Here is a 230,686-nt window from a genome sequence, read left to right on the forward strand (position 1 = left end):
TGTCCCCCGATGCGGGCACGCTGTACTGGACGGTGACCACAGGAACCAAGGCATACGCCATCTCTACCGCTGTCCTGCGCCAACGCAACGCCAGCCAAGCCGAGGTGGCGGCGGCAGTACGGGAACTGGGCGAAGTAGGCGGCAACACCGACGGCATCGCCACCGATCGCAACGGCATGCTGTACATCACCGATGTCACCCACAACGGCATCGCGGCCTACGATCCCAAGCGCCGCACCATGCGGCTGCTCGCCAGCGATGAACGGGTGTACTGGCCGGATACGCCGACCATGGCGAACAATGGCGACCTGATCTTTACCGCCAGCAACCTGAACCGGCACTTCGCCGGCGCAGTCAAGCCGGGGGAAGAACGCTACACGCTCTGGCGCTTGCCGCTGGCCGGCCCAGCAAAGGCGCGCGACTGATGGACTGATGGACTGATGCCCCGATGCCGGCAGCCGGCGGCGGCAACGAGCTCATCTTCATCGCCGCTGGCATGACTGACAGCCGCTTCGGGCGTCGCCTCAAGCCATCCTCCGATATCGGAGCCGTGCGGGCCTCCCTAAGATGACAGGCGTGGGGCGGAGATGCGCGCCGTAACGCATGCCCTGCGATATTTCCGATCAACGCCAACGAAAGGAGAAACACCATGGCAAATCAGCAAAACCAGCAAGGCTCTACCAGCAACCGCGGTTTCGCTTCGATGGATGAAGACAAGCAGCGCGAGATCGCCAGCCAAGGCGGCAAGGCTTCCCACGAAAAGGGAACCGCGCACGAATTCACTTCGGAGGAAGCGCGCGAAGCCGGCCGTAAGGGCGGCCAGCACAGCCACGGCGGCAAGGGCAGCAACAACGGCTGACCCGACGCTCGGCAAGGGGCCCTGCGGGGCCCTTTTTCATCTGTGCTTGCCGCTTGGGGCAAGCAATCATCCTGCCGGCCTTTTCTCCACGGGAACGACGGCTAGCGCGGCCCGGCACCTATCCGGCCGCAGCCTGCCGCGCCAAAATAAAGCTGGAAGAAAAGGCCGATCATGTGTATAGTGGCGCAACTCCTCACCAAGTGACGTAAAAGTCTGGCCTCTCACCTGTCTTGCCTCCCTGGCAAGTCCTGTCTGATCCCTCGTTTCTATTTCTTCTTGTTTGGCGTGCTTCCGGAGCCGATGCTCTTTTGATCACGCAGCCGAGGATATGACATTGCCTGAAAGGCGACGAAGCCGTCTGGCTTCGCCTGTACGAGGAATACCGGCAACTTCTTGCGCAACCGGCGCGAAGAAGTTCTCACCTGGGAAATACCCTTTAACGAGTTGCGTGCAACGGTTTGCCGGCCTGCACCAGGCTCACCTGTTTCGGAGACTGAATGGCGAAGGAAGAGTTGATCGAAATGCAGGGCCAGGTAACTGAAGTGTTGCCTGACTCGCGGTTCCGTGTTGATCTGGAAAATGGACATTCCCTGATCGCCTATAGCGCGGGACGCATGAAGAAGAATTTCATCAAGATCCTGGCGGGCGACAAAGTGACGCTTGAATTGTCGCCTTACGACTTGAGCAAGGGAAGAATCATCTTCCGTCATATCGAGAACCGCACATCCAGCGGACCGAGGCCTCCCCGCCGCCGTTAAGGCGCCCGGGGCCGGGCGGGCATCACTGTCCGGAAGGACCGGATGCCGCGACGGTCTGTTCAAGTCGGGTATCGATAGAAAACCGCATGCAAGAAAACGCAGGCGAAAAGCCCTGATCCGACGGATCGGGGCTTTTTCCTTTTCAGGGGCATGCCGGACCGGCTGGACGCCGGCGCATCGGCAAAGACTTCAGAGTTTTCCCGCGGCGATATCGGCATCCATCGCCTGCTGCGCCATCCCGATCGCGTACTCTTCGGCCTCCACCGGGGAATTGCCGCGAAAGCCGTCGCAGCTGACGCGGCGAAACGGCACCGGGTTGTCGTTGCGGTGGAATTGGTAGCTGCCGACCCAACTGCCGTCGCGCTGTTCAATGCTGCTGACGCGGATGAAGTAGCCGCGATGCTCTACCGCGTCGCCGTCGAGCTCGGCGTCGATCACGGCGCGTGCGAACGCGGCGCCGGTCGCCTGCGCCGCAGCGGCCGAGCGGAAAGGATTGCCGCGGATATTCGGGTAGGCCACATCGCCGACCTTGACCACGCAGCGCACATCGCCGCTGCGCGCGTCTTCCTGGTAGTCGACCGTGATGTGCCTGCCGCGATAAGCTGCGCCGTATTGCGCCATGTGCGTTGCCATTCAAATGATTGTTCGGGGCATCGTAGCATAGCGTGCCGGCGGCCGTGGCGGCCTTCATTGCAACGCCATGCGCATGTGCGCTGCCTGCATTGCTGCCAGCATCCCCGCCGCCATTCCATTATCATGGCGGGCCTTTTCAACCTCTTTCCTTTCCCGCATGTCCGACTTCGACGCCACCGCCTCCGCCGACGATTCCGCCCCCGACCTGGACGTCATCAATGAAGCGCGCCTGTGGCGTGAAGACGGCTGGACCGCCCGCATCATCAAGAATGACGATGACGACGGCTGGGCCGTCGAGATGACGCGCGACGGGGAACGCGAACCGACGCTGATCGGCCCCTGGACCATGGGCCGCGACAAGAAGAATCCCAAGCCGCTGGACAAGTCCGCGTTCAATACGCTGGTGAAAACCGCATCGGAATTCCGCCGCCGCAGCGAGCAGCAATTGCATGCGCAATTGCACAAGCACGTCACCGTCGATGGCGATGACGGCGCTTCGGTCAAGGTGACCCTGGATATCGTGCCCGACGACGACTTTCCCTACGCCGACCTGACGGCCTGGGATGAGATGGGCGAAATGCTGGCCAGGGTGCAGGTCGCCCCCAACTACAAACTGAACGCAGACAGCGCCGGACGCTGGGTGGCCAGCCACTATCGCAAACCCGGCTAGCCCGGCGCCGGCATTGTCATGGCGCGGTGCGCCGCCGCGGCAGCAATGGCCTCAGGCGCCGAAATGTTCGTACAGGATCGCCGCGCCCACGCCGATCAGCACCACGCCGCCGACGATCTCGGCGCGCTTGCCGACCACGCTGCCCAGCAGGCGCCCCAGCATCACGCCGATGGTCACCATGATGGTGGTGGCCAATCCGATCAGCAACGCGGCTTCGACGATACTGACGTCGACGAAAGCCAGGCCCACGCCCACCGCCATCGCATCAATGCTGGTCGCCACGGCGGTCAGCGCCACCATCGGCACCGACTGGTTCCTCGGTTCGGGCCGGGCCGCTTCATCGCCGCCGCTGCGGCCTTCGCGGATCATGCTCGCGCCCAGCACCAGCAGCAGGACGAAGGCGATCCAGTGATCCCATTGCGCCACCCATTGGGTGGCGACCGAACCGGCGAGCCAGCCGATCAGCGGGGTGATGGCTTCGATGACGCCAAACAGCAAGCCGATGCGCAGGGCCTGCAGGAATTTCGGCTGGCGCATGGCTGCGCCCTTGCCGATGGCCGCGGCAAAGGCATCGGTCGACATGGCGAATGCGAGAAGGACAAGAGCGGGGAAGTTCACGATGCGGCCCGCGCCGGATGCGCCTCAACCACCACCGGGTCGACGTGGGTCATCACGTCCAGAACATGGTGCGCATCCAGCACGCGCTGGCGCGCCAGCGCGGCGATGGCGTGGCCTTGCGCCACGGTCAGCGCGCCATCGATTTCCAGGTGGACGTCAACCAGGGTCAGGTCGCCCATCTTGCGTGTGCGCAGGTCGTGCAAACCCTGCACGCCTGGCGTTCCTTCCAGGGTGCGGCGGATGGCCTGCGATTGTTCCTCGGAGACGGCGCGATCCATCAGGTCGTTCAACGCCGCCCAGAAAAAACGCCAGCCCATGCGCACCACCAGCAAGCCGACCACCGCGGCCGCCACCGGATCGAGCAAGGTGAAGCCGAGCAGGCTGCCGCCGATGCCGAGCGCCACCACCAGCGAAGAAGCGGCGTCCGAGCGCGCATGCCAGGCATTGGCCACCAGCATGCCCGAGCGTACCCGCTCGGCCACCCGGAGCATGTAGCGAAACAGCAATTCCTTGGCCAGCAGCGCCGCCAACGCCACCCACAACGCGGCGCTGTGCACCGGCGGCGTATGGCCGTAATCCTGGATCTTGTGCGCGGCCGATACCAGCATGCCGGTGCCCACCGCCAGCAGCAAGCTGCCCAGCGCCAGCGAAGCGGCATTCTCGTAACGCTGGTGGCCGTACTGGTGGTCGGCGTCGGCCTCCTTGCGGCTGTGGTGCGCGGCGAACAGCACCACGAAATCGGAGACCAGGTCCGACAGCGAATGCACGCCGTCGGCGACCAGGGCTTGCGAACCGGACAGGATCCCCGCGGCGATCTGCAGCGCGGTCAGGCCGACGTTGACTACGATGCTGACCATCGTGCTGACCCTGCCGGCGCGGTAGCGGGCCTCGGCGTCGGGCGCGTTTTCTTTTTCGGCGCTTAACATATCGTCAACTATATACCCTGGGACGAGCTTTAAATATCCGCAAATACCGGCAAAACTTGTGCTATCGATCAAATTGCAGGATCATCTTGCCACAATACAATGTCAGCCGCCGGGCAAGGGAATGCCCGTGGCCGATTGCTCCGCCAAACGCGCGATCTTGCATGTACAAGATCAATTTCAGCAAGGTTCGTCCCGGATGGGCAGTCTCCTGCCGCATCGAAGGAGAACGGTTGCGAGTCATCGCGCCGCGGCCACGGCAACCGACGAAAACGCTCCGGCAGACCAAGAGCAGCAACTCATCCGAGGAACAGCATGGCACAAGCAACTCCGCAACCGCTGTCGTTCGCATTCGACAGGGACAGCGGCGAACTGAGCGCAACCTTCACCCCGATGGCGGGCTTCCCGCCGCTGACCCTGGCCTTCCTGAAGCAGGCCATGGCGGACAATGGGCTGACCAAGCTGTTCTTCCAGGATTCTGTCCTCAACGGTTTCGTGCGCCAAGCCGAAGGCGCCACGGAAGCGGTAAGCCAGGTCATCGCGCAGCGCCGCGACGGCGAATTCGCACTTGAGGTGGCCGACGACCTGATGAGCGCCTCGCTCACGCTGGTGGCTCCGTTCGGGGGCCGCGCCAAGAGCGTGGAGGTGGTCAATGCGATCCGCGCCGCCGGCATCACCTACGGCATCCTGCACGAACAATTGCGCGGCGCCCTCGCCGCCGGCCACTGCAACAAGCTGGTCATCGCGCAAGGCCTGATGCCCACGCCGGCCGAACCGGCGCGCTTCGAAAGCCTGCTGGAAGAAAAACAGGAAGAGCTGGCCGAAATCGAGGAAGACGCCGTCATCTCCTATGCCGACATGGGTTACCTGCTGCTGGTGTCCGCCGGCGACCCGCTGATGCGCCGCATCCCGCCGGTTCCCGGCCAGGACGGCATCGACATCCGCGGCGGCAAGGTGCCGGCGCGTCCGGTCGCCGATGTCCCGTTCGCCAAGGAATCGGTCGGCGCCGAACCGAGCGCGGACGATCCCAACCTGCTGGTGGCGATCGTGCCGGGCCAGCCCACGGTGATCAAGAACGGCGTGAAGGTCAATCCGGTGATCGACATCGAGAACGTCGACCTGTCCACCGGCAACCTGACATTCGAAGGCACGGTGCGCGTCTCCGGCGACGTCATGACCGGCATGAAGCTGCATGTGGGCGGCGATGTGGTGGTGAACGGGACCGTGGAAGCGGCCGAGATCGTGGCCGGCGGCAACGTCACCGTCAAGGGCGGCGTGATCGGCCACAGCGAAGGCGTGGCCGCCTCGGCCGGCACCACGTCCATCGCCTCGCGCATCAGCGCCAAGGGCTCGGTGCAGGTGATGTTCGCCGAAAGCGCCCACATCGAAGCCGGCGAAAACATCCTGGTGCTGGGCAACGCGCGCCAGTGCGAACTGCTGGCCGGCGACCAGATCACGGTGGGCAAGGGCAACCCGCGCACCGGCCAGATCATCGGCGGCCGCGTCGAGGCCACCAACATGATCCGCGCCAACGTCATCGGCGCCCCCACCGGCAACCTGACCCGCGTGCAGGTGGGCCTGGATCCCTATCTCGAAGAAAAGATCGCCATCAAGGGACAGGAATACGCGCGCAAGGTGGCCGAACTGGACCGTACCATCAAGCAGCAGGGCTACTACAAGCTCAACCCCGAGAAGGCCACGCCGGAAATCCTGTTCGAGACCAGCGAGAAGCGCAAGACGCTGGCTTACGAAGTCAAGACGCTGCTGGAAGACGTGGCGCAGATGAAGGAAGGCATGGTCTCCGCCGAAGATGCCCGGATTGTCGTCGCCAAGGCGGTCTATGAAGGCACGGAACTGCGCATCGGGCACCAGGTATGGCCGGTGCAGTCCGACCTCGGCGGCGGCACCGCGCAGCTGTTCGAGGGCGATATCCGCTACAACCCGAAAAAGTAAGATCCTTTTACCTATGGCAGACCTCTCCAGGCTCGGCGCGGCCGAGCTGCGCACATTGGCGCAGATCTCCGCCGCCGTGACCCAGGCATGCAATTGCCGCGGCGTCGACGCCGCCGGCTGGATCAGCCTGCCGCTGGCGCTGCCGGAACAGCAACTGGCCGACATCGGCACGCTGGTCGCCGATCCCTACGACGAACCCACCTTCGCCGAATACCACCCCGACGGCACACGCTACGACTGGCCGCAAGCGCCGGTGGCGCCGCGCTACTTTCCCTATAACCGCTGCAACGTGGCGCGCTGTACGCTGTGCGGCCGCCATTACCTGCGCTATACCGAAGCCGGCGGCTACTTCGTCGACCGCCGCATCCGCGCACTGGACCGGCCCGCGCTGGTGGTCGACGCCGACTAAGCGCCACGACCAAGCGCCCCAACTAAGCGCCGATCAACGCCGCCAGGCGCAACCTCAGGCCATTCAGCCCCGGCTCAGGCGGCTGGACATCAGGATCTGGTACAGCGTATCCGCCGGCCGCGACAAGCGGCGCGCCGTCAGCGCCACATATTCCACATCGGGCAGCAGCGGCAGGCTGGCATTGTTGAGCGGTACCGTGAGGTCGCGCGAGGCCAGATGCTGCGGCAAGGCCGACAGCCCCAGGCCGCCGCGCGCTGCCGCCATGCAACCGGCATGGCTGCCGCTGGTGCAGACGATGCGCCAATGGTGGCCCGACTTGCCCAGCGCCTGCAGCGTGGCGGCACGGGTGATGCTGGGCTCGGGCAACAGGATCAGCGGCAACGGCTGCGACAGGTCGACCTGCGTCTCCGGACGGGTGAGCCACTGCATCGGCGTGGAAAACATGCTGTGCCCGCGCGACTCGCCGCTGCGCCGCTTGCCCACCAGCAAATCCAGCTTGCCCTGGTCGAGCAAGGCATACAGCTCGCTGGTCAGGCCAATGGTGATCTCCAGCTCGACTTCCGGATGCTGGCTGCGAAAAGCCGCCAGCATGTCCGGCAGCGGCCCCATGGCAAGGTCGTCGGAAGTGCCGAAGCGCACCCGGCCGCGCAAGCGCTCGCCGCTGAACTGGGCCTCGGCCCGGGCATGCGCTTGCAGGATCAGGCGCGCATGCACCAGCAGGCTCTCGCCATCGGCGGTCAGGGCCAGGGAATGGGTGTCGCGCACGAACAGGCGCCGCCCCACGCTTTCTTCCAGCCGCCGGATATGGTCGCTCACGCTCGATTGCGTCAGCCCGAGCTGGCGCCCGGCCTCGGTGAAGCTGCGGGAAGCGGCGGAGGTGGTAAAGGTCTGCAGCCAGACGGGATTGAGCATGATGGGGCGCCATCGGCAACGTTGGAAGAGATGCCATTGTCATCGAATTTTCCGATCACAGTCAACGCGATCAAAGGGGTTCCCGATAGCCATACGATTTCCTATCATGGCGGAAAACCGCCGAACCCCGTCCATTGCCATGAAACGCTTCCTCCCCGACCGCTTCACCCAACTGCTCATCGGCACCGTGCTGCTGGCCACGCTGTTGCCGGCCACCGGCCGTTTCGAGGGCTTCATGCATGTGGCCAGCAACGTGGCGATCTCGCTGCTGTTCTTCCTGCACGGCGCCAAGCTGTCGCGCGAGGCGGCGATCTCCGGCCTCAAGCAACCCAGGCTGCACCTGCTGACGCTGGCCTCGACCTTCATCCTGTTTCCATTGCTGGGGCTGGCGCTGAAAGCCGCGGCGCCGGACCTGCTGACGCCGCAATTGTGGATGGGGGTGCTGTTCGTCTGCACCCTGTCGTCCACGGTCCAATCGTCGATCGGCTTCACCTCGATCGCGCGCGGCAACGTGCCGGCGGCGATCTGCGGCGCCACCGCGTCCAACCTGCTGGGCATCGTGGTCACGCCGCTGCTGGTGACCCTGCTGCTGCATCGCCACCATGAAGGCAGCGGCTTGTCGCAGGTGCTCAGCATCCTGCTGCAATTGCTGCTGCCGTTCGTGCTGGGCAACCTGCTGCGTCCGTGGATCGGCGCCTGGATCAACCGCCACAAGGTGATTGTCAACGTGGTCGACCGCGGCGGCATCCTGCTGTCGGTTTACGCCGCCTTCAGCGCCGCCGTGGCGCAAGGCATCTGGCACCTGTTTCCGCCCGGCCAGCTGGCGCTGCTGCTGCTGGTCAACGCGGTGCTGCTGGGCGCGGTGCTGCTGATCACCACCTATGGCGCGCGGGCCCTGAAGATGCCGCGCGGCGATGAGATCGTGCTGGTGTTCTGCGGCTCCAAGAAGTCGCTGGCCTCGGGCATTCCGATCGCCTCGGTGCTGTTTGCCGGCAGCGGCGCGGCCATCGTGCTCTTGCCCATCATGCTGTTCCACCAGATGCAGCTGATGCTGTGCGCCGTGCTGGCGCGCCGCTATGCCGAACAGTACGAGCGCCAGGAACAGGATCGGCCCGACTGCGCCCCGGCCGTGGCCGGCGCCGGCCGCTGAATTTCATCTCCGGCTTTTCCTTTCTTCGACAAACAGGTTCTCAGGCTCCTGACACCACGCTGTCAGGAGCCTGCCTGCATGATGCGTCGCATGCCGCCCGCCATCGGCGGCATCCTCAACCACATGCACAACGAAAGGAAGACACCATGCAAACCAACGTCAACTGGTTCGAAATCGCCACCAAGGACCTGACCCGCGCCGCCCGTTTCTACGAAACCGTGTTCGCCACCAAGCTGCGCCTGGAAAGCCTGGAGGAAGAATCGCCCATGGCGATCTTCATCCGCGATGACGGCCAGTCCATCGGCTGCCTGACCGGCGGCGACTGGATCGAGCCTTCGTCCCAGGGCACGCTGGTGTATCTGGATGCCGGCCCGTCGATCCAGGCCGTGATCGACCGCATCGAAGCCGCCGGCGGCAAGATCGCCATGGAGAAAACCCAACTGCCCAAGGAGCTGGGATATATCTGCCAGTTCATCGACACCGAAGGCAACCGGGTCGCACTGCACGCGATGAACTGAGCATCGCCGGCGCAAGCGGACGACAACGATATGCGCGCCCCATCGCGGCCGCATTGCACAGCAACATCGAAGCTGGTGGCGAAGCTGGCCGGTGCGTGCCAGAATGGCGCGCACCGCATTTTCCCTGCCTCCCATGCGCCGAGCCGACCGACTGTTCCAGATCACCCAATACCTGCGCGGGCGCAGGCTCACCACCGCGCGCCAGCTGGCCGAATGGTTGTCGGTTTCGGAACGCACGGTCTACCGCGACATTCGCGATCTCTCGCTGTCGGGCGTGCCGGTGGATGGCGAGGCCGGCGTCGGCTATCGCATCAAACCCGGTTACGACTTGCCGCCGCTGATGTTCAATGCCGATGAAATCGATGCGCTGGTGATCGGCATGCGCATGGTGCAAGCCTGGGGCGGCCCGCAATTGTCGGCCTCGGCCGCCTCCGCGCTGGCCAAGGTGGTGCTGGCGCTGCCGCGCGACAAGCGCGACTTCGTCGAGGCCACGCCGCTGTTCGCGCCCGACACGCAAATGGATCCGCAGCAAGGCGAATGCCTGGAACGGATACGCCAGGCCATCAGCAGCCGCCACAAGCTGCTCCTGGATTATTCGGACGCCCAGCAACGCGCCAGCCAGCGGGTGGTCTGGCCGCTGGCGCTGGCTTTCTTCGGCGGCAGCTGGCTGCTGGCCGCATGGTGCGAAGCGCGCAACGACTTCCGCTCGTTCCGCCTGGACCGTGTGCAGCAGCTCAACGAACAAGGCCACTATCCCGACCGCGACGGCCGCCGCCTGGCCGACTTCGTGCGCGCCATGCGGCGCGACCGCAAGGAACAGGGCTCGACGCTGCAATAACGCAGCGCGCGGCGCATGGCGTATGGCACATGGGCGCATGGCGGCGCAAACCGCATATGCAGATGCAAATTCATTCGTTCGTCCGGGGTAGCCGCAGGGTTAGGCTTGAGCCGTTATCGTTTCCGGGCCACCCCATGCGAAAAGAGAACCGCCGCACCAAGGCAGGCCATGCGCCTGCGCCATCCGCCCTCGCTCCCCAGCCTGCCGTGCGCATTTCACTGGACGACCGCTGTGTGCTGTGCGTGGGCGGCTTGACCGGCGCGCGCAACCACTACCGCGCCGAGATCGAAACGCGCGACGGGCGCTTCATCCACCACGACGGCGGCCGCGAAGACAACCTGCACCGCCTGGCGCCGATGCTGGCCGCGGCCGACATCGTGATCTGCGCCTCCGGCAACATCAGCCACAACGCCTATCACCTGGTCAAAAGCACCTGCAAGAAGCTGGGCAAGCCTTGCGTGCTGGTCAAGGGAACCGGCATCGCCTCCTTCCTCGACGGCCTGGGCAGCCTGGCGCAGCGACACCCTACGGCGACCGGCCCCTCGGCGCGCGGCGAACGCATGCTCAGAAGCGCACGCTGAGGCGCCAAGAACCTGTTGCCGATCATGCCGATTGGAAAAAATCGGCAAAGCCACCTACAATCGACTCCCACGACCATACACGATGGTCAGGAACCTGTTCGCGCGCCCTGCCGGGAGCGGAAACAGGTTCCAAAGTGACAACCAGCCGATCCGGCATCATCCTCGGGAGCTTGTTTGAAAATCGTACGTCGCCTGGCCGCAAGCCTGCCGGCGCTGGCGCTGGCCTGTTCGGCCGGCGTGGGCCCGGTTGCGCAAGCCGCGCCGCAACCCAGCTTCGGCATCGAAGTCGGCAATGCCCTGCTGTGCCTGAACCAGCTCAACAGCAAATATTTCTACGACTACCTCTACGAAGCCTTCGGCCCGCCGTACAAGACCGAAGGCGGCGCCTACTGGTTCAAGGCCACCAATGTCAACCTGTGGGGGGTGCAGGTCACCGACCTGCTGGTCAACGACAGCAACAGCCAGGCCGACTTCATCGGCGCCTTCTTCAACGCCACCCCAGTCAGGCTGACCGACGCCATCAGTTCGACCGTGGGCATACGCTTCACGCCGGAAGACAATTCCGCCTATCCGGTACGCCATTCGCAGGCGGGCAGCAAGATCGTCTACAACGACACCAACGCCAAGATGTATTGCGCCAAGTCCAAGTACCTGGTGCCGGCGCCGCAACAGCCCTGAGCCTGAACAGGTTCTGAGCCTGCCGACAAAAAAAGCCGCGCATCATGCGATGCGCGGCTTTTTCAACATTCAGGCTTCAGGCAGATGGCTGGCCTGCATAACCCCCTGTCGGCCGGTGTAACGCTTTATCCACGCCGCTCACGCGCCGGTCACACGACCTGCAGCGCGCGCAACAGCGGCAGGCGGGTACGCGCGAACAGCTGCGCCTGGGTCGCCAGCTCGCCCAGGTTTTCCTGCTCGCCTTCAAGCCGTACTCCTTCTCGCACCAGCTTCTTGCCTTGCGCACTGATGTGCTTCCATGCCAGCGCCGGCCATGCATCCACCTGCTCGCCATGCTCCAGATAGGCCAGCAGGAACAGCTGGCCGATGCGGTCGACCGCCACCCCGCCGCCGGTCACCGGGCTGCACAGGTGGCCGACGCCGCCTTCGATGGCCGACGGCGCGGACTGGGCCGCCTTGTTCAGCAAATGCACATTGAGCGCGCGGGTACGGCGCGCGATCTCCGCGCGCGCATCGTCAGCCAGCTCGACCGGTTCGGCCGGCAGCGGCGCGGCATGGCCGGTGCCGATCAGCATCAACGCCGAGTCGAGCACTTGCGACAAATTCAGGTTGCGATGCGCCAGCGACGCCGCCAGGTCGACCAGCGTATGCGGCTGGTAGTCGCTCAGTGCCTGCAGGATGGGTTCGTAGATCAGCCGGTTCAGGGTGATCTCGGAGGCCACGTTCTGGATGGTCAGCGGCACCTTGTCCGGCTCGGTCAGCAAGACGATGCTTTGCAGCGCCAGCGCCTGCACCCGCTGGCGCTCGTCCAGCACCTGCCCGCTGCGCACCCAGTAGTCGCGCCGGAATTGCTGGTTGACCATGAAGTCGCGCACGCTCTGCTGCATCACCGCGTCATCCACGCCCTGCATGAACTGCCGCTGCGCCGGCGTCAGGTTGGCCATGTCGAGATGGTCGGCGTAGTGGGCCGGGCAGGCGAACTGCAGGCCGGCCTGCGACAGACGCTGGTGCATCCGGGCGAAGGATTCGGCGTGCCAGTCGCGGTTGAAGTACTCGTGCGCCAGGTAATCGCGGCCTTGCTGCTGCAGGATCTTCAGGCGGTCGCGCATGAACGGGTTGGCCTGGGCGTACACCGGGTCGGCATCGAACATGCGGGCGGCGAAATCCAGCGCGGCATCGATGCGCGCTTCGGTCGGCAGCGCCTGTTCGTCGTTGCCGGCTTGCTGCGTATGCTGCACCATCAGGTCGCGCAACGGCATGAAGGCGGACCAGCCGGGCTGGGTGTTGTAGCTGATGTAAAGCACGCCGCCGGGCTTGAGCTTGCGGTCGATGAAATCGAAGATGATGGCGCGGTTTTCTTCCGAGACCCAGCTCCAGATGCCGTGCAGCGCGATGAAATCGAAATCCGGCAGGTCCTCGCGGCGGCAGAAGTGCGAAAAGCTCGAGTCTTCCAGCTGCGCGCCGCTGCCGCTGGCCGCGGCCAGCTCTTGGGCGAAAGCGGCTTGCATTGGATTGAAATCGTTGCCCCACCAGCGCGTACCCGATGCCGCGGCATGGAAATTGGTCGACACCCCCTGGCCAAACCCCAGTTCGCAAGCCGTCTGCACGACGGGCGCCCGCAGGCCGTGGAAGGCGAACGCCAGCGGCAGGCGCGCCGGGTTCATGCCGGGGTAGTAACCGTAGGTGTAGGCGATGTCGAAGACGTATCCGTCGTTCCAATTATTCAAGGGGGACTCCCTGCGGGGATGGCATTGGCGTTATCAGACGGCAGCGGTAACGATGGCGGCATCAGCCGCCGCTGCCGCCGCCATTGTTATTAGTCGTGTCGTCCTTGCCGCTGTCGGCACTGTAGGCCGTATATTTCCGTGAACTGCCGCGCGCCAGCTCGACCGGATACTTGCGGCGGTTCAGCTCAATCTTCTCCAGCACCGCGCTGCGCAGGTCAACGCCTGTGTGGTCGGCCAACTGGATCAGGTAGACCAGCACATCGGCCATCTCGTGCCGTATGCCTTCGCGGCCGGCGGCGTCGAGCTCATGGTCGGCACCAGTGGGCAGCCACTGGAAATGCTCCATCAGCTCCGCCGCCTCCACCGACAACGCCATGGCAAGGTTCTTCGGGGTATGGAAACGCAGCCAGTCGCGTTCGCCGGAAAACTGGCGGATGATGTCGCGCAGTTCGATAAGGTCGGAGATGGGTTCCTGTCGGGTGCTCATGGGATGCTAATGCGCAAGGCTATGGGAAAAGCGCTCACTTTATCACCATCGCCAATGTAGCGACCCTCTTCACGCCCTCTCCTGCCGCGCCCTCAGCCATCCCGGCAACGCATGACGAAAGTGGCCGCCAACCAACTGCCGCTGGTGGAAGCAGCGCCGCCAGGCTTGGTGTTCCAGCTACTGCCAACACCTTAAGGCGCCTGGCGGCGCGGCATATTTCCCACGTGGCGATACGTAACCATTAATCACTTATATTTTTACAACACATTGCATTGCAGTTTGATCAACTTTCAGGCCAATACGCCGCGCCGGCGGCCGGTACCGCTTGAAAAACCGAAGAAAATCTGCCAACAATGACGACTCGCGCCAAATCAAAAAAAGGCCTTCTGGCCCAACTCGGCAAGCGACCTCGCGTTGCTTGCCGGCGTGATCCATTCCAAGCCTTACCAACGTATCCAGTTCCGCACGCAGTAGCGATAGTTTGAGTTTGCCAGGCAGCGGCATTAGGGGATAGTGCCGCCGTATCCATAACTATATGCATCGGCCCAGCCAACGGCGCGGGCCCGGCGCACTAACGCAAGGGGAAAATCGCATGCGCAAGAACCTGCCGGTCACCACGGTCGAACGTCTGCTGGAAGACAGCAAATCCATCGTCTCCAAGACCGATCTCCAGGGCAACATCACCTACGTCAATCCTTACTTCATTGAAATCAGCGGCTTCACCGAAGAGGAGCTGATCGGCGCGCCGCAAAATATCGTGCGCCATCCCGACATGCCGCGCGAGGCCTTCGCCGACTTGTGGGCCACGATCAAAGCGGGGCTGCCGTGGAATGGTTTGGTCAAGAACCGCTGCAAGAACGGCGACTTCTACTGGGTCCAGGCCAACGTCACGCCGGTGCGCGAAAACGGCCAGACGGTCGGTTACATGTCGGTGCGCACACGCCCTTCGCGCGAACAGGTGCAGGCGACCGACGCCGTCTACCGCCGTTTCAGCGCCGGCCAGGCAGGCGGCCTGCGGATCCGGCGCGGCGCCGCCGTGCGCGGCGGTTTCGCCGGCTGGCTGCTGAACCTGCGCAACATCTCCATCGCACGCAGGTTGGGCCTGGTCATGGCCGTGCTCGCGCTGATGTTTGGCGCCGGCGGCCTCATCGCCGGCCATGCCGTGCAAACGGCCGGCGCCAACCCTTATCCGGTATGGGCCGGCACCATCGCCGGCATCGCGCTGCTGCTGGGCTCCTGGGCCATGCTGCACGCCGCCATCGTGGCGCCGCTGAAACAAGCCATCAGCACCGTGCACGGCCTGGCCGGCGGCGACCTCAACCTGCAGGTCGACACCAGCCGGCGCGGCGACATGGGGCTGCTGCTGCAAGCGCTGCAACAACTCAACGTCAACCTGCGCTCCATCATTGGCGACGTGCGGCGCAATGTGGAATCGATCGCGGTCTCGACGCAGGAAATCGCCAGCGGCAACCTCGACCTCTCCGGCCGTACCGAATCCCAGGCATCCAGCCTGGAAGAAACCGCCTCCAGCGTCGAACAGTTCGCCGCCACGGTACGCCAGAACGCCGACTCGGCAGCCAATGCCGACCGCCAGGCGCAATCGGCTTCGGACATCGCCAACCGCGGCAGCGAATCGGTACGGCGCATGGGCATGACGATGGAAGAGATCAGCACCGCCTCCAACAAGATCGTCGACATCATCGGCCTGATCGACGGCATCTCGTTCCAGACCAATATCCTGGCGCTCAATGCGGCGGTGGAAGCTGCCCGCGCCGGCGAGCAGGGACGCGGCTTCGCGGTGGTGGCGGCAGAAGTGCGCACGCTGGCGCAGCGTTCGGCGGCGGCCGCCAAGGACATCAAGACCCTGATCGACGACTCCGGCAGCAAAGTGGAAAGCGGCAACCTGCTGGTGCGCGAAACGGCGCATGCGATGGATGAAATACGCAGCGCGGTGCAGGGCATGGCGGTCACCATGAACGAGATCACCATGGCCAGCCGCGAACAGAGCGGCGGCATCGAACAGCTCAACCAGTCGATCAACTCCATCGATGAAACCACGCAGCAAAACGCCGCGCTGGTGGAGCAAGCCGCCGCCGCTGCCGAGAACCTGCGCGACCAGGCGTACCGCTTGAGCCAGGCGGTTTCCGTGTTCAAGATCGGCGACGGCGCGCCGCCGCAACGCCAGATCGCGACGACCTCCGTACCGGCGCTGCCGATGGCCGTACCGCGGCTGGCGCGGCCGTAGCGCGCACAAGGACGGCGGCCCGGCTGCCGCCGGTCTTTACATTGACTTGCACATCTTTACCCGAAAGGCGGGCGTGGCGGCATTCACGCTGACACCTTGCATGGCTATGATGCAGCCATGCCCTGCCGCGGCCATGGCGGCCGCGGCGGCAGGCATCATCCATACGACAAGGAGTCCATCATGAGCGTGTCATCCGTTTCTTCCGGCAACAGCAGCTTCTACAACACCGTCGTCCAACCGATCAAGAACGTGATCAAGGAAGTCGGCGACGACATCGGCGATGCCTACGACACCACGGTGGATACCGTGAAGTCCGCCGCCAACACTGTCGGCGACGACATCTCCGCAGGCTTCAAGAAGATCGGCAATATCATCGATACCAGCGCCTGAACAAACAGGGAGCGGGCAATGCCGCCGCTCCCTGCTTGATACGCCATATCGCTATGCAAGGGAGGCCAATGGCCTCCCTTTTTCATTGAGTCGCCATGTCCCCACATGCGCAGCCTCTGCATTCGTTTTCTGTGCGCATGCCCCCTCCTGACTTCCGGCGCAAACGCCGCCATCTCTTCGCCCGCATGCGCGACTTCAATACCAGGTTGAAGCACCGATAAACACCGCGGTCGACGCCCTCCCTCGCAGAAAAATTTCAGGCGCATCCGATGCGCCATGTCGAAATGCACTCAACAAAAAGACGAACAACGTTCACGTGTTGAGCGAATAAATTTCGGTTCCGACGAACCTTTTTCTTGTTGCCGTTTTTTTCATATTCCGTTCATAAGCCGTCCGCATTCTTCACGCCTCAAGCCCCGGGATGTCCTCCTGTTCGCATCGCATTCGCGTGCACATCGATAGAAGGACAGGCCGGTCTTTCTACAAATCCGTGAAGCCTTCCGTCAATGAAACCGAAACCAAAACTGAAAGCGACATATTCCCTTGTCATGTTCGGGCTGCTTGCTGCCCATTCCGCCTGGGCCGAAACATCCACCGCTTCTGGCCAGTCGTCAGTCATCTCCGATAGCCTGCGCCAGGGCTGGTTCGAACATTTGCGTGACAATCTGCTGACGCATTTTCCTCAGCCCGGTTCAGACATTGAAACGATGGATAGGCTGATCACGCATCAAATCAGATCAACCCCAGCAGGGCCGCGCCGCGACTTAGCGACACAAGATGCCAAACAAAGAGAGGGCAATATTAACCATCAGTACGAGACTTTTCTGGAAAATGCTCTTGGCAAAGGGATGGCAAGTACAGGCCCGGGTTCGCTTCTGAAGGACAATAGTGACTTCAAGTCCTTAGCGAAAATACTGGACGATGGGACCCGCGCCAAGAATGCGAGAAACAGGGTCCGCTCCATGGATTTTATTCTTAAGGATCTTCGAAAACGCTCACGTCCCAGATATGCGTTGGATGCAGATGGCAACTTCGTCCCCGGTTACACTGATCTGAATATAGAAGAGGATAAAAAAAATTCTTTCCCCAGCGGCCACACATGGAACGGCTACAAAAATGCCTTTCTAATGGCGATGATATTTCCGGAAAGAGGCGAAGAAAGTTATGCCCGAGCGCTACAATATGGCGAAAGCCGCGTCGTGCTGGGCGCGCATTTCGCCACCGACACCATTGCCTCGCGCATCGGTGTGTATTACCTCACGGCACAGATGCTGGCCGACGATGAGATCGCAACAAACATCGCTCTCACAGCAAAAGCGGCTCGCCAGAGCATGGCCACCGCCTGTGGCGGCATACCCTTGCGCCATTGCCTGGAAGCTCTGCCTACATCAGTGGCCGACGAACATCGGGCACAACAGGATCGCATCGGTTATTACGGGGTTCGAAGCGACACGTCCAACACGCCACTTGCGCCCTCAGCACTTCCTGCACAAGCGCCCTACCTGCTGCGACTACGCTTCCCCTACCTGAATCAGGAAGACTGGCGCGACATTCTCGCCGGCAGCGCCTATCCGCAAGATTCGATAGCCGGCATGCTTACACCCGGCTCGACCTGGGGCCTGCTCAACATGCCGGGAGCCTATCGCGGCCCTGCCCATTTCTACCGTGACATGGATGTCAATCAGCAAGCGGGCAACCCATACGACATCGCCGGATTCGGCGAATGGGATATTTGGAAGAACGACATCGCCGGCCCCGGCGGCCTGATCAAGCGCGGCGACGGCACGCTGGTACTGACCGGCAACAACACCTATGCAGGCGCCACCACGGTCAATGGCGGCGCCCTGATCGTCAACGGCTCGCTCTCCTCCAACGTCACGGTCAATAACACGGGCACACTGGGCGGCAACGGCACACTCAAGAATCTGCGCATCGGCAACGGCGGCACGCTGTCGCCCGGCAATTCGATCGGGCGGTTGACGGTGACCGACAACCTCGTTCTGGATCCCGGCGCGCGCTTTCGCGTAGAAGCCAATGCTTCAGGCCAGATGGATCAGGTCAAGGCCGGCAACGCCGCCATCAACGGCGGGACGGTACAAGTCCTGGCCGATCGCGGCCGCTATAACCGCTATACAAATTACGCGATCATTCAGGCAGATACACGCAACGGCGCTTTCGCTGATGTCACCTCGAACCTGGCCTTTCTCACGCCGACGCTCAGCTACACCGACAAGCAAGTCGTGCTGACGCTCACGCGCAATCACGTCAAATACACCGATCTTGCCGCCACGCGCAACCAGATGGCGGTAGGCAGGGCCCTGGACAGGATGTCGCATTCCACATCGCAGGACAGCCACGATGCGATCAATACCATCGACAGCCTGTCCGCTCCACAAGCACGCGCCGCATTGGCCGTTGTTCACGGCGCCGGCCTGGTATCGGCGCAACAGGCGGGTGCGGCGTTTTCCAATAGTTTCGGCAACCAGTTGCGGGGCCGCCTGAGCATCGTGTCCAATCCCTGGAGCAATCGCACCGCTGCACAGGATGCCCCCATCATGCTAGCCGCCAACGATAACGTCGATGACCTGATGCAGTCCTTGCAGAAACAGTCGAAATTCTCGCTGAACGGCGGCGTTCCCGACGGGCAAGGCAATCAGGCCGGCCTCTGGCTGCGCCGCTATGGCAGCCAGCAAAATACCGGCGGCGATGCCGAGAATGCGGCCTCGCGCCTGCGCGATGGCGGCACCAGCATCGGCTTCGATGCGCAGGTCGCCACGGATCTGGTGGTTGGCATCGCCTTCAATCACGGCAACAGCGACCTCAGCACGGACGATGCCGTGACCGGACGCTCGCGCGGCAATGCCGCGGCGCTCTATGCGGGATACGCCACCGGCAACTGGAACCTCAGCGGCTCGTTCAACATCGCCCGTAACAGCAACCATACCGAACGCCGCATGGCCTTCGGCAGCCTGCAGCAGACCGCGATTGCCGACTTCCATAGCCGCAGCCTGTCGCTGTATGGCGAAACCACTTACGACATTCCCATGTCGAACTGGATACTGCGCCCCCTCGCCGGCCTTTCCTGGACGCATGGCAAGACCGACGGCTTCACCGAAAGCGGCGCGCCGGGGCTGAACCTGCAAGTCAATCCACGCAGCGAGCATTCCGTCAAAACCCTGCTGGGCACGAAAGCGGTATTGGCCGTCGGCGATAACATCCTGCTGCAGCCGCGCCTGATCTGGTCGCACGATTTCGGCAATGCCAACGCGCCGATGACCAGCCAGTTCCAGGACAGCGGCATCACGTTCTCCACCTATGGCGCAGAAATACCGCGCGACGCCCTCATTGGCGGATTGACGCTGTCGGGCCAGGCCAACAGCCATCTGTCGCTCTTCGCGGATGCGCAGGTGCAATACAATTCGCGGCAGAGCAATCTCGGCTTCCTGGTGGGCATCAGGAGCAGCTGGTAAGCATAGGCATCAGCGCCAGGCGCCTGCTCCCAATGCGACGGGAACAGGCGCATCACCCTCGCCGGCCCTATAATTCGGCACCGGCCCGCGGCCAGATGCATGCCCGGCCACAGAATGAGGGAAGCCTTTTATGCTGCTGCACTACATCTACCTGCTCGCCATCTGCGCCGAAGCCGCCTCCGGCGCATTGATGGGCATCCGCAAGGACATGGACATCTTCGGCATCTGCCTGATCGGCACGGTGGCGGCGCTGGGTGGCGGAACGGTGCGCGATGTCCTGATCGGGCACTATCCGCTGGGCTGGGTGGCGCATCCGGAATACCTGGCCTTCACCATCTGCGCGGCTGTCGTGGCGGCCGTCGCCGCGCGTGCCCTGCATCATTTCAAGTCGGCCTTCCTGGTGGTCGATGCGCTGGGGCTGGTCGCCTTCACTATCATCGGCTGCGATATCGCGCGCGGCTTTTCCAGTTTCCACCCGGCCATCGTGGTGCTCCTGGGCATGGTCACCGGCGTCTTCGGCGGCCTGTTGCGCGATGTGCTGTGCAACGAGATCCCGCTGGTCCTGCGCCGTGAAATCTATGCCAGCGTCTCACTGCTGACCGGCGCCATGTACGTCGGCATCCTGCACCTCGGCATCGCCCCGCACATCGCCACCCTGAGCTCGTTGCTGCTGGGCTGCGCGGTACGGCTGCTGGCGATCCGCTTCCATTGGGAATTGCCGCGGCTGAACAAGGATCGCATCCGCGGCTTCGATTGAAGCGCTGCGTCCCCGAAACCATTTGTTGCAAATGCCTGACCGCGCTTAGCAAGCCCGCAGTGTCCAATGCAGCCTTACCGGAATGATTCAAGGAGGCTTCATGAAGAAACTTGCGACGGCGGTCGCAGCGACGCTGCTGCTGGCAACCCTGGGCGGCTGCGTATGTGCGCCGTGGTTCTGCGGACCGGGAGGCGGCGGCCCCGATGGCGGGCGCGGCGGCTGGAACGACGGCGGCGGGTGCGGCGGCCCGCACTGAACGTGAACATGGGCGGCCAGGCGGATCTCTTGGTATGATTTTCCCATGGCATCTCGCGCATTCAATTCGCTGCTGGCAGACATAAGGCAATGCACTACCTGTGCGGCGTTCCTTCCGCTCGGCCCGCGCCCCGTGATACAGGCGCATCCGCAGGCGCGCGTGCTGATCGCCGGGCAAGCGCCGGGCAAAAAGGTGCACATGTCCGGCGTTCCTTTCGATGACGCTAGCGGCGACAGGCTGCGCCTCTGGCTGGGCATCGACCGCGCGACTTTCTACGATCCGCATGCGGTCGCCATCTTGCCGATGGGTTTCTGTTATCCGGGTACAGGAAAATCCGGGGACTTGCCTCCCCGCCCCGAGTGCGCGCCGAAATGGCGCGCCGCCCTCCTGGCGCAATTGCCCAACATCGCGCTGACCTTGGTGATCGGCCAATATGCGCTAGCCTACCATTACCCTTCGGTCTACCCCTCCCTCACCGAGGCGGTCCTGGACTGGCGCAATCGTTCGCCCGATGTCATCGTGCTGCCGCATCCGAGCCCGCGCAACCAGCTATGGGTACGCCGCAATCCGTGGTTTGAAACGGAGCTGCTGCCGGACTTGCGAAGCAGGATCGCCCTGCTGCTCGGCGGCGCCGGTAATGCCTGAAGCCACCGTCATCGGGACAATACTGACCGCCCCCGGCCGGCAGCGGCGCCCTCGGTGCCCGTAAACGCAAAAAGCCCACCAAAAAGTGGGCCGTTCATCGATTAATTCTGGATTTTCCGCAGCCCATGCCATCTGCATGGTGCCGCCTGATCAAACAGCCCGATCCATCCGATCGGTGCCATTTCAAATACAGCCGGTCGTTGATTCCGTGCGCCCGCTCTTGGCTGAGCGCCTGGCAACGACCTTTAATAAACTATTTGCTTGGCCGGCTTTCGCATCCTGCATGCCCGTGCTATCTGCACGCTGGCATGCGGCCGCGAAGGCCGGCCGGGTCCTGGGCAAATCCAGGCTGATGCCGGACTTGCCCAGGCGCTTGCGTCGCCACATCACCGGTTCAATCTACCGACCCATGCTATCTGCAAGGTGCCGGTCTGCGGATATCCGTCAACCGGGGGAAGTAAAGACGCTTGGCTGCTACCCTGCCTGGCTATCTGTTGCGTATGGACATCCGATAGCGTTCAGGCTTGAGCGCAATAAAATTCAGGCGATAACCTTGATGTTGCTGGCCTTCTCGCCCTTGGCGCCAACGCTGCGTTCAAACGACACGCGCTGGTTCTCGGACAAGCTCTTGAAGCCGGTGGACTGGATGTCCTGGAAGTGGGCGAACAAGTCCGCGCCGCCTGCATCGGGAGTAATGAAGCCGAAGCCCTTGGCATCGTTGAACCATTTAACTACGCCTGTTTGTGTGCTCATGATATTTCCTTTGGTTGAATAGGGCTAACATGCCCGAAAGGCACTTGAGACCAAGAAATGAAACCGAAGGAAAGAAAACAGAACGACCGGAGGGGAAACAACAGTCAGGCGGAATTTGAACCAACAAGGAATACGACTTGATGCAAGTACAGGACGCATTGTACACGGTTTTGGCCCGCCGCACAAAAAGCCTGCCTTTTGTGCGATTAGCTCAACAATAAACACATCCTCAAGGCAAGCGCCGGCATTGGCGAACAGGCCTTGCCGCGACGGGAATTGCACTACGTTGCGCCATCGCCACACCGCCATCGTAAAACCGGCGGCATGTCTTGCCGCACCTTACAATCAGCGCGAGAGCCAGCCGTTTTCATGCCTCATGTCTTTGTTTCCGGCCAACTGGCTTGTCATGCCTTCGCTTCACCCCGCCTGTGATGTCTCATCACTATCAACCCGCTCGCAACGGCTCCCGTTGCGACGCATCCGAAGGAGAAAATAATGGGCTTACTCGATCAACTCGCAGGGCAGGTGCTGGGCAATCTCGGCACCCAATCCCAGGATCAGACGCAATCTTCGGCGCTGTTGTCCGGCCTGATGTCGCTGGTCAACCAGGCCGGCGGCGTACAAGGATTGCTGGCCCAGTTGCAGCAAGGCGGCCTCGGCGAGCAGGTGGCATCCTGGCTGAGCGCAGGCCAGAACCAGCCGGTTTCCGGCGACCAGATCGCCAGCGCACTCGGCGACGATTCGCTGGCGCAAGTCGCGCAACAAGCCGGCGTGGCGCCGGAGCATGCCGCGGCCGGGCTGGCGCAACTGCTGCCGCAAGTCATCGACCACCTCAGCCCGAACGGCCAGGTCACCGACAACAATGCACTGCTGGAACAAGGCCTCGCTTTGCTCAAGGGCAAGCTGTTCGGATAATCTCCGCGCCATGCCGCTGGCCTCCCGCGCCGGCGGCATGGCGGTTTCGCAAGCGCCAGGCAAGGCTGACTTGCGATGGAATCTTTTGCGCCCTCAGGTCAACGTGCGCTCCCGCAGCCGCTAGAATGATGCTTTGCCATCGTAGGCCGCCATCATTTCCCCCTCTTTCATTCCCGACGAAGAAATCGAACTGACCGCCATTCGCGCACAAGGCGCAGGCGGGCAGAACGTCAACAAGGTATCGAGCGCCATCCACCTGCGTTTCGATATCCGGGCATCGTCCTTGCCGGACGAGGTAAAGCAACGCCTGCTGGCATTGCGGGACCATCGCATCAGCAAGGAAGGGGTGGTCATCATCAAGGCCCAGGCGCACCGCAGCCAGGAAAAGAACAAGGCGGACGCCATGCAGCGCTTGCAGGAAATGGTGGCGCTCGTGACCCAGGTATCGATCATGCGCAGACCGACCCGACCGACCCGTGGTTCACAGCGCAGACGCCTGCAAACAAAGAAACAGCACGGTGAAATCAAGTCGATGCGGGGCAAGGTTCGTGATTGATGCCGAACCTAATGATTAGAAAAAGATAAGTTTCGGGATTTCTGTGGCTGGTTTTTTTATTAGTATTTCCAGCGGAGGGAGTGTCAGAAACGCCTGTCTACCAATCTCATTTTCTTTTGTGGGTGCAGTGATAAAAACCCTCGTCTTAAGCTTGGGAAGCTTCTGCTCTACCATTGAGCTACACCCGCGTTGGGTACGGATTATACCGGGTTACGGGTGGTTATTTCCGACGTTGGAAATTGCTGGGGGCGTTACTGGTGCAACTGAGATGTTTGGATTTATGCTCTTTAACTTTTATTGTCACGTAGATTATTTCAAATAAAGTCATTTTCAAATTAACCGGTGGCAATTTGAGTTATATTCTGAGCAAACCACTCGATAGGGAAAATTGAAGTGAATCAAAAGGAATTCAGTAAAAAAGACAGCCGTGGAAAAGATCTTTTCGTCCTTGTTCTTTCCATTGAGCTTCAAAACCCCGACGAACTTGTGCAGGAAATGCGCGTATTCAAAGAAATTGTTATTGGCTGGCATCGCGCAAGACAAAAGGAAGCCGCAGAAGTAAGGTTTATAGCAGTATCCGATCCGAAATATCATCAAGCGATTGAGGAATTCTCTGAAGTATGTCACTCAAACGATATCGATTTGAAAGTTATATTCGAGTCCACAGAATTGAATCTTGATTTACATGACAAGACGGGGAAACTTGTGCGCGAACGAATATTTGAGAAAAATAAAGACGCGTCGGGCATTCTCAATCGATGGTTCAAGAGAGGTAAATAGACGTGGCATTAAGTAGAAGAGATGCAGAAAACTGATCCCACGGTAAAAAATTCATATGAATTATCTGATGCAGTGTCAGAGTAATTTTCGATAAAAAATTGGAAGCGTTAAATGCAGTTATTTTAAAGATAGCCCAAACATCTCAGTTGCACCAGTAACGCCCCCAGCAATTTCCAACGTTGGAAAAGACCCTCCGTAACCCGGTATAATCCCCACCCAACGCGGGTGTAGCTCAATGGTAGAGCAGGAGCTTCCCAAGCTTAAGACGAGGGTTCGATCCCCTTCACCCGCTCCAATTCCATGCGGCTCGTGCCGGAATCTTCCGAACAGGATATCCGGGCCGCGCCTCACCGATTCACGAGTATTCCATGTCTGAGAACAAATCCGGCAAGCCGCTTTTCTATGATCCCAGCGAGCGCCGCATCCGCAGCTTCGTTACCCGCACCGGGCGCGTTTCCAATGCGCAAGGGCGTGCGCTGGAGGAGCTGGGGCCGAAATTCCTGCTGCCTTATGCCAAGGAAACGCTGGATCTGGATGCCGCGTTCGGCCGCAGTGCGCCGACGGTGCTTGAGATCGGTTTCGGCATGGGCGAGACCAGCGCCAAGATCGCCGCTCTGATGCCGGAAAAGAATTTCATCGGCGTGGAAGTGCATACGCCGGGCGTGGGCAGTTATCTGAAACTGGTGGACGAAGGCAAACTGGCCAACGTGCGCATCATGCAGCACGATGCGGTAGAGGTGCTGAACCATATGATCGCACCAGGTTCGCTGGCCGGGGTGCATGTGTTCTTTCCCGATCCGTGGCACAAGGCGCGCCACAACAAGCGCCGCCTGATCCAGGGGCCGCTGGTGCAGCTCCTGAGCTCGCGGCTGGCGATTGGCGGTTATCTCCACTGCGCTACCGACTGGGAAGAGTATGCGATCCAGATGCTGGAAGTGCTGGGCGCCGAACCGACGCTGAAGAATACTTCTACCGATCCGTCCGGCTATGCGCCGCGCCCCGATTATCGTCCTACCACCAAGTTCGAGAACCGTGGCTTGCGGCTGGGGCATGGGGTGTGGGATCTGGTATTCGAGAAGAAAGCCTGAGGCTTCCTGGCGCCTCGGCGCTGCCATGAAAAACGGCATGCTGTTTGCAGCATGCCGTTTTTTTTGCGCGTTAATTTTACGTGTTAAACCAGACTGGGCGACAAGAGCAAGTTCAGCGCAAGCTTCGCTCCGTCGTGAGGCCAGGCATCAGCCTGCCTCTTCCTCCACGCCGGCGATCAGCGAGATGATTTGCGCGCCGTAGGTTTCCAGTTTCTTTTCGCCAACGCCGTTGACGTGGCGCAGGTCGTCCAGCGATTGCGGGCGCGCCTTGGCGATTTCGCGCATGGTGGCGTCGTGGAAGATGACGTAGGCCGGCACGTTGTGTTCGCGCGCGGTTTCCACGCGCCACCAGCGCAGCTTCTCGAACAGCGCCTGTTCCTCGCTCGACAGGTCGGTCTCGACGAAGCTGGAACGCTGCGAACCGCGTTTGGGCTTGACGGGTTTCTGGTACTGGCGCAGCTGTATCTTCTGCTCGCCGCGCAGCACCGGGCGGGCGGCGTCGGTGAGCTTGAGCGCGCTGTAGTTCTCATGGTCGACGGTCAGCAGCCCCAGCGCGATCACCTGGCGCAGGATGGCGCGCCATTCGGCCTCGCCGCGGTCGCTGCCGATGCCGAATACCGAAAGCTGGTCATGGCGCCACTGCTTGACGCGCTCGCCGTCGATGCCGCGCAATACCTCGATCACGTGGCCGGGCGCGAAGCGCTGTTCGACGCGGTAGACGGTGGAGAGCAGCTTCTGCACTTCGACCGTGGCGTCGAAGGATACCGGCGGCGTCATGCAGATGTCGCAGTTGTTGCAGGGACTGGCTTCCTGGCCGAAGTAATTGAGCAGGCGCACGCGCCGGCAGTTCAGGGTTTCGCACAGGCCGAGCATGGCGTCGAGCTTGGCGCCCTGCACCCGCTTGAAGCTTTCGTCGGCTTCCGATTCGCCGATCATGCGGCGCTGCTGCACCACGTCTTGCAGGCCGTAGGCCATCCAGGCGTCGGCCGGCAAACCGTCGCGGCCGGCGCGGCCGGTTTCCTGGTAATAGCCTTCGACGCTCTTGGGCAGGTCGAGGTGGCAGACGAAACGCACGTCCGGTTTATCGATGCCCATGCCGAAGGCGATGGTGGCGACCATCACGATCTTGTCCTCGCGCAGGAAGCGCGCCTGGTTGGCGGTGCGCTGCGCATAGTCCATGCCGGCGTGGTAGGCCAGCGCATTCAGGCCTTCGCTACGCAGGAATTCGGCGGTTTCTTCCACCTTCTTGCGCGACAGGCAATAGACGATCCCGGCGTCCTCAGGATGCTCGCTCTTGATGAAGTCCAGCAACTGCTTGCGGCCGTTGGCCTTTTCCACGATCTGGTAGCGGATGTTGGGACGGTCGAAGGAGGAGACGAACTGGCGCGCCTGTTCCAGCTGCAGGCGGCGGATGATCTCTTCACGGGTCTGGGCGTCCGCGGTGGCGGTCAGCGCAATGCGCGGCACCTGCGGAAAGCGCTCATGCAGCACCGAAAGCTTGATGTATTCGGGGCGGAAATCATGTCCCCATTGCGAGACGCAATGCGCCTCGTCGATGGCGAACAGCGAGATATTGGCCGATTGCAGCAGTTCCAGGCAGCGCGGCGTCATCAGCCGTTCCGGCGCGACGTAGAGCAGGTCGAGGTCGCCGGTGCGCAGGCGGCGTTCGATCTGCAACGCCTCGTCGAAGCTCTGGGTGGAGTTGAGGAAGGCGGCGCGCACGCCGACTTCGTCCAGCGCATCGACCTGGTCCTGCATCAGCGCGATCAGCGGCGACACCACCACCCCCACGCCGTCGCGCAGCAAGGCCGGCACCTGGTAGCACAGCGACTTGCCGCCGCCGGTCGGCATCAGGACCAGCGCATCGCCGCCGCCGGCGACGTGCTGGACGATCTCGCCCTGGTGCCCGCGGAAGGACGAATAGCCGAACACGGTCTCCAGCACGTGCAGGGCACGTTGCGGCAAAGGGGTGTCGGCAGGCAGGGTATCGAAATCGACCATGGATCTTTATGCGGGTGTGGCGGAACTGGCGGAAACGGAAGCCGCTGGAAAGACGCTATTCTATTGCAGCCAGCCCTGGCCGACCGCCAACAGCAGGAATATCCCCAGCGCGGCGCGATAAACGATGAAGGGCCAGGTGGAGAATTTCTCCAGGAACTTCATCAGGCCCCAGATCGCGGCAAAGGCCGAAACACTCGCCACCACCAGGCCGAACAGCAGCACGCCCCAGGCTTGCAGTGGAATATGCGCGTGCAGCAGCACGGCCAGCTCCTTCAAGCCGGCCAGGGCGATGGCCGGCAACCCCAGCAGGAAAGAAAAGCGCGCCGCCTCTTCACGGCGGAAATTCAGGAGCAAGGCAGCGGTGAGCGTGGAGCCGGAGCGCGATACGCCCGGAATCAGCGCGCCGACCTGGGCGATGCCGACGATGAGCGCATCGCGCAGGCGCATCTGGCTGACGCTGCGGCGATGGCGGCACGCCAGTTCGGCCATCGCCAGCAGGATCGCCATCGCGATGCAGGAATAGCCGATCACGCTCAGGCTGCGCAGCGGCGAGCCGCAGGCATTGAGCACATGCGACAGCGCCAACCCGGCGATGCCGATGGGAATGGTGGCCAGGATGATGGCCACCGCCAGCTTGAACATGGGGTCATTGAAATCGCGGCGGCGCCAGGCGGCCACGCTGCCGCCGGTCACTGCCGCCACGTCGCGGCGGAAATAGCTGACCACCGCGGCCAGCGCCGCCAGCTGCATCGCCGCGGAAAACGCCGAACCGGGGTCATGCCAGCCGAGGAAGGCCGGCACGACGCGCATATGGGCGGTGGAAGAAATCGGCAACAATTCGGTGATGCCCTGGACGACGCCGAGCAAACCGATCTGCAGATAACTAAGCGAGGCGAAACCGATATCGAGGCCGGCGCTGCAAACATTGGCCATAAGGTTCTCTTTGGAGTGAGGTTGGCGAAAGGTAATTGTGAGGCCGGACGCATCGAGGCGTCCGGTCCGGTACGGCGATACTGCACTGCATTAGTCAAACCTGCGGGAGGCGCGTGGAATCATTCCACCCAGACCACCACGCCGCTATACGCCGTGGCCAGCACGATGATGCCGAACACGATCCGATACCAGGCGAAGATGGTGAAGTCGTGCGAGCTGATATAGCGCAACAGCCAGCGCACGCACAGGAAAGCCGAGACGAAGGCGGCCACGGTGCCCACGGTAAACAGCGGCACGTCCGCCGCGGAGAGCAGCGCGCGGTCCTTGTACAGCGAGTAGATGGTGGCGGCGAACAGCGTCGGAATGGCCAGGAAGAACGAGAACTCGGTGGCCGCCTTGCGCGACAGGCCGAACAGCATGCCGCCGATGATGGTGGCGCCGGAGCGGCTGGTGCCGGGGATCAGTGCGAAGGCCTGGGCGATGCCGACCTTGAGGGCGTCGATCGGGGTCATGTCGTCCACCGTTTCGATACGCGCCGACGCCATGCTCATGCGGTCCTTGTTGCGGCGTTCCACCCACAGGATGACCAGGCCGCCGACGATGAAGGCGATCGCCACCGACAGCGGGTTGAACAACACTTCCTTGATCTTCTTGCTGAACAGGAAACCGAGGACGGCTGCCGGCAGGAAGGCGACGATCAGGTTGATCACCAGCCGCTGCGCCTTGCGGTCGGTAAACAGGCCGGTCAGCACCGAGGCGATGCGGGCCCGGTATTCCCAGCACACGGCGAGGATGGCGCCGGCCTGGATGACGATTTCAAAGACATCGACTTTTTCCTTGGGGAAGGCCGGGCTGCTGAACTGCAGCAGGCTGCCAGCCAGGATCAGGTGTCCGGTGGAAGAAATGGGCAGGAATTCGGTCAGGCCTTCTACGATGCCCATGATGAGCGCCTTGAGCGCGAGGATGGTGTCCATACGTGGCTAGGGTGGCTTCTTTCGGTGGGGTTGACAGGAAAAGCGGCGGGTGGATCGGGCAAAACGGCTTTTTGACTACGCTTGCGCATAAAGGTGCGCCGCAACAAACCGAAATTCTACAGTACGGCACTTGGCGCTCTATGCGTGCCGCAGCGGAAAGCCTCGCCCAACCATGCCGGCCGGAAACGTTACCATGTCGGTTTTTGCCACCGACAGCCGTGGCACGCGCGCCCGAAAGGATCACCATGAGCGACATCACCATTTATCACAACCCCAAATGCGGCACCTCCCGCAACGTGCTGCAGGCGCTGCGCGACGGCGGCGCCGAACCGGCCGTGATCGAATACCTGAAGACCCCGCCCGACCGCGCCACGCTGAAGAAATTGGTCGCCGCCATGGGAGTGCCGGTGCGCGACATCATCCGCAGCAAGGAAGCGATCTACACCGAGCTGGGCCTGGACGACCCGGCGCTGACCGATACCCAACTGATCGATGCGATGGCCCAACACCCGATCCTGATCAACCGCCCGATCGTCGTCACGCCCAAGGGAGCGTTGCTGGTGCGCCCCAAGGAGCGGCTGGAAGAAATCTTCCCTGGATAAAGGGATCAGCGGATCAACCAGCCGGCGCGGTCACGGCTTCCAACGCCCCCAGCCAGAACATGGCCGCGGCACGGCTGTCGCCGCACATCTCGGCCGACGGCTGCAGGCCGCCACAGAAAGCCGGACGCTCGGGCCGGCCGAAGACTTTGCAGCGCATCGCCTCATCCAATTGCACGCACGGCACGCCAGCCGGTTTGCCATTGGGCATGCCGGGCAAGGGGCTGGTGATGGAAGGCGCCGTACAGCAGGCGCCGCATTGGGGACGACAGTTCATGGATGGCAAATCATCGGAAGCAGGACGCGCACTGCCGGCCGGCAATGCGCAGGCGCTATTGTAAAGCCCTTAACGTAAATCCCTTTAACGCCCTGCGCCGGCCAGGACTGCCGCTTCATTCTTCCTTCATCCGGCCTTGGGTATGCTGCACGCCGTTGCGACAGCGATTCGCCTCGCCTTTGCCGCATTTCACGGCACAGACGCCGCCTCCGGTCGCATGACGCTGGCCTCCTGGCCTGCGCGCCCGTAGTCTGGCCATCCGCTTCCACCTTGATCCTTGACGCCATGCCGTTTGCCACTTACATTGCTGACTCTCCGGTAATTTACTGGCGCACTCGTATTCCCGCCCGACGGCAACCCCATTTTCACGCAGGATATTGCCGGCCGCCGATGCGGTGCGCCTTGTCTTGCTCGTTTATGTCAGAAGCCGCCAAAGAACCTCGCTGGGAACGCCGCAAACAAGACCGCCCGCAGGAACTGCTGACGGCGGCGATGCAATTATTCGTGGAACGCGGCTTCGCCGCCACCCGACTGGAAGACGTGGCCGCGCGCGCCGGCGTCTCCAAGGGCACGCTGTATCTCTATTACGAAAACAAGGAAAGCCTGTTCAAGTCGGTGGTGCGCACCCACATGCTGCCGCTGCTGGATGAAGCCGAAACGATGGTGGACAACTACCCCGGCAGCAGCGCCGAACTGTTGCGCGAACTGATCCTGGGATGGTGGGAGACGGCCGCGCGTTCCGGCCTGAACGGCATCACCAAGCTGATGATGGCGGAGTCGGGCAACTTCCCCGAGCTGGCGCGTTTCTACCATGAAGAAATCATCGTGCGCAGCGACGCCATGGTCGTGCGCATGCTGGAACGCGGCATGGCGCGCGGCGAGTTCCGCCAGATCGACGCCGAATCGATGAAGAAGGTGATCGTCGCGCCGGTGGTGATGCTGATGCTGTGGCACCAGTCCTTCGGCCTGTGCGCGATCGCGCCGATCGATCCGCACGCTTACCTGGCCAGCCTGATCGACCTGTGCATCAACGGCCTGAAGGCTTGACGCCGCAATAGCCGACAATAAATCGCGGGCGCAAACGTCTGCATGCCCAAACAGAGACATATCGATGAAGCTTCCATTGCCCAAACGCCGCTGGCTGCGCTGGACCCTGCTGATCCTGGTACTGCTGGGAGCCGCCGGCCTGCTGCTGAAGAAACGCGCGCCCGCCTCGGTTCCGCCTGCCGCGCAGGCGGCGCCCCCCAGCGCGATGGAGTTCCTCCCGGGCGACCTGGTCACCGTGCAGGCCGGCGAGCTGCGCCGCGTGCTGCCGTTGTCGGGCGCGTTGCGCGCGCTGAACCAGGCGTCGGTGAAGGCGCGCGTGGCCGGCGAGGTACAGCAGGTGCTGGTGCGCGAAGGCGAAGCGGTCAAGGAAGGCCAGGTGCTGGCCCGCATCGATACCGCCGATTACCAGGCCAAGGTCGAGCAGGCGCGCGGTTCGCTGCTGGCGGCCCAGGGCCAGTTGGAGATCGCCACCCAGACCCGCAACAACAACCTGGTGCTGCTGGACAAGGGCTTCATCTCGCGCAACGCCTTCGATACCGCATCCAGCCAGTTCGACATCGCCCGCGCCAATGTCGACACTGCGCGTGGCGCGCTGGACGTGGCCAGGAAGGCGCTGGCCGATACCGTGGTGCGCTCGCCGATTACCGGCATGATCAGCGCCCGCAATGTGCAGCCCGGTGAGAAGGTAGCGGTCGACGGCAAGCTGCTGGACGTGGTCGACCTGTCGCAGATGGAACTGGAAGCGCCGGTGCCGACCAACGATATCCTGAAAGTGCAGATCGGCCAGGAAGTGCAGGTCGCGGTGGAGGGCCTGCCGCAGAAGGTGGTCGGCCGCGTGGTGCGCATCAATCCGGCCACGCAGTCGGGTTCGCGCTCGATCATGGTCTACGTGCGCGTGGACAATCCCGCGGGCCTGTTGCGCGCAGGCATGTTCGCCGATGCCGGCCTGACGCTGGAGAAGAAGGAGCGCGTGCTGGCCGTGCCGGGCACCGCGATCCAGGTCGAGGATGGCAATGCCTACGTGTACGCCATCGAAAACAACGTGCTGGCGCGGCGCCCGGTGGTGACCGGCCTGCAAGGCCGCAATGCCGATGGCGGCGCGGTGGAAATCGCCAGCGGCCTGGCCGAGGGCGCGCTGGTGGTCAAGGCCAACCTGGGCATCCTGCGCGCCGGCACGCCGGTACGCATCCTGCAGCGCGGCGCCGGCGCGCAATCGGCGCAGGCCGGCAGTTCTCCCGCCTACCGGCCGCAGGAGCGCTGAACGATGTGGTTCACGCGCATCTCGATCGGCAACCCGGTCCTGGCCACCATGATGATGATGGCCTTCGTGGTGCTGGGCCTGTTCTCCTACCAGCGCATGCGGGTCGACCAGTTCCCCGACATCACCTTTCCGGTGGTGGTGGTGCAGACCACCTATCCCGGCGCTTCGCCGGAGAACGTCGAATCCGACGTCACGCGCAAGATCGAAGAGTCGGTCAACACCATCAACGGCATCGATTCGCTGGTGTCGCACTCGTATGAAGGCCTGTCGGTAGTGATCGTGCAGTTCGACCTCACCGTCGATCCGGCCCAGGGTGCGCAGGACGTGCGCGAAAAGGTGGCGCTGGTGAAGTCGGCCTTCCGCAAGGAAGTGGACGAGCCGCGCATCACCCGCTTCGATCCGGCCGACCAGCCGATCTTCTCGATCTCGGTCACCAATGCGCCCGATGCCAAGCCGCGCACGCTGCGCGAACTGACCACCATCGCCGACCAGGTGATCAAGAAGCGGCTGGAGAATGTGCGCGGCGTGGGTTCGGTGACGCTGGTGGGCGGCGTCAAGCGCCAGGTCAACATCTACGTCAAGCCGGCCGAGATGGAGGCGCTGGGCATCGGCGTGAATCAGGTGATCGACGCGGTCAGGAATGAAAACCAGGAATTGCCGACCGGCGCCATCCGCATGCTGGACGCGGAAAAGACCGTGCAGGTGCAGGGCCGCGTGAAAAATCCGGAAGACTTCAAGCGCATCATCGTGGCGCGCCGCGGCGGCCAGCCGGTGACGCTGGCGCAGGTCGCCAACGTGGTCGACGGCCAGGAAGAGCAAGAGACGCTGGCCCTGTACAACGGCCAGCGCACGCTGGCGCTGGACATCCTGAAAGCCCAGGGCCAGAACACCGTCGACGTGGCCGACGGCCTCAAGCGCAGCATCAAGGAAATGGAACCCAGCCTGCAGCAGTTGTATCCGGGCGTGACGCTGCAGGTGGTCAAGGACGGCTCGCGCCAGATCCGCACCGGGGTGGAGAACGTGCGCCGCACGTTGATCGAGGGCGCGGTGCTGACCATCGTGATCGTGTTCCTGTTCCTGAACTCCTGGCGCTCCACCGTGATCACCGGGCTGACATTGCCGGTGGCGCTGATCGGCACCTTCCTGTTCATGTACATGTTCGGCTTCACCATCAACATGATCACGCTCATGGCGCTGTCGCTGTGCGTGGGCCTCCTGATCGACGACGCCATCGTGGTGCGGGAAAACATCGTGCGCCATGCCGGCATGAAGGTGCACGGCAAGTTCAAGTCGCACCGCATGGCGGCGCTGGAAGGCACGCAGGAAATCGGCCTGGCGGTGCTGGCCACCACCTTCTCCATCGTCGCGGTGTTCCTGCCGGTGGGCTTCATGGGCGGCATCATCGGGCGCTTCTTCCACCAGTTCGGCGTGACCGTGGCCGCCGCCGTGCTGATCTCGATGTTCGTCTCTTTCACGCTGGATCCGATGCTGTCTTCCATCTGGCCCGATCCGGATGCGCATGGAGAACATGGCAAGAAAGCCGGCTGGTATGACAAGACCATCGGCCGCGTGCTGCAGGCCTTCGACCGGCTGGTGCAATGGCTGTCGGCGCGCTACCAGGAAATGCTGCGCTGGTCGTTGAAGCACCGCGTGGCTACGCTGGTCATTGCCTTGGCAACCTTTTTCGGCGGCCTCGCGCTGCCGGCCGCGGGCCTGATCGGCTCCGAATTCGTGCCGCAGGCGGACTATTCCGAAACCGGCGTCACCTTCTTTACGCCGGTGGGTTCCTCGCTGGAACTGACCGAAAGCAAGGTGCATCAGGTTGAGGCGATATTGCGGCAGTTCCCCGAGATCACCGACATCTACAGCACCGTCAACACCGGCAATTCGCAGGGCAAGAACTACGCGGCCGTGTTCGTGCGCCTCAAGCCGCGCACCGAACGCACGCTCACTACTGGCCAGATGGCGCCGCTGCTGCGCCAGAAACTGTCACAGGTGGCCGGCATCACGGTCACCCACGTGGGCACGCTGGACGGCGTGGGCGGCGACAGCAAGCAGATCCGCTTCAGCCTGCTGGGGCCGGATTTGCAGCAACTGGCGCGGCTGTCGGACCAGGTGCAGCAAAAGCTCAGCCAGATTCCCGGCGTGGTCGACCTCGACTCCAGCCTGAAGGCGCAAAAGCCGACCATCTCGGTCGAACCGCGGCGCGATATCGGTTCGGATCTTGGCATCGGCGTGGCCGGGCTGGGCAATGCGCTGTCGCCGCTGCTGGCGGGCGAAGCCGCCAGCAGCTGGCGCGCGCCGGACGACGAGAACTACGACGTCAACGTGCGCCTGGCGCCGAGCGACCGCAGCACCGTGGACGACCTCTCGCGCCTGATGCTGGCCAGCACGCTGACCAATGCGGACGGCTCGCCGCGCATGGTGCCGCTGCGCCAGGTGGCCGAGATCAAGAACACGCTGGGCGCCAACCAGATCAACCGGCGCGACCTGAACCGCGAGGTGGAGCTGTCGGCCAATGCCCAGGGCCGCTCGGCCGGGCAGATCAACGCCCAGATCAAGACCATGCTGGACGACATGCACTGGCCGCCGGGCTACCGCTACCAGATCGGCGGCTCGACCAAGAGCATGAACGAGTCCTTCGGCTACGCCGTGGGCGCGCTGGCGCTGGCGATCGTGTTCATCTACATGATCCTGGCCTCGCAGTTCGCCAGCTTCCTGCAGCCGGTGGCCATCATGTCGTCGCTGCCGCTCACGCTCATCGGCGTGTTCCTGGCGCTGATGATGTTCCGCTCCACGCTCAACATGTTCTCCATCATCGGCTTCATCATGTTGATGGGCCTGGTGACCAAGAACGCCATCCTGCTGGTGGACTTCGCCAACCAGGCGCGCCGCGAAGGCATGGAGCGCGGCGCGGCGCTGCTGGAAGCGGCGCATGTGCGCCTGCGCCCGATCCTGATGACCACGCTGGCGATGGTGTTCGGCATGGTGCCGCTGGCCTTCGGCGTGGCCGAGGGTTCCGAGCAGCGCGCGCCGATGGGGCAGGCGGTGATCGGCGGCATCATCACCTCGTCGCTGCTGACGCTGGTGGTGGTGCCGGTAGCCTATACCTACCTGGACGACCTGGGCGCCTGGGTCAAGCGCAAGTGGTTCGGGCCGGCACAGGAACAAGCCGGCGCGGGAGAACGCCATGACGATTGAGCGCATGCCCGCCGCCGAGACGGATTGCACTGAGGAAATCCTGCAACAGGCGGGATTCTGCGGGGATTTTCCGGGCATACATGAGCTGTTGAGCTGGGCGGTGTTTGATAAAATGGCGGCTTTCCGTCGCTATTGAGCCTACTGCCATGAATATCGAACAAGCCCGCTTCAACATGATCGAACAGCAAATCCGCCCCTGGAACGTGCTGGCGCAGGATGTTTTGGACCTGCTGACGGTCGTCAAGCGCGAAGACTTCGTCCCGGCCGCGCATCGCAGCCTGGCGTTTTTCGACACCGAAATCCCGCTGCCGGGCGGCGAGAACATGCTGGCGCCCAAGATCGAAGCGCGCATCCTGCAGGAAGCCAACGTCAAGAAACACGAATACGTCCTGGAAATCGGCGCCGGTTCGGGCTACATGGCGGCGTTGCTGGCGCATAAGGCGCGCCATGTGACCACCGTCGAGATCTCGCCGGAACTGAAATCGCTGGCCGAACAGAACCTGTCCGACTATGGCGTGGCCAATGTCGACGTCCAGCTGGGCAACGGCGCGCAAGGCTGGACCGGCGCCGATGGCCGCGCAGGCGAATACGATGTGATCGTCATCTCCGGCTCGCTGCCGTTCCTGCCGGAAGGCTTCGGCAAGCAACTCAAGGTCGGCGGCCGCCTGCTGGCCATCGTCGGCGCCGAACCGGTGATGGTGTTGAAACTCATCACCCGCACCTCCGAACACACTTTCGATACCGTCAACGTGGTGGAAACGCTGGCCAAACCCTTGCACGCGGCCGCCACGCCCTCACCCTTCACTTTCTAGGATTTCTTATGGAGCACATCACCGCCCCGGACCTGGCCGCCTGGATCGCCGATCCCGACCGCCCTACCCCTCTGCTGCTGGATGTGCGCGAACCCTGGGAACACCAAACCTGCAACATCGCCGGCTCGCAGCTGGTGCCGATGAACACCGTTCCCGGGCGCTTTTCCGAGCTGGATGAGGAACAGCCCGTGGTATGCATCTGCCACCATGGCGGGCGCAGCATGCAAGTCGCGGCCTTCCTCGAACGCCAGGGTTTCACCAAGGTCATCAACCTGACCGGCGGCGTCCACGCCTGGGCCAACCAGGTCGACCCGTCCATGCCGACCTACTGAGCCTGATGCGCCTGCCGCCCTCACCGGAGGCGGGCGCAACAAGCCGCAGACAGCTTCCGGCGGATTTCCCCATTTCCTGTTACCTGTGCCCCGCGCAAGCGCGGCAGGCACGCCTTCCGCCCGATACCGTCCCGGCCGCGCCGATGCACTTGCATTCCTATCGTTTGTCCAGCCTTGTTCCGCCCGGAGAATCCGTCCATGCGCCGTACCCTGCTCGCTTCCCTGATGGCCGCCGGCCTTTCCTTGCACGCCGCCGCCGGCGCGGCCGACCTGCTGCAGGTCTACCAGCTCGCGCTGGCCAATGACCCGGTCTACACCAGCGCGCGCTATGCGCTGACGGCGGGCCGCGAGAAGGAAACCCAGGGGCGCGCCGGCCTGTTGCCGAGCGCCGGCGTGGGCGGCAGCTATACGCGCTCGGACGAGAATTTCGACAGTTCGTCCAATACCTATGCGCTGCAGCTGACTCAGCCGCTGTTTCGCCTGGCCAACTGGGAGAACTACAAACAGGGCAAGCTCTCGGTCGCCGCCAGCGAGGCGCAGTTCGCCCAGGTGCAGCAGGACCTGATCCTGCGCGTGGGCCAGGCCTACTTCGACGTGCTGTCGGCGCAGGATGCGCTGTCCTTCCTGGGCGCGCAAAAGATCGCGATCTCGGAACAACTGGCCTCGGCCAGGCGCAATTTCGAGATCGGCACCGCCACCATCACCGACACCAACGAGGCCCAGGCCCGCTACGACCTGGCCAGCGCGCAGGAGATCGCCGCCCAAAACGACCTGGAGGTGGCGCTGGCCAGGCTGCAGCAGATCATCGGCCAGCCGCCGACGCCGCTGGCGGTCTTGCGCAGCGACGTCAAGCTCGCGCCGCCGCAGCCGGCGCAGATCGATACCTGGGTCGCCAGCGCGCAATCGGACAACTACGGCGTGGTGGCGCAGCAGGTGGCGCTGGAGATCGCGCAAAGCGAAATCAAGCGCAACCGCGCCGACCACGCGCCGACGGTGGATCTGGTGGCGGCGCGCAACTTCAGCGACCAGAAGAGCGTGCGCACGCCCTACCTGAACGGACGCGGCTACAGCAATTCGATCGGGGTGCAGTGGAATATTCCGCTGTTCTCGGGCTTTGCCACCAGCAGCAAGGTAGACGAGGCGGTGGCGCTGGCCGACAAGGCGCGTTCCGACCTGGACAATGCGCGCCGCACGGCCGTGCTCAATGCGCGCCAGGCCTACCTGGGCGTGGCCAACGGTTTGTCGCAGGTGAAAGCGTATGAGGCGGCGCAAGTGTCGAGCCAGTCATCGCTGGACTCCAACAAGCTGGGCTACCAGGTCGGCGTGCGCATCAACATCGACGTGCTCAACGCGCAGCAGCAGCTGTATTCGACCCGGCGCGACCTGTCCAAGGCGCGCTACGATACATTAATGAACGGCTTGAAATTGAAGGCCGCGGCCGGCGCGTTGCGCGAGCAAGACCTGGCGCTGATCAACGCGCTGCTGACGGCGCCGCCGCAGTAAGGGTGGGCCGCCTCAGGCGGCGTCGTTCTGCAGCGAGGGCGCGGTCTTCAAGGCGTGCAGCGAGGCTGCCAGCATCTTTTCGCCATCCTTGACCAGGTCGAAGCTGTCCGGCGCGAAGAACCAGTCGGTCAGCAGGCCGCTGAACGTGGCGTGCGCCGTCAGGCAAGCCAGCCGCACGTTCAGCGTGCCGGGCAACTGCCCGCGGGCAATGGCGTTGGTGAGGATCTGCTCCAGGCGCAGCATGCCATCGACATGGCACTCGCGCTGGCGCACCAGGATAGGATCGTCGTGGTCGGCAAATTCGCACTTGTTGAAGATGATATCGAACACCCTGCGGCATCGCTCATCGGTGGCGGCCATGGTCAGCACGTACACGCCGCTGCGCAGGAACTGCCCGAGCGGGTCGGCCAGTTGCGGACTGGCGCTTTCTTCCAGCACCGCTTCCATGGGCAGGCGCACCCGCTCGCACATGGCGTCGAACAGGTCGCTCTTGTTCTTGAAATGCCAGTAGATGGCGCCGCGCGTGACGTCGGCCGCCTTGGCCACGTCGGCCAGCGAGGTGTGCGAAACGCCTCGCTCGTGGAATACATGCTCGGCGGCATCGAGGATGCGCGCGCGCGTTTCGAGCGCCTCTTCCTTGGTCGAGCGGGCCATATCAGCGCCTCCCGGCCGCAGCCGGAACACGAGTGGAAACCGGGGTTGGAGTCTGGATCATGGCAAGACCTGCATGCTGGATGGGAATGAAGAAAAAAACCATGCCGGAGACCGCAAGCGCATGGCGCCGCCGTTCCCGGCAAGCGCCCGCGAACGGGGGCTCATGCTGCATTTGCACAACGGTTCCCGGCAAGCCGCGATGCAACGCGGCGTGGGCCGAAACACGGCAGTCATGTTTTCGTAAGACAATGTCCGCCACAATGGCATGGCATGAGACCGCCCGGACTGGCCGCGGCAAATTGCCGCGGCCATGAGGATTCCGGCTCGGTTTTTGACTGGCAGAAATGGCGCGGGAGCAGCATTATTCACAAAATGCAAGGAATCGCTCATATTTCTCTACGCCTATTTCAACAAGTTTGATAAATTAATATGGAGTATGATGCAAATACATACATACACGAATGTATGTATAATAGCACCCGTTCCAGGTTCCTGCTGTAAATCAACCGCAAAAAAGTAACCGCTTCCCCCGGGAAGTCGGCAGCTTCTTTTTTTGCTCCGCAACAATCGTGTCTTAGCCTATATCTCGCAGTCAGGCGAGATCGCAATATCTGCTTTACCGAATTCGTTTCATTGCCGCCACGGCGGCCCCACTTTACTTTCGTGCGAGATATCTATGAGCTCAGTCAGTCGTTTCACGCGCCTCACCATGACCGTCGCAATCGCTGCCGCCCTGGCCGCTTGCGGACAAAAACCAGCCGCTCAAGGCGGCGCCATGCCACCGGCGGAAGTATCGGTGGTCACCGTGGCCCCGCAACGCATCGCCATCACCAATGAACTGCCGGGCCGCCTGGAGGCCTACCGCGTCGCCCAGGTCCGCGCCCGCGTGGCCGGCATCGTCCAGAAGCGCGTCTTCAAGGAGGGCAGCGACGTCAAGGAAGGCCAACTGCTGTTCCAGATCGATCCGGCCCAGTACCAGGCCAGCTATGACAATGCCCAGGCCAATCTGACCCAGACCACCCTCAAGGCGCAGCGCTACAAGCCGCTGGTGGAAGTCAACGCCGTCTCCAAGCAGGAATACGACGATGCCGTCTCGGCCCAGAAGCAAGCCGAAGCCGCAGTCCGGATCGCCAAGCTGAACCTGGGCTACGCCTCGGTGACCTCGCCCATCTCCGGCCGCATCGGCCGCGCGCTGGTGACCGAGGGCGCCCTGGTCGGCCAAGGCGGCGACGCCACCCAGATGGCGCTGGTGCAACAGCTCGACCCGATCTACGTCAACGTGACCCAGTCCAGCGCCGACCTGTTGAAGCTGCAGCAGGCCATGGCCAGCGGCCAGTTGAAGAGCGTGGGCGACGGCAAGGCCAGCGTGACGCTGCTCCTGGAAAACGGCCAGCCCTATCCGCTGCCGGGCAAGCTGCTGTTCTCCGACATCACGGTCGACGAAGCGACCGGCTCGATCTCGCTGCGCGCCGAATTCCCCAATCCCAAGCGCGTGCTGCTGCCGGGCACCTACGTGCGCGCCAAGATTGAACAGGCGATCGACGAGCAGGCGCTGATGGTGCCGCAACAGGCCGTCATGCGCGACCTCAACGGCTCGTCCGTGTTCGTGGTGGATGCCGACAACAAGGTGGCGCCGCGCGTGGTCAAGACCGGCTCGGCCCAGGGCAACAACTGGCAGGTCATCGATGGCCTCAAGGAAGGCGACCGCGTGATCGTGGAAGGCCTGCAAAAGGTCAGGCCGGGTGCGGCCGTCAAACCGGTGCAATGGAATCCCGCGGGCGCCGCTCCCAACCAGTCGGGCCAAGCGGCCCAACAAGGTGCAGCGGGCGCCCAACAGAAAGCTAACTAAGAGGCTGCCAGATGGGAAAGTTCTTTATCGATCGCCCCGTTTTTGCGTGGGTGTTGGCCATCTTCATCATGTTGGCCGGGGCATTGGCGATCACCGGCTTGCCGGTGTCCCAGTACCCCAACATCGCGCCGCCCACCATCGTGGTGACGGCGACTTATCCGGGCGCGACGGCCCAGACCCTGGACGATTCGGTGACCAGCCTGATCGAACAGGAAATGAACGGCGCCGATGGCCTGCAGTACATGGAGTCGCAAAGCCAGGCCAACGGCCAGGTGCAGATCACCGTCACCTTCTCGCCGGAAACCAACCCCGACCTGGCGGCGGTGGACGTGCAAAACCGCTTGAAGCGCGTGGAAGCGCGCCTGCCGGCGGCCGTCACCCAACAGGGTGTGCAGGTGACCAAGTCGCGCAGCAACTTCCTGCTGTTCATCGCGCTGTCGTCGAGCGATGGCAAGCTGGATCCGGTGGCGCTGGGCGACTACCTGTCGCGTAACGTCCTCAACGAAGTCAAGCGCGTACCGGGCGTGGGCCAGGCACAGCTGTTCGGCACCGAACGCGCCATGCGCATCTGGATCGATCCGAACAAGCTGATCGGCCTGAACCTGACGCCAGCCGACGTGACGGCCGCCATCACCGCGCAAAACGCGCTGGTGGCCGGCGGCACGCTGGGCGCGCTGCCCAGCCCCGGCACGCAGCAGATCGCCGCGACCGTGGTGGTCAACGGCCAGCTGACCACGCCTGAACAGTTCGGCGACATCGTCCTGCGCGCCAACGCCAACGGCTCGTCAGTGCGCATGCGCGACGTGGCCCGCATCGAAGTCGGCGGCCAGACCTACGACACCTCGGGCCGCCTGGACGGCAAGCCCAGTTCGTTCATCGGCGTGCAGCTCTCGCCCACCGCCAATGCGCTGGGCACCGCCACCGCCGTGCACAAGAAGATGGAAGAGCTGTCCAAGTACTTCCCGGCCGGCGTGAAATACACCATCCCTTACGACACCTCCAAGTTCGTCAAGATCTCGATCGAGGAAGTGGTCAAGACCCTGATCGAAGCGATCGTGCTGGTGTTCCTGGTGATGTTCCTGTTCCTGCAGAACATCCGCTACACCATCATCCCGACGGTGGTGGTGCCGGTGGCGCTGCTGGGCACCTTCGCGACACTGCTGCTGTTCGGCTTCTCGATCAACGTGCTGACCATGTTCGGCATGGTGCTGGCCATCGGCATCCTGGTCGACGATGCGATCGTGGTGGTGGAAAACGTCGAGCGCATCATGAGCGAGGAAGGCTTGTCGCCGCCTGAAGCCACGCGCAAGGCGATGGGCCAGATCAGCGGCGCGCTGATCGGCATCACGCTGGTGCTGATCGCGGTGTTCATCCCGATGGCCTTCTTCGGCGGCGCGGTGGGCGCGATCTATCGCCAGTTCTCGCTGTCGATGGTGGCCTCGATGGTGTTCTCGGTGCTGATGGCATTCACGCTGACGCCGGCGCTGTGCGCGACCATCCTCAAGCCTGTGGAGAAGGGCCATCATCACGAGAAGAAGGGCTTCTTCGGCTGGTTCAACCGCCGCTTCAACGCAACTGCCTCCGGCTACCAGGGCATCATCGGCAAGATGCTGACCAAGACCGGCCGCTACATGATCCTGTACGTGCTGATCGTGGCCTGCGTGGGGCTGCTGTATGTGCGCCTGCCGGCCTCCTTCCTGCCCAACGAAGACCAGGGCTACATCATCACCAACATCCAGCTGCCGCCGGGCGCCAGCACGGGGCGCACGACCGAGGTGGTGAAGAAGGTGGAAGAGTATTACCTGAAGGATCCGGCGGTCGAGCACGCCATCGCGGTGCTGGGCTTCTCGTTCTCGGGTAATGGCCAGAACGCCGCGCTGGTGTTCACGCCGCTCAAGGACTGGAGCGAACGCACCAAGGCGCAGTCGGCCGACGCCATCGCCGGCAAGGCCTTCGGCGCCTTCTCGCAGATCAAGGATGCGATCGTGTTCCCGCTGAACCCGCCGCCGATTCCCGAACTGGGCAACGCGACCGGCTTCACCTTCCGCCTGCAGGATCGCGCCGGCCTGGGCCACGCGGCGCTGGTACAGGCCCGCAACCAGATCCTGGGCATGGCGTCGCAAAGCAAGGTGCTGGCCGGCGTGCGTCCGGAAGGCCTGGAAGATGCGCCGCAGCTGCAACTGGACATCGACCGCGACAAGGCCAATGCGCTGGGCGTGCCGTTCTCCACGATCAACAGCGTGCTGTCGACCGCATTGGGTTCGTCGTATGTGAACGACTTCCCCAACCAGGGCCGCCAGCAGCGCGTGATCGTGCAGGCCGACGCCAACCGCCGCCTGCAACCGGAAGACCTGGTCAACCTGTATGCCAAGAACTCTTCCGGCACCATGGTCCCGTTCTCGTCCTTCGTGACGGCGAAGTGGATCAATGGCCCGGTGCAGCTGATCCGCTACAACGGCTATCCGGCCATGAAGATCGCCGGCGGCGCAGCACCGGGCCGCAGCACCGGCGAAGCCATGGCCGAGATGGAATCGTTCGTGGCCAAGCTGCCGGAAGGTTTCGGCTTCGAGTGGACCGGCCAGTCGCTGGAAGAAAAGACTTCCGGCAACCAGGCGCCGGCGCTGTATGCGCTGTCGCTGATCGCCGTGTTCCTGGTGCTGGCAGCCTTGTATGAAAGCACCTCGATCCCGCTGGCGGTGATGCTGGTGGTGCCGCTGGGTATCCTCGGCGCACTCTTGGGCGTGACGCTGCGCGCCATGCCCAACGACGTGTACTTCAAGGTGGGCATGATCGCGGTGGTGGGCTTGTCAGCCAAGAACGCGATCCTGATCATCGAGTTCGCCAAGGACCTGCAGGCACAAGGCATGGGCCTGATCGAAGCGACGCTGGAAGCGGTACACCTGCGCTTCCGCCCGATCATCATGACCTCGCTGGCGTTCATCCTGGGCGTGCTGCCCCTGGCGATCGCCTCCGGCGCCGGTTCGGCCAGCCAGCGCGCCATCGGTACCGGCGTGATGGGCGGCATGATCACCGCCACCGTGCTGGCCGTGTTCCTGGTGCCGATCTTCTTCGTGGTCGTGCGCAAACTGTTCAAGGGTAGCGAGCGTCAACACAAGTTCGACGCCGAACATTCCCCCAAGATTAATGTGGAGAATCACAATGGCTAATCTGTCGATGCCGCGCGCGCCTCGCTTGCTGCAACTCTGCGCAGTGCTGGCGTTCGCCGGTGTACTGGGGGGCTGCTCGCTGGCCCCCACCTACGAGCGTCCAGCCGCGCCGGTCGAGACGGCCTACCCGGCCGACACCGCCGGCAACAAGGAATTGGACGCAGTCAACCTGGGCTGGCGCCAGTTCTTCCCGGACCAGCGCCTGCAATCGCTGATCGTGGCCGCGCTGGAGAACAACCGCGACCTGCGCACTGCGGTACTCAATATCGAAGAAGCGCGCGCGCAATACCAGATCGCCCGCGCCGACCTGCTGCCCAACCTGAACGTATCGGGCTCGGCCGCGCGCACCCGCACCGCGGCCAGCCAGTCGCTGACCGGCCAGCCTTTCATCAGCAACAGCTACCAGGTCGGCCTGGCGGTGCCGGCGTACGAGCTGGACTTCTTCGGCCGCGTGCGCAACCTGAAGGACGCCGCGCTGGCGACTTACCTCTCCACCGAAGAAGCCAAGAAGTCGGCCCAGATCAGCCTGGTCGCCCAGGTGGCGCAGACCTACCTCTCCGAGCGTTCCTACGCCGAGCAACTGCTGCTGGCCGAACAGACGCTGAAGTCGCGCGAGGACGATATCCAGCTGGCGCAAAAGCGCTTCGACGTGGGCGCGTCCTCGGCACTGGACTTCCGCCTGACGCAAACGCTGGTGGAATCGGCGCGGATCGCCAAGGCCCAACTGGAACGCCAGCGCGCCCAGGCCGAGAACGCGTTGACGCTGCTGGTCGGCAAGAAGGTCTCCGACCTGCCGCCGGCGCAATTGCTGTCGGATGAAAAGATCGTCACCGACATCCCGGCCGGCCTGCCCTCGGACCTGCTGACCAATCGCCCCGACATCCGCTCGGCCGAGCAAAGCCTGTTGGCCGCCAACGCCAACATCGGCGCCGCGCGCGCAGCCTTCTTCCCGAGCATCAGTCTGACCGGCAACTTCGGCACCGCCAGCAGCACGCTGGGTGGCCTGTTCGAATCCGGCTCCGGCGCCTGGAGTTTCGGCCCGTCGCTGTCGCTGCCGATCTTCGACTTCGGCCGCAACAGCGCCAACCTGGACCTGGCCGAAGTGCGCAAGAACAAGGCGGTGGTGACCTACGAAAAGACCATCCAGACCGCCTTCCGCGAAGTGGCCGACGCCCTGGTCGCCCGCGGCAGCCTGGACGACCAGGTCAAGGCCCAGGAAGCCTTCCTGAACGCCCAGCAGGAACGCCTGAAGCTGACCGACCTGCGTTTCAAGAACGGCATCGCCTCCTCGCTCGACCAGCTCGATGCGCAGCGCGATTTGTTCTCGGCGCAGCAGGCGTTGATTCAGGCGCGGCAGTTGCGGTTGAACAATGCCATTGATTTGTACAAGGCGTTGGGGGGTGGGCTTAATGAGAATTCGGTGAGTTTGGCGGCCAAGCAGTAATATGCTTTGCATAACAAAAGCCAAACGGTCGCCGGAAGGTGGCCGTTTGGCTTTTGGGGCTCATCACCAACACAACGGCCTGAAAACCCTCCTCCATCCCCCCCCATAATCAATCCCTTATCTTCCCGACAAATCCTAAGACCGCGCGAATTATCAAACCATCACATCAACGCGCGCAGAGGTTTGATCGCCCAAATCTGATAAGATGCACGCTTGATCTTTTTCCGCCAAATCCCTGCAGCCCCTGCTTTGATCCCGCAACCACACAATGCGAGTTTCCGGTAGCAAAGACCGGCCTTGGATTTCAAAAAACTTGATCTGGCCATCAAATATTCCTGTCTTTATTACATTTCGCACCTTCAGGAACCACGAACTATGACTCAAAAGGTCGCATTAATCACGGGCGTAACAGGGCAGGACGGTTCTTATCTTGCAGAATTTCTGTTAGAAAAAGGTTATCTGGTGCACGGCATCAAACGGCGAGCATCTTCGTTTAACACGCAACGTATTGATCACATCTACGAGGATCCGCATGCTGACGGCACACATTTCAAAATGCACTATGGTGATCTGTCCGACACCAGCAACCTGATTCGGATCATTCAGGAAACCCAGCCCGACGAAATTTACAACCTAGGGGCGCAAAGTCACGTTGCTGTCAGCTTCGAAAGCCCGGAATACACGGCCGACGTCGATGCTATTGGCTCGCTGCGCCTTCTCGAAGCCATCCGCATCCTTGGATTCGAGAAAAAAACCCGCTTCTATCAAGCCTCGACATCGGAGCTGTATGGCTTGGTTCAAGAAATCCCTCAGAAGGAAACCACTCCCTTCTATCCGCGCAGCCCTTATGCAGTAGCAAAACTCTATGCTTACTGGATCACGGTCAACTACCGCGAAGCCTATGGCATGTATGCCTGCAATGGCATCCTTTTCAACCACGAAAGTCCCCGCCGCGGCGAGACCTTTGTCACACGCAAGATCACGCGCGGCTTGGCCAACATCGCACAGGGCCTAGAAGAATGTCTGTATATGGGCAATATTGACGCCTTACGCGACTGGGGTCATGCCAAGGACTACGTGCGCATGCAGTGGCTGATGCTGCAACAAGATCTTCCCGAAGACTTTGTCATTGCCACAGGCAAACAATACAGCGTGCGCGAATTCATTGCGATTTGCGCCGCAAAACTGGGACTGAGCTTACGCTGGGAAGGCAAGGGAGTGGACGAAATCGCCTTCGTCGATTCGGTCGCAGAGCCAGAAAAACATCCGGGCCTGGTCATCGGCCGCCCGATCGTTCGCATCGATCCGCGCTATTTCCGGCCGACTGAGGTGGAAACCCTGCTCGGCGACGCTACCAAGGCCAAAGAAAAGCTTGGCTGGGAAACCGAAATCACAGTGGAAGAAATGGCAGAAGAAATGCTGGAAGCCGACCTGCTTACTGCACGCAAAACCGTTCTCGTACAGCAAGCACGGTGGGAGATCTAGTCATTATGACAATATTTCCCATTCTGAGCGAAACCACACAATCAAGAAGTGACAATCGGGGTTCTCTTGACGTCCTCTACGAAAATCAAGATCTTATTTTGAAAAGGTCGTTTTCGAAAAAAGGGGTTTTCCGTGGTATGCACCTGCAACGCGCGCCCTACGAGCAGACCAAACTGATCCGTATCATTAATGGACGTATCATCGATTTCATCGTCAAGCCAGATGGCAATAACATTATTCACTGGCGCGAGATCGATGCCTCGACCGACTGGGTCAAAATTGGCCCGGAATTCGCACACGGATTTTATGCGCTGGAAGACACTATCTTCGAATACATTTGCCACGGCGCCTACAATGAGCAGGCCGAGCAAGCATTTTCCATCTTAGACTTTCTCACCAATCACCTGGGAATTCACGCCCCATTACTCTCGGAAAAAGACCACGCTGCTACACCGCTGGCCGTCACGCCTTCTGTCGAGAAGTCATGATGTGTAAATCATCCTATATGCAGAAAATCTCGATTATTACCGTTTCCTATAATAGTGAGGCGACCATTGCGGATACGCTGCACTCCATCAACGAGCAGACGTACGAAAATCTCGAATACTTGGTTATTGATGGTGGATCCAAAGATCGGACTATGGAGCTCGTCGAGAATAATGGTAAGCGTATCGCTCTAAAAATCTCTGAGAAAGATCGTGGTATCTATGACGCCTACAACAAAGGCCTCGCACTGGCCCAAGGTGAGATTATCGGTTTTTTGAATTCGGACGACTTCTATTGCGATCGCACCGCAATAGAAAAAGTAATGCGAGTATTCGAGGATCCCCAAGTAGATGCCTGCTATGCAGACTTGGTCTATGTTGACCGAGACGACACCTCAAAGATCGTTCGCCACTGGAAATCTCGCCCCTACAAAGAAGGCCTGTTCAAACAGGGCTTTGTACCAGCACACCCTACCCTGTTTCTGCGCAAGAAGGTGTACGAACAGGCGGGAGGATTCAACCTTGACTATCGACTGGCCGCAGACTACGAGTTCATGCTGAGAATCTTCCATAAGCATAACCTCCACTCGGCTTATTTGCCCGAAATCCTTGTCAAGATGCGCGATGGCGGCGCAACAGGCGGCTCATTGAAGAGCATCCGCAAGCAGAACACCGAGATCGTCAAAGCACTCGAACAACATGGTGTGTCTTATTCAAAAGCACACTTTTTCCTGCACAAGCTGGCCAACCGGTTCTGCCAGAAGATCCGGGCCAAGTTCGTCACCCTGGATACCTGATCACGCACTCGTTATGATCAACGATAAAAAGGTCCTGGCCTTGATACCAGCTCGAAGCGGCTCCAAGGGACTACCAGGGAAAAATATCCGCTTACTCCATGGTAAGCCCTTATTGACTTGGCCAATCGGGACGGCACGGGCATCTCGCTATGTTGATCGCGTAATTCTTTCCACAGATAGTGTCGAATTTGCCGAAGTAGGTAAAAAAGCCGGTGCGGAGGTTCCCTTCCTACGCCCGGCAGAACTGGCTTCGGATACAGCCCCCAGTATCGGTTTCATCCTGCATGCGATTGATGCTCTAAAAGCTGCAGGAGACTGCTACGATTATTTGGTCTTGCTGGAGCCTACTTCACCATTGACGGAAGCACATGATGTGGACTCTGCACTCGAAACGCTAGAAAACAACCGCCAATACGCCGACGCTATCGTCAGCGTGGCCGAGTTGGCCAGCACGCATCCAGCATTTGCCGTCCGCTTGGACAATAATAAGTTGATGTCACCTTATGTAGCGAAAAGCTTCGGACAGTTGCCTCGCAGACAAGATATTGAACCACTGTTCAGCCTCGACGGTAGCCTATATATATCAAGTATAGAAGCCTTGCGTCACGAACACGGTTTTTGCCACAAGCGAACCATGTCACATATCATGCCACGTTATAAATCTCATGAAATCGATGATCTGGTGGACTTTGTCTGCATAGAAGCCATCCTCTCGCAGCAAGATCTGATCAAACAATCACAGTGATACAAGCTCGCCCATTGCCATTAGCAGGAGCAGTCATGAAAAGATGCACTAAATGCCTTACCAAGGAAACCGTTGACACAATCACCTACGATGAGTTCGGAGTCTGCAGCGTTTGCCGTCAGGTTGAATTCAAAAAAGAAAAGATCAATTGGGAGGAGCGTGGCCAGCAGTTGCAGACAATCATCACCGAACATAAAGGCAAAGGCCTATACGATTGCATCGTACCCTACAGTGGAGGCAAAGACAGCGTATTCCAGCTCTGGTACATCGTCAACGAACTGAAACTCAAACCCTTGGTCGTGCGCTACAACCACTGGGGTTACCGCCCCCTGGTAGAAGAAAACAATACCAAGGTTTTCAAGCAGCTAGGCGTTGACGTCGTCGAATTCACTCCGAACTTCCATGTCGTACGTGAACTGATGCTGGAGTCACTCAAACGCCGGGGAGACTTTTGCTGGCATTGCCATACCGGCATCTATGCCGGCGTCATGCATATGGCATTGCGTTTCGAGACACCACTGCTGTTCTGGGGCGAGTCTACGGCCGAATATCATAGCTGGTATACATTCGAAGAGATGGAAGAGGTCGATGAGAAACGATTCAATCGCCTGATGAACCAAGGTATGACCGCAGATGATATGTATGAATTCCTAGGTGGTCGCGTTGAACGACGTGATTTGTGGATGTTCGACTATCCCAAGCGCAAGGATCTGGTTCGCCTGAAGGTTCAGTCGATCTGTCTAGGCAACTACATCGAATGGAACACCAAGCGTCAAGTCGACATCATCAAGAAGGAACTCAACTGGAAAGGTCAAGCCGTTGAGGGCGTCCCGCCGCAGTACGATTATGAAAAAATCGAGTGCACCTTTCAGGGTATGCGAGATTACGCCAAGTACGTCAAACGCGGCTACGGGCGTGCCAACCACCTGCTGAGCATTGATATTCGCAACAACCAGATCAGCCGGGAAGAGGCACTCAAACTGGAACAGGAATACGATGGGAAGCGCCCCGCCTCGATTGACTGGTTCCTCGATATCTTGCAAATCACCGAACAGGAATTCTACGATTTACTGGAAAAACATCAAGTATACCCCTGGAAATTCGACCCTGCCACAGTAGAAACCGGAAAACCGGTTCCCGACATGCCATTGTGGGACACCACCAAACTCGACAAACTCGATAAACCAGGCGCCCCTGAAGCACGCGCAAAGAAATACGTATGATCGCCATTGTTGACTACGGAATGGGCAATGTGCGTTCTCTCGAGAATGCTTTTGCCTACTTCGGACATGACGTCTGTATCACCGCGAACGAGAATGAACTGGCACAAGCCGAGCGCATCGTGCTACCTGGTGTAGGCGCCTTCGGCGATGCGATGCTCGCCATTCGCGAACGCAATCTCGACAAGATCCTCACACACCAAGCCATGGTTGTGAGAAAACCCATCCTCGGCATTTGCCTTGGTATGCAACTATTTGCCAAACGTAGCGGCGAACACGGCGAGCATGAAGGCCTGGGTTGGATCGACGCTGATATTGAACGGCTCCAAGTTCCCCGTCCGCTGAAAGTGCCTCACGTCGGCTGGAATGAATTGCATTTTTCCAGTGACGACTGGCTGTTCAAAGGTATTCGCCCCGCTGAAGGCAACTTTTATTTCGTCCACAGCTTCCACATGGTATGCCGCAACGCAGCTAACGTGATCGCGACCACTGACTACGGCGGCCCGGTCACCGCGGTGGTTCGCTCCGACAATCTGGTCGCGGCACAATTCCATCCGGAAAAGAGCCAAGACAATGGCCTGAAGATGCTGGAAAATTGGGTCACCTGGTCTCCATCATGCTGAAAAAACGCATCATCCCCAAGTTTCTCATTCGCAATGGCCGCTTGGTCAAAGGCGTACGGTTCCATGACAATTTTCGGGAAGCAGGCAACCCTGTTTCTACCGCCAAGGTCTATGACGCCTATGGTGTCGACGAACTGCTCTTCGTCGACATCGATGCTACTCCTGAAGGACGGCCGGCCTCCGGGTCTATTATCGAGCGTGTGTCCGAAGAAGTCTTCATGCCTTTCACCGTCGGTGGCGGCATCCGCTCACTAGAAGCCATTGCAACATTACTGCGCAGCGGTGCCGACAAAGTCAGTATCACGACCGCCGCCGTGGAAAACCCCGGATTCGTCCGGGAAGCCGCATCCCGTTTCGGCGATCAATGTATTGTTGTGGGCATCGACTACAAGCGGATGGAGGATGGCTCGACCAAAGTAGTTTCGCATTGCGGCCGCAAGACCTCGGAACTGGATCCGGTCGAATGGGCCCTTCGCATGCAGGACTCCCACGCAGGAGAAATCTTGCTATGTTCGATCGACCGTGATGGCACTATGAGCGGCTACGATCTCGACCTCATCGCCAAGCTTACCGACAAGTTGGAAATTCCCATTATTGCCTCAAGCGGTGCCGGCAGCCTGCGACATTGCCATGAGGCCTTGGATGCAGGCGCGTCAGCCATCACCATCAGCAGTATGTTCCTGTTCTCGGATCATAGTCCCATCAAAGTCCGTAGCTACCTGTCAACCAACGGCGTGAGTGTACGCTCACAAAAAGGCAGCCACAGTTGAATACTCGCATACGCTCTAGCCTGACAAGCAAACAATTAGCGCAGTTAGCTGCACACCAGGTCAACAACCTCCACCCTGATGGAGAAAAAATTGAACCCGCGGATTTGTCTACCGCAGCCCCACAGGCGCTATCGCGCCTGGAACATTGTTTCAGCCATATTGGCAACAAGTATTTCTTCGATGGCCAGCAAGCGATCTTCGACCATTTGCATGGAGACCAATACGCCATGTGGTTGTATTTTCTGGCAAGTGAACTGCACGAATCAGGCGGCCCAACATCCATCTGTAAAAAGCTGTTCTTGCTCAATAAGACGCTGCATGGCTGCGACATCTTCTATGAAGTCAAGCTCCCATCTGTTTTTCTGCTCGTCCATCCACTAGGCACAGTACTGGGCCGGGGGCATTACGCCGATTTCCTGCTGGTTTACCAACGCTGTGGTGTAGGCAGTAACCACGATGCATATCCTACGCTCGGCGAACATGTCTCGTTGCGCCCAGGTAGCTCTGTTCTAGGCCGCTGCAGTGTCGGCAACAATTGTGCCATCGCAACCGAATCACTCCTGCTAGACCAAGAACTGCCTCCCGATTCAGTTTATATTGGCAATCCAAGAGATCATTTGATCCGCCCCAAATCTGCTAAGGAATCCATATGGCGCACCTGAACGAATCTGCTAACGATTTCGCCTCACTCCGTGAGCGCCTGCATCGTGCCATCCCGGGCGGCGCACACACCTATTCCCGCGGCGACGATCAGTTTCCATCGATCGCACCACCGGTCCTAACCCGCGGCTTGGGTGCCCGTGTATGGGATACCAACGGCGTATCCTATCTCGATTACGGCATGGCATTACGAGCAGTGACCTTGGGCTATGCACATCCTCGCGTCAATGCCGCAGCCTTCGCGGAAATAGAAAAAGGTGTCAACCTGACTCGAGCGACGCTGACCGAACTTGAAGCTGCGGAAACCCTGATTGACCTGATTCCTTCCGTCGATATGGTCAAGTTCGCCAAGAACGGTTCCAACGTCACCACAGCGGCAGTCAAGATTGCACGCGCCTATACCCGCAGGCGCTATGTTTGTGTGCCACGCCAACAACCGTTCTTCTCATTCGACGACTGGTTTATTGGAACCACCGCGATCAAGCGTGGCATCCCTGAAGACCAGGTCTCGGCAACATTGATATTCGACTATGGCAACTTAGATTCACTCAAAGCGCTATTCGACGCATACCCAGGTGAAATCGCTGCTGTCATGATGGAGCCCGCCACCACTCTGGTGCCCTGCCCTTCCGATTGCAAGAATATGGCCGCGTGGCCCAACGGCGACACAACCGACTGCGACGGCCAAGAGAACTTTCTGCAGCAAGTCCAGCACCTGTGTCGCAATGACGGCGCGCTATTCATCCTGGACGAAATGATCACGGGTTTTCGTTGGCATCTCGGCGGCGCCCAAACCTTCTTCGGTGTGCAACCTGACCTGACCACCTTCGGCAAAGGCATGGCAAACGGTTTTTCCGTCGCGGCCGTAGGTGGCCGACGTGAGATCATGGAAGTCGGCTCCATCAATCGCGAAGGAATGGAACGGACATTTCTCCTGTCGACCACCCATGGCGGCGAAATGCCTGGCTTGGGTGCCTTCATCGAAACGGTGAAGATTTATCGCGAAGAAAACGTCGTACAACATCTCTGGCAATACGGTAAAGCCCTACAGAATGGATTTACGTCGTTGTCGGCTAAGCACGGCCTGTCCGACTTCGTGCATACCGACGGCCCCCCGATCAGCATGAACTACATCACCCGTAACAAGGATCGCGACATCTCACTGCAGTTCCGAACCCTGCTCGCGCAAGAGTTGCTCAAGCGCGGTGTGCTGATGCCCTGGATTGCCATTTCCCATGCTCATGGCGACACCGAACTGCAACAGACCTTAGAAGCGCTGGATGGCGCTCTCGCGGTCTATGCCCAAGCTCTTGATGTCGGTGTCGACCAGTTCTTGCAGGGACCTGCCATCCGCCCAGTATTCCGTACGCACAATTAAAACATCATGGATGCACTGAGCAAATTTAATCTCGCAGGGAAAGTAGCCATCGTGACAGGCGGTGCCGGCATTCTGGGCCGCCAGTTCTGCGCCGGCCTGACAGAAGCCGGCGCGCACGTTGCGGTAGTGGATCTGCAACAGGCCGATGCCGAAGCAACTGCCGCTGCGCTGGGTGAAAAGGCATCAGGTTTCGAGTGTGACGTAGCTGATGCACAAGCAGTCGCCGCATGCGTAGACGCAATCGTCGCACGCTTCGGCCGGATCGATATCTTGCATAACAATGCAGCAACCAAGACCGCTGACGTGCGCGCCTTCTTCACGCCATTCGAAGAATATCGTCTGGAGACTTGGAAAGAAGTTATGTCGGTAAATATCGACGGCATGTTCCTTATGGCTCAGGCTGTAGGCCGTCAGATGATTCGCCAGAGCGAGGGCGGCTCCATCATCCAGACCGCATCGATCTACGGCTTGGTCGGCCCCGACAGCCGCATCTACGAAGGCTCCGATTACTTAGGTGGTCCGATTAATACCCCCGCAGTCTATGCAGCATCCAAGTCCGCGGTCGTGGGCCTGACCCGCTGGTTGGCCACCCATTGGGCCAAGTCGGGAATCCGCGTCAATTGCCTAGTGCCGGGCGGAGTCTCCAGTGGACAAAACAGCGTATTCTCCGACCTGTATTCCAGCCGCGTCCCGTTAGGCCGCATGGCGAAATCCGACGAAATGGTACCGGCGTTGCTGTACTTGGCATCGGATGCATCCAGTTATGTGACGGGACAGGTTCTTGCAGTTGATGGCGGCTGGACTTGCTGGTAAGTTCAGACGAACATGGCTTCGTTGCGTATCCCGCACAATTTCCACATTATTATCTTGAAGCTTCTTGATATTCTTTCAAGAGGCCTTTTCGTGCTGATTGGCACTTACGGGTTGTCGGTTGTCGAGGCAGGACAATTCGGCCTGCTTACCACACTGATCGGCTTGTTCGGATTCGCTTTCGGATTCGAACGACAATTCGATCTGCAGCGCAGCATGGTGGGCAAGTCGGGGGCTGAAGTCATACTCCAAGTCAAACGGACCGTGCACTTTTACCTGCTTAACTACGCCCTACTGACGCCAGTTTTTCTCTACCTGCTGTTTCCCATACTCAAACTGCCGCCCTTGCTCATCGCATGCGCGGCCATCATCGTGATCGCAGAACATCTGCTCCAGCAAGCCTATGTCCTGATTCTGATCGATAACCGGTACCGGCCATTGCTACTGTGCTCCATCATCAAGAACACTGGCATATTGACCGCCGTACTCTACCAACTTTTCCTGGGCCACCACCTGACGCTGGCATTTATTATTCAGGCATGGATGTGCACCGCTCTGATGGGAATTGTCGTGTGCCTGATCCTCTGGCGAAAGTTGACCGGCAATTTGGAGCCAATGCCAACGGCCACCGCTCCGGTTTGGCAAATCTTCCACCAGTACAAACGATCGTATATTCACTTCCTGCTTGGCGCGGTGGCCCTACTTGCGCTTCAGGCGGATCGGCTAATCGTCGGCGCACTGCTGCAACCGGTAGACATCGGCGTCTATTTCCGCAACATCACCTTGGTATCGCTGGCCTATCAGATCTTCGGCATCGGCTCCTACAATCGACTGTCTCCGCGTGTATATGCGCAGGCATCTCAGATAGCGACGCACCAATTGCGGCGGATTACCCGCAGGGAACACCGGATAATTGTAGCTCTTTGCATCTCCTCGTTTGTCCTACTCTGGCTTGCTCACCAATACGTGGGCCTGCCCTTCCTGCAGAAATTTCATATCGACCTGAATTTCCAGGCGATCCTTCTGCTCTCGTTCCTGATGAGAACCGCAGGCGATCTCGATAGCCTGCTTCTGAACGCCAAACATTTGGAAAGGTACCTATTGCGCCACCAGATATGCGCCGTATCACTCGGCGTGGCATTGTCCATCGTGTTGACGTGGCAATACGGTTTGACCGGAACCATCGCATCAAGCCTTTGTTCGCCTTTAGTATACTGGGCCACCAACCGAAAAACTTTAACGAAAATTGAGGATTAGCTTGCCTTCCACCGGAACCATACTTGTTTATGCCATCCATCGTACCGAAAAATGGTGGGGTTATGTTGCCAAGAATCTTGGCTACGCAAGAAGCGTGGTTGTTACCGATATTCGAGGTGCCGGAGATCATTGCGTAGTCGATGATTTCTATGCCGAATACCGACGCCAGATACGTCTGCCGACACCTCTGCCCACACAGTTGTGCAATGAGGAAATCGACGATGTAATCGCCCGTTGCCGGCTCCTGAGATGGCTTCCCCGCAAGAAGGCATGTGCCATGATTTGCGCCATGGAACATGCCTTGAATCGGGTACTAGAACGCGAACAGCCGGCGGTAGTCATCAGCTTCCCAATTGACCGTTATGTGTCGGACGTGCTTGAGCGTCTCGCAAAAAAACGAGGAATTCCATATTTCGAGTTCACCGCCAGCCTCATTGGCGAAATGTCCATGCTACTGTATCGAGGACAACTTGTTAAAGTCGACGACGAACCGGAAAAGAAGACCATCGATACCGTCGTAGCGACCATCGCCACGCCAACGTTCACACCAAGCTATGTGCAGACCAAGACGAAATACACAATGTGGCGCTTCCTCAAGGTATTCAGCTATTTCAAGGTTCGCGGGCTTGCTTTCAAGGCCATTTCCTACCTGAAGAACGATCCGCTGAATCTGCACTATCTGGATTCGCAGAGCTTCTTGGGCCACAAGCCTCGCTTCAACGATATCCGGATCCATAGCTTGATCGATTACAACTGGAAAGCAAGCATCGGCCGTTTCCCACAATCCAGGCGCATCTTCTTTGGACTGCAATTGTTTCCCGAGGCATCTATCGATTACTGGATTGCCCCGATCGACCTGATCGACTATGAGAACATCGTAGTAGATGCCGCACTCGCCTTTTCGAAGGCCGGTTATCTCGTGCTCGTGAAAGACCACCCACTGCAATTCGGTTTTCGTCAATGCGAACTGATTGAACGCCTCAAATGCATCGAAAACGTCATATTCGTCCCGTATGATGTCAGTGGTAACGAACTGGTCGATCTATGTGATGTGAATTTTACCCTCACCGGTACGCTCGGCTTGCAGGCTGCACTGTTGGGAAAGAAATCGATTACGACAAACAACTACTATGCTAATGACGCAGATTTCATTACCTTTTCGTCCAAAGAAGAGATCGCAGCGCTGCCAGAACGCGTAGCGAGGTTCTCACCCGCCGCACCGTTGGAACAGCGACGGCACAGAATTGTCCGGCATCTGCTTCAAGGCAGTTTCGATGGTAATTTCTTCACGTTCAAAGGGTTTGATGAGCGCAGCCCGGATTCCTGCATCCAAAGTATGGCCCGCGCGCTGGGACTGCGATTACGGCAGCTCACCCAATAACAACGGCTCACGCCAAATAAAGTGGGAAAGGATGACAATCGTCCTTTCCCTCTCAACAAAATAACGATGACTAAACATCCAGTATATCTGATGCTGGGGATCTGGCTGATCGCAGCCCTAATGCTGCTGATCCTGCCCTTCCAGCTTCTGGCGCGACCGCTGACCGGCTATGGCGTGCTGGTCTTGGCGGCATTCTTCATCGCATTCGTGACAGGAAGCCTGCTGGTACCGCCAGCCCCCCGCGCTGACAGCGCTGCATCGTACAATCTGGACGGCATGGATTATGCCGTGGCGGAGCGTGTGCTCATCGCCATCGGACTTATTTCCATCATCGCTTTCTGCCTTGATCTCTCTGGTCGCAACCTGCTTGATATCAGTGGCGGTCAAGAACTACGCTCACAACGAGCCAACACCCTGCTCAGAGCGCAAGCATCGTCGAGTACAGCCTGGTTTCAGATAGCCTTCTTGACCTATCCCGCCGGCTATGCCTATATTGCTCTGCATACTATCTATGTGCGCGCTATCTCTTGCTGGAGATTGAGCCTGTTTGGCTTCTTGCCTATCCTGCTGTCGATACTGTCCATGGGTGGACGCTCTCCGCTATTGTATGCAATGACCATCTTCGGCCTAGCCTATCTCACTAGAAGAAAAAGTATCCGCTCATCCAATTCCGGCGCAAAGTCTCATCACCTGATCAAACCCAAGAGCATCTTGATCGTATTGGGCATTACCTTATCGGCAATTGCCGCGGGGTATTACTTCTCGGTGATCTTTATCGTACGCAGCGAAGCTATGGGCGGTCCCGAGGCCATGTTCAAGCTGGCCGAATCGGTATGGGGAGTCGGCTTTAAAGGCTCGCTTTCGGAGCAGATATTCACCATTTTCGGCGAACGACTTACCTACCTTATTTTTATTTTTTCCTGGTACTTCGTGCAAGGCTTGGTCATTGCTTCCAATCTCTTTAGCGACTACAACGGCCCGCTGCAATTCGGCATCTATGGGATAGACCTAGTGTCGGCACTGGTACGTCGAGGCGAACCCGAAACTGTCGCTCATGGATTCCTGGCCCTGCTGTCCCTGGGTACCTACGGTTTTTTCCCATCGGCATTCGGGTCGCTATTCGTCGATTTCGGCTTGGCGGGATTGTTCATGACAGTCCTATGGGGCTACGCCGCAACGCTTTGTTATCGCAAAATCAAGTTCGAACGGAAGGGAAAGTGGCTGATCTTCGCGCCATTCGTGACCGCAGGAATCGTTTTCAGCCTGATCAATACACCGCTCGGCTTCGCTAACGGACTAGTCTCGCATGCATGGATGCTGTTAACATTTTCACTACTCAGACAGCACCGCAGCAATCCAACGATACAAGCGCCGGCATCGCTTCCAACTTCCGAGTAACAACATTTCCTCCTTTGTCTATCATCGCCATGCGTATTCTCATCACTGGAGCAACAGGATTTCTCGGACGAGCATTGACGATGGCCTTGGTGCAGGAAGGGTTCGGACTCACTGCAGCTATCAGGAACAGCAATGCCACGTTGCCTTCGGCGGTCACCTCTGCCTGCATCAGCACCATCGATCATGCAACTGATTGGAGTGATACGCTTGATGGAATAGATGCGGTCATCCACTGTGCAGCGCGCGTGCACGTGACCAAAGAGACAGCGCTCGATTCGCTGGCCACCTTCCGGCGTACCAATACCGATGGAACGCTTCGCCTAGCCAAACAAGCAGCCGACGCTGGCATCAAACGCTTCATTTTCATCAGCACCATCGGTGTCAACGGGACGGAAACTGGCCTAACGCCATTCACTCCTGATTCCCAGATCGCCCCTAACTCGCCTTACGCCCAGTCTAAATGGGAAGCAGAAAAAGGGCTTTTTGCCCTGGCAGTACAGACAGGCATGGAGGTGGTTGTGATACGCCCCCCGCTGATCTACGGCCGAGGAGCGCCTGGCAACTTTGCTTCGCTACTTCGCGGAGTGGACCAATACTTTCCATTTCCGTTCGGTTGCGTCCGCAACAAACGAAGCTTTGCGGCGATAGATAACGTGGTCAGTCTGATCCGGTGCTGCCTAGATCACCCAAGTGCGGCCAATCAAGTCTTTCTCGTCAGCGACGGTAACGACCTCTCGACCGCCGATTTCATCCGTAAGCTTGCCGCGGCCCGAGGCAAGCTTTGCATACTTCTGCCAATTCCGGCTCCTCTGTTGGCCGGATTCGCCGCCTGCCTGAATAAGGAGAAGCAATTACGCAAGATCACCGGCTCGTTGCAGATAGACATCCGAAAAAACGCCGAGTTGCTCGGCTGGACCCCCCCTGTGAGCGTCGAAGAGGCACTGCGACAGATCAGGTAAACCGCCTTCGTCGGTAGACAGCACCAACATGCAGCTATCGCCTAGCTCTTAGAGCCGCCAAACAACCTTTTCCCATACCCGCAATAGCAGTTAAGATAGAATCCGTCTTGATAAAAACAAACATTATCAGGCATGAAATTAACAAACTATCGCCCGGAGATAGATGGTCTCCGATGCATCGCGGTATGCTCCGTCATCCTCTATCACGGCAATATCAATGCCTTCTCCGGTGGATATATCGGCGTCGATATTTTTTTTGTTATTAGCGGATATCTGATTACGCGCATTATTGGCGACGCGATCGCCGCAGGAACCTTCAGCTTTGCCGACTTTTTTGAACGCCGGGCTAGGCGTATACTCCCCGCGCTCTTCGCGATGCTGTCCGTCGGCACCGTCCTCGGCTATATTCTGCTGTCACCCAATCAACTGAAGGAGTTTTCGCTCAGCCTGATATCGGTTACAGGATTCATTTCAAACCACTATTTCTTGAGCAAGACCGGCTATTTCAGTCCTGATGCGGAAGAGTTGCCGCTGCTCCATACATGGACACTATCTGTAGAAGAGCAGTTTTACATCGTAATCCCGATACTCATGCTAGTTCTATGGAAGATCCGCCCCCGGCTGATGAATGTCGGGCTAGTCGGTCTACTGCTCTTGTCGCTGGCCATTTGCCTACGGTGGGAACATCATGGTAGCCTGACTCGTGGCTTCTTTCTTGCTGCATCGCGGGCTTGGGAGTTCCTAGCCGGAGCGCTGCTGTCAAGCAGCATCGAAAAACGATGGCCGCGCGGCGCCATCTCCGTCGGCACAGCCAATGCTTTCGCCACACTAGGCCTAGCATGCATTGCTCTTCCGGTGACAATCTTCACGGACAAAACACCCTATCCAGGCGTCGCTACCATTGCACCCGTCCTAGGTACAACCCTGATTATTTACTTTGCCACACCTCTGACCTATGTCGGCAAACTGTTATCTTCCCGGCCGTTCGTGGCCATCGGGCTTGCTTCTTACAGCGCCTATCTATGGCATCAACCTTTATTGGCCTTTTTCAGGGTCGCCATTGGTGGCGCCCTCGGAAATACCATACTAACCGTCTTGTTGATCGCTATCACCTTGCTCTCATTTATTTCGTGGCGTTTTGTGGAGCGTCCATTTCGTCATCCAGCCAAGGTATCGCGCCGCTCAATTGCCATATTCGGAGTCACCGGCACGCTGTTATTGGCAAGCGTCGGCTACGGCTTATGGGCCAGTGATGGCCTACCTGGAAGATATTCGTCGGCCCAAGCCGAACTGGCTAAGTCTTCTTCCCCCAGCCCAATGCGGGGTAAATGCGAAGTGGAAGGCGTCGTCAACATGCTGCCGCAAAACGCCTGTCGTTACTTCGGCTCGACATCAACGTGGGCCGTTTTCGGCGACAGCCATGCGGTTGAAATCAGTTATGCCCTAGCTGAGCATTTGCGCGATACCAATGCAGGAGGCGTATTACAATTGGCAGCAAGTGGGTGCCAACCAGCTCTAACCTTCGAAACCATGGTCGTCGGCTGTAGAATATGGAACAAACGCTCCATAGATTATATTGCGCGCGACAAGAACATCACCGACGTCGCTCTAGCATATCGCCATGGACTGTACCTCTACGGCCGACAAAATAGGACGTATCCGATACTGCCTGACGAACATCCGAATTTCCTCTACGACTTGAGTGCTGATGAGGCACGAGAGAAATACTGGCAGAGCTTCGTTCTAATCATCCAGCAACTCATTGCCAGTGGCAAGGTCGTCCATGTTATCGAACCAATTCCTGAACTGGGGAGACCTGTAGAGTGGAATATCTACAGCCCGCAAATAGGCATGGCTAGGATCGACAGAAGCAAGGGAACCGATTTTACCTATTACATGGGCCGCAACAAATTCATCATCGATAAAATTCGTACCCTCCAAACAGGACCTCAATTGAAGGTCGTCCAAACTAACCAAGCCTTTTGCAAAAACTCAGCGTGCTTCGCTCTATCCAATGGCAAATCACTTTATTTTGACGATAATCATCTGAGCCTTATCGGTGCCGAACGCGTAGTCAAGCTCATGTTGCAAAAGTGACCTTCCTAGTGGTAGCCTTTTTCTACTTACTTTATAAGCTAATCTCGCTAGGAGCACCGTACTATTGTGCCATCTGATACTTCTTTCTTCGAAAAGTATCAATCTTATTCAGCACGGGTCATGGAGCGTCGAAACAACGCAATCAATATCCCCAGAAACAGGCCCATGACACAACCAAGTGCAATACGGAAGGGTTGTTTACGGGACACAACCACAGGCTCTGCAATAGGCGAAATCAGGCTTGTCTTGCGGATTGAATAAGCCGACAGCTTCTTCCGCGAGTCTTCCAGCTTATCCAAGGTAGATATCATCTGATCTTGGTTGATAAAGTACAGCACTGAGGGCACTGGGTTCTTGCTCGATTGCTTGGCATTTTCCTTCAGAACCATAATTCGCTCTTCAAGCCGTGCCATCTGATCCTCAACCTCCTTGATCAAGGGCGCCATAAGCTCTTTTTGGCGCTCCTGAACCATAGTAAAGACGGCATTCGCGCATTCCCGTGCCAGTACGGGATTTGTCTTACGCACACGAATCTGCAACAATTCCGGCGTTGTTGGCGACACATCCGCTCTGACACTGGCAGCCACGTCGGCCATTGATGCACCACATGCTTTCGTTGTGGCCTCATCATAGGCCGTCGGCTGACTCAACCACACGACCACTTCGGCCCATTCCGATGGCACCCCCATACGATTCTCCGTATGAACAATAGCTAATGCCTCATACTGTACTGGATCCCTCATGGTCAGCAAAACCGCCACAAGCGCCCCCGCAAACATGCAAAGTACAATGATGAAACGATTGATCCACAGCAACGACAAAGCATGCTTGAGTAGCATATCGTGGTCGGCCTCATCGGAACGCGATGTGATTTCAGTATTCATGTTGTTTTCGCTATAAAATTTTTCTGTTGCGATATGATTCTTGACGCTCTTGCTCTAGAAAAATCCAATCCACCACTTCCCCGGTGGGTTCATATCCAGAAACCATCCCTGATAATAATTTTCTAACAAGATAAATATCGTTAACCTCCAATGCTTCCGTCAAGACTGCCAACAACTTGTCGAGTTCATCCCAAGCGAAAAAAGCCTCGTGCGCCTTCATGATACGAGGGTGTTGAGTCCGTTGCGGGTTATCGCCAATTAGCAGTTCTTCGTAGAGTTTTTCCCCAGGGCGCAAGCCCGTAACGGTGATGGTAATGTCGCCATCTGGCATCGCATCATCCCGCATCGTTAATCCCGACAATTCCACCATTCGCCGCGCCAAGTCGATAATCTTAACCGGCTCCCCCATATCCAGCACGAACACATCGCCCCCCTCTGCCATTGCACCAGCCTGAATGACTAGCTGGGCCGCCTCCGGGATAGTCATAAAATAGCGAGTGATATCTTCGTGAGTCAATGTGATCGGGCCACCATTTTTGATCTGCTCCCTGAATAGCGGTACAACTGAGCCAGATGAACCTAATACGTTACCGAATCGAACCATGGAAAACTTGGTCGCAAACGATTTGTTCGTCATCTGCTGTGACATAGCCTGTAACACCATTTCGGCAAGTCGCTTGCTCGCCCCCATGATGTTAGTCGGGCGCACGGCCTTGTCTGTACTAATAAGAACAAAATTCGCCACGCTATGTTTGGCCGCCAAGCGAGCGACCGTCAATGTACCAATGACGTTGTTCTTAATACCTTCTGCGGGATTATGCTCCACCAACGGCACATGCTTATATGCTGCCGCATGATAAATCGTATGCGGTTTCCATGTACGGAAGATATTGTCAATATGATCAACATCACGCACAGAAGCCAACAACGGCACTAGCTCAATATCGCATCCCTGTTCACCAACCTTAGACAACAACTCACGGTGAATCGCGTACAGCGCGAATTCACTCAATTCAACCAAGATTAGCTTAGTCGGTTGACATTTAACGATCTGGCGACACAACTCGCTTCCAATCGACCCACCAGCGCCAGTAACCAAGATCAGTTTCCCTTCGATGTGTTGCCTCAGCAAAACATCGTCTGGTTCTACCGGATCACGTCCCAACAAATCTTCGATATCGAGCTCTCGAACATCGGTCAGATTGATGCGACCATATGCCAAGTCCATCAGACCAGGCAGAGTCCTCACGTGGAGGGAATAGGGGCGCAACATGGTGAGGATTTCGTGGCGACGCGACCGGCTGGCTGAGGGGATAGCCAGCAGCACATCTGTGATATGCAGACGTCCAATCACGTCCTTGATCTTTTCTGGAGCGAATACCGACAATCCATTGATTGTATTACCTTGCAGAGTCACGTCATCATCGACAAAACCTGCAGCCACCATTTCCCGACTGTGCGCCAGAACAGCTGCCAATTGACGCCCAGCCGAACCGGCACCGTAGATCAGCACCTGCGGCAATACACTGCGCCGCCAATGACTCTGATACATGCCACCAAACCAGTACTGGACCAACAGCCGAGAACCACCAATACACACTAGGAACAGAACAGGTTGAATAATGCCAACCGAACGCGGGATACCGTCGATGCCGATCAAGGTGAAAACACCTGCAAACAAGACGAAATAGATCGCCATCGCCTTACAAATTGCATGGAAAGCAGCCATCCCTGAGTAACGGAAAATCGCACGATATAATCCGAAACGCACAAAGATCGGTAGAGAGAAACAGATAGAGTACAACATCGGCCATAGGTGCAGCAGTCCAGGCCTCCCCCACCAATCCAGTCGTAGACAGAAGGCTAACCAGACTGTGAATACTCCGAGAAAGATGTCAACGCTCACCACCAAGATACGTTTGGCAGCCCGAGGCATGGCAAGCAACGGTTCAATTATTTGATTCAAGTAAAGCCTTTCCGGTACTAAGCGTATTACTTCTGGCATGAAGAGGTGATCACAGGTACCCCCGGAAATAAAAGGAATCGAAGCCCTCTAGGTGGCGCTCAGATTATTCAATGGGAAATACCATCTCGTTGAACAACTTTAACAAACGTCATCCAGATGATTCTTGCATCAAAAGCCAACGAGCGGCGCTGCAGGTATTCAAGGTCAAGCTTGACCTTATCTGGAATGCTTATCTCATCGCGCCCGTTCACTTGGGCCCAACCGGTCAACCCAGGCCGCAAGACATCAACACCATGCTCAGTGCGCAACTGGATCAAATCATCCTGATTGAACAGTGCCGGCCGCGGCCCCACGAAACTCATGTCCCCAACGAAGATGCTCCATAACTGCGGCAATTCATCCAGGCTACTTTTACGTAAAAACGCTCCTATTGGTGTTAAGTAGGCGTCGGGGTTGGATAGCAAATGTGTTGCCACGGCTGGAGTACCAATGCGCATGCTACGAAACTTCGGCATCTTGAACACTTTGTTATGCCGCCCAACTCGGTCAGACCAATAGAGCGCAGGGCCTTTCGAGGTGAACCTGACAACCAGGGCGAGCACAATAATCGGCAAGCAGAGCACCACTGCGGCGCATGCTGCCAGCAGAAAATCAAATAAACGCTTCATGTCCCAATTAGCGGAGAATTTTACGAATAGTACTGACGATGCGGTCTATTTGTCCTTCAGTCATGTTCGAGCCAGAAGGCAGGCACACACCTTGCTGAAAAAGCCTGTCGGATACAGATTCACTCCCGTCATTGAAATACGCACAATGAGAAAACACAGGCTGCAAATGCATCGGTTTCCAGATGGGCCGGGCCTCAATCAATTCATCAGCCAAGCGCTTAATCAAGTCGGTGCTACTGAGCCCAACAGCCGGATCAATCGTGCACGCTGTAAGCCAGTGTGTGGAATAACTCCATTCCGGTTCTGGCATCCATTGGATCTCGGGCATGTCCGAAAATGCCGCGCGGTAAGCATCGTAGATCTTACGCCGCGACTTGACTCGTTCTTCAAGCACCCTTAACTGGCCTCGCCCAACACCTGCCAGGATGTTACTCATACGATAGTTGTAGCCAATTTCCGAGTGCTGGTAATGCAACGCGGAATCACGTGCCTGGGTGGCTAAAAAACGGGCTTTATCGATAAGTGCTTTATCGTCGGAAAGAAGCATACCGCCGCCGGAAGTCGTAATGATCTTGTTACCGTTGAACGAGTAGACACCGAGCCGGCCAAAGGTGCCGCTGGCCCGCCCCTTGTAGTAGGCCCCCAGCGACTCGGCAGCGTCCTCCACAATGGGCACGTGATAGGCATTACAAATATCCAGCAAGCTATCCATATCGGCGCTCTGGCCATACAAATTAACCACCACCACGGCCTTGGGCATCCATCCTTCCTTACGAGCCGCCTCGAATGCGCGCTGCAATGCGACAGGCGACATATTCCAGCTAATGTCATCGGAATCGATGAAGACCGGTTCTGCTCCCTCGTAAGCAATAGGATTGGCGCTGGCCGCAAAAGTCAGCGATGAGCAAAACACCCTATCACCGCGACTCACTCCGACCAAACGCAACGCCAGATGGATAGCTGCGGTTCCCGACGATAGGGCCGCTGCGTGCTTGACGCCGACGAAGTCGGACAATTCGCGTTCGAATGCGTCGACGTTGGGCCCGAGCGGCGCAATCCAATTAGTACGGAAAGCCTCTTCGACGAATTCCAATTCAGCATTACCCATGTGAGGAGTAGACAACAATATCTGCTCGTCAATATCTTTCCGATCCAGTATATCCACCACGCGCCGGGCCGAATCGATAACAGGCAGATGATTGATTGCATGCTGGTTCATGAGATTGAGAGCCTCTCTCTTGGTTGCCGCTTCGTAAATCACGAATGACTCAATCTGACTGAGAGAACCCAGAGTATCATCCAAACTCATGCCTGCAAGAATCAAGCGCCTCAAATCTCCGTCGGTAACGGTGCGCTCAAAAGCCTCAGTCTCACTAACCAGCAACAGCATGCCGGCACCTGTACTGTCTAGGATGGACAAGGCTTCGCGTAGAGTCGTGCTACGACGAACCGTCACGTTCTTGATTTGCTTGATAACCATCATTTCTCTTTCTTGTTTGCGGGGACGCCAACCCAAATCTCACCGGCCCCGACATTTCTAGTAACGACTGCCCCAGCACCTATCATTGCATTGTCGGCTATATTCACGCCTGGCAAGACATTCGCCCCCGCCCCCACGAGAACACGCTTGCCAACCTGTACCTGCCCACCTAACGTAGCGTTCGGTGCAATATGAGAAAAGTCCCCGACAATACAATCATGATCAATCACAGCGCCATGATTGACGATGACACTGCGTCCAATCTCGACACAGGGCCCGACGATCGATCCTGCCGCCAAAAAAGTTCCTCCACCTATTTGGGAAAATCTCGACAAAAGCGCTGCAGGATGAATTACTGTATGTGGAGTGGCGCCCAACGACATCGTTTTTTCCCAAAACATCTCCCGTACATTCGCTCTGCCAATGGCTAGGTGAACGAAAGCACCGAGCATGTCGATATCCAACGCCGGCACCTTCACAACATGCCCCAGCACCACCTGTCCTTCCATGCGAGAGTCGTCATCACGGATTACGATACGATACTTCGCCTCCCCCGCGATGATCGCATCCAGAACGACCTTGGCATGCCCCCCCGCTCCAATGATGAAAACTGAATCAGTAAGCATTGGTTTTCATCAGTACGGTGTTGTCCAGTGGAATATTTTGAAGCAATGCAACGATGCGCCGTGCAGCTTGGCCATCGCCGTAGATGTTGGTACGCGGATAGCGGCCGGCCTGCATTGCCCGATCGATCGCATCACCGATAGCCTGTAAGTTCAAGTCAACGTCACGTACGTTTTTGTTGCGCTCACGCAAGTTCTGGCGACTACCGATGTTGACCACTGGTATCCCGAACGAAGCAGCCTCAATAATTCCTGCACTAGAGTTACCGATCATCACATCCGCCTCAGCCATCATCGCAGCAAAACGCGCCCGCCCCATATGCGTCAATAAATGAACCAGTGCATGGGACGCACGACTTTCCAGACGAGTCCGGATTGCATCGCTTCCTGCGTCAGAATTAGGTCTCAACGCAACAACCTGAATACCGCGAGATATCAGCAGATCTAGGATTTCGGCGACCTCCTTGCCATCACAATCCGATTCCTGCACCACTGGATGATAAACAAACAAGGCCAGTGGCCGCGCTGGGTCAAAACCAAATATGGCGCACAATGCACCACGCGACTCTTGGGCAAGTTCTACGATGCCATCAATTCCCGGAGCACCAATAACGTAGACATTCGATGCCGATTCCCCCATCCGTATCAGCCTCGCGCGGGCGTCCGCTGTCGCCGTAAAATGAAAATGGGACAATTTAGAAATCGCATGGCGCACAGGCTCATCGATTGTTCCCGACCGTTCTCCGCCATGAATATGCACCACTGGAATGTTTAAGTGGATCGCAGCCAGCGCACCGGCCAGCATTTCACCTCGATCCCCCAACAGCAACACAACGTCTGGGCGCTGCTCAGCCAAGACTCCAGCGAAACCAGCGACCATAGTTCCTATATTGCGCGCCATGTTCACGCCGGATGCTTCTTCCATGTCAACCTGGACGCGCGCAATGATCGCCAGACCGGCTTCTTCGATATCTGTAATGGTGTGACCATACTTACTGTTCAGGTGCATACCTGTCACAATCACATTCAGATCTAATCCTTCGGCATCTCGGATAGCTGTCAGCGTGGAACGCATCAGGCCGAAATCGGCGCGAGTGCCTGAAATGTAGCAAATCTTGCGCACTGTCACATCAAGTTTTCCCATTGCAAAGTGGTACCCGGCGCAATATCTCGCACGGCGACACGCCCGACCACCGCATCAAGGTAGACTGGTGCGATACCTGTACCCGGACGCAGCAATGCGAGATCTTCTCGCTGAATCACGCTACCCGCTCCGATGCAGCGAGTTGAGGTGACGCTCCTGCGCACAAGCTTGCGCACCGGCAATTCGGAATCGGTCGGTTGCTTGATCGTAGATCCGAGTGCGGCCTCGACGTCGCGGATCTGACGTACTAATTGAGTCAATTCATCCGGAGTCAGAGAGGCTTTGTGATCTGGCCCGGACATGTTTTTGTCGAGCGTAAAATGCTTTTCGATGACGACCGCCCCCAATGCCACAGCAGCTGTCGACACCGCTATTCCCAACGTATGATCGGAATAACCCACAGGCAAGCCCGTAGCGTCAGCGATGGTCTGCATCGCCCGCAGATTCACGTCATCGCATTGCGCTGGATAATTGGACGTACAGTGCAAAATCGTCAGCACCTGTGCCAGAGGCTCGTCATAACCTTGGCGCGTACGCTCATCGGCAATAATCGCGATGGCAACTTGGATTTCATCTAGCGATGCCATTCCGGTCGACAATACTAAAGGCAAGCCTTTTCCTGCCAAGAATGTCAGAAACGGCAAGTTGGTGATTTCGCCCGAGGGAATCTTGATACGCCGCATACCGAGGCCGAGCAAGAAATCCGTAGCCTCCTCATCGAAGGGCGTCGACATGAACTCAATACCCAGCACTGAACACCGTTCAACCAGCTTTTGGTGTAGCAACGGCGACATCTCCAACGCCTTCAACATGGAGTACTGATCCCCATTCCCTGTCGCTTGTTTTTGGTACTCCGCCTTTTCCGCGCCGGGCGTCACCAGATTATCCGCCGAAAAAGTCTGAAATTTCACGGCATCTGCACCGCAAGCGGCTGCGGTTTCCACCAACTTAACCGCTAGAGTTTCATCACCATTGTGGTTAACACCGGCTTCCGCTATCACGAACACGCCCATAAATTCCTCTGTAGCATTACATCAAACGTTGCATTTCTTCCGTAACCCATCCGGGTTGTGAGGATATGACTGAATTGTATCGGAAAGAACTCATGTACTAATGTTGCCTGCACCTGAAATGGTGCAAGAGATTTTCGTCAAAAAATTGCTGTCATAAAAAATAAATGCTAGAAAAATAAGATAAATGACGACGTTCCGCAAAAATTAGCAACACATCTCGAATTCTTATTTGAGTATGCTCTCGAACAGCTCCATCGTCTGCCCAGTCGCACCTTGGTGAAACCGAGCAAAATCAAGGGCATTGCTCGACATGGAACGTGGCTGATTACCCTTGTCGAAGAAGAGTTGGCCAACGACATGCAGTAAGCTAGTGGCATCCCGCACACGCAAGGCTGCGCCAACATGCACCGCTTCTTCAGTAATCACCTGAAAATTAAAGGTATACGGCCCTACCAATACGGGCTTGGCCAGTGCCAGTGCCTCAATCAGATTCTGCCCGCCCAGCGGCAGCAAGCTGCCACCGATAAAGGCAACATCGCAGGCTGCATAGTAAGCGAACATCTCTCCCATCGAATCGCCCAGCACCACATCCGCACCCTGTACATCAAACGCCTCGCCCATGATGGAGCGCCGCCGCATGGACAAGCCATGCGCCTCGATCATCGCCGCCACTTCATCGAAGCGCTGCGGATGGCGCGGCACGATTACCGTCAGCCAGTCCGCCTTGCCCAGCCCGGCGAGCGCATCGAGGATCAGTTGCTCCTCGCCCTCGCGTGTGCTGGCGCACAGCAGCACCTTGCGTTCGCCAATCGCCTTCTTCCACGCCAAGCCTCGCTCGACCACGTCGGCCGGGGGCTGCACATCGAACTTCAAGCTGCCGGTGACTTCGACATGGCGCGCGCCGAATGCACGCAGCCGCTGCGCATCGGCCTCAGACTGCGCGCCGACGCAAGCGATGGCTTCCGCCGCCGGCCGCAGCAGCGCGGCGAAACGCTGGCCACGTCGCAAGGAACGTTCGGACAAGCGCGCGTTGGCCAGCATGACCGGTACGCCATGGTTCCGGCATTGTGCGATCAGGCTGGGCCAGACTTCGGTTTCCATCAGCACGCAAGCAGCCGGCCTGAAATGACGCAGGAAACGCGCGCACATCCAGCCGGTGTCGTAAGGCAGGAAGCTTTGCACCACGCGCGCGCCATGCTTGCCGAATAGCTGGGCGCCGGTGGCGCGGCCGGTGGCGGTCATGCAGGTGAGGAGAATGGCGTGCTGCGGATAGTCGCGTAGCAGGGCGTCGATCAGCGGCTCGGCCGCGCGCGTCTCGCCCACCGACACGGCGTGAACCCAGATGAAGCGCGGCACCGGCTCAGGCAGGCGCGGGTAGAAACCCAGGCGCTCGCTCACATGCTGCCGGTACCCCGGCTCCTTGCGCCCACGCCGCCACAGGCGCAGCAGCACCAGCGGCATGGCGAACCACCATAATGCGGAGTAAAGCAGGCGCATGCGTCAGACCAGCGGGTGGCCGACCAGGCGCGTCAGGATCGCCAGCGGACTGGATTGCGGATCGTATTGTTTTTCCGGCGGCAAGTGCAGTGTCTGCTCCAGCATGTACTGGCCGGACATGACCGCGTGCGAGGCCTGGTCGGAGAAACACACCCACACCGAACCGGCCGCGAAAGGCATGGTGACCTGCTCGGCATCTTGCTGGTATTGCAGGTCGCCCTTCATGCCGTCATGCAGTTGCAGCATCAGGTGATCGTATTCGCTGCGAAAGGACTTGGTGATGTGCAGCGCCTTGAGCAGGCTGGCCTGCCAGCGCACGTAAGGCTTGGCGCGCGGCAGGAAGCGCCGCGCCACGGTTTCGAAAGGCTCGCCCACACGCCACACGCGCGGCGCGCCATCCGGGTTGACATTGGTAAATACACGCAAGATGCGCTCGCCGTAATTGGGGCGCGACGGAAAGGCATCGACGTGCATGCGGCGGTCGTCGGCGCGCCAGGACTGGCTACGCGTCTCCACCTGCATCGGGCGGTAGCTGGTGGGTGCCACGCGCAAGGCCTCGCGGTACTTGGGCAAGAGCGTATGCACCAGCGACAGGGCCTGTTCACGGAAGCGCCCGACCATCGCCGCCAGCGCCAGTTGCTGCTCGGCATCGCCAGACGCGCCCTTCAGGTGCCCGCGCGCATCCAGGCTGATGTTGCGGGCCTTGGGATCGCGCACGGCAGGAGTGAGCAGATCGAGTTCGGACGCCAGCAATTCGAAGGCCAGGTGCGGAAAATACAGTACCTTGCCGGCTTCGAGCGCGGCGATCCATTGGTCGTTGGGGGTGTCGACTTGCCACTTGGCCAAGTCGATCTCGATGATTTGCGATTCCATCCCGACATTATGCCCGCAAGCATCTCCGCCGTGTATCCGTCCGGCCGTGTAAAAAGCAGTGAAAACGCCCGCCACAGGCGGACAGGCTGGCCAAGACGGCGGTTTGAAGCGGGACTTTGACGTGCCTCAACGCATGCGCGCGATGCACTTTCCAGTTACCGGGAAAGCAATTTTTCCACGGCGTCGAGCACCGCTTCACCCCTTGGCGGGGTACCGGTGTCGCCCAGGTTGATGATATTGGACGACCAGTTGCCCTCGGTCTTCCAGCGCGGCGAGTCGCAATAAAGCTCGACGGTCGGCTTGCAATAGGCGGCAGCGATATGGGTCAGGCCGGTGTCCAGGCCGACCACCAGGCGCGCCTGCTGCACCAGGCTGGCCGCTTCCATCAGCGGCAGCGCCGGCAGTACCTGGGCGCCGGGAATCTGCGCGGCAAGCACCTGGGCGGCTTGCTGCTCTTTCTTGCTGCCCCAGGGCAGCAGCACCGGCAAGCCGCGCGCGGCCAAGGCCTGCCCCAGCTTGACCCACTCGGCCTGCGGCCACTGCTTGGCCGCGCGCGCGGTGCCGTGGAAGAACACCGCGTACGGCTGCTCCGGCATCCAGGGGAAACGCTGCTGAGTGGGGGCTTGCAGCGCGAAGTCGGCGGCATCGTCCAGCGTATAGCCGAGCGCATCCGCCGCCACCAGGCGCGCCCGCATTACCGCATGCGTATGCAGTCCAACCTTGATGCTTTGATCATGAAAGATGCGCGAGATAGGCTCATAACCGGAACCCTCGGTGGCATTGGCCAGCCCGACGCGCCTGCCGCCCGGCGCCAGGCGCGCCATGCGCATCACGACACTGGTCTTGAGCAGGCCCTGGGTATCGAACACAACGTCGTATTGGTCTGCGCGCAAGGCGTGCCAGAAGGCGGAAATCTCGGCGCGCGTGGCCGCCGAGAACAGCGTCTTGCGCCAGCGCCGCAGCGCGATGGGAATGATATGGCGGACGTGGGGATTGAGGCGAACCAGGCTGGTATAGCCCTCTTCCACCACCCAGTCGATCTGGGCGCCGGGGAAATGGCGGCGGATGTCGGCCACCATCGGCATGTTATGGACGACGTCTCCCAGCGAGGAAACGCGTACGATCAGGATCTTCAAGGCTGGCCCACGGTTACGTTGTTCTGTGGGCCAGCATCTTACCTCATCAAAACGGCAATGCCACGTCCGGACGCGCGGCCAGGATCACCTTGCGGAACTCGCCCTGGATGCGTTCCAGCGCCTCCGGCGTCTCGGCCTCGAAGCGCAGCACCACCACCGGCGTGGTATTGGACGAGCGCGCCAGGCCGAAACCATCGGCATATTCCACGCGCAGGCCGTCGATAGTGATGATGTCCTGCGCACCGTCGAACTTGGCCTCGCTTTGCAGCTTGCCGATCAGCGCGAAGTTCTCGCCTTCCTGCAACTTCAGCTGCAACTCGGGCGTGCTGACCGATTGCGGCAGCGAATTGAGCAACGCCGACGGATCGACCTCGCGCGCCAACAACTCCAGCATGCGCACGCCGGCGTACAGGCCGTCGTCGAAACCGAACCAGCGATCCTTGAAGAAGATATGGCCGCTCATCTCGCCGCCCAGCGGGGCGCCGGTCTCGCGCAGCTTGGCCTTGACCAGCGAATGGCCGGTCTTCCACATCAACGGCTTGCCGCCGCGCGCCGAAATCCACGGCGCCAGATGGCGGGTGCACTTCACGTCGTACAGGATCTCCTTGCCCGGGTTGCGGGTCAGCACATCGGCGGCGAACAGCATCAGCTGGCGGTCGGGGTAAATGATCTGGCCATCCTTGGTCACCAGGCCCAGGCGGTCGCCATCGCCGTCGAAAGCCAGGCCCAGCTCGTTGTCGGTCTCCCGCAGGCAGCGGATCAGGTCCTGCAGGTTTTCCGGATGGGCTGGATCGGGATGATGGTTGGGGAAGGTACCGTCGACTTCGCAGAACAGCTCGGTCACTTCGCAGCCCAACGCGCGGTAAATCTCGCCGGCGAAGGCCCCTGCCACGCCGTTGCCGCAATCCACCGCGATCTTCAGCGGACGCGCCAGCTTGACATCGCTGATCATGCGCTTGATGTAGGCATCCTTGATGTCATGCGTCGAATAGGTGCCGGCGCCCTGCGGAAACTCGCCCTTGACGATGGCGTGGTACAGCGCCTGGATGGTCTCGCCGTGGATGGCTTCGCCGGCCAGCACCATCTTGAAACCGTTGTAGTCCGGCGGGTTGTGGCTGCCGGTGACCATGATGCCCGATTGCGTATCCAGGACATTGGTTCCGAAATAGACCATGGGAGTGGCGACCATGCCCAGGTCGATCACGTCAACACCAACCGATTGCAGGCCCTTGGCCAGCTCAGCCGCCAGCTCGGGGCCGGAGAGGCGGCCATCGCGGCCGATCACGACCTTCTTTTGTCCTTTGGCCAGGGCGGCAGCGCCGAAGGCTTGGCCGATTTGGTATGCGACCTTACCGTCCAGGGTTTTGTCTATGATGCCGCGGATGTCGTAGGCTTTGAAAATCGATGGCGATAACGAAGTCACGGTACTTTCCTCAAAGGTTGAATAGCTGAAATTCCTTCAGCGTGGATTTGCGATTTTGTCATGATTCCCTACAAATCAAGGCCGATACCCTAGTATGAACCGCATACTGCGATGCAACACGGCTCATGAGAGTCCATTGCCGTAAAATGGTTGCGAGCGATGTTTGATGAAAACAATTTTCAATTAGAAATATTATTCCCTCGTTTCCAGCCGCTATCACTGCCACCTCCTCTGGAATCAATCCATCCGCCTTCTATGCAGAGCCTGAGCAACTACGTAATCGGCGACCTACAAGGTTGCTCCGAGCAATTCCACACACTGTTGGCAACCATTCCTCAGGCTGCCAACTCCGGATTGATCCTCGCCGGCGACCTAATCAACCGCGGCCCCCAATCCCTGCAAACCCTGCGCACCGTCATGGCCATGGGCGATCGTGCCCAGGCCGTGCTGGGCAACCATGACCTGCACCTGCTGGCAGTGTCCCAAGGCATCCGCCCGCTGCACAAGGACGACACCCTGCACGACATCCTCGACGCGCCCGACCGCGAGGAGATGATCGACTGGCTGCGCCATCGCCCGCTGGCGATCCATGAGCAGGGCCACCTGATCGTCCATGCCGGCGTGCTCCCACAATGGGACTTGCAACAAGCCCTCGTCTTGGCCGGCGAAGTGGAGGCCATGCTGCAGAGCGACCAATGGGTGGACTTCCTCACGCACATGTACGGCAACCAGCCGGCGCGCTGGAGCGACGACCTGGCCGGCTACGACCGCCTGCGCTGCATCATCAATGCCTTCACGCGGGTGCGTTTCTGCCAGGCCGATGGCACGATGGATTTTTCAGTGAAGGAAGGGGCCGATTCGGCGCCGGAGGGGCTGGTGCCGTGGTTCGAGGTACCGGGTCGGCGCACCGAGGATGTGACCGTGGTGTTCGGTCACTGGTCGACGCTGGGGCTGATGCTGCGTCCCAACCTGATCGCGCTGGATACCGGCTGCGTCTGGGGCGGCAAGCTTACCGCGGTACGGCTTGAGGATCGGGCGCTGTTCCAGGTGCAATGTCCGCAGGCGCAGAAGCCGGGATGAGATCTTCCACCGCGTAGCCCAGGCCGGCGGCGATGGCGGCGTGCGAAACGCGCGCCAGGTCGCGCCGGTGCGCGCCTTCGGTCGGGATGATGGGGAGCTGCTTCAGCTCGGCCGTCATGCCGCGCGATTTCAGGATGGCCAGGATACTCTCCACGATGCTCATGTCGCCGATGAAGTCGGCGGCCGGGTGCAACTTGCCTTCGCGATCCACGTAACGCAGCGCATACGGCTGCACCGGCGCCCTGGCGTCGATCGCCGCCTCGAACAGGTTGGCGTGGAACGGCAGCAGCGTGCCTTGCGGCGCCGTCGTGCCTTCCGGGAAGAAGGCCACGCGCTCGCCCTTTTCGATGCTTTCCACCAGTCCCTTGAAGATGCGGCGCACGTCGCTGGCCTTGCCGCGCGAGATGAAGATGGTGCCGGTCTTGGCGCACAGCCAGCCGATCAGCGGCCAGCCGCGGATATCCGACTTGGCCACGAAACGGCAAGGCTGCAGCGAATTGACCACGAAGATGTCCAGCCAGCTGATATGGTTAGATACCAGCAGCGCACGCGGGATCGGCTGCGGGCTGTCGATCTTCACGACGATGCCGCAGATGCGCAGCAGCTTGCGCGACCAGCGGCGGATGTGCGCCTCCTGCCCCTTGGCCGAGGTGAAGGGGAACAGGATGGCGCAGATCGCCATGCCGAGGAACAAATGCGCAATCAGGCGCAGCAGACGGAAGACGAACATGAAGATCCTGGCTGGCGTGGCTTCGGCGACTGTGGTTGGGATCAGCGCTCGAACGCGATATGGCCGGACACGATGGTGGCCTTGACCACGCCGGGCAGTTCATAGCCGAGGAAAGGCGTGTGCTTGCCCTGGCTGGCCAGCGCCGCGCCTTCCACCTTCCACATCGCATTGGGGTCGAACAGGCACAGGTCGGCCGGGCTGCCCAGCGCCAGGTTGCCGGCTTTCAGGCCAGCCACCTTGGCGGCGCGGTGGGTGACCTTGGCGATCGCCTTGGACAGCACATCCTTGCCCTGCCCGTCTGACTCCAGCGCCCATTTCAGCGACAGCGACAACAGCAGTTCCAAACCGGTGGCACCGGGCGAGGCTTCGCCGAAAGGCAATAGCTTCTCGTCGTCGTCGACCGGGGTATGGTCGGAGCAGACCGCGTCGATGGTGCCGTCCAGCAGCGCCGTGCGGATCGCCTCGCGGTCGCGCTGCGAGCGCAGCGGCGGGGTCAGGCGGGCGTTGGAATCGAAGAAACCGATGTCCAGGTCGCACAGGTGGATGTGGCGCACGCCGACGTCGCAGGTAACCGGCAGGCCTTCGCTCTTGGCCTGGCGCACCAGCTCCAGGCCGGCGGCGGACGACATGCGGCACAGGTGCACGCGCGCGCCGGTGGCGCGCATGAGCTCGAACAACGTGTACAGCGCGATGGTTTCCGACATCACCGGCACGCCGGACAGGCCCAGGCGCGACGCCGCCGGGCCGCTGTGGGCGATGCCGGAGCGCCCCAGGTGCGGGTCTTGCGGACGCAGCCAGACGGTGTAGTTGAAGGTCTTGGCGTATTGCAGCGCGCTCATCAGCACGGTGGTGTCGGTGATCGGCTCTTCGGCTTGCGAGAAGCCGATGCAGCCGGCTTCGGTCAGCTCGGCCATTTCGGTCAATGCCTGGCCCTTGAGGCCGGCGGTCAGCGCGCCCAGCGGGTAGACGTGCGCCTGGTTGAGCGACTTGGCGCGATGTTTCAGCATCTCCACCAGGCCCGGTTCGTCCAGCACCGGATCGGTATCCGGCGGGCACACCAGGCTGGTCACGCCGCCCTGCATCGCGGCTTGCATTTCGGATTCCAGCGTGGCCTTGTATTCGTAGCCCGGCTCGCGCAGGCGCGCCGAGAGGTCGACCAGGCCGGGCGCGACCACCAAACCAGTGGCGTCGAGCGTCTTGTTGGCGGTGAAGTCGGCAGGCGCCTGGCCGATGCCGACGATCTTGCCGGCGGCCACATACACATCCTGTTGCGCATCGATGCCGTTGGCCGGGTCGATCAGCCGGCCGTTCTTGATATGCAGTTTCATCAGTTCAGTATTTTCTTAACGAGGTCGTCCAAAACGTCGCTGTTATTTCGCTTGTGTTGCTGTTTCCGGCAATTCAATTACCCGCCACGATGCTCATCACCGCCATGCGCACCGCGATGCCGAAGGTCACCTGCGGCAGAATCACCGCCTGGGCGCCGTCGGCCACGGCCGAATCGATTTCCACGCCGCGGTTCATCGGGCCCGGGTGCATCACGATCGCGTCCGGCTTGGCCAGTGCCAGGCGCTCGGGCGTGAGGCCGTAGCTCTTGAAGAACTCCTGCGCCGAGGGCAGCAGGGCGCCGCTCATGCGCTCGTTCTGCAGGCGCAGCATGATGATGACGTCGACGTCCTTCAGGCCTTCTTCCATGTTGTGGAACACGCGCACTCCCATCTGCTCCAGGCCGCCGGGCAGCAAGGTGCGCGGGCCGATGGCGCGCACTTCGGGCACGCCCAGCGTGGTCAGCGCGTGGATGTCGGAGCGCGCCACGCGGCTGTGCAGGATGTCGCCCACGATCGCCACGCGCAGGTTGGTGAAATCCTTCTTGTAGTGGCGGATGGTGTACATGTCCAGCAAGCCCTGGGTCGGGTGCGCGTGGCGACCGTCGCCGGCGTTGACCACGTGGACATGCGACTGCTTGGTGTCGATCAGGTGCTTGGCGATCAGGAACGGCGCGCCGGATTGCGCGTGGCGCACCACGAACATGTCGGCGTGCATCGCCGCCAGGTTGTCGATGGTGTCCAGCAGCGACTCGCCCTTGCTGGTGCTCGATGCCTGGATGTTGAGGTTGATCACATCGGCCGACAGGCGCTTGGAGGCGATCTCGAACGTGGTGCGGGTGCGCGTGGAGTTCTCGAAGAACAGGTTGAACACGCTTTTTCCGCGCATCAGCGGCACCTTCTTCACCTCACGGTCGCCGATGCTGACGAAGGACGAGGCGGTGTCGAGGATATGGTTCAGGATCGCTTTGGGCAGACCTGCGATGGTCAGCAGGTGTTGCAGTTCGCCGTTTTTGTTCAGTTGTGGATTAAGCATGGACCACCGTCAGGGAGAATCGGCCATCGTCGGCGCGTTGCAATTGCAGGTTTTCTTGTTTGGACAGCGTGACCGTCCCGGCCAGGAAATCGGCGGCGATCGGCAGCTCGCGCCCGCCGCGGTCGACCAGCGCCGCCAGCAGCACGCGCGCCGGGCGACCATAGTCGAACAGCTCGTTGATCGCCGCGCGCGTGGTGCGCCCGGTATAGAGCACGTCGTCGATCAGCACGATGGTGGCGCCTTCGACATCGAACGGGATCTGGCTGGGCTTGACGTCGGGGCGCAGGCCCTTCTCGGCGAAGTCGTCGCGGTAAAAGGAAACGTCGATGAAACCCAGGCGCTGGCCCAGCTTGAGCTCATCGGCCAGGCGCTCGGCCAGCCAGGCGCCGCCGGAATGGATGCCCACCAGCGCGACATCGGACGCGCCCTGCAAGCCGGCCTTGACCTGCTGCGCCAGCTTCAGGTACAGCGCTTCCGCATCGAGCGCGGAAGGCGTGGAGGTTGTTGTGCTCATGAGTCGGACTCGTCAAAGTATTGCTGCAAAATGATGGCGGCCGCCTGGTCGTCGATCTGCTCGCCGCGCTGCTGCGCGATCACGGCCGACGAGTAGCGCTCATCGACCAGCGCCACCTCGACGCCGAAGCGGCCATGCAATTGGTTGGCGAAACGCCGGCAGCGCACGCTCATCTCGTGCTCGGCGCCGTCCGGATGCAGCGGCAGGCCGACCACGCAGCGGCTGGGCTGCCATTCTGCGATCAATCGGCCGACGGCGGCGAACTTGCCGTCGTTGGTCGGCTCGCTGATCACCGCCAGCGGCTGCGCCTGCTTCAGGCCGGTGTTGCCCACGGCCACGCCGATGCGTTTCAGGCCGAAGTCGAAGGCAAGCAAAGTCTCCAAGCGGCGCGCTCCGAACCTAGGCGCGTCCGGCATCGCCGGACAGCATCACCGGGTCGATGCCCAGCAAGGCCAGCGCGGCGGTGAAACGTTCTTCCACCGGCAGCTCGAAGATGATGGCCGGATCGGCCTTCACCGTCAGCCAGCCGTTGCGGCCGAGTTCGTCTTCCAGCTGGCCGGCGCTCCAGCCCGAGCAACCCAGGCTGACCAGCACCTGCGCCGGGCCGTTGCCCAGCGCCACCGCTTCCAGCACGTCCTTGGAAGTGGTCAGGGCGATGCCGTCGGTCACCTGCAGCGTGGAAGAAAAGGAATCCGGCGCCGAATGCGGCACCGAGTGCAGTACGAAGCCGCGCTCGACCTGCACCGGGCCGCCGAACATCACCGGGCGGCGGTATACCTCGGGCATGGCGTCGGGCGTGTCGGGCTTGATTTCGAGCTTGAGGTTGATGCGATCCAACAGCACGTCCATGGTCATGTCGGTCGGCTTGTTGATGACCACGCCGAGCGCGCCGTTGTGGTTGTGTTCGCACAGGTAGACCACGGTGCCGCCGAAGATCGGGTCCAGCATGGACGGCATGGCGATCAGGAAATGGTTGGTCAGGTCCAGGTCCAGCGGAGCCTTGGCCTCTTCGGCGGCGGCATCGTCGCCGGCCCCGGCTGCCTCGTCCTCGCTTGCCGCGGCTGCAGCTGTGGCCGCGCGGCGGGCCTGGATACGGCCGAAAGGATCGAAACCGCCAAAGGAATCCGCGGATTCGTCGAAATCCTCGGCAGAGAAACTGAAGGGAACGTTACGTCTCTTGATCATCCGTGCATTTTAGCAGTTTTGGCTGCCGCCCCATGTAACCGGGCCGGGCAGCGGCAATAGCAAAACGTCAATGACTGCTCAGCAACTACCCAACAGTTTCCGCACGGCATCGCGCGCCTGGCGTCCCAGCGCCGCCAGTTCGACGCCGGGAATGGCGTCGTCGCGCACCACTTCCCTGCCGGCGACCAGCAGGGACTTGAGCCCGGGCCGGCCGCCCGCAACCACCGGCCCGATGGCCTGGTCGTGCAAGCCGAAGTAGCGCGGATCGTCCAGCCGATAGAGCGCGATATCGGCCTGCTGCCCGATGCGCAAACCGTCCAGTGCGCCCAATCCCAGCACCCTGGCGCCGCCGCTGCTGCCCCAGCGCACCACGTCTTCCACCGTAGCCTCGTCCGCCCCGCCTTCGTAGGCGCCGCCGCGAAAGGCCGGAACCGCCTGCTGGCCGCGCCGCGCGCGCTGCATCAGCCAGGCCGCATGGGTTTCCGAGATCATGTCGGCCGCTTCGTTGGAAGCCGCGCCATCGACCCCGATCGACACCGGCACCCCGGCCGCCTCCAGCGCCCGGATCGGCGCAATGCCGCTGCCCAGCCGGCCGTTGCTCTGCGGGCAATGGGCGATGCCGGTGCCGGTCGCGCCCAGGAGCCGGATCTCCTCCTCGTCCAGCTGCACCAGGTGGGCGAACCACACGTCTTGGCCCAGCCAGCCGATGCGCTCGCAGAACGCCACCGGCGAGCAGCCATGCATGCTGTACGCGCTGTCCTGGTAGCCGACGGTTTCCGACAAATGGCTGTGCAGGCGCAGGCCGAGTGCGCGCCCGGCTTGCGCCATCTCGCGCAATTCCTCGGGAGATGCCGAATACAGCGGCGTGGTCGGCGCCATCACCACACGCCGCAGCGCCGCCGGCGAAGGATCGTGGAAACGCTTGGCCAGCCGCGCCATGTCCTGCAGGAAACCGTCCAGCGTCTCCGGCCGCAGCGCGCTCGGCAGCTCGGCCTCCAGCTGGCGCGTGCGAGTGGCGGTGCCGCGGCACAGGACGAAGCGCAGGCCGAGTTTTTCGGCTTCGTCGAACAGGATCTCCGAGGTGTCGAAAGGCATGCCGGGGTAGTACAGGTAATTATGGTCGGCGATGGTGCCGCAACCCGAGCGCATCAGCTCCACCATGCCGATGCGCGCCGCCAGGCGGAACAGTTCGGCGTCGAATTTCGCGCGGTAGCGGTAAGGCGTGGCCGCCAGCCACGGCGTCAGGCTGGCGTTGATGCCCAGCGGGTCGCCCTTCAACAGCGACTGGAACAGGTGGTGGTGGGTGTTGACCCAGGCCGGGTAGGCCACGCAGTCGGTCGCATCGATGATGCGCTCGCCGGGCTGCGGCGCCAGCTTGCCGATGGCGGCCACCGTGCCGCCATCGATGCGGATATCCGGGCCGGCGTGGCGCGCGGCGGCGCCGGGCGAGCCGGTCATGATGGCTTGCAGGTTGCGGATAAGGATGGATTCACTCATTCAAGACACTCCAGATGGATGCTTCGTCGTCCTGACGAAAGTCAGGATCCAGCGGCGTTGATGCGGTTCGCTTTTACATCGAACGCCGCGCACGACGCTGGGTCCCGGCCTTCGCCGGGACGACGGCGTAAAGTTGTCGCGCAACACGCACTACCCCATTTCGCTCTCATGCCATCCCGCCAGCACGGCGCGCGACAAGGCGCTCATCATCCAGAACAGCAGGATGCCGGTCAGCGTGATCAGGAACAAGGCCGCGAACAGCCGCGGAATATTGAGCTGGAAGCCCGCCTGCAGGATCTGGTAGGCCAGCCCCGAACCGGTGCCGCCGGTGCCGGCCACGAACTCGGCCACCACCGCGCCGATCAGCGCCAAGCCGCTGGAGATGCGCAAGCCGCCGAAGAAGTACGGCAAGGCGCTGGGGATGCGCAGGCGCCTCAGGGTCTGCCAGCGCGTGGCCTTGTTCAGCCTGAACAGGTTGAGCAGGCCGGCGTTGACGCTGCGCAGCCCCAACGTGGTGTTGGAGATGATCGGGAACAGCGCCATGATGGTGGCGCACACGGTCAGCGCCGCCGTGGTGTCCTTGACCCAGATGATGATCAGCGGCGCAATGGCGACGATGGGCGTGACCTGCAGGATGATCGCGTAGGGAAAAAAGCTGATCTCGATGAAGCGGCTCTGCACGAACAGGAAAGCGATCGCCACGCCCAGCAGCACCGCAAACGCGAAGGCCAGGAAAGTGATCTTCAGCGTCACCAGCAGCGACTCCAGCAGCATGCCCCAGTCCGCTGCCAGCGTCCTGGCGATCACCGTCGGCGTCGGCACCAGGTAGGGCGGCACCTCCAGCAGCGTGCACACCAGTTGCCAGGCCAGCAGCAGGCACGCGCCGATGCCCAGCGGCGCGGCCACGCGCCAGAAACCGGGCCGGTTGACCAGGGGGTTAATGTTCGTCGGCATGGCCGCCTCCTTGCTGGTTGGCCAGCGTCAGGTAATCGGAAAGGGTCTTGCAGTACTGCATGAACGGCGCCGAGATGCGGAAGGCCTCGTCGCGCGGTCCGGGCGCGTCGATCGCCACGTCCGCGATCACCCGCCCCGGGCGCGCCGCCATCACGATCACGCGCGAAGACAGGAACACCGCCTCGTAGATGCTGTGGGTGACGAACACCACGGTCAGGTCCTGCCTGCTCCAGATGTCGCGCAGGTCGGCGTCGAGCTTGTTGCGGGTGAATTCGTCGAGCGCGCCGAAGGGCTCGTCCATCAGCAGCAGGTTGGGTTGCGTAGCCAGCGCCCGGGCGATCGAGGCGCGCATCTGCATGCCGCCCGAGAGTTCGCGCGGCAGCACCTGGTGGAATTTCTCCAGCCCAACCAGCTTGAGCGCCTCGCGCACGCGCGGCTCGCTCTGTGCGCGCGGCATGTGGCGCAAGTCCAGCGGCAGGCGCGCATTCTGTTCCACCGTGGCCCAGGGCATCAGCGTGGCCTCCTGGAACACCATGGCCAGGGTATGCCCGGGCGTGCCGACCGTGGCCAGGTTCTTGCCCCACCAACGGATATGCCCGTGCGAAGGCTCTTCCAGCCCGGCGAACATCTTCAGCAAGGTGCTCTTGCCACAGCCGGAAGGCCCGAGCAGCGAGACGAACTCGCCGCGCCGGATATCCAGCCTCACCTCGTCCAGCGCGCGCGTGCCGTTGCGGTAGGTTTTTTCCACCCGCTGCGCCGACAGCACCGGCGCATCTTCGCTGCCGCTCCCCGTGTCGTCCAATGCCGCGGCCTGCGACATCGCGTAATCGTCTCTGTGCATCATTGCTCCCTGCCCGGTCAAGTGGATGGTGTCAGACGTTGCTGCGAAAGACTTCCTGCTCGCCATGCTCCTCCAGCAGCTGCAGCAGCATGCGGCGCATGATCAGGCCGGGACGGTCGGAGGCCATGTGGAATTCCTGGCGCCGCCGCACGTCGACGCAGGCATCCGGATCGGTGGCTTCCAGGATCTCGCGGTCCTCCACCAGGATGGGCGCATCCCAGGCCACCAGCTCGGCCTCCGGGCAATCCTCCTCGGTGTCGTTGCGGTACAACCATTGCGCCAGCATGATGGAACCATCGTCGATCGGCGTGGCGCAGTTGTAGATGATGTGGTGGCGGCCGCTTTCCGGATACTCGCAGCCGAAGCGCCGCACGAACGGCAGGTACCAGCGGTTGAACATGTGGCGCACGGTGGTGTCGGCCTGGCTGCCGGTGACGCGGTAGCTGGCCGGCACGTTCTTGATCGGCACCCGCGTCTCGGCCTCGAAGCCGTAATCGGTCTCGTTGATCTCGTACTTCTCCGGCTTGGGCTGGTCGTACAGGCCGAAGGTGGCGCGGTGCACATAGCTGAAGTGCGAGTTGTCGAAAGAGTTTTCCATCATGCGCAGCGGGCTGGTCTCCCAGCGCTCGTAGAACTGGAAGATGCGGCGGTAGCCGGGGGCGCCGTCCTCGGGAAAGTCGGGAATGTCGCGCAGCGGGTCTTCCAGCGCCACCCACACGTAGCCGTAGCGTTCCTTGCAATGGTAGGACTTGACGCAGGCGCCCGAGGGCACGCTGCCGTCCACGCTTTGCGGCACGCGCACGCAGGCGCCGGCGCCGTTGAAGGTCCAGCCGTGGTAGCCGCAGACGATGTTGCCGTTCTCGACGAAACCCTTGGACAGCCTGGCGGTGCGGTGGCAGCAGCGGTCCTGCAGCGCGGCCGGCGCGCCGTCTTCCTTCAACCAGACGACCAGCTTCTCGCCCAGCAACGTGAACGGCTGCGGGCCGTCCTTGAGCATCGAGATGGGCATCAGCGCGTACCAGAACCTGCGCAAGACTTTTTGTTGGGTAACCAGCATGGTGTTGCTCCTTCCTTGTCGGCCGCGGATGTCATGGTGCCGCGGCGCTCCGGCCGGCGCGCCAATACGGTCGCCTTCGCCGGGTGATGCAAAAAATCTAGTCCTGTACCGCGACGGCGCCGAAGGTTCCGCGCACCTTCATGTCCAGATAGTCGCCGATGGTGCATGGCGCGTAGCGCGCCGGGCGCGCGGACGAACAACAGCTCGGCAGGCAGGCCACGGTGGCTGCCTGGTCGCCGTCCTGGAAGAACGGCAGCGAATAGCGCGGCGCCGAGCCGCCGTTGAGCACGCGGTGCGGATTGCTGTGGTAGAGGTCGTTGCTCCAGCGCTGCAGCAAATCGCCGATGTTGACCACGAAGCTGCCGCGAATCGGCGTGGCGCGCACCCATTGGCCATCGGCATTGCAGATTTCCAGGCCGCCGGTCTCGTCCTGCGCCAGGATGGTGACCAGGCCCCAGTCGGTATGCGCGCCGGCGCCGATCTGGTTGGCTTGCGCGTCCACCGGTTGCGGCGGGTAATGCAGCATGCGCTGGGTGGCGATCGGCGTTTGCAGCACCGGCTCGAAAAAGTCCTCCGGCATCTGCAGCGACAGCGCGATCACCGACAGCAGGCGGTGCGACAGCGCGCGCATGGCGTCGTAATAGCGGCGCGAATGCTGCTCGAATCCCGGCAGCCCGGCCGGCCACAGGTTGTGGCCATAGCGCAGCAGGCCGCGCTGCACATAGGGATGCGCCGGATCGATGTCGAAGCCGAACTGGAAGCCCTCCTTCAGGTCGGCCGGCGCGCCGTCGTCCAGCGCCTGCGCGCCCATGCGCTCGTAGCCGTAGCCCGAGGGCGAATGCCGCATGTCGATGGCCGACTTGCTGGCCTGAGGCAATGCGAAGAAGCGGCGCGCCCAGTCGAACTGGCCGTCGATGAGCGCTTGCGGCACGCCATGGTTGACGATGTAGAAGAAGCCGACATCGCGCGAGATCTTGTGGATTTCCCAGGCGACCGCTTCGCGCTTGGCTTTCTCGGAAGAGAAGGCGTCGGCAAAGTCGATCACCGGAATCGTGCGCGCGGTGCCGGGCGGGGTATAGGGGATCATGGCGTCCTCACGCTGGCAGGGAAACGGGGAGCGGCATCGCCGCCTCCCTTCTCACATCAAGGCATGACCTTCATGTCCTTGACGAACTGGGTGGTGTAGGCCTTGCGGTAGTCGGTGCCGGGCTTGAGCAGGCCGGTGGCGACCATGACTTCATAGGTCTGCTTCCAGCGCTCGTCGGTCATGATGCCGATGCCGTACCTGGCGGCGTCGCCGCCGGTCACCACCTTCAATTCCTTGAGCTTGGCCACCGCATAGGCCAGCTGTTCGTCGCTCATGTTCTTGTTGTCCTGCTTGATCAGCGCATTGGCCGGCGCCGGATCTTCCAGGTAGCTCTTCCAGCCCTCGGCGGTGGCCTTGACGAAGCGCTGCACCAGGTCGGGCCTGGCGGCGACCGTCTTCTGCAGCGTGATGATGGTGGTGCCGTAGGGCGGATAGCCGTCATTGGCGAACAGGAAGAACTTGCTCTTGGCGCCGGCCTTGTCGGCCTGGAACAGTTCCGATGAGGGATAGGCCTGCTGCGCGATGTTGGGGTCGGCGAAGAACGGCTGCAGGTTGAAGGTATAGGCCTTGGACTGCGCGTCGGTGTAGCCGTACTTGGATTTCAGCCATGGCCACCAGCTGGCCTGGCCGGAACCGGCGACCAGGATCGTCTTGTTCTTCAGCCCGCCCAGGCTGCCGACATCGTCATGCGTCATCATGCCCTGCAGGTCGGACTGGAACGAAGTGCCGACCGTCACCAGCGGCAAGCCCTGCTCGACGCCCTTCATCACGGTGAAGTCGTAGCCCATGCTGAAGTCGGCCTGCCCGGCCACCAGGATCTGCATGTTATTGACCTGCGGGCCGCCCATCTTGATGGTGACATCCATGCCGTACTTCTTGTAGATGCCCTTGGCCACGGCCTGGTAAAAGCCGCCGTGCTCGGCCTGCGCGTACCAGTTGGACAGCAGCGTGACCTTGTCTTCGGCATGCGCGCCGGCCGCCATCGCAAACTGCAGCGCCGCCGCTCCCAACAGGGCGCCGGCTGCGCGCAGGGTGCGCATCATGAATGTCCGCGGGTCCATCGCTTGCCTGCCTTGCGCTTGCTTTTTCATAGCCTTCCTCTTTTGGTGGGTTGATCGAAGATGGAATCAGAGGTCCAGCACCAGCCGCGGCCCGCCGCAACGCGACACGCAGGGCATGATGCTGCGCCCGGCCGCGCGCTCGGCGGCCGACAGCACGCTGTCGCGGTGTACCGGCTGGCCCTCGATGACGATGCTCTCGCAACTGCCGCAAAATCCTTCGCCGCAGGACGTGGCGATGTGCACGCCGGCCCCGGCCGCCGCGGCCACGATGCTCTGTCCGGGCTGCACGGTGCAGCGCACGCCGGAGCGCTGCAGCACCAGCTCGAATCTGTCCTGCCCGGCATGCCCCGCAACCGTGGGAGCAACGCCGACCGGCGCGGCGAACAGTTCGGCATGCACATCGGCATCGCGCCAGCCGCCCTGCCGGGCGGCGTCGCGCGCGGCATCGATGAAGGGCGGCGGCCCGCACACATACAGCGGCGCGGGTGCCGGCAAAGCCGCCAGCGCGGCGCGGATGGCAAGCTGCGTCTCGGCCGCATCCAGCCCCAGGTGCAGACTCAGGCCCGCCTGCGCCACGGCCAGCTCATCGAAAAAGGCCGCGTGCCGCAAGCTGCGCGCGAAATAGTGCAGGCGATGGCTGCGCCCGGCATGGGCCAGCGCGGCGGCCATCGCATAGATCGGCGTGATGCCGATGCCTGCGGCCAGCAGCACCGGCGCGCGTCCGTCATCGGCCAGCGCGAAGGCATTGGCCGGCGGCGCCGCGACGATGACGTCGCCTGCGCCGACCCGCTCATGCAAATAGGCAGAACCGCCGCGCGAAGCCGCTTCGCGCTTGACGGCGATGCGATAGCAGCCGCGCTCATGCGGCGTATTGCACAGCGAATAGCTGCGCGCCAGGCCATCGGCCAGGTGCAGCCGGAGATGCGCACCCGGCGTCCACGGCGGCAGCGGCGCGCCATCGGCGGCATGCAGCTCGAACAGCCGGACATCGGCTGCGATCTCGCGCACGGCAGCCACGCGCAAAGGCAACAGTGCCGGCGCCGCCCCGGCGGAAACGAAAACATCGGCGGAAGCATCGGCGACGGCATTCATCGCGCGCCTCGCCGGGAACGCAGCACTAAAAGAAGGGAGTGCATGGCAGATGGACGCTGCCGCTGCATGGAAAAAAACAAGGGATGATGGGCATGGGCGCTGATCATGGTCTCGTGTCCTATCGAATTGCACAGGACCATCGGAAGGATCCGATGGCATCACGAGCAATGCCCCGCAAGTCTGGTGAAACCGACTGCTAGCCGCTTCTACTCAGGTAACGATGATGCAAACCGCGTGCCAGCTTCGGCGACGCTGCTTTGCGGGGCAAACACATGTGTTTACTGCCCAGGAAAATAAAAAAGGGGACGGAAATTTCCGTCCCCTGCGCATGCTGCCGGCACAAATTGGTGCGCGCCGCATTGATGCGAATCAGACCCGCACCAATGCGATGCCGGCGTCGGCGCGCCGGTGCGTCATCAAATCACGCCATGGCTCTTGAACCAGGCCACCACATGGGCCCAGGCATCCTTGGCATCGGCCTCGACATAGCTCGGCCGGTAGTCGGCGTTGAAGGCGTGACCGGAATTCGGGTAGACGTGGAATTCCGACTTGTTGCCGGTCTTCTGCAGCGCCTCCTTCATCTGCTCGACGGTAGACACCGGGATACCCTGGTCCTTGGCGCCGTACAGTCCGATCACCGGCACCTTCAGCGAAGGGGCGATATCGATCGGCTGCTGCGGGAACAGCGCGCTCTTGTCGCCGACGAGGCGGCCGTACCAGGCCGCGCCGGCCTTGACCTTGGGATTGTGGGCGCTGTACAGCCAGACGATGCGCCCGCCCCAGCAAAAGCCGGTGATGCCCAGGCGCCTGGTGTCGCCGCCGTTTTCGCCGGCCCACGCGACAAAGGCGTCGATGTCGCCCATGACTTGCTCGTCAGGCACCTTGGAGATGATGTCCTTCTGCAGCTCGGCGATCGAGGTGTAGGCCAGCGGGTTGCCCTGGCGGATGAAGAAGTCCGGCGCGATGGCCAGGTAGCCGAGCTTGGCGAAACGGCGGGCGATGTCGGCGATGTGCTCGTGCACGCCGAAGATCTCCGATACCACGATCACTACCGGCAAATTGGTCTTGCCTTCCGGCTGGGCGCGGTAGGCCGGCACGCGCTGGCCGTTGACGGTGATCGCCACCTCGCCCGCGGTCAGGCCGGCGGTGTCGGTCTTGATCATGGTCTGCGCGCACACCGGCAGCACCGCGGCGGCAAACCCTGTGCCCAGCGCGGTCTTGAGGAAAGTACGGCGATCGGGGGCGCCGGACAGGCTGCTCTGGCCCAGCAAACTGTCGAGGTCTTTGCGAAAGTCGTTCATCGGGTTCTCCATGGTTCGGACGAGTGTCCTGGGGTGGATCGGTTGTGATGGCGGTTCCAACAGCCTGCTGAAAACCGGCAATGGCGGAAATGCTGGCTGGCGGCGCATCGCGGCCGCGCCAATGAAAAAGCGGCCCGCATGCGGGCCGCTTTGGCGGAAGAGAGACTTCAGTTGCTACGGCGTCTCACATTCCTGGCAGGCCGGCTTGCATCCCAAGCCGGATACTACCCGCAAACGGACGCACGATGTCAACCTCAGGCCTGCACCGCCAGCACCTTGCCGCCGGCCGGCAGCTCCGGCGCCGCCGGCGTGACATCGATGGTGCGCTCGTCACCGGCATAGGTTTGCGCGGCCAGGCTCTGGCTGGCATCCAGGCGGAACACGCTGACCAGTTGCTGCAGGCCGGAAGCCTGCTCCTGCAGCGAGCGCGCGGCGGCCGCTGCCTGCTCCACCAGCGCCGCATTCTGCTGGGTCATGTCGTCGATCTGGATGATGGCTTCATTGACCTGCTCGATGCCGCTGCTCTGTTCGCTGTTGGCGTGGGTGATCTCGGTCATCACTTCGGTCACGCGCTTGATGCTGGCGACGATATCGTTCATGGTGCTGCCGGCCTGCTCGACCAGCTTGCTGCCGTTCTCCACCTTGCCCACCGAGTCGCCGATCAATACCTTGATCTCCTTGGCCGCCGCCGCCGAACGCTGCGCCAGCGAACGCACTTCCGATGCCACCACCGCGAAGCCGCGCCCCTGCTCGCCGGCGCGCGCGGCTTCCACCGCCGCGTTCAACGCCAGGATGTTGGTCTGGAAGGCGATGCCGTCGATCACGCTGACGATGTCGGCCACCTTTTGCGAAGAGGCATTGATCGACTGCATGGTTTCCACCACCTGCGAGACGATCGAGCCGCCCTGCACCGCCACGTCGGACGCCGCCAGGGCCAGGCCGTTGGCCTGGTGCGCGTTCTCGGCATTCTGCTTGACGGTGGAATTGAGCTGTTCCATCGAAGAGGCGGTCTCTTCCAGGGCGCCCGCCTGCTGCTCGGTGCGGGAGGACAGGTCGAGGTTGCCGCGCGCGATTTCCGAGGAGGCGGTGGTGATGGTTTCGGAACCGTTGCGTACCTCGGCCACGATGGCCGCCAGCTTGTCGCGCATGGCGCGCATGGCCACCATGAGGCTGTCGGTATCGCCGGCACGGGTATTGATGCGCACCGCCAGGTCGCCCTCGGCGATCTGGCCGGCGATCTTCACCGCATAGTCGGGTTCGCCGCCCAGCTTGCGCAGCAGGTGGCGGGTCAGCCAAATAGCGGCCAGGATGGCGGTCACCACGCCGATGGCGCTGGTGATGAGCATCAGCAGGCGCGCCTGGGCGTAGGCGGCGGCGCTGGCGGCGGCGGCCTCCTTGTTGAGCCGGTCTTCCAGCACGGCCAGCGACTTCAGCTCGACTTGCCACGACTTTTGCACCGGCAGGTATTGGTCCTTCAGGAACTGCGCCAGCTCATAGGCTTCGCGGCGCTGGCCGAACTCCACCGCCTGGACGATCAGTTTTTCAGCGTTGTCGGCCTGGGCCTTGATTTTGGGCAGGGCGGCCATTTCCTCGTCGGTGGTGCCGTGCGATTGCTCGAACAGTTGCTGCAGCTTCTGCACCGACATCTTGTACTTGAGGGTCTGGGCGTCGATGTATTGCGCCTCGATGTCGACATCCTCGGGCGCGGCCGGCAGCATCAGGTTGCGCAGCGAGATGGAGCGCTCGGCCACGGTGTCCATCATGTCCTTGACCAGCGCGCTTTCAGGGTTCTTGACCTCCACCACGTTATTGAAGCGCGCCTGCAGCTGGTGCATGTTGTAGATGCCGAAAGCGGTCACCAGCACCAGCAGCAGCACCACCCACGCAAACCCGAGCCCCAGGCGCGTACCCACTTTGATCCCTGACTTCATTACGTCTCCTCCTAGTGTCATCACCGGGGGGCATTGAACGAAAAGCCGGGGAGAAGCGGCACGCGCCGCGCGCTATCCCTGCGCGCCTGCCTGCCTTGATGCGTCCCTATCCCCTGCCGGCGCCTTCGCCGCAGCCTCCTTCCTGTGCCGGATTCGATCCGGCCTTCCCTCCATCCGTGCGCGCCGTCTTGTGGTTATTGGGGCGGTCGCGGCGGATGCTTCCTGACTTATTGTTATTGATGTTGCGGTGCTACGGCCTTGCGCTGCCTTGTCGTTTGTCCTTGTCGGCGCGCCACGGGTACTGACGGAACCGGCTTGTCCGAATGACATGCTTTTTGTTGCGCAGCTTGTGCCAGGCGGAAATTAATGCGCCTCGTCCCAATTCTTACCGATTCCGACCTCCGCAAGCAAGGGAACTTTCAGTTCCGCAACATTTTTCATCAGTTCGGGCAGCTTTTCGCGCACCAAATCGAGTTCTTGTTGCGGGACTTCCAACACCAGTTCGTCATGCACCTGCATGATCATGCGGGTGGCCAGCCGCTCCGACTCCAGCCAGCCCTGCACGGCGATCATTGCCAGTTTGATCAGATCGGCGGCGGTACCCTGCATCGGCGCGTTGATCGCCGCCCGTTCGGCGCCCTGGCGGCGCGGGCCGTTGGGCGAGTTGATCTCGGGCAGCCACAGGCGGCGGCCGAACACGGTTTCGACATAACCGCGCGCCTTGGCCTGCATGCGCGTCTCGTCCATGTAGCGCTTCACACCCGAGAAACGCTGGAAGTATTTATCGATGTACATCTGCGCGGCGGAGCGCTCGATGCCGAGGTTGCCGGCCAGGCCGAAGGCGCTCATGCCGTAGATCAGGCCGAAGTTGATCACCTTGGCATAGCGGCGCTGCTCGGACTCGACCTTGTCGGGCGCGATGCCGAAGATCTCGGCGGCGGTGGCGCGGTGGATGTCTTCGCCGTCGGCGAAGGCCTTCAACATGTTTTCGTCTTCCGAGATGTGCGCCATGATGCGCAACTCGATCTGCGAATAGTCGGCCGAGACGATCACGCTGCCCTCCGGCGCCACGAAGGCTTCGCGGATGCGGCGGCCTTCGGCGGTGCGGATCGGGATGTTCTGCAGGTTGGGATCGTTGGAGGCCAGGCGGCCGGTCACCGCCACCGCCTGCGCGTAGTTGGTGTGCACGCGGCCGGTGTCCGGGTTGACCATCTTGGGCAGCTTGTCGGTGTAGGTCGACTTCAGCTTGGCCAGGCCGCGGTAGTCCAGCAGCACCTTGGGCAGCGGGTAATCCTCGGCCAGCTTCTGCAGCACTTCCTCGTCGGTGGACGGCGCGCCGGAGGCGGTCTTCTTCACCACCGGCAGCTCCAGCTTGCCGAACAGGATCTCGCCCAGCTGCTTGGGCGAATTCAGGTTGAACGGCTGGCCGGCCAGGTCGTAGGCCTGCTGCTCGATTTCCAGCATGCGGCGGCCGAGGTCGTGCGACTGCTGCGCCAGGCGTTCGCTGTCGATCAGCACGCCGTTGCGTTCGATCTTCTGCAGCACCACCGAGGTCGGCACTTCGATCTGTTCGTAGATGAAGCGCAACTTGTCGTCGTGCTCGATCTGCGGCCACATGGCGCGATGCAGCGCCAGCGTGACATCGGCGTCTTCGGCCGCGTAGGCGGTGGCGCGCTCAAGCGCCACTTCGTTGAAGCCGATCTGCGAAGCGCCCTTGCCGCATACCTCGGCGTAGGTGATGGTCTTGCGGTCGAGGTGGCGCGCGGCCAGGCTGTCCATGTCGTGCGTGCGGTGCGACTCGAATACGTAGGACTCCAGCAGCGTGTCGTGCCGGATGCCGGCGACCTGGATGCCGTAGTTGGCAAAGATGTGGCTGTCGTATTTCAGGTTCTGGCCGAGCTTGGGCTTGGCGGCGTCTTCCAGCCAGGGCTTGAGCTTTGCCAGTACATGGTCGCGCGCCAGCTGCGGCGGCGCGTCCTGGTAGTTGTGGCCGACCGGGATATAGGCGGCGCGGCCCGGCTCGCAGCACAGCGAAATGCCGACCAGCGTGGCCTGCATCGCTTCCAGCGAGGTGGTTTCGGTATCGACCGCGGTCAACGCGGCGGCATCGATGATGGCAATCCATTGATCCAGTTGCGCGTCGGTCAGCACGGTCTCGTACTCGACGGGCGCTGCCGGCGCGAACAGGCCGCCTTGGGCCGGATCGCCGGCCGCAGCGGGGGAACCGCCCGCAGGCGACGCGGCCGCCGAACCAGCGCCTGACGGAGCGGCGTCTTCGCTGATCTCGCGCAGCCAGGTGCGGAAGTTATAGCGGGTGAACAGTTCCTTGAGCGCGGCCTTGTCCTGCGGCGCCATGGTCAGCGACTCCAGGATGGTCGACATGTGCGCCGACAGGTCGCAGTCGGTCTTGACAGTCACCAAGACCCTGCCCTGCGGCAGCCAGTCCAGGGCACGGCGCAGGTTGTCGCCGACCACGCCGCCGATCTTGTCGGCGTTGGCCATCACGCCGTCCAGCGAGCCGTAGGCGGTCAGCCATTTCACCGCGGTCTTGGGCCCACATTTTTCGACGCCGGGAACGTTATCGACGGTGTCGCCGATGAGGCTGAGGTAATCCACGATACGATCCGGCGGCACGCCGAATTTCTCGGTCACGCCCTTGACGTCCAGTATCTCGTTGCTCATGGTGTTGACCAGCGTGACATGCTCGTTGACCAGTTGCGCCATGTCCTTGTCGCCGGTGGAGACGATGGTGTCGAGCCCGGCGGCGGTGGCCTGCACCGACAGCGTGCCGATGACGTCGTCGGCCTCGATGCCTTCGACCATCAGGATCGGCCAGCCCAGCGCGCGCACCGCGGCATGGATGGGTTCGATCTGCAGCGCCAGGTCTTCCGGCATCGACTTGCGGGTGGCCTTGTAGTCGGCATAGAGATCGTCGCGGAAGGTCTTCCCCTTGGCATCGAACACACAGGCGACGTAACTTGCGGGATAATCGTTGCGCAGTCGGCGCAGCATATTGATGATGCCGTACAGCGCACCGGTGGGCGCGCCTTCCGCGTTACGCATATCGGGCAGGGCATGGAACGCGCGATACAGGTAACTGGAACCATCAACTAACAACAAGGTTTTTTGCATATGGAACAAAGAGGAAAAAAAGTACCGCGACTGCGGGAAGTGAACGACATTGAGCGCGCCACGGCCAAGAAGGCGCGCGAGTCGTGGCATGTACTCACGATTATGGCAGAATTCATCGAATCGACCGAACGCCTGTCCGAGCTGCGTCCCGCCGTTTCCATCTTCGGTTCCGCCCGCACCAAACCCGACGATCCGCACTACGCGCTGTGCATCGACATCGCGCGCCGCCTGTCCGACGCCGGCTTTGCCGTGATCTCCGGCGGCGGCCCCGGCATCATGGAAGCGGCCAACAAGGGCGCCTTCGACGGCGCCTCGCCGTCGGTGGGCCTGAACATCGAACTGCCGCATGAGCAGCACGGCAACGGCTGGCAGGACATCTCGCTGTCGTTCCGCCACTTCTTCGCGCGCAAGGTGGCCTTCGTCAAGTATGCCGACGCCTATGTGGTGCTGCCCGGCGGCTTCGGCACGCTGGATGAGCTGACCGAGGCGCTGACCCTGATGCAGACCGGCAAGTCGCGCCTGATGCCGGTGATCCTGGTGGGCAGCCAGTTCTGGGCCGGCCTGGTCGACTGGATCAAGACCCGCCTGGTCGACGACGGCATGATCTCGCCCAAGGACCTGAACCTGCTGCAGGTCATCGACGAACCGGCCGAGGTCGTCAGGGCCATCCAGAAATTCCACGCAGAGAAGGAAAAAACCGCCGACAGCCATGTGGAGATCGAACGGCAAAGCGGCATGTTCCTGTAATCGGCGCCCCCTCCGAGGCCGCCCTCCAAAGCCCGCGACGGCCAGCCGCGGGCTTTTTCATGCCTGATCCTGCAACAAAGGCCATTTCCGCATTGAAACGCGGCAAGCCTGCAACGATGGTTTGCTACAATGGCCGGAAACGACACCACTCCTTTCCTAAAAGATCATGAAACCAACCAACGTCTGGTCCAAAGAGTCCCTGGCTGCCGCCTTGCTGTGCGCCGCCGCCGGCCTGGCTGCCCCGCTGGCCGTGGCGCAGCAGCCCCAGCAGGCGCCTTCCGCCCAGCCGGCGCCGCCGCCGCCCGAACTGGAAAAGCTGGAAGAAGGCGAGCCGCCGGCCGTGACCATCCGCAAGCCCGGCGATGACGGCAAGGGCAGCGGCAACAGCATCAAGGAACACCGCGACCACGGCCAGACCAAGGAAATCGAGGTCAAGTCCGGCCCCAGCACCTATTACCTGCGCCCCAACCAGAACCTCGGCAGTTCCACGCCGGGCGATGCCCAGAGCGGCCCGCCGACCAATGCCCAATGGAAGGTCGGCGAGTTCGACTGGGGCGTCAAGAAGAAGCCCGACGGCAGCGGCAACGACAGCGGCGACGCCAACGCAAAGTAAGCACCTCCTGCATCGATAGCCGGTGCGCCTTCGATTACGCCGCCAACGCGGCTGCCCAGCCCGAACGGCTTTGATGGACGACCGTTCGGACTGAGCAGCGGCAACGCCGCGTATCGCAGGCGCGCCGACGACTTTAAAGCACCACTTCTTTCTCTTTCGTCATGGCAGTCTTTACACCGGTCAGTCTTGAACAGCTCTCCGACTGGATCAAGCAATTCCCGCTCGGCAAAGCCACCTCGATCAAGGGCATCTCTTCCGGCATCGAGAACAGCAACTTCTTCATCGGCACCGAGCGCGGCGAGTACGTGCTGACCCTGTTTGAAAAACTGCATATCGAGCAATTGCCGTTCTACCTGGAACTGATGCGCCACCTGGCGCAGCGCGGCATCCCGGTGCCGGCGCCGGTTCCCAACGACCGCGGCGCCATCGCCAACCTGCTCAACGGCAAACCGGCGGCCATCGTCAGCAAGCTGGAAGGCGAATCGCAACTCGATCCGCAACCGGTGCACTGCGCCTCGCTGGGCGACATGCTGGCGCGCATGCACATGGCGGCCCAGGACTTCAAGATCATGCAACCCAACCTGCGCGGCCTGGCATGGTGGCTGGAAACCACGCCGGCGGTGTTGCCTTTCCTGCCGGCCGAACTGGGACGGCTGCTGGCCGACGAGGTGCAATACCAGAAGGACTTCGCCGCCACCGCCTCCTACCGCGCCCTGCCGCGCGGACCGGTGCACGCCGACCTGTTCCGCAACAATGCGATGTTCACCGGCGACCGGCTCTCCGGCATCTTCGACTTTTACTTCGCCGGCTGCGACACCTGGCTGTTCGACCTGGCGGTGACGGTCAACGACTGGTGCGTGGACCTGGACAGCGGCGCGCTCGATCTCGAACGCACCGAGGCCATGCTGGCGGCCTACCGCGCGGTGCGGCCGTTCTCCGAGGCCGAGCGCCAGGCCTGGCAACCGATGCTGCGCGCGGCCGCGCTGCGCTTCTGGCTGTCGCGCCTGTTCGACTACTACATGCCGCGTGAAGCCGAAATGCTCACGCCGCATGACCCGACGCATTTCGAACGCATCCTGCGGCTGCGCATCGGGGAGGCGCCGCCTCCCCTGCAGCTCCCCTGACAAGTGAGCGATTAAGCAAGCGATATGGAAAAAATTCCCGCAAAAGACGGCTGGCTCTGGGTCAAGCAAGGCTTCGCGCTGTTTCGCAAGCAGCCGGCCGAGATGTCCACGCTATTCCTGACCTACATGTTCCTGATGCTGGCGCTGGGCCTCATCCCGGTGTTCGGCCAGATTCTGCCGCTGATCCTGATCCCGCTGTTTGCGATGCCGTTCATGCAAGCCTGCGTGCAGATCGAAAAGGGCCAGCGCGTCTATCCCAACCTGCTGCTGGTCGCTTTCCGCGATCCGGCGCGCAACACCCTGCTCAAGCTGGGCCTGCTGTACCTGCTGGCCGCCACGCTGGCGGTCGCCGCATCCGCGCTGGCCGACGGCGGCATCTTCTGGAAAGCCATGATGGGCGGCGGCCTGGAAGCCAAGGACCTGGAGAGCGCCGCCGGCAGCATGCGCATGGCCATGCTGGTTGCCGCCGCGCTGTACGTGCCGGCCGCCATGGCCTTCTGGTACGCGGCGCCGCTGATCATGTGGCAAAAGATGCCGCTGGGCAAGGCGCTGTTCTACAGCTTCTTCACCGTGCGCCGCGCCGGCGCCGCCTTCCTGCTGTATGCGCTGGCCTGGATCGTGATCGCGATCATGGTGCCCACGCTCATCAGCCTGGTCATCAGCCTGCTGACCGGCAGCATCAACGCCGTCATCTTTATCCTGCTGCCAATCTCGATAATATTGACGGTAGTCATGTACTGCTCTTTCTACCCGACATACACTGCCGTCTTCGGAAAACCCCAGAACGGGTCCAACGACCCGGCACAGGCAGCAGACCAGCCCTACTAAGCCTCTGGCGTTCACACCGGGAAGGTGAACGCCAGCGGCATGCGCCACCCGCGCTTGGCGGTTTTCATCCAGAAAACAGAACTTCTCTGCACGGGAGCAACAGATGCGCATGAACATGCCGGTCAGCGGCGTGGAACGCCTGCTGGTCGATGGCAAGGCGATCGTTTCAAAGACCGACCTCAAGGGCAATATCACCTACGTCAACCCCTACTTCATCGAGATCAGCGGTTTCGAGGAAGAAGAATTGCTGGGCGCGCCGCAAAACCTCATCCGCCACCCCGATATGCCCGGCGCAGCCTTTGCCGACATGTGGGCCACCATCAAGGGCGGCACGCCCTGGACCGGCCTGGTGAAGAACCGCAGCAAGAACGGCGACCACTATTGGGTATGCGCCAACGTCACCCCCATCCGTGAAAACGGGCAGGCGGTCGGCTACATGTCGGTCCGCACCAAGCCCGAGCGCGCCGCGGTGGCTGCCGCCGAACAACTCTATGCGTCGATCCGACGCGGCAAGGCCAAAGGCATTGCCTTGCATCGCGGGGAAGTGGTGCGCACCGGCCTGGCCGGCTGGATCGGCAAACTGGCGCGCATCCGGCTCGGCACTCGCATCAACCTGTGCATGGCTTCCATGCTGGCCATCCAGCTGGCGGTGATGTTCGCCAGCTTCGCAACCCTGCGCCAATGGTGGATCGGCGGCCTGGCCGCGGCGTCCGGCTTGATCAGCATAGCGCTGTGGCTGGCCCTGCGCGGCGCGCTGATCAAGCCGCTGCGCCAGGCGCTCGATGTCACCCATGCGATTACCGGCGGCGACCTGTCCTCGCGCATCGACACCGGCCGGCATGACGAACTGGGCCAACTGCTGGGCGCGCTGCGCCAGATGAACGTCAACCTCACGGCCATCATCGGCGACGTGCGCGCCAACGTGGAAAGCATCAATGTCGCCACGCATGAAATCGCAACCGGCAACCAGGATCTGTCGCGCCGCACCGAAGCGCAGGCGGCCAACATCGAGGAAACCGCCTCGAGCATGCAGCAACTGGCCTCGACCGTGAAGCAAAACGCCGAACACGCGCTGCAGGCCAACCAGCTGGCCGGCTCGGCCTCGTCGATCGCGACCAAGGGCGGCGACGTGGTGGCCAGCACCGGCGCCACGATGAACGAGATCAGCGACTCTTCCAACAAGATCGTCGACATCATCGGCCTGATCGACAGCATCGCCTTCCAGACCAACATCCTGGCCCTGAACGCCGCGGTGGAAGCGGCCCGCGCCGGGGAACAAGGACGCGGCTTCGCGGTGGTGGCCTCTGAGGTGCGCAGCCTGGCGCAACGTTCGGCGGGCGCCGCCAAGGAGATCAAGAAGCTGATCGACGATTCGGTGGAAAAGGTCGCGGTGGGCAACCGCCAGGTCGAGGACGCGGGCAACACCATGCGCGAGATCGTCAACTCGGTGCAGCGCGTGTGCGGCATCATGGGCGAAATCAGCGAAGCCACGCTGCAGCAAAGCGCTGGCATCGGCCAGGTGCACGAAGCGGTGACGCAGATGGATGCCGGCACCCAGCAAAACGCGGCGCTGGTGGAACAGGCGGCGGCAGCGGCGGCCAGCCTGGAAGAGCAGACCATGCGGCTGCTGCAGGCGGTATCGGTATTCAAGTTCAGCAAGAAGTAAACCGGTACGGCATCAAGACCAACGCCACCGGCTCCTGACTTCGGCCAGGACCGGTGGCGTTTTTAGAACCTATTCAAAGTATCGACGGATTTCAGCCGCCCGCTTCCCCCTGCAAGGGCGGATACGGCGCGTAGATGTCGCGATAGCGCCGCAGCCTCACCAGCAACGCGACATGCCGGCGCGCATCCGGCGCGAACGACGCCAACTGTTCCGGCTTGCGGCAGACCTGCGCCTCTTCGCCGCCATCGGCCAGCCAGGCCAGGCGCGCCGCGCCCAATGCCCCGCCGGCTTCGCTGCCGACATGGGTGACGATGCGCACGTTGAGCGCGTCGGCAATCAGTTGCGCCCAGTAGGCGCTGCGCGCGCCGCCGCCCACCAGCGAGAGCTGGCTGACATCGGTGCCGGCCGCGCGCAGCGCATCCAGGCCGTCGACCATGCCGAAGGCCACGCCTTCCAGTACCGCGTAGCCCAGCGCGGCGCGCTGGTGGTCCGGCGACAGGCCGTGGAACACGCCCAGCGCATAAGGATCATTGTGCGGCGTGCGCTCGCCCGACAAGTACGGCAGGAACAAGGGCGCGTTGGCCAGTTGCTCCGCATCGAGCTGCTCGATTTCGGCCAGCAGGTTTTTCTCGTCGACCGAACACAAGCGGCAGAACCAGCGCAGGCAACTGGCGGCCGACAGCATCACGCTCATCTGGTGCCAGCGTTGCGGCAGCGTGTGGCAAAAGGCATGGATGGCGCGCGCGGGATTGGGACGGAAGCGGTCGTTGACCACGAACAGCACCCCCGACGTGCCCAGCGAGAGGAAGCCATCGCCCGGATTGACCGCGCCGATGCCCACCGCGCTGGCGGCGCCGTCGCCGGCGCCGCCAGCCACGATCACGCCCTCCTTCAGCCCCCAGGCCCGCGCTACTGCCGGCAGCAACGTGCCGGATGCGGCGCTGCCATCCACCAGCGCCGGCATCTGGTCGCGCCGCATGCCGCTGGCGGCCAGCAGTTCATCGGACCAGTTGCGCCCTTCCACATCCAGCCACAAGGTGCCAGCCGCATCCGACGGGTCGGACACCTTGCGCCCGGTCATCTGCAGCCGCAGCCAGTCCTTGGGCAGCAGCACGGTGGCGATGCGGGCAAACAGCGCCGGCTCATGGCGCGCCACCCACATCAGCTTGGGCGCGGTAAAACCGGGCATGGCCAGGTTGCCGGCGATGCCGTGCAGGCGCGGCGCGCGCCGGCTCAGCTCGGCGCATTCCGGCGCGCTGCGAGAATCGCTCCACAGGATGGCCGGGCGCAGCACATGGTTGTCTTCATCCAGCAGCACGGCGCCGTGCATCTGGCCCGACAGGCCGATGGCGCGCACGCCGGCAAAACGCTCCTCCCCCAGCTGCGCACGCAGCTTGGCCACGGTATCGCAGGCAGCCTGCCACCAGTCGGCCGGCGCCTGTTCCGACCAGCGCGGATGCGGGCGCGACACGTTCAGCGCGCTGCCGGCCAGCGCCAGCAATGCACCGTCGGCGCCGATCACTACCGCCTTGACTTCCGACGTACCCAGGTCGATACCGAGATACATGGCGCTCCTCTTTTTTCGTTGTGCGATGGGGGATTCTATCGTGGGCCATATTACGGCCTATTTTTTTCCTCGCGCCAGCCACTGCCCGACACGCTCCACGCCCTCGCGCACCAGGGCCAGCAGGCGCTCGTCGCCGGCCAGCTCGCCCCACAGTACCGCATCGTTGCAGAAGGCCCTGACCGGATCGGCCGCCGACAGCATGGCGCGCACGGCCGCCGGATCGAAGATGCCGTCCTGGTATGCGTAGGGCAACTTCCCTGCGTTCCAGCGCTGCAGGAACACGAAGAACAGCGCCGGCAGCATGGCCGTGGCGCGCGGCGCGCGGCCAGCCGCCAGGCTCTCCTGCAGCGTCGGCCGGATGAAGCCCGGGATCTTGGAATAGCCGTCGGCGGCGACGCGCTGGTTGGTGTCCTGGATGGCCGGATTGCCGAAGCGCGCCAGCGTGGTGTCGCGATAGGCGGCCAGGTCGAGCGGGCTGGGCGTCAGGCACGGGATCACGTCCTGCGTGACGTAATCGTAGGCCATCTGGCGGATGTCGTCGCGCAGCGTGCCCTCGTGGATGTACTGTAACCCGGCCAGCGTGCCGGCCCAGGCGATGCAGCTATGGCTGGCGTTGAGGATGCGGATCTTGGCCTCTTCATAGGGCAGCACCGATGCCACCATCTCGACGCCGGCCCGCTCCAGGCGCGGGCGGCCGGCCTTGAAGTCGTCCTCGATCACCCACTGGATGAAGGATTCGCCCATCAGTGCGCAGGGGTCGTCCATGCCGATGACGGCCTTGACGCGCTCGGCCACGGCCGGGGTCGGGCGCGGCGTGATGCGGTCGACCATGGCGTTGGGGCTGGTGGTGCAGCGCTCCACCCAGGCGGCCAGTTGCGCCTCGCCGCGCAGCGCTAGGAACTGCAGCAGGCCGTCGCGGAAGCGCTCGCCGTTGTGGCGCAGGTTGTCGCAGTTGAGCAGCGTCAGCCCGGCCTGCGCATGCGCGGCGCGGCGCGCCTGCAGGATCGCGGCGATGGCGCCATAGATGGTGCGCGGACGGCCGCTGCCGTCGAGCGCGCAGCGCAGGTCGTCGGCCAAGTCGATGTTGGCGGTATCGAGCCGGTGCTGGTGGTCGAGATAGTAGCCGCCCTCGGTCACGGTAAAGGAGATGATGCGGGTGCGCTCCTCGGCGCCGGCCGCGATCAGCTGCGTGAGCTGTTCATCCCAGGGGATGATGCGGCCGATGACGTCGATGGTCTGGTAGCTGCGCTCGCCCTGCGGGGTGACGGTTTCCAGCGTGTAGCGCCCGTGCTGGCGCGCCAGCGCCTCCAGCAGCGGCGCCATGTCGGCCCGGATGTTGGCCAGCGCCAGTTGCCAGCGGCGGTCGGCGCCGCTCTCGCGCAGGGCGTTGAGGTAGACCGCCTGGTGGGCGCGGTGGAAGGAGCCGGCACCGATGTGCAGCCAGGTCAGGCTGTCTTCGGCTTGCTCGTCCTGGATGGGGGTGGCGGTGCTTGTCATGCCGTGTCCTTGTTCGTTGCTGCGATGGTTCAGTGCGGCCTTGCGGATGCCGCTGCGGCCAGGCGCGGCAGCGCGCTGCCATCCTGGCGGAACAGGTGGCAGCGCGCCGGGTCGGCGGCCAGCCCGAGCATGCTGCCATGCGCCGGGTTGAGGCTGTCGGGCACGCGCAGGATCAGCGCTTCGTCGGCGCCGTCATAGGCCGCGTACAAGTAGGAGAAGTCGCCCAGCAGTTCCAGCGCCGTGCAGCGCGCCTGCAGCGCCGCCTGCCCCTGGGCGATACTGAGGTGTTCGGGGCGCACGCCCAGCGTCACCTGCTCGCCGGGCTGCAAGCCGGCGCCGTCGACCATCGCCAGTTGCTGGCCGCCGCCGGACAACTGCAGCAGCACGCCGCCGGCCTGCACCGACACGACCGTGCCGTCGATGAAGTTCATCTTGGGCGAGCCGATGAAGCCGGCCACGAAACGGTTGGCCGGATGATGGTACAGCTGCTGGGGCGAGCCGACCTGCTCGATGCGCCCCTCGGACAGCACCACGATCTTGTCGGCCAGCGTCATCGCCTCGATCTGGTCATGGGTGACGTAGATCATGGTGGTCTTGAGGTCGTCGTGCAGCCTGGCGAACTCCAGGCGCATCTTCACGCGCAGCGCGGCATCGAGGTTCGACAGCGGCTCGTCGAACAGGAACACGCTGGGTTGGCGCGTGATGGCGCGGCCGATCGCCACGCGCTGGCGCTGGCCTCCGGACAGCGCGCGCGGCTTGCGGTCGAGCAGGTGGTCGATGTGCAGGATCTTGGCGGCATGCTGCACGGCGGCGTCGATCTCTGCCCTGGACTTGCCCGCGATCTTCAGGCCGAAGGCCATGTTGTCGTACAGGCTCATGTGCGGGTACAGCGCATACGACTGGAACACCATCGCCACCCCGCGCTTGGCGGCAGGCACATCGTTCATGCGGCGCGCGCCGATATCGAGGTCGCCGTCGCTGATGTCTTCCAGGCCGGCGATCATGCGCAGCAGGGTCGACTTGCCGCAGCCCGAAGGGCCGACAAAGACCACGAACTCGCCGTCCTCGATCTCCAGGTTGATGTCGCGCATGACTTCGTTGTCTTCGTAGCGCTTGGCCAGGTTTCTGATGCTTACTGCTGCCATGTCGTTCTCCTTTGTTTCTATATTTGCTTCATATGAGAGTCGCTAACAAAACGCCGCCGGCAAGGAGGCGCAACGCCGCCAGCGGCGTTTTTAGCGGCTCTCAGCGCAGCCAGACCAGTTCGCAGATCAACTGCGGAAACTGCTTCATGTCGTCGAACACCTTGCTGGCGCCAGCCTCCAGCAACCGGCGCGCCATCGCCTTGCGGTCGTGCGCCACGCCGGTAAACCCCAGCACATGCATGCCGGCCGCCGCCGCCGCGCGCACCCCGGTGACGCTGTCGTCGACCGCCACGCAGCGAGCCGGCTCGATGCCGAAGCCGGCCGCGGCCGCCAGGTAGACGTCAGGCGCCGGCTTGGGCTGGCCAACGTCGTGCGCGCTGTAGATGCGTCCCTCGAACTGCGCGTACAGGCCGCAGCGGCGCAGCCCGCTCTCGATGCGCGGGGCGTCGCTGTTGCTGGCCACCGCGCGCGGCAGGCGGATCGCCTGCAGGGCTTCGGCGATGCCCGGCACCGGTTGCGCTTCCTCGCCGCAGGCGCGGCCGACGCTTTCATGCAGGCGCTCGACCTGCTGCGCGCTCAAGCCCAATGCGAATTCGGCATCGACCTCGGCCAGCAGCAGGTCGGTATACATGCCGAGGCGGTTGGCGATGGCCGCATGCAAGGCGGCGCTGCGGCTTTCCTCATCGGCCTGGGCGCCGGCAGCCGGCAGCAACGGCAACAGTTCGCGGTGCAGTACGCCCAGCGCGATGCTTTCGCTGTCGAGCAGCACGCCGTCGCAATCGCACACCAGGTGGGTGATGGCTTGCCGCGTCATCATCACTTCACCGCGCCGAAGGTCAGGCCGCGCACCAGCTGTTTCTGCGCCAGCCAGCCGAGCGCCATGATGGGCGCGATCGCCAGCAGCGAAGCGGCCGACAACTTGGCCCAGAACAGCCCTTCCGGATTGGAATAGGAGGCGATGAACACCGTCAGCGGCGCGGCATTGACACTGGTCAGGTTGAGGCTCCAGAAGGCCTCGTTCCAGGACAGGATGACCAGCAGCAGCGCCGTCGAGGCCAGGCCCGGCATGGCGGTCGGCAGCAGCAGGTAGACCATCTCCTGCCAGGCGTTGGCGCCGTCGATGCGCGCCGCTTCCAGGATCTCCTTGGGCACGTCGTTGAAGTAGGTGAAGGCCATCCACACCGCGATGGGCAAGTTGATCAGCGTGTAGATCAGGGTCAGGCCGGTGACGGTGTCGAGCATGCCGCTGTTCTTGGCCAGCAGGTAGATCGGGATCAGCACGCCCACCGCCGGCATCATCTTGGTCGACAGCATCCACAGCAAGAGTTTCTGCGTGCGCCCGGTCGGGAAGAAAGCCATCGAGTATGCGGCCGGCACCGCCAGCAGCAAACTCAGCACGGTCGAGCCCAGCGACACGATCAGCGAGTTCTGCACGAAGCCGAGGTAATGGCTGCGGCTGAAGACCTCGCGGAATGTGTCCAGCGTGGGCAGGGAGAGCAATGTCGGGCTATAGGCCTGGTGCTCGGTCTTGAAGGCGGTGATCGCCACCCAGAAGATCGGGAAGAACAGGACGATGGCGCAGCTCCACGCCAGGATGCCGACCCACCAGGGGCTTTTCTTTTGCGCGCTCATTTCTCGTTCGCTCCTTTGAGGTTCCTGGCCAGCATGCGCACCAGGAAGAAAGACACGATGTTGGCCAGCACCACGGCGATGATGCCGCCGGCCGAAGCGATGCCGATGTCGAACTGCTGCAGGCCGATGGAATAAACCAGGTAGGTCAGGTTGGTGGTGGCGGTGCCGGGACCGCCGGCGGTGGTGGTGAAGATCTCGGCGAAGACCGACAGCAGGAAGATGGTCTCGATCATGATCACCACCGTGATGGCGCGCTTCAAGTGCGGCAGCACGATGTAGAAGAAGATGCGCACCGGCCCGGCGCCGTCGAGCTGGGCGGCTTCCTTCTGGTCGTTGTCGAGCGACTGCAGCGCGGTCAGCAAAATCAGGAAGGCGAACGGTATCCACTGCCAGGCGACGATGACGATCACCGACAGCATCGGGTATTGGGCCAGCCAGTCGACCGGCTCCAGCCCGAGGTGGCGCATGACGAACGCCAGCATGCCGTAGACCGGGTGCATGATCATGTTCTTCCAGATCAGCGCGGCCACGGTGGGCATCACGAAGAACGGCCCGATCACCAGCAGGCGCGCGATGCCGCGGCCGCGGAATGGCTGGTCGAACAGCACCGCCAGCAGGGTGCCGCCGATCACGCTGATGGCCAGCACCGAACCGATCAGCAGCGCGGTATTGCCGATCGAAGGCCAGAACGCCGGGTCTTCCAGCAGGAACTGGTAGTTCTCCAGGCCGACGAAACCGGTCTGGTCGGGCGCCATCAGGTTGTAGCGGTTGACCGAGAACCAGATGGTCATGGCCAGCGGCACGATCATCCAGGCCAGCAGGATCAGCACCGACGGCGTTTGCAGCAGGCGGACGGGATTGAAGCGCTGCGGCGCGCTTGCGCGGCCGCCGGCCCTGGTGGCGCGCGGCGGCGTGCGGGGTGCGGAGGTCGGTTGGCTCTGCATGGCGGGAGGATGGATGGGATGGATCGATGGCATGGCGGCCTCGGCGAATCGGAGCAATCGGGACCGTCTGGCGCGGCGCATGTGCGCCAGGCCGGCCGGGAAGGCGGCGCGGCCGCTCCTTCGACATTCAGGCGTACGGAAGGAACGGGCCGCGTTGCGAGGGACTGCGTTGATGACGATGTTGAATTGCTTGCGTTACCTGAATTACTTGATGTAGCGGCCCTGGCGCATCATGCGCACGGCCTGGGCCTGCGCGGCGTCCAGCGCGGCATCCGGGGTGGTCTTGCCGGCCAGCGCGCCGGCGATGGCCTGCCCGGTCACGGTGCCGATCGACTGGAACTCGGGAATGGTCGCGAACTGCACGCCGGTATAGGGCACCGGCTTGACGGTCGGGTTGTTGGCGTCGGCGGTCTGGATCGCATCGAGCACGAAATCGGAGAACGGCGACACTTTCTTGTACTCGGCCGACGCGTAGGTCGAGCTGCGGGTGCCCGGCGGCACCAGTGCCCAACCGCTGTCCTTGGCGACCAGGTTGATGTATTCCCTGGAAGTGGCCCAAGCGGCGAACTTCCTGGCGGCATCCTGCGACTTGGAGGACTTCGGCACCGCCAGCGACCAGATCCACAACCAGTGCGAACCCTTCTCGGTCGCGGCGATCGGCGCCGGCGCGAAAGCGGTCTTGTCGGACACCTTGGAATCCTTGCCGTGGTAGAGCATGCCGGCCGCCACCGTGGCGTCCACCCACATGCCGCACTTGCCGCTGGAGAACAGTACCAGGTTTTCATTGAAGCCGTTGGAGCTGGCGCCCGGCGGACCGTACTTGCGCATCAGGTCGACATAGAAGGCGACCGCCTGCTTCCATTCCGGCGACGACAGCTGCGGCTGCCATTTCTCGTCGAACCAGCGGCCGCCCCAGGCGTTGGCCATGGTGGTGAGGATCGCCATGTTCTCGCCCCAGCCGGCTCGACCGCGCAGGCAGATGCCATAGACGCCCTTGGCCGGGTCGTGCAGTTGCGCGGCCAGCTTGGCGACTTCATCCCAGGTCGGCTGCTTCGGCATGGTCAGCTTCTTTTGCTCGAACAGGTCCTTGCGGTAATAAGTCATCGAGCTTTCGGCATAGAACGGCAGCGCGTACAGCTTGCCGTCCACCGTCAGGCCCTCGCGCACCGGCTTGATCAGGTCGGCCTCGTCGTAGTCGGCCGGCAAGCCGGTCATCGGCGCCAGCCAGCCCTTCTTGGCCCAGATCGGCGCTTCATATGCGCCGATGGTCATCAGGTCGAACTGGCCGCTGTTGGTGGCGATGTCGGTGGTCAGGCGCTGGCGCAGCACGCTTTCTTCCATCGTGACCCAGCGCAGCTTGATGTCGGGGTTGGCTTTTTCGAACTGCGGCGCCAGCTTCTGCAGCTCGATCATGTCGGGATTGTTGATCGACGCGATGTTCAGGGTGACCGGTTCGGCCTGGGCCGCGACGGACAGGAACAGCGCGGAAACGACGACGGCGACCGCGCTCAGGCGAACGCCGCAACGGGCAGTGATACAGCGGGCAATGCTATGCATGCTTGTCTCCATAGTTTTATGGGCCGCCGGCTCACTTCCCCCGGGCGCCGGGCAAGCTTGCGCGCCTGGCTGTCGTGCGTATTCCGAACGGCTGGTTTTGAGCTTTTTTTATTTTTGTGAGCAAATAATCAGACATCGGGCAAAACTTGTCAAGCATTTGCAATTTAATTGAGCAAATGCCCAAACTTGTGAATAATGGAATCCCGGGACTCGCCGTAAAATGGCGCCCGCGACACCGGACAAACTGTTCCAGGAACCTGCCCGGGATCCAAGACCACCACCGCATCACCAACATAGCTGCCGCCCATGCCGCGGTACACGAGGAGAATATGTCATCTGGCGCATCCAAACTCGACCTGGCCGCACGCGCCGCCTGGATGTATTACGTGGCGGGCAACACCCAGAATGAAATCGCGGAACGGCTGGGCATCTCGCGCCAGATGGCGCAGCGCATGGTGGCCTACGCCGGCGCCGCCAACCTGGTGAAGGTGCAGATCACCCATCCGGTCTCGTCCTGCCTGGAACTGGCGCAAGGCCTGCAGGAGCGTTACGGCTTGCAGGTATGCCGCGTGGTGCCGGGCGCCGGCGGCAGCGACAATCCCAACGAATCGCAGGAAGTGCAGCAGATGCTGGCCGTGGCCGGGGCCGAACTGATGGACCAATACCTCAGCTCGGCCACGCCGCTGGTGGTCAACGTCGGTTCCGGCCGCACGCTCAAGGCCGCCATCGAGAAGATCGCCGAGATCGACCGCCCGCAGCACCAGATCGTGTCCATGATCGGCGCCTTCGCCGCGGACGGCTCGGCCAACCGCTATGACGTGGCGCTGCAGGCGGCCGAGAAATTGCAGGCGCGCTTCTACCTGCTGCCGGCGCCGCGCGTGGCCGAGAGCGAAAGCGACCGCAAGCAATGGTGCAACCACCGCGCCTACAAGATCGTCACCGGCCTGGCCGAACGCGCCGACGTCACCTTCCTCGGCATCGGCACCATCGCCCTGCAGGGTGCGATGCACGAAGACGGCTTCATCGACGACGCCGAGGTCGCGCAGTTGCAGCAGCAAGGCGCGGTGGGCGAAATGATCTGCCACGCCTTCGATGCCGAAGGCCGCATGCTGGCCTCGGCGCTGGCCGCCCGCATCACCACGCCGCCGCTGGCGGCGCGCCCGCAGCGTCCGGTGATCGCCTTCGCCGGCGGCAGCAAGAAAATCGAAGCGGTGCGCGCGGCGCTGCGCGGCGGCTGGCTGACCGGGCTGGTGACCGATGAGGTGTGCGCGCGCCATGCCTTGCAGGATGGCTGAACCCCGCCCGCGCACATTACATTCCGGAGACACCGCATGACCCAGCCCGCACAATTCGTCGTATTCGGCGAAGCCCTGACCGACTTCATCCGCCAGAGCGACGGCCAATGGCGCGCCATGCCCGGCGGCGCCTGCTGGAACGTGGCGCGCGCGGCTGCGCGCCTGGGCGTGCCGACCGGCTATGCCGGCAGCGTCAGCACCGATGTGTTCGGCCAGGAACTGCACGCGCTCACGCGCGAAGCCGGGCTCGACATGCGCTTCACCCAGCAGTACGCCAAGGCGCCGCTGCTGGCGATGGTCACCTCCACCACCCCGCCCGATTACTTCTTCATCGGCGACGACAGCGCCGACCTCCACTTCAATCCTGAACGCCTGCCGAGCGGCTGGATGGATCAGGTGCGCGTGCTGCACTTCGGCTGCATCAGCCTGGCCCGCGAACCGCTGGCCTCGCGCCTGCTTCAAGTGGCCAAGGCCGGCGCCATGCGCGGCAAGAAGATCGCCTTCGACCCCAACTGGCGCAAGCTGATGGACAGCCCGTCCTACCGCATCCTGCTGCGCGAATTGCTGGCGCTGTCGGATTACGTCAAGGTCTCGGACGAGGACCTGGAAAGGCTGTTTCCCGGCGACGGCAACGCGCTGGCCACGCTGCAGGACATGGCGCCGAAGGCCGAGATCCTGCTCACGCTGGGCGCACAGGGCATGCGCTGGATCAAGGGGGAACAGGTGGTGCAACAGCCGGCCTACAAGGTCGAGGTGGTCGATACGGTGGGTTGCGGCGACGCCTCCATGGGCGGCTGGATCGCCAGCCAGTTGCGCCAGCCGGACGCGCCGGCGCAAGTCCACCTGCAATGCGCGGCGGCCGGTGCGGCGATCGCAGCCTCCAAGCCAGGCGCCTATGCCGCGACCTGGGATGAGGTGCAGGCGATGATAGAACGCGGTTGAGGCAACCCTGCCGCGAACGCATCGGCGCTGGCGCATTTTTACGATTTTCTTGTATCCGCCCCGACACCGGATGTCGATCATGACCGCATGACCGGCTATTGAAGCGGGCTCACCATGCTTCTCCTCCTGCTCACGGCCGGCGCCATGCCCGATCATTGAGGCTCGCGATTGCCAAACCTGAAAACGGCACGTATCCTTGCGCCCATGCCAAACATACGCCCTTCCCGCGCTGAAGACGGCCCGCGCGTCGTCGAGATCTGGCGCCTGGCGGTAGACGCCACCCACGACTTCCTCTCGCCGGCCGACCGCGCCGCGATCGAAGACGACGTGCGCGGTTTCCTCCCCGCAGCACCGCTCTGGCTTGCCGTCGATGACAATGATTTCGCACTAGGCTTCATGCTGCTCGATGGCGCGAAGATGGAAGCGCTGTTCATCGATCCTTCGCATCACGGCCGCGGCATCGGCCGCGCGCTGGTAGCCCATGCGCTGGCGCTGCACCCGATGCTGGAAACGGATGTCAACGAACAGAACACGCAAGCCGTGCGCTTCTATGAACGCATGGGCTTCACCGAAACCGGACGCTCCTTGCTGGACGGGCAGGGGCGCGCCTATCCGTTGATTCACCTGCGCTGCATCTTCGAGCCGCAATAGCCGGCGCCAGCCAATAAAAGCCGGCTGCACGGCGCCAATGCCGTTCAGTTAAGACTAATGCTGAAGCACGCATCACCCGAGCCCGTTCGGGCTGAACAGGCCCGCCAGGGCCGTATCGAAGCCAGCGCGCCAGCATCAGCGGCCTCGCCTGCCCTTCGATACGCTGCTGCGCAGCTACTCAGGGCGAACGGAGTCTGGACTCCACAAACCGCCACAAATACAAATGCCGTTCAGCGCTTAACTGAACGGCATTAGCAGCACGGCGCCCTACTTGCCGGGCCGCCAGTGCGCAGCCGAGGCTGCCTAACCCCAAACGGGCCTCAGATCTTCTCCAGCTTCGCCACCGACAGGTCCAGCAGCTTCATGCCGAACTTGCCGAAGTTGATGTGCGCGCGGGTGGCCCCGCCGCCGCCTTCGATGTTGACGATCACGCCCTCGCCGAACTTGGCGTGCGCCACGTTCTGGCCGATGCGCCAGCCCGAATCGGAACGCGAGAAATTCTGCGCGATCTTGTTGTTGCCGGACTCGGGCGCATCGTCCCAGGCCGACTTCGGATGCGCGAACCAGCTGTTCTTCTGCACCTTGGGCGAGAGCCATTTGATGGCATCCTCGGGCAACTCGTCGAAGAAGCGCGAGCGCATGTTGTAGCGCGTCTGGCCGTGCAGCATGCGGGTCTGCGAGAAAGTCATGAACAGGCGCTTGCGCGCGCGCGTGATGGCCACGTACATCAGGCGGCGTTCCTCTTCCACCCCGCCCTCTTCCTTGGCGCTGTTCTCGTGCGGGAACAGGCCCTCTTCCAGACCGGTGATGAACACCGCGTCGAATTCCAAACCCTTGGCCGAGTGCACCGTCATCAGTTGCAGCGCATCCTGGCCGGCCTGCGCCTGGTTGTCGCCGGCTTCCAGCGAGGCGTGCGACAGGAAAGCCGACAGCGGCGACATGATGGTCACCAGCGGCGCGTCGGCATCGATCACTTCGACGCCGTCTGCGGTAGTGATCGCAGTGCCGGCGGTGGCCTGCGCCTGCGGGCCGAGGAAGGCCGGGGCGTCCAGGCCATACCCTTCTTCCGAGACGAACAAGGTGGCGGCGCTGACCAGCTGCTCCAGGTTCTCGATGCGGTCGGCGCCTTCCTTCTCGTTACGGTAATGCGCGATCAGGCCCGACAGTTCCAGCACCACCTTGACCGTTTCCGGCAGGGGCAGGTGCTGGGTTTCGAAGCGCGCGCCTTCGATCAGCTTGACGAAGGCGTTGAGCGACGAGCCGGCCTTGCCGGCCACGTACGGCACGGCCGCGTACAGCGAGCAGTTGTACTGGCGCGCCGCATCCTGCAGCGACTCCATCGCGCGGGCGCCGATGCCGCGCGTGGGAAAATTCACCACGCGCAGGAAAGCCGAGTCGTTGTGCAGGTTGTCCATCAGTTGCAGGTAGGCGATGGCGTGCTTGATTTCGGCGCGCTCGAAGAAGCGCTGGCCGCCGTAGACGCGATAGGGAATCGCCGAGGAAAACAGCGCATGCTCCAGCACGCGCGACTGCGCGTTGGAGCGGTAGAGGATCGCAATCTCGCTGCGGCCCCAGCCTTCGGCGATCAGGTCCTTGACCTGCTCGATGATCCATTGCGCTTCCTGCAGGTCGCTGCTGGCCTCGTAGACGCGCACCTGCTCGCCGTGACCGGCATCGGTGCGCAGGTTCTTGCCCAGGCGGCGGCTGTTGTTGGAGATCAGCTCATTGGCGGTATCCAGGATGTGGCCGTGCGAGCGGTAGTTCTGCTCCAGCTTGATCAGATTCTCCACCCGGAACTCGCGCTCGAAGGCCGACATGTTGCCCACGTTGGCGCCGCGGAAGGCATAGATGCTCTGGTCGTCGTCGCCCACCGCGAACACCGCGCCGTGCGGGCCGGCCATCAGCTTCAACCACTTGTATTGCAGATCGTTGGTGTCCTGGAACTCGTCCACCAGGATGTGGCGGAAACGCGCCTGGTAATGCTCGCGCAGCGGCTGGTTGCGCACCAGCAGCTCATAGGTGCGCAGCAGCAGCTCGGCGAAATCGACCACGCCTTCGCGCTGGCACTGCTGGTCGTACAGCTCGTAGAGTTCGACGAACTTGCGGTTGTAGTCGTCATGCGCTTCCACATCCTGCGCGCGCAGGCCCTGGTCCTTGGCGCTGTTGATGAAGTACATCAGGTTGCGCGGCGGATATTTTTCATCGTCCACGTTCATCGCCTTGAGAAGGCGCTTGATGGCCGAAAGCTGGTCCTGCGAATCGAGGATCTGGAACGTCTGCGGCAGCCCGGCGTCCTTGTGGTGCGCGCGCAGCAAGCGGTTGCACAGGCCGTGGAAGGTGCCGATCCACATGCCGCGGGTATTGATCGGCAGCATGGCCGACAGGCGCGCGGTCATTTCCTTGGCGGCCTTGTTGGTGAAGGTCACCGCCAGGATGCCGGCCGGCGACACCTGCCCGGTCTGGATCAGCCAGGCGATGCGGGTAGTGAGCACGCGGGTCTTGCCGGAACCGGCGCCGGCCAGGATCAGCGCGGACTGGGCCGGCAGGGTCACGGCGGCCAGTTGTTCTTCGTTGAGGTTGTGGAGAAGATTTTGCATCCCGAGATTATAAGGCGGCGCGCTCCCCGGCGCGGCGCAAAGCCGCCCGGCGGCGCGCTATACTTCCGGGCGCGTTCGCCGGCCAGGCCTGCGAATCCCTCCCAACCAGCCCTGCATCATGGTGCCCCATGCTCCGTTCGCGACTGATTTCCGCCCTGACTGCCGCCTTGCTGATGGCCTGCGGCTTCGCCCCCACCGCCCCGGCGTTCTCGCCCCGTACCGAGGTCAGCCAGCTGCTGTCGCTGCAAAAGACCCGCCTCGATGTCGCCGCACCGGTGGCGCGCAGCAAGTGGAATTCGCACGCGCCGATCGACGATCCGGCGCGCGAGCAGGCGATTCTCGACGATGTCGGCGCACGGGCGCAACAACTCGGGCTCGATGCGCAATGGGCGCGCGGCTTCTTCCAGGACCAGTTCGACGCCGGCAAGATCGTGCAACGCGACCTGCATCGGCAATGGAAGCTGGAGCAGCGCCCGCCCTTCGCCAACCCGCCCGACCTCGCCCGTGAGGTAAGGCCGGTGCTGGACCGGCTCACGCCGGAGCTGCTGGCGGCACTGGCGCGCCTCAACGACCGCTGGTGCGAGCCGGATGTGGCGGGCGCGCTGGATGAGCTGGCGCCGCAAATCCTGGGCGCCGACTATGCGCCGGCGGTGCAGGAAAAAGCCACGCAAGCGCTGCGCTGCAGACAGTAAACCGCCTGCATCGCACCTTGCCAGATTGCTATCGTCGCGCAAAAGCGACTAAAAAACAGGAAAACGCTTGCTGTCCTGCAGCATTTTCCCCGGAGGAGTAAAATCCGGAACAGCTGTTCACGCGCACATCCGCGCCTGCAGCGTCCACATCCCGAACTCCCCCATCATGTCCGACGATTCATGTAGTCCCAGTCCTGTGCCGGCGCGTCCGCTGACGCCGGCCAAGGTCACCACGCAGATCCTTTCCACCGCCTTCTTCACGTTCCTGGTCTATCTGGCCATCGGCATCCCGATGGCGGTGCTGCCGGGCTACATCCACCTCGACCTCGGTTACAGCTCGGTGATCGCCGGGCTGGGCATCAGCGTCCAGTATTTCGCCACCTTCATCAGCCGCGCCAACGCCGGCCGCATGATCGACACCGTCGGCGCCAAGCAGACCGTGATGCGCGGCATGCTGCTGTGTACCGCCAGCGGCGGCCTGCTGTTGCTGGCGGCGCTGGCGCAATCGCTGCCCTTTCTCAGCCTGATGCTGCTGTTCGCCAGCCGTGCCTTGCTGGGCCTGGGCGAGAGCCTGGTCGGCACCGGCGCCATCATGTGGGGCATCGGCCGCGTCGGCGCCGACAATACCGCCAAGATGATTTCCTGGAACGGCATCGCCACCTACGCCGCGCTGGCCATCGGCGCGCCGCTGGGCGTGATGCTGGACCGCTCGCTGGGCTTCGCCGTGATCGGCCTGGCGGGCGCGGCGCTGACCGCGACCGGCTACCTGCTGGCGCGCGGCGGCCCGAACGTGCCGGTGGTTCTCGGCGAAAAGCTGTCGTTCAAGCTGGTGCTGCGCCGCGTGTTCGCCTACGGCCTCGGCCTGGCGTTCGGCACCATCGGCTTCGGCTCGATTGCCACCTTCATCACGCTGTACTACGCCGACCACCGATGGGGCAACGCGGCCTTCGCGTTGACCGCCTTCTCCGCCGCCTTCGTCGGCGCGCGCCTGCTGTTCGCCAATGCCATCAACCGTTTCGGCGGCTACCGCGTAGCCATCGTCAGCTTCCTCACCGAAGCGGTCGGCCTGTTGCTGCTGTGGGTCGCCGGCGCGCCGGAGGTGGCGATGCTGGGCGCGGCGCTGACCGGCTTCGGCTTCGCGCTGGTGTTCCCTTCGTTGGGCGTGGAGGCGGTCAAGCTGGTGCCGGCGGCCAACCGCGGCGCGGCGCTGGCGGCCTATTCGGTATTCCTCGACCTGGCGTTGGGCTTCACCGGACCGCTGGCCGGCCTGATCGTGGGCCAGCTCGGCTATCCGCAAGTGTTCCTGTTCGCCGCCATTGCCGCCATCGGCGCGGTAGCCTTGTCGCTATCGCTGTACCGCAGCGCGCAGCAGCGCAACGGGCAATGATCCCGACCTGATCCGCCGCAAGCCGCACGCAGGGATACGGCAACACGATGGGGCCGATAGCAAGATCGCTATCGGCCCCATCGCCATTTTCATCCACTATTTTTATTGAAATATGGAACGCTTGCCCCATCTCTTCCATCAATACAGTCGCATCGAACACTGTCTGCGTGCGTGATTTGCAATAGAATCGCCATGTTGTTTTCACCCGCTGACGAAAAACCAAACACCTGAAGGAGCGAAAAATGGCAAAGAAGAATGTTGCGGCAACATCGATCAACATCGGCATCAGCGACAAGGATCGCAAGAAGATCGCCGACGGCCTGTCCAGGCTGCTGGCCGACAGCTACACGCTCTACCTGAAGACCCACAACTTCCACTGGAACGTCACCGGCCCGATGTTCAACACCCTGCACCTGATGTTCGAAGGCCAGTACACCGAACTGGCCACCGCGGTCGACCTGATTGCCGAACGCATCCGCGCGCTGGGTTATCCGGCCCCGGGTTCGTACAAGGACTTCGCCAAGCTGTCGTCCATCCCGGAAGCCGAAGGCGTGCCGTCGGCGCAAGAGATGATCGCCCAGTTGGTGGCCGGCCAGGAAGCCGTGACCCGCACCGCGCGCTCGATCTTCCCGGCGGTCGATGCCGCCGCCGACGAGCCGACCGCCGACCTGCTGACCCAGCGCATGCAGTTGCACGAAAAGAACGCATGGATGCTGCGCAGCCTGCTGGAAGGCTGATGGCCGGTGACCGACCGGCACGGGCGCGGCCGCCGCGCCCGTGCGATGGCCAATGACATCTGTTGACATCTGTTGATCATGAAAGCGAAAGGCCATGCCTACCATGCGATCCACGGCAAAACTTGTTGGCGGCCTGTGCCTTGCCATCGGCTTGCTCGCCGCCAGCCCCTCCCGGGCGCAAACGCCTGACTCGGTTTCCGCCGCCAAGGCCCTCTCCTCCACGCTCTGGCTGACCACCAAGGTCTACCTTGAAGGCGCGCCGGAGCAGGACGTGCAAGCCGACTACATGGGCGTCGTCGGCCTGTCGAGGTGGGATAGCGCGCGCAACCGTTATGAATTTTTCGATCCGGCCACCGGCGCATCGCGCCTGAAAGCGGGCGGTGGCGGTTACTTCTTCATCACCGGCGACGGCAAGCATCACGTTCTGGTGCCTGACGCGGGCGCTGTCAGGGTGCTCCCCCGGCGGCTGGAGAAGCTGACCACGGCCGAGTTCACTTATTCGCGCGAGGTGCCTCGCAACATGGTGCAGGGCAATCCCCCAGTGCGGATCTATGTGGTGCACACGCCTTACACCGGGCCATTCAACCCGCCACTGTCCCAGCCTTGAACGATGGCGCCGGCAAGCGCGCCGGCCCCGCCATCATGTGCGCTCAGAACAGGCCGGCAAAGCCGCGCGCGGCGGCCTGCGCATCCTGCGGCGCCATATAGACGCTGCTGATCGCTGCCACCATGTCGGCGCCCTGCGCAATCAGCGGCAGGCAATTCTCTTGCGTCATGCCGCCGATGACCACCACCGGCAGCGGGATTTCCCGCTTCGACTCGGCCACGATTTCCGGCGCGGTCTTGAATGCATATTTCTTCACGCGCGACGGATAGAAGCCGCCGAAAGCCACATAGCTCGCTCCGGCCGCATGGGCGTCGCGCGCCAGTTGCAGCGTGCCGTAGCACGAAGCGCCGACGATCTTGTCCCGACCGACCCTGGCGCGCACCTCGGCGACCGAGGCATCGGTGCCGCCGACATGGATGCCATCCGCATCCAGCGCGAGGCACAGCTCGACATGGTCGTTGACGATGAACGGCGTGTTGTGGCGGCGGCACACATGCAGCAGCGCGCTCGCCTGCTCCCGGCGCAAAACCTCGTCCGCGTTCTTGTGGCGGTATTGCACCAAGGCCGCGCCGCCCCGGATCGCCTGCTCCGTTGCGCTCACCAGTTGTTCCGTGTCATCCCAGTCGGGCGTGACGATATACAAACCGCGCACATGCCATTGCTTGTCTGTGTGGTCCATTCCTGTTCTCCCTTCAATGCGTTTCTATTTCCGATACGGCGGCACGCGGTTGGGAATGCGCTGCCCGGCCGCAATCGCATATGACGTCGCCAGCGCATGCTGGCAATAGTCTTGCGCGCCTGCGATGGCATCGTGCATCTCAAATCCTCGCGCCAACAAGGCCGACAAGGCCGCCGCCAGCGTGCAGCCGCTGCCGTGGAATTCATCGGGCAGGCGCGCCCAGCGCCAGCGCGCACTTTCCTCGGCAGCGTCGGCATCCTCGCCCTGCCCGGCGTCCGGCGGCTGGCCGTACCAGCGGTTGACCACGTCGGACTCCTGCGGGCCATGCCCGCCCTTGAGCAGCACATGCCCGCAGCCGCGCCGCATCAGCGCCGCAGCCTGCCGCCCCGGCGGCACGTCGCCGCACAGGCGCCGCGCCTCGTTGAGGTTGGGCGTGATGACGGTGGCCAGCGCATACAAGGGCTCGATCACGCGCGCGGCGTCGTCCTTCGAGAGGTTGTCCCCTTTGCCATTGGCCAGCACCGGGTCCAGCACCACCGGCAGCGCCGGATTGCGTGCGCGCAGCTGGCCGATCAGCGCCGCGATCGCCTCGGCGTTGTCGCGGCTGCCGGCGATGCCCAGCTTGACTGCGGCGATGTCGAAACGGTCGATCAGCACCTGGGCCTGGTGGCGCACCAGTTCCGGATCGAGCGCATGCACCGCGAACACGCTGACGTTGTCCTGTACCGTCAGCGCGGTCGGCACCGACAGCGGATGGCAGCCGAGCGCGCTGATGGCGGGGATATCGGCCTGCATGCCGGCGCCGCCGCTGGGGTCGGAGCCGGAAAACACCAGCACGCAAGGCGGCGTGGGACGATAGCTGGCGTTCACACTACGCGCCCGGCCATCGGCGAGGATGGCGATGCGTGGAACTTGCGCGGGATGCGGCCCGCGAGAAAAGCCTCGCGCCCCGCCTCCACCGCCAGCTTCATCGCGCCCGCCATGCGGATGGGATCGCGCGCGCCGGCGATGGCGCTGTTCATCAGCACGCCGTCGCAGCCCAGCTCCATCGCGATGGCCGCGTCCGACGCCGTGCCCACGCCGGCATCGACCAGCACCGGCACCTTGGCCTGCTCGATGATCAGCGACAGGTTCCACGGATTCAAGATGCCCATGCCGGAACCGATCAGCGAAGCCAGCGGCATCACCGCCGCCACGCCCAGGTCTTCCAGCATTCGCGCCTGGATCGGATCGTCGCTGCAATACACCATCACGTCGAAACCATCCTTGACCAGGGTCTCGGCGGCCTTGAGCGTCTCCGGCATGTTGGGGAACAGCGTCTTCTCGTCGCCCAGCACCTCCAGCTTCACCAGCTTGTGCCCGCCCAGCAGCTCGCGCGCCAGTTGCAGCGTGTAGACCGCATCGGCCGCGTTGTAGCAGCCGGCGGTATTGGGCAGGATGGTGAATTCCGAGGGCGGCACCACATCCAGCAGGCTGGGCGCATTGGGGTCCTGGCCGATGTTCACGCGGCGGATCGCCACGGTGATGATCTCGGCGCCGCTGGCAACAGTCGCCGCGCGCGTCTCGTTCAGGTCCTTGTACTTGCCGCTGCCCACCAGGAGGCGCGAGCGGTAGGTTTTTCCAGCGATGGTCAGGCCTGTGTCCTGTACCAGCGCGGGTGTGTCGTTCATGTTCATTTCAAATCCTTTCATGTCTCTTGCAATTGTGCGAAAAGGAATGCATACGGCTGGTGTGCAGACTTCGATACGCCGCTTTGCGGCTACTCAGTCCGAACGGAATCACTTGAAGCGCGACAAACATCATCGGAATGACAGCACTAGGTGATAGCGAACCTGCACCCCGAAGCCGCAGGCGAGTAACAAGCACCGCGATGCCGCAGGCGAGCCGGCCATGCTTTCCCCTTGTGGGCCAGCCGCCGGAGCGCGGGGAAAAATGGATCAGAAAGGCAGTCGGAGCGCAGCGACTCTGCCTTTCCCATTTTTCCTCGCGCTTCGGCGGGAACCCCGCAGGGGCTGGCACTTAGGGGCCGCCTTTCTTTGCTTACTTTCTTTGGCGGAGCAAAGAAAGTGAGCGGCTGCCGGCTGAAGCAGTGCTTCAGCCTCCCGGCGCTCACCTCCGACCGGAGAAAGAAAAGCATAGAGCCAGTACATCGACCAGCAGTAAGGCCAGACTACCTAATAAAAAAACTCACCCGCCACCAATCGCCCGCACCACATCGACCTTGTCAGTCTCCGCCAGCAAACGTTGCGCCCACTGCTGCGCAGGCACCACCTGCCGGTTGACCGCCACCGCCACCGCCTTCCCGGACAGTTCCAGCGAAGCGACCAACTGCTCCAGCGTAAAGCCATCCGGCAAGGAATGCGGCTTGCCGTTCAGTTCGATCTGCATGGCGAGGCTCATTGCTTCGAATAGATCTCGGCGCCCATCTTCACGAACTCGACCGACTTCACTTCCATGCCCTGCTTGAGCGCCTCGATTTCCGAGATGCCTTCCTTGGCCGCGTAGTCGCGCACTTCCTGGGTGATCTTCATCGAGCAGAAGTGCGGGCCGCACATGGAGCAGAAGTGCGCCACCTTGGCCGAGTCCTTGGGCAGGGTTTCGTCGTGGAATTCGCGCGCCTTGTCGGGGTCCAGGCCGATGTTGAACTGGTCTTCCCAGCGGAACTCGAAGCGCGCCTTGGACAAGGCGTTGTCGCGGATCTGCGCGCCCGGATGGCCCTTGGCCAGGTCGGCCGCATGCGCGGCGATCTTGTAGGTGATGATGCCATCCTTCACATCCACCTTGTTGGGCAGGCCCAGGTGTTCCTTCGGCGTGACGTAGCACAGCATGGCGGTGCCGTACCAGCCGATCTGGGCGGCGCCGATGCCGGAGGTGATGTGGTCGTAGCCGGGGGCGATGTCGGTGGTCAACGGGCCCAGCGTATAGAACGGCGCCTCGTGGCACTGCTCCAGCTGCAGGTCCATGTTTTCCTTGATCAGGTGCATCGGCACGTGGCCGGGGCCTTCGATCATCACCTGCACGTCGTGCTTCCAGGCGATCTGGGTCAGCTCGCCCAGGGTCTTCAGTTCGCCCAGTTGCGCCTCGTCGTTGGCATCATAGATCGAACCGGGACGCAGGCCATCGCCCAGGCTGAAGCTGACGTCGTAGGCCTTCATGATCTCGCAGATGTCTTCGAAGTGCTCGTAGAGGAAGGATTCGCGGTGGTGCGCCAGGCACCACTTGGCCATGATCGAGCCGCCGCGCGAGACGATGCCGGTCATGCGCTTGGCGGTCAGCGGCACGTATTGCAGGCGCACGCCGGCGTGGATGGTGAAATAGTCCACGCCCTGCTCGGCCTGCTCGATCAGGGTGTCGCGGAAGATTTCCCAGGTCAGGTCTTCGGCCTTGCCGTTGACCTTTTCCAGCGCCTGGTAGATCGGCACGGTGCCGATCGGCACCGGCGAGTTGCGGATGATCCACTCGCGCGTCTCGTGGATGTTCTTGCCGGTGGACAGGTCCATCACGTTGTCGCCGCCCCAGCGGATGGCCCAGGTCATTTTCTCGACTTCCTCGCCAATGGACGAGGTCACGGCCGAGTTGCCGATGTTGGCGTTGATCTTGACCAGGAAATTGCGGCCGATGATCATCGGCTCGACTTCCGGGTGGTTGATGTTGGCGGGGATGATGGCGCGCCCGCGCGCCACTTCGTCGCGCACGAACTCGGGCGTGATCTCGGCCGGGATCGAGGCGCCGAAGGACTGGCCGGGATGCTGGCGGCCCATCAGGTCGGACAGCTTGGCGCCCATCGGGCCGGAGGCTTTCAACTGTTCCAGGTATTCCTGGCGGCGCAGGTTTTCGCGGATGGCGATGAATTCCATCTCGGGCGTGATGATGCCGCGCCGGGCGTAGTGCATTTGGGAGACGTTACCGCCGGCCTTGGCGCGGCGCGGCTTGCGGTGCAGGTTGAAGCGCAGCTCGGCCAGCGCCGGATCGTTCAGGCGCTGTTGGCCGTATTCGGAGGTCGGGCCGTCCAGCTCCTCGGTGTCGTCGCGCTCCAGGATCCAGGGCAGGCGCGGCGTGGGAAGGCCGGCGCGGATGTCGATCTTCACGTCCGGATCGGTATAGGGGCCGGAGGTGTCGTAGACATAGATCGGCGGGTTCTTTTCGGAACCGAACATGGCCGGGGTATCGGCCTGGCTGATTTCGCGCATGGGCACGCGGATATCCGGACGCGAACCGGTCACGTAGATCTTGCGGGAATTCGGGAGAGGCTGGATCGCTGCCTCATCCACCGTGGCGGTGGCGGACAGGAACTTGGGATTGGCATTCATTTTGGCTCCTTTGCGGTTGGCTCGGAGCCAGCAAAGGAGGTGACGGAAGAAGAACGCCAGCCCGCCCTGGGCGGTTAGGTGCTGCGTCTTGCTGCCGGTTGCTTCCCTTCGCTGGCATTATCCAGATCAGGTTCAAGGGTATTTCTCACCCACCTTGCGGCAGGACCCCTAGCGTTTTACGCCGGTGCAAACACCGGCGAGCGGCCATTATAAGGCGCTTTGTGGCAGCAGGCGAGCAGAAACGCTGCCCGCCATGAACTCATCCGCGCCGGGCAGCGCCGGCTGTGGTCGGCGACAGGTTCAAGCCGGCAGCGTGCCGCCTTCGTCGATGATCTTCCAGTAGCGCATCACCTTCTCGACATAGTTGGCGATGCCGGTGCCGGCGGGCAAGTTGCTCAGGTTATTGGGATCGACGCCGTTCTCGCCGGAGTTGTAGGCGCGCAGCGCGATCTCCCAGCTGTCCTTGCCGTATTTCTGTTTCATCTCCTCTTTCATGTCGGCCAGGTAGAAGGCACCGGCCAGGATGTTGGTGGCCGGGTCGTTCTTGTCGCGCCCTTGCAGCTCGGGATGGCGCGCCTGCAATGCGGCGAAGGTGTTGTCGTTCATCTGCACCAGTCCGGTGTCGCCCCTGCCGTTCGGATTGTTGGTGGCGGCGCCCGGGTCCCAGCGCGATTCGTCATGGATCAGGCCGGCCAGCAGGCTGGCCGGGACGCCGCTGCGACGCGACGCTTCCTCGATCATGTCGCGGTAGGGCTCGGCCTGCGGCGGCAGGCCCGGCCCCAGATGACTGGAGCCGTCACCATTGCCCTGGTACGGCTCATCGGCGTCGGCCCCGATGGCGTCGGGCGTGACGCTCTTGCGGGAGACCACCGGCGGTCGGTAAGTGGTGGTGATGTCCACCGTGATATCGACCGACTCCACCGGCGGCGAACCGTGGCCGCCACCGCCCGGCGTAATGCCGAGCCGGTCCAGGGTTGGCTTGATGACCGCATATTCCTTCTGGAAAGCAGGATCGCGGAACCACCTGTCCGCCAGATCCTGCCAGGTTACGCCTTGATCCGACACCTTCGACATCTGCGGTTCTCCACTCATCATGAAATTGCCTGGAATCACATCGCGGCGGCCAGGCATGCCGCGAAACCTTGCCTGCCAAACAACAAACTTGGCTGCGGTAATGGATAAGTCGCTTCCCGGCCCCCGCCAGTTCCACCGGCCGCCACTGCCGGCCCCGCCTCCCTTATAATGGACGGTTTCGCAAAAACACACGTCAAATCATGGAATTAGCCAAGTCGTTCGAGCCTGCCGAGATTGAAAAATTCTGGCGCGAGGAATGGGAAAAGCGCGGTTATTTCGCCGCCACCACCGACGCCGAAAAACCGTCGTTTTCCATCCAGCTGCCGCCGCCGAACGTGACCGGCACCCTGCACATGGGCCACGCGTTCAACCAGACCATCATGGACGGCCTGACGCGCTACCACCGCATGCGCGGCTACAACACCGCGTGGATCCCCGGCACCGACCACGCCGGCATCGCCACCCAGATCGTGGTGGAGCGCCAACTCGATGCGCAAAAGGTGTCGCGCCACGACCTCGGCCGCGAAAAGTTCGTCGAGAAGGTGTGGGAGTGGAAGGAAAAATCCGGCTCCACCATCACCGGCCAGATGCGCCGCATGGGCGCCTCGACCGACTGGGAGCGCGAATACTTCACGATGGACCCGAAGATGTCCAAGGCCGTCACCGAAGTGTTCGTGCGCCTGTACGAGCAGGGCCTGATCTACCGCGGCAAGCGCCTGGTCAACTGGGACCCGGTGCTGGGCACCGCGGTGTCCGACCTGGAAGTGGTGTCGGAGGAAGAAGACGGCTCGATGTGGCACATCAAGTACCCGCTGGCCGACGGCAGCGGCACCATCACGGTCGCCACCACCCGTCCTGAAACCATGCTGGGCGACGTCGCCGTGGCGGTCGATCCGACCGATGAGCGCTATGCCGCGCTGGTGGGCAAGATGCTCAAGCTGCCGCTGGTGGGCCGCGAGATCCCCATCATCAAGGATGAATACGTCGACAAGGAATTCGGCACCGGCTGCGTGAAGATCACCCCGGCGCACGACTTCAACGACTACCAGGTCGGCGCGCGTCACAACCTGGACAAGATCAGCGTGTTCACGCTGGACGCCAGGATCAACGAAAACGCGCCCGCCAAGTACCAGGGCCTGGACCGCTTCGAGGCGCGCAAGCAGATCGTGGCCGATCTCGACGCGCTGGGCCTGCTGGAACTGGTCAAGCCGCACAAGCTGATGGTGCCGCGCGGCGACCGTACCGGCGTGGTGATCGAGCCGATGCTGACCGACCAGTGGTTCGTGGCGATGAGCAAGCCGGCGCCGGAAGGCACCTACTTCCCCGGCAAGTCGATCGCCGAGACCGCGCTGGAGAAGGTCGCTTCCGGCGAGATCAAGTTCGTGCCGGAAAACTGGACCAATACCTACAACCAGTGGCTCAACAACATCCAGGACTGGTGCATCTCGCGCCAGCTGTGGTGGGGCCACCAGATCCCGGCCTGGTACGACGACGAAGGCAACATCTACGTCGCGCGCAGCGAGGAAGAAGCCCGCGCGCAAGCCGGCGGCCGCGCCGTCAAGCGCGACGAGGACGTGCTGGACACCTGGTTCTCCTCGGCGCTGGTGCCGTTTTCCACGCTGGGCTGGCCGGAAGAGACGCCGGACTACAAGCTGTTCCTGCCGTCGTCGGTGCTGGTGACCGGCTTCGACATCATCTTCTTCTGGGTGGCGCGCATGGTCATGATGACCACGCACTTCACCGGCAAGGTCCCGTTCGACACCGTCTACGTGCACGGCCTGGTGCGCGACGGCAGCGGCCAGAAGATGTCCAAGTCCAAGGGCAACACGCTGGACCCGATCGACCTGATCGACGGCATCGGCGTGGATGCACTGGTGGCCAAGCGCACGGCCGGCCTGATGAACCCGAAGCAGGCGGCCAGCATCGAGAAGGCCACCCGCCGCGAATTCGCCGACGGCATCCCGGCCTTCGGCACCGATGCGCTGCGCTTCACCTTCGCCTCGCTGGCGACCCTGGGCCGCAACATCAACTTCGACCTGAACCGCTGCGAAGGCTACCGCAACTTCTGCAACAAGCTGTGGAACGCCACCCGCTTCGTGCTGATGAACACCGAAGGCCAGGACTGCGGTTTCGACGGCCATGAGAAGGGCGTGTGCGACAAGAGCTACCTGCAGTTCTCGCAGGCCGACCGCTGGATCGTGTCGCTGCTGCAGCGTACCGAAGCCGAAGTGGCGAAGGGTTTCGCCGACTACCGCTTCGACAACATCGCCACCGCCATCTACAAGTTCGTGTGGGACGAGTACTGCGACTGGTACCTGGAAATGGCCAAGGCCCAGATCCAGACCGGCAACGAGGCGCAGCAGCGCGCCACCCGCCGCACCCTGCTGCGCGTGCTGGAAGTGATCCTGCGCCTGGCGCACCCGGTGCTGCCGTTCATCACCGAGCAGTTGTGGCAGACCGTGGCGCCGATGACCGACAAGAAGCTCGACCCGGCCGGCGACTCGATCATGCGCCAGCCGTATCCGCAAGCCGACCTGGACAAGGTCGATGCCGAAGCCGAGGCCTGGATGGCGCAGTTCAAGTCGCTCACCGACGCCTGCCGCAACCTACGCGGCGAGATGCAGCTGGCGCCGTCGCTGCGCGTGCCGCTGATCGTGGAAGCGGCCGACGCGTCGTCGGTGCAGTCCTTCCTGCCTTACCTGCAGGGCCTGGTGCGCCTGTCGGAAACGCAGGTGGTGGCGCAGCTGCCGGAGTCGCCGGCGCCGGTGGCCATCGTCGGCGACGTCAAGCTGATGCTGAAGGTGGAAATCGACGTGGCCGCCGAGCGCGAGCGCCTGGGCAAGGAAATCGCCCGCCTGACTGGCGAGATCGCCAAGGCCAACGGCAAGCTGTCCAACGAAAGCTTCGTGGCGCGCGCGCCGGAAGCGGTGGTGGCGCAGGAGAAGGAACGCCTGGCCACCTTCACCGCCACAGTCGGGAAGCTGCAGGAGCAGTTGGCGAAACTGAAGTAAGTTTCGCCGCATCCGGCCATCGCCAAGCCGCCGTTCCGCAAGGGACGGCGGCTTTTGTTTTTATCGCTTGCCCTGCGCGCCCGGCTTGACTACACTGAGTCGATAAAATTAGAACAACCGTGCTTTTAATCAAAATTGGAGATAACATGAATACCAAGGCATCCCCTTCCGCCCTGCCCCGTCTTGCCGCAGCCGGCGTGCTGCTGGCCGGCCTGCTGGCATCGGCCTGCGCCTTTGCCGACGGCTCCCCGGTCGGCTTGTGGAAGAACATCGATGACGCCACCGGCAAGCCCAAGGCGCTGATCCGCATCACCGAAAGCAATGGCGAACTGTCGGGCAAGATCGAGAAGCTGTTCCGCGCGCCGGAAGAAGACCAGAACCCGGTCTGCGAAAAGTGCGAAGGCGAACTGAAGGGCAAGCCCATCGTCGGCATGACCATCCTCTCCGGCCTGAAGAAGGATGGCGACGAGTACAACGGCGGCCAGATCCTCGACCCGGCCAACGGCAAGCTCTACAAGAGCAAGCTGACGGTGGTCGAAGACGGCAAGAAGCTCAACGTGCGCGGCTACATCGGCATGCCGATGCTGGGACGCACGCAGACCTGGGTGCGCGAGGAATAAGCGCCGCGCTGTCTGCCACGGCAATACCAATGCAAACGGCAACGAAAGATTCGTTGCCGTTTTGCTTTGTGTGTGTGGAGGGGGGAGCGTTCGTTGCTTAACGCCCCGCCTGGGATTTTTGCACGTAGCGGTCAAGCTCGCGTGCAAACGCGCGGCCGTCGCTTTGGCTGAAAGCGGCCGGGCCGCCGGTTTCCATGCCGCTGCTGCGCAGTTCTTCCATGAAATTGCGCATGCTCAGGTGGTGGCGGATGTTGTCGGCGGTATAGAGCTCGCCGCGCGGATTGAGCGCGACGCCGCCCTTGGCGACGACGTCGGCCGCCAGCGGGATATCGGCGGTGACGACCAGGTCGCCGGCCTGCGCCAGCCTGACGATCTCGCGGTCGGCCACGTCGAAGCCGGCCGGCACCACCACCGATTTGATGAAGCGCGAGGGCGACGTGCGCAGCCCCCGGTTGGCGACCAGGGTCACCACGATGCCGGTGCGCTCCGCCACGCGGAACAGCATGTCCTTGATGACGCCCGGACAGGCGTCGGCATCAACCCAGATCTGCATGGAGAAACCTTGCCGCGCAAGCGGCGGTGTGAGGCCTTGGCGCTGTATTCAAACGAAGGAGACGGTCAACCCCGGCAGGGTAACGCCGGAAAACGCGGTGACCCAGGTCTGGCCCGGTTCGATCGGCAGGGCATCGGTCCAGGTGCCGGTGGTGATGATCTCGCCGGCCTGCAGCTGTCGGAACTGCGACTGCTTCTGCAGCAGCTGGTGCAGGTGCCACAGGGCGTGCAGCGGGCTGTCCATCTCGTCGTTGCAGAAACCGGCGGCGCGCAGCACGCTGGAGGACTCGGTGTTGCACGACAGCGAGACGGTGGCGCCAGCCAGGATCTGCGACAGGTGGTGGCGCGTGCCGGAGGACAGCACGTGCGGCTCGCCGATGATCAGCGTGCCGTGCAGGCCGAAGGCGGCGATCGAATCGGCTACCGTGAATTCCCAGTTGGCGTAGGGGCACACGACGATCTCGAAACCGTGCGCCATCCATTCCAGGCAGTCGGCCAGTTCGTCCAGCGTGGCGTTGGGCGCCGGCGCCTTACCCAGCTTGAAGACGATCTCGGGTTCGATGCGCGGCTGCACCGCGCCGGCCAGCGATTGCGTGCCGTGGTTGTCTTCGGCGAAGCGCACGGTGGTGTCGAACACCGGGGCCCAGATCGGCGTGCGGGTGTCGTCGGTGACGCCATAGCGCGACCAGGACTTGCGCACCGAAAAACCGATCTTGCGCCCGACCGGCTGCTCGCCTTGCGCCACGCGGATGTTGCGGATGCTGTAGGCGATGTCGTAGGCGTCCTCGAGCGAGAGCGGCTCGTTCTTGGAGATCAGGGGAATTTGCTTCGAGTTGGCCCGCGCATCGAGCAATTGATGCGCATAGCGGCTTGCTTGGCTCGACATTAGCATGACAGGCTCACATCGAAAGATAGTGAATAGCTATCCATTGTCGATGACGATTAGTTTTTGCACAAGTAAAAACTCGCCTTTGCAGGCATTCAGGCAAAAATTGCATACGATTGCACTATTGCACGTAAAACGCTGTTTGCGCCAGCGCAACAATGCGTCGCCATGGCCGGCTTTGGATGCGCGCCGGCAACATCCTGCCGCCGGCTCAGCCGCCCCACAGGTCGCCGTTGGGGCTGGTGCGCGGCGCGGCGACGCCGAAGTGCTGGTAGGCCGCCGGGGTGGCGATGCGGCCGCGCGGGGTGCGCTGCAGGTAGCCTTGCTGGATCAGGTAGGGTTCCAGCACATCCTCGATGGTGTCGCGCTCTTCGCCGATGGCGGCCGCCAGGTTGTCCAGCCCGACCGGGCCGCCGCTGAACTTGAACAGCACCGCTTCGAGCAGCTTGCGGTCCATCAGGTCGAAGCCGACCGGATCGACGTCCAGCATCACCAGCGCCGCGTCGGCCATCGCGCGGGTGATCTCGCCGCGGCCCTTGACCTCGGCGTAGTCGCGCACGCGGCGCAACAGACGGTTGGCGATACGCGGGGTGCCGCGGCTGCGCTTGGCGATTTCCAGCGCGCCATCCTCGACGATGGGCGCGTTGAGCAGTCCGGCGCTGCGCGTGACGATGCGCGCCAGTTCGGGCGGGGTATAGAACTCCAGCCGGGCGACGATGCCGAAGCGGTCGCGCAGCGGGTTGGTCAGCATGCCGGCGCGGGTGGTGGCGCCGACCAATGTGAACGGCTGCAGGTCGAGGCGCACCGAGCGCGCCGCCGGGCCTTCGCCGATCATGATGTCGATCTGGTAATCCTCCAGCGCCGGGTAGAGGATTTCCTCCACCACCGGCGACAGGCGGTGGATCTCATCGATGAACAGGACATCGTTGGCTTCGAGGTTGGTCAGGAGCGCCGCCAGGTCGCCGGCGCGCTCCAGCACCGGGCCGGAAGTCTGGCGCAGGTTCACGCCCATCTCGCGCGCGATGATGTGCGCCATGGTGGTCTTGCCCAAACCCGGCGGGCCGAACAGCAAGGTGTGGTCGAGCGCCTCCCCGCGCCCGCGCGCGGCCGCGATGAAAATCTCCAGCTGGCTGCGCACCTTTTCCTGGCCGACGTATTCGTCGAGCTGCTTGGGGCGCAGGGCGCGCTCGATGGCCTCCTCGTTGGCCGAGGCCGGGGTGGCGGCGATGATGCGCTGTTCGGAAAAATCGTCGGTCTGGATGCTCATGCGGTAATCCTATCCTTCTCCATCAGGCCTTGGACAAGGCCTTGAGCGCGTGCTTGATGCCGTCGGACACGCTGGCGTCCTTGGGTACCTGCTTCAGCGCCAGCGTCGCTTCCTTGTCGGAATAGCCCAGCGCCAGGAGCGCGTTGAGGATATCGGCCGAGGCGTCGGCATGCGCGGCGCCGCCGGCCGCGCCGAGGTCGGCGCCGAGCTTGCCCTTCAACTCAAGCAGCAGGCGCTCGGCGGTCTTCTTGCCAATGCCGGGCACCCGGGTCAGGCGCCCCGCTTCCTGCAGCGTCACCGCCTGCGCCAGGTCGGCCACCGACATGCCCGACAGGATCGCCAGCGCGGTGCGCGCGCCGACGCCGGAAATCTTGATCAGCTCCTTGAAGGTGTTGCGTTCCTCGGCGGTCCCGAACCCGAACAGGATGTGCGCATCCTCGCGGATGGCGAGGTGGGTCAGCAGCACCACCTTGTCGCCCAGTCCGGGCAGGTTGTAGAAGGTGCTCATCGGCACCGCGACCTCATAGCCGACGCCATTGCAGTCGACCAGCAGATTCGGGGGATTTTTTTCGAACAGGGTTCCGGAAAGGCGACCGATCATGGCATGGATGTGTTGTGCGTTGGTATCAACGATAAGCCAGAATGATACAGTACTGTTTGGATAAACAGTATCCTGCTTCACCCGGCGGCATCCACCGACACCCGCCGAACCGCATACAAAAAGGACAAGCATGGCAGGCAGCAGCTTCTTCGCACTGATCGACGATATCGCCTCGGTATTGGACGACGTTTCCGTGATGACCAAGGTCGCGGCCAAGAAAACCGCCGGCGTGCTGGGCGACGACCTCGCCCTGAACGCCCAGCAGGTGACAGGGGTAAAAGCCGACCGCGAACTGCCGGTCGTATGGGCGGTGGCCCGGGGCTCGCTCAAGAACAAGGCGATCCTGATGCCGGCGGCGCTGGCCATCAGTGCCTTCATCCCGTGGGCGGTGACGCCGCTGCTGATGCTGGGCGGGGCCTTCCTGTGCTTCGAGGGCTTCGAAAAGCTGGCGCACAAATACCTGCCGCACGAAGCCGGCGAGCAACGCCGCGAGGGCGCCGGCATACCCGCCGATATCGATCCCGTGGCCTATGAACAGGACAAGATCAAGGGCGCCGTGCGCACCGACTTCATCCTTTCGGCCGAAATCATCGCCATCACCCTGGGCACCGTGGCCGGCGCGCCGCTGCAACAACAGGTGACGGTGCTGGCCGGCATTGCGTTGCTCATGACGGTGGGGGTGTACGGCATCGTCGCGGCCATCGTGAAACTCGACGATGGCGGACTCTACCTGCTGCGCACGGCCGGCGCCGGCACAATAGGCCGCATCAAGCAAAAACTGGGGCGCGCCATCCTGGCGGCGGCGCCGGCCATGATGCGCAGCCTGTCGGTGATCGGCACCGTGGCCATGTTCATGGTGGGCGGCGGCATCCTCACGCACGGCTTGCCGTTCGCGCACCATGGCATCGCGGCGGCGGCGGCAAGCATCGCCGGCGTGCCGGCCGTCGGCAGCGTGCTGGCGGCGCTGGCGCCGGCGGTACTCGATGCCGTGTTCGGCGTGGTGGCGGGAGGTGTGGTGTTGCTTGCGGTAGAAGCGGTCAAGCGCGTTCTTGCGCTGGTAAAAAGACCGGCACAGTAACCATTGCCGTCGTCCTGACGAAAGTCAGGATCCAGCGTCGTTCAACGGCCATCGATGCACAACGGAAGCCACTGGATCCCGCCCTGCGCCGGGATGACGACGACAGGAATACGGCTTCATCCCACCAGCCGTCCGCCGCGCATGCGCAAGCCCTTCTTCGCCAATCCCGGCGCCAGCGTCCCCAGGCTGGCCAGCACATCGCCGCCGTGCGCATGGCAGATCGCCACGCCCAGCGCATCGGCGGCATCGGTGCCGGGCAGGCCCGGCAACTGCAGCAGCCGCGCCACCATTTCCTGCACCTGCGCCTTTTGCGCCCGGCCATGGCCGGCCACGGCTTGCTTGACCTGCAACGCGGTGTATTCGGCCACCGCCAGGTCGGCGCCGACCAGCGCGCAGATCGCCGCCCCGCGCGCCTGCCCCAGCAGCAAGGTGGATTGCGGGTTGACGTTGACGAACACCTTTTCGATCGCCGCGCAGTCGGGCGCATAAGCGCGCACCACTTCGGAAACGCTGTTCAGGATCACCTTGAGCCGTTGCGGCAGGTCGCCGTCGGGCGTCTTGATGGTGCCCGAGGCGATATAGGACAGCTTGTTGCCCTGCTTGCGGATCACGCCGAAACCGGTGGTGCGCAAACCAGGGTCGATACCGAGAATTTTCATGAGCCCGAACTTTGAGATGACTGCCGGGGCAGACAACGCCTGATGACCGCGCGTACGCGCAGCCTTGATCAGGCTTGATGATAATCGATCCTGGCCGGCCCTAATCGGCCTTCACTACCTCGACTACCTTCCACTCGGCGCCCTGCGACTCATACACGGTAAATACCGGGTTCTTCAAATTCCCCTCGCGATCGAATTCAATGGGCCCCGTCAGCCCCTTGAACCTTTCCTTGTGCAAGGTCTCCGCCAGCTTCTGCGGATCGAGCGAATTAGCGGACTTGATGGCCTCGCCCAGTACCTGGACGGCATCGTATGCGCGCAATGCGCTGACATCGATATAGGATCCCTGGAAATTCTCGATGTAGGCTTTTTCGAAAGACTTCCACCTGGCCATCCTGTCCCTGGGCTGGTCCGATTCCAGCGACAGGATATTGCCGACATCATTGACCCGGCTCAGCACATACTGGTTGTTCATCCCATTCATCGCATTCAGGAATCGGGTGGTCAACCCCAGGCGCTTGGCGCTGACGATCATGTTGGCGGCCTGCAAATGCGTGCCGCCCCAGAAAATCGCGTCGGCTTTGCGTTCCTTGATATCCATCAGCGCCTGGTTGAAGTCGGACGTCTTGTCGCTCACCGAATAATGGCCGGCAATCGTGCCGCCAGCGGTTTTGAAGCCATCGCTGAACTGGCTTGCCATGGCGGCGCCGGACGGCGTTTTGTCATCGATGACGGCAATGCGGCGCAGCTTCAGATCGCGGTAGGCGTATTTCCCGAACAGGATGCCGCCCTGCTCGCTGTGACCGAACATGCGAAACACATTGTCATATCCGAGCTGCGTGAATTGGCGGTTGGTCGCGCCCACCGACAGCTGGGGAATATGCTCCGCCTGGAAAATATCGGCGGTGGCGATGCATACCGTCGAACTGTGGCAGATCACGGCCTGCACTTTGCGCTTCAGCAAATATTGCGCAGCCAATCTGCCGGTATTGGCGTTGAAACGGTCATCCTGGACAAGCAGCTGGAAATTGACCTTGACGTTGTTGACCTTGATGTTTTTCTGATTCAGTTCGTCGATTGCCAACTGGGCGCCATTGACCATGCTGATGCCGCGCTCCTGGTTGGAACCGCTCTGCGGCGCCAGGAAGCCGATCGAAACCGCGACTTCCTGCGCCTGTCCCGCAGCGCAAGACATGCCGCCTCCAATGGCAAGCAACAACAGGAACGCCCGCCGGAATCCGGCGCGCATGCAGCGAAATAAGCAAGTCATCATCCCCCCCTCCCAAGGATAAAAAATCGCAGGCCATTATCCATCGAAAAAAACGATATGACACGATGACGGCACAATCGCCGATACGCAAAACAACAGCGTCCGCCCCCCTCAGGCCGCTCAAACATCCTTCCGACAATTTGCGGCATTGCACGCTCGGGCATCCTCACACATTCTCACAAATTTTCACGGCGTGGCCGCCTTCAGCGCCTGCGCCTGGCGCACCCATTGCTGCACCGAAGGACGCTGCCATTGGCGCTTGGCGTACTGTTGCAACGCCGGCGGCAACGGGTCGCCATGCAGTGCCAGGCGGTTGAGCATCAGCGCCAGGTCGGTGTCGGCGATGCACCATTCGCCGAACAGGTTGTCCTTGCCGGCCAGCAGCGTTTGCGCGGCGGCCGCAAGCTTGTCGACCGCCGCCTTGGCCGCCGCCGACAAGGGTGCGAAACCCTCGCCATAGAACACCACTTCGGTCGGCCGCTCCTGGCGTATCGGCATCAGGTCGCTGCGCAGCCAGGCCTGCACCTCGCGCGCCTTGGCTCGCTGGCGGACATCAGCCGGATACACCGCCCGATGTGCCGGCGCGGGAAAGCATTCTTCCAGGTATTCGGCAATCGCGGTCGATTCGGCCAGGTGGAATTGGCCGTCCGACAAGGTCGGCACGCGCCGCGTCAGCGACACGCTGGCGTAGCCGGCGCCCTGGTTCTGGCGCGCGGCCAGGTCGATGGTCAGCAACTCGAACGGCACCCCCTTCTCGGTCAGCGTCACGAAGGCCGACATGGCGTAAGGGCTGATGAATTGGGCATCGACGTACAACTGCAATGGCGGCGTCTTCAAGCGGTTTCTCCTTGATGGTCTGGTCTTGCGCACGTGCGCTTTCGATCCATCGACACATTAAAGCAAAATAAGGCAAAACAAAGCAAAACGCCCGGCAATGCCGGGCGTTTTCGATCACATGACTGCCAGCGGATCAGTGGCGGAAGTGGCGCGTGCCGGTCAGCAGCATCACCACGCCACGCTCGTTGGCGGCGTCGATCACTTCCTGGTCGCGCATGGAGCCGCCCGGGTGGATCACGCAGGTCGCGCCGGCATCGACCACTACGTCCAGGCCGTCGCGGAACGGGAAGAAGGCGTCCGAGGCCACGGCCGAACCGGCCAGGGTCAGGCCGGCGTTGGCCGCCTTGATCGAGGCGATGCGCGCGGAATCGATGCGGCTCATCTGGCCGGCGCCCACGCCGAGCGTCATGCCGTTGCCGCAGAACACGATGGCGTTGGACTTGACGAACTTGGCCACGCGCCAGGCGAACATCAGGTCTTGCAGTTGCTGCGGCGTCGGCTGCAGCTTGCTGACTACCTTCACTTCCGGCAGCAGCACGTTCTTGGCGTCAGGCGACTGCACCAGCAGGCCGCCGCCGACGCGCTTGAAGTCGTAGGCATTCAAGCCGTTGCCCAGCGGGATTTCCAGCAGACGCACGTTCTGCTTGGCGGCGAAGATCTTTTTGGCTTCGTCCGAGAACGCCGGCGCGATCAGCACTTCGACGAACTGCTTGGCCACCGCTTCGGCCGCCGCGCCGTCCAGCGGGCGGTTGAAGGCAATGATGCCGCCGAAGGCCGAAGTCGGGTCGGTCTGCAGGGCCTTGCTGTAGGCTTCCAGCGGGTTGGCGCCGACCGCCACGCCGCAGGGGTTGGCGTGCTTGATGATGACGCAGGCGGCCGTTTCGGCGGCGTCGAAGGTCTTCACACATTCCCAGGCGGCGTCGGCGTCGGCGATGTTGTTGAACGACAGTTCCTTGCCTTGCAGCTGGGTGTAGTTGGCCAGCGCGCCGTCGACCTTCTTGATGTCACGGTAGAACGCCGCGCTCTGGTGCGGGTTCTCGCCGTAGCGCATGTCCTGCACCTTTTCGAAGTGCAGGTTCAGGGTGTCCGGATAGGCGCTGCGGGTGGCGTGCTGCTTGTCCTGGCCCAGCGAGGTGAAGTAGTTGGTGATGGCGCCGTCGTATTGCGCGGTGTGGGCGAACACCTTCTTGGCCAGCGCGAAACGTTTCTCGTATGGGAGGTCGCCGCCGGCCTTCAGGTCGGCCAACACGCCTTCGTAATCGCTCGGGTCGCAGATCACCACCACATCCTTGTGGTTCTTGGCCGAGGAACGCAGCATGGCCGGGCCGCCGATGTCGATGTTCTCGATCGCGTCTTCCAGCGAGCATTCTTCCTTGGCCACGGTCTGCTGGAACGGATACAGGTTCACCACCACCATGTCGATGGTCGAGATGGCGTGCTGTTCCAGCGCGGCCATATGCTCGGGGAAATCGCGGCGCGCCAGGATGCCGCCATGCACCTTGGGATGCAGCGTCTTGACGCGGCCATCCAGCATTTCCGGGAAGCCGGTGTAGTCGGCCACTTCGGTGACCTTCAGGCCGTTGTCGGCCAGCAGCTTGGCGGTGCCGCCGGTGGACAGGAGGTTGACGCCCATGGCGGACAGCGCGCGCGCGAATTCGAGCACGCCTGCCTTGTCGGATACGGAAATGAGTGCTTGTTTGATCATGGTAGGCAAGACTGGAAAAGGAAGATGGAAACCTGAAAACCGTTGATGAAATAAGTTGAAGCAGTTGGCTCAGGCCGGCGCACGCGACACCGGCCGGCGCTCAGAGCAGGCCGTGCTGCTGCAACTTCTTGCGCAGCGTGTTGCGGTTGATGCCGAGGATTTCGGCGGCCTGCGACTGGTTACCTTCGGCGCGCGCCATCACGGTCTCGAAGACCGGCTTCTCGACCGTCGACAGAACCATGTCGTAGACGTTGGTGGGCAGTTGTTCGCCCAGGTCCCGGAAATATTTTTCCAGGCTCTTCTTGACGACATCCTCAATACTTTCTTTGCTCATTGTTTTGTGCTTCTGTTTTTATCGGCACCGCCGCGGCCGCGCGCAACCTGACGTTGCGTTCCCCGTGGACTGGTTTGTTTGCAGCAATGCCGTGCTGTTGATCAATTTGCGCGTCCTGCGCATCCGATTCGTTTCTCTTACTGTTTCGCGAGGAAAAACGCTTCCCTCGACACCCGGAAAATCAGGCGGCAAGCGGCTCTTCGGCCAAGCCGTATTGTAACCGCTCGCCATAGGCCGCCTGCCCCGCGAAGAAATTGCGCACCGCCTCGAGCTGTTCGGCGCAATTCTCGATGCGGTTCATGCCGCGCCGGAAATCCTCGCCGCCGGGCAAATCGCGCACATACCATCCGATATGCTTGCGCGCCGTGCGCACGCCGAGGTAATCGCCGTAGAACGCGTAATGCGCCTGCAAATGCTCGTCCATCAATTGCTCGACTTCGGTCACCAGCGGCGCCGGCAGGTAGTCGCCGGTGTCCAGGAAATGCGCGATCTCGCGGAAGATCCACGGCCGTCCCTGGGCGGCGCGGCCGACCATGACGGCGTCGGCGCCGGTGACGCGCAGGACTTCGCGCGCCTTTTCCGGCGAAGTGATGTCGCCGTTGGCCACCACCGGAATCGTCACCGCCGCCTTGACTGCCGCGATGGTGTCGTACTCCGCCGCGCCGCTGTAGCCGTCGGCGCGGGTGCGGCCGTGCAGCGTCAGCATGGCGATGCCGCTTTGCTCGGCCCGCGCGGCGATCTTCAGCGCGTTCTTGTTGGCGCGATCCCAGCCGGTGCGGAACTTCAGCGTCACCGGCACGTCGACCGCGCCCACCACCGCATCGAGGATACGGGCCACCAGTTCTTCGTCCTGCAACAGGGCCGAACCGCACCAGCTGTTGCAGACCTTCTTGACCGGGCAGCCCATGTTGATATCGATGATCTGGGCGCCGCGCTCGACGTTGTACTTCGCGCAATCGGCCAGCATGGCGGGATCGGCGCCGGCGATCTGCACCGCCTTGGGCTCCATCTCGCCATCGTGGTTGATGCGGCGCGAGGTTTTCTCGCTTTGCCACAGCCGCGGATCGGAGGCGGCCATCTCGGACACGGCATATCCCGCGCCCAGCTGCTTGCACAGCTGGCGGAAAGGACGGTCGGTCACACCCGCCATGGGAGCGACGAACACGTTGTTTCGCAAGGAATACGGTCCAATGTTCACGAATTGGAAGAGCGGGTTCTGACCTATTTCCACCCCGCGTTCGAATGAGAAGGGCGGAGTGCAAGGCGCGGTGCACCGCACAGGGTGGTGCCCTGTGCAAGCGCCGCAACGCCGCAATTCGCCCTTCTCATTCGAACCCTCCGGGCAGTCCCGGCAACGGGCCGCCTGCCGCGTTGCGCCTCCTTGCCGTGGCACCACCACGACGCGTCGTCGCGCCTTGCATTCGGCCCGTTGCCGGGGCTGCGCGGGGGCGGAAATAGGTCAGAACCCGCTCTATGGAAAAACGGGGAAGGGCGCTATTTTAGCGCGATTGCGGGCCATGCCCAACTAGATTTGGGCACCGTTACATCTCTGCGCGCGATTTGCAGCTGTTCAATAATTAAGCAACATCAACCTATTGACGAAACGGCAATTTACATCCAGGGAAATCGTTTGCGGATATTCCCGTATTTCCTGCAACGGCAGTTTTCAACAGGCAAATGAAAGCAAACAGCGAGCAAAATCCGTCGCCCTGACGAAAGTCGGGACCCAGCGTCGTTCAGCGGCCCTTGAAGCACAACAAAAGACACTGGATCCCGGCCTTCGCCGGGATGACGCGTTTCGGAGGAAAGCTTTCAGTGAGCGGCATGGCGACAAAGCCGCCGTATTTTTGATGGCGCCGGACTCAGCGGTCGACTTCGTCCAGCGTTTCGCGGTTGAGGTGGCCGATCTCGCCCCAGGAACGGATGCGCGCGCGTTCGCCGTCCCAATGCAGGCGGTTCACGCTGGCGTTGAAGATGTCGAAGGTGCGCGGCTGCGCGAAGCCGGTGCCGCTGGCCCAGTGGTGAAGGCATTCGAGCACGCCGCCATGGGTGACGATGGCGACCTTGCGGTACTTGCCATCGGCAACGATGCGCCGCACGGCATTGACCGAACGCTGGTAGAACTCGCGCATGGTCTCGGCCTCGCGTTCGCCGGCCGGATAGCGGGCATCAGGTTCGCGCGCCTTCCAGACGCGGTAGGCCTCCGGATATTTTTCTTCGATGTCCGCATGGCGCAGCCCCTCGAAAGCGCCATAGCAGCGCTCGCGCAAGCCGGCGTCGATGGCCACCGGCAACCCCGCCACATCGGCCACGGCCTGGGCCGTGGCGCGCGCGCGCTGGAGGTCGCTGGCGAAAACGGCATCGATGCCCTCATCGGCCAACACTTCGCCCAACGCCAATACCTGGCGCCGGCCGGCTTCGTTCAGGGGGATATCGATATGGCCTTGCAGGCGCTTGTCGACGTTCCAGTCGGTTTCGCCGTGGCGAATCAGCAATATCTCAGTCATGCGGCAATGCCATCCTTGTCTGTTGGGGCAACGGCGCTCACCTGGCCGCGGATGGGTTGAGCCAATACAGGCCGTGGATCGATGCCTGTTCCAGCACATGGTCGCGCAGCGCGGTGAGCACCACCGCCCCTTCCAGGTTGCCGGTCAGCGGCAGTTGCGCCACATCCAGCGCATACAGCGTGAAGATGTAGCGGTGCACCAGCGCGTCGTTCCACGGCGGGCACGGGCCGTCATAGCCGAAATAGTCGCCGCGCATGTCGCCATCGCCAGCGAACCAGCCGGTGTAGTCGTTGATGCCCTGGCGGGCGCCGGGCATGGTGTCGCCCAGCACCGCCGGCCCCGGCTTGCCGCGCGCGGTCACGCCGTTGCTGAACTGCCCGGCGGCGATCTGCGTGACGGCGGGAGGGATATCGACCAGGATCCAATGGTAGAAATCGACCCGCGGCAGATCCAGCGGCACGGTCTTGCCTTCCTGGTTGACATCGTCGCCGCGCGACGGCACGTCGGGGTCGTGCATGACCAGCGCCAGCGACTTGGTGCCGGCCGGCAGATCGCTCCAGGCCAAATGCGGATTGCGGTTGGAAGACAACGCGACATGGGTCTTGGGATCGGCCACGGCGAATGCGAATTCACCGGGGATGGTTGCGCCGTCCTTGAAAGAATCGCTCCAGAATTTCATGTGACCTCCTGAAAAAAATAGCCGGGTTCAAACGCCATACCTTGATGAGATGGGGATGGATACGACGGCTTCAATCCCTGACCTTGGGCTTGATCTGCAACCAGAACGTGACCGGGCCGTCATTGGTCAGCGACACCTTCATGTCGGCGCCGAAGCGGCCTGTGCCGACCCGGTCGGCGCCATGCCGGCTGCGCGCCTGCCCGACGAAATGCGAGAACAATTGTCGCCCGGCATCGGGCGCCGCGGCCGGCGTGAAGGACGGCCGCGTGCCGGAGTTGGTGTCGGCCGCCAGCGTGAACTGCGGCACCAGCAAGAGGCCGCCTTGCACGTCGGCAACACTGCGGTTCATCTTGCCGGCCTCATCGGCGAATACCCGGTAAGCCAGCAGCTTGCTCAACAGCGCATCGGCTTCGGCCACCGTGTCGTTGCGCTCGGCGCACACCAGCACCATCAGGCCGGCGTCAATCGCGCCGATGGTTTCCCCGTCCACTACGACAGCGGCCTGGCTGACTCGTTGCAGCAAGGCGATCATGTCAAGCGAGCGTGACGCGCGCGAACTTGCGCTTGCCGACCTGCACCACGAACTGTCCGGCATCGACCTTGAGGCCCTTGTCGCTGACCGCCGCGCCGTCGATGCGCACGCCGCCCTGCTCCACCATGCGCAAGGCTTCCGAGGTGGAGGCGCACAGGTTGGCTTGCTTGAGCAACTGGCCGATGCCCAGCGGCGCGCCCGTCAGGGACACTTCCGGGATGTCGTCCGGGATGCCGCCCTTGGAGCGGTTGACGAAGTCGGCCAGCGCGTCGACGGCGGCCTGCTGCGAATGGAAACGGGCCACGATTTCTTGCGCCAGCGCAACCTTGATGTCGCGCGGGTTCTTGCCGGCCTCGACCTCGGCCTTGAAGGCCGCGATTTCCGCAATCGAGCGGAACGACAGCAGGTCGTAGTAGCGCCACATCATCACGTCGGAAATGCTCATCACCTTGGCGAACATGGTGTTGGCCGGTTCGGTGATGCCGATGTAGTTGCCCTTGGACTTGGACATCTTTTCCACGCCATCCAGGCCTTCCAGCAGCGGCATGGTCAGGATGCACTGGGGCTCCTGGCCGTAGTCCTTCTGCAGCTCGCGGCCGACCAGCAGGTTGAACTTCTGGTCGGTGCCGCCCAGCTCCAGGTCGGACTTGAGCGCCACCGAGTCGTAGCCCTGCATCAGCGGGTAGAGGAACTCGTGCACCGAGATCGGCGTGCCGTCCTTGAAGCGCTTGGTGAAGTCGTCGCGCTCCATCATGCGCGCCACGGTGTAGCGCGAGGCCAGCTGGATCATGCCGCGGCTGCCCAGCGGGTCGCACCATTCGGAGTTGTAGCGGATCTCGGTTTTAGCCGGGTCCAGCACCAGGCTGGCCTGGGCGAAATAGGTCTTGGCGTTGACTTCGATCTGCTCGCGCGTGAGCGGCGGGCGGGTCGCATTGCGGCCGGACGGGTCGCCGATCATGGAGGTGAAGTCGCCGATCAGGAAGATCACCTGGTGGCCCAGGTTCTGCAGCTGGCGCATCTTGTTGAGCACCACCGTGTGGCCCAGGTGCAGGTCGGGCGCGGTCGGATCAAGGCCCAGCTTGATGCGCAACGGCTGGCCGGTTTGCTCGGAACGCGCCAGCTTCTGCGCGAATTCGCTTTCGATCAGCAACTCGTCCACGCCGCGCCTGGCGATCGCCATCGCCTCGCGGACTTGATCGGAGAGCGGCAAGGATGAGCTGGAAGCGGCTTGGGCGGCGGGGATAGACTGGTCTGCGTTCATCGATATAACTAAAAAATAGGCTTTGTAGGACAGTGCTGCGAAATCGTATTGCTATAATCCGGTTTTCGTTTTTCTGCTGAGCGCCTCGACGCGGCCCCAGAGCTCAGTCAGCAGAAAGTGCATTCACATCTGTTCGGGATGTTTCGCGGCACAATACGGCAGCTCAGGCGGCGGGGGGACAGTAACGCCGCGCAAGCCGCTGGACGCGGTTATCCGGAACAGAACATCAGATTTTAACGTATTGCATGTTCCCACAAGATAAATTCAAGCGCGTCACGTCCCGATGCACCTCCGCCCTCCAGTCCTGCCACCATAAGATTTCCGGCTCCTCGCCCAAGGCCCGCATCATCGGCGCCAGCGCGTTGTTCCTGGCCGCCTTCACCATCGGCGCCGCCGGTTTCGCCCCGGCCGAGCCGGACCTGAAGGACGCGCCGGTCAACCCGATCACCAAGGAACTGGCCTTGCCTGATTTGCAACAGCAGATCAGCGCGCTGGAAGAAAACGCGCAGTATTACGTCAATGAAGAGAAGGTGCGCACCGGCGACACGCTGGCCACCCTGCTGAACCGGCTGGGCGTGGACGACCAGGACGCCGCCAACTTCATCAAGTCCGACACCCTGGCGCGCTCGGTCATGCAGTTGCGCGCCGGCAAGCGCGTGGTAGCCCAGACCGACCAGAACGGCGACCTGGTCAAGCTCTCCGCCATGCTCGACGACGGCAGCGATACCTTGCGCAACCTGGTGATTTCGCGCGAAGGCGAATACTTCAAGGCCGATGCCGTGCCGGCCACGCTGGAGCGCCGCGTCGAAATGCGTTCCGGGGTCATCTTCTCGTCCCTGTTCGCCGCCACCGATGCGGCCCAGATCCCCGACGCCGTGGCCCTGCAGTTGGTGGACATGTTCGCCACCAACATCAACTTCGCCGCCGACCTGCGCCGCGGCGACCGTTTCAACGTGATTTATGAAACCTTCTGGCAGAACGGCGAACCGGTGCGCACCGGCCGCGTGCTGGCCGGCGAGTTCGACAATGCCGGCAACCGCTACCAGGCGGTCTGGTTCAACGACCCCGGCAACAAGGGCGGCGGCGGTTACTACGCCTTCGACGGCAAATCGCTCAAGAAAGCCTTCCTGAAGTCGCCGCTGGCCTTCACCCGCATCTCCTCGGGCTTCTCGATGCGCATGCACCCGATCCTGGGCAAATGGAAGCAGCACACCGGCGTCGATTTCGCCGCCCCCACCGGCACTCCCATCCATGCGGCGGCCGATGGCGTGGTCGATTTCGTCGGCCAGCAGAACGGCTACGGCAACATCGTGGTGATCAAGCACTGGAGCGGCTACTCCACCGCCTATGGCCACATGAGCCGCTTCGCCTCCGGCCTCAGGAAGGGCATGAAGGTCAGCCAGAGCGATGTGATCGGTTACGTCGGCATGACCGGCTGGGCCACCGGTCCGCACCTGCACTACGAGTTCCGCGTCAACAACCAGCCGCGCAATCCGCTGTCGGTGGACGTGCCCAACAACCAGGCACTGACCGGCCAGCAGTTGAAGAACTTCCGCGCCGTCGCCGCCGATATGCAGCACCGCATGGCGATGCTGCGCGTGCCCGGCGCGCCGGACGTGAAGCTGGCCGCGAAGTAAGCCTGCCGGTCTACCCTCGGCAAGGGCGGTCGCTGTAGAATCAGCGACCGCCCTTTTTCTTGGAACCCAATAGGTTCTTACCGCCCATGCCAGCCTCCGCCCCTGCGCTCTACATCGGCCTGATGTCCGGCACCAGCCTCGACGGCGTCGACGGCGTGCTGGCCGCCTTCGCTCCCGGCAGCGATACCATCTCCGCCACGCTGGCCGCGGCCTACGTACCCTTCCCCGAGCACCTGCGCGCCGACCTCATGGCGCTGCAAGCGGCCGGGCCCAACGAGATCGAGCGCGAGGCGCTGGCCGCCAACGCGCTGGCCGTGCACTACGCCGATTGCGTGGCGCAACTGCTGCGGCAAACCGGCAACGGCGCCGCCGATATCCGCATGGTCGGCGTGCACGGCCAGACCATACGCCACCGGCCGGAACTGGGCTTCACGCGCCAGACCAACAATCCGGCGCTGCTGGCCGAGCTGTCCGGCATCGATGTGGCGGCCGACTTCCGCAGCCGCGACGTCGCCGCCGGCGGCCAGGGCGCGCCGCTGGTGCCGGCCTTCCACCGCGCCGTGTTCGGTCACGATCAGGAGTCGCGCGTGGTGGTCAACATCGGCGGCATCGCCAACATCAGCATCCTGCCGGCGGGCGCCGGCCAGGCCACCTCCGGCTTCGACACCGGCCCCGGCAACGCCCTGATGGATGCCTGGATCAAGCTGCACAAGGGACAAAGCTACGACGCCAACGGCGACTGGGGCGCAACGGGACAAGTGCATGACGGATTGCTGCGCCATTTGCGCGATGAGCATTTCTTCCTCCTGCCCCCGCCCAAGAGTTCGGGCCGCGACCTGTTCCACCTGGACTGGCTGCAGGCTGCCCTGCTGAAAACCGGCGCAGCGGTGGCACCGGCCGACGTGCAAGCCACGCTGGCGATGCTCACTGCCGGCACCATCGCCGACGCCATCGCCACCTATGCGCCGGATGCGCGCAAGGTGTACGTCTGCGGCGGCGGCGCCGAGAACGGCTTCCTGATGCGCCTGCTGCAGCAGGCGCTGCAAGAGCGCGCCAGCGTGCAATCCACGGCGGCGCTGGGCATCGCCCCCAATCAGGTGGAGGCGCTGGCCTTCGCCTGGCTGGCCTGCCGCTTCGACCTGCGCCTGCCGGGCAACCTGCCGGCCGTCACCGGCGCGCGCGGGCTGCGCGTACTGGGCGCGCTGTATCCGGCACACTGACCCGCGACGCCTCGCCACGTTTGCCACCGGAACCCATTTCCTCAATCGGCGGAGTGTGTTCTAGAATCGACGACGACATCAACCGGCATCACTGCTCTTTCGGGGGAGGGGGAAAAGATGAGATGGGACGTAAGCATCAAGTTGCGTTGGAGGAAAGCCATCCTGTTGTTCGCATGCATGTCGGCAGCCATCGCGCCGGCGACGCATGCCCAGGCCGATACTCAGGTCGCGCTGATCGGATTGGCAATGCCCTTGTCCACGCCGCGCGGACAAGCCCTGCGCGACGCCGCGCTGCAAGGCATAGAGGACGCCAACAAACGCAACATCGTTGTTGACGGCAAGAAAATTGTCTTCAAGCTGTTCGAGGTCGATGACAAGAACGACAACAACCATGCCGCGCTGGGCGCCCAAACCATGGTCAACGCACAGGTGATCGGCGTGGTAGGCCACTTGTCCACCGACGCCAGCCTGATCGGGGCCAGGATCTACAACAAGGCGGGGATACCCCTGGTCTCGCCAACCGCTACCGCCCGCGCATTTACCCAGCAGGGATACGCCAACGTCTTCCAGCTTCTGGGGCATACCGAGATCACGACCGACCACCTGGTCCGCGTCGCCACGCAGACCATCGGCGCCAAACGCATCATGGTCGTGGACAACGACACGGAACTGGGCTATTCCCTGGCCAACAGCTTCACCAGGAAACTGCGCGAGAAGGGGCTACAGGTGGTCGCCCGCGCTTCGGTCAACCAGAAGACCTCCGATTTCAACGGCGTGCTGTCGCAGGCGCAGCAGGCCGGCGCCGACATGATTTTCCTGGCCGCCATCGTGCCGCAGGCCATGGCGTTCGCGCAGCGGCTGCAACAACGGGATCCGGCCCTCACGCTGTTACTGGCCGGCGGCGCGGTCAATTACAACTTCCCTGGCAGCTCGGACGAGTATGGCAGCAACACGTGGATCGTCGTACATGGGCTGCCCGAGGAAAAACTGCGCGGGTTCAAAGCCCTGAAAGCGGCATATTCCGCCAAGTTCAAGACCAACCTGATCCCGCAGTCGTTGTTCACCTATGACTGCGTGGGCGTACTGGCCGAGGCGGTGCGCCAGAGCAATTCGCTGGATCCGGCAAAGCTCATCACCGCCTTGCACCGCCTGCACTACGCCGGCGTGTCCGGCCCGGTATCGTTCGACGCTGAAGGCAGCCTGAGGGAGCCCAATTACAGCCTGTACCGGGTGGAACAAGATCATTGGACTGCCGTGCAAACCTTTCCGTGATCGGAATCCATGTCTCCCGCCAGGGCCGTATCGAAGCCAGCGTGTCACCGGTTAGCGCTCTTGCCTGCCCTTCGATACGCTGCTGCGCAGCTACTCAGGGCGAACGGAGTCTGGATCCCACAAACAAAAATGCCGTTCAGCGCTTAACTGAACGGCATTGCCCGTAGCGGGGATTTATTACATTGCGGCAAGGCTGCGCCGACCATCAATAGCGCAAGATCCTGCCGTTGTCCAAGCGCGCGCGGTCGCCTACGCGAAACTCTGTATTATCTTTTTGCGTGAAGGTCTGCAGGGAGCCGTCCTCCATGCGCACGCGGATGTTGTAGACGTCCCGGGCGGCGGCATCGCTGCCCGGCAGGCCACTGGCCACGCCACGACCTTCCCGATGGATCACTTCGACGGATTCCACCACCCCGGCGCCGGAATAGGAAGCCACACGCTCATCGTTCTGCCGTGGCTGCGCCAGAGGGCTATTGGAGTTCAGGCCCGAGCAGCCTGGTAATACGCCGGCAAAGCTCAAGCCGACGATGGCCAGCGAGCAATAATGATGGCGCATGTGTCGCATGAAGTCCTCCTGCCAGTCCCAATCGATGGAAGGAGTGTGCACCATCCGGATGGCGCATCGCATCGGAAAACGGCGCAAATGGCCGTCAGAAAAACAGCAATGCCGCCATCGGCAGACGGCGCGCCTGCGCTCAATTGAGCCAGCCGCGCCGGCGGAAGTACCAGAACGGCGCGATGGCCGAGCCGATCATCATCAGGATCGCCAGCGGATAGCCCACGTCCCAGTCCAGCTCCGGCATCAGCTTGAAGTTCATGCCGTAGATGCTGGCAATGAGCGTGGGCGGCAGGAACGCCACCGAGGCCACCGAGAAGATCTTGATGATCTTGTTCTGGTTGATGTTGATGAAGCCGACGGTGGCGTCCATCAGGAAGTTGATCTTGTCGAACAGGAAGGCGGTGTGGCCGTCCAGCGATTCGATGTCGCGCAGGATCTGGCGCGCGTCTTCGAACTGTTCGGAACTGAGCAGCCGGCCGCGCATCAGGAAGCTGACCGCGCGCCGGGTATCCATCATGTTGCGGCGGATGCGGCCGTTCAAGTCTTCTTCGTGCGCGATGGTGTTGAGCACATCGGCCGCGGCCTGGTCGGACAGGCTCTTCTTGAGCACGCTGGCGCTGACCGCTTCCAGCTTCTGGTAGATGCCCTCGAGCGCATCGGCGGAGTATTCGGCATCGGTCTCGTACAGTTCCAGCAGCACATCCCGATAGTCGCCGATGGAACCGGGGCGGGAGCGCGCGCGCATGCGCACCAGGCGAAACACCGGCAAGTCTTCCGAATGCACCGAAAACAGGATGTTGCGCGCCAGGATGAATGCCACCGTCATGGCGGAGGAAGCGTCGTCGTCGCCTTCGAACAGGAAGTCGGTGCGCAGGTGCAGGTCGCCATTTTCGGCCTCGAAATAGCGGGCCGAGGCTTCGATGTCGCTGAACTCGTCTTCGTCCGGCAAGGTCACCCCGTAGATGCTTTTGATCCAGGCGCGCTCCTCGTCGCTCGGCTCCGTCAGGTCGACCCAGACCGGCGCGACCTGCTCCAGGTCGGCACGGCTGTCGATGTTGACCTGGTTGAGTCGTCCGTTTTGCAACACGAATACATTAATCATGGGGTCTCACCAGAGCCTAGTTAACATTAAATTTACGAGATGCGCCGCCCCCGCAAGGCGCGCCAGCGGCGACGCCCGGAACGTGCGCAAGTGTACGTTCAACGATTGCGCCAGGCAAGCGCGGCACACGGCAGCGTGACGATGTCATGCGCCTGTCATCCGGCCGGCCCGGCGCAGGCCATCAATGAGGCCTAAGGATGGGCCGCGGGCAAGGTAGCCGCGTTCATGCGCCGCAGGATCAATGCGGTGCGGGCGGCCAGGTAGCCCGAGCCGCGGTTCTTGTCGTAGAAGCGCGGGCGCGGCAGCATCACCGCCAGGCGCGCGGCCTGCTCGGGGCCGAGCCCGGCGGCCGAGGTGCGGTAATAGTGCTGGGCCGCGGCTTCGGCGCCGAATACGCCATTGCCCCACTCGACCACATTCAGGTAAATCTCGAAAATTCGCTGCTTGTCCATCAGGAATTCGAGCATGTAGGTGATGATGAATTCCTGGCCCTTGCGCAGGTAACTGCGTTGGCCCGAGAGGAACAGGTTCTTGGCCAGTTGCTGGGTGATGGTAGAGCCGCCGGCCACCACCTTGCCCTTCTTCTCGTTTTTCTCGTAGGCCTTTTGCAGGGCATCCCAGTCGATGCCGTCGTGCTCCGAGAAATTGGAGTCTTCGGAAGCGATGATGGCGCGCTTGAGGTTGTTGGATATGCGGTTGTACGGCACCCATTTGAATTGCAGCTGGGCATTGGGGTTCTTCTCGCGCAAAATCGATAACTGCTGGCGCATGAAACTGGTGGAGCCGGGGTTATGGCCGGTGCTCCACCACCATATCTGCACGAAGAAATACGCCTGCAGCAACAGCACGCAGGCGATGGGTAAAAGGATGATCCACAGTAGCAGCTTGCGTACGGATTTCATGTGCCTGTTCTTGTTGGAATGCCTGCTGGCGTCGCTGCCTCGAATTTATTCGGCCAACTGGCGGCGCAAGCTGGCGAAGACCTCCGACGTGTCGGGACGCACCCCGCGCCACAGCAGGAAGGCTTCGGCAGCCTGCTCGACCAGCATGCCCAGGCCGTCGCGGGCGACGGCGCCATGCTCCTGTGCGCTGTGCATGAACACCGTGGGCTGGCGCCCGTACATCATGTCGTAGGCCAGCGTCTCGGATCCGTACACGCTCGCCGGCAGCGGCGGCAGGTCGGCGTCCAGGCTGGCCGAGGTGGCGTTGACGATCAGGTCGAACGGGCCATCGAGGCCGGCATAGGCGGCGCTCCTGACCGGTCCGTATTGGGCAAACTGCGCGGCCAGCTCATCGGCCTTGGCCGGGGTCCGGTTGGCCACCACCAGCTCGGCCGGCCGCTGCTCCAGCAGCGGCAACAGCGCGCCGCGCGCGGCGCCGCCGGCGCCCAGCAAGAGGATGCGACGGCCCGCCAGCGACTGGCCGGCATTGACCGTGATGTCGGTCACCAGGCCGGCGCCGTCGGTGTTGTCGCCATAAATGGCATCGCCGTCGAACCTGAGCGTGTTGACGGCGCCGGCCAACCGCGCGCGTTCCGACAGGCTGTCGGCCAGCGCGTGCGCCTCCAGCTTGAACGGCACCGTGACGTTGGCGCCGCGCCCGCCGTTGCGCTGGAACACCTGCACGCTGGCCTTGAAGCCATGCAACGGCGCCAGCAAGCGCTCATACTGCAGCGCCTGTCCGGTCTGGGCGGCGAACTGCGCGTGGATCTCGGGCGACTTGCTATGGGCAATCGGGTTGCCGATGACGACGTATGCATCCATGTTGATCCACCTGTTCCGTGTTTGCCTGTCTTGTTGCCGGTCAGCCGGCGCCGAATTGCGCCTGCAATCCCTGGTCGCGCGTGAAACGGAAACGCGTCACGATTTCCCAGACGTCGTCCCGGCCGGTGGTGCGCATGTTTTCCGGGAAGCGGCCGAACGGCGCCGAACGCCGCACGATGGCCACCGCCGCCTGGTCCAGCGCCGCATTGCCGGAACTGGTCTTGACCACTACCCCGCCATCGCGCTCGTAGATGGTGCCGTCCTGATATACCGGGATGATCACCAGCAGCTCGCCATACAGCTTGTTGCCATCCTTGGTCGGGAAATTCAGCGTGCCTACCTTTTCGATCTTGTCCTGCAGCGTCTTGTAGTACTGGGCATAGCCGACCTCGCGCGTGCTGGGCGTGATCTGGGTCTTCTTGGGGCGCTTGTTGTATTCCTCGATGTTCCTGGCCACCTCGGCTTCCATGCGCGCCATCGCGCGCACCGTCTCCAGCATGTCGCGCGCGTCGAGCTTCGGCTCTGCCCTGGGCTTGGGCTCTTCCGCGCTGGCCACATGCGGCGTCGCGGGCTTCATCTGCGCCAGCATCTTGCGCTGCTGCTCTTCCAGTTCGGCGACGCGGCGCTGGGCAGCCTTCACGCTGTCGCCGCTTTCCTGCCGCTTCATGTCCGGCAGCGGCGACTTGGCGCGCCCGTGGTCCACGTTGCCGCCGCCGTCCAGGTTGGCCTGCGCCAGCGCATCGGCGTTGAGCGGCTTCTTGTCATGCCTGGCGTTGACCAGGATCACTTCCAGTTCCGGGTCGGACGGCTTCAGGCGAAAGGCATCGGGCGCGACGAAATGCACGGCGAGCAGCGCGCCATGCACCAGCAGCGAGATGCCGAGCGCCAGGCTCAGCAGACGGTGTTGGAAAAACAGGTTCACAGCAGGAACGGATGGCCGGAAATGGTCAAAGCAGCAATTCTACGCCAGCACCGGCTCATTGCGCGGCATCGGCGGGCTTGTTTTCGGCGTCGTCCGCCGCATCCGCCGCGGCCTGCTCGCCGGCGTCACCTTCTGCTCCGTCTTCCCCGTCGCTCTCGCCGTCCAAGCCGTCGAGTATGTCGTCCTCTTCATCGCCCAGGTCGGCCAGCGCCTGGCCGGCTGCTGCCGGCACCTCCAGCAGGCGCGCCTCGACCGTGAGGTCGACCTCGTCCCAGCGCAGTAGGTCGAGCTTGACCTGCAACCCGCGCGCCAGCGCGGGCAGGCCCGGCATGCGCAGCACCAGCGGGATCTCGGTCAGGCGCAGGATCTCGTCCTTGAGCACCACGGCGTCGACGGTGCGCGCGTTTTCCTGCGCCAGCCAGCGCAGGCACCAGTAACGCTCCATGGTCGACTGGAAATCGGCGTAGCCGGAATAAGCGGCATCAAAGCCCGAGACGATGGCGAACAGGTCGGCGTCGCGCGGCTTGAAGGGCGCCACCAGCGGCGCAGTCACGCCGTGTTCGATACAGGCCAGGATCTGCCACTGGTTGACCAGGTCGGTATAGCGGCGCAGCGGCGAGGTGCTCCAGGCGTATTGGTCCACGCCCAGGCCCTGGTGCGGCGCGGCGTGGGTCACCATGCGCACCTGCATCTTGGCCGCCCAGCCGCCGGCGCCGCCGCCCTGGGCGCGGTAGATGCCCGGCACGCCATGGTCGGACATCAGCTTGCCCCAGGTGCTGTTGGCGAAGATCATCAGCTCGGCCACGATCTTGTCCAGCGGCGCGCCGCGCTTGCGGCGCACGATCGATACCACGCCGTCCTCGACGTAGAAATTGAAGTCGACGCGGTTGTTCTGCTCGGGCCGCAGGCCGAAGCTTTCGCGCTTGGCCATGCGGCCCTGCTCCAGCAACTGCACCCATTGCCACAAGAGCGCGATCTCGTCCTTGTGCGGATAGTCGCCGCTGCCCTCGGCCAGCGCCTCTTCGGTCACCAGTTCGTCGAGATCGTTGTGGCGCAGGTTGGCGGCGATCGGCACCAGCTCGGCGCGGGTCTCGGTGGCCAGCACTTCCCAGGTCTGGGCGTCCAGCGTGGCGTACAGCGACAGCGCCGGACGGGCGGCGCCGGCGTCCAGCGTGTAGGCCGCCACCAGGTCGTCGGGCAGCATGGTGATCTTTTCGCCGGGCATGTAGACGGTCGACATGCGCGCGCGGGCGATGGCGTCGATGGCGTCGTTGCGCTTGATGGCCAGGCCCGGGGCGGCGATGTGGATGCCCACGCGCAGCTTGCCGTCGGGCAGGCGGGTGACCGACAAGGCATCGTCGATCTCGGTGGTGGTGACGTCGTCGATCGAGAAGGCCTGCACCTCGGCGGTCGGCAGATCGGTCGGCGGCAGCGGGATGTCGATGGCGGCAAAGCCAGCGCCGCGCGGGAAGTATTCATACATGAACCTGGCGTAATGCAGGTCCTTGGGCGAGGCGATGCCGCCGGTGGCCAGCATCAGGCGCTGCGGCGTGGTCTGCAATTCCTTGCTGGCGGCGTCGAGCGCCTTGAATTCGATGCCGTTCTTGTCGGGCTTGAACAGCAGTTGCAGCGCGATCGGCTTGAACGCGTCGGGCAGGCGGTTGGCCTTGAGCTCCTCGACATACCCGGCTTGCACCGCCAGTTGCTGCTTCTTCTTTTCCAGGCCGGCCAGCGCGGCTTGCAGCGATGCCTGCGGCGCCGCCTTGTAGCGGCCGCGGCCCTTCTTGTAGAAATAGACCGGCGCGGTATGCAAACGCAGGAGCAAGCCGGCCGCTTCCGGCGGCAACGGCGCATGGCCGAAATATTCGGCGGCCAGCTCGGCGAAGCCGAACTCTTCCTCGCCCGCCACTTCCCACAGGAAGTCGAGGTCGATCTCGTCGGCGATGGCCTGGGCCTGCTGCATCAGCTCCTGCGGCGAAGGCGCGGCGAACTGCAGCAGCGCGTCTCTGGACTTGACCTTGGTGCGCTTGCCGGAGGCCATCTCGACCTGATAGGACTCGCCCTGCTGGGTCATGATGGCGCCGGCCTTGAAGTCGCCGGATTCTTCGAACAATAAATTCATCGTTTGCTTCTGATTCAACTCTTTACAGGGAACGGACATCGGCGCGCATCAGAGCTGCCAGTGCCGGGAGGAAAACATCGGTGACCATCAGCACGCCGCCGCGGCGCGAGAACAGCGAGCGGCGGGCATACAGGGCGGCGGGGATAGCCTCGCCGGGCAATGCGGCCGCGATGCGGCGCATCAGCGGGTGGCTCGCTTGCAGCCGCGCGTACTCGATCGGGCTGCGCCCCACCAATGGATCGAAAAACAGGTTGGCGCCCAGCGGCGTGTTGCCCAGCCTGCTGAAAAACGGCCAGTCGGACTTCACCGACGAGGTCGACAGCACGGTGTGGCCGAACACCACCGGCCGGCCATCGCAATGCAGGACCACGTCGCGCTCGACTACCCGGCTGCGCGCCGGCACGCCCAGCGCCGCATATTCGTCGGCCAGGATCGGGCCCGGCCGCTGGCGCAGCAGGCGCACCGAGAAATCGCGGGTGCGCGCCTTGAGCTTCAAGGTCATCGAACCGGGGTCGGCCAGCCACGAACGGGTGCGGCGCATCAACTCGCCATCGGCCGCCAGCAGCGACGCCAACGCCTGCGGATGCGGCATCCATGCCGCCTTGCGCAACGCATGTGGCATCAGGACACCGCCTTGCCCGAGGCGCCGGCTTCGGCCGAGCCATCCACGCCGCAAAAGGCCAGCACGTCGTCGATATAGTCGGCGAATTCGGCAATGCCGTGGTCGCTGCCTTCGATCACGATCTGGCGCGCGCCCGGATAGTGCGCAACCATTTCACGCCAGTCCAGCACTTCGTCGCCGGTGGCGGCGATCAGGAAATAGCGCTCGGGCCGGCTGACCTGGTCCACCGTCAGCGCGCGCAATTCATCGACATATTCGCGCTTGAACTCGAAGGGTTCGTCGGAATGATAGTGGGTGGTGACGCCGACATAGGATTCCAGCTCGCGCGGCGGCTTGACCGCTGGGTTGAGCAGCACCGCGCGGCAACCGTATTGCTCGGCCAGCCAGGTGGCATAAAAGCCGCCCAGCGAGGAACCGACGATGGTGAGCCGGCCGAGGTCGGCGCCGTCCACGATGGACCGGGCCAGCGCGATGGCGCCCGCCGGCGACGCCGGCAGTTGCGGGCAGGCATAACGGTCCTGCAAGCCCAGTTCACGCATGCGCTGCCCCATCAGCCGCGCCTTGAACGATTGCGGCGAGGAGCGGAAGCCATGCAGATAAAGGATCATGCCAGCGCGTCCAGGATTTTCTGGTGCACGCCGCCGAAGCCGCCGTTGCTCATCACCAGCACATGGTCGCCCGGCCTGGCGGCGGCCTGGACCGCCTGCACCAGCGCGCCGAGGTCGTCGAAGGCGGCGCCTTTGGCGCCCAGCGGGGCCAGCGCCTCGGCCAGGTTCCAGCCGAGCGCGTCCTTGCCGGCGCTGGCGCCGTAACCGAACACCAGGTCGGCCTCGGCCAGGCTGGCCGGCAATGCATCCTTCATGGTGCCCAGCTTCATGGTGTTGGAACGCGGCTCCAGCACGGCCAGGATGCGCGCCGCGCCGACCTTCTTGCGCAGGCCGGCCACGGTGGTGGCGATCGCGGTCGGGTGGTGGGCGAAGTCGTCGTACACGGTCACGCCATGGGCGGTGCCGCGCAATTCCATGCGGCGCTTGACGTTCTGGAACGCGCACAGCGCCTCGATGGCCTGGGCCGGCGGCACGCCGACGTGGCGCGCGGCGGCGATCGCCGCCAGCGCGTTCATGCGGTTGTGCTCGCCGCTCAAGGCCCAGGCTACCGTGCCTTGCAACTCGCCATTGAACAGCACATCGAAACGGCCGTCGTCATGGTTGGCCAGCGCCCAGCCGGCGCCCTGGGCCACGCCGAAGTCCTCGCGTTCGCTCCAGCAGCCGCGCGCGATCACGCGCTGCAGCGCCGGTTCGCGGCCATTGACGACCAGCCGGCCGATGCCGGGCACGGTGCGCACCAGATGATGGAATTGGGTCTCGATGGCGGCCAGGTCGGGGAAGATGTCGGCGTGGTCGTATTCGAGGTTGTTCAGGATCGCGGTGCGCGCGCGGTAGTGCACGAACTTGCTGCGCTTGTCGAAGAAGGCGGTGTCGTATTCGTCGGCTTCGATCACGAAGAACGGCGAGGGACTGCCCTTGCTGCCCTGGCCATCGCTGCCCAGGCGCGCGGAAATGCCGAAATTCATCGGCACGCCGCCGATCAGGAAGCCCGGGTTGTAGCCGGCATGTTCCAGGATCCAGGCCAGCATGGCCGAGGTGGTGGTCTTGCCATGCGTGCCGGCCACGGCCAGCACCCATTTGTCTTGCAGGATATGGCGGCCGATCCATTCCGGGCCGGAGGCATAAGGCAAGCCGCGGTTGAGGATCTCTTCCATCAGCGCATTGCCGCGCGAGACGACATTGCCGATCACGAACAGGTCGGGCGCCAGTTCCACCTGGGACGGGTCGAATCCCTGGATCAACTCGATGCCCTGGGCCTCGAGCTGGGTGCTCATCGGCGGGTAGACATTGGCGTCGCAGCCGGTCACCTTGTGGCCGGCCTCCTTGGCGAGGACGGCCAGGCCGCCCATGAAGGTGCCGCAAATGCCGAGAATGTGGATATGCATAACAAGTCTTCGGGTGTAATCCCGGGATTTTACCTGAGGCAGGGCTCCCGCCCCCAGTCCCGGCCGCACAAAACCGGCGCAAGACGGCCGGGCCCGGACGGCTCCGGCCGCGAGCGGGTATGATGTCGCCCATGCCAGACTTTACCTCCCCGACCGAACAACTGCGCGCCGAGATCGCCGCGGCGGCCGCGCGCATGATCGCCGAAGACGGCGCCGACTATGGCAGCGCCAAGCGCAAGGCGGCCCGGCAGATCCTGGGCAACCAGAAAGTGCGCGGCGAGATCATGCCCGATAATGAGCAGATCGAAGAAGAAGTCCGCCTGTACAACGAACTTTTCTTCGCCGACACCCAACCGGCGCGCCTGCAGCACCTGCGCCGGGTGGCGCTGACACTGATGCAGGACCTGCAAGCCTTCAACCCTTATATTACCGGCGCGGTGTTCAACGGCACCGCCGGCGCGCATTCGGACATCCACCTGCAGCTGTTTACCTCCAGCGCCAAGGATGTGGAAATCTTCCTGTTGAACAAGAACGTGAATTTCGAAGTCGGCGAGCTGCCGCACTTCCGCACCGGCCAGCCGGTGGAGACGCTGAGCTTCCTGCTGCCGCAAAAAGGCGCGGCGCCGGAACTGGCCCACCTGGCCCTGTATGAAGAAGACGACCTGCGCGGCAGCGTGCGCGCCGCCGCGGGCAAACGCCCGGAACGCGGCGACGCTGCTGCGCTGGCGCGCCTGATAGAAACCTTCGAGAAAGAAAATCAATGAAGAAGCTGCGCAATGCCATCCTGTTGATTATCGTTGCCGTCATTTGCGTGGGCGCAGGCATGTATGCCAGCCACCGCAGCACCCCGCCCGACTCGCCGCAAACCCAGGCCCTGAACCGCCTGCTGTCGCAATCGATGCCGGATGCGGCGGGACAGCAGCAGTCGCTGGCGCAATGGAAAGGCAAGCCGCTGGTCGTCAACTTCTGGGCGACCTGGTGCGGCCCTTGCGTGGAAGAAATGCCTGAACTGACGGCCCTGCAGCAAGAGATCGCCCCGGTGCAAATTCTGGGAATTGGCGTCGATAGTCAGGACAATATCGCCAAATTTGCACAAAAATACCAAATCCGCTATCCTCTCTTCGTTGCCGGAACCGGCGCCACCGACTTGCTCAGGCAATTCGGCAATCAGGCGGGCGGTCTTCCCTTCACCGTTCTGGTGGGCAAGGACGGCAAAGTCAAAAAGATCTATCTGGGCCGCTTGAAGTTCGACGAGCTGCGCCAAGACCTCTCCCAGCTGTAAATCCATGAAAAGAAAGTTTTTCTTGCCAAATAGTGTCATTTGACGGCAAAATGCGCGCATCGTCGTCAAACGGGGCTTAACCTCCATGGCAAAACACCTTCTTCTCCTCAATGGCCCGAACCTGAATCTGCTCGGGACCAGAGAGCCGGAAGTCTATGGATCGACCAGGCTGGCCGATGTTGAACGGCTGGCCCAGGAGCAAGCCCGCGCCGGCGGCGCCGCTTTGCAGGCGTTCCAGAGCAACCACGAAGGCGCGCTGATCGACCGCATCCACCAAGCCCGCGCAGAGGGCGTGGATGCCATCGTGATCAACCCCGGCGGCCTGACCCACACCAGCGTGGCCTTGCGCGATGCGCTGGCCGGCGTGGCCATCCCGTTCGTGGAAGTGCATATCTCCAATATTCATCAACGCGAGGAATTTCGTCATTTTTCATACCTGTCCGGCATTGCCCGGGCAGTCATATGCGGCTTTGGAGTCGACGGCTACCGCCTGGCGGTCGACTACTGGCTGCGCCAGTCCTGACGGCGGGCCTAGCTGCTTGCTTATCCGCGCCCGAACGGACACATCAAGAAACCAGCAACAAGCAATACACCGATACCGCCGGCCGCGATCGACTGCCGGCGATTATTTAACTTCTCATCTACATTCCGAGGGATTCAAATGGATTTACGAAAACTCAAGACGCTGATCGACCTGGTTGCCGAGTCGGCTATCGAAGAGCTTGAAGTCACTGAAGGCGAAAGCAAGGTCAGGATCGTCAAATCGTCCCCGAATGCGCAAAACCAGGTCGTGATGATGCCGCAGCAGCAAGCCTACGCCCCTGTCGCCGCGCCGCAAGCCGCCGCTCCTGCGGCTGCCCCGGTGGCCGCGCCGGCTGCGGCCGCTCCTGAAGGCTATGTCGTGAAGTCGCCCATGGTCGGCACCTTCTACCGCTCCTCCGCTCCGGGCGCGCCGGCGTTTGTCGAAGTCGGCAAGGAAGTCAAGGAAGGCGATACCCTGTGCATCATCGAAGCCATGAAGCTGTTGAACGAAATCGACGCCGACAAGGGTGGCGTGGTCAAGCAGATCCTGGTGGAAAACGGCCAACCGGTCGAATTCGGCCAACCCCTGTTCGTGCTGGGCTGATCGACGCACCGGACCTGGTGGCATTCCCGATTTGGCCGGATGACGCCGCCCCCGGGCGGCAATCGCAGTGGAAATGCTGTACTGTCGATGCAGGCCGTTGCGCCAAGTTGGCGCGCCGCAGCCCCGACATCCGGAACCTATAACGCTTGACCTTAGCGACGCCTCATTCCAGTTATGTTTGAAAAAATCCTGATCGCCAATCGTGGCGAAATTGCCCTGCGTATCCAGCGTGCCTGCCGCGAATTGGGCATCAAGACCGTGGTCGTGCACTCCGAAGCCGACCGCGAAGCCAAGTACGTGAAGCTGGCGGATGAATCGGTATGTATCGGGCCGGCGCCGTCGGCGCTGTCCTACCTGAACATGCCGGCCATCATCAGCGCCGCCGAAGTGACCGACGCCCAGGCGATCCACCCCGGCTACGGTTTCCTGTCGGAAAACGCCGATTTCGCCGAGCGCGTGGAAAAGTCGGGCTTCGTCTTCATCGGCCCGCGCGCCGAGAACATCCGCATGATGGGCGACAAGGTGTCGGCCAAGCAGGCGATGATCCGCGCCGGCGTGCCTTGCGTGCCGGGTTCGGAAGGCGCGCTGCCTGACAACCCCAAGGAAATCGTCCAGATCGCCCGCAGGATCGGCTATCCGGTCATCATCAAGGCTGCCGGCGGCGGCGGCGGACGCGGTATGCGCGTGGTGCATACCGAGGCCGCGCTGATCAACGCCGTGACCATGACCAAGACCGAAGCCGGCGCCGCGTTCGGCAATCCGGAAGTCTATATGGAGAAGTACCTGGAAAATCCGCGCCACGTGGAAATCCAGATCCTGGCCGACGAGCACAAGCAAGCCATCTGGCTGGGCGAACGCGACTGCTCGATGCAGCGCCGCCACCAGAAGGTGATCGAGGAAGCGCCGGCGCCGGGCATCCCGCGCAAGATCATCGAGAAGATCGGCGAACGCTGCGCCGAGGCCTGCCGCAAGATGAATTACCGCGGCGCCGGCACCTTCGAGTTCCTGTATGAGAACGAAGAGTTCTATTTCATCGAAATGAACACCCGCGTGCAGGTGGAACACCCGGTGACCGAAATGATCACCGGCGTGGACATCGTGCAGGAACAGATCCGCATCGCCGCCGGCGAGAAGCTGCGCTACCGCCAGCGCGACATCGAGTTGAAGGGCCACGCCATCGAATGCCGCATCAACGCCGAGGATCCGTTCAAGTTCATCCCTTCGCCAGGCCGCATCACGGCATGGCACGTGCCGGGCGGCCCTGGCATCCGCGTCGATTCGCATGCCTACTCCGGCTATTTCGTCCCGCCCAACTACGACTCCATGGTCGGCAAGGTGATCGCCTACGGCACCACCCGCGAGCAAGCCATCCGCCGCATGCAGATCGCGCTGTCGGAAATGGTGGTCGAAGGCATTTCGACCAACATCCCGCTGCACCGCGAGCTGATGGTGGACGCGCGCTTCTTCGAAGGCGGAACCAATATCCATTATCTGGAACACAAGTTGTCGGAACGCCCGGCATCGTCGGACGCCGACAAGGCCAAGAAGTGAAAGTGAAGTGATCCATGGGTTGGGTTGAAATCGTCATCGAAGTGGCGCGTGAGCAGGCGGAGGCATTGTCCGACGCCCTGATGGAGGCTGGCGCCTTGTCGGTGTCGGTCGAAGATGCGGATGAAGGCACCGCTGCCGAGCGTCCGCTGTTCGGCGAGCCCGGCATGGAGCCCGACGAGGCGGCCTGGGATCGCAGCCGCGTGGTGGCGCTGGCCGGCAAGGATGCCGACCTGGCGACCATCGTGGCCGACGCCACCGCCGCCATCGGCCTGGGCTATGCCCTGCCCTTCGCCACCCGCGAGGTGGAAGAACAGGACTGGGTGCGCCTGACGCAATCGCAGTTCGAGCCCATCCATATCGGCCAGCGCATCTGGGTGGTGCCGAGCTGGCACGACGCGCCGCAGGACAGCGACGCGCTGGTGCTGGAACTGGACCCTGGCCTGGCCTTCGGCACCGGCAGCCATCCCACCACCCGCTTGTGCATGGAATGGCTGGAAACCCATGCCACGCAAACCCGGACCCTGCTGGATTACGGCTGCGGTTCCGGCATCCTGGCGCTGGTGGCGGCCAAGGTCGGCGTGCCGCAGGTGATCGGCGTGGACATCGATCCCCAGGCGCTGGAAGCGGCCAACTACAATTCGGCGCGCAACCAGTGTGAAGTCGCTTATTTCCTGCCGGAAGAATTTGCCCGGGCGCATCCGGAAGGCGAGCGCTTCGACGTGGTGGTGGCCAACATCCTGGCCGGCCCGCTGCAACTGATGGCGCCGATGCTGGCCGGGCGGGTTGCCCCCGGCGGCGCGCTGGTGCTTTCGGGCGTGCTGGACCGGCAGGCGCAGGAAGTCATTGCCGCCTACGCGCCCTACATTGCGCTCACGGTGTGGGCCGAGCACGAAGGCTGGGTGGCGCTGGCAGGCCGCTTGCCGGAGTAGGCGCATGGCGTTGGCGACCCAATGTCCGCACTGTTTCACCATCTTCCGGGTCGCCGGCGACCAACTCAAACTGCGCGGCGGCCTGGTCCGCTGCGGTAGCTGCAAGCAAGTCTTCAACGGCAACGACTACCTGGTGGAAGCCAGCGTCAGCGACGGCTATTACCAGCCTGCGCCGGGCAGCAAGGCACAAGCGGCCCCGGCCGCCATGCCGGTTGCCAGGTCCACGGCTGCGCCCACAGCCGTTACCGACGCCCTGCCTGGCCCAACACACAACCCGGTTCCCGAGGTCAATACGCCAGCGCCGACGGGTGCTGCGCCACCGCCACCGTCGCCCCCCGTTCCCGCCATCGCCGAGCCTAAAGTGTTCCGCTCGCCCGACAGTCCGGGTTATATCCCCGACCTGGGCATGCCGCTGCGCGCCCCGGAGCAAGCGGACCGCTTCCCGTTGCCGCTGACGCCATCCGATACACAGCGTCAGGATGACCTGCAAGGGGAGCGCGCCCCGTTTTCCGATGGCGCGCCGGCGCCGGCCGATGCGGCGGCCGATGCCTGGGCCGGGACGGAACGGCTTTCCGGCGCCGGCTCGCAGGCAGAGACTTCCGACGAGAATCCGTTTACCGCTTACGAGCGGGCTGCAGGCGCCGCCGCCAGCGCGGATATGCAGCCGGACGAAGAAGACGATGCAGACGACGGGCAAGCGCAGGAAGAAGCCCATGATGATGCCGACCAGCCGGCTTTCGTCAAAAAGGCCGAACGCAGGGAACGGCTGGGCCGCGTCATGAAGATAGGGATGATGGTGCTGGCCGGCATCATGCTTCCCATCCTGCTGCTGCAATCGGCTTATTATTGGCGCAACCAGCTGGCGGTTGCGGCGCCGCCGCTGCGTCCCATGCTCAACGGCATGTGTGCCGCCCTCCATTGCACCATCGGCCTGCCGGCCGAGATCGACCGCCTGTCGCTGGAATCGAACGAGCTGCAGGTGGTGCCGCCCAACCAGAATATCTACGCCCTGTCGCTGGTGCTGCGCAATCGCGGCGACACGCCGCAGGCGTGGCCGCATATCGAGCTCACGCTCAACAACGATGATGAAAAACCGGTGGTGCGCCGCGTGTTCCGGCCGCGCGAATACCTGGCCAGGCCGCAGCAGCTGGACAACGGCATCGCCGGCGAAAGCGAACAGCCGGTCAAGCTGACTTTCGAGCTTAACGATGCGCTGGTATCGGGCTATCGCATCTACCTGTTCTATCCCTGAAGCTGACTGCCATCCGGCCGGTCCAGGCCTGCTCCGGAAGACAACGCTGAACTTCCGGCCGCTTTCTTCTACAATGCGGCATTCACCACCACTTTTCCATTCCCAATGAGCTCACTGATCTGCGGTTCCCTTGCTTACGACAACCTCATGCAATACCCGGGCCGCTTCGCCGATGCCCTGCTGGCCGACCAGTTGCACAAGATCAGCGTGTCCTTCCTGGTGCCGACCATGCGCCGCGAGTTCGGCGGCTGCGCCGGCAACATCGGTTACAACCTCAAGCTGCTGGGCGGCGTGCCGATAGTGATGGCCACCGTCGGCCTGGACAGCGTGCCCTACATGGAACGCTTCGCCGAGCTGGGGATGTCCACCCAATGCGTGCGCGTGATCGACTCCTCGTTCACCGCGCAATGCTTCGTCACCACCGATGCCGACAATAACCAGATCAACGCCTTCCACCCGGGCGCCATGACCTTCTCGCACGAGAACCGGGTAAGCGATGCCGGCCCGGTGAAATTCGCCATCGTCGCTCCCGACGGCCGCGACGGCATGCTGCAGCACGCGGAGCAGGCGGCTGAGCTGAAGATCCCGCTGATCTTCGATCCGGGCCAGGGCATGCCCATGTTCGACGGCGACGACCTCAAGCACTTCATCGACCTGGCGACCTACATCGCCGTCAACGACTACGAAGCCGAGATGCTGACCGCGCGCACCGGCCTGTCGCTGGCGCAGATCGCCGAGCGCGTGTCGGCCCTGGTCGTCACCCGCGGCGAACTGGGCTCGGAAATCTTCACCGGCGGCAAGAAGATCGACATCCCCTGCGTACCGGCCGAAAAGATCGAAGACCCGACCGGCTGCGGCGACGCTTTCCGCGCCGGCATGCTGCATGGCCTGACCGAAGGCTTCGACTGGGAAACCACCGGCCGCCTGGCCAGCCTGATGGGGTCGATCAAGATCGCTTCGCAAGGCCCGCAAAACCATGCGCCGTCCAAGGCCGAGATCGAAGACCGCTTCCAGAAGGCCTTCGGCTACCGCTTCGCCTGATGCCGGCACGGCAATAGCGTCGATACCGCGGGCGCGGGCGACGCATCACCTCAAGGAGATGCACCATGTTGAAGACTTCGTCCGAACACCCCGCCCTCCGTCGCCTGCGGCGAGCCGCCACTCCGCTGTTGCTGGCCACCACCCTGCTGGCCCAGCCGGCCTTGGCCGTACTCAAACCCGGCGAGAAGGCGCCGGATTTCTCCGCTCCTTCCTCGCTGGGCGGCCAGGTCTCGACGTTTTCGCTCAATGCCGCGCTCAAGAAGGGGCCGGTAGTGCTGTATTTCTATCCGGCCGCCTTTACCACCGGCTGCACCATCGAAGCCCACCTGTTCGCCGAAGCGACAGAGCGCTACAAGGCGCTGGGGGCGACGGTGATCGGGGTTTCTGCCGACAACATCGACACGCTCAACAAGTTCTCGGTCAGCGAGTGCCGCAGCAAGTTCGCGGTGGCCGCCGATGTCGACCGGAAGATCATGAAGTCCTACGACGCCGTACTGAGCAAGGATGCCGAACGCGCCAGCCGCACCTCCTACGTGATCACACCGGACCACACCATCCTGTATGAATACAGCAGCATGGATCCAGACAAGCACGTCGAAAATACGCTGCACGCATTGCAGCAATGGGTCAATAGCAGGAAAGGGCCTTAACGCCGGCTCGCCGATGGGCGCGCCATGCGCCTTAATCGCTTAATCGGACGATGCCGCCGCGCGCTGCCGCAATTGTTCTTTGGCCAGGGCCGGCACGGCGGCGCCGTCCACTTCTTCCCAGGCGGTGACGCGGTCATGGCTGGCGACATAAACGCGCAAATACGCCTGCAGGCGCAAGGACTTCTCGGCACGGAATGTCAGCCGGCGCTCCTTGCCCTCCCGGTCGAACGCCGGCTGTTCATAGGTGTATCCCCATGACGCCTGGCCATTGGGCTGGCCCGGCTGCGTGATTTGCGTGAAGTATTGCTGCTTGCCGAAACGCTTGGCCTTGCTGACCACCACGCTGGTGCCCCCGACCAGTACGACAATGACGGCTGCACCTGCAACCATCCACCATATACGCTTGGCCATTGCACTGGCTCCAGGAAATCAAACAGCCCTTTAGATGAATCTGCGCAGAGACGGTTACTCGCAATTTATCGAATATGCACGAGTAATCAATACCGCCTCAAGCCAGCGACAATAACAGTGCGCTGACCACGCGCACGGCAATCTGCAGCAGGATCAGCACCGCCAGCGGGGAAAGGTCGACGCCGCCGATCAGCGGAATGATGCGGCGCACCGGGCGCAGCAGCGGCTCGTTGAGCGCGCGCACGAAAGGCGCCAGCGGTGCGTAAGGGTTGACCCAGCTGAAGACCGCTTCGATGATCAGCGTCGCCATGAAGCCGTAGCAGATCCACTGGAGGAAGCGCACCAGCGATAGCAGCAAGATGGTCTTGAAGTCGAAACCGGAATCGATGCCGACGGCGGCGACAATCGACAGCAGCACGATCAGGAACGCCCCCAGCAGGCTGGCCCAATCATATGCGCCGCCCGGCATCACGCGGCGCAACGGCTTGACCAGCCAGTCCGACAGCTGATAGACGAACTGCCCGACCGATTGCGGCGGACGCACACGCACCACCTGCATCCAGAAGCGCAACAACATGACGCCGGCCAGAATGCTGGCGACGGCATCGACGATCAACATGAAAATACTATGCAGCACGGGGGTCTCCATCAGTGACAAATCTGGCGGCCGGAACGGCCTGAATATTAACAGGCCCTGGAGCGCATTGGCGCAATCGCCAAGCCTCCCCTGCCGGGGACGCAACATTCCTTGCCTCTATATTGTGCCATTCCCGCGCATTGCTAGTGCCCCGGATCAGCCACTGGCCCAACTCCCGGCGAGATTCCCGACTGCGCCCCGGATCGGACGGACAAAAAAAACCGCTGTATGGCGGCGAAGCCATACAGCGGGATTTTGCCTGAAAAGATCAGGCGGCCAAGACGCCCGTATTACGGACGGCTGGTGCCGGTCGGGAACGGCCAAGCCGCTGCCGGGTTCAGCACGGTCTTCACAGCCGGAGCTGCGGCCGGCTTAGCTGCCGGCTTTTTTGCTGCGACCGCCTTCTTCGGCGCTGCTGCCTTGGCTGCTGCCGGCTTCTTGGCGGCGACCGCCTTCTTCGGCGCTGCTGCCTTGGCTGCTACCGGTTTCTTGGCAGCGACTGCCTTCTTCGGTGCTGCCTTCTTGGCTGCTACCGGCTTCTTGGCAGCGACTGCCTTCTTCGGTGCTGCCTTCTTGGCTGCTACCGGCTTCTTGGCGGCGACTGCCTTCTTCGGTGCTGCCTTCTTGGCTGCTACCGGCTTCTTGGCGGCGACTGCCTTCTTCGGTGCTGCCTTCTTGGCTGCTGCTACCGGCTTCTTGGCGGCGACTGCCTTCTTCGGTGCTGCCTTCTTGGCGGCGACCGGCTTCTTGGCGGCGACTGCCTTCTTCGGTGCTGCTGCCTTCTTGGCTGCTACCGGCTTCTTGGCGGCGACTGCCTTCTTCGGTGCTGCCTTCTTCACTGCCGGCTTGGCCGCTGCCTTAGCGACTGGCTTCTTGGCTGCGACGGCTTTCTTCGGTGCTGCGGCTGCCTTGGCGGCTGCCGGCTTCTTTGCAGCAGGCTTCTTGGCTGCTGGCTTCTTTGCTGCTGTTGCCATTTTGTTTCTCCTTCTTCACGTGATGGAAAAAATCAAGCTTGATATAAGAAACCCTCCTGCGACATCGCGATGTACGCAGGCGGATTATTCATCGGCACAAGCATGCCTCTGCTTGCGCTAATGAATTCGGCACCAGCTGAACTGCTGCATCCCCTCACCTATGCAGCGCTTCAGCTATCTTGGCTGGACCTCTCCGGCAGTCCCGCACACCAGGCGGGCCACGATCGACTACGGGAGCAGGCGCGAGGCCAAAAAAAACGCCAGCGTGTTCAAACGCCAGCGTCGGAATAGCACATTTGAAAAACCATCAGGTTTTTCAAAGGAAAAGCCGCCTTACCCGACACGATGGGGTTAAGCGGCGATAACAGAGAAGAACGGTTCGGTCTCTGACTGTTCATTAATTTGGCGATTGCCTTTCAGTTTCAACAGCCGGGTATCTTGCAAGCTACCCGACTGCCGCTGTGCAATGTGTCTCGCTGAAGAGCACTGACGAGACTGCACATCATTCCCAACTCAACGCACCCCCGGTTTGATATTCGATGACGCGGGTCTCAAAGAAGTTGCGCTCCTTCTTCAAGTCGATCATCTCGCTCATCCAGGGGAACGGATTTTCTTCTTGTGCGAACAACGGGTCCAATCCGATTTGCTGTGCGCGACGATTAGCGATGAATCGGAGGTAGCCCTTGAACATGGTAGCGTTCAACCCGAGCACGCCTCGCGGCATTGTATCCTCTGCGTAACGATATTCCAACTCCACCGCGCTTAAAAACAACGATTTGATCTCTTCGCGGAATTCCGGAGTCCACAGATGCGGGTTCTCCATCTTCACCGTGTTGATCAGATCGATCCCGAAATTGCAGTGCATCGACTCGTCGCGCAGGATGTACTGGTACTGCTCGGCGGCGCCCATCATCTTGTTCTGGCGGCCCAGCGCGAGGATCTGCGTGAAGCCGACGTAGAAGAACAGGCCTTCCATGATGCAGGCGAAAACGATCAGCGACTTCAGCAGTTTCTGGTCGTTCTCGACGGTGCCGGTCTTGAATTCCGGGTTGGTCAGCGTGTCGATGAAGGGGATCAGGAATTCATCCTTGTCGCGGATCGACTTCACCTCATGGTAGGCGTTGAAGATCTCGGCTTCGTCCAGGCCCAGCGACTCGACGATGTACTGGTAGGCGTGGGTGTGGATCGCCTCTTCGAAAGCCTGGCGCAACAGGTACTGGCGGCATTCCGGCGCCGTGATGTGGCGGTAGGTGCCCAGCACGATATTGTTGGCGGCCAGCGAGTCGGCGGTCACGAAGAAGCCGAGGTTGCGCTTGACCAGGCGGCGCTCGTCTTCGGTCAGGCCGTTGGGATTCTTCCACAGCTCGATGTCGCGCTGCATGTTGATTTCCTGCGGCATCCAGTGGTTGGCGCAACCGGCCAGGTATTTGTCCCAGGCCCATTTGTACTTGAACGGCACCAGCTGGTTGACGTCGGTGTGGCCGTTGATGATGCGCTTGTCGGCGGCGTTGACGCGGCGGGTGGTGTCGACCGGCGCGTCGCGGGTGACCAGCGCCGGGTTCAGCGCCGAGTCATTGAATTGCGGGTGGCCGCTCACGGCCGGCTGCAGTTGGGGTTGCGCCGATTTTGCGCTTGCTTCGTCATCCCAGGAAAGCATGGTTATTCCTCTTTAACTATGTGTTGCGGTGATGCCGGGAATGGACTGGCCATCCAGCATCATTGAAGGTGACAACGGCGCATCCGGTGAAGTTCACCGAGATGCGCCGGCTGTGAAAACCCGGCGCGGAAATCTGACTGGCCACTATCGAGGATGGCGTTGCGCATCCTCATGAGCTTGGCGATCCCGGCCGGCATTCTGGCTTCTTGCTGGTATTACTGGCAGGCCTCGCACTCTTCGAAGCCGGCGTCGCCCGGACGCATGGTGCAAACCGGACCGTCGGCGTCGATGGCGGCGCCCGGATTGGGCATCACGTAGGCGGTCGAAGCTGCGCTCGCCGAGGCGATCGAGGCTGCGGCGACGGCCGGAGCCGCTGCTGCAGCCGCAGCAGCCGCTGCCGAACTGCTCATGCCGCCGTCCACCGACACGGCGTTCAGGGCGCCGGTGCGGGAAGTCGACTTCTCGGTATGGGTCGCGCCGATGGTGCGCAGGTAGTAAGTGGTCTTCAAGCCGCGCAGCCATGCCAGCTTGTAGGTCTCATCCAGGCGCTTGCCCGAGGCGCCGGCCATGTAGATGTTGAGCGACTGCGCCTGGTCGATCCATTTCTGGCGACGCGAGGCGGCTTCCACCAGCCACGACGGATCCACTTCGAAAGCGGTGGCGTAGATGTCGCGCAGGTCTTGCGGGATGCGGTCGATCTTGGCCAGGCTGCCGTCGAAGTACTTCAGGTCGGCGATCATGACTTCGTCCCACAGGCCGCGCGCCTTCAGGTCGCGCACCAGGTATTCGTTGATTTCGGTGAATTCGCCCGACAGGTTCGACTTCACGTACAGGTTCTGGTAGGTCGGCTCGATGCAAGCCGACACGCCGATGATGTTCGAAATGGTGGCGGTCGGGGCGATCGCCACGCAATTCGAGTTGCGCATGCCATGTTCCTTGATGCGGCCGCGCAGGGCGCTCCAGTCCATGGTTTCGCTGGTGTCGGCTTCCAGGTAGCCGCCGCGTTCCTCGGCCAGCAGCTTCAGGGAATCCTGCGGCAGGATGCCGCGGTCCCACAGCGAGCCGCGGTAGGAGGTGTAGCGGCCGCGCTCTTCGGCCAGCTCGGTCGAGGCCCAGTAGGCGTAGTAGCAGACGGCTTCCATCGAACGGTCGGCGAACTCGACGGCGTCCATCGACGCGTACGGGATGCGCTTCATGTGCAGGCAGTCCTGGAAGCCCATGATGCCCATGCCCACCGGACGGTGGCGCAGGTTGGAATCGCGCGCCTTCTTGACCGCGTAGTAGTTGATGTCGATGACGTTGTCCAGCATGCGCATCGCGGTGCGGATGGTGCGCTGCAGCTTGGCATGGTCCAGCTCGCCGTTGACCAGGTGCGCCGGCAGGTTGACCGAACCCAGGTTGCACACCGCGATTTCGGAATCGTTGGTGTTCAGGGTGATCTCGGTGCACAGGTTGGAGCTGTGCACCACGCCCACGTGCTGCTGCGGCGAACGGATGTTGCAAGGATCCTTGAAGGTGATCCATGGGTGGCCGGTTTCGAACAGCATCGACAGCATCTTGCGCCACAGGTCGTTGGCTTGCACCTTCTTGAACAGCTTCAGCTCGCCGCGGGCGGCCTTGGCTTCGTAGCCGGTGTAGGCTTCTTCGAAGGCTTTGCCGAACTTGTCATGCAGGTCCGGGGTGTCGCTTGGCGAGAACAGGGTCCATTCGCCCTTTTCCATCACGCGCTTCATGAACAGGTCGGGAATCCAGTTCGCGGTGTTCATGTCGTGGGTGCGGCGGCGGTCGTCGCCGGTGTTCTTGCGCAGTTCGAGGAATTCCTCGATGTCCATGTGCCAGGTTTCCAGGTAGGCGCAGACCGCGCCCTTGCGCTTGCCGCCCTGGTTGACCGCCACGGCGGTGTCGTTGACCACCTTCAGGAACGGCACCACGCCTTGCGACTTGCCGTTGGTGCCCTTGATATGGGCGCCCAGGGCGCGCACTGGCGTCCAGTCGTTGCCCAGGCCGCCGGCGAACTTGGCCAGCAGGGCGTTTTCCTTGATGGCTTCGTAGATGCCGTCGAGGTCGTCGGCCACGGTGGTCAGGTAGCACGAGGACAACTGCGAGCGCAGGGTGCCCGAATTGAACAGGGTCGGGGTCGAGCTCATGAAGTCGAACGACGACAGCAGGTCGTAGAACTCGATGGCGCGCGCTTCACGGTCGATCTCGTTCAAGGCCAGGCCCATCGCCACGCGCATGTAGAACGCCTGCGGCATTTCGATGCGGGTGCCCTGGATGTGCAGGAAATAACGGTCGTACAGGGTCTGCAGGCCGATGTAGCCGAATTGCAGGTCACGCTCGGGCTTGATCGCGGCAGCCAGCTTTTCCAGGTCGAACTGGGCCAGCTTGGTGTCGAGCAGCTCGGCGGCGATGCCCTTCTTGATGTACTTGGCGAAATAGTCGAGATATTCGGCCGGCGCATCGGCTTGCGCCACTTCCCTGCCGAACACTTCCTTGCGGATGGTGTGCATCAGCAGGCGCGAAGTCACCTGGCTGTAGGCCGGGTCCTTTTCCATCAGCGCGCGGGCAGCCAGGATGGCGGACTTGTACAGCTCTTCGACGGGCACGCCGTCGTACAGGTTCTTCATCGTCTCGGCCAGGATCGCCTGGGCATCGACATGCTTTTCCAGGCCTTCGCAGGCCGCGCCGATCAGCGCGCGCACTTCGGCCACGTCCAGCGGACGGCTCTGGCCGTCTTCGACCACGTGCAGTTGCGGCGCGGCGACATCCGCCTTGGCGGCGCTGCCCTGTTGGGCGCGCTCTTCCATGCGCTTGGCGCGGTACAGCACGTAGGCGCGGGCGACGTCGTGCTCGCCCGAGCGCATCAGGGCAAGTTCGACCTGGTCCTGGATGTCTTCAATATGGAACGTGCCGCCGGTGGGCTGGCGGCGCACCAGCGCCGAGACCACATTGGTCGTCAATTGCTCGACCATCTCGCGCACGCGGGCCGACGCCGCGCCCTGCCCGCCGTTGACGGCCAGGAAGGCCTTGGTCACGGCGATGGAGATCTTGGACGGCTCGAAACCGACCACTGCGCCGTTGCGGCGGATGATCCGGTATTCGCCCAGACCGGCGCCGGCTTTCGCGGTGGCAGCCTTGGACGCGTCGGAAGACACCTCCAGGTCAGCGGCGGTGACGCCGAACACGGCAGGAGAATTGACGGAAATTTCTTGAGTTGAGCGCACTTAGCCTCCTAGATACATAAGACAGACAACCACGTGGAGATTGCCCCGAGTTGCTAAATTAGAACCCCCACCTGCCCGGGGGTTCGCGAACGACAGAAGCGCCCCACAATAAATATCCCTTTGCGCGGATATTCATGCTGACGCAAAACCTGCTTGAAACTGAATTAATGAGTAGACCGATGTTGGAAAAGAAGGAACCGCGAGACGTTGTAGGACTTTATTGCTGCCTCACGAACCTTTCACCTTCTGAAGCACGGCCATTTTCGAATGACAAATCCGGATACAACTGGAGATTACCAAAACACTACATCTAGTACCAAAAGAACGATTGAGACTAATTCTAGTAGCGGCATCTCGATGTTGCAACCGCTATTTCTCGAATTTTTCTGGCCCGGCAGCTTGACTTTTGACAGGGCCAGCAGGGAAGCGCAATTGCGCGCCGTTAATTATTTCCTCAAGCGCATTCCAGTAGCGCCCCCAATCGAAAAACGGACCGGGATCGGTCTTGCGCAACGGGGCGATATGCTCATGTCCGGCCACATCGGTGAGCGCATAACGTTCCCGCAGCGCAGCAGTGAGCCTGGCCAATGCCGGATACTGGGCTTCGGCAAAGGGTTCGGCATCGGTGCCTTCGAGCTCGATGCCGATGGAAAAGTCGTTGCAGCGCTCGCGTCCGTCGAACATCGACACCCCGGCATGCCAGGCCCGGCGATTGGCGGACACGAACTGGACCACTTCGCCATCGCGCCGGATCAGGAAATGCGCCGAGACCCGCAACGGCCGCAACTGGTCGAAATAGGGATCGGCCTCATAGTCGAGCCGGTTGCAGAACAGGTCGGCGATATAAGGCCCGCCGAATTCCCCGGGCGGCAAGCTGATGTTGTGGATCACCAGCAGGTCGGCGATGCAGCCGTCAGGGCGTTCGTCGCAGTTCGGGGAAGCTTCGCGGCGGGCCATGTTGCACCAGCCGTCGCCGTCGATAAACCATGCGCCGGCGTCGGAAGGGGAAGTCGCCATGGATCAGAACGAGGCCAGGCGGCGGTGTTCTTCGCAGCAGTAATGCGCGCCAGAGGCATGCGTGACCGCTTCGGAAACGGGGAAATGGATGCCGCAATGCGCGCACTGCACCATGGTTTCGGCGCCGCTGTCGGCGCCACGGCGAAAACGCCTGGCCTTGGGGTGCGGCGCTTCGGATTCGCCCGCAGCTTTGCCGGCGGCATCGCTGCCGGCCAGCATCGACTTCTTGGCGCGCTGGAACCACACCACCACGGCCAGCAAGACCACCAACCAGATCAGATATTTCATGTCAGTACCCGATGCAGCACGACTTCAAGCACGAATCGGCTGCCCACATAAGCCAATAGAAGAATAGCGAAACCGGCCAGCGTGAAGGACAGCGCGGTACGTCCGCGCCATCCCTGCCAGCGGCGACCGGCCAGCAACAGGCCGAACAGCAGCCAGGACAGCATGGTGAAAACCGTCTTGTGGTCCCAGCGGAACGGCGCCCCGAACAACTGCTCGGAAAATACCACGCCCGACAGCACGGTCAGCGTCAGCAGCACGAAACCGAAGCCGATCAGGCGAAACAGCAGTCTTTCCATCGTCAGCAGCGCCGGCAGGCGGTCCAGCGCCATCGCGAACCAGCCGTTCCTGGCGGCCGGGCCGGGACGCGTATGCAGGCGCGACTCCTGCAGTACCATCAGCACCGCATGGAAGGCGGCGATGGTCAGCGTGCTGTAGGCCAGGATGGAGACGGCGATATGCGCCAGGAACCAATCCGACTTGCCGGCCAATACGATCATGTTGCCCGGGAAAATGCTGGGCAGCACCACCGATACCGCGGCCACCGGCAACACCAGCACCCGCATGCTGTCGAGCGAGAAGTTGCGGTTTTCCAGCCAGTAGGCGGCCACCGAAATCCATAGCGTGGCCGACAGCATCACGGCAAACCCGACCCGGATGGCCTCGGCCGCGAACATGTCCGACAGCAACGCGCCGCCATGCAGGATCCAGCCGAGCACGATCCCCAGCGAAATCGGCAAGCGCCGCTCCGAAGGCAGGAAAGCGCATGCCAGGTACAGCACCGCGGCCAGGATGAAAAAGTAAGTTTGCATCGGCTAAGTTTACACCATGTCAGGCCGCGCCCCTGCCCGCGGCCAGGCGTGGAAAACATACCCTCTATATATAGAGACGAATTCCCGGAATCCAAATCCCGCCCCGGATAGCGGACGGGGAGCGCATTTTACACGCCCAAACGAAACACGGCAGGAAAACCTGCCGTGTCCGGATGCCGTTGCGCAAGAATCAGTCGACCGCCGCCGCCTTCATCTCGGCATTGTGGTGGCGCTGCTGCTCCTCCATGACCAATTGGCCGAGTTCGCGCTTCAGGGCGTTGAACTCGGGATCGGCCGGATCGCGCAGGCGCGGCAGCGTCACCACCATGTCGCGCTTGATGGTGCCGGGGCGATAGGTCATGACCACGATGCGGTCGGCCAGGTAGATCGCCTCCTCGATGCTGTGGGTGACGAACACGATGGTCTTCTTGAACTCGTCCCAGATCCGCAGCAGCTCGTCCTGCAGGTTGCGACGGGTGAGCGCATCGAGCGCGCCGAACGGCTCATCCATCAGCATGATGGGCGAATCCAGCGCCAGCACGCGGGCGATCGCCACCCGCTGGCGCATGCCGCCGGACAAGTCCTTGGGGAAACGGCTGCGGAAATCGACCAGCCCCAGCTTGTCCAGCAACTGGGTCACGCGCGCCGTGATCTCGGCCTTGGGCGTGCCTTTGATCTCCAGGCCGAAAGCGACGTTCTGCTCCACCGTCATCCACGGGAACAGCGCGTATTCCTGGAACACCATACCGCGCTCCGGGCCGGGTTCGGTCACCAGCTTATCGCCGGTGGTGATAGTGCCGGAAGACGGCAGCGCAAAGCCGGCGATGGCGTTCAGCAACGTCGACTTGCCGCAGCCCGAGGGACCCAGCAGGCAGACGAACTGGCCATCGGGAATGTCGAGGTTGATGTCCTTCAAGGCCACGACTTCGCGGTCGTCGGTCTTGAATACCTTGTGCACGCCGGAGATCCTGATCTGGGGCGAAGAAGGGTTCATGCTCATGGTTCAGTTCTCCAGCCCGCGGTGCCAGCGCAGCATGTAGTTGTTCAGGCGGCTCATGCCGAGGTCGATCGCCAGGCCCAGGAGGCCGATGGTGATCATGCCGGCGATGATCTTGTCGGACCAGAAATACTCGCGCGCTTCCATGATGCGGAAACCCAGGCCGTTGCTGACCGCGATCATCTCGGCCACGATCACCACGATGAAGGCGGTGCCGATGCCGATGCGCACGCCCGACAGGATGTAGGGCACGGCCGCCGGCAGCATCACCCGCAGGAACATCGTGGTCTGGCTGGCGCCGAGGTTGCGCGCTGCGCGCAGGTAGATGCCGTCGACCTGGCGCACGCCGGCGATGGTGTTCATCAGCACCGGGAAGAACGCCCCCAGCGAGATCAGGAACAGCGCCGGCGGATTGCCCAGCCCGAACCACAGGATCGCCAGCGGGATGTAGGCAATCGGCGGGATCGGGCGGATCACCTGCACGGTCAGGTTCATCAGGCCGTAAATACGCTGGCTGGCCCCCATCAGCAGGCCCAGCGGCAGCGCCAGCCCGGCGCCGATCAGGAAGCCGGCCACCACGCGGTACAGGCTGCCGATGGCATCCATGACCAGCTCGCCGGAAAACGCCCAGGCCAGCCAGCTGCCGCCGGCCGGGTCGTACGGCTGGGCCGGCGTCGCATACTCGTACCACTTATGCAGCACCGCCCAGGGCGAAGGCAGAATCTGGGGATTGATCCATCCGGCCCGGGACGCCCCCTCCCAGAACGCCACCACAATCAGCGGCACCAGCAAGCCCTGCAGGACGCCCCCGTTCTTCTGTTTTGCCATCACGCCGTCCTTACTTGAGGTTCATGCTCTTCTTGGCCTGCTCCAGCAGGTCGGTCTTCACCCAATCCGCAGCCACCGGCGGCTTGGCCATCTTGCCGGTGCCGTACTTGGCCATGGTGTCGGTGGTGATCTGGATGTGCTCGGCGGTGATGTCGTAGGCATAAGGCGAGTTGCCGATGGCGTCGTAGAAATCTTCCTTGCTGATCTGGTTCTTGAAGATCACTTCACGCACGTACTTCTCGGCCACTTCCGGCTTGTCGATGAAGGTCTTGGTCGCTTCCAGGAAGCAGCGCATGAACTTCTCGGCCAGCGGGCGCTTTTCCTTGTAGAACTTCTCGGTCATCACCATGGTGCGGTACGGCTCGCCGATCGGGGTGTCGTAGGGCTTCATGACTTCCACGCCGAAGCCCTTGTTGATCGCCTGCGACGACTGCGGCTCGCTCTGCATCATGGCGTCGATGTTCTTGCCCAGCAGCGCCTGGTTGAGGTCGGCAAACGCCAGGTAGACGATGGTCACATCCTTGGCGGTCAGGCCGTTCTGGCCCAGTTCAGCGTCCAGCAGCACTTCATGGATGCCGCCGCGGGTCACGCCGACCTTCTTGCCTTTCAAATCCTTGACCGACTTGATGCCGGAATCCTTGCCCGCCACCAGGCGTGCGCCGCCCTTGGCGAAACCGGCCACCACATAGATCGGAGCGCCGTTGGCGCGGCCCGAAATGGCGGCTTCGGAGGCGGTCGTGCCCACATCCAGCTCGCCGGCCAGGATGCCTTGCATCACGTCCGGGCCCTTGGCGAAGACTTTTTCATCGACCTTGATGCCGCATTTTGGGGCAATTTCCTTGATATAGGACACCGCGCCATAGTGGGCGAACTTCAGGTTGCCCAGGCGGATCACCTCGTCGGCAGCCTGGCTGGAGGCCGCAAAACCGGCGGTTGCCAACAGGGCCATTGCGATCAGTTTCTTTTGCATTCCCACTCTCCTCGTTATGTTTGCTTATTGTTCCGTTGGCCGGCGCGCTCCGGCGGTCTCGATGCTTTGCCCTGGGGCTTGATTATTATTGCGCGTGGAAATTCAGGCCAAATGTATACACAAAGTCGGCTCCCAGTACAAGCTGTGAATATCCCCTACCTGCGGCCGAGGAATTCCCGCGCGCCCCGGCGCCGGGGCGCGCGGCGGGGCCAATCGGTTAAAATGCAAGATTGCCCGGACCGGGTGCGGCGCCATGCCCGGTTGCCTGCCGCCGCCCCATCCCCGCCCACCGGGCGGCCCCACTTTTTGCAGATACCACCATGCTAGACAACCTGACCCAACGCCTCGCCAAAGTCGTCAAAACCATGCGCGGCGAAGCGCGCCTGACCGAATCGAACACTGCCGAGATGCTGCGCGAAGTGCGCCTGGCCCTGCTGGAGGCCGACGTCGCCCTGCCCGCCGTACGCGAATTCATCGCCAAGGTGAAGGAGAAATCGCTGGGCGAGGAAGTGATCGGCTCGCTCACCCCCGGCCAGGCCCTGGTCGGTGTGGTGCAGCGCGAGCTGGCCAGCCTGATGGGGGCCGACCTCGGCCCGGAAGCCTCGCAGCTCAACTTCGCCACCCAGCCGCCGGCGATCATCCTGATGGCCGGCCTGCAAGGCGCCGGCAAGACCACCACCGTCGGCAAGCTGGCCAAGTACCTGCGCGAGAACAAGAAGAAAAAAGTCCTGACCGTCTCCGCCGACGTCTATCGTCCGGCCGCGATCGGCCAGCTGGAAACCGTGACCGGCCAGGCCGGCGCCGACTTCTTCCCGACCCAGACCAGCGACAAGCCGGTCGACATCGCCCTGGCCGCGCTGGACTACGCCAAGAAGCACCACCATGAAGTGCTGATCGTCGACACCGCCGGCCGCCTGGGCATCGACCAGGCCATGATGGACGAGATCCGCGCCGTGCACGCCGCCATCAAACCCATCGAAACCCTGTTCGTGGTCGACGCCATGCTGGGCCAGGACGCCATCAACACCGCCAAGGCATTCAGCGACGCCCTGCCGCTGACCGGCATCGTGCTGACCAAGCTGGATGGCGATTCGCGCGGCGGCGCCGCGCTGTCGGTGCGCCACATCACGGGCAAACCGATCAAGTTCGCCGGCGTGGCCGAGAAGCTGGACGGACTGGAAGCCTTCGATCCCTCGCGCATGGCCAACCGCATCCTCGGCATGGGCGACATCCTGGCGCTGGTCGAAGAAGCGCGCAAAGGCGTGGACGTGGCCGCTGCCGAAGGCCTGGCCAACAAGATCAAGGGCGGCGGCAAGTTCGACCTCAACGACTTCAAGGCGCAGCTCTCGCAGATGAAAAAGATGGGCGGCCTGTCCGGCCTGCTCGACAAGCTGCCGGCCCAGATGCAACAGGCCGCTGGCAACGCCAACATGGACCAGGCGGAAAAGAACGTGCGCCGCATGGAAGGCATCATCAACTCGATGACGCCGGCCGAGCGCGCCAAGCCTGAACTGATCAAGGCCGCGCGCAAGCGCCGCATCGCCGCCGGCGCCGGTGTCCAGGTGCAAGAGGTCAACCGCATGTTGTCGCAGTTCGAGCAGATGCAATCGATGATGAAAAAGCTCAAGGGCGGCGGCATGATGAAGATGATGCGCAACATGAAAGGCATGCTGCCCGGCATGCGCTGAGTTCGCCGCACCCGCTCTCCTGGCGGCTTGCAGCGCCGCCAGGCCGTTTTCCCCTCTTCCCGCCCTACTGTCGCCTTCGCCGCTTGCGGCAAGAAAACCGTTTTTCCCGGCCATCGGAAACGGAACACAAGCCCGCCGTTTTGCATCGGTCAATGATGCTTTCCCATTTGCAAAGAACAGTCTTTCGCAGCCCATGGCGATCCGCCGCAAGCCCTTTACCGGTGCGGCTTGACGGCGAATCGTGCGCGCCCGTTGTTTCCCCGCAGTTTTACGGGGAAAACCCGTAAAAAATACTTGCATGGCGGTTCAAACCGCACCACTATTAGCGGTGCGTAATTGACGCATCCAACTCATTCCTTGTCGAGGAGTCTTTCAGATGGCCACAGCAAAAAAACCAGCAGCCGCAGCAAAGAAGCCAGCAGCAAAAACCGTAGCCAAACCAGCCGCCAAGAAGCCAGCCGCCAAGGCTGCAGCGCCCAAGGCAGCCGTCAAACCGGCAGCAAAGGCAGCTCCGAAAGCAGCACCCAAGAAGGCAGCAGCAAAACCGGCAGCCAAGCCGGCGGCAAAGAAACCCGCAGCAAAGCGCACTCCCAACGCCGCTTTCATGAAGCCGCTGACCCCGTCGGCCGCACTGGGCGAAGTGGTCGGCGCCAAGCCGCTGCCGCGCACCGAAGTCACCAAGAAGGTGTGGGAATACATCAAGAAGCACAAGCTGCAGAACCCCGAGAACAAGCGCAACATCGATGCCGACGACAAGCTCAAGGCCATCTTCGGCGGCAAGAAGCAGGTCACCATGTTCGAGATGACCAAGCTGATTTCGGCGCACCTGAGCTGATCCTTGGCCCAGCCGCACCGGTTTGCAAGGTAATTGCAAACAAAAACACCCGCAGGCTGCGGGTGTTTTTGTTTCTGCCGCCAGCCCCGCCTGTCAATCCAGCAGATCCCCCTAGTCGATCTCCTCATACCCGGCCAGGGTGTCCATGGCGAGGTCGTCCTCTTCCCCTACTTTGTAAATACGCGCCGCCGTCATGGTGGCGATGCCCATGCCGTCGCCCGGAAAGAATATCTGGTTCTTGGCCGGCGGCGCCTGCTGATGGGAAGGGAGGGTGCTGCAGCCGGCCGATAACAATACCGGCGCGGCGGCCGTCAAAATGCGTAGGGTCATTCACTCCAGGTCAATGTCGGCATGCGTTACCGTTCGTCACAAAACAGGCGGCCAGGCCAGTTTTGATTGGTGACGCATCCATGACTGGAGGAAACTCGTCGGCAAAAACCGAGGAAATCGCAAAGCCTGCCAATGCCTCATCGCGGCTCCTTGCGAATCTCTTCGGGGCTTTTCTGACAACGGCCGCGCCGGAACCTCGCAAACGCTGACGGCGCATGGCCATTGCCAAACGATTTGCCCATCCGCGCAGAACTTTGCTATTTTCTTTTCGGTCTAGAAAACATCGGTCACCACTTCAAGGGGCGATAACATGACATCCACACAATCCGCACGATCCGCACGATCCATTTCCAGCCTGCGCAATATCACCTGTATCGGCCTGGCCGCCTGCGGCCTCTTGCTGGCCGGCAGCAGCCTGGCCGCCGGCCAGGGCCGCGCGCAGGCAGATGCGCAGTACCAGGCCGAGAAAGCGGCCTGCAACAACGGCAAGTCCAATCAGGACAAGGCAACATGCCTGCGCGAAGCCGCTGCCGCCAGAGATGCCGCCGCGCGTGGCGGCCTCACCAATCCAGACCCGGCGCAACTGAAGGAAAACGCCATGAAGCGTTGCGAGGGCTTGCCCCAGATCAACCGCGTCGATTGTGAAAAGCGCATGAACGGCGGCGGCACCGCCGACGGTAGCGTGCGCGAAGGCGGTATCTTCCGGGAAACCGTGACCATCATCCCGGGCCAGCCGGATACCAGTAAATAAGCAGCAAATAAGCAAAAAATAAGCGGCAGGGCCCGGCTTGCCGGCATGCATAAAAAAGAAAGGCGGATGCCAATGGCATCCGCCTTTCTTCATTGCTGCGGTGTGTCCGTGGATCAGGACGCCAGCTTGCCCTGGATGAAGGCCAGCGCATCGGCCAGCGGCACCTGGGTCGCCTCTGTATCGCGACGGCCCTGGTATTCGATGTTGCCGTCCTTCAGGCCGCGTTCGCCCACCACGATGCGATGCGGCACGCCGATCAGCTCCCAGTCAGCGAACATCGCGCCCGGGCGCTCGCCGCGGTCGTCCAGCACCACGTCCACGCCGGCTGCGCTCAGCTGCGCGTAGAGCTTGTCGATCTCGGCCTTGACCGCTTCGCTGCGGTCGTAGCCCATCGGGCACAGCACCACCTGGAACGGCGCGATGGCAGCCGGCCAGATGATGCCGCGCTCATCGAAGTTCTGCTCGATGGCCGCGCCCAGGATGCGGGTCACGCCGATGCCGTAGCAGCCCATCACCAGCGGTTGCGGTTTGCCGGCTTCGTCCAGGTAAGTGGCCTTCATCGATTCCGAATAGGTGGTGCCAAGCTGGAACACGTGGCCCACTTCGATGCCGCGCTGGATCGCCAGCACGCCTTTGCCGTCCGGCGAGGCGTCGCCTTCGACCACGTTGCGGATGTCGGCCACCTGCGGCTCCGGCAGGTCGCGGCCCCAGTTGGCGCCGGTGTAGTGGAAGTCCGCCTCGTTGGCGCCGCACACGAAATCGGCCATGTTGGCCACGCTGCGGTCGGCCACCACCTTGAGCGGCTTCTTGGCGCCGATCGGCCCCAGATAGCCCGGCGGCGTGCCGAACCATTCGACGATCTCGCCTTCATTGGCGAAACGATAGGCGCCCAGGCCGGGGATCTTGCTGGCCTTGACCTCGTTCAGCTCATGGTCGCCGCGCAGCAGCAGCAGCCAGATTTCCTTCTTGGCCGGATCTTCATTGTCCACCGCCAGCACGATGGACTTGACGGTACGCTGCAGCGGCAGGCCCAGCAGCTCGGCCACCGCCTCGCACTTGGCCTTGCCCGGCGTGGGGGTCTTTTTCAATTCTTCCTTCGCAGCGGGGCGCACGCTGTCGACGGCCAGGGCCTCGGCCGCTTCCATGTTGGCGGCGTAATCGGAGGTCGGGCAGTACACCAGCGCATCCTCGCCGGTGGCGGCGATGACGTGGAACTCATGCGAACCGGAGCCGCCGATGGCGCCGTTGTCGGCCGCCACCGCGCGGAACTCCAGGCCGAAACGCGTGAAGATGCGCACGTAGGCGTCGTACATGGCCTGGTAGGACTTTTTCAGGCCATCCATGTCGCGGTCGAAGGAATAGGCATCCTTCATCGTGAATTCGCGTCCGCGCATCAGGCCGAAGCGCGGACGGCGCTCGTCGCGGAACTTGGTCTGGATGTGATAGAAGTTGACCGGCAACTGCTTGTAGCTGCGCAGCTCGGTGCGCGCGACATCGGTCACCACTTCTTCCGAGGTCGGCTGGATGGCGAAGTCGCGGCCATGCCGGTCCTTCACGCGCATCAGCTCGGCGCCCATCTTGTTCCAGCGCCCCGTTTCCTGCCACAGCTCGGCCGGCTGCACCACCGGCATCAGCAGCTCGACGCCGCCGGCACGGTTCATTTCCTCGCGCACGATGGCCTCGACCTTGCGGATCACGCGCAACCCCATCGGCATGTAGGTATAGATGCCGGCGCCGAGTCGCTTGATCATCCCTGCCCGCATCATCAGCTTGTGGCTGACGATTTCAGCGTCGGAAGGGGCTTCTTTCAAGGTGGAAATAAAAAAACGTGAGGCGCGCATGACGGTCGGTTCTTTTTAAAAAGAGGAGGGTTATAATCGATGTAATTTTAAAGGATTAGCTGGCTGATGCGCCCACTCTTTGCAGAATTGGTCCTTGTTTCGATGACATCCGCGTGCCGGGGGAATCGTTCCTGACGCGCCTGCCGCGTCGGTATTTACGGCCGCGCGCCCAGTCGCACGAGTCCGCCTGAGAGGGTCGTCCAGCCGCAGAAAGTTTTGAGGTACACCATGCTGGATCGAGAAGGCTTCCGCCCGAACGTCGGCATCATTCTGCTTAACGCCCAGAACGAAGTGTGGTGGGGCAAGCGTGTGCGCGAGCATTCGTGGCAGTTCCCGCAAGGCGGCATCAAGCATGGCGAGACGCCCGAACAAGCCATGTTCCGCGAGCTGGAAGAAGAAATCGGCCTGCGCGCGGAACACGTCAAGATCATCGGCCGCACGCGCGACTGGCTGCGCTACGAAGTCCCCGACCATTTCATCAAGCGCGAAGTGCGCGGGCATTACCGCGGCCAGAAACAGATCTGGTTCCTGTTGCGCATGGTCGGCCGCGACTGCGACGTCAACCTGCGCGGCACTTCGCATCCCGAATTCGATGCCTGGCGCTGGCACGACTATTGGGTTCCGCTGGACGTGGTGATTGAATTCAAGCGCGAGGTCTACCAGCAGGCGCTGCAAGAACTGTCGCGCTTCCTGGCACGCCCTTCGCACGGCCAGCGCCGCGGCGAGCCAGGCGGCAATCGCACCGCCGCCCCGCAAAAACAGCAGCCCCAGCAAGCGTTGCAGCAGGATGCCGCGCCCGTCCCCAATACCAAATGACCCCTATGCCATTTTCCTTTGCATCGCCCGCCCTCCTCCGCCGCGCCGTATTGGCCTGCTCCCTGCTGGCGGCCTGCGCCGGCGCGCTGGCCCAGAACCTCGATGAGGATTTCGACGACGAAGAAAAGCCCTGGCAGGAAATCGCCGTGCAGCTCCCGCCCACGCCGCAGGAGCAAAACCTCGCCGAGTTCTACCTGAGCCCGAACGCCACCATGAAAGCCTATGTCGACCTCAAGTCGGTCTCCGTCGGCACCGACAACGTGGTGCGCTATACCGTGGTGACCAAGACCGAGGGTGGAGCCGTCAACGTCATCTACGAAGGCATGCGCTGCGAAACCTGGGAAAAGAAGAGCTATGCCTTCGGTCACCCGGACGGCAAATGGTCGCGCTCGCGCCGCGACAAATGGCAGCCGATCAAGGATGTCGGGGCCAACCGCGTGGATGGCGCCCTGTTCCGCGATTATTTCTGCGAAGGCAAGATGGTGGCCGACAATGGCAAGGTAAAGAACATCATCGAGCGCCTGAAGACACAGCGATATATCGATCCGGTGCGCCGCTGACCGCGCAACCGGCTCCTGAACGTAAAAAAGCGCGGCATGGCCGCGCTTTTTTATTATTTATACAATAAACAGCGACTCCGCTTACAGCAGCACCATGTTATCCCGGTGCACCAGCTCCGGTTCTTCGACGAAGCCCAGGATCGCCTGGATTTCCGACGAGGCATGGCGAATGATGCGGCGCGCGTCCGAACTGGCGTAATTGCTCATGCCGCGCGCAATGGGCCGGCCGTTTTCGTCGACGCAGGTGATGACATCGCCGCGACCGAACTCCCCCGACACCTCCACCACGCCGATCGGCAGCAGCGACTTGCCTTCCGAGGTCAGTTTCTGCACCGCGCCCGCATCCAGCACCACACGGCCTGCGGTCTGCAGGTGATCGGCCATCCACTGCTTGCGCGCAGTCAGCTGCGCGGTCTCGGCGTTGAGCTGGGTGCCGATGGCTTCGCCGGCGGCCAGGCGCGTGAGCACCTTGTCTTCGCGGCCCCAGGCGATCACGGTATGCGCGCCGGAAGTCGCCGCGCGCTTGGCGGCCAGGATCTTGGTCAGCATGCCGCCGCGGCCGATGCCGGTGCCGGTGCCGCCGGCGATCAGCTCCAGCGACGGGTCGCCGGCGCGCGCTTCGGAAATCAGGGTAGCGGCCGGATCCTTGCGCGGATCGGCGGTGAACAGGCCGGGCTGGTCGGTCAGGATGATCAGCGCGTCGGCTTCGATCAGGTTGGCCACCAGGGCGCCCAGGGTGTCGTTGTCGCCGAACTTGATTTCGTCGGTGACCACCGTGTCGTTCTCGTTGATGACCGGCACCACGCCCAGTTGCAGCAGAGCGAACAAGGTCGAGCGGGCGTTCAGGTAGCGTTCGCGGTCGGCCAGGTCGGCATGCGTCAGCAGCACCTGGGCGGTGTGCAGGTCGTGCTTGCGGAAACTGGTTTCATAGATCTGCGCCAGGCCCATCTGGCCGACGGCGGCGCAGGCCTGCAGGTGGTGGATGCCGGTCGGGCGCTTGTCGAAGCCGAGGCGCTGCATGCCTTCGGCCACCGCGCCCGAACTGACCAGCACCACTTCCTTGCCGAGGCCGCGCAATTGCGCGATCTGCTCGGCCCAGCGGGCGATGGCGTTGGCGTCCAGCCCCTTGCCGTCGTTGGTGACCAGCGATGAGCCTACCTTGATGATCAGCCGCTTGGCGTTCTGAATGACCGATTGCATATTCTTCTAAGACGCAAAATCCGAAAGCGAAGATGATAGCCGGAACGCTCCGGCTGCGCAGCCGCCCATAGGCGGCCCTGGCAATCCGTCAGTCGATGACCTTGAAGCGCGGATCGTCCGGATCGATGCTGGAAATGCCGCGCGCTTCCTCGGTCATCTGCGTCTCTTCGGCGCGATGCTCCTCGGCGCGCTTGGTTTCCAGGTAGCTGTAGATCTCGTTGACCAGGTCTTCGCAGCCGTCGCGGTTGAGCGCCGAGATCTCGAACACCGGGCCCTTCCAGCCGAAACGCTTGACGAAATCCTTCACGCGCTTGGCGCGTTCGGCCTCGGGCACCACGTCCAGCTTGTTCAGGACCAGCCAGCGCGGCTTGTCGAACAGCGACTGGTCGTATTTCTTGAGCTCCTTGACGATGGCCTTGGCTTCCTTGACCGGATCGACCTCGTCGTTGAACGGCGCCAGGTCGACGATGTGCAGCAGCAAACCGGTGCGCTGCAAGTGGCGCAGGAACTGCACGCCCAGGCCGGCGCCGTCGGCCGCGCCTTCGATCAGGCCGGGGATGTCGGCGATCACGAAGCTCTTCTCGTGGCTCACGCGCACCACGCCCAGGTTGGGATGCAGCGTGGTAAACGGATAGTCGGCGATCTTGGGGCGGGCGTTGGATACCGCGGTGATGAAGGTCGACTTGCCGGCATTGGGCATGCCCAGGAGGCCGACGTCGGCCAGCACCTTCAGCTCCAGGCGCAATTCGCGGCGCTCGCCTTCCTTGCCCTCGGTCTTCTGGCGCGGGGCGCGGTTGGTCGAGGTCTTGAAGTGGATGTTGCCCCAGCCGCCTTCGCCGCCCTTGGCCAGCATCACGGTCTGTTCGTGATGGGTCAGGTCGGCGATATGCTCGCCGGTATTGCTGTCGATGATCAGCGTGCCCACCGGCATGCGCAGGAATACGTCGTCGGCGCCCTTGCCGTAGCAGTCCGAACCGCGGCCGTTCTCGCCGCGACCGGCGCGGTGCAGCTTGGCGTAGCGATAGTCGATCAGCGTGTTGACATTGCGGTCGGCCACGGCCCAGATGCTGCCGCCCTTGCCGCCGTCGCCGCCATCGGGTCCGCCGAAGGGACGGAACTTTTCGCGGCAGAAGCTGGCGACACCGTTGCCGCCGTCGCCGGCGACAACTTCAATTTTGGCTTCGTCAATGAATTTCATGGTTCTACAACCCCTATGGAGCCGTGAACAAAACGTCGATGCCATCCGCTTTCACGAAAGACTCGGCGCTTTGTTGACGGCTCAAAAAACTAAAAAGGCTCCACCACCGGCAGAGCCTTTCTTGTGCCTGACTCCGGCAAAGCCGGATGGCTGATTACGCTTACGCCGGAACGACGGTCGCGTATTGGCGCTGTTGCAGGCCCTTCACAACGAACTTCACCTTGCCGTCCTTCAGGGCGAACAGGGTGTGGTCCTTGCCGACGCCGACGTTTTCGCCAGCGTGGACGCGGGTGCCGCGTTGACGCACGATGATGCCGCCAGCGTTGATGGCCTGACCGCCGTAGACCTTCACGCCAAGACGTTTCGACTCTGAATCACGGCCGTTGCGCGTAGTGCCGCCGCCTTTTTTGTGTGCCATTTAATGACTCCTTGTATCTAAGTTCGACCTGCGCAATTAAGCGTTGATCGAGACGATTTGCAGTTCGGTGTAGTTCTGACGATGGCCTTGACGCTTCTGGTAATGCTTACGACGACGCATCTTGAAGATCTTGACCTTATCGTGGCGACCTTGCGCTATGACAGTAACCAGCACCGTTGCACCCTCGACCAAAGGCGCGCCAAATTTGACGGTATCGCCTGCGCCCACTGCGAGCACTTGATCCAAAGTGATTTGGGAGCCAATGTCTGCCGGTATCTGTTCTACTTTAAGTTTTTCGCCAGCAGCAACTTTGTATTGTTTGCCGCCGGTTTTTATGACCGCGTACATGTGAAACCTCATCGAATGATTAATGAACGATTTTCCCCTGCGCCAAAATATAGCCGGACAATCAGGAAAACCTCCAATTATACATAGACTTAGCTGCCCGGTCAAAACGATAGGCGCCTTGCGCGACCGCTGCGCAACACAGTTTCCGGCAAGATAACTTCCATTTGGGCAAGATGCCGCCGCCCCACGGCCTTTGGCGTCGGGGGCCGTTGTCATCGTATAATCTCGCGAATAACCATTTTCCACAGGTTTCCCCTTGTCCGCCGCCGTACATACCGCCTCGCAACAAACCATCCTGCAACCGATCGTCGCCGACATGGAGGCAGTCAATGCCGTCATCCGCCGGCAACTGTATTCCGAGGTGCCGCTGGTCAACCAGGTCGCCGAATACATCATCGGCGCCGGCGGCAAGCGCCTGCGCCCGGTGCTGGTGTTGCTCATGGCCAACGCCTTCGGCTACAAGGGCGAACACCACCATTCGCTGGCGGCAGTCATCGAATTCATCCACACCGCCACCCTGCTGCATGACGACGTGGTCGACGAATCGTCGCTGCGCCGCGGCAAGCAGACCGCCAACGCCCTGTTCGGCAATGCCGCCTCGGTGCTGGTGGGCGACTTCCTGTACTCGCGCGCCTTCCAGATGATGGTCGCCGTGGGCAACCCGCGCGTGATGGAGATCGTGGCCGACGCCACCAACGTCATCGCCGAAGGCGAAGTGCTGCAGTTGCTCAATATGCACAACCCGGACGTGGACGAAGCCGGCTACCTGCAGGTGATCCGCTCCAAAACCGCCAAACTGTTCGAAGCCGCCAGCCAGATCGGCGCCCTGATCGCCGGCGCCGATGAAGCCGGCATCGAAGCCGCCGGCGAATACGGCCGCTCCATCGGCACCGCGTTCCAACTGATCGACGACGTGCTGGACTACTCCGGCAATAGCGAGGAAATCGGCAAGAACGTCGGCGACGACCTGCGCGAAGGCAAACCCACCCTGCCGCTGATCTGGCTGATGCAACACGGCTCCCCCGCGGAACGGGAACTGGTGCGCACCTGTATCGAGAACGGCGACGAACAGCGCTTCGACCAGGTGCTGGCCGCCATCACCCACTCCGGCGCGCTGGCGTATACCCGCGAGCAGGCGGAAATCGCAGCCCGGCGCGCGGCACAGGCGATCACCCCACTTCCGGATAGCCAATTCAAAAAATCCCTGATAGAATTATCGGCTTTCGCGGTAGATCGTAATCACTGATACGCATCCACTCGACGGGGTGTAGCTTAGCCTGGTAGAGCGCTACGTTCGGGACGTAGAGGCCGGAGGTTCGAATCCTCTCACCCCGACCAGAATATGAAGCCGGATCATTCTCTTGGATGATCCGGCTTTTTCGTTTTTGCCTTTGGTTTGCGCCCCCCCGCCTCGCCCTCCCCCGGCGACTGCGCTATGTGCGCTATGATGATCCGCCCGCCGGCCAGACGCCCGATCAAGCCGATAACAAAGCGTCCCATCCGCGCGCCCGCATTCTTCAAATAGCGAGAAAACAGGAGACAAGCAATGCCTGACCAGCATTCACATCGGCAGCGCCCGCATCTTGGGCGGTTCGCCGCCATCGCCCCGGGTCTGGCCCTTTTGGGCGCACTCGCCGGCTGCGGCACCGTCGCCGTGCCCGGCCAACCCTATGCCGGCGCCCACCAGAAAACCTGCGCCGACCTCAATGCCATGACCGTTCCGGCCCCCTCCATCGGGCTGCCCACCGGCGGCGCGCGCGTCATCCGTGCCGAGACGGTCGCCGCGGCGGGCGACGGCGCCAAGGCCATCGGCGCCTATTGCAAGGTGCTGGGCGAAATTGCGCCGGTGGATCCCGCCGCGCCCGCCATCCGCTTCCAGCTCGACCTGCCCGCGCAATGGAACGGCCGCGCCCTGATGCTGGGCGGCGGCGGTTACAACGGCACCATTCCCGACCCCGCCGGCAATCTACCCGCCGGCCCGATCGACCGCCCCACGCCGCTGGGCCGCGGCTACGCCACCTTCAGCAGCGACAGCGGGCACCAGGCCAACGCCACCACCTCGCGCGACGGCTCGTTCGGCCTCAACGACGAGGCGCTGCGCAACTTCGCCGGCGACGCCATCAAGAAAACCCACGACGCTGCACTCCATCTCATCGCCGCCCGCTATGGCGCCAAACCGGGCAAGACCTATTTCGCCGGCGGTTCCACGGGCGGCCGCGAGGCCTTGTTGGCGGCGGGCAACTGGCCTGACGACTTCAATGGCGTGATCGCCCTGTATCCGGCCTGGAATGCGGTGGCGCTGAACCTGCAGTTCGGCCGCATCACCCAGGCGCTGGCGCGCCCCGGCGCCTATCCGTCCCCGGCGCAGCGCAAGCGGCTGTATGACGCCGCCATGGCCGCCTGCGACGGCCTCGACGGTGCGCCCGACGGCGTCATCAGCAACGTCGACGCCTGCAATGCCGCCTTCGATCCCGCCACGGCAACGCTCAATGGCACGCCCCTGCGCTGCCCCGACGGCGGCCATGGCGGCGACAACTGCCTGTCCGATGTCGAGATCGACGCCTTCAAGGTGATCAGCACCCCGCTGCAACTCGGCTACACGCTGGCCAGCGGCGAGAGCACTTATCCCGGCTTCAATACCTGGGGCACGAACTGGGGCACCGGCGGCGCCGGCGTTCAATCCACGATCCTGACACTGGGCCTGGGCACCCTGCAACCGGCCAGCCCCATGCCGGCGGTAAGCGCCAACGGCAGCCCGCCCTATCACAGTACCTTCTGGGACCAGTGGGTGCGGTATTTCGTAACGCGCGACAGCGGCTACGACTGGGCCAAACTGGACGGCCGGCATCCCGGCCCCTGGCAGGCCCGCATCGTGCAGCTCAACGGCCTGCAGAACGCCAACCGCACCGACCTGTCCGCCTTCCAGGCCAGGGGCGGCAAGATCCTCATCGCCCACGGCACCGCGGACGCCCTGGTCAGCACGCAAGCCACGCGGCAATACATGGAGCGGCTGCGTACGGCCATGGGCGGGAACCGGGTCGACAGTTTCGTCCGCTACTATGAGATTGCCGGCTATGGCCATGTCTTCGGCACCGCCTTCAATGCCGCCTGGGATTCACTGGCCTTGCTGGAGAACTGGGTAGAGTGGGACATCGCGCCCGCCGATCCCATCGTCACCGACACCGCCGGCGTGCCCGGCCGAACCCGGCCGTTGTGCACGTATCCGGCCTGGCCGCAATACAAGGGCCGCGGCAGCCTCGACGAGGCGAGCAGTTTCCGCTGCACATTGCAATGAAATGCGGTAATCACATGCGGCACTGACGCGCCGGCAAGAGCGGCTGTCTTGCGGTAATACAGGCCATCGTCTAGACTTTGCCGCTCACTGGCCGCCCCGCCGATATTGCAACAAAAGCAATGTAGCGGGCCCGCCGCCTCCCTTCCACAAGGGCAACCAACCTCACGGTGATGTTTGGAATCCGTACCCATATGGGTGCAACTGCTTGCACTCTTCGTCCTGATACTGCTCTCGGCCTTCTTTTCCATGACCGAGACGGCGCTGATGGCCGCCAACCGCCATCGCCTGCGGCACCTCGCCAAGCAGGGCAACCGCCGCGCCATTACCATCCTGTGGCTGCTCGACCGCACTGAGCGCCTGCTCTCGCTGGTGCTGATCGCCAACACCGCGATCAACGCGCTGGCCACCGCGCTGGTGACCGCCATCGCCATTTCCGCCTTCGGCAACCACCAGCGCGTCATCACTGTCGCCACCGCCTGCGTGGCGGGCCTGTTGATCATCTTCGCCGAGATCGTGCCCAAGGTGATCGGCGCCACCTATCCGGAACGCATTTCGCTGTTCACCAGCTTCATCCTGAAGCCGTTGATGCGGGTAGCCAAGCCGCTGGTCTGGTTCGTCAACCTATTCGTCTCGGCCGTGCTCAAGCTGCTGCGCATCAAGGCCGGCGCGCGCGCCCGCGAGCAGCGCATCTCGCCCGAGGAATTGCGCTCCATCGTGCTGGAGGGCGGCAGCTTCATCCCGCAAAAGCACAAGAGCATCCTGCTGAACCTGTTCGACCTGGAAAAGATCTCGGTGGAAGACGTGATGACGCCGCGCGCCCAGGTCGAGGCGCTGAACCTGGCCGCACCCATCGAAGACATCCTGGGCCAGTTGGCCACCTGCTACCACAACAAGTTGCCGGTGTTCGAGGGCGAGATCAACCACATCGCCGGCATCCTGCACGTGCGCAAGGCGGTGTCGCTGTTCAACCGCGAGGACGAGATCACCCACGAGGCCATCCGCGAACTGCTGTCCGCCCCCTATTACGTGCCGGTAGAAACCGACGTCTTCACCCAGCTGCAGTACTTCCAGGAAAACCACGAGCGCCTGGGCATCGTGGTCGACGAATACGGCGAAGTGCAGGGCCTGGTGACGCTGGAAGACATCATCGAGGAGATGATCGGCGAATTCACCACCTCCTCGCCCGGCTCTTCGGCCGAAGGCTTCGGCTGGGACAAGGACGGCGCCTGCCTGCTCGAAGGCAGCACCACCCTGCGCGACATCAACAAGCGCCTGGGCCTGCAGTTGCCGCTGGACGGCCCCAAGACCATCAACGGCCTGCTGCTGGAATACCTGCAGGACATTCCGGAAGCCAACGTCTCCCTGAAGATCGCCGGCTGCGTGATCGAGATCGTGCAGGTGCAGAACCAGGCGATCCGCATGGTCAAGCTGATCGCCCCGCCCCAGGCCGCCGCCGGAAACGGCGACGCGGACGGCGCCGCCGCGCGCTGATCCCGCGCCTGCTGCGCGTCTTCGCCGGTCTTTCGAACTCGCGCGAAAATTCAAGGCAAAGCGTGGGCGACTACCCGGCGCAGCGCGGCGAATGTGGGAGACTTTTTCCTCCCCCATGCGCCGCCTTTCCTCAGAACCTGTTCGAGATCCCCTAGGCATTGGAAACAGGTTCCGACGGCGGTCCCTCATCGAGAGGCGATCATCATCGAACAACACCCGTTGCCAGCAGCCGGCGCCGCTTCCCTGGGCAAAACGGCCGACGTCCATATCGACGACGCCCCGGTCGTGCGCCTGCTGCACAAGATGCTGGCCGATGCGGTCGGCATGGGCGCATCCGACCTGCATTTCGAACCCTTCGAGCATTTCTGCCGGGTGCGCTTTCGCATCGACGGCGTGCTGCATGAAATGGCGCAGCCGCCGCTGTCGCTCAAGGACAAGCTCTCGACCCGCATCAAGATCCTGTCGCGCCTGGACATCGCCGAAAAGCGCCTGCCGCAGGACGGCAAGATGCGGCTGGCGCTGGGCGGCGGGCGCGAGGTGGACATGCGCGTGTCGACGCTGCCGACCCAGTTCGGCGAGAAGATCGTGCTGCGCATCCTCCATGGCGGCCACACCAGTCTCGACATCGACCGGCTGGGCTATGAGCCGCAGCAGCGGCAGGCGCTGCTGCGCGCCATCGGCAAACCGCACGGCATGGTGCTGATGACCGGGCCGACCGGCTCGGGCAAGACCGTCTCGCTGTACGCCTGCCTGCAACTGCTCAACCGCCCGGGGGTAAATATCGCCACCGCCGAGGATCCGGTCGAGATCAACCTGCCGGGCGTGAACCAGGTCGGCATCAACGAACGCGCCGGCCTGAGCTTCGCCGTCGCCTTGCGCGCCTTCCTGCGCCAGGATCCGGACGTACTGATGGTGGGCGAGATCCGCGACCTGGAAACCGCCGACATCGCCGTCAAGGCTTCCCAGACCGGCCACCTGGTCTTTTCCACCTTGCACACCAACGATGCCCCGGCCACGCTGATGCGGCTGCTCAACATGGGCGTGCCGGCCTTCAACGTGGCCTCGTCGGTCAGCCTGATCGTGGCGCAGCGCCTGGTGCGGCGGCTGTGCAGCTGCCGCGAGGAGGTGGCCGCCGCGCCCGACAGCCTGCTACGCGCCGGCTTCAGCGAGGCCGACATCGCGCGTGGCGCCAGCCTGTTCCAACCCCGCGGCTGCGACAAATGCAACCAGAGCGGGTATCGCGGCCGCACCGGGATCTATCAGGTCATGCCCATCAGCGCCGCCATGGAGAGCCTGATCCTGCGCCACGGCAACACCCAGGACATCGCCCGTCAGGCGCGCAGCGAAGGCATTGCCGACCTGCGTCGCGCCGGGCTCATGAAAGCCCTGCGCGGCGAAACCAGCCTGAGGGAAGTCCTTGCCTGCACCTGACGCCTCCGGCGCTTCCCTTCCCGCCTCCCGCAGCGCCTTCCACTGGCAAGGCCTGGATCGTCATGGCCGGGCGCAAAGCGGCGTACTGGCCGCCAGCGACGCCGCGCTGGCGCGCGCCCTGCTGCGCCGCCAGGGTATCCGCGTGGCGCGCATCCGGGCGGCCGATAGCGCCGCGGCCGAGCGCAGGCCCCGCGCTGCGCAAGGGCCGTTCCCCGGTTCGACACGCGGCCATATCCCGGAAAAACAGGTCGTGCTGTTCACGCGGCAACTGGCGACCATGCTGCAAGCCGGCCTGCCGTTGCTGCAGGCGCTGGACATCGCCATTCGCGGCGCCGGCGCCACGCCCATGGCGGCGCTGCTGCGGGCCATCCGCAACGACGTGTCGCAGGGCGAAAGCCTGCATGCCGCCCTGGGCCGCCATCCGCGCCATTTCGATACGCTGTCCTGCAACCTGGTGCGCGCCGCCGCAGAAGCCGGCATGCTCGACACCATGCTGGAACGCATCGCCGGCTACCGCGAAAAATCGCTCGCCCTGAAAGGCAAGGTACGTTCGGCGCTGGCCTATCCCTGCGCAGTGATGCTGGTGGCGGTGGTGGTGACGCTGGTGATCATGCTGTGGGTGGTGCCGGCCTTCGAGCAGATGTTCCGCAACTTCGGCGCCGAGCTGCCGCTGTTGACGCGCATCGTGATGCAGGTCTCGCGCCTGCTCGCCCAATGGTGGCCCTGGCTGCTGGCGGCCATCGGCATGCTGGGCGCGGCCGGCCTGCACGCCTGGCGCCGCTGGCCCGGCATGCGGGCGGCGGCCCAGCGCGCCAGCCTGCGCCTGCCGGTGTTCGGCCCGTTGCTGCGCAAGGCGGCCATCGCGCGCTGGAGCCGCACGTTCGGCACCCTGTTCGGCGCCGGCATTGCGCTGGTCGATGCGCTGGAAACGGTGGCCGGCGCCGCCGGCAACGTGGTCTATGCCGACGCCAGCCTGGCCATCCGCGACGCCGTACGCAACGGCGCCTCGCTGCATGCGGCCATGGAGCAGACCGGCGTCTTTCCCGACCTGACGGTGCAGATGGCCGCGGTCGGCGAGGAAGCCGGCGCGCTCGATGCCATGCTGGGCAAGATCGCCGACCTCAACGAGCGCGAAGTCGACGACGCCGTCGCCGCGCTCACCAGCCTGATGGAACCGATTATCATGGCGGTGCTGGGCATACTGATCGGCGGCCTGGTGGTGGCGATGTACCTGCCGATTTTCCGCATGGGCTCCGTCGTATAAGATCCTCAATAAAATAAAGATCCTCGATAGCCGCTCCCGAATCGTTACCCACATACCCAAACTCGCTCCCATGTCCTTCCTCGACGCTTACAGCGCACCGCACAACACGGCCATCAGCCTGATGGCGGCCCTGCTGGGCCTGCTCGTGGGCAGCTTCCTGAACGTGGTGATCCACCGCCTGCCGAAGATGATGCTGCGCGAAACGGCCAACTTCGTCGCCCAAGAGCGCGGCGAAGCCTTGCCGCATGTCGGGCGCTACGACCTGCTGCTGCCGCGTTCGGCCTGTCCGCACTGCGGCGCCGCGCTGCCGGCGCACCACAATGTGCCGGTACTGAGCTGGCTGCTGCTGCGCGGCCGTTGCGCAGAATGCAAGGCGCCCATCGGCATGCGCTACCTGGCGGTCGAATTGCTCACGGCCGCGGTGTTCGCGCTGGCCGCCTGGAAATTCGGCGCCGGCCTGGCCGGACTGGCCGCGATGGCCTGTTGCGCCTTCCTCATCGCGCTCGCGTTCATCGATGCCCAGACCATGCTGCTGCCCGACGACCTGACCCTGCCGCTGCTATGGCTGGGCCTGCTGGTCAACCTGAACCATCGCATCGCGCCCTTGCAGGACGCGGTGCTGGGCGCCGCGCTCGGCTATGCCGCCTTGTGGCTGATCTTCTGGGTCTTCAAGCTGGCCACCGGCAAGGAGGGCCTGGGCTATGGCGACTTCAAGCTGATGGCCGCGCTCGGCGCATGGCTGGGCTGGCAGGCGCTGCCTTTCGTGCTGCTCTCGGCTTCGGCGCTGGGCGCCATCGTCGGCCTCGCGCTGGTCGCGGCCAGGCGCCATGAGCGCGGACAGGCGATCCCGTTCGGCCCCTACCTGGCGATTGCGGGTATGCTGGCGCTTCTCTACGGCGGCGACTGGCTGTCCCTTGGCATTTACGATTATTGAGATTCGCGGCTTTTCCATGACATCCATCAACCAGCGCTTTTCGGTCGGCCTCACCGGCGGCATCGGCAGCGGCAAGACCACCGTGGCCAACCTGTTCGGCGAACTGGGCGCCGCCCTGGTCGACACCGACGCCATCGCCCATCAGTTGACCGCTCCCGGCGGCCTGGCCATCGCCGGCATCCGCGACCGCTTCGGCGCCGACTTCATCGACGGGAGCGGCGCCATGGACCGCGCGCGCATGCGCAGCCATGTGTTCGGCAACCCAGGCGAGCGCCATGCGCTGGAAGCCATCCTGCACCCGCTCATCCGCAGCGAGACCGCGCGCGCGGCCGAGGCGGCAACCGGCGACTACCTCATCTTCGTGGTTCCGCTGCTGGTGGAATCGGGCACCTGGGTGGGCCGCACCTCGCGCATCCTGGTGGTCGATTGCGAGGAACAGGTGCAGATCGCCCGCGTGATGCAGCGCAACGGCTTGCAGCGCGACGAGGTGGAAGCCATCATGGCCGCGCAGGCCAGCCGCCAGGCCCGCCTGGCGGTGGCCGACGACGTCATCGAGAACAATGGCGACACTGCCGGGTTGCTGCCGCGCGTGCGCCAACTGCATGCGAGCTACCTGGAATTGGCGCGCGCCGCCTGAGGCCGCAAGGACGAAAACGCTTTACATCCGGCAGCGGTTCCCGCCCATCCATTGCCACTTCCTTGCCGCCTCCTTGGCATTTGTGGCCGCACCCATGCCCGAACGGCACGTGCGCCGCTTCCCTATTGCGCCATGCATTTGTAATTTTCCTCTGCATGGGTCAGAATCACACACAACGCGGCCAACAGCAGTTGGCCTGCGGCCCACCATCGAATCCGGTTCAACCACTAAAGGGATCATGCTTTGATCGTCTACGAATACCCTTTCAACGAGCGTATTCGCACGCTGTTGCGACTGGAAGACCTGTACGAGAAGTTCGTCTTCTTCCTGCACCAGGAAAGCCCGCAACAGCATCACATCGCCCTTGCCACCATTTTCGAAATGCTGGAGGTAGCCGGACGCGCCGACCTCAAGTCGGACCTGCTGCAAGAACTCGAGCGCCAGAAGCAGATGCTGCTGGCCTACCAGTCCAACCCCAATGTCGAGCCGGAGATGCTCAACGCCATCCTGTCCGAGGTCGACAAGGCCAGCAGCGCGCTGGCCGCGGCCCAGGGCAAGACCGGGCAGAACATCCGCGACAACGAATGGCTGATGAGCATCCGCGGCCGCACCATCATCCCCGGCGGCGCCTGCGAATTCGACCTGCCGGCGTACTATGCCTGGCAACAGCACAGCTTCGAGCGCCGCTTCAACGACATCTCCAACTGGTTCGCCCCGCTGATCCCGCTATTCGACGCCATCTCCATCGTGCTGCGCCTGCTGCGCGAATCGGGCCACACGGTGAAGATCAACGCCGTGGACGGCAGCTACCAGCAGATGCTGCAGGGGAAAATCTACCAGATGCTGCGCCTGTCGCTGGACATCGAACTGGGCGCCATCCCCGAGATCTCCGCCAACAAGTACATGCTGTGGGTGCGCTTTACCCAGCAGGACGGCGACGAGAAGCCGCGCGCCTTCGAAGGCGAAGTGCCGTTCGAACTGGCGCTGTGCGGATTTTAAGGAGTACGGTATGGCGACCATAGTCGATTGCCCGACCTGCGGGACCAAGGTGGAATGGACGGAAAAGAACAAGTACCGCCCGTTCTGTTCGGAACGCTGCAAACAGATCGACCTGGGCGCCTGGGCCGAGGAAAAGTACGCGATCCCGGCAGTGAACCTGCCGCAGGAAAGCGACCAGGACAAGCCCCTGCAGTAAGCGCGATCATTGCCGTATCGACAAAAAAGCCGCATATTGCGGTAATGCCGTTCAGTTAAGGCTAACTCTGAAGCACTCATCACAGAACCCGTTCGGGCTGAGTAGGCCCGCCAGGGACGTATCGAAGCCAGCGTGCCAGCGTTAGCAGTCTTGCCTGCCCTTCGATACGCTGCTGCGCAGCTACTCAGGGCGAACGGCGTCTGGACTCCACAAACCGCCACAAATACAAATGCCGTTCAGTTCTTAACTGAACGGCATTACGCATATTGCGGCTTTTTTATCGCTCTTGCGATCGGCTACAACGTCGGCGTCATCAAGAAGCCTGCCCTGGCGCCGGCACGAATGGCGGACTGCCAGCCTCGCCATACCGCAGCAGGTCCAGCCACTCGATCAGGGGAATGGTCGCCGGCAGCAGCGGCTCCACGCCCACGCTGCCCTGCCAGGCAAACGCCTGGCCTTCCAGGCTTTGCGGCTGGCCGCGCCAGTTGCGGCTGATATAGAAATGCAATCGCACATGCGCGTGCGGATAGACGTGCTCGACCCCGCACCAGCCTTCGCCGTCCAACACCTCGATTCCCAGCTCTTCCTTGAACTCGCGCTGCAAGGCGGCGAAGATGGTTTCGCCCGGCTCGACCTTGCCGCCCGGGAATTCCCAATAGCCGGCGTAGGGCTTGCCCTCCGGACGCTGGCCCAGCAGCACGTCGCCGTTGGGCTGCATCAGGATGCCGACGGCAACGTCGATGGGCTTGGCCGTCTCGCCCATCAGCCCTGCGCCTTGCCGGCGTAGTCGCGCGCGAATTGCCAGGCCACCCGGCCCGAACGCGAGCTGCGCTGCAGCGCCCAGCGCAGCGCATCGCCGCGCGCTTGCTCGATCTGGGCGTCGTTGCAGCCGAAATGGCGCAGCCAGTGAGCGACGATCTCCAGGAAATCGTCCTGCTTGAACGGATAGAAGGTCACCCACAGGCCGAAACGCTCGGACAGCGAGATCTTTTCTTCCACCGTCTCGCCGGGATGCAGGTCGCCGTCGTCGGTATGGGTGTAGGTGCTGTTGTCGGACAGGCGTTCCGGCATCAGGTGGCGGCGATTGGAGGTGGCGTAGATCAACACGTTGTCCGACTGCGCGGCGATGCTGCCGTCCAGCGCCACCTTGAGCGCCTTGTAGCCGCCCTCGCCCTCTTCGAAGGACAGGTCGTCGCAAAACACGATGAAGCGCTCCGGACGCGCCGAGACCATCTCGACGATGTCCTGCAGGTCATGCAGGTCGTCCTTGTCGACTTCGATCAGGCGCAAGCCGCGGTCGGCGTACTGGTTCAGGCAAGCCTTGATCAGCGAGGACTTGCCGGTGCCGCGCGCGCCGGTCAACAGCACGTTGTTGGCCGGACGGCCTTCGACGAACTGGCGGGTATTCTGGTCGATCTGCTCTTTTTGCGGGCCGATGTTATGCAGGTCCGACAACGCGATCTTCGAAATATGGCCGACCGGCTGCAGGTAACCCGGCCGCTGGCCGCTGGCGCCGCGCCAGCGGAAGGCGACGCCGGCATTCCAGTCCGGCTCCCTGGACGAGGCTGGCAACAGCGATTCGACGCGCGCCAGCAAGGCTTCGGCACGCTGCAGGAATTGGTCTAACTGGGTCATGATGAATAAGTCTGGGAACGATGGTTAGCGCCATTTTGACGCAAAGCGGCCGGCACCTGAGTGAATTAAATTCTTCCGAGGGCTCCGGCATTCATGTTGCCGCCACCATCCCGGGACAACACAACAAAACAGGGTATTTCCATCACACTCGTGGACGTCGCACGGGTGCTATTGGGGATGAGATGCAAGGCGAAAAACGCAGCCAGACTGGCGTCTGGCGAGGCTTTGCAACGCCGCAGATCGCCCCAATAGCGCCCGCGCGAGGTTCACGAACGGTAGTCGGCGTTGATCGAGACGTAGTCGTGCGACAGGTCGCAGGTCCAGATCGAAGCCTTGGCATTGCCGCGCGCCAGTTTCACGCGCACCACGATCTCGGCCTTCTTCATCACGCGCTGGCCGTCTTCCTCGCGGTAGTCGGGGTTGCGGCCGCCGTCCCTGGCGACCCAGACGTCGTCCAGCCACAGGTTGATCTTCGACACGTCCAGGTCGTCCACGCCGGCGTAGCCGATGGCGGCCAGGATGCGACCCAGGTTCGGGTCGGAGGCGAAGAAGGCGGTCTTGACCAGCGGCGAGTGGCCGATCGAGTAGGCGATCTGGCGGCATTCCTCGACGCTCTTGCCGTCTTCCACGGCCACTTCGATGAACTTGGTGGCGCCTTCGCCGTCGCGCACGATCTGGTGCGCCAGGTTCTGCGACAGTTCGGTCACGGCGGCGGCCAGCTGCTTGTATTCGGGGCTGTCGGCGCTGGCGATCTCCAGCTCGCCGGCGCCGGTGGCGATCAGCATGAAGGAGTCATTGGTCGAGGTGTCGCCATCGATGGTGATGCAGTTGAACGAATGGTCGGCGGCGTCCTTGACCAGTTGGTTCAAGAGCGCCTGCGGCAGCTTCGCGTCGAAGGCCAGGAAGCCCAGCATGGTCGCCATATTGGGCTTGATCATGCCGGCCCCCTTGCTGATGCCGGTCATCACCACTTTCTTGCCGCCGATGGTGACGGTGCGCGACGCCGCCTTGGGCTGGGTGTCGGTGGTCATGATGGATTCGGCGGCATTGAACCAGTTGTCGGCCTTCAGGTTGCCGATGGCCTGCGGCAGGCCGGCAGTGATGCGCTCGACCGGCAGCGGCTCCAGGATTACGCCGGTCGAGAACGGCAGGATCTGCGACGGCGCGCAGCCCAGCAGGCCGGCCAGCGCTTCACAAGTGGCGTTGGCGCGCTTGAGGCCCTCTTCGCCGGTGCCGGCATTGGCGTTGCCGGTGTTGATCACCAAGGCGCGGATCGGGGCGCCATCCTTGAGCTGTTCCAGGTGGGTCTTGCAGACCTGCACCGGCGCCGCGCAAAAGCGGTTCTTGGTGAACACGCCGGCCACCGTCGCCGTGGGCGCCAGTTTCAGCACCAGCAAGTCCTTGCGGTTGGCCTTGCGCACGCCCGCTTCGGCGTGGCCGAGTTCGATGCCGGCAACGGCTTGCAGGTCGGAAGGGACGGGAATCGGGGAATTGACGGCCATGGCGTGCTTTCAGCAAAAATCAAAGCGCCTATTTTAAACACTTTCACCGGCCGCCCGATGACAGCGGCGTGAAATCAGGCGCCAGCCAACCTGTCCTCGATGATCTCGGCCGTCATGCGCGCCCATTGCGCGTACTGGCCCGGGCCGGGATGGAATTTGTCGATCGCCATCTCATGCGGCAAGGCCCATTGCAGCGAACAATAACGCAACATCGGTTCCCGGGCGATCCAGGCCCGCAGCGCATGGTCAAGCGTGCGCGCGTAGCGGCCCAGGTACCAGCGCAGCGGCTGCGGCGCGGCCGGCAGGTTGTGCAGCGGCGGCAAGCCGGTGAACACGATATGCTCGACCCCGGCCTGCGCCATCAGGCGCTCCACCAGCAGCCTGAGGTTGGCGATATAGCGCCGCGGCGGCATCTGCGAAGTGACATCGTTGGTGCCCAGCGCCACCACCAGCACGGTGGCCGGACCGATCTCGTGCTGCGCCAACAGGTCCAGCGCTTCCAGCGAGTTGATGCCGCTCTTGGCCACCAGTTGCCACTGCACCGTGCGCCCGCTGCGCTGCGCCAGCCGGCGCGCCAGGGGTTGCGCCAGCGCCCGCTCCTGGTGGTCGACGCCGACGCCGGCGGCCGACGAGTCGCCCACCACCAGCAGCCCGATCGGCGTGGCCGGCGCCGCCCGCGGCATGTCGGGCGCTTCCACGCCGGTGCGCGGGCCTTCGGCTTCCGGCAGGCGCAGCGCGGTCTTGCGCAGCCATTTGGCCTGGGCCTGCAGCACCGGCCCGAGCAGGATTTTCGCCAAGGTCAACAAGCGCCGCTCCTCATGGCAGCAGGTTCTTCACCACCGCCAGCCAGGGCCGCTGGGAAATCGGAAGCGCGCGGCCCTGCGCATCCACCGGGATCAGCGATTCGGATACCGAGTTGAACACGTTGCCGCCGATCACCCCGGCCCAGCCTTCATCCGCATGCACTTCCACCACCATGTCGCAATGTCCCGCCAGGCCGGGCTGGATCTCGTCGAGCGTGGCGGCCGCGTTGCTGCCGCGCGGCGCGCAGAGCAAGTCGCCCGGCGCAATGGGCTCGCTGGCGGCCGGGCGCAGCACGAACTGCGGCGACGGCAGCGACTCGCGCTGCCGGAGGAAGCTCAGGTAGTTGAAATGGGTTTCGCTGGGCGCGAAATCCTGCGGCGCCACGTTGGCGCTGACCATCAGCCAGGAAATGAAGGCCGCCGACCAGGCTTGCTGGCAATCGGCGCCGGTGAGGTTCTTGCCGACCGCATGCCAATATCCGGCCACGCGCTGCACCGCCTCGCCCTCATCTTCCAGCAAACCCAGGCGCGGCGCGCTGAAGGGCTCGTGGCGCATGTCGATCTGCTGGTTGCCGAAGAAGTCCCATTCGGCCCTGGCCGCCTCCACCAGCGCCGCGCGCGTGGGCGGCGCGGTGCTGATGGCCACGGCGGGCACCGCAGTCACAACGGGCTCAAGCTGAGCCGGGCGCACCGGCACATCGCCGGGATCGGCGGCGCCCTTCCATTCCGGTATCTGGATGGAGGCGCAGCCGGCCAGCAGCCCGGCGGCAAGGGCGGCCAAGATGGCGGACGCTATCGGGGAAAGCTTGGCGGTTGGCATTTTGTTGTTCTCTCATCAACGAGGTCGAAAAAAAACCGTTCACCACATCGATGGTGAACGGCTTCTTTCTTCCGAACAGCTTCTCAGACTGGCGTACCGGATCAGGCCAGCTTGCCGTGGCACTGCTTGTACTTCTTGCCGCTGCCGCAAGGGCAAGGGTCGTTGCGGCCGACCTTGGGCAGGCCCGCCGTATCCGGCGCTTCGCTGGCCGCGGTCGGCGCCAGTAATTCTTCCGGCGCGGCGTTGGCGTCGAAGTCGGCGTGCTGGTAATGCACGTTCTCCAGCGCCACGCCTTCGGCCAAGCTTTCCTCGGCGGCTTCGATCTCTTCACGGCTCTGGATGCGCACCGTCATCACGACCTTGATCACTTCGTTCTTGATCAGGTCCAGCATCTGGGCGAACAGTTCGAAGGCTTCGCGCTTGTATTCCTGCTTCGGGTTCTTCTGCGCGTAGCCGCGCAGGTGGATGCCCTGGCGCAGGTGATCCAGCGCGGCCAGGTGTTCGCGCCAGTGGTTGTCGATGCTCTGCAGCATGACGCTGCGCTCGAAACCTGCGAAGGATTCGGTGCCGACCACGGCGACCTTGGCATCGTAGGTTTCGCGGGCGATGGTGAGCACGCGTTCCAGCAGGTCCTCGTCCGACAGGTCGGGTTCGGCTTCCAGGATGGCGTCGAGCGGCACGTCGAGCTGCCATTCGTTCTTCAACACGGCTTGCAGACCGGGAATGTCCCACTGCTCTTCCATCGACTCGGCCGGCACGTACTGGCGGAACAGGTCGGTGAACACGCCTTCGCGCAGCGAGGCGATCATCTCGGCCATCTCGGCCGACTCCAGCAGTTCGTTGCGCTGCTGGTAGATCACCTTGCGCTGGTCGTTGGCGACGTCGTCGTATTCGAGCAGTTGCTTGCGGATGTCGAAGTTGCGGGCTTCGACCTTGCGCTGGGCCGATTCGATCGAGCGCGTGACGATGCCCGCCTCGATCGGCTCGCCTTCCGGCATCTTCAGGCGCTCCATGATGGCGCGCACGCGGTCGCCGGCGAAGATGCGCAACAGCGCGTCATCCAGGGAAAGGTAGAAGCGCGAGGAGCCCGGGTCGCCCTGGCGCGCCGAACGGCCGCGCAACTGGTTGTCGACGCGGCGCGACTCGTGGCGCTCGGTGCCGATGATGTGCAGGCCGCCGGCGTTGACCACGTGGTCGTGCAGCGACTGCCATTCGTCGCTCAGTTGCTTGGCGCGGGCCGCCTTGTCGGCGTCCGACAGAGCTGGGTCGGCTTCGATCAGTTGGATCTGCTTGCCCACATTGCCGCCCAGCACGATGTCGGTGCCGCGGCCGGCCATGTTGGTGGCGATGGTGATCATCTTGGGACGGCCGGCCTGGGCCACGATCTCCGCTTCACGCGCGTGCTGCTTGGCGTTCAACACGTTGTGCGGCAGCTTGGCCTTGTTCAGGATGCCCGACAGCAGTTCGGAATTCTCGATCGAGGTAGTGCCCACCAGCACCGGCTGGCCGCGCTCGTAGCAGTCCTGGATATCCTTGAGCATCGCCATGTACTTCTCTTGCGCGGTCTTGTAGACCTGGTCCTGGCGGTCCTTGCGCGCATTCGGGCGGTTGGGCGGGATCACCACGGTTTCCAGCTTGTAGATTTCCTGGAATTCGTAGGCTTCGGTATCGGCCGTGCCGGTCATGCCGGACAGCTTGGCGTACATGCGGAAGTAGTTCTGGAAGGTGATCGAGGCCAGGGTCTGGTTCTCGTTCTGGATCTTCACGCCTTCCTTGGCTTCCACCGCCTGGTGCAGGCCGTCGGACCAGCGGCGGCCGGTCATCAGGCGGCCGGTGAATTCGTCGACGATGATGACTTCGCCGTTCTGCACCACGTAATGCTGGTCCTTGTGGTACAGCGTATGCGCGCGCAGGGCGGCGTACAGGTGATGGATCAGCGTGATGTTGGCGGCGTCGTACAGCGAGGCGCCTTCCGGCAGCAGGCCCATCTGGGTCAGGATCTCTTCGGCCTTGTCGTGGCCGGCCTCGGTCAGCAGCACCTGGTGGCTCTTCTCGTCCTTGGTGTAGTCGCCCGGGACTTCGATCTTGCCCTTGCCGTCCGGCGTCTCTTCGCCGATCTGCAGCGTCAGGAGCGGCGGCACCGCGTTCATCTTGTGGTACAGCTCGGTATGGTTCTCGGCCTGGCCGGAGATGATCAGCGGAGTGCGCGCCTCGTCGATCAGGATCGAGTCGACTTCATCGACGATGGCGAAATTGAGGCCGCGCTGCACGCGGTCTGCGGCATCGAACACCATGTTGTCGCGCAGGTAATCGAAACCGAATTCGTTGTTGGTGCCGTAGGTGATGTCGGAGGCGTAGGCCTGCTGCTTGATGTCGTGTTCCATCTGCGACAGGTTCACGCCGGTGGTCAGGCCCAGCCAGCCGTACAGGCGGCCCATGTCGTCGGCGTCGCGCTGCGCCAGGTAATCGTTGACGGTCACCACGTGCACGCCGCGGCCGCCCAGCGCATTGAGGTAGGCCGGCAGGGTCGCCATCAGGGTCTTGCCCTCGCCGGTGCGCATTTCGGCGATCTTGCCGAAGTGCAGCGCCATGCCGCCCATCAGCTGGACGTCGAAGTGGCGCATCTTGAGCACGCGGCGGCTGGCCTCGCGGCAGACCGCGAAGGCTTCCGGCAGAATGGCGTCGAGCGTTTCGCCGTTGGCGATGCGCTGCCTGAATTCGGGCGTCTTGGCTTGGAGTTCGGCATCCGTCAGCTTCTCGACCGACGGTTCCAGCGCATTAATCTGGCGGACGATTTTTTGATATTGTTTGAGCAACCGCTGGTTGCGGCTACCGAAAATCTTGGTCAGTAATGACATGCTTGGATTCTATAAAAGCGCCGATGAAAGATCCGGCAGGCAGACGTTTGGCACCCGGCCGAAAGAACGCCCAATAATAAACCGTGGATTTTAGCACGCAGGCCCATGGCGATGGCTTTCCCGGGCCGCCGGCCGGCTGCATCGCCTGTAGATCGGGCCCGATTGCAAAGATTCAATAGAAAAACCCGCCTGTCGGCGGGTTTTGCGGGCATTTTGGCAGCCAATCCGGTCATCGGCAGGCAGCCGGTTCAGCGGCCTGCGACGAACACCGGCGCCGGCTTGGGCTGGTTGCCGCCGGTGGCGCCCAGCGCCAGGAACTTGCGCGGGTCCTGGGCGATGCCGCGGATGCGCACCTCGAAATGCAGGTGGGCCCCGGTCGAGCGGCCGGTCGAACCGACGTCGGCCACATGCTGGCCGCGCTTGACGATGTCGCCGACCTTCACGTACAGCTGCGAGGCATGGGCATAGCGCGTGATGATGTTGTTGCCGTGGTCGATCTCCAGCATGTTGCCGAACTGATAATGGTACTCGGAGGCGATCACCACGCCGGCCGCCGCCGCCACGATCCGGGTGCCGACCGGGGCGGGAAAGTCGAGGCCTTCATGGAAAGCGTTATGGCCGGTGAAAGGGTCCAGGCGCCAGCCGAAGCTCGACGAGTTGTAGGCCACATTGACCGGCTGGTTGGTCGGCAGCAGGCGCGACTTGATCTTGTCGCTCATCAGCGTCGACTCGACCGCATTGAGATAGTCGGTGCGGTGGCCGGCATCGACCACCAGCGAATCCAGCATCCGGAGCAGCTCATCCATGCCGACGTCGCGGCCCGGGCCGGCGATGCTGGAGACTTCGGCGCCGCCGCGGCCCGGCAATTCCTTGAAGTTGAATTCCTCGGGGCGGATGCCGGCCAGGCCCTGCACCCGCTCGCCCAGCGCGTCCAGGCGCATCATCTGGGCCTGCATCTCGCCGACCTTGACGGCCATCATGGCCAGGTTTTCCTTGAGGTATTTTTCCTTGCGGTCGTCTTCCTGCCGGCTCATCGAGATGGCCAGCTTGTGGAACATGGGCGAGGCATCGGCGTCGGCCGCGTGGCGCAGCAAGAGATAGGAGAGCAGTACCGAGCAAGCTGCGATCGCGCCCATCAGCAGAACCAGCATGATCAGCAGGTGTTTCGATCCCAGCGTGACGGAACGGGCCCGGGTGAAACGGGGGTGCAGCAGGATAATTTGCATCTTTGCTCCTTGGACTCCGGCCGGCTAGCAACCGGATGTGATAAGGTTTAAAGATGAAGTATCCATCCACGTTCACCCCTTATCGGCCAAGCCTCTCGAGCGCCCAACGCATGGCGAAGAGCACGAAAGACGCTTCAGATTTCTTGCGGTCGAATTCGGCGATGGCGGCGCTGTTGCCGGCCCTCTCGCGCATGAGCGCGCTGCAAAAGGCATGCGCCGCTACCCTGCCCACGATGTTTGCCGCGTGCGAGATATTGAATTTCGAAGCAGGCGCGCTGGTGATGAGCGCGCCCAACGCAGCATTGGCGGCCCGGCTCAAACAACAGCTCCCCACGCTGCAAGACCGCTTGCAAAAAGACGGATGGCAGGTTAATTCAATCCGAATCAAAGTGCAAGTTGGCAGGGTCGCCCCGCCGCCCGCTCCCAAGCGGGTACTCGAACTGACTGACGGCGCGCTGTCCTCCTTCGCCGAACTCAGCAATGCGCTGTCCGACGACCCGCGCAGCCAGGGGCTCAAGGACGCCATCGACGCCATGGTACGCCGCCGCAAGGCGCGCGCATAAGAGGAACAAGGAAGGGAAAGCGGGGTTGTTTCCGGTTAGAAAACCCGCCTGGCGCTTTTTCTTGTAAAAAATTTACGCCTTGGGAAAGGCGCCGCGAAACATCCTGCCGTTCCGGGACGCCGGCCCAATCAGTTCAGCGCCCATTCCTGCCGGGCCTGCATCACATAGGTCTGCGGCGCATCGTCGAGCGAATCGAAAGTCACCACTTCATAGGCGTCGGGATGCCTGAGCAGCTCGCGCAGCAACTGGTTGTTCAGGCCGTGGCCCGATTTGTGGGCATCGTAGCTGGCCAGGAGCGGATGGCCGATGAGGTAGAGGTCGCCGATGGCGTCCAGGATCTTGTGGCGCACGAATTCGTTGTCATAACGCAAACCGTCGGCGTTGAGGATGCGGTATTCGTCCATCACGATCGCGTTCTCGAACGAGCCGCCGCGCGCCAGGCCCATGCCGCGCAAGGTTTCGACATCCTGCATGAAACCGAAGGTGCGCGCGCGGGCGATTTCCTTCACATAGGAATCGATGCCGAAATCGACTTCGGCCATCTGGCCGGTGCCGTCCACCGCGGGGTGGTTGAACTCGATGAAGAACTTCAGGCGGAAACCGTCGTAGGGCTCAAGGCGCGCCCATTTTTCCTTGTCGCCCGTGCCTTCGCGCACTTCGACAGGCTTCTTCACGCGGATGAATTTCTTGGCCGCGCCCTGTTCCTGCAAGCCGGCCTGCTGCAGCAGGAACACGAAGGAAGAGGCCGAACCGTCCATGATCGGGATTTCTTCCGCGGTCAGGTCGATGTAAAGGTTGTCGATGCCCAGGCCGGCGCAGGCCGACAGCAGATGTTCGACGGTGGATACCTTGGCGCCATCCTTGGTCAGGGTCGATGCCATGCGCGTATCGCCCACCCCGGTTGCGCTCATCGGCAGTTCGACCACCGGATCGAGGTCGATGCGGCGGAAGATGATGCCGGTATCCGGCGCGGCCGGACGCAGGGTCAGCTCGACCTTGGTGCCCGAGTGGAGCCCGACGCCGACGGTCTGGACCAGATTCTTGATTGTGCGCTGTTTCAACATCCCTGCATTATAGCCAAGGCGACGGGGCCGGGCCTGCAGGATGTTGCAAATCGGGGTCAGCGGGAAGCGACTTGTGGCTCCCGGCAACAAATCCGGCCGTTCCCGCGCAAGCAGGAACGGCCAGTTGCCCTGAAGCTTACAGTTGACCCAGCAGGGTTTCCGCGTTGGAAACCTCGAACTTGCCCGGCGCTTCCAGGTTCAGTTGCTTGACCACGCCATCCTCGATCAGCATCGAGTAGCGCTGCGAGCGGATGCCCATGCCCTTTTCGGTCAGGTCGAACACCATGCCCAGCGCCTTGGTGAAGATGGCGCTGCCGTCGCCCAGCATGCGCACGATGCCGGTCGCCTTTTGCTCTCGGCCCCAGGCGCCCATGACGAACGGGTCGTTGACCGACAGACACCAGATTTCGTCGACGCCCTTGGCCTTGAACTGCGCGGCGTGGGCGATGTAGCCCGGCACGTGCTTGGCCGAACAGGTCGGGGTAAAGGCGCCGGGCAGCGCGAACAGCGCGATCTTCTTGCCCTTGACCAGGTCCGACACCTTGAAGGTATTGGGGCCGAGCGAACAGCCTTCGGTTTCGGTCTCGATGAATTCAGCCAGGTTGCCTTCCGGCAGGCGGTCGCCGATCTTGATGGTCATGATGTTTCCTTGTCTGGTTGTGTGTCTGGATGGCCCGCGCGGGCAAAAAAACGCCGCGCTCAAGGCGCGGCGCTAGTATGCCCTATAGAACCTGTTCAAGGTGGCGACGAGCTTGTCCAAATGCCCTTTCAGGCGGCCTGCGGCGTTGCAAAGCCTCGCCGGGCCACCAGCCCGGCTGCGTTTTGCGCCTTGCATGCCATCCTGAAATGACATCTGCCCAACTCTCGCCGTCACCTTGAACAGGTTCTTACCGGCCGGACAACCTGCGATCAGTCCGCCTGCTTGCGCAGGAACGCCGGAATGTCGTAGGTTTCCATGCCGTTCTTCTCCAACGCACGCACGGTGTCGGAAGCCGACTCGCGACGCCATACCGCCGGCGCCTTCAGGCCGCCGAACGTCGCCGCAGGTTGCGCGGCGCCTTGCATCATGCCGGTGGCGGCCATCATCGGCTCGTTGTGGGTACCGGTACGCATCACCGGGGTCTGCACCAGCTGCACCGTCTTGCGTGCACGGCCCAGGCCGGTCGCCACCACGGTCACGCGGATCTCGTCGCCCATCGTGTCGTCATAGGCGATGCCCTGGGCAATCGATGCGTCGGGAGCGGCGAAAGCGCGCACGGTCGCCATCACTTCCTTGATTTCCTTGCCCTTCAGGCTACGGCTTGCGGTCACGTTGACCAGCACGCCGCGTGCGCCCGACAGGTCGATGCCGTCCAGCAGCGGCGAGGCCACCGCCTGCTCGGCCGCCACGCGCGCACGGTCGACGCCGGCAGCGGTCGCGGTGCCCATCATGGCCTTGCCCTGCTCGCCCATGATGGTCTTGACGTCGTTGAAGTCGACGTTGATGTGGCCCGGCACATTGATGATTTCGGCAATCCCGGCGACCGCGTTGTTCAACACGTCGTCGGCGTGGGACAGCCATTCGATCATGCTGTCGTCCTCGTAGATCTCTTCCAGCTTTTCATTGAGGATGATGATCAGCGAGTCGACGTGCTGGGACAGCTCTTCCAGGCCGGCGTCGGCGATGTCCATGCACTTCTGGCCTTCGTACGAGAACGGCTTGGAGACCACGGCCACCGTCAGCGCGCCCTGCTGCTTGGCCACCTGCGCCACCACAGGAGCGGCGCCGGTGCCGGTGCCGCCGCCCATGCCGGCGGCGATGAAGACCATGTGCGCGCCGCGCAGCGCGTCTTCAATGCGCGAACGGGTGTCTTCGGCCAGACGGCGGCCGACGTCCGGCTGCATGCCGGCGCCCAGGCCGGTTTCGCCGATCTGGATCACGTTATGCGCCTTGGACTGCTTGAGCGCTTGCGCATCGGTGTTGGCCGCGATGAACTCCACGCCCGACACCCCCTTGTTGATCATATGCTGCACAGCGTTGCCGCCAGCGCCACCGACGCCGACGACCTTGATGATCGTACCGAGCGTCGCATTGTCGACCATATCGATTTCCATGATGACTCCTTAAAATATGTGTATCTGCAGCTGGCAGTTGATAGGCATCACGCGGTGTGACGACTAGCAACTGAAAACTGCGCGTCCGTCCAAAACTCAACATCCAAAAAAAACAAAATCAAAATACCGATGCTGCAATGTTTGTTTCCAACTCCTGCTACTGCGATGAAGACCTAAACTCCCTGAACCGTACTGCCGTTGACTTTGCTGTCAAAACCCATTTGCCGCCCAACCTTTTACATCCTGAATCATCTTGGGAATGCCGCCTCAGAAATTGCCGAGGAACCATTCCTTCATGCGCTGCCAAACCGCCTTCACCGAACCCTCCTGGCGCGTCACGATGTAGCCGCGCAGGTATTGCTTCTTGGCTTCCTGCAGCAGGCCCAGCACGGTCGAGTAGCGCGGGCTGCGCACCACGTCGGCCAGCTGGCCGCTGTATTCCGGCGTGCCCAAGCGCGCCGGCTTGAGGAAGATGTCTTCGGCCAGTTCGGTCATGCCCGGCATCATCGCCGAACCGCCGGTGAGCACGATGCCCGAGGACAGCACTTCCTCGTAGCCGGACTCGCGCACCACCTGGTGCACCAGCGCGAACAGCTCTTCGACGCGCGGCTCGATCACCGCCGCCAGCGCCTGGTGCGACAGCGTGCGCGGATTGCGGTCGCCCAGACCGGGCACTTCCAGCGTATTGGTCGGATCGACCAGGATCTGCTTGGCCACGCCGTAGCGCAGCTTGATTTCCTCGGCTTCCAGCGTCGGCGTGCGCAGCGCCATCGCGATGTCGTTGGTGATCTGGTCGCCGGCGATCGGGATCACGGCGGTATGGCGGATCGCGCCTTCGGTAAACACCGCCACGTCGGTGGTGCCGCCGCCGATGTCGACCAGCACCACGCCCAGTTCGCGCTCGTCGGTGGTCAGCACGGCGTCGGCCGAGGCCATCGGCTGCAGGATCAGGTCAGACACTTCCAGGCCGCAGCGGCGCACGCACTTGACGATGTTCTGCACCGCCGAGACCGCGCCGGTGACGATGTGCACCTTTACCTCCAGGCGGATGCCGCTCATGCCGATCGGCTCGCGCACGTCTTCCTGGTTGTCGACGATGAACTCCTGCGGCACCGTGTGCAGCAGCTGCTGGTCGGTCGGGATGTTGACGGCCTTGGCGGTTTCGATCACGCGCGAGACGTCGGCCGCCGTCACCTCCTTGTCCTTGATCGCCACCATGCCGCTCGAATTGAAGCTGCGGATATGGCTGCCGGCGATGCCGGTATAAACGTTTCTGATCTTGCAGTCGGCCATTAGTTCGGCCTCTTCGAGCGCGCGCTGGATCGACTCGACCGTGGCTTCGATATTGACGACCACGCCCTTCTTCAGTCCCTTGGATTCGGACTGGCCCAGGCCGATCACCTCATGCCGGCCGTCGGCCAGCACCTCGGCCACCACCGCCACCACTTTCGAGGTGCCGATGTCGAGGCCGACGATCAAGTTCTTTGCGTCTTTTGTCATATCGTTCCGCTTATTTTTTCTTTCCGTTCAATGCCGCCAGCACCATTCCATCCGCCTTGAGCGCCATCCCGTTGGGATAGCGCATGTCGACGCTTTCGATCTTGCCCTGCAACCTTTCCATCAACTGCGGATACACCGCCACCAGCCGGTCGATGCGTTCCTTCAACACCGCCTCGCCCTGGTCGCGTCCCAGTTCCACCGTCATGCCGTTGTCCATCCGCACCGTCCAGGCATAGCGGTTGGACAGGTGCAATGCTTCCGGTTCCAGCCTGATCGGCGCGAACCACTGGCGGAACTGCGCCAACCGCGCCACCACCTGCTTCTCGCTGCCGTCCGGCCCTTCGAATTCCATCAGGTCGCCGTCATCCTCGGCTTCCGCCAGGTTGGCGGTAAAGACATCGCCCTTCTGCGACAGCAACCTGCCATCTTCGCCCCAGGTACCCAGGACCTTGTGTTCCTCGATCTTCACCACCAGCCGGTCCGGCCATTCACGCCGGACCATCGCGCGGCGCACCCAGGGCACCGCCTCGAACGCCGCGCGCACCGCCGACAAGTCGGTGGTGAAGAAGTTGCCGTGGATCCGCGGCAGCGCCGTGGCCCGTACCGTCAACGCATTCACCTTCTCCAGCGGCAACTCGCTGGCGCTCTCGATGCGGATGGTGTGCAGCGTAAACATCGGCCGCTGCGCCACCCACCACAGGCCCGACGCCAGCAAGGCCAGCACCACCAGCGCCAGCAGCGCGCTGCTGGCCGCATTGAGCATCTTGACGTCTTGCCACATTGTTCAGCGCTCTCCGATCCGTCCTCAGTGGCCGTCCGCCTGCGGCGTCCAGTCCTTGGAGGGCGTCATGTCGAGCGCCGCCAGCTGCAAGATCTCGCAGCACAAATCTTCATAGCTCAGGCCGACCGCCTTGGCCGCCATCGGCACCAGCGAATGGCCAGTCATGCCGGGTGAAGTATTGATTTCCAGCAGGTACGGCTCGGCCTGGCCGTCCTTTTCGCGCAGCATGAAGTCGACCCGGCTCCAGCCGCGGCAACCCAGCGCATGGAAGGCCTGCACCGCCAGCTCCTGCAGGCGGCAGGTCAGCGCTTCGTCCAGCGGCGCCGGGCACAGATACTTGGTGTCGTCGGTGAAGTATTTGTGCTGGTAGTCGTAATTGCCGTCCGGCGCGCGAATCTCGATCACCGGCAAGGCGCGCGCGTTGCGGCCGGTGCCGATCACCGGCACCGTCAGCTCGCGGCCGCGAATGAACTCCTCGGCCAGCACCACCTCATCGTATCTGGCGCACATCTCGAAACCCGACTGCATGTCGGAATAGCCGTTGACCTTGGCGATGCCGATGGTCGAGCCCTCATGCGGCGCCTTCAGCATCAGCGGCAGACCCAGCTCATCGGGCACGGTGCGCAGCACTTCACGCGGCGTGTCCTTGTCCAGCACGGCGAAACGCGGCGTCGGCAAGCCATGCCCCAGCCAGATGCGCTTGGTCATCACCTTGTCCATGGCGATCGACGACGCCATCACGCCAGGGCCGGTGTAAGGCAGGCCGATCTGCTCCAGCGCGCCCTGGATCGTGCCGTCTTCGCCATAGCGGCCGTGCAGCGCGATGAAGACGCGGTCGAACTTCTCCGCCTCCAGCGCGCCCAGGCTGCGCTCGGCCGGGTCGAACGGATGGGCGTCCACGCCGCGGCTCAGTAGCGCCTGCAGCACGCCGCTGCCGGACATCTTCGACACTTCACGCTCGGCCGAACGGCCGCCGAACAGTACGCCGACGCGGCCGAAGCCCTTGATGGTGGCCTGGTCGATCATGCGCTTGCCTCGCTCTTTTCAGTTGCCGTTGCCGTCAGGCGGCCGGGTACCGCGGAAATCGAACCGGCGCCCATGGTCATCACCACGTCGCCGTCGCGCACCACATTCCTGATGGTGTCGGGCATGTCGGCGATGTCGTCGACGAATACCGGCTCGACCTTGCCGGCCGCGCGCAAGGCATGCGCCAGCGAACGGCCGTCGGCCGCCACGATGGGCGCTTCGCCGGCCGCGTAGACCTCGGCCAATACCAGCACGTCGGGCTGCGACAGCACCTTGACGAAATCCTCGAACAGGTCGCGCGTACGGGTGTAGCGGTGCGGCTGGAACGCCAGCACCAGCCGGCGGCCGGGATACGCGCCGCGCGCGGCGGCAATCGTGGCGGCGGTCTCGACCGGGTGGTGGCCGTAATCGTCGACCAGGGTGAAATGGCCGGCCGGCTTGCCCTCGGCATCGAACAGCGGCACCTCGCCGTAGCGGGTGAAGCGGCGCCCGACGCCGTTGAATTCGGTCAGCGCCTTTTGCGTGGCGGCGTCGTCCACATCCAGCTCGCGCGCGATGGCGATGGCCGCGCAGGCGTTCTGCACGTTGTGCATGCCGGGCTGGTTCAGGCTCACCTGCATCGGCGCGTAGCCATCCTGGACTACCGTGAATTCCATGTGGCCTTCGACCGCGCGGGCATCGATGGCGCGCACGTCGGCGTCTTCATGGAAGCCGTAAGTCAGGATCGGCTTGGACACCATCGGCATGATCTCGCGCACGTGCGCATCGTCCAGGCACAGCACGGCGACGCCGTAGAACGGCAAGCGCTGGGTGAACTCGACGAAGGCCTGCTTCAGGCGCGCGAAATCATGGTTGTAGGTCTCCATGTGGTCGGCGTCGATGTTGGTGATCACCTCGATCACCGGCGTCAGGTTCAGGAACGAGGCATCCGACTCGTCGGCCTCGGCCACGATGAATTCTCCGGTGCCCAGCTTGGCATTGGCGCCGGCCGAGGTCAGCCGGCCGCCGATGACGAAGGTCGGATCCAGACCGCCCTGCGCCAGCACGCTGGCCACCAGGCTGGTGGTGGTGGTCTTGCCGTGGGTGCCGGCGATGGCGATGCCCTTCTTCAGGCGCATCAGTTCGCCCAGCATCACCGCGCGCGGGACGATGGGAATGTGTTTCTTGCGCGCGGCCAGCACTTCCGGGTTGTCGCCCTTGACGGCGGTGGAGGTGACGATGGCGTCGGCGCCGTCGATGTTTTCGGCCGCGTGGCCATAGCGGATGCTGGCGCCCAGTTGCGCCAGGCGCTGGGTCGCGGCATTGCTGCCCAGATCGGAGCCGGACACGCCGTAGCCGAGGTTGAGCATGACTTCGGCGATGCCGCTCATGCCGGATCCGCCGATGCCTACGAAATGGATATTTTTGACTCTATGTTTCATGTTCTTTACTCGCTGGCGGACCGGCTATGCCCAAAACTAAAAAGCGCCGCGCGGCCGCGCGGCTCAGCACCGATGCCGACAAAGTGAATATTCTTGACGCGATGCTTCATGGTGTTACCAGCCCTTCCAGCACGCGCGCGATCGCCTCGTTGGCGTCGCGCCGGCCTTGTTCGTACGCCGCCTGCGCCATTTCATGGCATGCAGCGCGGTCCAGTTTCTGCAGCAAACCCGCCAGCGCGTCGGCCGTGAGTTCGCGTTGCGGCAGGTGAATCGCCGCGCGGTTCTCCGCCATCCATTTGGCGTTGTCGATCTGGTGCGAGGTGGTCGACACCGCCAGCGGCACCAGCACGCTCGCCACGCCGGCCGCCGTCAGTTCCGACACCGTGATGGCGCCGGCGCGGCAGATCACCAGGTCAGCCTCGGCATAGCGGCGCGGCATGTCGTCGATGAAGTCGACCACTTCGGCCCGCACCCCGGCCTGCTCATACGCGGCACGCAAAGCGGCGATATGCTGCTTGCCCGACTGGTGCGTGACCTGCGGACGCTGCTCCGGCGGCAACTTGGCCAGCGCGGCCGGCACGTTGTCGTTCAACACCTTGGCGCCCAGGCTGCCGCCCACCACCAGGATCTTCAGCGGGCCGCTGTGGCTGGCGTAACGCTCGGCCGGCCGCGGCAGCGCGATGATTTCCTTGCGCACCGGGTTGCCGGTGACCTCGGCCTTGCCGGCGGCGCGGCCGAAGTCGGCCGGGAAGCCAAACAGCACGCGGTCGGCCAGGGGCGTGAGCGTCTTGTTCGACAGCAGCAGCGCCGCATCGGCATTGACCAACACCAGCGGCTTGCCGCGCAGGCGCGCCATGGCGCCGCCCGGCACCGTCACATAACCGCCCATGCCCAGCACCACGTCCGGACGGCGGCGGCCGAGGATGGCGAAGCAGCTGAAGAAGCTGGCCGCCATGCGCCACGCGCCCTTGACCGTATGCATCAGCCCCTTGCCGCGCAGGCCGGCGAACACGATGGTGTCCATCTCGACGCCGTGGCGCGGCACCAGGTCGCGCTCCATGCCGTGCGAGGTGCCCAGCCAGCTCACCTGCCAGCCGCGCGCGCGCATGGTGTCGGCGATCGCCAGTCCCGGGAAGATATGGCCGCCGGTGCCGGCCGCCATGATCAGCAGTCTGCGGGGCGTGCTCATAAGCGCCCTCCCCGCATCAGCACCCGGTTCTCGTAATCGATGCGCAACAGGATCGCCAGGCCCACGCAGTTCAGCAGCACGCCCGAACCGCCGTAACTCATCAGCGGCAATGTCAGGCCCTTGGTCGGCAACAGGCCCAGGTTCACGCCCATGTTGATGAAAGCCTGCACGCCCAGCCAGATGCCGATGCCCTTGGCCACCAGGCCGGCGAACGTCAGGTCCAGCGCGATGGCCTGGCGGCCGATCTCGAAGGCATGCTTGACCAGCCAGTAGAACAGCAGCACCACCACCAGCACGCCGGCGAAACCGAGTTCCTCGCCGATCACCGCCAGCAGGAAGTCGGTATGCGCTTCCGGCAGGTAATGCAGTTTCTCCACGCTGCTGCCCAGGCCCACGCCGAACAGCTCGCCGCGGCCGAAGGCGATCAGCGAATGCGACAGCTGGTAAGCCTTGCCCAGCGCGTTTTCTTCTTCCCACGGATTGAGGTAGGCGAAGATGCGCTCGCGCCGCCACGGCGAAGTCACGATCACCAGGGTAAACACGCCGCCCAGCATGGCGCTGATGCCGCCGAACCAAACGCCGTTGATGCCGCCCAAAAACAGGATGCCCATGGCGATGCAAACGATCACGCCGAAGGCGCCCAGGTCGGGCTCCAGCAGCAGCAGCAGGCCGACGAAACCGACGGCGGCGGCCATCGGCACGAAACCCTTGACCAGCTTGTGCATCACCGCCTGCTTGCGCACCGTGTAATCGGCCGCATACAGCACGATGAACAGCTTCATCAGTTCGGATGGCTGCAAGTTGAACACCTTGAACGACAACCAGCGCTTGGCGCCGTTGACGCCCTTGCCCACGCCCGGAACCAGCACCAGCACCAGCAGGATCAGGGTGCCGGCGAACAGGTACGGCGCCCATTTCTGCCAGGTCTCGATGCGCACGCGGAACGCCAGCGCGCCGGCCACCAGCGAGATCACGATGAAGATCGCCTGGCGCACCAGGAAGTGGTAATTCGAATAGGCGGCGTACTTGGGCGAATCGGGCAGCGCCACCGAGGCCGAATACACCATCACCATGCCGAACAGCATCAGCAGCAGCACTACCCAGATCAGCGGCTGGTCGTACTCCATCATGCGCGAGCGCTGCTCAAAGCCGACGCTGCCGCCACGTACGCCAATGCCGCCCGCGCCGCCCTTGAGGCGGCCGGCGGCAGCCGGCGCAGCTTCCTTCACGCTGCCCAGCCATCCACGCAGTGATGACAGTCCGAGCTTCATGCGATCACCTCGCCGCGCGACAGCGCCAGTTCACGCACCGAGTCCACGAAGACTTCGGCCCGGTGCGCGTAGTTGCGGAACATATCCAGGCTGGCGCAGGCCGGCGAGAGCAGGACGATCTCGCCCGCGCGCGCCATATCGCCCGCCTTTTGCACAGCCTCTTCCAGGGTCGCGCAATCGATCAATTCGACGCCGGTGTCGGCCAGCGCCACGCGCACGGCCGGGCCGTCGCGCCCGATCAGGAACACTGCGCGGCCGTATTTCTCCACCGGCAGCGCCAGCGGCGAGAAATCCTGGCCCTTGCCGTCGCCGCCGGCGATCAACAGGATGCGATTGGGGCGGCCGCCCAGGCCCAGCCCGTTCAAGGCCGCCACCGTGGCGCCGACGTTGGTGCCCTTGCTGTCGTCGTAATACTCGACCTCCTGCACCACCGCCACCAGTTCCACCCGATGCGGTTCGCCCGTGTAGTCGTGCAAGCCATGCAACAGCGGCGCCATCGGCAAATCGACGGCGCGGCACAGGGCCAGCGCGGCCAGCGCATTCATCGCATTGTGCGCGCCGCGGATCTTGAGCGCGTCGGCCGGCATCAGGCGCTTGACCGTCACCGGCGGCGGCGCCAGTTCCTTTTGCTTGCGGCGGCGCTTGCCTTCCGGCTGCTCGTCGTCTTCATGCACGAAGGCATTGGCCAGCCACAGCATGCCGTTGTCGTTGATCAGCCCGAAGCTGTCCGGCGCGGACGGCTCATCCAGCCCAAATGAAGAAACCGGCGCGCCGGCCTCGGCCATCTGCATCACCAGCGCATCGTCGCGGTTGAGCACGCGCACGGTGTGCGCACCGAAGATGCGCGCCTTGTCGGCGGCATAGGCCTGCATGCTGCCGTGCCAGTCGAGATGGTCTTGCGTGAGGTTGAGCACGGTGGCGGCATCGGCCTGCAGGCTGTGCGTGGTATGCAGCTGGAAGCTAGACAGCTCCAGCACCCAGGCCTGCGGCATCGAGCCGCGGTAGGTCGGTTCCGGCGGCGGAGGCGGCGGCACTTCGGCCAGCGCATGCTCTTCGGCCGTGCGCGACACCGCCATGAAATCGTCCAGGTTCATCGCCTCGGCCGCATTGCCGCCGGCATCTGTTTGCCAGCCGGCGTCTGCGGATTGTCCGGCATTGGCGGCTTCCGACGACAGGTGCTCGACGCCCGCGCCGATTTCGGTGGCGGGCGTATCCTGTTCTTCGTGCAGCGCTTGTGCGGCAGCCGGTTCAGGCGCATCCGACTGCCCATCCTGCGGCAGCATGTCCATGTCCATTTGCGCATCGTTGGCGGCCGGCGACGCTGCTTCCGGAGTTGCTTCTGAAGCCGGAGCCGGAGCCGGGGCCGAGCTGGCCGCAGCGTCTTCGATGCGCGCCTCGGCCTGCTTGCGCCGGGCAGCTTCGGCAGCCTCTGCCTCTTCCTGAGCAGCCACCTCGGCCAACTCGGCCTGCCGTGCCGCTTCGGCGGCGGCGATGGCATCCTGCTCAGCCAGTTCGGCCAGGAATACCTTGTCCTTGATCACCGCTTCGCGCAGCACGTCCAGCGCGGCCGGGCTGATATTGCCCGCCACCCGCACCGACAGGCCGGCGCGCTGGCACAGCATGCCGGTCAGGCTGGTCACGGTGGTCTTGCCGTTGGTGCCGGTGATGGCCAGCACCTTGGGCTTATACAGTGTTTCTTCGCGCAAGGCGGCCAGCGCCTGGGCGAACAATTCGATCTCGCCCCACAACGGCAGGCCGCGCTCGGCGATGGCCGGCATCAGCGGCGCCAGTTCGCCGTTCGGCGCCAGGCCGGGGCTGACGGCGACGAAATCCACGCCGTCCAGCAGTTCGGGCGACAACGGGCGGCCCAGCACGGCTTGGGCATCGGGCGCGTCGGCGCGCAGGGCGGCCAGGCGTTCGGCCAATGCCGCCTCCCCGCGCGTATCGGCCACGCGCACGCCGGCGCCGCAGTAGACCAGCCACCGCGCCATGGCCAGGCCGGACTCGCCGAGTCCGAGCACCAGTACGTGTTTGCCCGAGTAATTCATCGTTTGCTGCCCACTTCTTTCACTTCGATCTCATCGATCACTTCATTGAACCGCCAAGGGCGCCGTGCGCCCCATCTTCACTCCACTCAACGCAGCTTCAGCGTCGACAGGCCCACCAGCACCAGCATCATGGTGATGATCCAGAACCGCACCACCACCTGGGTTTCCTTCCAGCCCTTCTGTTCGTAGTGATGGTGCAACGGCGCCATCAGCAACACGCGGCGGCCGGCGCCGAAACGTTTCTTGGTGTACTTGAAATAGGCCACCTGGATCATCACCGACAGCGTTTCCACCACGAAGATGCCGCCCATGATGAACAGCACGATCTCCTGGCGCACGATCACGGCAATGGTGCCCAGCGCGCCGCCCAGCGCCAGCGCGCCGACGTCGCCCATGAACACCTGCGCCGGGTAAGCGTTGTACCAGAGGAAGGCCAGGCCGGCGCCGCCCATGGCGCCGCAGAAGATCAGCAATTCGCCGGCGCCGGGGATGTGCGGGATGAACAGGTATTTGGCGTAGTTGGCGCTGCCGGTCAGGTAGGCGAACAAGCCCAGCGCGGCGCCCACCAGCACGGTCGGCATGATGGCCAGGCCATCCAGGCCGTCGGTCAGGTTGACCGCGTTGCTGGTGCCGACGATGACGAAATAGGTCAGCGCGATGAAGCCCCACACGCCCAGCGGATAGCTCACGCTCTTGAAGAACGGCACAATCAGGTCGGCCTTGGGCGGCAGGTCCAGGCTGAAGCCGGACTGCACCCAGGCCACGAACAGTTCGAGCACCTTCATGTTGCTCACTTCGGACACCGAGAACGCCAGGTAGAACGCCGCCACCAGGCCGATCAGCGATTGCCAGAAATACTTTTCGCGCGAGCGCATGCCTTGCGGGTCGCGGTACACCACCTTGCGGTAGTCGTCGACCCAGCCGATGGCGCCGAAGCCAAGCGTGACGATCAGCACGATCCAGACGAAACGGTTGGACAGGTCGGCCCACAACAGGGTCGAGACGCCGATGCCGATCAGGATCAGCACGCCGCCCATGGTCGGGGTGCCGGACTTGATCAGGTGGGTCTGCGGGCCATCGGTGCGCACCGCCTGGCCGACCTTCATGCGCGTCAACATGCGGATCACCGCCGGACCGGCGATCATGCCGATCAGCAAGGCCGTCAGCGTAGCGAACACCGCGCGGAAAGTAATGAAACTGAACAGGCGCAAGAAGCCGAAATCCTGTTGAAAATTCTGAGCGAGCCAGACCAGCATGCTAATGGGCCTCCTGTTGATGTTGCGTGACGGATTCAACGTTGACCAGATGCTGTACAACTCGCTCCATCTTCATGAAGCGTGAACCTTTTACCAAAATGCTCGCGCCCAGTCCTTGCAGCGCGGCTTGATCGACCGCAGTATTGAGCGCATCGATGTCAGCGTAGTGCACGGCCTGCGCCGTCGCTTCGCCCGGTGTCTCCTGATATGCCTGCACCGCGTGGCGCATCAGTTCGCCCAGGCCGAACAGGCGGGCGATGCCGCGGCTCTTCGCATAGGCGCCGATCTCGCGGTGGAATTGCGGCCCCTGGTCGCCGACCTCGCCCATGTCGCCCAGCACCAGCACGCGCGGCCCGTCGATGCCGGCCAGCACATCGATGGCGGCGCGCACCGAATCCGGATTGGCGTTGTAGGTGTCGTCGATCACCAGCGCGCCGCTTTTGGCAGTCTTGCGCTGCAGGCGCCCGTTGACGGGAGCGAAGCTTTCCAGCCCGCGCGCCACGGCATCCACCGGGATGCCCGCACCCAGCGCGCAAGCCGCCGCCGCCAGCGCGTTGCGCACATTGTGTTCGCCGACCGCGGCCAGCTCCACCTTGAAGTGCGCCGGCGCCGCCGCGATGTCCTTGACCGTCACCTGCAGCGTGCTGCCGAAGGCGCTGGGTTGGTAGACGGCGCCGACATCGGCGGTCTGGCTCAAGCCGAAGGTCAGCACGCGACGGGCGCCGGCTTCTTCGCGCCACAGCGGCGTGAAATCGTCGTCGGCCGGGAACACCGCCACGCCGTCGGCCGGCAAATGGCGGATCACCGCGCCGTTCTCGCGCGCCACGGCCTCGACCGTGGCCATGAATTCCTGGTGCTCGCGCTGGGCGTTGTTGACCAGGCCCAGCGTCGGTTGCGCGATGCGCGACAAGACGGCGATCTCGCCCGGATGGTTCATCCCCATCTCGATGACGGCCGCGCGATGCGGCGGCGCCAGGCGGAACAGCGTCAGCGGCACGCCGACCTCGTTGTTGAAGTTGCCGCGCGTAGCCAGGTAGCCGTCCTCGCCAAAGGCGGCGGCCAGGATGGAGGCGATCATTTCCTTGACCGTGGTCTTGCCGTTGCTGCCGGTCACGCCGATCACCGGCACCTTATACAAGGAACGCCAGCCGTGGGCGATCTGGCCCAGCGCCGCGCGCGTATCCGGAACCACGATGGCCGGCACCGACAAACCCGGCGGCACGCGCTCGACCACCACGGCGGCGGCGCCTTGCGCGACCACGGCATCGAGGAAATCATGGGCGTCGAAACGCTCGCCGCGCAGCGCGACGAACACGTTGCCGGGCTTGACCGCGCGGCTGTCGGTGACCACGTCGTTGAGTTCCAGCGCGCCGGCCGGGGCATTGGCCACTGCCGGCACATGGTGCGCGGAAGCGGCCGCCTCGGCGGCGCGGATCCACTCCAGCATCTGATTGAATGCGAACCGCATCATGCGCCCCCCATCATGGTCGAGCGCGCAGCCAGCGCCAGCGCGACATGGTCGGCATCGAGGAAGGGCAGCTTCTTGCCGGCGATTTCCTGGTAGGTCTCATGGCCCTTGCCGGCCAGCAGCACCACGTCGGCCTTGGTGGCATGGCGGATCGCCCACAGGATGGCGCCGGCGCGGTCTTCCAGGATCACCGGCTCGATACGGCTGATGCCGGCGCGAATCTGGTCGATGATGGCCTTGGGATCCTCGCTGCGCGGGTTGTCGCTGGTCAGCACCACATGGTCGGCCTGCTCGGATATCTGGCCCATCTGCGGGCGCTTGCCCGGATCGCGGTCGCCGCCGCAGCCGAACACGCACCACAGCTGGCCGCCGCGCTGGATCGCCACTTGGCGCAACGTGGCCAGGGTCTTGTCGAGCGCGTCGGGCGTGTGTGCGTAGTCGATCACGATCAGCGGCACATCCGGCCCGCCGAACTGCTGCATGCGCCCGGGAGCGGCGCTCAGGGCGCCGGCGGCCGCGACTGCGGCATCCCAGGCCAGGCCCTTGGCCAGCAACACGCCCATGATGCCCAGCACATTGCTGACATTGAATCGCCCCACCAGTTGGGTCTTGACCTGGCCGCTGCCGAATGGCGAATCGACCTGGAACACGGTGCCGGCATGGCTGCTGCGGATGCCGCTGGCGCGCAGCACAGGAACCCCCGCGACCGGTCCGTGAATGCTGTCTTCCAGCGCATAGCCGATCAGCGCAACCTGGCGCGCCTGCACCAGTGGCACCAGGCGCACGCCCATCGGATCGTCGAGGTTGACCACCGCATGCCTGAGCCCATCCCATTCGAACAGCTTGCGCTTGGCGGCTTCATAGGACGCCATGTCGCCGTGGTAGTCGAGATGGTCGCGGGTGAAATTGGTAAACAGCGCCACATCCACGTGCATGCCGTTCATGCGGCCCTGCGCCAGGCCGATCGAGGAGGCTTCGATGGCCAGGGCGCCGACCTTGGCCTTGGCCAGGATCGCCAGATTACGCTGCAACAGCACCGCGTCCGGCGTGGTGTAGCCGGTGACATCGAACGCCTGGGCGCGGCCGCCGAGGAAGGTGCCCACGCCCAGGGTGCCGACCACGCCCGCCAGGCCCGCGCCGGGCAGGCGCGACAAGGCAGAGCCCAGCCACCAGGCGCAGGAAGTCTTGCCGTTGGTGCCGGTGACGGCCGCGATGAACATGTCCTGGTCCGGATGGCCGTACCAGTCGGCGGCGATGTCGCCGGCCAATGCCTTGAGATCGTCGACCGCCAGGCCCGGCACGCCGAGATGCTGCGGCCAGGCGAAGCCGGCCGCTTCATAGACCACGGCAGCGGCGCCGCGCTCGACCGCATCCTCTATATAAGAGCGGCCGTCGGCATCGCCCACGTAGGCGAAGAACACGTCGCCCGGCGCCACCCGGCGCGAGTCCGCGGTCAGTTGCGCATCGGCGGCAATGGCCGCGTCCGAGCGCAGCCAGTTGACGATGTTCTTGATGTCGGGCGCTTGCGGGGCCATTACATGCTCTCCTCAAGCGGTTCTTTGGGGATGATGATGTTGGTCACGCTGGAGTCCGGCGCCACATTGAGCGCGCGCAGCGCATTGGCGGCCACGTTGGCGAACACCGGGCCTGCCACCGGGCCGCCGTAGTGCTGGCCCTGAGGTTCGTCGATCATCACCGAGATAATCAGGCGCGGATCGGACATGGGCGCAATGCCGGTGAACGAGGCCACGTACTTGCGCACGTACTTGCCGCCTTCGATCTTGTAGGCGGTGCCGGTCTTGCCGCCCACGCGATAGCCCGGCACCTGGGCCTGCGGCGCCGTGCCGCCGGGGGCGACCACGGTTTCCAGCATGCGGCGCATCTGCAGCGCGGTGTTTTCGGAGATCACGCGCTGGCCGATCGGCGAATCGTTCACCTTGGTAAACGACAGCGGGATGATGTCGCCGTTGCGGGCGAAGATCAGGTAGGCGTGGGCCAGCTGGATCAGCGACACCGAAATGCCGTGGCCGTAGCTCATCGTGGCCTGTTCGATCGGACGCCAGGATTTATAGGGACGCACGCGGCCGGCTACCGCACCGGGGAAGCCGAACTTAGGCTGCTGGCCGAAACCGACCGTGGTGAACATTTCCCACATCTCTTCCGGCGGCATTTGCAGCGCGATCTTGGCGGTGCCGATGTTGGACGATTTCTCGATGATCTGCGCCACCGTCAGCGGACCGTGGGCATGCGAGTCGCCGATGGTCGCAGTGCCGATGGTCATCTTACCGGGCGCGGTCTGGAACACCGTGGAGGGCGTGACGCGCTTGGTATCGAGCGCCAGCGCCACGGTGAACGGCTTGAGGGTCGAGCCCGGCTCGAAGGTGTCGGTGACGACGCGGTTGCGCAACTGCGCGCCGGTCAGCACCGAGCGGTCATTTGGATTGTAGGTCGGCATGTTGGCCAATGCCAGCACTTCTCCGGTCTTGGCATCGACCACGATGATGCCGCCGGCCTTGGCCTTGAACTTGTCGACCGCTTCCTTCAGTTGGGTGAAGGCGATGTACTGGATCTTGCTGTCGATGGACAAGGTCAGGTCGCGGCCGTCGTGCGGATCGCGGATGGACTCGATATCCTCCACGATGCGGCCCAGGCGGTCCTTGATGACGCGGCGGCTGCCGGTCACGCCGGCCAGCGTCTTCTGGGCGGCCAGCTCCATGCCGTCCTGGCCGGCGTCTTCGATGTTGGTGAAGCCCACCACGTGCGCCATCACCTCGCCCTCGGGGTAGAAGCGCTTGTATTCCTTGCGGGTCTCGATGCCGGGAATGCCGAGCTTGACGATCTTGTCGGACGTGTCCTGCTCCACCTGGCGCTTGAGGTAGACGAAGCTGCGGTCGGAATCGAGCTTCTTGCGCAGGTCGGCGTCGCTCATCTCCAGCAGCCTGGCCAGTTCGCGCAGCTTGTCCTTGGGCGCGGCCTGCACGTCTTCGGGAATGGCCCAGATCGCCTTGACCGGCACCGACGAGGCCAGCACCTGGCCGTTGCGGTCGGTGATCTTGCCGCGCGTGGCCGGCAACTCCAGCGTGCGCGCGTAGCGCGACGCGCCCTGCTTTTGCAGGAAATCGGTCGATACGCCCTGCAGCCACAGCGCGCGCGCCGCCAGCGCCGCGAAGGCGACAAACAGCACGAACAGCACGAAGCGCGACCGCCAGGCCGGCAGCTTCACCTGCAGGATCGGATTGGAAGAAAACGCCACCCCCTTGGAGGCGGCCACACGGCCGCCGGAGAGCGTGGTGCGCGGGGGCATGCGGGTCATTTGCCCCCCACGGTGAGGTATTGGGTACGGGCCGGCGTCAGCGGCACCATGCCGAGGTCGCGCCGGGCCAGCTCTTCAATGCGGGCATTCTTGCCCAGCGTGGACTGGTCCAACTGCAACTGCGCCCAATCGACATCGAGCTGGCGCGACGCCGTTTGCGCGCGTTCCAGCTCGATGAACAGGCTGCGCGCCTTGTATTGGGAGCTGACCACCGACAGGGCGCACCCCACCAGCATGACGGTCAGGAGAATGCACAGGCGCCCGGTCATGGCTGGGCTCCTGCGGCTTCAAGGCGCTCGATGCTGCGCATCACGGCCGAACGGGCGCGCGGATTGGCCGTCACTTCGGCATCGCCCGGCTTGACGCGCCCCAACAGGCGCGCCGCCGGGCGCGGCAGGTCGGCCGCGCGGATCGGCAGGCGGCGGTCAGGCTGCGGCGCATGGGCTTTGGATGCCATGAACTGCTTGACGATGCGATCTTCCAGCGAGTGAAAGCTGATCACAACCAATCTCCCGTGCTGCGCCATCTGCCGAAACGCCTTTTCCAGCCCTATTTCGAGTTCTTCAAGCTCTTGATTGACGAAAATCCGTACAGCCTGAAAGGTACGAGTGGCCGGGTCTTTGCCTTTCTCGCGGGTTTTGACGGCTTGTGCCACGAGCGCGGCAAGCTGTCGTGTGCTTGAAATTGGCTCGACTGCCCGGCGAGCAACAATCTTCTTTGCAATCTGAAGAGCAAACCGTTCTTCCCCATAATCTCGTATCACCTTTGCAATCGTCTGTTCGTCCGCCGTTGCCAGCCAATCCGCTGCCGACACGCCGCGCGTGGTATCCATGCGCATGTCCAGCGGGCCATCCAAGCGAAAACTGAAGCCGCGCGCGGCGTCATCCACCTGCGGCGACGAAATGCCCAAATCCATCAATACCCCGTCGACCTGCGCGATGCCGCGTGCGGCAAGCGCCTCGTCCAGCGTGGCGAAACTGTCGTGCACGATCTCGAACCGCGGATCGGCAATCTGCTGCGCCGTGGCGATGGCCAACGGGTCCTTGTCAAATGCGATCAGCCTGCCGCGCGCGCCCAGCCTGGCCAGGATGGCGCGGCTGTGGCCGCCGCGCCCGAACGTGCCGTCCAGATACACGCCGTCGGCGCGTTCGCCGGCGATCGCCAGCGCATCGACCGCTTCTTCCAACAGCACGGTGCGGTGCTGCAGCTCGGGCACCGGTTGCAATGTCATCGTGCCTGCCGTCAGAAGGAAAAATCGTTCAACACATCGGGCATGCCCGCTGCGACCGCGGCCGATTCGCTCTCGGCCAGCTTGGCGGCATCCCAGATTTCAAAATGGCTGCCCATGCCCAGCAGCATCACGTCGCGCTGCAGGCCGACCGCGGCGCGCAACTCCGGCGCGACCAGGATGCGGCCGGCGGTGTCGAGCTCGACGTCGGAAGCATTGCCCAGGAAGATGCGCTGCCAGGCGCGGGCCGACATCGGCCAGGCGGCGATCTGTTCGCGATGCGCTTCCCAGGTCGGACGCGGGAAAAACAGCAGGCAGCCGTGCGGATGGCGGGTCAGCGTGGCGCGCCCTTCGCACTGCACCATCAGGGCGTCACGATGCCTGGCCGGAATGGTCATCCGTCCTTTGGCATCGAGATTGAGTGCTGACGCGCCCTGAAACACTGTGTTGGTCCTGTTCGCCGCGGCGAGTGAAATAGCTGATCGGGTGTTTTGAGACAGGAGTCGAATGCAAATAAATTCGCAAAATCTCCCACAAAAAAACACTTTTTGACACTGCCGCCCACTTTAGAGGATGCACTAATACAGGTCAAGCGGTATACCAGGGAAAAAACCGGGATTTTGCTAATAAAGTCAAAGACTTAGCGCACTTCCTTAAAACACCGTTTAAGGAAGTTTCCCGAGAAAAATGAAGGACTTAGGATTTACATTGAATGTGCAACCTGAGATATACACATGTGTTTATCGACAAGATTGCGTAACGACGCGGATTTGCGCGCGATGACCGGGCCGCCGGCAGCGGATTGGAGCAACCCGGAACGCACCGCTTCGGCGAACGGATGCCGGGATGGATTTTGCGAGCAATGGAAAAATCGGAATTGATTTTGTGCGGGCGCTTTAGTTCTCGAAATTCCATCAGCACCATTTTTTATTTTGACTAAAGCGCTGCGCTACTTTTACTATCCACGGTTTTGGAGATATCGAGCGAAGACAGTTTTTTACAAAGCGGTTTGAATGCATCGATATTTTTCAATCGAGGGCGATCCGCGCAAGTCAAATCGGCTCAAACGCAGATAGGGCTTGCTGATTCGCCGTATTACAGTGCTAAAATCTCGGCACCTTAACAGTGAAAGGAATTTTAAAGTGAACAAATCTGAATTGGTTGACGTTATCGCCGCCGACACCGAAATCTCCAAGGCTGCTGCCCAGCGCGCGCTGGACTCCGTCATCGAGAACATCATCAAGGCCGTTACCAAGGGCGATACAGTGCAATTGGTTGGTTTTGGTTCTTTCTCGACTGGCAAGCGCGCAGCGCGTACCGGCCGTAACCCGCAAACCGGCGAAGAGATCAAGATCGCCGCAGCGACCACGGTCAAGTTCTCGGCTGGCAAGGCTTTCAAAGAAGCCGTGAACAAGAAGAAGAAATAATTCCCGAATTTGAATGCCATGAACCTGGTTCATGGCATTCAAATGGCATGCTGCGACACCCCCGCCGCACCCCCGCCGCACCGAAGCCCCGCGCGTCACCGACCTGTACGCCTGTAGCGCACCATCCGCGCCACAAGCCGTTGCACAACAAGGAAAGCACAGCCGCCGTCCCGCGCGCCAAGCACAGCGCATCCATCCGGCAAAAGACCGATCTTGCGGTTGCCTTTGTCCCGCCATCGTCCCTACAATCGATTCGCACCGCCAATCCAGGCAAGCCATGCCGGCGCCGCCGGACACTCCACAGGAAGTTCTGCCATGACCACACCCGCGCAACGCCCTCTACCTCCCTTCACGCGCGACACCGCCATCCAGAAAGCGCGTGCGGCCGAAGACGCCTGGAATTCCTGCGACCCGCAACGGGTGTCGCTGGCCTACACCGAAGACAGCCGCTGGCGCAACCGCGCCGACTTCGTCAACGGACGGGCCGAGATCATCGCCTTCCTCACGAAGAAATGGACGCGTGAACAGCAATACCGGCTGATCAAGGAAGTCTGGGCCCATGAAGGCAACCGCATCGCCGTACGCTTCGCCTACGAATGGCATGACGACTCGGGCAACTGGTTCCGTTCCTATGGCAACGAGAACTGGGAATTCGACGAGAACGGCCTGATGCGCATCCGCCACGCCTCGATCAACGACCTGCCGATCGCCGCCGCCGAGCGCAAGTTCCACTGGGATCGCTCCGCCCCGCGCCCGGCCGGCCATCCCGGCCTGTCCGAGCTGGGTCTCTGAGGGCGGCGGCGCCGCCTTTCCAAAGCAAAAACGCCGTTGCACCGGACCCGGCGCAACGGCGTTCTTCTTTCGACGCTCTCCGCCCGAACGGCTCAGGCGCCAAGGTCGGCCAGCGGATGCGTCTCCTTGCTCCACGGATCGTCGAAGAAACCCTCGACCCAGGCCGGCGTCGCCTCGGCCAGCGTGGCCGGTTGCCATGCCGGCTTCTGGTCCTTCTCGATGATCAGCGCGCGCACGCCTTCGACAAAATCCGGCCGCGTCGCGCAATGCAGCGAAACCACGAACTCCAGCCGGAATACCTCGGCCAGCGACAGGTGGCGTACCCGCTTTTGCAGCGCATACCCCAGCCAGGCCGAACCGGGCGCGCCGGCGCGCAGGGTGGCGATGGCCTTTTGCAGCCAGGCGTCGTCGGTCTGGATCGCCAGGATGGCATAGACGATCTCGGGCAGCGTCGGCTTGCGGCACAGCGCTTCGATCCGGTCGAAATGGCTGCGCAGGTTGGACGGCGCGAAGGCGATGGCCTCATCGCCCAACGAGGCGGCCTGCGCCTCGGCCAGCGTGCGGTCCAGCAGCTCGGCGTCGTCGCCGCTGCCCCACGGCTGCGCCAGCAGCGCATCGAACACGGACTGCTTGCCGGCTTGCGCGATACGGTAATCGGCCAGGCCGGCGAACACCGCGTCGCTGGCATTGAGCAAGGCGCCGGTCAGCGCCAGGAACACGCCGGTCTTGCCCGGCATGCGCGACAGGAACCAGCTGCCGCCCACGTCCGGATACAGGCCGATGGTGATCTCCGGCATCGCCAGGCGCGACTTCTCGGTCGCCACCCGATGGCTGCAGCCGGCCATGAGGCCGATGCCGCCGCCCATGACGATACCGTGGCCCCAGCACAGGATGGGCTTGTCGAACGTGTGGATCAGGTAATCCAGGCGATATTCATGCTCGAAGAATTCGGCGGCATAGCGGTTGCCGCGGATGTCGCCGCGCTCGGGCGAGGCATGGTGCTCGCGCATGGTGCGGTACAGCTGCTGCAAGTCGCCGCCGGCGCAGAAGGCCTTTTCGCCCTGCGCCTGCAGGATCACCAGCGCCACCCCGGGGTCGGCCTGCCATTGGCGCAGCTGCGGCGTGAGCAGGTTCACCATCTCCAGCGAAATGGCGTGCAGGGTCTTTTCGGAAGCCAGCGTGGCTACGCCGATGCGGCGGCCGTTCTGCGTGGCCAGTTCTTCAAACAAAACCGGTTGGGTCATGAGGGATCCTGACGTGTCTCGCGCGGAACCCGCAGTCTCTTCACGGGCCGCAGTGTTGTTATTGGGAGCTGCCGTTGCAACCCCTTCCGACGTGGCGCCGGAAGGGATCCGGAAATCAATGAAGCAGACCGGTAGGCCGGATTCTGTTACGGCGGTTGCCCGCTATGACAGCCATTCCTCTAGGCGCCGGATTGCTCCGGCGCTCAAGCTTTCTACCCGCACGCTCCGCGAGCCGCATCACCGCGTGCCTATTTGAAATTGCTCCGAGTGGAGGTTACCGCGTTTCACCGTAACTTAATACGCTCGTCTCTGTGGCCCTGTTCCTCGCCTTATACCGGCTTGCGCCGGCTTTCGGCGGACGGCCGTTAACCGTCACCCTGCTCTGTGGAGTCCGGACCTTCCTCCCGCCGCGCCCTTGCGGACGCGGCCAGCGGCTGTCTGGTCTGCATCGGCCGCTATTGTAACGCAGCACGGGCCCGGCGCCGCGGGCGCCGCCCGCAAAACCGTTTTGCACGCGCGCACAAGACCGGCCTGTGCGGCCGCCGCGGCATGCGCGCCGGCGATCATGCCGATTATGCATATGACACTGTCATCGAATCTTCGTATAGTTGCCCTCTATGATGCCGGGTAGCGGCAGACGCACTCCTCCCGCCAGGGATATCCGCAACCAACTCCGAACAATCAACAACACCATGCATATCTGCGTATTGGGCGCCGGCGTAATCGGCGTCACCACCGCCTACCGCCTGCTGCAAGACGGCCATCAGGTCACCCTGGTCGACGGCCGCGCACATCCCGGCGACGGCACCAGCCTGGGCAACGGCGCGCAACTGAGCTACTCCTACGTGGCGCCGCTGGCCGATCCCTCGGTCTGGTCCAAGTGGGCCTACTACATGTTCAGCAGCGACTCCCCGCTGACCTTCAAACCCACGCTCGATCCGGCCCAGTACCGCTGGCTGTTCGAGTTCCTGCGCTGCTGCAACGCCGAGCGCGTGCGTCGCACCACCATCGAACTGCTGCAACTGGCCTTCTTCAGCCGCGACCAGCTCAAGCAATGGAATGCGCAACTGGACCTGCAATTCGACTACCAGACCTCCGGCAAGCTGGTGATGTACACCGACCATGCCGGCCTGGACAGCGCCCGCAAACAGGTCCGGTTCCAGTCGGAATTCGGCTGCCACCAGGAAGTGCTGGACGCGGCGCGCTGCATCGCCATCGAGCCGGCGCTGGGCAACTCCGCGCGCGACTGGGCCGGCGGCGTCTACACCCCCAGCGAAGAAAGCGGCGACTGCCCGCAGTTTTGCCGCGCCCTGGTGGCCTCGATGCAGGCCGACGCCAACTTCCGCTTCATCGGCAACGCCAGCGTCGCCAACGTGCGCACCGACGGCGGCGCCCTGCGCGCGGTGCAGGCCGGCGACGAATGGATCGAGGCCGACAGCTTCGTGCTGTGCTTCGGCCCCGAAAGCCCGGCCTTCGCGCGCCGCGTCGGCCTGTCGCTGCCGCTCTACCCGCTCAAGGGCTACAGCATCACCGTGCCGCTGCAGGATGCTGCCAGCCGCGACGCCGCGCCCCAGGTCTCGATCACCGACATCTCGCGCAAGATCGTCTACGCGCGCCTGGGCGACCGCCTGCGCGTGGCCGGCCGGGTCGAGCTGGTGGGCATGGAGCGTTCCATCCCCCAGCGCGCCATCGACGAACTCAAGCAAGGCGTGCGCGAACTGTTCCCGGCCTGCGCACTGGGCGAAGACGCCGCGCTGTCGCCATGGACCGGCTTCCGGCCCGCCACCCCCAGCGGCGTGCCGGTGGTCGGCCCCTCGCCGGTCAAGAACCTCTATCTCAACATCGGCCAGGGCGCGCTGGGCTGGACGCTGGCCTGCGGCAGCGCCGCACTGCTGGCCGACCAGATCGCCGGACGCAAGCCGGCGATCGACCCCGCGCCGTTCCGCTTCGCAGGCTGAAGAAGTTTCACGCCCGCCTGAGAAGCTTTCACCGTGGCCCGCAATGGCGCACCGCTGCTGGCGGCGCGCCATTTTCGCTGGCATCCGCGTCGGCGCGGAACCGCCGTTGCATCCAGGGCCTGTTAACATAAGGCCATGCCATCAAGGCGGCTGACGAACAACATACCAACGGAGACTGAACATGCGGGAAAACCGGCTGCGCACCCTGTTCGCGCAAAAGACCATGGCCTTGAGCGGCTGGGTATCGATGGGCAATTCGCTGCTGGCCGAAGTGGTCGCCAACAGCGGCTACGATGCCGTGACGGTGGACCTGCAGCATGGCCTGTTCTCGGTCGAATCGGCGGTGCCGATGCTGCAGGCGATCTCCACCACCGATGCCGTGCCGCTGGTGCGCTGCTCCGAAAACGGCCTGGGCGAGATCAACAAACTGCTCGACGCCGGCGCCTACGGCGTGATCTGCCCGCTGATCAACACCGCCGAAGACGCCGAACGCTTCGTGCGCGCCTGCCACTACTCGCCGCGCGGCGGCCGCAGCTACGGCCCGGCGCGCGGCTTCATGTACGGCGGCAGCGACTACTTCACGCATGCCAACCGCACCATCCTCACGCTGGCCATGATCGAGACCAACCAGGGCTTCGCCAACGCCGAAGCGATCCTGCGCGTGCCCGACCTGGACGGCATCTTCATCGGCCCGGCCGACCTCAACATCGAGATGGGCCTGGCGCCCGACGCCTACGACGCGCCGCAACTCAACGACGCCATCGGCTCGCTGGTGGCGCTGGCCAAGCGACTAGGCAAGTATGTGGGAATCTTCGCCGGCACCATGGACATGGCCCAGCGCATGAAGGCCCTGGGCATGGATCTGGTGGTCCCGGGCACCGACATCCAGCAGCTCAAGGCGGAAGCCGCCCGCCGGATCGCGGCGCTGCGCTGAACCCGGCAAAAATTCTTCGACATCGGCATGAACAATGCCCGCAAGCAAGTCCTTGAAACGATGAAAGGCGCCATCCCCCGGATGACGATCCCCGCGCAAAGTTAATTTGAGAATCGTCCTATAGGAACCCCACCCCCGCCGCCGGATAATTTTCCGGAAACGGGGGATGGATGATGCGCATCCGTTCCCGCCAGGGGAGCCACCATGCCGACATCGCCATTTCATTCCGACCCATCCTCAATCGCCGCCTGGCGGCAACGCGCCGCATGCATCGCGCGCGCCATGAACAGGGACTTCACCTGGCTGGCGGCGGCCTGCATCATGCTCGCCGCGCTGTGCCTGCGACTGGCCGGCGCCGGCGACACGGCCCCTATCGGGAAACAGAGCATCGACGGCATGGCGCCAGCCGCACTCGTCACGCCGGCAACCGCTGCCGATGAGGCCGCGCCATCGGCTGCTGCCGCCGCCTCCTGCAGCCCGCAACGCGACGCGGCGCTGCAAAGCCATTTCATGCTGCTGCACCTGTGCAGCGTCGAACGCCCGGAGGGCGACGACGTGCAGGCAGAGTTACCCAAAAAGCGGGGGCGCGCCATCAGGCAACGCATGACCTGAAGCCGGCCTGCCTCAAACACGCGCAAAAAAGCCGCTGCTTGCAGCGGCTTTTTGCACGACCGTCCCCGCCCATCATCCCCGCATCAGACGCCCGAAGAACGGATAGTTGGGGTCGTTGTAGCCATGCGTGGAGGCATGGCCCGGCGTCACCAGGCTGTCCACCAGCGCTTCTTCCTCGGCGCTGATCTTCAGCTCGACCGCATCGTAATAATCTTCCATCTGCGCCAGCGTGCGCGGTCCGGCGATGACGCTGCTGACCGCCGCATTGGCCAGCACCCAGGCGGTGGCGAACTGTCCCAGCTTGACGCCGCGCGCCGCGCAATGCTGCTGCAGCTTCTGCGCGATGAGCAGCGACTCTTCGCGGAACTCGGTCTCCAGGATGCGCTTGTCGCCGCGCCCGGCGCGCGTGCCTTCGGGCGGCTGCTGCCCCGGCGCGTACTTGCCGGTCAACACGCCGCGCGCGATCGGGCTGTAAGGCACCACGCCCAGGCCGTAGTTGGCGCAGGCCGGCAGGATTTCCACTTCCGGCTGGCGGTTCAGCAGGTTGTAGTAAGGCTGGCACACCAGCGGCTGCGGCACATTATGCTTCTCGCACAGGCGCACGATCTCGGCGATGCGCCAGCCGCGGAAGTTGGACACGCCGAAACCGCGGATCTTGCCGGCGCGGATCAGGTCGCCCAGCGACTGCACCGCCTCTTCGAGGTTCTCATCCTGGTAGTCGCGGTGCATGTAGAGGATGTCGAGGTAATCGGTATCGAGCCGGCGCAGGATGTTGTCGGTCTCGCGCACGATCCAGCTGCGCGAATAATGCGATTCGTTGAGCGCGTCGCTCATCGGGTTGCCCAGCTTGCTGGCCAGCACCCAGTGCTGGCGCTGGCCCTTGAGCAGCTGGCCGACGAGCTCTTCCGAACGGCCCTTGGTGTAGACGTCGGCCGTGTCGATGAAGTTGACGCCATGCTCGCGCGCCGAGGCGACGATGCGGCCGGATTCTTCGATGTCGGTCTGGTCGCCGAACATCATCGATCCCAGGCACAGCGCCGAGACTTTGAGGTTGCTCTTGCCGAGTCGCCGATATTGCATGCTGTCTCCAATCAGGTGGAATGAGAATAAGGAACGCCGGCACGGCACAGACGCCGTGCCGGCGCATGGGGGGATTCTAGCGCCGCGCCGCCGAGCCTGCAGGCGCCGGGCCGGGGACTACGGGGAAACCGCCGCTTCCTCTTCCTGCCAGCGGCGCTTGTCGCGCAGCGGCGGCGCG

213 protein-coding genes, 2 tRNA genes, 1 other RNA gene, 2 pseudogenes and 1 riboswitch (2 of these 219 only partly in view) are annotated in these 230,686 nt (G+C 62.8%); of the genes and pseudogenes, 97 read left to right on the forward strand and 121 right to left on the reverse strand.

From position 1 onward, the window contains the following. The 3 genes from FB597_RS08890 to infA form a co-directional block, all read left to right on the forward strand. Positions 1-425, forward strand: the 3' portion of a protein-coding gene (locus FB597_RS08890) for an L-dopachrome tautomerase-related protein (protein WP_144769277.1). It extends 787 nt beyond the left edge of the window; only the last 425 of its 1,212 coding nucleotides appear in the window; the start codon falls outside the window, past its left edge; the stop codon is at positions 423-425. 224 nt (positions 426-649) lie between these two features. Next, on the forward strand, positions 650-859 hold the full coding sequence (locus FB597_RS08895; RefSeq protein ID WP_144769279.1) for a general stress protein: 210 nt from the start codon (positions 650-652) through the stop codon (positions 857-859). Positions 860-1,356: 497 nt separating this feature from the next. Then, positions 1,357-1,617: a translation initiation factor IF-1 gene (gene infA, locus FB597_RS08900; RefSeq protein WP_050470224.1), complete on the forward strand. Its 261-nt coding sequence runs from the start codon at positions 1,357-1,359 to the stop codon at positions 1,615-1,617. A 189-nt stretch (positions 1,618-1,806) separates the two neighbouring features. Here the strand turns inward: infA and FB597_RS08905 are convergent, their stop codons facing one another. After that, a complete protein-coding gene (locus FB597_RS08905; RefSeq protein WP_255517120.1) occupies positions 1,807-2,250 on the reverse strand; it encodes a hypothetical protein in 444 nt (147 codons plus the stop codon). 157 nt (positions 2,251-2,407) lie between these two features. Here FB597_RS08905 and FB597_RS08910 point away from each other — a divergent pair, with 157 nt between their 5' ends. Next, entirely contained in the window at positions 2,408-2,920 is a 513-nt protein-coding gene (locus FB597_RS08910) for a hypothetical protein (RefSeq protein WP_144769281.1), read from the forward strand. Positions 2,921-2,971: 51 nt separating this feature from the next. On the opposite strand, the gene mntP is transcribed toward FB597_RS08910, so the two are convergent. Both mntP and FB597_RS08920 read right to left on the reverse strand, forming a co-directional pair. After that, complete coding sequence (gene mntP, locus FB597_RS08915) at positions 2,972-3,538, reverse strand: manganese efflux pump MntP (RefSeq protein ID WP_144769284.1); 567 nt, start codon at positions 3,536-3,538, stop codon at positions 2,972-2,974. Beyond that, positions 3,535-4,464, reverse strand: coding sequence for a cation diffusion facilitator family transporter (locus FB597_RS08920; RefSeq protein ID WP_144769286.1), 930 nt, complete (start codon positions 4,462-4,464; stop codon positions 3,535-3,537). The genes mntP and FB597_RS08920 overlap by 4 nt, the downstream gene beginning before the upstream one ends. A gap of 312 nt (positions 4,465-4,776) precedes the next feature. Here FB597_RS08920 and FB597_RS08925 point away from each other — a divergent pair, with 312 nt between their 5' ends. Together FB597_RS08925 and FB597_RS08930 are read left to right on the forward strand one after the other, a co-directional pair. Beyond that, the gene (locus tag FB597_RS08925; protein WP_144769288.1) at positions 4,777-6,414 is read left to right on the forward strand and encodes a DUF342 domain-containing protein; all 1,638 of its coding nucleotides are present in this window, start codon (positions 4,777-4,779) and stop codon (positions 6,412-6,414) included. Between the two features lie 13 nt (positions 6,415-6,427). After that, on the forward strand, positions 6,428-6,823 hold the full coding sequence (locus FB597_RS08930; protein ID WP_144769290.1) for a hypothetical protein: 396 nt from the start codon (positions 6,428-6,430) through the stop codon (positions 6,821-6,823). A 63-nt stretch (positions 6,824-6,886) separates the two neighbouring features. Here FB597_RS08930 and FB597_RS08935 read toward each other — a convergent pair whose 3' ends face one another. Continuing rightward, a complete protein-coding gene (locus tag FB597_RS08935; protein ID WP_144769292.1) occupies positions 6,887-7,735 on the reverse strand; it encodes a LysR family transcriptional regulator in 849 nt (282 codons plus the stop codon). A gap of 139 nt (positions 7,736-7,874) precedes the next feature. Between FB597_RS08935 and FB597_RS08940 the strand changes: the two genes are divergently transcribed. From FB597_RS08940 to FB597_RS08960, 5 genes are all read left to right on the forward strand, one after another. Beyond that, entirely contained in the window at positions 7,875-8,885 is a 1,011-nt protein-coding gene (locus FB597_RS08940; RefSeq protein ID WP_144769294.1) for a bile acid:sodium symporter family protein, read from the forward strand. Between the two features lie 146 nt (positions 8,886-9,031). Next, positions 9,032-9,403, forward strand: coding sequence for a VOC family protein (locus FB597_RS08945; protein WP_141914499.1), 372 nt, complete (start codon positions 9,032-9,034; stop codon positions 9,401-9,403). A gap of 133 nt (positions 9,404-9,536) precedes the next feature. Then, positions 9,537-10,241, forward strand: a complete 705-nt coding sequence (locus tag FB597_RS08950) for a YafY family protein (protein ID WP_141914500.1) — start codon at positions 9,537-9,539, stop codon at positions 10,239-10,241. Between the two features lie 134 nt (positions 10,242-10,375). Beyond that, positions 10,376-10,822 (forward strand): DUF2325 domain-containing protein, encoded by a 447-nt coding sequence (locus FB597_RS08955; RefSeq protein ID WP_255517121.1) that lies wholly within the window; start codon positions 10,376-10,378, stop codon positions 10,820-10,822. Positions 10,823-10,996: 174 nt separating this feature from the next. Continuing rightward, complete coding sequence (locus FB597_RS08960) at positions 10,997-11,500, forward strand: hypothetical protein (RefSeq protein WP_141914501.1); 504 nt, start codon at positions 10,997-10,999, stop codon at positions 11,498-11,500. 149 nt (positions 11,501-11,649) lie between these two features. Here the strand turns inward: FB597_RS08960 and FB597_RS08965 are convergent, their stop codons facing one another. Next, positions 11,650-13,227 carry a methyltransferase regulatory domain-containing protein gene (locus FB597_RS08965; RefSeq protein ID WP_144769296.1) on the reverse strand — a complete coding sequence of 526 codons (1,578 nt, stop codon included), beginning with the start codon at positions 13,225-13,227 and terminating at the stop codon, positions 11,650-11,652. A 61-nt stretch (positions 13,228-13,288) separates the two neighbouring features. Continuing rightward, positions 13,289-13,714, reverse strand: coding sequence for a nucleotide pyrophosphohydrolase (locus tag FB597_RS08970; RefSeq protein ID WP_144769298.1), 426 nt, complete (start codon positions 13,712-13,714; stop codon positions 13,289-13,291). 592 nt (positions 13,715-14,306) lie between these two features. On the opposite strand from FB597_RS08970, the gene FB597_RS08975 reads away from it, so the two are divergent. From FB597_RS08975 to FB597_RS08995, 6 genes are all read left to right on the forward strand, one after another. Further along, positions 14,307-15,959 carry a PAS domain-containing methyl-accepting chemotaxis protein gene (locus tag FB597_RS08975; RefSeq protein WP_144769300.1) on the forward strand — a complete coding sequence of 551 codons (1,653 nt, stop codon included), beginning with the start codon at positions 14,307-14,309 and terminating at the stop codon, positions 15,957-15,959. 180 nt (positions 15,960-16,139) lie between these two features. Then, positions 16,140-16,349: a protamine P1 domain containing protein gene (locus FB597_RS08980; protein ID WP_141914505.1), complete on the forward strand. Its 210-nt coding sequence runs from the start codon at positions 16,140-16,142 to the stop codon at positions 16,347-16,349. 506 nt (positions 16,350-16,855) lie between these two features. Then, positions 16,856-19,819 (forward strand): autotransporter domain-containing protein, encoded by a 2,964-nt coding sequence (locus FB597_RS08985; protein WP_144769302.1) that lies wholly within the window; start codon positions 16,856-16,858, stop codon positions 19,817-19,819. A 130-nt stretch (positions 19,820-19,949) separates the two neighbouring features. Continuing rightward, complete coding sequence (locus FB597_RS08990; protein WP_144769304.1) at positions 19,950-20,576, forward strand: trimeric intracellular cation channel family protein; 627 nt, start codon at positions 19,950-19,952, stop codon at positions 20,574-20,576. A gap of 100 nt (positions 20,577-20,676) precedes the next feature. After that, entirely contained in the window at positions 20,677-20,832 is a 156-nt protein-coding gene (locus tag FB597_RS20225; RefSeq protein ID WP_186442759.1) for a hypothetical protein, read from the forward strand. A 45-nt stretch (positions 20,833-20,877) separates the two neighbouring features. Next, the gene (locus tag FB597_RS08995) at positions 20,878-21,477 is read left to right on the forward strand and encodes a uracil-DNA glycosylase family protein (RefSeq protein WP_144769305.1); all 600 of its coding nucleotides are present in this window, start codon (positions 20,878-20,880) and stop codon (positions 21,475-21,477) included. 540 nt (positions 21,478-22,017) lie between these two features. Here FB597_RS08995 and FB597_RS09000 read toward each other — a convergent pair. Then, entirely contained in the window at positions 22,018-22,230 is a 213-nt protein-coding gene (locus FB597_RS09000) for a cold-shock protein (RefSeq protein ID WP_141914509.1), read from the reverse strand. Positions 22,231-22,725: 495 nt separating this feature from the next. On the opposite strand from FB597_RS09000, the gene FB597_RS09005 reads away from it, so the two are divergent. From FB597_RS09005 to trmB, 5 genes are all read left to right on the forward strand, one after another. Continuing rightward, complete coding sequence (locus FB597_RS09005; protein ID WP_144769307.1) at positions 22,726-23,145, forward strand: YidB family protein; 420 nt, start codon at positions 22,726-22,728, stop codon at positions 23,143-23,145. Positions 23,146-23,296: 151 nt separating this feature from the next. Further along, positions 23,297-23,701, forward strand: a complete 405-nt coding sequence (gene arfB, locus FB597_RS09010) for an alternative ribosome rescue aminoacyl-tRNA hydrolase ArfB (protein WP_141914511.1) — start codon at positions 23,297-23,299, stop codon at positions 23,699-23,701. 393 nt (positions 23,702-24,094) lie between these two features. Continuing rightward, entirely contained in the window at positions 24,095-24,481 is a 387-nt protein-coding gene (locus FB597_RS09020; protein WP_144769309.1) for a hypothetical protein, read from the forward strand. A 221-nt stretch (positions 24,482-24,702) separates the two neighbouring features. Next, positions 24,703-24,776: transfer RNA gene (locus FB597_RS09025), tRNA-Gly, on the forward strand. 73 nt (positions 24,777-24,849) lie between these two features. Then, the gene (gene trmB / locus FB597_RS09030) at positions 24,850-25,569 is read left to right on the forward strand and encodes a tRNA (guanosine(46)-N7)-methyltransferase TrmB (protein ID WP_141914513.1); all 720 of its coding nucleotides are present in this window, start codon (positions 24,850-24,852) and stop codon (positions 25,567-25,569) included. A 147-nt stretch (positions 25,570-25,716) separates the two neighbouring features. On the opposite strand, the gene recQ is transcribed toward trmB, so the two are convergent. The 3 genes from recQ to FB597_RS09045 all read right to left on the reverse strand — a co-directional run bounded on the left by recQ (position 25,717) and on the right by FB597_RS09045 (position 29,477). Further along, complete coding sequence (gene recQ, locus FB597_RS09035; RefSeq protein WP_141914514.1) at positions 25,717-27,570, reverse strand: DNA helicase RecQ; 1,854 nt, start codon at positions 27,568-27,570, stop codon at positions 25,717-25,719. Between the two features lie 60 nt (positions 27,571-27,630). Continuing rightward, positions 27,631-28,503: an undecaprenyl-diphosphate phosphatase gene (locus FB597_RS09040; protein WP_144769311.1), complete on the reverse strand. Its 873-nt coding sequence runs from the start codon at positions 28,501-28,503 to the stop codon at positions 27,631-27,633. A 119-nt stretch (positions 28,504-28,622) separates the two neighbouring features. Then, on the reverse strand, positions 28,623-29,477 hold the full coding sequence (locus tag FB597_RS09045; RefSeq protein WP_141914516.1) for an undecaprenyl-diphosphate phosphatase: 855 nt from the start codon (positions 29,475-29,477) through the stop codon (positions 28,623-28,625). Positions 29,478-29,722: 245 nt separating this feature from the next. Here FB597_RS09045 and arsC point away from each other — a divergent pair, with 245 nt between their 5' ends. Continuing rightward, positions 29,723-30,079 carry an arsenate reductase (glutaredoxin) gene (arsC, locus tag FB597_RS09050; RefSeq protein ID WP_183405830.1) on the forward strand — a complete coding sequence of 119 codons (357 nt, stop codon included), beginning with the start codon at positions 29,723-29,725 and terminating at the stop codon, positions 30,077-30,079. Between the two features lie 13 nt (positions 30,080-30,092). Here the strand turns inward: arsC and FB597_RS09055 are convergent, their stop codons facing one another. Further along, entirely contained in the window at positions 30,093-30,353 is a 261-nt protein-coding gene (locus FB597_RS09055; RefSeq protein ID WP_144769314.1) for a YkgJ family cysteine cluster protein, read from the reverse strand. Positions 30,354-30,770: 417 nt separating this feature from the next. On the opposite strand from FB597_RS09055, the gene FB597_RS09060 reads away from it, so the two are divergent. The 7 genes from FB597_RS09060 to FB597_RS09085 all read left to right on the forward strand — a co-directional run bounded on the left by FB597_RS09060 (position 30,771) and on the right by FB597_RS09085 (position 38,509). Next, positions 30,771-31,400: a TetR/AcrR family transcriptional regulator gene (locus FB597_RS09060; protein ID WP_144769316.1), complete on the forward strand. Its 630-nt coding sequence runs from the start codon at positions 30,771-30,773 to the stop codon at positions 31,398-31,400. 64 nt (positions 31,401-31,464) lie between these two features. After that, positions 31,465-32,661: an efflux RND transporter periplasmic adaptor subunit gene (locus tag FB597_RS09065; protein WP_144769318.1), complete on the forward strand. Its 1,197-nt coding sequence runs from the start codon at positions 31,465-31,467 to the stop codon at positions 32,659-32,661. Between the two features lie 3 nt (positions 32,662-32,664). Next, positions 32,665-35,862 carry an efflux RND transporter permease subunit gene (locus tag FB597_RS09070; RefSeq protein ID WP_144769320.1) on the forward strand — a complete coding sequence of 1,066 codons (3,198 nt, stop codon included), beginning with the start codon at positions 32,665-32,667 and terminating at the stop codon, positions 35,860-35,862. Then, entirely contained in the window at positions 35,852-35,998 is a 147-nt protein-coding gene (locus FB597_RS20230; protein WP_183405831.1) for a hypothetical protein, read from the forward strand. The genes FB597_RS09070 and FB597_RS20230 overlap by 11 nt, the downstream gene beginning before the upstream one ends. A 10-nt stretch (positions 35,999-36,008) precedes the next feature. Next, entirely contained in the window at positions 36,009-36,674 is a 666-nt protein-coding gene (locus tag FB597_RS09075) for a protein-L-isoaspartate O-methyltransferase (protein ID WP_141914521.1), read from the forward strand. An 8-nt stretch (positions 36,675-36,682) separates the two neighbouring features. Then, a complete protein-coding gene (locus tag FB597_RS09080; protein WP_141914522.1) occupies positions 36,683-37,006 on the forward strand; it encodes a rhodanese-like domain-containing protein in 324 nt (107 codons plus the stop codon). Between the two features lie 198 nt (positions 37,007-37,204). Next, a complete protein-coding gene (locus FB597_RS09085) occupies positions 37,205-38,509 on the forward strand; it encodes a TolC family outer membrane protein (RefSeq protein ID WP_144769322.1) in 1,305 nt (434 codons plus the stop codon). 12 nt (positions 38,510-38,521) lie between these two features. Here the strand turns inward: FB597_RS09085 and FB597_RS09090 are convergent, their stop codons facing one another. Continuing rightward, positions 38,522-39,163 carry a TetR family transcriptional regulator gene (locus FB597_RS09090; protein ID WP_141914524.1) on the reverse strand — a complete coding sequence of 214 codons (642 nt, stop codon included), beginning with the start codon at positions 39,161-39,163 and terminating at the stop codon, positions 38,522-38,524. A 676-nt stretch (positions 39,164-39,839) separates the two neighbouring features. On the opposite strand from FB597_RS09090, the gene FB597_RS09095 reads away from it, so the two are divergent. The 18 genes from FB597_RS09095 to FB597_RS09180 all read left to right on the forward strand — a co-directional run bounded on the left by FB597_RS09095 (position 39,840) and on the right by FB597_RS09180 (position 61,688). Next, positions 39,840-41,012 (forward strand): efflux RND transporter periplasmic adaptor subunit, encoded by a 1,173-nt coding sequence (locus FB597_RS09095; RefSeq protein WP_141914525.1) that lies wholly within the window; start codon positions 39,840-39,842, stop codon positions 41,010-41,012. A gap of 11 nt (positions 41,013-41,023) precedes the next feature. After that, positions 41,024-44,179: an efflux RND transporter permease subunit gene (locus tag FB597_RS09100; protein WP_141914526.1), complete on the forward strand. Its 3,156-nt coding sequence runs from the start codon at positions 41,024-41,026 to the stop codon at positions 44,177-44,179. Then, complete coding sequence (locus FB597_RS09105) at positions 44,172-45,623, forward strand: efflux transporter outer membrane subunit (protein ID WP_144769324.1); 1,452 nt, start codon at positions 44,172-44,174, stop codon at positions 45,621-45,623. The genes FB597_RS09100 and FB597_RS09105 overlap by 8 nt, the downstream gene beginning before the upstream one ends. Positions 45,624-45,998: 375 nt before the next feature. Then, entirely contained in the window at positions 45,999-47,108 is a 1,110-nt protein-coding gene (gmd, locus tag FB597_RS09110; protein WP_144769326.1) for a GDP-mannose 4,6-dehydratase, read from the forward strand. 5 nt (positions 47,109-47,113) lie between these two features. Continuing rightward, positions 47,114-47,596, forward strand: coding sequence for a dTDP-4-dehydrorhamnose 3,5-epimerase family protein (locus FB597_RS09115; RefSeq protein WP_144769328.1), 483 nt, complete (start codon positions 47,114-47,116; stop codon positions 47,594-47,596). 17 nt (positions 47,597-47,613) lie between these two features. Beyond that, the gene (locus tag FB597_RS09120; RefSeq protein ID WP_144769330.1) at positions 47,614-48,390 is read left to right on the forward strand and encodes a glycosyltransferase family 2 protein; all 777 of its coding nucleotides are present in this window, start codon (positions 47,614-47,616) and stop codon (positions 48,388-48,390) included. Between the two features lie 13 nt (positions 48,391-48,403). Further along, a complete protein-coding gene (locus FB597_RS09125) occupies positions 48,404-49,135 on the forward strand; it encodes a cytidylyltransferase domain-containing protein (RefSeq protein WP_144769332.1) in 732 nt (243 codons plus the stop codon). A gap of 35 nt (positions 49,136-49,170) precedes the next feature. Beyond that, positions 49,171-50,358, forward strand: coding sequence for an N-acetyl sugar amidotransferase (locus FB597_RS09130; protein WP_144769333.1), 1,188 nt, complete (start codon positions 49,171-49,173; stop codon positions 50,356-50,358). Next, complete coding sequence (hisH, locus tag FB597_RS09135) at positions 50,355-50,978, forward strand: imidazole glycerol phosphate synthase subunit HisH (RefSeq protein WP_144769335.1); 624 nt, start codon at positions 50,355-50,357, stop codon at positions 50,976-50,978. The genes FB597_RS09130 and hisH overlap by 4 nt, the downstream gene beginning before the upstream one ends. Continuing rightward, positions 50,972-51,748, forward strand: a complete 777-nt coding sequence (hisF, locus tag FB597_RS09140; protein WP_144769337.1) for an imidazole glycerol phosphate synthase subunit HisF — start codon at positions 50,972-50,974, stop codon at positions 51,746-51,748. The genes hisH and hisF overlap by 7 nt, the downstream gene beginning before the upstream one ends. Further along, complete coding sequence (locus FB597_RS09145) at positions 51,745-52,410, forward strand: serine acetyltransferase (RefSeq protein ID WP_144769339.1); 666 nt, start codon at positions 51,745-51,747, stop codon at positions 52,408-52,410. Before hisF ends, FB597_RS09145 begins: the two co-directional genes overlap by 4 nt. Next, positions 52,398-53,786 carry a glutamate-1-semialdehyde 2,1-aminomutase gene (locus FB597_RS09150; RefSeq protein WP_144769341.1) on the forward strand — a complete coding sequence of 463 codons (1,389 nt, stop codon included), beginning with the start codon at positions 52,398-52,400 and terminating at the stop codon, positions 53,784-53,786. Before FB597_RS09145 ends, FB597_RS09150 begins: the two co-directional genes overlap by 13 nt. A 6-nt stretch (positions 53,787-53,792) precedes the next feature. After that, positions 53,793-54,599 carry an SDR family oxidoreductase gene (locus tag FB597_RS09155; RefSeq protein WP_144769343.1) on the forward strand — a complete coding sequence of 269 codons (807 nt, stop codon included), beginning with the start codon at positions 53,793-53,795 and terminating at the stop codon, positions 54,597-54,599. Positions 54,600-54,611: 12 nt separating this feature from the next. Beyond that, positions 54,612-55,853 (forward strand): lipopolysaccharide biosynthesis protein, encoded by a 1,242-nt coding sequence (locus FB597_RS09160; RefSeq protein WP_144769345.1) that lies wholly within the window; start codon positions 54,612-54,614, stop codon positions 55,851-55,853. A gap of 1 nt (position 55,854) precedes the next feature. Then, on the forward strand, positions 55,855-57,234 hold the full coding sequence (locus tag FB597_RS09165; RefSeq protein WP_144769347.1) for a hypothetical protein: 1,380 nt from the start codon (positions 55,855-55,857) through the stop codon (positions 57,232-57,234). A gap of 66 nt (positions 57,235-57,300) precedes the next feature. Next, positions 57,301-58,632 (forward strand): hypothetical protein, encoded by a 1,332-nt coding sequence (locus FB597_RS09170; RefSeq protein WP_144769349.1) that lies wholly within the window; start codon positions 57,301-57,303, stop codon positions 58,630-58,632. Positions 58,633-58,646: 14 nt separating this feature from the next. Then, the gene (locus FB597_RS09175) at positions 58,647-59,591 is read left to right on the forward strand and encodes an SDR family oxidoreductase (RefSeq protein WP_255517127.1); all 945 of its coding nucleotides are present in this window, start codon (positions 58,647-58,649) and stop codon (positions 59,589-59,591) included. Positions 59,592-59,723: 132 nt separating this feature from the next. Beyond that, complete coding sequence (locus FB597_RS09180) at positions 59,724-61,688, forward strand: acyltransferase family protein (RefSeq protein WP_144769352.1); 1,965 nt, start codon at positions 59,724-59,726, stop codon at positions 61,686-61,688. Positions 61,689-61,792: 104 nt separating this feature from the next. Here FB597_RS09180 and FB597_RS09185 read toward each other — a convergent pair whose 3' ends face one another. The 11 genes from FB597_RS09185 to FB597_RS09235 all read right to left on the reverse strand — a co-directional run bounded on the left by FB597_RS09185 (position 61,793) and on the right by FB597_RS09235 (position 74,395). Next, on the reverse strand, positions 61,793-62,572 hold the full coding sequence (locus tag FB597_RS09185; RefSeq protein ID WP_144769354.1) for a hypothetical protein: 780 nt from the start codon (positions 62,570-62,572) through the stop codon (positions 61,793-61,795). Positions 62,573-62,582: 10 nt separating this feature from the next. Beyond that, positions 62,583-64,577, reverse strand: a complete 1,995-nt coding sequence (locus FB597_RS09190; protein ID WP_144769356.1) for a nucleoside-diphosphate sugar epimerase/dehydratase — start codon at positions 64,575-64,577, stop codon at positions 62,583-62,585. Positions 64,578-64,645: 68 nt separating this feature from the next. Beyond that, the gene (locus FB597_RS09195; protein WP_144769358.1) at positions 64,646-65,206 is read right to left on the reverse strand and encodes a sugar transferase; all 561 of its coding nucleotides are present in this window, start codon (positions 65,204-65,206) and stop codon (positions 64,646-64,648) included. 7 nt (positions 65,207-65,213) lie between these two features. Further along, positions 65,214-66,689 (reverse strand): aminotransferase class I/II-fold pyridoxal phosphate-dependent enzyme, encoded by a 1,476-nt coding sequence (locus FB597_RS09200; protein ID WP_304599190.1) that lies wholly within the window; start codon positions 66,687-66,689, stop codon positions 65,214-65,216. After that, the gene (locus tag FB597_RS09205; RefSeq protein ID WP_144769360.1) at positions 66,686-67,312 is read right to left on the reverse strand and encodes an acetyltransferase; all 627 of its coding nucleotides are present in this window, start codon (positions 67,310-67,312) and stop codon (positions 66,686-66,688) included. The genes FB597_RS09200 and FB597_RS09205 overlap by 4 nt, the downstream gene beginning before the upstream one ends. After that, the gene (gene neuC, locus FB597_RS09210; RefSeq protein ID WP_144769362.1) at positions 67,302-68,453 is read right to left on the reverse strand and encodes a UDP-N-acetylglucosamine 2-epimerase; all 1,152 of its coding nucleotides are present in this window, start codon (positions 68,451-68,453) and stop codon (positions 67,302-67,304) included. The genes FB597_RS09205 and neuC overlap by 11 nt, the downstream gene beginning before the upstream one ends. Next, complete coding sequence (gene neuB, locus FB597_RS09215; RefSeq protein WP_144769364.1) at positions 68,435-69,466, reverse strand: N-acetylneuraminate synthase; 1,032 nt, start codon at positions 69,464-69,466, stop codon at positions 68,435-68,437. The genes neuC and neuB overlap by 19 nt, the downstream gene beginning before the upstream one ends. Positions 69,467-69,691: 225 nt before the next feature. Beyond that, positions 69,692-70,963: a lipid IV(A) 3-deoxy-D-manno-octulosonic acid transferase gene (gene waaA / locus FB597_RS09220; protein WP_144769366.1), complete on the reverse strand. Its 1,272-nt coding sequence runs from the start codon at positions 70,961-70,963 to the stop codon at positions 69,692-69,694. 3 nt (positions 70,964-70,966) lie between these two features. Further along, complete coding sequence (locus tag FB597_RS09225) at positions 70,967-71,836, reverse strand: Kdo hydroxylase family protein (protein ID WP_144769368.1); 870 nt, start codon at positions 71,834-71,836, stop codon at positions 70,967-70,969. 155 nt (positions 71,837-71,991) lie between these two features. After that, the gene (gene waaC, locus FB597_RS09230; RefSeq protein ID WP_144769370.1) at positions 71,992-72,972 is read right to left on the reverse strand and encodes a lipopolysaccharide heptosyltransferase I; all 981 of its coding nucleotides are present in this window, start codon (positions 72,970-72,972) and stop codon (positions 71,992-71,994) included. A gap of 46 nt (positions 72,973-73,018) precedes the next feature. Further along, positions 73,019-74,395, reverse strand: coding sequence for a phosphomannomutase/phosphoglucomutase (locus FB597_RS09235; RefSeq protein WP_144769372.1), 1,377 nt, complete (start codon positions 74,393-74,395; stop codon positions 73,019-73,021). A 264-nt stretch (positions 74,396-74,659) separates the two neighbouring features. Between FB597_RS09235 and FB597_RS09240 the strand changes: the two genes are divergently transcribed. Next, positions 74,660-75,475, forward strand: coding sequence for a symmetrical bis(5'-nucleosyl)-tetraphosphatase (locus tag FB597_RS09240; RefSeq protein WP_144769481.1), 816 nt, complete (start codon positions 74,660-74,662; stop codon positions 75,473-75,475). Here FB597_RS09240 and FB597_RS09245 read toward each other — a convergent pair. The 16 genes from FB597_RS09245 to polA form a co-directional block, all read right to left on the reverse strand. Continuing rightward, positions 75,405-76,205 carry a 1-acyl-sn-glycerol-3-phosphate acyltransferase gene (locus FB597_RS09245; RefSeq protein ID WP_144769374.1) on the reverse strand — a complete coding sequence of 267 codons (801 nt, stop codon included), beginning with the start codon at positions 76,203-76,205 and terminating at the stop codon, positions 75,405-75,407. The genes FB597_RS09240 and FB597_RS09245 overlap by 71 nt on opposite strands. Before the next feature lie 41 nt (positions 76,206-76,246). Next, entirely contained in the window at positions 76,247-77,533 is a 1,287-nt protein-coding gene (locus FB597_RS09250; protein ID WP_144769376.1) for a dihydroorotase, read from the reverse strand. 73 nt (positions 77,534-77,606) lie between these two features. Further along, positions 77,607-78,566, reverse strand: coding sequence for an aspartate carbamoyltransferase catalytic subunit (locus tag FB597_RS09255; protein WP_144769378.1), 960 nt, complete (start codon positions 78,564-78,566; stop codon positions 77,607-77,609). Continuing rightward, the gene (gene pyrR / locus FB597_RS09260) at positions 78,559-79,080 is read right to left on the reverse strand and encodes a bifunctional pyr operon transcriptional regulator/uracil phosphoribosyltransferase PyrR (RefSeq protein WP_141914559.1); all 522 of its coding nucleotides are present in this window, start codon (positions 79,078-79,080) and stop codon (positions 78,559-78,561) included. Before pyrR ends, FB597_RS09255 begins: the two co-directional genes overlap by 8 nt. Beyond that, positions 79,077-79,463: a Holliday junction resolvase RuvX gene (gene ruvX, locus FB597_RS09265; protein WP_050467300.1), complete on the reverse strand. Its 387-nt coding sequence runs from the start codon at positions 79,461-79,463 to the stop codon at positions 79,077-79,079. Before ruvX ends, pyrR begins: the two co-directional genes overlap by 4 nt. 16 nt (positions 79,464-79,479) lie before the next feature. Continuing rightward, on the reverse strand, positions 79,480-80,265 hold the full coding sequence (locus tag FB597_RS09270) for a YqgE/AlgH family protein (RefSeq protein WP_141914560.1): 786 nt from the start codon (positions 80,263-80,265) through the stop codon (positions 79,480-79,482). Between the two features lie 78 nt (positions 80,266-80,343). Next, complete coding sequence (locus tag FB597_RS09275; RefSeq protein WP_144769380.1) at positions 80,344-81,762, reverse strand: amidohydrolase family protein; 1,419 nt, start codon at positions 81,760-81,762, stop codon at positions 80,344-80,346. 150 nt (positions 81,763-81,912) lie between these two features. Then, positions 81,913-82,716, reverse strand: coding sequence for an ABC transporter permease (locus tag FB597_RS09280; protein ID WP_186442760.1), 804 nt, complete (start codon positions 82,714-82,716; stop codon positions 81,913-81,915). Further along, entirely contained in the window at positions 82,700-83,557 is an 858-nt protein-coding gene (locus tag FB597_RS09285; protein WP_144769483.1) for an ABC transporter ATP-binding protein, read from the reverse strand. Before FB597_RS09285 ends, FB597_RS09280 begins: the two co-directional genes overlap by 17 nt. A gap of 31 nt (positions 83,558-83,588) precedes the next feature. Further along, positions 83,589-84,614 (reverse strand): aromatic ring-hydroxylating dioxygenase subunit alpha, encoded by a 1,026-nt coding sequence (locus FB597_RS09290; RefSeq protein ID WP_144769382.1) that lies wholly within the window; start codon positions 84,612-84,614, stop codon positions 83,589-83,591. A 97-nt stretch (positions 84,615-84,711) separates the two neighbouring features. Further along, positions 84,712-85,701 (reverse strand): isopenicillin N synthase family oxygenase, encoded by a 990-nt coding sequence (locus FB597_RS09295; protein WP_144769384.1) that lies wholly within the window; start codon positions 85,699-85,701, stop codon positions 84,712-84,714. Between the two features lie 56 nt (positions 85,702-85,757). Next, complete coding sequence (locus FB597_RS09300; protein WP_144769386.1) at positions 85,758-86,762, reverse strand: ABC transporter substrate-binding protein; 1,005 nt, start codon at positions 86,760-86,762, stop codon at positions 85,758-85,760. A 66-nt stretch (positions 86,763-86,828) separates the two neighbouring features. Then, complete coding sequence (locus tag FB597_RS09305; RefSeq protein ID WP_144769388.1) at positions 86,829-87,854, reverse strand: PDR/VanB family oxidoreductase; 1,026 nt, start codon at positions 87,852-87,854, stop codon at positions 86,829-86,831. Between the two features lie 416 nt (positions 87,855-88,270). Continuing rightward, positions 88,271-89,155, reverse strand: a complete 885-nt coding sequence (locus FB597_RS09310) for a dienelactone hydrolase family protein (RefSeq protein WP_144769390.1) — start codon at positions 89,153-89,155, stop codon at positions 88,271-88,273. A 254-nt stretch (positions 89,156-89,409) separates the two neighbouring features. After that, entirely contained in the window at positions 89,410-91,086 is a 1,677-nt protein-coding gene (locus tag FB597_RS09315; protein ID WP_144769392.1) for a methyl-accepting chemotaxis protein, read from the reverse strand. A 363-nt stretch (positions 91,087-91,449) separates the two neighbouring features. After that, positions 91,450-94,218: a DNA polymerase I gene (polA, locus tag FB597_RS09320; protein ID WP_144769394.1), complete on the reverse strand. Its 2,769-nt coding sequence runs from the start codon at positions 94,216-94,218 to the stop codon at positions 91,450-91,452. Here polA and FB597_RS09325 point away from each other — a divergent pair, their 5' ends adjacent. The 5 genes from FB597_RS09325 (at position 94,219) to FB597_RS09345 (ending at position 99,196) form a co-directional block, all read left to right on the forward strand. Beyond that, positions 94,219-94,965: a TIGR00730 family Rossman fold protein gene (locus FB597_RS09325; protein WP_144769396.1), complete on the forward strand. Its 747-nt coding sequence runs from the start codon at positions 94,219-94,221 to the stop codon at positions 94,963-94,965. Positions 94,966-95,131: 166 nt separating this feature from the next. After that, complete coding sequence (locus FB597_RS09330) at positions 95,132-95,578, forward strand: hypothetical protein (protein ID WP_144769398.1); 447 nt, start codon at positions 95,132-95,134, stop codon at positions 95,576-95,578. Positions 95,579-95,739: 161 nt separating this feature from the next. After that, on the forward strand, positions 95,740-96,702 hold the full coding sequence (locus tag FB597_RS09335) for a homoserine kinase (RefSeq protein ID WP_144769400.1): 963 nt from the start codon (positions 95,740-95,742) through the stop codon (positions 96,700-96,702). A gap of 24 nt (positions 96,703-96,726) precedes the next feature. Beyond that, positions 96,727-97,530: a BPSS1780 family membrane protein gene (locus FB597_RS09340; RefSeq protein ID WP_141914571.1), complete on the forward strand. Its 804-nt coding sequence runs from the start codon at positions 96,727-96,729 to the stop codon at positions 97,528-97,530. Positions 97,531-97,633: 103 nt separating this feature from the next. Beyond that, positions 97,634-99,196, forward strand: coding sequence for a PAS domain-containing methyl-accepting chemotaxis protein (locus tag FB597_RS09345; RefSeq protein WP_141914572.1), 1,563 nt, complete (start codon positions 97,634-97,636; stop codon positions 99,194-99,196). Between the two features lie 91 nt (positions 99,197-99,287). Here FB597_RS09345 and xylB read toward each other — a convergent pair whose 3' ends face one another. From xylB to FB597_RS09380, 7 genes and pseudogenes are all read right to left on the reverse strand, one after another. Beyond that, the gene (xylB, locus tag FB597_RS09350; RefSeq protein WP_141914573.1) at positions 99,288-100,763 is read right to left on the reverse strand and encodes a xylulokinase; all 1,476 of its coding nucleotides are present in this window, start codon (positions 100,761-100,763) and stop codon (positions 99,288-99,290) included. Positions 100,764-100,820: 57 nt separating this feature from the next. Next, a complete protein-coding gene (gene dalD / locus FB597_RS09355; protein ID WP_141914574.1) occupies positions 100,821-102,260 on the reverse strand; it encodes a D-arabinitol 4-dehydrogenase in 1,440 nt (479 codons plus the stop codon). 29 nt (positions 102,261-102,289) lie between these two features. Next, positions 102,290-103,405, reverse strand: coding sequence for an ABC transporter ATP-binding protein (locus FB597_RS09360; RefSeq protein WP_141914575.1), 1,116 nt, complete (start codon positions 103,403-103,405; stop codon positions 102,290-102,292). A gap of 100 nt (positions 103,406-103,505) precedes the next feature. Continuing rightward, positions 103,506-104,222 carry an HAD family phosphatase gene (locus FB597_RS09365; protein WP_141914576.1) on the reverse strand — a complete coding sequence of 239 codons (717 nt, stop codon included), beginning with the start codon at positions 104,220-104,222 and terminating at the stop codon, positions 103,506-103,508. Then, positions 104,222-105,004, reverse strand: a pseudogene (locus FB597_RS09370) (carbohydrate ABC transporter permease); the annotation flags it as partial. The gene FB597_RS09365 and the pseudogene FB597_RS09370, both read right to left, overlap by 1 nt. 29 nt (positions 105,005-105,033) lie before the next feature. Further along, complete coding sequence (locus tag FB597_RS09375; protein WP_141914578.1) at positions 105,034-106,014, reverse strand: carbohydrate ABC transporter permease; 981 nt, start codon at positions 106,012-106,014, stop codon at positions 105,034-105,036. 171 nt (positions 106,015-106,185) lie between these two features. Continuing rightward, a complete protein-coding gene (locus tag FB597_RS09380; protein WP_255464018.1) occupies positions 106,186-107,394 on the reverse strand; it encodes a sugar ABC transporter substrate-binding protein in 1,209 nt (402 codons plus the stop codon). Between the two features lie 473 nt (positions 107,395-107,867). Here FB597_RS09380 and FB597_RS09385 point away from each other — a divergent pair, with 473 nt between their 5' ends. From FB597_RS09385 to FB597_RS09395, 3 genes are all read left to right on the forward strand, one after another. Next, positions 107,868-108,833 carry a sugar-binding transcriptional regulator gene (locus FB597_RS09385; protein ID WP_141914580.1) on the forward strand — a complete coding sequence of 322 codons (966 nt, stop codon included), beginning with the start codon at positions 107,868-107,870 and terminating at the stop codon, positions 108,831-108,833. Positions 108,834-108,869: 36 nt separating this feature from the next. After that, on the forward strand, positions 108,870-109,775 hold the full coding sequence (locus FB597_RS09390; RefSeq protein WP_141914581.1) for a carbohydrate kinase: 906 nt from the start codon (positions 108,870-108,872) through the stop codon (positions 109,773-109,775). A 204-nt stretch (positions 109,776-109,979) separates the two neighbouring features. Continuing rightward, the gene (locus tag FB597_RS09395) at positions 109,980-110,426 is read left to right on the forward strand and encodes an acetyltransferase (protein ID WP_141914582.1); all 447 of its coding nucleotides are present in this window, start codon (positions 109,980-109,982) and stop codon (positions 110,424-110,426) included. 320 nt (positions 110,427-110,746) lie between these two features. On the opposite strand, the gene FB597_RS09400 is transcribed toward FB597_RS09395, so the two are convergent. Further along, positions 110,747-113,023 carry a UvrD-helicase domain-containing protein gene (locus FB597_RS09400; RefSeq protein ID WP_141914583.1) on the reverse strand — a complete coding sequence of 759 codons (2,277 nt, stop codon included), beginning with the start codon at positions 113,021-113,023 and terminating at the stop codon, positions 110,747-110,749. A 128-nt stretch (positions 113,024-113,151) separates the two neighbouring features. Between FB597_RS09400 and aroQ (FB597_RS09405) the strand changes: the two genes are divergently transcribed. The 4 genes from aroQ (FB597_RS09405) to FB597_RS09420 all read left to right on the forward strand — a co-directional run bounded on the left by aroQ (FB597_RS09405) (position 113,152) and on the right by FB597_RS09420 (position 116,446). Further along, positions 113,152-113,715, forward strand: coding sequence for a gamma subclass chorismate mutase AroQ (gene aroQ, locus FB597_RS09405; protein ID WP_144769404.1), 564 nt, complete (start codon positions 113,152-113,154; stop codon positions 113,713-113,715). 166 nt (positions 113,716-113,881) lie between these two features. Continuing rightward, positions 113,882-115,102, forward strand: coding sequence for an MFS transporter (locus FB597_RS09410; RefSeq protein ID WP_141914585.1), 1,221 nt, complete (start codon positions 113,882-113,884; stop codon positions 115,100-115,102). A gap of 242 nt (positions 115,103-115,344) precedes the next feature. Beyond that, positions 115,345-115,839 (forward strand): Dps family protein, encoded by a 495-nt coding sequence (locus FB597_RS09415; RefSeq protein ID WP_141914586.1) that lies wholly within the window; start codon positions 115,345-115,347, stop codon positions 115,837-115,839. 94 nt (positions 115,840-115,933) lie between these two features. Beyond that, positions 115,934-116,446 carry a DUF4822 domain-containing protein gene (locus FB597_RS09420; RefSeq protein ID WP_221292406.1) on the forward strand — a complete coding sequence of 171 codons (513 nt, stop codon included), beginning with the start codon at positions 115,934-115,936 and terminating at the stop codon, positions 116,444-116,446. Positions 116,447-116,489: 43 nt separating this feature from the next. Here the strand turns inward: FB597_RS09420 and thiE are convergent, their stop codons facing one another. From thiE to FB597_RS09450, 6 genes are all read right to left on the reverse strand, one after another. Next, the gene (gene thiE, locus FB597_RS09425; RefSeq protein ID WP_141914587.1) at positions 116,490-117,125 is read right to left on the reverse strand and encodes a thiamine phosphate synthase; all 636 of its coding nucleotides are present in this window, start codon (positions 117,123-117,125) and stop codon (positions 116,490-116,492) included. A 24-nt stretch (positions 117,126-117,149) separates the two neighbouring features. Further along, entirely contained in the window at positions 117,150-117,995 is an 846-nt protein-coding gene (locus FB597_RS09430) for a hydroxymethylpyrimidine/phosphomethylpyrimidine kinase (RefSeq protein WP_144769406.1), read from the reverse strand. Continuing rightward, positions 117,992-118,801 carry a thiazole synthase gene (locus tag FB597_RS09435; protein ID WP_141914589.1) on the reverse strand — a complete coding sequence of 270 codons (810 nt, stop codon included), beginning with the start codon at positions 118,799-118,801 and terminating at the stop codon, positions 117,992-117,994. The genes FB597_RS09430 and FB597_RS09435 overlap by 4 nt, the downstream gene beginning before the upstream one ends. A 511-nt stretch (positions 118,802-119,312) precedes the next feature. After that, on the reverse strand, positions 119,313-119,513 hold the full coding sequence (gene thiS / locus FB597_RS09440) for a sulfur carrier protein ThiS (RefSeq protein WP_141914977.1): 201 nt from the start codon (positions 119,511-119,513) through the stop codon (positions 119,313-119,315). An 8-nt stretch (positions 119,514-119,521) separates the two neighbouring features. Beyond that, positions 119,522-121,435, reverse strand: a complete 1,914-nt coding sequence (thiC, locus tag FB597_RS09445; RefSeq protein WP_141914590.1) for a phosphomethylpyrimidine synthase ThiC — start codon at positions 121,433-121,435, stop codon at positions 119,522-119,524. Positions 121,436-121,521: 86 nt separating this feature from the next. Further along, positions 121,522-121,615, reverse strand: a riboswitch (TPP riboswitch). Positions 121,616-121,735: 120 nt separating this feature from the next. Then, entirely contained in the window at positions 121,736-122,530 is a 795-nt protein-coding gene (locus FB597_RS09450) for a lytic transglycosylase domain-containing protein (RefSeq protein WP_221292407.1), read from the reverse strand. A gap of 179 nt (positions 122,531-122,709) precedes the next feature. Here FB597_RS09450 and FB597_RS09455 point away from each other — a divergent pair, with 179 nt between their 5' ends. Continuing rightward, positions 122,710-125,520: a valine--tRNA ligase gene (locus tag FB597_RS09455; RefSeq protein WP_144769408.1), complete on the forward strand. Its 2,811-nt coding sequence runs from the start codon at positions 122,710-122,712 to the stop codon at positions 125,518-125,520. A 146-nt stretch (positions 125,521-125,666) separates the two neighbouring features. Next, positions 125,667-126,140 (forward strand): DUF2147 domain-containing protein, encoded by a 474-nt coding sequence (locus FB597_RS09460; RefSeq protein WP_141914594.1) that lies wholly within the window; start codon positions 125,667-125,669, stop codon positions 126,138-126,140. A gap of 97 nt (positions 126,141-126,237) precedes the next feature. Here FB597_RS09460 and FB597_RS09465 read toward each other — a convergent pair whose 3' ends face one another. The 4 genes from FB597_RS09465 to ruvA all read right to left on the reverse strand — a co-directional run bounded on the left by FB597_RS09465 (position 126,238) and on the right by ruvA (position 129,446). After that, positions 126,238-126,693: a YaiI/YqxD family protein gene (locus FB597_RS09465; protein ID WP_144769410.1), complete on the reverse strand. Its 456-nt coding sequence runs from the start codon at positions 126,691-126,693 to the stop codon at positions 126,238-126,240. Positions 126,694-126,741: 48 nt separating this feature from the next. Beyond that, positions 126,742-127,584 (reverse strand): 2-keto-4-pentenoate hydratase, encoded by an 843-nt coding sequence (locus FB597_RS09470; protein WP_183405837.1) that lies wholly within the window; start codon positions 127,582-127,584, stop codon positions 126,742-126,744. Positions 127,585-127,789: 205 nt separating this feature from the next. After that, complete coding sequence (gene ruvB, locus FB597_RS09475) at positions 127,790-128,845, reverse strand: Holliday junction branch migration DNA helicase RuvB (protein ID WP_141914597.1); 1,056 nt, start codon at positions 128,843-128,845, stop codon at positions 127,790-127,792. Between the two features lie 22 nt (positions 128,846-128,867). Continuing rightward, positions 128,868-129,446, reverse strand: a complete 579-nt coding sequence (gene ruvA, locus FB597_RS09480; RefSeq protein WP_141914598.1) for a Holliday junction branch migration protein RuvA — start codon at positions 129,444-129,446, stop codon at positions 128,868-128,870. Between the two features lie 130 nt (positions 129,447-129,576). Between ruvA and FB597_RS09485 the strand changes: the two genes are divergently transcribed. Beyond that, on the forward strand, positions 129,577-130,524 hold the full coding sequence (locus FB597_RS09485; RefSeq protein ID WP_144769412.1) for a DUF808 domain-containing protein: 948 nt from the start codon (positions 129,577-129,579) through the stop codon (positions 130,522-130,524). 116 nt (positions 130,525-130,640) lie between these two features. Here the strand turns inward: FB597_RS09485 and ruvC are convergent, their stop codons facing one another. From ruvC to tyrS, 10 genes are all read right to left on the reverse strand, one after another. Further along, positions 130,641-131,183: a crossover junction endodeoxyribonuclease RuvC gene (gene ruvC, locus FB597_RS09490; protein ID WP_141914600.1), complete on the reverse strand. Its 543-nt coding sequence runs from the start codon at positions 131,181-131,183 to the stop codon at positions 130,641-130,643. A 100-nt stretch (positions 131,184-131,283) separates the two neighbouring features. Beyond that, positions 131,284-132,378 carry a branched-chain amino acid ABC transporter substrate-binding protein gene (locus FB597_RS09495; RefSeq protein ID WP_186442761.1) on the reverse strand — a complete coding sequence of 365 codons (1,095 nt, stop codon included), beginning with the start codon at positions 132,376-132,378 and terminating at the stop codon, positions 131,284-131,286. A 261-nt stretch (positions 132,379-132,639) separates the two neighbouring features. Next, positions 132,640-133,290, reverse strand: coding sequence for a glutathione transferase (gene yfcF, locus FB597_RS09500; protein ID WP_144769416.1), 651 nt, complete (start codon positions 133,288-133,290; stop codon positions 132,640-132,642). Between the two features lie 133 nt (positions 133,291-133,423). Further along, positions 133,424-134,995 carry a bifunctional phosphoribosylaminoimidazolecarboxamide formyltransferase/IMP cyclohydrolase gene (gene purH, locus FB597_RS09505; protein WP_141914603.1) on the reverse strand — a complete coding sequence of 524 codons (1,572 nt, stop codon included), beginning with the start codon at positions 134,993-134,995 and terminating at the stop codon, positions 133,424-133,426. A 100-nt stretch (positions 134,996-135,095) separates the two neighbouring features. Beyond that, positions 135,096-135,329 (reverse strand): Fis family transcriptional regulator, encoded by a 234-nt coding sequence (locus FB597_RS09510; protein WP_008117471.1) that lies wholly within the window; start codon positions 135,327-135,329, stop codon positions 135,096-135,098. Between the two features lie 181 nt (positions 135,330-135,510). After that, positions 135,511-136,527, reverse strand: coding sequence for a tRNA dihydrouridine synthase DusB (dusB, locus tag FB597_RS09515; protein ID WP_141914604.1), 1,017 nt, complete (start codon positions 136,525-136,527; stop codon positions 135,511-135,513). Between the two features lie 664 nt (positions 136,528-137,191). Next, entirely contained in the window at positions 137,192-137,836 is a 645-nt protein-coding gene (locus FB597_RS09520) for a histidine phosphatase family protein (RefSeq protein WP_141914605.1), read from the reverse strand. A 37-nt stretch (positions 137,837-137,873) separates the two neighbouring features. Beyond that, positions 137,874-138,515: a YbhB/YbcL family Raf kinase inhibitor-like protein gene (locus tag FB597_RS09525; RefSeq protein WP_141914606.1), complete on the reverse strand. Its 642-nt coding sequence runs from the start codon at positions 138,513-138,515 to the stop codon at positions 137,874-137,876. A gap of 70 nt (positions 138,516-138,585) precedes the next feature. Further along, entirely contained in the window at positions 138,586-139,047 is a 462-nt protein-coding gene (dtd, locus tag FB597_RS09530; protein ID WP_141914607.1) for a D-aminoacyl-tRNA deacylase, read from the reverse strand. 1 nt (position 139,048) lies between these two features. Beyond that, a complete protein-coding gene (gene tyrS, locus FB597_RS09535; protein WP_141914608.1) occupies positions 139,049-140,308 on the reverse strand; it encodes a tyrosine--tRNA ligase in 1,260 nt (419 codons plus the stop codon). Between the two features lie 245 nt (positions 140,309-140,553). Here tyrS and FB597_RS09540 point away from each other — a divergent pair, with 245 nt between their 5' ends. The 3 genes from FB597_RS09540 to FB597_RS09550 all read left to right on the forward strand — a co-directional run bounded on the left by FB597_RS09540 (position 140,554) and on the right by FB597_RS09550 (position 144,437). Then, complete coding sequence (locus tag FB597_RS09540) at positions 140,554-141,945, forward strand: M23 family metallopeptidase (RefSeq protein WP_141914609.1); 1,392 nt, start codon at positions 140,554-140,556, stop codon at positions 141,943-141,945. Positions 141,946-142,031: 86 nt separating this feature from the next. Further along, a complete protein-coding gene (locus FB597_RS09545) occupies positions 142,032-143,165 on the forward strand; it encodes an anhydro-N-acetylmuramic acid kinase (protein ID WP_141914610.1) in 1,134 nt (377 codons plus the stop codon). Positions 143,166-143,342: 177 nt separating this feature from the next. Next, a complete protein-coding gene (locus tag FB597_RS09550; RefSeq protein ID WP_255517128.1) occupies positions 143,343-144,437 on the forward strand; it encodes a branched-chain amino acid ABC transporter substrate-binding protein in 1,095 nt (364 codons plus the stop codon). A 205-nt stretch (positions 144,438-144,642) separates the two neighbouring features. Here the strand turns inward: FB597_RS09550 and FB597_RS09555 are convergent, their stop codons facing one another. From FB597_RS09555 to mpl, 9 genes are all read right to left on the reverse strand, one after another. Beyond that, positions 144,643-145,002, reverse strand: a complete 360-nt coding sequence (locus tag FB597_RS09555; RefSeq protein WP_255515764.1) for a hypothetical protein — start codon at positions 145,000-145,002, stop codon at positions 144,643-144,645. Positions 145,003-145,132: 130 nt separating this feature from the next. Continuing rightward, positions 145,133-146,098, reverse strand: a complete 966-nt coding sequence (gene corA, locus FB597_RS09560) for a magnesium/cobalt transporter CorA (RefSeq protein WP_141914612.1) — start codon at positions 146,096-146,098, stop codon at positions 145,133-145,135. A 191-nt stretch (positions 146,099-146,289) separates the two neighbouring features. Continuing rightward, a complete protein-coding gene (gene mtgA, locus FB597_RS09565; protein WP_141914613.1) occupies positions 146,290-147,000 on the reverse strand; it encodes a monofunctional biosynthetic peptidoglycan transglycosylase in 711 nt (236 codons plus the stop codon). Positions 147,001-147,045: 45 nt separating this feature from the next. After that, positions 147,046-147,861 (reverse strand): shikimate dehydrogenase, encoded by an 816-nt coding sequence (gene aroE, locus FB597_RS09570; protein ID WP_141914614.1) that lies wholly within the window; start codon positions 147,859-147,861, stop codon positions 147,046-147,048. A 40-nt stretch (positions 147,862-147,901) separates the two neighbouring features. Then, complete coding sequence (locus FB597_RS09575) at positions 147,902-148,783, reverse strand: TonB C-terminal domain-containing protein (protein WP_141914615.1); 882 nt, start codon at positions 148,781-148,783, stop codon at positions 147,902-147,904. Between the two features lie 55 nt (positions 148,784-148,838). Then, the gene (locus FB597_RS09580) at positions 148,839-150,905 is read right to left on the reverse strand and encodes a ribonuclease catalytic domain-containing protein (RefSeq protein ID WP_141914616.1); all 2,067 of its coding nucleotides are present in this window, start codon (positions 150,903-150,905) and stop codon (positions 148,839-148,841) included. 22 nt (positions 150,906-150,927) lie between these two features. Beyond that, a complete protein-coding gene (locus tag FB597_RS09585) occupies positions 150,928-151,527 on the reverse strand; it encodes a chorismate lyase (RefSeq protein WP_141914617.1) in 600 nt (199 codons plus the stop codon). Further along, the gene (locus FB597_RS09590; RefSeq protein ID WP_141914618.1) at positions 151,527-152,135 is read right to left on the reverse strand and encodes a YqiA/YcfP family alpha/beta fold hydrolase; all 609 of its coding nucleotides are present in this window, start codon (positions 152,133-152,135) and stop codon (positions 151,527-151,529) included. Before FB597_RS09590 ends, FB597_RS09585 begins: the two co-directional genes overlap by 1 nt. After that, positions 152,132-153,520: a UDP-N-acetylmuramate:L-alanyl-gamma-D-glutamyl-meso-diaminopimelate ligase gene (mpl, locus tag FB597_RS09595; RefSeq protein WP_141914619.1), complete on the reverse strand. Its 1,389-nt coding sequence runs from the start codon at positions 153,518-153,520 to the stop codon at positions 152,132-152,134. The genes FB597_RS09590 and mpl overlap by 4 nt, the downstream gene beginning before the upstream one ends. A gap of 122 nt (positions 153,521-153,642) precedes the next feature. Between mpl and FB597_RS09600 the strand changes: the two genes are divergently transcribed. The 9 genes from FB597_RS09600 to FB597_RS09640 all read left to right on the forward strand — a co-directional run bounded on the left by FB597_RS09600 (position 153,643) and on the right by FB597_RS09640 (position 161,351). Continuing rightward, on the forward strand, positions 153,643-154,284 hold the full coding sequence (locus FB597_RS09600) for a hypothetical protein (protein WP_141914620.1): 642 nt from the start codon (positions 153,643-153,645) through the stop codon (positions 154,282-154,284). After that, complete coding sequence (locus FB597_RS09605; protein ID WP_141914621.1) at positions 154,281-154,802, forward strand: TlpA disulfide reductase family protein; 522 nt, start codon at positions 154,281-154,283, stop codon at positions 154,800-154,802. The genes FB597_RS09600 and FB597_RS09605 overlap by 4 nt, the downstream gene beginning before the upstream one ends. An 85-nt stretch (positions 154,803-154,887) precedes the next feature. Next, positions 154,888-155,325, forward strand: coding sequence for a type II 3-dehydroquinate dehydratase (gene aroQ, locus FB597_RS09610; RefSeq protein WP_141914622.1), 438 nt, complete (start codon positions 154,888-154,890; stop codon positions 155,323-155,325). A 138-nt stretch (positions 155,326-155,463) separates the two neighbouring features. Further along, entirely contained in the window at positions 155,464-155,928 is a 465-nt protein-coding gene (accB, locus tag FB597_RS09615; protein WP_141914623.1) for an acetyl-CoA carboxylase biotin carboxyl carrier protein, read from the forward strand. A 174-nt stretch (positions 155,929-156,102) separates the two neighbouring features. After that, complete coding sequence (gene accC / locus FB597_RS09620; RefSeq protein ID WP_141914624.1) at positions 156,103-157,479, forward strand: acetyl-CoA carboxylase biotin carboxylase subunit; 1,377 nt, start codon at positions 156,103-156,105, stop codon at positions 157,477-157,479. Between the two features lie 14 nt (positions 157,480-157,493). Continuing rightward, the gene (gene prmA, locus FB597_RS09625) at positions 157,494-158,408 is read left to right on the forward strand and encodes a 50S ribosomal protein L11 methyltransferase (protein WP_141914625.1); all 915 of its coding nucleotides are present in this window, start codon (positions 157,494-157,496) and stop codon (positions 158,406-158,408) included. A 4-nt stretch (positions 158,409-158,412) separates the two neighbouring features. Further along, a complete protein-coding gene (locus tag FB597_RS09630; RefSeq protein ID WP_141914626.1) occupies positions 158,413-159,660 on the forward strand; it encodes a DUF3426 domain-containing protein in 1,248 nt (415 codons plus the stop codon). Between the two features lie 105 nt (positions 159,661-159,765). Continuing rightward, positions 159,766-160,701, forward strand: a complete 936-nt coding sequence (locus tag FB597_RS09635) for a carbohydrate kinase family protein (RefSeq protein WP_141914627.1) — start codon at positions 159,766-159,768, stop codon at positions 160,699-160,701. A gap of 65 nt (positions 160,702-160,766) precedes the next feature. Beyond that, positions 160,767-161,351: a peroxiredoxin gene (locus FB597_RS09640; RefSeq protein ID WP_141914628.1), complete on the forward strand. Its 585-nt coding sequence runs from the start codon at positions 160,767-160,769 to the stop codon at positions 161,349-161,351. A 39-nt stretch (positions 161,352-161,390) separates the two neighbouring features. Here FB597_RS09640 and FB597_RS09645 read toward each other — a convergent pair whose 3' ends face one another. The 11 genes from FB597_RS09645 to FB597_RS09695 form a co-directional block, all read right to left on the reverse strand. Then, positions 161,391-161,762, reverse strand: a complete 372-nt coding sequence (locus FB597_RS09645) for a YxeA family protein (RefSeq protein WP_141914629.1) — start codon at positions 161,760-161,762, stop codon at positions 161,391-161,393. 97 nt (positions 161,763-161,859) lie between these two features. Further along, positions 161,860-162,399 carry a YggT family protein gene (locus tag FB597_RS09650; RefSeq protein ID WP_141914630.1) on the reverse strand — a complete coding sequence of 180 codons (540 nt, stop codon included), beginning with the start codon at positions 162,397-162,399 and terminating at the stop codon, positions 161,860-161,862. A 290-nt stretch (positions 162,400-162,689) separates the two neighbouring features. Beyond that, positions 162,690-163,373, reverse strand: coding sequence for a histone (locus FB597_RS09655; protein ID WP_141914631.1), 684 nt, complete (start codon positions 163,371-163,373; stop codon positions 162,690-162,692). A 502-nt stretch (positions 163,374-163,875) separates the two neighbouring features. Further along, positions 163,876-165,030: a ribonucleotide-diphosphate reductase subunit beta gene (locus FB597_RS09660; RefSeq protein ID WP_141914632.1), complete on the reverse strand. Its 1,155-nt coding sequence runs from the start codon at positions 165,028-165,030 to the stop codon at positions 163,876-163,878. A gap of 215 nt (positions 165,031-165,245) precedes the next feature. Beyond that, positions 165,246-168,254: a ribonucleoside-diphosphate reductase subunit alpha gene (locus FB597_RS09665; protein ID WP_141914633.1), complete on the reverse strand. Its 3,009-nt coding sequence runs from the start codon at positions 168,252-168,254 to the stop codon at positions 165,246-165,248. A 369-nt stretch (positions 168,255-168,623) separates the two neighbouring features. Continuing rightward, a complete protein-coding gene (ampD, locus tag FB597_RS09670) occupies positions 168,624-169,271 on the reverse strand; it encodes a 1,6-anhydro-N-acetylmuramyl-L-alanine amidase AmpD (RefSeq protein WP_141914634.1) in 648 nt (215 codons plus the stop codon). A 3-nt stretch (positions 169,272-169,274) separates the two neighbouring features. Continuing rightward, positions 169,275-169,559: a PP0621 family protein gene (locus tag FB597_RS09675; protein ID WP_141914635.1), complete on the reverse strand. Its 285-nt coding sequence runs from the start codon at positions 169,557-169,559 to the stop codon at positions 169,275-169,277. After that, the gene (locus FB597_RS09680) at positions 169,556-170,368 is read right to left on the reverse strand and encodes an inner membrane protein YpjD (RefSeq protein ID WP_141914636.1); all 813 of its coding nucleotides are present in this window, start codon (positions 170,366-170,368) and stop codon (positions 169,556-169,558) included. The genes FB597_RS09675 and FB597_RS09680 overlap by 4 nt, the downstream gene beginning before the upstream one ends. A 190-nt stretch (positions 170,369-170,558) precedes the next feature. Then, a complete protein-coding gene (locus FB597_RS09685; protein ID WP_370454673.1) occupies positions 170,559-171,362 on the reverse strand; it encodes an ABC transporter ATP-binding protein in 804 nt (267 codons plus the stop codon). A 9-nt stretch (positions 171,363-171,371) separates the two neighbouring features. Next, on the reverse strand, positions 171,372-172,193 hold the full coding sequence (locus FB597_RS09690) for an ABC transporter permease (RefSeq protein ID WP_141914638.1): 822 nt from the start codon (positions 172,191-172,193) through the stop codon (positions 171,372-171,374). 10 nt (positions 172,194-172,203) lie between these two features. Then, positions 172,204-173,163: an ABC transporter substrate-binding protein gene (locus FB597_RS09695; protein ID WP_141914639.1), complete on the reverse strand. Its 960-nt coding sequence runs from the start codon at positions 173,161-173,163 to the stop codon at positions 172,204-172,206. 320 nt (positions 173,164-173,483) lie between these two features. On the opposite strand from FB597_RS09695, the gene ffh reads away from it, so the two are divergent. Both ffh and FB597_RS09705 read left to right on the forward strand, forming a co-directional pair. Continuing rightward, positions 173,484-174,851, forward strand: a complete 1,368-nt coding sequence (gene ffh, locus FB597_RS09700; protein ID WP_141914640.1) for a signal recognition particle protein — start codon at positions 173,484-173,486, stop codon at positions 174,849-174,851. 376 nt (positions 174,852-175,227) lie between these two features. Continuing rightward, positions 175,228-175,686 (forward strand): SWIB/MDM2 domain-containing protein, encoded by a 459-nt coding sequence (locus FB597_RS09705; protein WP_141914641.1) that lies wholly within the window; start codon positions 175,228-175,230, stop codon positions 175,684-175,686. A 135-nt stretch (positions 175,687-175,821) separates the two neighbouring features. On the opposite strand, the pseudogene FB597_RS09710 reads toward FB597_RS09705, so the two are convergent. Beyond that, positions 175,822-176,016, reverse strand: a pseudogene (locus tag FB597_RS09710) (alkaline phosphatase); the annotation flags it as partial. Between the two features lie 310 nt (positions 176,017-176,326). Here FB597_RS09710 and FB597_RS09715 point away from each other — a divergent pair. After that, entirely contained in the window at positions 176,327-176,767 is a 441-nt protein-coding gene (locus FB597_RS09715; RefSeq protein WP_144769420.1) for a hypothetical protein, read from the forward strand. A 113-nt stretch (positions 176,768-176,880) separates the two neighbouring features. Here FB597_RS09715 and FB597_RS09720 read toward each other — a convergent pair whose 3' ends face one another. Beyond that, positions 176,881-178,608, reverse strand: a complete 1,728-nt coding sequence (locus FB597_RS09720) for a proline--tRNA ligase (RefSeq protein WP_141914644.1) — start codon at positions 178,606-178,608, stop codon at positions 176,881-176,883. Positions 178,609-178,836: 228 nt separating this feature from the next. Here FB597_RS09720 and FB597_RS09725 point away from each other — a divergent pair, with 228 nt between their 5' ends. Both FB597_RS09725 and FB597_RS09730 read left to right on the forward strand, forming a co-directional pair. Then, on the forward strand, positions 178,837-179,424 hold the full coding sequence (locus FB597_RS09725) for an RNA pyrophosphohydrolase (protein ID WP_255464006.1): 588 nt from the start codon (positions 178,837-178,839) through the stop codon (positions 179,422-179,424). A gap of 5 nt (positions 179,425-179,429) precedes the next feature. Continuing rightward, positions 179,430-179,984, forward strand: coding sequence for a CNP1-like family protein (locus FB597_RS09730; RefSeq protein ID WP_370454668.1), 555 nt, complete (start codon positions 179,430-179,432; stop codon positions 179,982-179,984). Between the two features lie 81 nt (positions 179,985-180,065). Here FB597_RS09730 and proB read toward each other — a convergent pair whose 3' ends face one another. From proB to rplU, 4 genes are all read right to left on the reverse strand, one after another. Beyond that, positions 180,066-181,184: a glutamate 5-kinase gene (gene proB, locus FB597_RS09735; RefSeq protein WP_144769422.1), complete on the reverse strand. Its 1,119-nt coding sequence runs from the start codon at positions 181,182-181,184 to the stop codon at positions 180,066-180,068. An 88-nt stretch (positions 181,185-181,272) separates the two neighbouring features. Continuing rightward, a complete protein-coding gene (gene obgE, locus FB597_RS09740; protein WP_141914647.1) occupies positions 181,273-182,382 on the reverse strand; it encodes a GTPase ObgE in 1,110 nt (369 codons plus the stop codon). Between the two features lie 160 nt (positions 182,383-182,542). Next, positions 182,543-182,800: a 50S ribosomal protein L27 gene (gene rpmA, locus FB597_RS09745; RefSeq protein ID WP_141914648.1), complete on the reverse strand. Its 258-nt coding sequence runs from the start codon at positions 182,798-182,800 to the stop codon at positions 182,543-182,545. Positions 182,801-182,836: 36 nt separating this feature from the next. Then, a complete protein-coding gene (gene rplU, locus FB597_RS09750) occupies positions 182,837-183,148 on the reverse strand; it encodes a 50S ribosomal protein L21 (RefSeq protein WP_007878066.1) in 312 nt (103 codons plus the stop codon). A 256-nt stretch (positions 183,149-183,404) separates the two neighbouring features. On the opposite strand from rplU, the gene ispB reads away from it, so the two are divergent. The 10 genes from ispB to yacG all read left to right on the forward strand — a co-directional run bounded on the left by ispB (position 183,405) and on the right by yacG (position 193,395). Beyond that, the gene (ispB, locus tag FB597_RS09755; protein ID WP_141914649.1) at positions 183,405-184,394 is read left to right on the forward strand and encodes an octaprenyl diphosphate synthase; all 990 of its coding nucleotides are present in this window, start codon (positions 183,405-183,407) and stop codon (positions 184,392-184,394) included. A gap of 15 nt (positions 184,395-184,409) precedes the next feature. Beyond that, a tRNA-Pro gene (locus FB597_RS09760) sits at positions 184,410-184,486 on the forward strand. Between the two features lie 208 nt (positions 184,487-184,694). After that, positions 184,695-186,443, forward strand: a complete 1,749-nt coding sequence (locus tag FB597_RS09765) for a tannase/feruloyl esterase family alpha/beta hydrolase (RefSeq protein WP_144769424.1) — start codon at positions 184,695-184,697, stop codon at positions 186,441-186,443. A 174-nt stretch (positions 186,444-186,617) separates the two neighbouring features. Further along, the gene (locus FB597_RS09770) at positions 186,618-187,934 is read left to right on the forward strand and encodes an HlyC/CorC family transporter (RefSeq protein ID WP_144769425.1); all 1,317 of its coding nucleotides are present in this window, start codon (positions 186,618-186,620) and stop codon (positions 187,932-187,934) included. 303 nt (positions 187,935-188,237) lie between these two features. Further along, positions 188,238-189,365, forward strand: coding sequence for an ATPase, T2SS/T4P/T4SS family (locus FB597_RS09775; protein ID WP_144769484.1), 1,128 nt, complete (start codon positions 188,238-188,240; stop codon positions 189,363-189,365). After that, the gene (locus tag FB597_RS09780; protein ID WP_144769426.1) at positions 189,352-190,629 is read left to right on the forward strand and encodes a type II secretion system F family protein; all 1,278 of its coding nucleotides are present in this window, start codon (positions 189,352-189,354) and stop codon (positions 190,627-190,629) included. The genes FB597_RS09775 and FB597_RS09780 overlap by 14 nt, the downstream gene beginning before the upstream one ends. Positions 190,630-190,699: 70 nt before the next feature. Next, entirely contained in the window at positions 190,700-191,563 is an 864-nt protein-coding gene (locus FB597_RS09785; protein ID WP_144769427.1) for an A24 family peptidase, read from the forward strand. Positions 191,564-191,579: 16 nt separating this feature from the next. Continuing rightward, the gene (gene coaE, locus FB597_RS09790) at positions 191,580-192,200 is read left to right on the forward strand and encodes a dephospho-CoA kinase (protein WP_141914654.1); all 621 of its coding nucleotides are present in this window, start codon (positions 191,580-191,582) and stop codon (positions 192,198-192,200) included. A 243-nt stretch (positions 192,201-192,443) separates the two neighbouring features. Next, positions 192,444-193,199: a cell division protein ZapD gene (zapD, locus tag FB597_RS09795; RefSeq protein WP_141914655.1), complete on the forward strand. Its 756-nt coding sequence runs from the start codon at positions 192,444-192,446 to the stop codon at positions 193,197-193,199. A 10-nt stretch (positions 193,200-193,209) separates the two neighbouring features. Then, complete coding sequence (gene yacG, locus FB597_RS09800; protein WP_144769428.1) at positions 193,210-193,395, forward strand: DNA gyrase inhibitor YacG; 186 nt, start codon at positions 193,210-193,212, stop codon at positions 193,393-193,395. A 313-nt stretch (positions 193,396-193,708) separates the two neighbouring features. On the opposite strand, the gene mutT is transcribed toward yacG, so the two are convergent. The 7 genes from mutT to FB597_RS09835 all read right to left on the reverse strand — a co-directional run bounded on the left by mutT (position 193,709) and on the right by FB597_RS09835 (position 202,239). Beyond that, entirely contained in the window at positions 193,709-194,158 is a 450-nt protein-coding gene (mutT, locus tag FB597_RS09805) for an 8-oxo-dGTP diphosphatase MutT (RefSeq protein WP_144769429.1), read from the reverse strand. Then, positions 194,158-195,030, reverse strand: a complete 873-nt coding sequence (locus tag FB597_RS09810; protein WP_141914658.1) for an ATP-binding protein — start codon at positions 195,028-195,030, stop codon at positions 194,158-194,160. Before FB597_RS09810 ends, mutT begins: the two co-directional genes overlap by 1 nt. Before the next feature lie 266 nt (positions 195,031-195,296). After that, on the reverse strand, positions 195,297-196,532 hold the full coding sequence (argJ, locus tag FB597_RS09815; RefSeq protein WP_141914659.1) for a bifunctional glutamate N-acetyltransferase/amino-acid acetyltransferase ArgJ: 1,236 nt from the start codon (positions 196,530-196,532) through the stop codon (positions 195,297-195,299). 74 nt (positions 196,533-196,606) lie between these two features. After that, positions 196,607-197,335, reverse strand: a complete 729-nt coding sequence (locus FB597_RS09820) for an SGNH/GDSL hydrolase family protein (protein WP_255517129.1) — start codon at positions 197,333-197,335, stop codon at positions 196,607-196,609. 13 nt (positions 197,336-197,348) lie between these two features. Then, positions 197,349-198,155: a DUF2272 domain-containing protein gene (locus tag FB597_RS09825; RefSeq protein WP_144769431.1), complete on the reverse strand. Its 807-nt coding sequence runs from the start codon at positions 198,153-198,155 to the stop codon at positions 197,349-197,351. Between the two features lie 101 nt (positions 198,156-198,256). After that, complete coding sequence (gene secA, locus FB597_RS09830) at positions 198,257-201,013, reverse strand: preprotein translocase subunit SecA (protein WP_144769432.1); 2,757 nt, start codon at positions 201,011-201,013, stop codon at positions 198,257-198,259. Between the two features lie 248 nt (positions 201,014-201,261). After that, positions 201,262-202,239 carry a M23 family metallopeptidase gene (locus tag FB597_RS09835; RefSeq protein WP_141914663.1) on the reverse strand — a complete coding sequence of 326 codons (978 nt, stop codon included), beginning with the start codon at positions 202,237-202,239 and terminating at the stop codon, positions 201,262-201,264. Positions 202,240-202,292: 53 nt separating this feature from the next. Between FB597_RS09835 and FB597_RS09840 the strand changes: the two genes are divergently transcribed. Continuing rightward, the gene (locus FB597_RS09840; protein WP_144769433.1) at positions 202,293-202,802 is read left to right on the forward strand and encodes a DciA family protein; all 510 of its coding nucleotides are present in this window, start codon (positions 202,293-202,295) and stop codon (positions 202,800-202,802) included. 128 nt (positions 202,803-202,930) lie between these two features. On the opposite strand, the gene lpxC is transcribed toward FB597_RS09840, so the two are convergent. From lpxC to mraZ, 17 genes are all read right to left on the reverse strand, one after another. Continuing rightward, positions 202,931-203,866 carry a UDP-3-O-acyl-N-acetylglucosamine deacetylase gene (gene lpxC, locus FB597_RS09845; RefSeq protein ID WP_141914665.1) on the reverse strand — a complete coding sequence of 312 codons (936 nt, stop codon included), beginning with the start codon at positions 203,864-203,866 and terminating at the stop codon, positions 202,931-202,933. A 136-nt stretch (positions 203,867-204,002) separates the two neighbouring features. Continuing rightward, positions 204,003-204,506 carry a peroxiredoxin gene (locus tag FB597_RS09850; protein ID WP_141914666.1) on the reverse strand — a complete coding sequence of 168 codons (504 nt, stop codon included), beginning with the start codon at positions 204,504-204,506 and terminating at the stop codon, positions 204,003-204,005. Positions 204,507-204,775: 269 nt separating this feature from the next. Next, positions 204,776-205,960 (reverse strand): cell division protein FtsZ, encoded by a 1,185-nt coding sequence (gene ftsZ / locus FB597_RS09855; protein WP_144769434.1) that lies wholly within the window; start codon positions 205,958-205,960, stop codon positions 204,776-204,778. A gap of 267 nt (positions 205,961-206,227) precedes the next feature. After that, positions 206,228-207,460: a cell division protein FtsA gene (gene ftsA / locus FB597_RS09860; protein ID WP_050468997.1), complete on the reverse strand. Its 1,233-nt coding sequence runs from the start codon at positions 207,458-207,460 to the stop codon at positions 206,228-206,230. A gap of 10 nt (positions 207,461-207,470) precedes the next feature. Continuing rightward, the gene (locus FB597_RS09865) at positions 207,471-208,241 is read right to left on the reverse strand and encodes a cell division protein FtsQ/DivIB (protein ID WP_144769435.1); all 771 of its coding nucleotides are present in this window, start codon (positions 208,239-208,241) and stop codon (positions 207,471-207,473) included. Between the two features lie 24 nt (positions 208,242-208,265). Beyond that, positions 208,266-209,267: a D-alanine--D-alanine ligase gene (locus tag FB597_RS09870; RefSeq protein WP_144769436.1), complete on the reverse strand. Its 1,002-nt coding sequence runs from the start codon at positions 209,265-209,267 to the stop codon at positions 208,266-208,268. Then, on the reverse strand, positions 209,264-210,688 hold the full coding sequence (gene murC, locus FB597_RS09875) for a UDP-N-acetylmuramate--L-alanine ligase (RefSeq protein ID WP_144769437.1): 1,425 nt from the start codon (positions 210,686-210,688) through the stop codon (positions 209,264-209,266). Before murC ends, FB597_RS09870 begins: the two co-directional genes overlap by 4 nt. Before the next feature lie 106 nt (positions 210,689-210,794). Then, complete coding sequence (gene murG / locus FB597_RS09880) at positions 210,795-211,877, reverse strand: undecaprenyldiphospho-muramoylpentapeptide beta-N-acetylglucosaminyltransferase (protein WP_144769438.1); 1,083 nt, start codon at positions 211,875-211,877, stop codon at positions 210,795-210,797. Beyond that, positions 211,874-213,148: a putative lipid II flippase FtsW gene (ftsW, locus tag FB597_RS09885; protein ID WP_144769439.1), complete on the reverse strand. Its 1,275-nt coding sequence runs from the start codon at positions 213,146-213,148 to the stop codon at positions 211,874-211,876. Before ftsW ends, murG begins: the two co-directional genes overlap by 4 nt. Then, a complete protein-coding gene (gene murD / locus FB597_RS09890) occupies positions 213,145-215,196 on the reverse strand; it encodes a UDP-N-acetylmuramoyl-L-alanine--D-glutamate ligase (protein WP_144769440.1) in 2,052 nt (683 codons plus the stop codon). Before murD ends, ftsW begins: the two co-directional genes overlap by 4 nt. An 86-nt stretch (positions 215,197-215,282) precedes the next feature. Beyond that, positions 215,283-216,452, reverse strand: a complete 1,170-nt coding sequence (gene mraY, locus FB597_RS09895) for a phospho-N-acetylmuramoyl-pentapeptide-transferase (RefSeq protein ID WP_141914675.1) — start codon at positions 216,450-216,452, stop codon at positions 215,283-215,285. Position 216,453: 1 nt separating this feature from the next. After that, positions 216,454-217,923 carry a UDP-N-acetylmuramoyl-tripeptide--D-alanyl-D-alanine ligase gene (gene murF / locus FB597_RS09900; RefSeq protein ID WP_141914676.1) on the reverse strand — a complete coding sequence of 490 codons (1,470 nt, stop codon included), beginning with the start codon at positions 217,921-217,923 and terminating at the stop codon, positions 216,454-216,456. Then, complete coding sequence (locus FB597_RS09905) at positions 217,920-219,455, reverse strand: UDP-N-acetylmuramoyl-L-alanyl-D-glutamate--2,6-diaminopimelate ligase (RefSeq protein ID WP_141914677.1); 1,536 nt, start codon at positions 219,453-219,455, stop codon at positions 217,920-217,922. Before FB597_RS09905 ends, murF begins: the two co-directional genes overlap by 4 nt. Next, on the reverse strand, positions 219,455-221,233 hold the full coding sequence (locus FB597_RS09910) for a penicillin-binding protein 2 (RefSeq protein WP_141914678.1): 1,779 nt from the start codon (positions 221,231-221,233) through the stop codon (positions 219,455-219,457). The genes FB597_RS09905 and FB597_RS09910 overlap by 1 nt, the downstream gene beginning before the upstream one ends. After that, the gene (gene ftsL / locus FB597_RS09915) at positions 221,230-221,502 is read right to left on the reverse strand and encodes a cell division protein FtsL (RefSeq protein WP_141914679.1); all 273 of its coding nucleotides are present in this window, start codon (positions 221,500-221,502) and stop codon (positions 221,230-221,232) included. The genes FB597_RS09910 and ftsL overlap by 4 nt, the downstream gene beginning before the upstream one ends. Continuing rightward, positions 221,499-222,464 (reverse strand): 16S rRNA (cytosine(1402)-N(4))-methyltransferase RsmH, encoded by a 966-nt coding sequence (gene rsmH / locus FB597_RS09920; protein ID WP_141914680.1) that lies wholly within the window; start codon positions 222,462-222,464, stop codon positions 221,499-221,501. Before rsmH ends, ftsL begins: the two co-directional genes overlap by 4 nt. Positions 222,465-222,475: 11 nt before the next feature. Then, the gene (mraZ, locus tag FB597_RS09925) at positions 222,476-222,904 is read right to left on the reverse strand and encodes a division/cell wall cluster transcriptional repressor MraZ (protein ID WP_141914681.1); all 429 of its coding nucleotides are present in this window, start codon (positions 222,902-222,904) and stop codon (positions 222,476-222,478) included. Positions 222,905-223,603: 699 nt separating this feature from the next. Between mraZ and FB597_RS09930 the strand changes: the two genes are divergently transcribed. Both FB597_RS09930 and FB597_RS09935 read left to right on the forward strand, forming a co-directional pair. After that, positions 223,604-223,888, forward strand: coding sequence for an HU family DNA-binding protein (locus FB597_RS09930; protein WP_006465510.1), 285 nt, complete (start codon positions 223,604-223,606; stop codon positions 223,886-223,888). A 315-nt stretch (positions 223,889-224,203) separates the two neighbouring features. Further along, positions 224,204-224,680, forward strand: a complete 477-nt coding sequence (locus FB597_RS09935) for a nuclear transport factor 2 family protein (RefSeq protein ID WP_141914682.1) — start codon at positions 224,204-224,206, stop codon at positions 224,678-224,680. A 92-nt stretch (positions 224,681-224,772) separates the two neighbouring features. On the opposite strand, the gene FB597_RS09940 is transcribed toward FB597_RS09935, so the two are convergent. Both FB597_RS09940 and rnpB read right to left on the reverse strand, forming a co-directional pair. Continuing rightward, positions 224,773-225,924 (reverse strand): enoyl-CoA hydratase/isomerase family protein, encoded by a 1,152-nt coding sequence (locus FB597_RS09940; RefSeq protein WP_141914683.1) that lies wholly within the window; start codon positions 225,922-225,924, stop codon positions 224,773-224,775. A gap of 116 nt (positions 225,925-226,040) precedes the next feature. After that, an RNA gene (rnpB, locus tag FB597_RS09945) (RNase P RNA component class A) lies at positions 226,041-226,374 on the reverse strand. A gap of 242 nt (positions 226,375-226,616) precedes the next feature. Between rnpB and FB597_RS09950 the strand changes: the two genes are divergently transcribed. The 3 genes from FB597_RS09950 to FB597_RS09960 all read left to right on the forward strand — a co-directional run bounded on the left by FB597_RS09950 (position 226,617) and on the right by FB597_RS09960 (position 229,428). Beyond that, the gene (locus FB597_RS09950; RefSeq protein ID WP_144769441.1) at positions 226,617-227,882 is read left to right on the forward strand and encodes a D-amino acid dehydrogenase; all 1,266 of its coding nucleotides are present in this window, start codon (positions 226,617-226,619) and stop codon (positions 227,880-227,882) included. A 181-nt stretch (positions 227,883-228,063) separates the two neighbouring features. Then, positions 228,064-228,816, forward strand: coding sequence for an HpcH/HpaI aldolase/citrate lyase family protein (locus tag FB597_RS09955; RefSeq protein WP_141914685.1), 753 nt, complete (start codon positions 228,064-228,066; stop codon positions 228,814-228,816). A gap of 282 nt (positions 228,817-229,098) precedes the next feature. Beyond that, positions 229,099-229,428: a hypothetical protein gene (locus FB597_RS09960; protein ID WP_144769442.1), complete on the forward strand. Its 330-nt coding sequence runs from the start codon at positions 229,099-229,101 to the stop codon at positions 229,426-229,428. A 72-nt stretch (positions 229,429-229,500) separates the two neighbouring features. Here the strand turns inward: FB597_RS09960 and FB597_RS09965 are convergent, their stop codons facing one another. Both FB597_RS09965 and FB597_RS09970 read right to left on the reverse strand, forming a co-directional pair. Next, a complete protein-coding gene (locus tag FB597_RS09965) occupies positions 229,501-230,508 on the reverse strand; it encodes an aldo/keto reductase (RefSeq protein WP_144769443.1) in 1,008 nt (335 codons plus the stop codon). A 117-nt stretch (positions 230,509-230,625) separates the two neighbouring features. Then, positions 230,626-230,686 carry the end of an AraC family transcriptional regulator gene (locus FB597_RS09970; RefSeq protein WP_144769444.1) on the reverse strand. Its footprint extends 944 nt past the window's final position, so only the last 61 of its 1,005 coding nucleotides appear in the window; the start codon falls outside the window, past its right edge — the gene reads right to left on this strand; it ends in the stop codon at positions 230,626-230,628.

It is taken from the genome of Herbaspirillum sp. SJZ099, from assembly GCF_007828355.1.
GTDB lineage: Bacteria > Pseudomonadota > Gammaproteobacteria > Burkholderiales > Burkholderiaceae_D > Herbaspirillum.

Bases quoted from the DNA above. Each gene is read 5' to 3' on its own strand.
- FB597_RS08895 (WP_144769279.1), top strand. From the start codon at position 650: ATGGCAAATCAGCAAAACCAGCAAGGCTCTACCAGCAACCGCGGTTTC.
- infA (WP_050470224.1), top strand. From the start codon at position 1,357: ATGGCGAAGGAAGAGTTGATCGAAATGCAGGGCCAGGTAACTGAAGTG.
- FB597_RS08905 (WP_255517120.1), bottom strand. From the start codon at position 2,250: ATGGCAACGCACATGGCGCAATACGGCGCAGCTTATCGCGGCAGGCAC.
- FB597_RS08910 (WP_144769281.1), top strand. From the start codon at position 2,408: ATGTCCGACTTCGACGCCACCGCCTCCGCCGACGATTCCGCCCCCGAC.
- FB597_RS08920 (WP_144769286.1), bottom strand. From the start codon at position 4,464: ATGTTAAGCGCCGAAAAAGAAAACGCGCCCGACGCCGAGGCCCGCTAC.
- FB597_RS08925 (WP_144769288.1), top strand. From the start codon at position 4,777: ATGGCACAAGCAACTCCGCAACCGCTGTCGTTCGCATTCGACAGGGAC.
- FB597_RS08930 (WP_144769290.1), top strand. From the start codon at position 6,428: ATGGCAGACCTCTCCAGGCTCGGCGCGGCCGAGCTGCGCACATTGGCG.
- FB597_RS08935 (WP_144769292.1), bottom strand. From the start codon at position 7,735: ATGCTCAATCCCGTCTGGCTGCAGACCTTTACCACCTCCGCCGCTTCC.
- FB597_RS08940 (WP_144769294.1), top strand. From the start codon at position 7,875: ATGAAACGCTTCCTCCCCGACCGCTTCACCCAACTGCTCATCGGCACC.
- FB597_RS08945 (WP_141914499.1), top strand. From the start codon at position 9,032: ATGCAAACCAACGTCAACTGGTTCGAAATCGCCACCAAGGACCTGACC.
- FB597_RS08950 (WP_141914500.1), top strand. From the start codon at position 9,537: ATGCGCCGAGCCGACCGACTGTTCCAGATCACCCAATACCTGCGCGGG.
- FB597_RS08955 (WP_255517121.1), top strand. From the start codon at position 10,376: ATGCGAAAAGAGAACCGCCGCACCAAGGCAGGCCATGCGCCTGCGCCA.
- FB597_RS08970 (WP_144769298.1), bottom strand. From the start codon at position 13,714: ATGAGCACCCGACAGGAACCCATCTCCGACCTTATCGAACTGCGCGAC.
- FB597_RS08975 (WP_144769300.1), top strand. From the start codon at position 14,307: ATGCGCAAGAACCTGCCGGTCACCACGGTCGAACGTCTGCTGGAAGAC.
- FB597_RS08980 (WP_141914505.1), top strand. From the start codon at position 16,140: ATGAGCGTGTCATCCGTTTCTTCCGGCAACAGCAGCTTCTACAACACC.
- FB597_RS08985 (WP_144769302.1), top strand. From the start codon at position 16,856: ATGAAACCGAAACCAAAACTGAAAGCGACATATTCCCTTGTCATGTTC.
- FB597_RS08990 (WP_144769304.1), top strand. From the start codon at position 19,950: ATGCTGCTGCACTACATCTACCTGCTCGCCATCTGCGCCGAAGCCGCC.
- FB597_RS20225 (WP_186442759.1), top strand. From the start codon at position 20,677: ATGAAGAAACTTGCGACGGCGGTCGCAGCGACGCTGCTGCTGGCAACC.
- FB597_RS08995 (WP_144769305.1), top strand. From the start codon at position 20,878: ATGGCATCTCGCGCATTCAATTCGCTGCTGGCAGACATAAGGCAATGC.
- FB597_RS09000 (WP_141914509.1), bottom strand. From the start codon at position 22,230: ATGAGCACACAAACAGGCGTAGTTAAATGGTTCAACGATGCCAAGGGC.
- FB597_RS09005 (WP_144769307.1), top strand. From the start codon at position 22,726: ATGGGCTTACTCGATCAACTCGCAGGGCAGGTGCTGGGCAATCTCGGC.
- trmB (WP_141914513.1), top strand. From the start codon at position 24,850: ATGTCTGAGAACAAATCCGGCAAGCCGCTTTTCTATGATCCCAGCGAG.
- recQ (WP_141914514.1), bottom strand. From the start codon at position 27,570: ATGGTCGATTTCGATACCCTGCCTGCCGACACCCCTTTGCCGCAACGT.
- FB597_RS09040 (WP_144769311.1), bottom strand. From the start codon at position 28,503: ATGGCCAATGTTTGCAGCGCCGGCCTCGATATCGGTTTCGCCTCGCTT.
- FB597_RS09045 (WP_141914516.1), bottom strand. From the start codon at position 29,477: ATGGACACCATCCTCGCGCTCAAGGCGCTCATCATGGGCATCGTAGAA.
- arsC (WP_183405830.1), top strand. From the start codon at position 29,723: ATGAGCGACATCACCATTTATCACAACCCCAAATGCGGCACCTCCCGC.
- FB597_RS09055 (WP_144769314.1), bottom strand. From the start codon at position 30,353: ATGAACTGTCGTCCCCAATGCGGCGCCTGCTGTACGGCGCCTTCCATC.
- FB597_RS09060 (WP_144769316.1), top strand. From the start codon at position 30,771: ATGTCAGAAGCCGCCAAAGAACCTCGCTGGGAACGCCGCAAACAAGAC.
- FB597_RS09065 (WP_144769318.1), top strand. From the start codon at position 31,465: ATGAAGCTTCCATTGCCCAAACGCCGCTGGCTGCGCTGGACCCTGCTG.
- FB597_RS09070 (WP_144769320.1), top strand. From the start codon at position 32,665: ATGTGGTTCACGCGCATCTCGATCGGCAACCCGGTCCTGGCCACCATG.
- FB597_RS20230 (WP_183405831.1), top strand. From the start codon at position 35,852: ATGACGATTGAGCGCATGCCCGCCGCCGAGACGGATTGCACTGAGGAA.
- FB597_RS09075 (WP_141914521.1), top strand. From the start codon at position 36,009: ATGAATATCGAACAAGCCCGCTTCAACATGATCGAACAGCAAATCCGC.
- FB597_RS09080 (WP_141914522.1), top strand. From the start codon at position 36,683: ATGGAGCACATCACCGCCCCGGACCTGGCCGCCTGGATCGCCGATCCC.
- FB597_RS09085 (WP_144769322.1), top strand. From the start codon at position 37,205: ATGCGCCGTACCCTGCTCGCTTCCCTGATGGCCGCCGGCCTTTCCTTG.
- FB597_RS09090 (WP_141914524.1), bottom strand. From the start codon at position 39,163: ATGGCCCGCTCGACCAAGGAAGAGGCGCTCGAAACGCGCGCGCGCATC.
- FB597_RS09095 (WP_141914525.1), top strand. From the start codon at position 39,840: ATGAGCTCAGTCAGTCGTTTCACGCGCCTCACCATGACCGTCGCAATC.
- FB597_RS09100 (WP_141914526.1), top strand. From the start codon at position 41,024: ATGGGAAAGTTCTTTATCGATCGCCCCGTTTTTGCGTGGGTGTTGGCC.
- FB597_RS09105 (WP_144769324.1), top strand. From the start codon at position 44,172: ATGGCTAATCTGTCGATGCCGCGCGCGCCTCGCTTGCTGCAACTCTGC.
- gmd (WP_144769326.1), top strand. From the start codon at position 45,999: ATGACTCAAAAGGTCGCATTAATCACGGGCGTAACAGGGCAGGACGGT.
- FB597_RS09115 (WP_144769328.1), top strand. From the start codon at position 47,114: ATGACAATATTTCCCATTCTGAGCGAAACCACACAATCAAGAAGTGAC.
- FB597_RS09120 (WP_144769330.1), top strand. From the start codon at position 47,614: ATGCAGAAAATCTCGATTATTACCGTTTCCTATAATAGTGAGGCGACC.
- FB597_RS09125 (WP_144769332.1), top strand. From the start codon at position 48,404: ATGATCAACGATAAAAAGGTCCTGGCCTTGATACCAGCTCGAAGCGGC.
- FB597_RS09130 (WP_144769333.1), top strand. From the start codon at position 49,171: ATGAAAAGATGCACTAAATGCCTTACCAAGGAAACCGTTGACACAATC.
- hisH (WP_144769335.1), top strand. From the start codon at position 50,355: ATGATCGCCATTGTTGACTACGGAATGGGCAATGTGCGTTCTCTCGAG.
- hisF (WP_144769337.1), top strand. From the start codon at position 50,972: ATGCTGAAAAAACGCATCATCCCCAAGTTTCTCATTCGCAATGGCCGC.
- FB597_RS09150 (WP_144769341.1), top strand. From the start codon at position 52,398: ATGGCGCACCTGAACGAATCTGCTAACGATTTCGCCTCACTCCGTGAG.
- FB597_RS09155 (WP_144769343.1), top strand. From the start codon at position 53,793: ATGGATGCACTGAGCAAATTTAATCTCGCAGGGAAAGTAGCCATCGTG.
- FB597_RS09160 (WP_144769345.1), top strand. From the start codon at position 54,612: ATGGCTTCGTTGCGTATCCCGCACAATTTCCACATTATTATCTTGAAG.
- FB597_RS09170 (WP_144769349.1), top strand. From the start codon at position 57,301: ATGACTAAACATCCAGTATATCTGATGCTGGGGATCTGGCTGATCGCA.
- FB597_RS09180 (WP_144769352.1), top strand. From the start codon at position 59,724: ATGAAATTAACAAACTATCGCCCGGAGATAGATGGTCTCCGATGCATC.
- FB597_RS09185 (WP_144769354.1), bottom strand. From the start codon at position 62,572: ATGAATACTGAAATCACATCGCGTTCCGATGAGGCCGACCACGATATG.
- FB597_RS09190 (WP_144769356.1), bottom strand. From the start codon at position 64,577: ATGCCAGAAGTAATACGCTTAGTACCGGAAAGGCTTTACTTGAATCAA.
- FB597_RS09195 (WP_144769358.1), bottom strand. From the start codon at position 65,206: ATGAAGCGTTTATTTGATTTTCTGCTGGCAGCATGCGCCGCAGTGGTG.
- FB597_RS09200 (WP_304599190.1), bottom strand. From the start codon at position 66,689: ATGATGGTTATCAAGCAAATCAAGAACGTGACGGTTCGTCGTAGCACG.
- FB597_RS09205 (WP_144769360.1), bottom strand. From the start codon at position 67,312: ATGCTTACTGATTCAGTTTTCATCATTGGAGCGGGGGGGCATGCCAAG.
- neuC (WP_144769362.1), bottom strand. From the start codon at position 68,453: ATGGGAAAACTTGATGTGACAGTGCGCAAGATTTGCTACATTTCAGGC.
- neuB (WP_144769364.1), bottom strand. From the start codon at position 69,466: ATGGGCGTGTTCGTGATAGCGGAAGCCGGTGTTAACCACAATGGTGAT.
- waaA (WP_144769366.1), bottom strand. From the start codon at position 70,963: ATGCGCCTGCTTTACTCCGCATTATGGTGGTTCGCCATGCCGCTGGTG.
- FB597_RS09225 (WP_144769368.1), bottom strand. From the start codon at position 71,836: ATGGAATCGCAAATCATCGAGATCGACTTGGCCAAGTGGCAAGTCGAC.
- FB597_RS09245 (WP_144769374.1), bottom strand. From the start codon at position 76,205: ATGTTCGTCTTCCGTCTGCTGCGCCTGATTGCGCATTTGTTCCTCGGC.
- FB597_RS09250 (WP_144769376.1), bottom strand. From the start codon at position 77,533: ATGAAACTGCATATCAAGAACGGCCGGCTGATCGACCCGGCCAACGGC.
- FB597_RS09255 (WP_144769378.1), bottom strand. From the start codon at position 78,566: ATGCTTAATCCACAACTGAACAAAAACGGCGAACTGCAACACCTGCTG.
- pyrR (WP_141914559.1), bottom strand. From the start codon at position 79,080: ATGAGCACAACAACCTCCACGCCTTCCGCGCTCGATGCGGAAGCGCTG.
- FB597_RS09270 (WP_141914560.1), bottom strand. From the start codon at position 80,265: ATGATCAAGAGACGTAACGTTCCCTTCAGTTTCTCTGCCGAGGATTTC.
- FB597_RS09275 (WP_144769380.1), bottom strand. From the start codon at position 81,762: ATGAGTGAATCCATCCTTATCCGCAACCTGCAAGCCATCATGACCGGC.
- FB597_RS09280 (WP_186442760.1), bottom strand. From the start codon at position 82,716: ATGCCGACGAACATTAACCCCCTGGTCAACCGGCCCGGTTTCTGGCGC.
- FB597_RS09285 (WP_144769483.1), bottom strand. From the start codon at position 83,557: ATGCACAGAGACGATTACGCGATGTCGCAGGCCGCGGCATTGGACGAC.
- FB597_RS09290 (WP_144769382.1), bottom strand. From the start codon at position 84,614: ATGCTGGTTACCCAACAAAAAGTCTTGCGCAGGTTCTGGTACGCGCTG.
- FB597_RS09295 (WP_144769384.1), bottom strand. From the start codon at position 85,701: ATGATCCCCTATACCCCGCCCGGCACCGCGCGCACGATTCCGGTGATC.
- FB597_RS09300 (WP_144769386.1), bottom strand. From the start codon at position 86,762: ATGGACCCGCGGACATTCATGATGCGCACCCTGCGCGCAGCCGGCGCC.
- FB597_RS09305 (WP_144769388.1), bottom strand. From the start codon at position 87,854: ATGAATGCCGTCGCCGATGCTTCCGCCGATGTTTTCGTTTCCGCCGGG.
- FB597_RS09310 (WP_144769390.1), bottom strand. From the start codon at position 89,155: ATGAACGACTTTCGCAAAGACCTCGACAGTTTGCTGGGCCAGAGCAGC.
- FB597_RS09315 (WP_144769392.1), bottom strand. From the start codon at position 91,086: ATGAAGTCAGGGATCAAAGTGGGTACGCGCCTGGGGCTCGGGTTTGCG.
- polA (WP_144769394.1), bottom strand. From the start codon at position 94,218: ATGCAAAAAACCTTGTTGTTAGTTGATGGTTCCAGTTACCTGTATCGC.
- FB597_RS09325 (WP_144769396.1), top strand. From the start codon at position 94,219: ATGGAACAAAGAGGAAAAAAAGTACCGCGACTGCGGGAAGTGAACGAC.
- FB597_RS09330 (WP_144769398.1), top strand. From the start codon at position 95,132: ATGAAACCAACCAACGTCTGGTCCAAAGAGTCCCTGGCTGCCGCCTTG.
- FB597_RS09335 (WP_144769400.1), top strand. From the start codon at position 95,740: ATGGCAGTCTTTACACCGGTCAGTCTTGAACAGCTCTCCGACTGGATC.
- FB597_RS09340 (WP_141914571.1), top strand. From the start codon at position 96,727: ATGGAAAAAATTCCCGCAAAAGACGGCTGGCTCTGGGTCAAGCAAGGC.
- FB597_RS09345 (WP_141914572.1), top strand. From the start codon at position 97,634: ATGCGCATGAACATGCCGGTCAGCGGCGTGGAACGCCTGCTGGTCGAT.
- xylB (WP_141914573.1), bottom strand. From the start codon at position 100,763: ATGTATCTCGGTATCGACCTGGGTACGTCGGAAGTCAAGGCGGTAGTG.
- dalD (WP_141914574.1), bottom strand. From the start codon at position 102,260: ATGACAAGCACCGCCACCCCCATCCAGGACGAGCAAGCCGAAGACAGC.
- FB597_RS09360 (WP_141914575.1), bottom strand. From the start codon at position 103,405: ATGGCAGCAGTAAGCATCAGAAACCTGGCCAAGCGCTACGAAGACAAC.
- FB597_RS09365 (WP_141914576.1), bottom strand. From the start codon at position 104,222: ATGATGACGCGGCAAGCCATCACCCACCTGGTGTGCGATTGCGACGGC.
- FB597_RS09375 (WP_141914578.1), bottom strand. From the start codon at position 106,014: ATGCCATCGATCCATCCCATCCATCCTCCCGCCATGCAGAGCCAACCG.
- FB597_RS09380 (WP_255464018.1), bottom strand. From the start codon at position 107,394: ATGATCGAGCTGCAGAAGCTGGCGCCGCAGTTCGAAAAAGCCAACCCC.
- FB597_RS09385 (WP_141914580.1), top strand. From the start codon at position 107,868: ATGTCATCTGGCGCATCCAAACTCGACCTGGCCGCACGCGCCGCCTGG.
- FB597_RS09390 (WP_141914581.1), top strand. From the start codon at position 108,870: ATGACCCAGCCCGCACAATTCGTCGTATTCGGCGAAGCCCTGACCGAC.
- FB597_RS09395 (WP_141914582.1), top strand. From the start codon at position 109,980: ATGCCAAACATACGCCCTTCCCGCGCTGAAGACGGCCCGCGCGTCGTC.
- FB597_RS09400 (WP_141914583.1), bottom strand. From the start codon at position 113,023: ATGCAAAATCTTCTCCACAACCTCAACGAAGAACAACTGGCCGCCGTG.
- aroQ (WP_144769404.1), top strand. From the start codon at position 113,152: ATGCTCCGTTCGCGACTGATTTCCGCCCTGACTGCCGCCTTGCTGATG.
- FB597_RS09410 (WP_141914585.1), top strand. From the start codon at position 113,882: ATGTCCGACGATTCATGTAGTCCCAGTCCTGTGCCGGCGCGTCCGCTG.
- FB597_RS09415 (WP_141914586.1), top strand. From the start codon at position 115,345: ATGGCAAAGAAGAATGTTGCGGCAACATCGATCAACATCGGCATCAGC.
- FB597_RS09420 (WP_221292406.1), top strand. From the start codon at position 115,934: ATGCCTACCATGCGATCCACGGCAAAACTTGTTGGCGGCCTGTGCCTT.
- thiE (WP_141914587.1), bottom strand. From the start codon at position 117,125: ATGGACCACACAGACAAGCAATGGCATGTGCGCGGTTTGTATATCGTC.
- FB597_RS09435 (WP_141914589.1), bottom strand. From the start codon at position 118,801: ATGAACATGAACGACACACCCGCGCTGGTACAGGACACAGGCCTGACC.
- thiS (WP_141914977.1), bottom strand. From the start codon at position 119,513: ATGCAGATCGAACTGAACGGCAAGCCGCATTCCTTGCCGGATGGCTTT.
- thiC (WP_141914590.1), bottom strand. From the start codon at position 121,435: ATGAATGCCAATCCCAAGTTCCTGTCCGCCACCGCCACGGTGGATGAG.
- FB597_RS09450 (WP_221292407.1), bottom strand. From the start codon at position 122,530: ATGATGAGTGGAGAACCGCAGATGTCGAAGGTGTCGGATCAAGGCGTA.
- FB597_RS09455 (WP_144769408.1), top strand. From the start codon at position 122,710: ATGGAATTAGCCAAGTCGTTCGAGCCTGCCGAGATTGAAAAATTCTGG.
- FB597_RS09460 (WP_141914594.1), top strand. From the start codon at position 125,667: ATGAATACCAAGGCATCCCCTTCCGCCCTGCCCCGTCTTGCCGCAGCC.
- FB597_RS09465 (WP_144769410.1), bottom strand. From the start codon at position 126,693: ATGCAGATCTGGGTTGATGCCGACGCCTGTCCGGGCGTCATCAAGGAC.
- FB597_RS09470 (WP_183405837.1), bottom strand. From the start codon at position 127,584: ATGCTAATGTCGAGCCAAGCAAGCCGCTATGCGCATCAATTGCTCGAT.
- ruvB (WP_141914597.1), bottom strand. From the start codon at position 128,845: ATGAGCATCCAGACCGACGATTTTTCCGAACAGCGCATCATCGCCGCC.
- ruvA (WP_141914598.1), bottom strand. From the start codon at position 129,446: ATGATCGGTCGCCTTTCCGGAACCCTGTTCGAAAAAAATCCCCCGAAT.
- FB597_RS09485 (WP_144769412.1), top strand. From the start codon at position 129,577: ATGGCAGGCAGCAGCTTCTTCGCACTGATCGACGATATCGCCTCGGTA.
- ruvC (WP_141914600.1), bottom strand. From the start codon at position 131,183: ATGAAAATTCTCGGTATCGACCCTGGTTTGCGCACCACCGGTTTCGGC.
- FB597_RS09495 (WP_186442761.1), bottom strand. From the start codon at position 132,378: ATGTCTTGCGCTGCGGGACAGGCGCAGGAAGTCGCGGTTTCGATCGGC.
- purH (WP_141914603.1), bottom strand. From the start codon at position 134,995: ATGATCAAACAAGCACTCATTTCCGTATCCGACAAGGCAGGCGTGCTC.
- FB597_RS09510 (WP_008117471.1), bottom strand. From the start codon at position 135,329: ATGAGCAAAGAAAGTATTGAGGATGTCGTCAAGAAGAGCCTGGAAAAA.
- FB597_RS09520 (WP_141914605.1), bottom strand. From the start codon at position 137,836: ATGACTGAGATATTGCTGATTCGCCACGGCGAAACCGACTGGAACGTC.
- FB597_RS09525 (WP_141914606.1), bottom strand. From the start codon at position 138,515: ATGAAATTCTGGAGCGATTCTTTCAAGGACGGCGCAACCATCCCCGGT.
- dtd (WP_141914607.1), bottom strand. From the start codon at position 139,047: ATGATCGCCTTGCTGCAACGAGTCAGCCAGGCCGCTGTCGTAGTGGAC.
- tyrS (WP_141914608.1), bottom strand. From the start codon at position 140,308: ATGAACGCAGACCAGTCTATCCCCGCCGCCCAAGCCGCTTCCAGCTCA.
- FB597_RS09540 (WP_141914609.1), top strand. From the start codon at position 140,554: ATGTTCCCACAAGATAAATTCAAGCGCGTCACGTCCCGATGCACCTCC.
- FB597_RS09545 (WP_141914610.1), top strand. From the start codon at position 142,032: ATGCCAGCCTCCGCCCCTGCGCTCTACATCGGCCTGATGTCCGGCACC.
- FB597_RS09550 (WP_255517128.1), top strand. From the start codon at position 143,343: ATGTCGGCAGCCATCGCGCCGGCGACGCATGCCCAGGCCGATACTCAG.
- FB597_RS09555 (WP_255515764.1), bottom strand. From the start codon at position 145,002: ATGCGACACATGCGCCATCATTATTGCTCGCTGGCCATCGTCGGCTTG.
- corA (WP_141914612.1), bottom strand. From the start codon at position 146,098: ATGATTAATGTATTCGTGTTGCAAAACGGACGACTCAACCAGGTCAAC.
- mtgA (WP_141914613.1), bottom strand. From the start codon at position 147,000: ATGAAATCCGTACGCAAGCTGCTACTGTGGATCATCCTTTTACCCATC.
- aroE (WP_141914614.1), bottom strand. From the start codon at position 147,861: ATGGATGCATACGTCGTCATCGGCAACCCGATTGCCCATAGCAAGTCG.
- FB597_RS09580 (WP_141914616.1), bottom strand. From the start codon at position 150,905: ATGAATTTATTGTTCGAAGAATCCGGCGACTTCAAGGCCGGCGCCATC.
- FB597_RS09585 (WP_141914617.1), bottom strand. From the start codon at position 151,527: ATGCCACATGCGTTGCGCAAGGCGGCATGGATGCCGCATCCGCAGGCG.
- FB597_RS09590 (WP_141914618.1), bottom strand. From the start codon at position 152,135: ATGATCCTTTATCTGCATGGCTTCCGCTCCTCGCCGCAATCGTTCAAG.
- mpl (WP_141914619.1), bottom strand. From the start codon at position 153,520: ATGCATATCCACATTCTCGGCATTTGCGGCACCTTCATGGGCGGCCTG.
- FB597_RS09600 (WP_141914620.1), top strand. From the start codon at position 153,643: ATGTCGCCCATGCCAGACTTTACCTCCCCGACCGAACAACTGCGCGCC.
- FB597_RS09605 (WP_141914621.1), top strand. From the start codon at position 154,281: ATGAAGAAGCTGCGCAATGCCATCCTGTTGATTATCGTTGCCGTCATT.
- aroQ (WP_141914622.1), top strand. From the start codon at position 154,888: ATGGCAAAACACCTTCTTCTCCTCAATGGCCCGAACCTGAATCTGCTC.
- accB (WP_141914623.1), top strand. From the start codon at position 155,464: ATGGATTTACGAAAACTCAAGACGCTGATCGACCTGGTTGCCGAGTCG.
- accC (WP_141914624.1), top strand. From the start codon at position 156,103: ATGTTTGAAAAAATCCTGATCGCCAATCGTGGCGAAATTGCCCTGCGT.
- prmA (WP_141914625.1), top strand. From the start codon at position 157,494: ATGGGTTGGGTTGAAATCGTCATCGAAGTGGCGCGTGAGCAGGCGGAG.
- FB597_RS09630 (WP_141914626.1), top strand. From the start codon at position 158,413: ATGGCGTTGGCGACCCAATGTCCGCACTGTTTCACCATCTTCCGGGTC.
- FB597_RS09635 (WP_141914627.1), top strand. From the start codon at position 159,766: ATGAGCTCACTGATCTGCGGTTCCCTTGCTTACGACAACCTCATGCAA.
- FB597_RS09640 (WP_141914628.1), top strand. From the start codon at position 160,767: ATGTTGAAGACTTCGTCCGAACACCCCGCCCTCCGTCGCCTGCGGCGA.
- FB597_RS09645 (WP_141914629.1), bottom strand. From the start codon at position 161,762: ATGGCCAAGCGTATATGGTGGATGGTTGCAGGTGCAGCCGTCATTGTC.
- FB597_RS09655 (WP_141914631.1), bottom strand. From the start codon at position 163,373: ATGGCAACAGCAGCAAAGAAGCCAGCAGCCAAGAAGCCTGCTGCAAAG.
- FB597_RS09660 (WP_141914632.1), bottom strand. From the start codon at position 165,030: ATGCTTTCCTGGGATGACGAAGCAAGCGCAAAATCGGCGCAACCCCAA.
- ampD (WP_141914634.1), bottom strand. From the start codon at position 169,271: ATGGCGACTTCCCCTTCCGACGCCGGCGCATGGTTTATCGACGGCGAC.
- FB597_RS09675 (WP_141914635.1), bottom strand. From the start codon at position 169,559: ATGAAATATCTGATCTGGTTGGTGGTCTTGCTGGCCGTGGTGGTGTGG.
- FB597_RS09680 (WP_141914636.1), bottom strand. From the start codon at position 170,368: ATGCAAACTTACTTTTTCATCCTGGCCGCGGTGCTGTACCTGGCATGC.
- FB597_RS09685 (WP_370454673.1), bottom strand. From the start codon at position 171,362: ATGAACCCTTCTTCGCCCCAGATCAGGATCTCCGGCGTGCACAAGGTA.
- FB597_RS09690 (WP_141914638.1), bottom strand. From the start codon at position 172,193: ATGGCAAAACAGAAGAACGGGGGCGTCCTGCAGGGCTTGCTGGTGCCG.
- FB597_RS09695 (WP_141914639.1), bottom strand. From the start codon at position 173,163: ATGCAAAAGAAACTGATCGCAATGGCCCTGTTGGCAACCGCCGGTTTT.
- ffh (WP_141914640.1), top strand. From the start codon at position 173,484: ATGCTAGACAACCTGACCCAACGCCTCGCCAAAGTCGTCAAAACCATG.
- FB597_RS09705 (WP_141914641.1), top strand. From the start codon at position 175,228: ATGGCCACAGCAAAAAAACCAGCAGCCGCAGCAAAGAAGCCAGCAGCA.
- FB597_RS09715 (WP_144769420.1), top strand. From the start codon at position 176,327: ATGACATCCACACAATCCGCACGATCCGCACGATCCATTTCCAGCCTG.
- FB597_RS09720 (WP_141914644.1), bottom strand. From the start codon at position 178,608: ATGCGCGCCTCACGTTTTTTTATTTCCACCTTGAAAGAAGCCCCTTCC.
- FB597_RS09725 (WP_255464006.1), top strand. From the start codon at position 178,837: ATGCTGGATCGAGAAGGCTTCCGCCCGAACGTCGGCATCATTCTGCTT.
- FB597_RS09730 (WP_370454668.1), top strand. From the start codon at position 179,430: ATGCCATTTTCCTTTGCATCGCCCGCCCTCCTCCGCCGCGCCGTATTG.
- proB (WP_144769422.1), bottom strand. From the start codon at position 181,184: ATGCAATCGGTCATTCAGAACGCCAAGCGGCTGATCATCAAGGTAGGC.
- obgE (WP_141914647.1), bottom strand. From the start codon at position 182,382: ATGAAATTCATTGACGAAGCCAAAATTGAAGTTGTCGCCGGCGACGGC.
- rpmA (WP_141914648.1), bottom strand. From the start codon at position 182,800: ATGGCACACAAAAAAGGCGGCGGCACTACGCGCAACGGCCGTGATTCA.
- rplU (WP_007878066.1), bottom strand. From the start codon at position 183,148: ATGTACGCGGTCATAAAAACCGGCGGCAAACAATACAAAGTTGCTGCT.
- FB597_RS09765 (WP_144769424.1), top strand. From the start codon at position 184,695: ATGCCTGACCAGCATTCACATCGGCAGCGCCCGCATCTTGGGCGGTTC.
- FB597_RS09775 (WP_144769484.1), top strand. From the start codon at position 188,238: ATGCTGGCCGATGCGGTCGGCATGGGCGCATCCGACCTGCATTTCGAA.
- FB597_RS09785 (WP_144769427.1), top strand. From the start codon at position 190,700: ATGTCCTTCCTCGACGCTTACAGCGCACCGCACAACACGGCCATCAGC.
- coaE (WP_141914654.1), top strand. From the start codon at position 191,580: ATGACATCCATCAACCAGCGCTTTTCGGTCGGCCTCACCGGCGGCATC.
- yacG (WP_144769428.1), top strand. From the start codon at position 193,210: ATGGCGACCATAGTCGATTGCCCGACCTGCGGGACCAAGGTGGAATGG.
- mutT (WP_144769429.1), bottom strand. From the start codon at position 194,158: ATGGGCGAGACGGCCAAGCCCATCGACGTTGCCGTCGGCATCCTGATG.
- FB597_RS09810 (WP_141914658.1), bottom strand. From the start codon at position 195,030: ATGACCCAGTTAGACCAATTCCTGCAGCGTGCCGAAGCCTTGCTGGCG.
- argJ (WP_141914659.1), bottom strand. From the start codon at position 196,532: ATGGCCGTCAATTCCCCGATTCCCGTCCCTTCCGACCTGCAAGCCGTT.
- FB597_RS09825 (WP_144769431.1), bottom strand. From the start codon at position 198,155: ATGCCAACCGCCAAGCTTTCCCCGATAGCGTCCGCCATCTTGGCCGCC.
- secA (WP_144769432.1), bottom strand. From the start codon at position 201,013: ATGTCATTACTGACCAAGATTTTCGGTAGCCGCAACCAGCGGTTGCTC.
- FB597_RS09835 (WP_141914663.1), bottom strand. From the start codon at position 202,239: ATGCAAATTATCCTGCTGCACCCCCGTTTCACCCGGGCCCGTTCCGTC.
- FB597_RS09840 (WP_144769433.1), top strand. From the start codon at position 202,293: ATGAAGTATCCATCCACGTTCACCCCTTATCGGCCAAGCCTCTCGAGC.
- lpxC (WP_141914665.1), bottom strand. From the start codon at position 203,866: ATGTTGAAACAGCGCACAATCAAGAATCTGGTCCAGACCGTCGGCGTC.
- FB597_RS09850 (WP_141914666.1), bottom strand. From the start codon at position 204,506: ATGACCATCAAGATCGGCGACCGCCTGCCGGAAGGCAACCTGGCTGAA.
- ftsZ (WP_144769434.1), bottom strand. From the start codon at position 205,960: ATGGAAATCGATATGGTCGACAATGCGACGCTCGGTACGATCATCAAG.
- ftsA (WP_050468997.1), bottom strand. From the start codon at position 207,460: ATGACAAAAGACGCAAAGAACTTGATCGTCGGCCTCGACATCGGCACC.
- FB597_RS09865 (WP_144769435.1), bottom strand. From the start codon at position 208,241: ATGTGGCAAGACGTCAAGATGCTCAATGCGGCCAGCAGCGCGCTGCTG.
- FB597_RS09870 (WP_144769436.1), bottom strand. From the start codon at position 209,267: ATGATCGACCAGGCCACCATCAAGGGCTTCGGCCGCGTCGGCGTACTG.
- murC (WP_144769437.1), bottom strand. From the start codon at position 210,688: ATGAAACATAGAGTCAAAAATATCCATTTCGTAGGCATCGGCGGATCC.
- murG (WP_144769438.1), bottom strand. From the start codon at position 211,877: ATGAGCACGCCCCGCAGACTGCTGATCATGGCGGCCGGCACCGGCGGC.
- ftsW (WP_144769439.1), bottom strand. From the start codon at position 213,148: ATGAAGCTCGGACTGTCATCACTGCGTGGATGGCTGGGCAGCGTGAAG.
- murD (WP_144769440.1), bottom strand. From the start codon at position 215,196: ATGAATTACTCGGGCAAACACGTACTGGTGCTCGGACTCGGCGAGTCC.
- mraY (WP_141914675.1), bottom strand. From the start codon at position 216,452: ATGCTGGTCTGGCTCGCTCAGAATTTTCAACAGGATTTCGGCTTCTTG.
- murF (WP_141914676.1), bottom strand. From the start codon at position 217,923: ATGATGCGGTTCGCATTCAATCAGATGCTGGAGTGGATCCGCGCCGCC.
- FB597_RS09905 (WP_141914677.1), bottom strand. From the start codon at position 219,455: ATGGCCCCGCAAGCGCCCGACATCAAGAACATCGTCAACTGGCTGCGC.
- FB597_RS09910 (WP_141914678.1), bottom strand. From the start codon at position 221,233: ATGACCCGCATGCCCCCGCGCACCACGCTCTCCGGCGGCCGTGTGGCC.
- ftsL (WP_141914679.1), bottom strand. From the start codon at position 221,502: ATGACCGGGCGCCTGTGCATTCTCCTGACCGTCATGCTGGTGGGGTGC.
- rsmH (WP_141914680.1), bottom strand. From the start codon at position 222,464: ATGACATTGCAACCGGTGCCCGAGCTGCAGCACCGCACCGTGCTGTTG.
- FB597_RS09935 (WP_141914682.1), top strand. From the start codon at position 224,204: ATGACCACACCCGCGCAACGCCCTCTACCTCCCTTCACGCGCGACACC.
- FB597_RS09940 (WP_141914683.1), bottom strand. From the start codon at position 225,924: ATGACCCAACCGGTTTTGTTTGAAGAACTGGCCACGCAGAACGGCCGC.
- FB597_RS09950 (WP_144769441.1), top strand. From the start codon at position 226,617: ATGCATATCTGCGTATTGGGCGCCGGCGTAATCGGCGTCACCACCGCC.
- FB597_RS09955 (WP_141914685.1), top strand. From the start codon at position 228,064: ATGCGGGAAAACCGGCTGCGCACCCTGTTCGCGCAAAAGACCATGGCC.
- FB597_RS09960 (WP_144769442.1), top strand. From the start codon at position 229,099: ATGAACAGGGACTTCACCTGGCTGGCGGCGGCCTGCATCATGCTCGCC.
- FB597_RS09965 (WP_144769443.1), bottom strand. From the start codon at position 230,508: ATGCAATATCGGCGACTCGGCAAGAGCAACCTCAAAGTCTCGGCGCTG.